Origin of the sequence: Nocardioides sp. WS12 (assembly GCF_014108865.1) — a bacterium.
GTDB lineage: Bacteria > Actinomycetota > Actinomycetes > Propionibacteriales > Nocardioidaceae > Nocardioides.
This window is the reverse complement of the sequence record NZ_CP053928.1, coordinates 4,312,347-4,541,274: the sequence shown is the minus strand read 5'-3', so window position 1 is coordinate 4,541,274 and position 228,928 is coordinate 4,312,347. Positions and strand designations below refer to the sequence as shown.

At 69.5% G+C, this 228,928-nt stretch carries 211 protein-coding genes and 2 tRNA genes (2 of these 213 only partly in view); 108 read left to right on the top strand and 105 right to left on the bottom strand.

The genetic code is table 11. The features are described 5' to 3' along the window. Nucleotides 1-1,090: the 3' portion of an ROK family protein gene (locus HRC28_RS21940; RefSeq protein WP_182377486.1), read on the top strand. 83 nt of this gene lie to the left of the window's left edge; 1,090 of the gene's 1,173 nt are visible here — the last part of the coding sequence; its start codon lies beyond the left edge, outside the window; the stop codon is at nt 1,088-1,090. Between the two features lie 139 nt (nt 1,091-1,229). Here HRC28_RS21940 and HRC28_RS21935 read toward each other — a convergent pair whose 3' ends face one another. The 4 genes from HRC28_RS21935 to HRC28_RS21920 form a co-directional block, all read right to left on the bottom strand. Continuing rightward, on the bottom strand, nt 1,230-2,453 hold the full coding sequence (locus HRC28_RS21935; RefSeq protein WP_182377485.1) for an ROK family transcriptional regulator: 1,224 nt from the start codon (nt 2,451-2,453) through the stop codon (nt 1,230-1,232). 2 nt (nt 2,454-2,455) lie between these two features. Continuing rightward, a complete protein-coding gene (locus HRC28_RS21930; RefSeq protein ID WP_182377484.1) occupies nt 2,456-3,748 on the bottom strand; it encodes an ABC transporter permease in 1,293 nt (430 codons plus the stop codon). 11 nt (nt 3,749-3,759) lie between these two features. Next, on the bottom strand, nt 3,760-4,557 hold the full coding sequence (locus HRC28_RS21925; RefSeq protein WP_182377483.1) for an ATP-binding cassette domain-containing protein: 798 nt from the start codon (nt 4,555-4,557) through the stop codon (nt 3,760-3,762). A 109-nt stretch (nt 4,558-4,666) separates the two neighbouring features. Continuing rightward, complete coding sequence (locus tag HRC28_RS21920) at nt 4,667-5,752, bottom strand: substrate-binding domain-containing protein (RefSeq protein WP_182377482.1); 1,086 nt, start codon at nt 5,750-5,752, stop codon at nt 4,667-4,669. A 220-nt stretch (nt 5,753-5,972) separates the two neighbouring features. On the opposite strand from HRC28_RS21920, the gene HRC28_RS21915 reads away from it, so the two are divergent. Then, the gene (locus HRC28_RS21915; RefSeq protein WP_182377481.1) at nt 5,973-8,612 is read left to right on the top strand and encodes an EAL domain-containing protein; all 2,640 of its coding nucleotides are present in this window, start codon (nt 5,973-5,975) and stop codon (nt 8,610-8,612) included. Here HRC28_RS21915 and HRC28_RS21910 read toward each other — a convergent pair. The 5 genes from HRC28_RS21910 to HRC28_RS21890 all read right to left on the bottom strand — a co-directional run bounded on the left by HRC28_RS21910 (nt 8,588) and on the right by HRC28_RS21890 (nt 17,077). Then, complete coding sequence (locus HRC28_RS21910) at nt 8,588-11,164, bottom strand: bifunctional FO biosynthesis protein CofGH (protein ID WP_182377480.1); 2,577 nt, start codon at nt 11,162-11,164, stop codon at nt 8,588-8,590. The genes HRC28_RS21915 and HRC28_RS21910 overlap by 25 nt on opposite strands. Before the next feature lie 70 nt (nt 11,165-11,234). Then, complete coding sequence (locus HRC28_RS21905; protein WP_182377479.1) at nt 11,235-12,272, bottom strand: hypothetical protein; 1,038 nt, start codon at nt 12,270-12,272, stop codon at nt 11,235-11,237. Between the two features lie 316 nt (nt 12,273-12,588). Beyond that, complete coding sequence (locus HRC28_RS21900; protein ID WP_237111608.1) at nt 12,589-14,757, bottom strand: MMPL family transporter; 2,169 nt, start codon at nt 14,755-14,757, stop codon at nt 12,589-12,591. 134 nt (nt 14,758-14,891) lie between these two features. Beyond that, on the bottom strand, nt 14,892-16,040 hold the full coding sequence (locus HRC28_RS21895) for an acyl-CoA dehydrogenase family protein (protein WP_272902644.1): 1,149 nt from the start codon (nt 16,038-16,040) through the stop codon (nt 14,892-14,894). Further along, nucleotides 16,040-17,077: an LLM class F420-dependent oxidoreductase gene (locus HRC28_RS21890; RefSeq protein WP_182377477.1), complete on the bottom strand. Its 1,038-nt coding sequence runs from the start codon at nt 17,075-17,077 to the stop codon at nt 16,040-16,042. The genes HRC28_RS21895 and HRC28_RS21890 overlap by 1 nt, the downstream gene beginning before the upstream one ends. Nucleotides 17,078-17,175: 98 nt before the next feature. Here HRC28_RS21890 and npdG point away from each other — a divergent pair, with 98 nt between their 5' ends. Next, nucleotides 17,176-17,892: an NADPH-dependent F420 reductase gene (npdG, locus tag HRC28_RS21885; protein ID WP_182377476.1), complete on the top strand. Its 717-nt coding sequence runs from the start codon at nt 17,176-17,178 to the stop codon at nt 17,890-17,892. Nucleotides 17,893-17,901: 9 nt separating this feature from the next. On the opposite strand, the gene HRC28_RS21880 is transcribed toward npdG, so the two are convergent. From HRC28_RS21880 to HRC28_RS21865, 4 genes are read right to left on the bottom strand one after another with little or no spacing between them, the layout of a single operon-like run. Further along, a complete protein-coding gene (locus tag HRC28_RS21880; protein WP_182377475.1) occupies nt 17,902-18,903 on the bottom strand; it encodes a hypothetical protein in 1,002 nt (333 codons plus the stop codon). Beyond that, nucleotides 18,903-19,445, bottom strand: a complete 543-nt coding sequence (locus HRC28_RS21875) for a SigE family RNA polymerase sigma factor (protein ID WP_182377474.1) — start codon at nt 19,443-19,445, stop codon at nt 18,903-18,905. Before HRC28_RS21875 ends, HRC28_RS21880 begins: the two co-directional genes overlap by 1 nt. A gap of 48 nt (nt 19,446-19,493) precedes the next feature. Beyond that, complete coding sequence (locus tag HRC28_RS21870) at nt 19,494-19,910, bottom strand: hypothetical protein (protein WP_182377473.1); 417 nt, start codon at nt 19,908-19,910, stop codon at nt 19,494-19,496. Further along, on the bottom strand, nt 19,907-21,079 hold the full coding sequence (locus HRC28_RS21865; protein ID WP_182377472.1) for a PspC domain-containing protein: 1,173 nt from the start codon (nt 21,077-21,079) through the stop codon (nt 19,907-19,909). The genes HRC28_RS21870 and HRC28_RS21865 overlap by 4 nt, the downstream gene beginning before the upstream one ends. A gap of 144 nt (nt 21,080-21,223) precedes the next feature. Here HRC28_RS21865 and HRC28_RS21860 point away from each other — a divergent pair, with 144 nt between their 5' ends. The 5 genes from HRC28_RS21860 (at nt 21,224) to pcrA (ending at nt 27,046) form a co-directional block, all read left to right on the top strand. Then, complete coding sequence (locus tag HRC28_RS21860) at nt 21,224-22,585, top strand: ATP-binding protein (protein ID WP_182377471.1); 1,362 nt, start codon at nt 21,224-21,226, stop codon at nt 22,583-22,585. Beyond that, entirely contained in the window at nt 22,582-23,241 is a 660-nt protein-coding gene (locus tag HRC28_RS21855) for a response regulator transcription factor (protein ID WP_182377470.1), read from the top strand. Before HRC28_RS21860 ends, HRC28_RS21855 begins: the two co-directional genes overlap by 4 nt. An 11-nt stretch (nt 23,242-23,252) precedes the next feature. Then, a complete protein-coding gene (locus HRC28_RS21850; RefSeq protein WP_202033147.1) occupies nt 23,253-24,089 on the top strand; it encodes a M15 family metallopeptidase in 837 nt (278 codons plus the stop codon). 41 nt (nt 24,090-24,130) lie between these two features. Then, nucleotides 24,131-24,490: a hypothetical protein gene (locus HRC28_RS21845; RefSeq protein WP_182377469.1), complete on the top strand. Its 360-nt coding sequence runs from the start codon at nt 24,131-24,133 to the stop codon at nt 24,488-24,490. Nucleotides 24,491-24,604: 114 nt separating this feature from the next. Further along, a complete protein-coding gene (gene pcrA, locus HRC28_RS21840) occupies nt 24,605-27,046 on the top strand; it encodes a DNA helicase PcrA (RefSeq protein ID WP_182377468.1) in 2,442 nt (813 codons plus the stop codon). 145 nt (nt 27,047-27,191) lie between these two features. Here pcrA and HRC28_RS25175 read toward each other — a convergent pair whose 3' ends face one another. Beyond that, the gene (locus HRC28_RS25175) at nt 27,192-28,325 is read right to left on the bottom strand and encodes a M23 family metallopeptidase (RefSeq protein WP_202033146.1); all 1,134 of its coding nucleotides are present in this window, start codon (nt 28,323-28,325) and stop codon (nt 27,192-27,194) included. A 349-nt stretch (nt 28,326-28,674) separates the two neighbouring features. Between HRC28_RS25175 and sucC the strand changes: the two genes are divergently transcribed. Next, nucleotides 28,675-29,841: an ADP-forming succinate--CoA ligase subunit beta gene (gene sucC, locus HRC28_RS21830; protein WP_182377467.1), complete on the top strand. Its 1,167-nt coding sequence runs from the start codon at nt 28,675-28,677 to the stop codon at nt 29,839-29,841. 11 nt (nt 29,842-29,852) lie between these two features. Continuing rightward, entirely contained in the window at nt 29,853-30,749 is an 897-nt protein-coding gene (gene sucD / locus HRC28_RS21825; RefSeq protein ID WP_182377466.1) for a succinate--CoA ligase subunit alpha, read from the top strand. 61 nt (nt 30,750-30,810) lie between these two features. Here the strand turns inward: sucD and HRC28_RS21820 are convergent, their stop codons facing one another. The 3 genes from HRC28_RS21820 to HRC28_RS21810 all read right to left on the bottom strand — a co-directional run bounded on the left by HRC28_RS21820 (nt 30,811) and on the right by HRC28_RS21810 (nt 34,933). After that, nucleotides 30,811-32,331 carry a hypothetical protein gene (locus tag HRC28_RS21820; RefSeq protein WP_182377465.1) on the bottom strand — a complete coding sequence of 507 codons (1,521 nt, stop codon included), beginning with the start codon at nt 32,329-32,331 and terminating at the stop codon, nt 30,811-30,813. Next, entirely contained in the window at nt 32,324-32,833 is a 510-nt protein-coding gene (locus HRC28_RS21815) for a sigma-70 family RNA polymerase sigma factor (protein ID WP_182377464.1), read from the bottom strand. The genes HRC28_RS21820 and HRC28_RS21815 overlap by 8 nt, the downstream gene beginning before the upstream one ends. A gap of 123 nt (nt 32,834-32,956) precedes the next feature. Then, entirely contained in the window at nt 32,957-34,933 is a 1,977-nt protein-coding gene (locus HRC28_RS21810) for a hypothetical protein (RefSeq protein WP_182377463.1), read from the bottom strand. An 84-nt stretch (nt 34,934-35,017) separates the two neighbouring features. Between HRC28_RS21810 and HRC28_RS21805 the strand changes: the two genes are divergently transcribed. The 5 genes from HRC28_RS21805 to HRC28_RS25770 all read left to right on the top strand — a co-directional run bounded on the left by HRC28_RS21805 (nt 35,018) and on the right by HRC28_RS25770 (nt 39,916). Beyond that, the gene (locus HRC28_RS21805; protein WP_182377462.1) at nt 35,018-36,346 is read left to right on the top strand and encodes a DUF6350 family protein; all 1,329 of its coding nucleotides are present in this window, start codon (nt 35,018-35,020) and stop codon (nt 36,344-36,346) included. Nucleotides 36,347-36,364: 18 nt separating this feature from the next. Continuing rightward, nucleotides 36,365-36,979 carry a phosphoribosylglycinamide formyltransferase gene (purN, locus tag HRC28_RS21800; protein WP_182377461.1) on the top strand — a complete coding sequence of 205 codons (615 nt, stop codon included), beginning with the start codon at nt 36,365-36,367 and terminating at the stop codon, nt 36,977-36,979. A 126-nt stretch (nt 36,980-37,105) separates the two neighbouring features. Continuing rightward, nucleotides 37,106-38,680, top strand: coding sequence for a bifunctional phosphoribosylaminoimidazolecarboxamide formyltransferase/IMP cyclohydrolase (gene purH / locus HRC28_RS21795; RefSeq protein WP_182377460.1), 1,575 nt, complete (start codon nt 37,106-37,108; stop codon nt 38,678-38,680). A 13-nt stretch (nt 38,681-38,693) separates the two neighbouring features. Next, nucleotides 38,694-39,566 carry a bifunctional methylenetetrahydrofolate dehydrogenase/methenyltetrahydrofolate cyclohydrolase gene (locus tag HRC28_RS21790; protein ID WP_182377459.1) on the top strand — a complete coding sequence of 291 codons (873 nt, stop codon included), beginning with the start codon at nt 38,694-38,696 and terminating at the stop codon, nt 39,564-39,566. After that, entirely contained in the window at nt 39,452-39,916 is a 465-nt protein-coding gene (locus HRC28_RS25770; RefSeq protein WP_346010506.1) for a DUF3017 domain-containing protein, read from the top strand. The genes HRC28_RS21790 and HRC28_RS25770 overlap by 115 nt, the downstream gene beginning before the upstream one ends. 138 nt (nt 39,917-40,054) lie before the next feature. Here HRC28_RS25770 and HRC28_RS21780 read toward each other — a convergent pair whose 3' ends face one another. Further along, nucleotides 40,055-41,041: a malate dehydrogenase gene (locus HRC28_RS21780; protein ID WP_056708202.1), complete on the bottom strand. Its 987-nt coding sequence runs from the start codon at nt 41,039-41,041 to the stop codon at nt 40,055-40,057. Nucleotides 41,042-41,194: 153 nt separating this feature from the next. Here HRC28_RS21780 and HRC28_RS21775 point away from each other — a divergent pair, with 153 nt between their 5' ends. Beyond that, complete coding sequence (locus HRC28_RS21775; RefSeq protein ID WP_182377458.1) at nt 41,195-41,905, top strand: hypothetical protein; 711 nt, start codon at nt 41,195-41,197, stop codon at nt 41,903-41,905. A 58-nt stretch (nt 41,906-41,963) separates the two neighbouring features. Here the strand turns inward: HRC28_RS21775 and HRC28_RS21770 are convergent, their stop codons facing one another. After that, nucleotides 41,964-42,956 carry an MIP family channel protein gene (locus HRC28_RS21770; protein ID WP_237111607.1) on the bottom strand — a complete coding sequence of 331 codons (993 nt, stop codon included), beginning with the start codon at nt 42,954-42,956 and terminating at the stop codon, nt 41,964-41,966. 156 nt (nt 42,957-43,112) lie between these two features. On the opposite strand from HRC28_RS21770, the gene HRC28_RS21765 reads away from it, so the two are divergent. Both HRC28_RS21765 and HRC28_RS21760 read left to right on the top strand, forming a co-directional pair. Next, complete coding sequence (locus HRC28_RS21765; protein WP_182377457.1) at nt 43,113-45,302, top strand: NADP-dependent isocitrate dehydrogenase; 2,190 nt, start codon at nt 43,113-43,115, stop codon at nt 45,300-45,302. A gap of 129 nt (nt 45,303-45,431) precedes the next feature. Continuing rightward, on the top strand, nt 45,432-48,950 hold the full coding sequence (locus tag HRC28_RS21760; protein WP_237111606.1) for an ABC transporter ATP-binding protein: 3,519 nt from the start codon (nt 45,432-45,434) through the stop codon (nt 48,948-48,950). 21 nt (nt 48,951-48,971) lie between these two features. On the opposite strand, the gene HRC28_RS21755 is transcribed toward HRC28_RS21760, so the two are convergent. Then, nucleotides 48,972-49,544, bottom strand: coding sequence for a TetR/AcrR family transcriptional regulator (locus HRC28_RS21755; RefSeq protein WP_237111605.1), 573 nt, complete (start codon nt 49,542-49,544; stop codon nt 48,972-48,974). Nucleotides 49,545-49,685: 141 nt separating this feature from the next. Here HRC28_RS21755 and HRC28_RS21750 point away from each other — a divergent pair, with 141 nt between their 5' ends. Genes HRC28_RS21750 through HRC28_RS21720 form a run of 7 tightly spaced genes read left to right on the top strand, consistent with a single transcriptional unit; the run spans nt 49,686 to nt 56,089 of the window. Continuing rightward, nucleotides 49,686-51,026, top strand: a complete 1,341-nt coding sequence (locus HRC28_RS21750) for a cytochrome P450 (RefSeq protein ID WP_182377455.1) — start codon at nt 49,686-49,688, stop codon at nt 51,024-51,026. Between the two features lie 16 nt (nt 51,027-51,042). After that, entirely contained in the window at nt 51,043-51,885 is an 843-nt protein-coding gene (locus HRC28_RS21745; RefSeq protein ID WP_182377454.1) for an SDR family oxidoreductase, read from the top strand. A 29-nt stretch (nt 51,886-51,914) separates the two neighbouring features. After that, nucleotides 51,915-53,141: an MFS transporter gene (locus HRC28_RS21740; RefSeq protein ID WP_237111604.1), complete on the top strand. Its 1,227-nt coding sequence runs from the start codon at nt 51,915-51,917 to the stop codon at nt 53,139-53,141. 51 nt (nt 53,142-53,192) lie between these two features. Continuing rightward, nucleotides 53,193-54,281 carry a tryptophan--tRNA ligase gene (trpS, locus tag HRC28_RS21735; protein WP_182377453.1) on the top strand — a complete coding sequence of 363 codons (1,089 nt, stop codon included), beginning with the start codon at nt 53,193-53,195 and terminating at the stop codon, nt 54,279-54,281. Further along, on the top strand, nt 54,281-54,787 hold the full coding sequence (locus HRC28_RS21730; protein ID WP_182377452.1) for a 2'-5' RNA ligase family protein: 507 nt from the start codon (nt 54,281-54,283) through the stop codon (nt 54,785-54,787). The genes trpS and HRC28_RS21730 overlap by 1 nt, the downstream gene beginning before the upstream one ends. Then, nucleotides 54,784-55,824: a YhjD/YihY/BrkB family envelope integrity protein gene (locus HRC28_RS21725; protein WP_182377451.1), complete on the top strand. Its 1,041-nt coding sequence runs from the start codon at nt 54,784-54,786 to the stop codon at nt 55,822-55,824. The genes HRC28_RS21730 and HRC28_RS21725 overlap by 4 nt, the downstream gene beginning before the upstream one ends. A 22-nt stretch (nt 55,825-55,846) precedes the next feature. Then, complete coding sequence (locus HRC28_RS21720) at nt 55,847-56,089, top strand: hypothetical protein (RefSeq protein WP_182377450.1); 243 nt, start codon at nt 55,847-55,849, stop codon at nt 56,087-56,089. On the opposite strand, the gene HRC28_RS21715 is transcribed toward HRC28_RS21720, so the two are convergent. From HRC28_RS21715 to HRC28_RS21700, 4 genes are all read right to left on the bottom strand, one after another. Next, nucleotides 56,069-57,355 (bottom strand): adenylate/guanylate cyclase domain-containing protein, encoded by a 1,287-nt coding sequence (locus HRC28_RS21715; RefSeq protein WP_182377449.1) that lies wholly within the window; start codon nt 57,353-57,355, stop codon nt 56,069-56,071. The two genes, HRC28_RS21720 and HRC28_RS21715, sit on opposite strands and share 21 nt — an antisense overlap. A gap of 92 nt (nt 57,356-57,447) precedes the next feature. Further along, complete coding sequence (locus HRC28_RS21710) at nt 57,448-58,191, bottom strand: succinate dehydrogenase/fumarate reductase iron-sulfur subunit (RefSeq protein WP_182380875.1); 744 nt, start codon at nt 58,189-58,191, stop codon at nt 57,448-57,450. An 11-nt stretch (nt 58,192-58,202) separates the two neighbouring features. Then, complete coding sequence (locus tag HRC28_RS21705; protein ID WP_182377448.1) at nt 58,203-60,224, bottom strand: fumarate reductase/succinate dehydrogenase flavoprotein subunit; 2,022 nt, start codon at nt 60,222-60,224, stop codon at nt 58,203-58,205. Between the two features lie 13 nt (nt 60,225-60,237). Continuing rightward, on the bottom strand, nt 60,238-60,954 hold the full coding sequence (locus HRC28_RS21700; RefSeq protein ID WP_182377447.1) for a succinate dehydrogenase cytochrome b subunit: 717 nt from the start codon (nt 60,952-60,954) through the stop codon (nt 60,238-60,240). Nucleotides 60,955-61,139: 185 nt separating this feature from the next. On the opposite strand from HRC28_RS21700, the gene HRC28_RS21695 reads away from it, so the two are divergent. Beyond that, nucleotides 61,140-63,437 (top strand): FdhF/YdeP family oxidoreductase, encoded by a 2,298-nt coding sequence (locus HRC28_RS21695; RefSeq protein ID WP_182377446.1) that lies wholly within the window; start codon nt 61,140-61,142, stop codon nt 63,435-63,437. After that, nucleotides 63,437-64,288, top strand: coding sequence for a formate dehydrogenase accessory sulfurtransferase FdhD (fdhD, locus tag HRC28_RS21690; RefSeq protein WP_182377445.1), 852 nt, complete (start codon nt 63,437-63,439; stop codon nt 64,286-64,288). Before HRC28_RS21695 ends, fdhD begins: the two co-directional genes overlap by 1 nt. On the opposite strand, the gene HRC28_RS21685 is transcribed toward fdhD, so the two are convergent. Next, the gene (locus HRC28_RS21685; protein ID WP_182377444.1) at nt 64,289-65,191 is read right to left on the bottom strand and encodes a LysR family transcriptional regulator; all 903 of its coding nucleotides are present in this window, start codon (nt 65,189-65,191) and stop codon (nt 64,289-64,291) included. It abuts the gene before it with no gap. Between the two features lie 40 nt (nt 65,192-65,231). On the opposite strand from HRC28_RS21685, the gene HRC28_RS21680 reads away from it, so the two are divergent. Both HRC28_RS21680 and HRC28_RS21675 read left to right on the top strand, forming a co-directional pair. Beyond that, on the top strand, nt 65,232-65,978 hold the full coding sequence (locus HRC28_RS21680) for a dienelactone hydrolase family protein (protein ID WP_182377443.1): 747 nt from the start codon (nt 65,232-65,234) through the stop codon (nt 65,976-65,978). Next, on the top strand, nt 65,975-66,637 hold the full coding sequence (locus HRC28_RS21675) for a DUF1345 domain-containing protein (RefSeq protein ID WP_182377442.1): 663 nt from the start codon (nt 65,975-65,977) through the stop codon (nt 66,635-66,637). The genes HRC28_RS21680 and HRC28_RS21675 overlap by 4 nt, the downstream gene beginning before the upstream one ends. Nucleotides 66,638-66,646: 9 nt before the next feature. On the opposite strand, the gene HRC28_RS21670 is transcribed toward HRC28_RS21675, so the two are convergent. Both HRC28_RS21670 and HRC28_RS21665 read right to left on the bottom strand, forming a co-directional pair. Then, nucleotides 66,647-67,696: a glycosyltransferase gene (locus HRC28_RS21670; RefSeq protein WP_182377441.1), complete on the bottom strand. Its 1,050-nt coding sequence runs from the start codon at nt 67,694-67,696 to the stop codon at nt 66,647-66,649. Nucleotides 67,697-67,778: 82 nt separating this feature from the next. Beyond that, entirely contained in the window at nt 67,779-68,198 is a 420-nt protein-coding gene (locus HRC28_RS21665; RefSeq protein WP_182377440.1) for a hypothetical protein, read from the bottom strand. Nucleotides 68,199-68,281: 83 nt separating this feature from the next. Between HRC28_RS21665 and HRC28_RS21660 the strand changes: the two genes are divergently transcribed. From HRC28_RS21660 to meaB, 3 genes are read left to right on the top strand one after another with little or no spacing between them, the layout of a single operon-like run. After that, nucleotides 68,282-70,033 carry a methylmalonyl-CoA mutase family protein gene (locus HRC28_RS21660; protein WP_237111603.1) on the top strand — a complete coding sequence of 584 codons (1,752 nt, stop codon included), beginning with the start codon at nt 68,282-68,284 and terminating at the stop codon, nt 70,031-70,033. After that, entirely contained in the window at nt 70,030-72,195 is a 2,166-nt protein-coding gene (gene scpA, locus HRC28_RS21655) for a methylmalonyl-CoA mutase (RefSeq protein ID WP_182377438.1), read from the top strand. The genes HRC28_RS21660 and scpA overlap by 4 nt, the downstream gene beginning before the upstream one ends. 4 nt (nt 72,196-72,199) lie before the next feature. Further along, nucleotides 72,200-73,198 carry a methylmalonyl Co-A mutase-associated GTPase MeaB gene (meaB, locus tag HRC28_RS21650; RefSeq protein WP_182380873.1) on the top strand — a complete coding sequence of 333 codons (999 nt, stop codon included), beginning with the start codon at nt 72,200-72,202 and terminating at the stop codon, nt 73,196-73,198. A 17-nt stretch (nt 73,199-73,215) separates the two neighbouring features. Here meaB and HRC28_RS21645 read toward each other — a convergent pair whose 3' ends face one another. Next, a complete protein-coding gene (locus tag HRC28_RS21645) occupies nt 73,216-74,793 on the bottom strand; it encodes a VWA domain-containing protein (RefSeq protein ID WP_182377437.1) in 1,578 nt (525 codons plus the stop codon). A 167-nt stretch (nt 74,794-74,960) separates the two neighbouring features. Here HRC28_RS21645 and HRC28_RS21640 point away from each other — a divergent pair, with 167 nt between their 5' ends. Further along, entirely contained in the window at nt 74,961-76,157 is a 1,197-nt protein-coding gene (locus HRC28_RS21640; RefSeq protein ID WP_182377436.1) for an amidohydrolase, read from the top strand. 4 nt (nt 76,158-76,161) lie between these two features. Here HRC28_RS21640 and HRC28_RS21635 read toward each other — a convergent pair whose 3' ends face one another. From HRC28_RS21635 to HRC28_RS21620, 4 genes are all read right to left on the bottom strand, one after another. Beyond that, a complete protein-coding gene (locus HRC28_RS21635) occupies nt 76,162-77,448 on the bottom strand; it encodes an ABC transporter permease (protein WP_182377435.1) in 1,287 nt (428 codons plus the stop codon). Then, nucleotides 77,445-78,782 carry an ABC transporter permease gene (locus HRC28_RS21630; RefSeq protein ID WP_182377434.1) on the bottom strand — a complete coding sequence of 446 codons (1,338 nt, stop codon included), beginning with the start codon at nt 78,780-78,782 and terminating at the stop codon, nt 77,445-77,447. Before HRC28_RS21630 ends, HRC28_RS21635 begins: the two co-directional genes overlap by 4 nt. Then, a complete protein-coding gene (locus HRC28_RS21625) occupies nt 78,779-80,293 on the bottom strand; it encodes an ABC transporter ATP-binding protein (protein ID WP_182377433.1) in 1,515 nt (504 codons plus the stop codon). Before HRC28_RS21625 ends, HRC28_RS21630 begins: the two co-directional genes overlap by 4 nt. Nucleotides 80,294-80,437: 144 nt before the next feature. Beyond that, nucleotides 80,438-81,520 (bottom strand): BMP family ABC transporter substrate-binding protein, encoded by a 1,083-nt coding sequence (locus tag HRC28_RS21620; RefSeq protein ID WP_237111602.1) that lies wholly within the window; start codon nt 81,518-81,520, stop codon nt 80,438-80,440. Between the two features lie 204 nt (nt 81,521-81,724). Here HRC28_RS21620 and HRC28_RS21615 point away from each other — a divergent pair, with 204 nt between their 5' ends. From HRC28_RS21615 to HRC28_RS21605, 3 genes are read left to right on the top strand one after another with little or no spacing between them, the layout of a single operon-like run. Next, a complete protein-coding gene (locus HRC28_RS21615) occupies nt 81,725-82,108 on the top strand; it encodes a cytidine deaminase (protein WP_182377432.1) in 384 nt (127 codons plus the stop codon). Nucleotides 82,109-82,117: 9 nt separating this feature from the next. Beyond that, nucleotides 82,118-83,407, top strand: a complete 1,290-nt coding sequence (locus HRC28_RS21610) for a thymidine phosphorylase (protein ID WP_182377431.1) — start codon at nt 82,118-82,120, stop codon at nt 83,405-83,407. Nucleotides 83,408-83,416: 9 nt separating this feature from the next. Then, the gene (locus tag HRC28_RS21605; protein WP_182377430.1) at nt 83,417-84,487 is read left to right on the top strand and encodes an adenosine deaminase; all 1,071 of its coding nucleotides are present in this window, start codon (nt 83,417-83,419) and stop codon (nt 84,485-84,487) included. A gap of 32 nt (nt 84,488-84,519) precedes the next feature. On the opposite strand, the gene HRC28_RS21600 is transcribed toward HRC28_RS21605, so the two are convergent. The 3 genes from HRC28_RS21600 to HRC28_RS21590 are packed head-to-tail and all read right to left on the bottom strand — an operon-like array spanning nt 84,520 to nt 87,033. Beyond that, nucleotides 84,520-85,047: a hypothetical protein gene (locus HRC28_RS21600; RefSeq protein ID WP_182377429.1), complete on the bottom strand. Its 528-nt coding sequence runs from the start codon at nt 85,045-85,047 to the stop codon at nt 84,520-84,522. Next, the gene (locus HRC28_RS21595; protein WP_182377428.1) at nt 85,031-85,660 is read right to left on the bottom strand and encodes an AAA family ATPase; all 630 of its coding nucleotides are present in this window, start codon (nt 85,658-85,660) and stop codon (nt 85,031-85,033) included. Before HRC28_RS21595 ends, HRC28_RS21600 begins: the two co-directional genes overlap by 17 nt. A gap of 29 nt (nt 85,661-85,689) precedes the next feature. Then, nucleotides 85,690-87,033 (bottom strand): PLP-dependent aminotransferase family protein, encoded by a 1,344-nt coding sequence (locus HRC28_RS21590; protein ID WP_182377427.1) that lies wholly within the window; start codon nt 87,031-87,033, stop codon nt 85,690-85,692. 70 nt (nt 87,034-87,103) lie between these two features. Here HRC28_RS21590 and HRC28_RS21585 point away from each other — a divergent pair, with 70 nt between their 5' ends. Then, on the top strand, nt 87,104-87,847 hold the full coding sequence (locus HRC28_RS21585) for a pyridoxamine 5'-phosphate oxidase family protein (protein WP_182377426.1): 744 nt from the start codon (nt 87,104-87,106) through the stop codon (nt 87,845-87,847). Between the two features lie 562 nt (nt 87,848-88,409). Next, nucleotides 88,410-89,729: an HNH endonuclease signature motif containing protein gene (locus tag HRC28_RS21580; protein ID WP_182377425.1), complete on the top strand. Its 1,320-nt coding sequence runs from the start codon at nt 88,410-88,412 to the stop codon at nt 89,727-89,729. A gap of 373 nt (nt 89,730-90,102) precedes the next feature. On the opposite strand, the gene HRC28_RS21575 is transcribed toward HRC28_RS21580, so the two are convergent. Genes HRC28_RS21575 through deoC form a run of 4 tightly spaced genes read right to left on the bottom strand, consistent with a single transcriptional unit; the run spans nt 90,103 to nt 93,729 of the window. Beyond that, nucleotides 90,103-90,363 (bottom strand): hypothetical protein, encoded by a 261-nt coding sequence (locus tag HRC28_RS21575; protein WP_182377424.1) that lies wholly within the window; start codon nt 90,361-90,363, stop codon nt 90,103-90,105. A gap of 49 nt (nt 90,364-90,412) precedes the next feature. Then, complete coding sequence (locus HRC28_RS21570; protein ID WP_182377423.1) at nt 90,413-91,282, bottom strand: aldehyde dehydrogenase family protein; 870 nt, start codon at nt 91,280-91,282, stop codon at nt 90,413-90,415. After that, nucleotides 91,282-92,733 (bottom strand): aldehyde dehydrogenase family protein, encoded by a 1,452-nt coding sequence (locus HRC28_RS21565; protein WP_182377422.1) that lies wholly within the window; start codon nt 92,731-92,733, stop codon nt 91,282-91,284. The genes HRC28_RS21570 and HRC28_RS21565 overlap by 1 nt, the downstream gene beginning before the upstream one ends. 12 nt (nt 92,734-92,745) lie before the next feature. Beyond that, nucleotides 92,746-93,729 (bottom strand): deoxyribose-phosphate aldolase, encoded by a 984-nt coding sequence (deoC, locus tag HRC28_RS21560; protein WP_182377421.1) that lies wholly within the window; start codon nt 93,727-93,729, stop codon nt 92,746-92,748. A gap of 23 nt (nt 93,730-93,752) precedes the next feature. Here deoC and HRC28_RS21555 point away from each other — a divergent pair, with 23 nt between their 5' ends. Further along, nucleotides 93,753-94,316, top strand: coding sequence for a hypothetical protein (locus tag HRC28_RS21555; protein ID WP_182377420.1), 564 nt, complete (start codon nt 93,753-93,755; stop codon nt 94,314-94,316). Here HRC28_RS21555 and HRC28_RS21550 read toward each other — a convergent pair. Together HRC28_RS21550 and HRC28_RS21545 are read right to left on the bottom strand one after the other, a co-directional pair. Continuing rightward, on the bottom strand, nt 94,313-95,983 hold the full coding sequence (locus HRC28_RS21550) for a phospho-sugar mutase (protein ID WP_182377419.1): 1,671 nt from the start codon (nt 95,981-95,983) through the stop codon (nt 94,313-94,315). The two genes, HRC28_RS21555 and HRC28_RS21550, sit on opposite strands and share 4 nt — an antisense overlap. A 17-nt stretch (nt 95,984-96,000) precedes the next feature. Then, nucleotides 96,001-96,999, bottom strand: coding sequence for an aldo/keto reductase (locus tag HRC28_RS21545; protein ID WP_182377418.1), 999 nt, complete (start codon nt 96,997-96,999; stop codon nt 96,001-96,003). A gap of 51 nt (nt 97,000-97,050) precedes the next feature. Between HRC28_RS21545 and HRC28_RS21540 the strand changes: the two genes are divergently transcribed. After that, the gene (locus HRC28_RS21540) at nt 97,051-97,530 is read left to right on the top strand and encodes an SRPBCC family protein (protein ID WP_182377417.1); all 480 of its coding nucleotides are present in this window, start codon (nt 97,051-97,053) and stop codon (nt 97,528-97,530) included. Here the strand turns inward: HRC28_RS21540 and HRC28_RS21535 are convergent. Genes HRC28_RS21535 through HRC28_RS21525 form a run of 3 tightly spaced genes read right to left on the bottom strand, consistent with a single transcriptional unit; the run spans nt 97,475 to nt 99,670 of the window. Next, nucleotides 97,475-98,089, bottom strand: a complete 615-nt coding sequence (locus tag HRC28_RS21535) for a DUF305 domain-containing protein (protein ID WP_182377416.1) — start codon at nt 98,087-98,089, stop codon at nt 97,475-97,477. The genes HRC28_RS21540 and HRC28_RS21535 overlap by 56 nt on opposite strands. A gap of 31 nt (nt 98,090-98,120) precedes the next feature. Continuing rightward, nucleotides 98,121-98,945, bottom strand: coding sequence for an SDR family oxidoreductase (locus HRC28_RS21530; RefSeq protein WP_182377415.1), 825 nt, complete (start codon nt 98,943-98,945; stop codon nt 98,121-98,123). Next, the gene (locus HRC28_RS21525; protein WP_237111601.1) at nt 98,942-99,670 is read right to left on the bottom strand and encodes an SDR family NAD(P)-dependent oxidoreductase; all 729 of its coding nucleotides are present in this window, start codon (nt 99,668-99,670) and stop codon (nt 98,942-98,944) included. Before HRC28_RS21525 ends, HRC28_RS21530 begins: the two co-directional genes overlap by 4 nt. 109 nt (nt 99,671-99,779) lie before the next feature. Between HRC28_RS21525 and HRC28_RS21520 the strand changes: the two genes are divergently transcribed. The 5 genes from HRC28_RS21520 to HRC28_RS21500 are packed head-to-tail and all read left to right on the top strand — an operon-like array spanning nt 99,780 to nt 105,981. Then, a complete protein-coding gene (locus HRC28_RS21520; RefSeq protein ID WP_182377413.1) occupies nt 99,780-101,111 on the top strand; it encodes an NAD(P)-binding domain-containing protein in 1,332 nt (443 codons plus the stop codon). Further along, entirely contained in the window at nt 101,108-101,740 is a 633-nt protein-coding gene (locus HRC28_RS21515) for a TetR/AcrR family transcriptional regulator (RefSeq protein ID WP_182377412.1), read from the top strand. Before HRC28_RS21520 ends, HRC28_RS21515 begins: the two co-directional genes overlap by 4 nt. Beyond that, nucleotides 101,737-102,654 (top strand): alpha/beta fold hydrolase, encoded by a 918-nt coding sequence (locus HRC28_RS21510; protein ID WP_182377411.1) that lies wholly within the window; start codon nt 101,737-101,739, stop codon nt 102,652-102,654. The genes HRC28_RS21515 and HRC28_RS21510 overlap by 4 nt, the downstream gene beginning before the upstream one ends. After that, the gene (fadD1, locus tag HRC28_RS21505; protein WP_182377410.1) at nt 102,647-104,215 is read left to right on the top strand and encodes a fatty-acid--CoA ligase FadD1; all 1,569 of its coding nucleotides are present in this window, start codon (nt 102,647-102,649) and stop codon (nt 104,213-104,215) included. Before HRC28_RS21510 ends, fadD1 begins: the two co-directional genes overlap by 8 nt. Further along, entirely contained in the window at nt 104,212-105,981 is a 1,770-nt protein-coding gene (locus HRC28_RS21500; protein ID WP_182377409.1) for an amidohydrolase family protein, read from the top strand. The genes fadD1 and HRC28_RS21500 overlap by 4 nt, the downstream gene beginning before the upstream one ends. Here HRC28_RS21500 and HRC28_RS21495 read toward each other — a convergent pair. Continuing rightward, nucleotides 105,978-107,000, bottom strand: a complete 1,023-nt coding sequence (locus HRC28_RS21495) for an Ig-like domain-containing protein (protein WP_182377408.1) — start codon at nt 106,998-107,000, stop codon at nt 105,978-105,980. The two genes, HRC28_RS21500 and HRC28_RS21495, sit on opposite strands and share 4 nt — an antisense overlap. 129 nt (nt 107,001-107,129) lie before the next feature. On the opposite strand from HRC28_RS21495, the gene HRC28_RS21490 reads away from it, so the two are divergent. Continuing rightward, nucleotides 107,130-108,443, top strand: coding sequence for an HNH endonuclease signature motif containing protein (locus tag HRC28_RS21490; RefSeq protein WP_182377407.1), 1,314 nt, complete (start codon nt 107,130-107,132; stop codon nt 108,441-108,443). Between the two features lie 39 nt (nt 108,444-108,482). Further along, entirely contained in the window at nt 108,483-108,698 is a 216-nt protein-coding gene (locus HRC28_RS21485; RefSeq protein WP_182377406.1) for a hypothetical protein, read from the top strand. 241 nt (nt 108,699-108,939) lie between these two features. Here the strand turns inward: HRC28_RS21485 and HRC28_RS21480 are convergent, their stop codons facing one another. The 11 genes from HRC28_RS21480 to HRC28_RS21430 form a co-directional block, all read right to left on the bottom strand. Continuing rightward, nucleotides 108,940-109,371 (bottom strand): DUF4333 domain-containing protein, encoded by a 432-nt coding sequence (locus HRC28_RS21480; protein WP_182377405.1) that lies wholly within the window; start codon nt 109,369-109,371, stop codon nt 108,940-108,942. Between the two features lie 40 nt (nt 109,372-109,411). Continuing rightward, nucleotides 109,412-109,792 (bottom strand): hypothetical protein, encoded by a 381-nt coding sequence (locus HRC28_RS21475; RefSeq protein ID WP_202033143.1) that lies wholly within the window; start codon nt 109,790-109,792, stop codon nt 109,412-109,414. 35 nt (nt 109,793-109,827) lie between these two features. After that, entirely contained in the window at nt 109,828-110,502 is a 675-nt protein-coding gene (locus tag HRC28_RS21470) for a biliverdin-producing heme oxygenase (protein ID WP_182377404.1), read from the bottom strand. 138 nt (nt 110,503-110,640) lie between these two features. Beyond that, the gene (locus HRC28_RS21465; protein WP_182377403.1) at nt 110,641-111,207 is read right to left on the bottom strand and encodes a TetR/AcrR family transcriptional regulator; all 567 of its coding nucleotides are present in this window, start codon (nt 111,205-111,207) and stop codon (nt 110,641-110,643) included. Nucleotides 111,208-111,226: 19 nt separating this feature from the next. Then, entirely contained in the window at nt 111,227-113,488 is a 2,262-nt protein-coding gene (locus tag HRC28_RS21460; protein ID WP_182377402.1) for an Ig-like domain-containing protein, read from the bottom strand. Continuing rightward, entirely contained in the window at nt 113,485-114,756 is a 1,272-nt protein-coding gene (locus HRC28_RS21455; RefSeq protein WP_182377401.1) for a hypothetical protein, read from the bottom strand. Before HRC28_RS21455 ends, HRC28_RS21460 begins: the two co-directional genes overlap by 4 nt. Next, complete coding sequence (locus HRC28_RS21450; RefSeq protein ID WP_182377400.1) at nt 114,753-115,859, bottom strand: hypothetical protein; 1,107 nt, start codon at nt 115,857-115,859, stop codon at nt 114,753-114,755. The genes HRC28_RS21455 and HRC28_RS21450 overlap by 4 nt, the downstream gene beginning before the upstream one ends. Next, the gene (locus HRC28_RS21445; protein ID WP_182377399.1) at nt 115,856-116,665 is read right to left on the bottom strand and encodes a heme ABC transporter ATP-binding protein; all 810 of its coding nucleotides are present in this window, start codon (nt 116,663-116,665) and stop codon (nt 115,856-115,858) included. The genes HRC28_RS21450 and HRC28_RS21445 overlap by 4 nt, the downstream gene beginning before the upstream one ends. Then, entirely contained in the window at nt 116,662-117,759 is a 1,098-nt protein-coding gene (locus HRC28_RS21440) for an iron ABC transporter permease (RefSeq protein ID WP_182377398.1), read from the bottom strand. Before HRC28_RS21440 ends, HRC28_RS21445 begins: the two co-directional genes overlap by 4 nt. After that, on the bottom strand, nt 117,756-118,883 hold the full coding sequence (locus tag HRC28_RS21435; RefSeq protein ID WP_182377397.1) for an ABC transporter substrate-binding protein: 1,128 nt from the start codon (nt 118,881-118,883) through the stop codon (nt 117,756-117,758). Before HRC28_RS21435 ends, HRC28_RS21440 begins: the two co-directional genes overlap by 4 nt. Before the next feature lie 169 nt (nt 118,884-119,052). Next, complete coding sequence (locus HRC28_RS21430) at nt 119,053-120,003, bottom strand: YafY family protein (protein ID WP_182377396.1); 951 nt, start codon at nt 120,001-120,003, stop codon at nt 119,053-119,055. Between the two features lie 62 nt (nt 120,004-120,065). Here HRC28_RS21430 and HRC28_RS21425 point away from each other — a divergent pair, with 62 nt between their 5' ends. Then, nucleotides 120,066-121,094, top strand: a complete 1,029-nt coding sequence (locus HRC28_RS21425; protein WP_237111600.1) for an ATP-binding cassette domain-containing protein — start codon at nt 120,066-120,068, stop codon at nt 121,092-121,094. Next, the gene (locus HRC28_RS21420; RefSeq protein ID WP_182377395.1) at nt 121,091-121,906 is read left to right on the top strand and encodes an ABC transporter permease; all 816 of its coding nucleotides are present in this window, start codon (nt 121,091-121,093) and stop codon (nt 121,904-121,906) included. Before HRC28_RS21425 ends, HRC28_RS21420 begins: the two co-directional genes overlap by 4 nt. A 13-nt stretch (nt 121,907-121,919) precedes the next feature. Here the strand turns inward: HRC28_RS21420 and HRC28_RS21415 are convergent, their stop codons facing one another. The 5 genes from HRC28_RS21415 to HRC28_RS21395 form a co-directional block, all read right to left on the bottom strand. Then, a complete protein-coding gene (locus HRC28_RS21415; RefSeq protein ID WP_182377394.1) occupies nt 121,920-122,750 on the bottom strand; it encodes a purine-nucleoside phosphorylase in 831 nt (276 codons plus the stop codon). Nucleotides 122,751-122,768: 18 nt separating this feature from the next. Then, a complete protein-coding gene (locus HRC28_RS21410) occupies nt 122,769-124,265 on the bottom strand; it encodes a serine/threonine protein kinase (protein WP_182377393.1) in 1,497 nt (498 codons plus the stop codon). A 44-nt stretch (nt 124,266-124,309) separates the two neighbouring features. Then, entirely contained in the window at nt 124,310-124,762 is a 453-nt protein-coding gene (locus tag HRC28_RS21405) for a gamma-glutamylcyclotransferase family protein (RefSeq protein ID WP_182377392.1), read from the bottom strand. Nucleotides 124,763-124,813: 51 nt separating this feature from the next. Then, nucleotides 124,814-126,007, bottom strand: coding sequence for a S8 family peptidase (locus HRC28_RS21400; protein ID WP_182377391.1), 1,194 nt, complete (start codon nt 126,005-126,007; stop codon nt 124,814-124,816). Between the two features lie 394 nt (nt 126,008-126,401). Continuing rightward, entirely contained in the window at nt 126,402-127,493 is a 1,092-nt protein-coding gene (locus HRC28_RS21395; protein WP_182377390.1) for an IS110 family transposase, read from the bottom strand. A 136-nt stretch (nt 127,494-127,629) separates the two neighbouring features. On the opposite strand from HRC28_RS21395, the gene lpdA reads away from it, so the two are divergent. The 10 genes from lpdA (at nt 127,630) to HRC28_RS21345 (ending at nt 136,278) form a co-directional block, all read left to right on the top strand. Continuing rightward, a complete protein-coding gene (gene lpdA / locus HRC28_RS21390) occupies nt 127,630-129,030 on the top strand; it encodes a dihydrolipoyl dehydrogenase (protein ID WP_182377389.1) in 1,401 nt (466 codons plus the stop codon). A 13-nt stretch (nt 129,031-129,043) separates the two neighbouring features. After that, a complete protein-coding gene (locus HRC28_RS21385; RefSeq protein WP_182377388.1) occupies nt 129,044-130,411 on the top strand; it encodes an NAD(P)H-quinone dehydrogenase in 1,368 nt (455 codons plus the stop codon). A 19-nt stretch (nt 130,412-130,430) separates the two neighbouring features. Beyond that, nucleotides 130,431-130,937 (top strand): ribose-5-phosphate isomerase, encoded by a 507-nt coding sequence (locus HRC28_RS21380; protein ID WP_182377387.1) that lies wholly within the window; start codon nt 130,431-130,433, stop codon nt 130,935-130,937. Next, the gene (locus HRC28_RS21375; protein WP_182377386.1) at nt 130,930-131,784 is read left to right on the top strand and encodes an Fpg/Nei family DNA glycosylase; all 855 of its coding nucleotides are present in this window, start codon (nt 130,930-130,932) and stop codon (nt 131,782-131,784) included. Before HRC28_RS21380 ends, HRC28_RS21375 begins: the two co-directional genes overlap by 8 nt. After that, nucleotides 131,739-132,830, top strand: coding sequence for a PP2C family protein-serine/threonine phosphatase (locus HRC28_RS21370; RefSeq protein ID WP_182377385.1), 1,092 nt, complete (start codon nt 131,739-131,741; stop codon nt 132,828-132,830). The genes HRC28_RS21375 and HRC28_RS21370 overlap by 46 nt, the downstream gene beginning before the upstream one ends. A 98-nt stretch (nt 132,831-132,928) precedes the next feature. Then, a tRNA-Gly gene (locus tag HRC28_RS21365) sits at nt 132,929-132,999 on the top strand. Between the two features lie 27 nt (nt 133,000-133,026). Beyond that, nucleotides 133,027-133,099, top strand: a tRNA-Pro gene (locus tag HRC28_RS21360). A gap of 82 nt (nt 133,100-133,181) precedes the next feature. After that, on the top strand, nt 133,182-134,615 hold the full coding sequence (gene tig, locus HRC28_RS21355) for a trigger factor (protein WP_182377384.1): 1,434 nt from the start codon (nt 133,182-133,184) through the stop codon (nt 134,613-134,615). A 71-nt stretch (nt 134,616-134,686) separates the two neighbouring features. Beyond that, nucleotides 134,687-135,871, top strand: a complete 1,185-nt coding sequence (locus tag HRC28_RS21350) for a hypothetical protein (RefSeq protein WP_182377383.1) — start codon at nt 134,687-134,689, stop codon at nt 135,869-135,871. A gap of 80 nt (nt 135,872-135,951) precedes the next feature. Next, nucleotides 135,952-136,278, top strand: coding sequence for a hypothetical protein (locus HRC28_RS21345; protein ID WP_182377382.1), 327 nt, complete (start codon nt 135,952-135,954; stop codon nt 136,276-136,278). Nucleotides 136,279-136,307: 29 nt separating this feature from the next. On the opposite strand, the gene HRC28_RS21340 is transcribed toward HRC28_RS21345, so the two are convergent. Beyond that, nucleotides 136,308-138,695 (bottom strand): PQQ-binding-like beta-propeller repeat protein, encoded by a 2,388-nt coding sequence (locus HRC28_RS21340; protein ID WP_182377381.1) that lies wholly within the window; start codon nt 138,693-138,695, stop codon nt 136,308-136,310. 185 nt (nt 138,696-138,880) lie between these two features. Between HRC28_RS21340 and HRC28_RS21335 the strand changes: the two genes are divergently transcribed. The 4 genes from HRC28_RS21335 (at nt 138,881) to clpX (ending at nt 142,081) form a co-directional block, all read left to right on the top strand. Beyond that, entirely contained in the window at nt 138,881-139,351 is a 471-nt protein-coding gene (locus HRC28_RS21335) for an SRPBCC family protein (RefSeq protein WP_182377380.1), read from the top strand. Between the two features lie 107 nt (nt 139,352-139,458). Continuing rightward, the gene (locus HRC28_RS21330) at nt 139,459-140,064 is read left to right on the top strand and encodes an ATP-dependent Clp protease proteolytic subunit (RefSeq protein ID WP_182380865.1); all 606 of its coding nucleotides are present in this window, start codon (nt 139,459-139,461) and stop codon (nt 140,062-140,064) included. A 4-nt stretch (nt 140,065-140,068) separates the two neighbouring features. Further along, nucleotides 140,069-140,674: an ATP-dependent Clp protease proteolytic subunit gene (locus tag HRC28_RS21325; protein ID WP_056713496.1), complete on the top strand. Its 606-nt coding sequence runs from the start codon at nt 140,069-140,071 to the stop codon at nt 140,672-140,674. A 114-nt stretch (nt 140,675-140,788) separates the two neighbouring features. Then, on the top strand, nt 140,789-142,081 hold the full coding sequence (clpX, locus tag HRC28_RS21320; protein ID WP_182377379.1) for an ATP-dependent Clp protease ATP-binding subunit ClpX: 1,293 nt from the start codon (nt 140,789-140,791) through the stop codon (nt 142,079-142,081). A gap of 21 nt (nt 142,082-142,102) precedes the next feature. On the opposite strand, the gene HRC28_RS21315 is transcribed toward clpX, so the two are convergent. Together HRC28_RS21315 and valS are read right to left on the bottom strand one after the other, a co-directional pair. Further along, the gene (locus HRC28_RS21315) at nt 142,103-142,384 is read right to left on the bottom strand and encodes a hypothetical protein (protein WP_182377378.1); all 282 of its coding nucleotides are present in this window, start codon (nt 142,382-142,384) and stop codon (nt 142,103-142,105) included. Continuing rightward, entirely contained in the window at nt 142,384-144,999 is a 2,616-nt protein-coding gene (gene valS / locus HRC28_RS21310) for a valine--tRNA ligase (RefSeq protein ID WP_182377377.1), read from the bottom strand. Before valS ends, HRC28_RS21315 begins: the two co-directional genes overlap by 1 nt. 60 nt (nt 145,000-145,059) lie before the next feature. Between valS and HRC28_RS21305 the strand changes: the two genes are divergently transcribed. After that, a complete protein-coding gene (locus HRC28_RS21305) occupies nt 145,060-146,265 on the top strand; it encodes a SpoIID/LytB domain-containing protein (RefSeq protein ID WP_182377376.1) in 1,206 nt (401 codons plus the stop codon). Here the strand turns inward: HRC28_RS21305 and HRC28_RS21300 are convergent. The 3 genes from HRC28_RS21300 to HRC28_RS21290 are packed head-to-tail and all read right to left on the bottom strand — an operon-like array spanning nt 146,219 to nt 148,424. Next, nucleotides 146,219-147,415: a benzoate/H(+) symporter BenE family transporter gene (locus HRC28_RS21300; protein WP_237111599.1), complete on the bottom strand. Its 1,197-nt coding sequence runs from the start codon at nt 147,413-147,415 to the stop codon at nt 146,219-146,221. The genes HRC28_RS21305 and HRC28_RS21300 overlap by 47 nt on opposite strands. Before the next feature lie 23 nt (nt 147,416-147,438). Continuing rightward, entirely contained in the window at nt 147,439-147,723 is a 285-nt protein-coding gene (locus HRC28_RS21295; protein WP_182377375.1) for a DUF4873 domain-containing protein, read from the bottom strand. Further along, nucleotides 147,720-148,424 carry a TetR/AcrR family transcriptional regulator gene (locus tag HRC28_RS21290; protein ID WP_182377374.1) on the bottom strand — a complete coding sequence of 235 codons (705 nt, stop codon included), beginning with the start codon at nt 148,422-148,424 and terminating at the stop codon, nt 147,720-147,722. Before HRC28_RS21290 ends, HRC28_RS21295 begins: the two co-directional genes overlap by 4 nt. 62 nt (nt 148,425-148,486) lie before the next feature. On the opposite strand from HRC28_RS21290, the gene HRC28_RS21285 reads away from it, so the two are divergent. Next, nucleotides 148,487-149,368: a diiron oxygenase gene (locus HRC28_RS21285; RefSeq protein WP_182377373.1), complete on the top strand. Its 882-nt coding sequence runs from the start codon at nt 148,487-148,489 to the stop codon at nt 149,366-149,368. Here the strand turns inward: HRC28_RS21285 and HRC28_RS21280 are convergent. The 3 genes from HRC28_RS21280 to HRC28_RS21270 are packed head-to-tail and all read right to left on the bottom strand — an operon-like array spanning nt 149,358 to nt 151,724. Continuing rightward, a complete protein-coding gene (locus HRC28_RS21280; RefSeq protein ID WP_182377372.1) occupies nt 149,358-149,753 on the bottom strand; it encodes a type II toxin-antitoxin system PemK/MazF family toxin in 396 nt (131 codons plus the stop codon). The genes HRC28_RS21285 and HRC28_RS21280 overlap by 11 nt on opposite strands. Then, entirely contained in the window at nt 149,750-151,234 is a 1,485-nt protein-coding gene (locus HRC28_RS21275) for a PH domain-containing protein (RefSeq protein WP_182377371.1), read from the bottom strand. Before HRC28_RS21275 ends, HRC28_RS21280 begins: the two co-directional genes overlap by 4 nt. Before the next feature lie 7 nt (nt 151,235-151,241). Next, entirely contained in the window at nt 151,242-151,724 is a 483-nt protein-coding gene (locus tag HRC28_RS21270; RefSeq protein ID WP_182377370.1) for a PH domain-containing protein, read from the bottom strand. Nucleotides 151,725-151,942: 218 nt separating this feature from the next. Here HRC28_RS21270 and HRC28_RS21265 point away from each other — a divergent pair, with 218 nt between their 5' ends. Next, nucleotides 151,943-153,097 (top strand): GGDEF domain-containing protein, encoded by a 1,155-nt coding sequence (locus HRC28_RS21265; RefSeq protein ID WP_182377369.1) that lies wholly within the window; start codon nt 151,943-151,945, stop codon nt 153,095-153,097. An 11-nt stretch (nt 153,098-153,108) separates the two neighbouring features. Continuing rightward, on the top strand, nt 153,109-153,408 hold the full coding sequence (locus tag HRC28_RS21260; RefSeq protein WP_182377368.1) for a DUF1905 domain-containing protein: 300 nt from the start codon (nt 153,109-153,111) through the stop codon (nt 153,406-153,408). A gap of 57 nt (nt 153,409-153,465) precedes the next feature. Here the strand turns inward: HRC28_RS21260 and HRC28_RS21255 are convergent, their stop codons facing one another. Next, nucleotides 153,466-154,035, bottom strand: coding sequence for a hypothetical protein (locus HRC28_RS21255; protein ID WP_182377367.1), 570 nt, complete (start codon nt 154,033-154,035; stop codon nt 153,466-153,468). A 117-nt stretch (nt 154,036-154,152) separates the two neighbouring features. Continuing rightward, nucleotides 154,153-155,943: a biotin carboxylase N-terminal domain-containing protein gene (locus tag HRC28_RS21250; protein ID WP_237111598.1), complete on the bottom strand. Its 1,791-nt coding sequence runs from the start codon at nt 155,941-155,943 to the stop codon at nt 154,153-154,155. Nucleotides 155,944-156,126: 183 nt separating this feature from the next. Here HRC28_RS21250 and HRC28_RS21245 point away from each other — a divergent pair, with 183 nt between their 5' ends. Further along, a complete protein-coding gene (locus HRC28_RS21245) occupies nt 156,127-157,347 on the top strand; it encodes an acyl-CoA dehydrogenase family protein (protein ID WP_237111597.1) in 1,221 nt (406 codons plus the stop codon). A 2-nt stretch (nt 157,348-157,349) separates the two neighbouring features. On the opposite strand, the gene HRC28_RS21240 is transcribed toward HRC28_RS21245, so the two are convergent. Together HRC28_RS21240 and HRC28_RS21235 are read right to left on the bottom strand one after the other, a co-directional pair. After that, complete coding sequence (locus tag HRC28_RS21240; protein ID WP_182377365.1) at nt 157,350-158,660, bottom strand: hypothetical protein; 1,311 nt, start codon at nt 158,658-158,660, stop codon at nt 157,350-157,352. Next, the gene (locus HRC28_RS21235) at nt 158,648-159,247 is read right to left on the bottom strand and encodes a Maf family protein (protein ID WP_182377364.1); all 600 of its coding nucleotides are present in this window, start codon (nt 159,245-159,247) and stop codon (nt 158,648-158,650) included. The genes HRC28_RS21240 and HRC28_RS21235 overlap by 13 nt, the downstream gene beginning before the upstream one ends. Before the next feature lie 100 nt (nt 159,248-159,347). Between HRC28_RS21235 and HRC28_RS21230 the strand changes: the two genes are divergently transcribed. Both HRC28_RS21230 and HRC28_RS21225 read left to right on the top strand, forming a co-directional pair. Then, nucleotides 159,348-159,863, top strand: coding sequence for a sigma-70 family RNA polymerase sigma factor (locus HRC28_RS21230; RefSeq protein WP_237111596.1), 516 nt, complete (start codon nt 159,348-159,350; stop codon nt 159,861-159,863). Continuing rightward, nucleotides 159,856-161,112, top strand: a complete 1,257-nt coding sequence (locus tag HRC28_RS21225; RefSeq protein WP_182377363.1) for a hypothetical protein — start codon at nt 159,856-159,858, stop codon at nt 161,110-161,112. Before HRC28_RS21230 ends, HRC28_RS21225 begins: the two co-directional genes overlap by 8 nt. Nucleotides 161,113-161,117: 5 nt before the next feature. Here HRC28_RS21225 and HRC28_RS21220 read toward each other — a convergent pair whose 3' ends face one another. After that, nucleotides 161,118-161,570: an SRPBCC family protein gene (locus HRC28_RS21220; protein ID WP_182377362.1), complete on the bottom strand. Its 453-nt coding sequence runs from the start codon at nt 161,568-161,570 to the stop codon at nt 161,118-161,120. A gap of 35 nt (nt 161,571-161,605) precedes the next feature. On the opposite strand from HRC28_RS21220, the gene HRC28_RS21215 reads away from it, so the two are divergent. Then, a complete protein-coding gene (locus HRC28_RS21215; RefSeq protein WP_182377361.1) occupies nt 161,606-161,818 on the top strand; it encodes a hypothetical protein in 213 nt (70 codons plus the stop codon). Between the two features lie 13 nt (nt 161,819-161,831). On the opposite strand, the gene HRC28_RS21210 is transcribed toward HRC28_RS21215, so the two are convergent. Continuing rightward, nucleotides 161,832-162,152, bottom strand: coding sequence for a hypothetical protein (locus HRC28_RS21210; protein WP_182377360.1), 321 nt, complete (start codon nt 162,150-162,152; stop codon nt 161,832-161,834). A gap of 80 nt (nt 162,153-162,232) precedes the next feature. On the opposite strand from HRC28_RS21210, the gene HRC28_RS21205 reads away from it, so the two are divergent. Continuing rightward, nucleotides 162,233-162,877 (top strand): LysE family translocator, encoded by a 645-nt coding sequence (locus HRC28_RS21205; RefSeq protein ID WP_182377359.1) that lies wholly within the window; start codon nt 162,233-162,235, stop codon nt 162,875-162,877. A gap of 10 nt (nt 162,878-162,887) precedes the next feature. On the opposite strand, the gene HRC28_RS21200 is transcribed toward HRC28_RS21205, so the two are convergent. The 4 genes from HRC28_RS21200 to HRC28_RS21185 are packed head-to-tail and all read right to left on the bottom strand — an operon-like array spanning nt 162,888 to nt 166,407. Further along, nucleotides 162,888-163,700: an ABC transporter permease subunit gene (locus tag HRC28_RS21200; protein WP_182377358.1), complete on the bottom strand. Its 813-nt coding sequence runs from the start codon at nt 163,698-163,700 to the stop codon at nt 162,888-162,890. Beyond that, a complete protein-coding gene (locus tag HRC28_RS21195) occupies nt 163,697-164,497 on the bottom strand; it encodes an ABC transporter permease subunit (RefSeq protein ID WP_237111595.1) in 801 nt (266 codons plus the stop codon). Before HRC28_RS21195 ends, HRC28_RS21200 begins: the two co-directional genes overlap by 4 nt. Before the next feature lie 18 nt (nt 164,498-164,515). Then, nucleotides 164,516-165,301, bottom strand: a complete 786-nt coding sequence (locus HRC28_RS21190) for an ABC transporter ATP-binding protein (protein ID WP_182377356.1) — start codon at nt 165,299-165,301, stop codon at nt 164,516-164,518. Between the two features lie 2 nt (nt 165,302-165,303). Continuing rightward, nucleotides 165,304-166,407: an ABC transporter substrate-binding protein gene (locus HRC28_RS21185; RefSeq protein ID WP_182377355.1), complete on the bottom strand. Its 1,104-nt coding sequence runs from the start codon at nt 166,405-166,407 to the stop codon at nt 165,304-165,306. Nucleotides 166,408-166,586: 179 nt separating this feature from the next. On the opposite strand from HRC28_RS21185, the gene HRC28_RS21180 reads away from it, so the two are divergent. From HRC28_RS21180 to xdhC, 3 genes are read left to right on the top strand one after another with little or no spacing between them, the layout of a single operon-like run. Then, nucleotides 166,587-168,005, top strand: a complete 1,419-nt coding sequence (locus HRC28_RS21180) for an FAD binding domain-containing protein (RefSeq protein WP_182377354.1) — start codon at nt 166,587-166,589, stop codon at nt 168,003-168,005. After that, nucleotides 168,002-170,275, top strand: a complete 2,274-nt coding sequence (gene xdhB / locus HRC28_RS21175) for a xanthine dehydrogenase molybdopterin binding subunit (RefSeq protein ID WP_182377353.1) — start codon at nt 168,002-168,004, stop codon at nt 170,273-170,275. The genes HRC28_RS21180 and xdhB overlap by 4 nt, the downstream gene beginning before the upstream one ends. Nucleotide 170,276: 1 nt before the next feature. Further along, entirely contained in the window at nt 170,277-171,113 is an 837-nt protein-coding gene (xdhC, locus tag HRC28_RS21170; protein WP_182377352.1) for a xanthine dehydrogenase accessory protein XdhC, read from the top strand. On the opposite strand, the gene HRC28_RS21165 is transcribed toward xdhC, so the two are convergent. The 9 genes from HRC28_RS21165 to HRC28_RS21125 all read right to left on the bottom strand — a co-directional run bounded on the left by HRC28_RS21165 (nt 171,066) and on the right by HRC28_RS21125 (nt 178,982). After that, nucleotides 171,066-171,560 carry a nucleoside deaminase gene (locus HRC28_RS21165; protein ID WP_272902643.1) on the bottom strand — a complete coding sequence of 165 codons (495 nt, stop codon included), beginning with the start codon at nt 171,558-171,560 and terminating at the stop codon, nt 171,066-171,068. The genes xdhC and HRC28_RS21165 overlap by 48 nt on opposite strands. A 10-nt stretch (nt 171,561-171,570) precedes the next feature. Beyond that, nucleotides 171,571-172,407 carry a MurR/RpiR family transcriptional regulator gene (locus HRC28_RS21160; RefSeq protein WP_182377351.1) on the bottom strand — a complete coding sequence of 279 codons (837 nt, stop codon included), beginning with the start codon at nt 172,405-172,407 and terminating at the stop codon, nt 171,571-171,573. After that, nucleotides 172,397-173,635: an allantoate amidohydrolase gene (locus tag HRC28_RS21155; RefSeq protein ID WP_182377350.1), complete on the bottom strand. Its 1,239-nt coding sequence runs from the start codon at nt 173,633-173,635 to the stop codon at nt 172,397-172,399. The genes HRC28_RS21160 and HRC28_RS21155 overlap by 11 nt, the downstream gene beginning before the upstream one ends. Beyond that, a complete protein-coding gene (locus HRC28_RS21150; RefSeq protein WP_237111594.1) occupies nt 173,632-174,861 on the bottom strand; it encodes an alanine--glyoxylate aminotransferase family protein in 1,230 nt (409 codons plus the stop codon). Before HRC28_RS21150 ends, HRC28_RS21155 begins: the two co-directional genes overlap by 4 nt. Then, a complete protein-coding gene (allB, locus tag HRC28_RS21145) occupies nt 174,861-176,207 on the bottom strand; it encodes an allantoinase AllB (protein ID WP_182377349.1) in 1,347 nt (448 codons plus the stop codon). Before allB ends, HRC28_RS21150 begins: the two co-directional genes overlap by 1 nt. A gap of 4 nt (nt 176,208-176,211) precedes the next feature. Continuing rightward, complete coding sequence (gene pucL / locus HRC28_RS21140; RefSeq protein ID WP_182377348.1) at nt 176,212-177,117, bottom strand: factor-independent urate hydroxylase; 906 nt, start codon at nt 177,115-177,117, stop codon at nt 176,212-176,214. Next, nucleotides 177,117-177,434: a hydroxyisourate hydrolase gene (gene uraH, locus HRC28_RS21135; RefSeq protein ID WP_182377347.1), complete on the bottom strand. Its 318-nt coding sequence runs from the start codon at nt 177,432-177,434 to the stop codon at nt 177,117-177,119. The genes pucL and uraH overlap by 1 nt, the downstream gene beginning before the upstream one ends. Beyond that, a complete protein-coding gene (gene uraD / locus HRC28_RS21130; protein WP_182377346.1) occupies nt 177,431-177,946 on the bottom strand; it encodes a 2-oxo-4-hydroxy-4-carboxy-5-ureidoimidazoline decarboxylase in 516 nt (171 codons plus the stop codon). The genes uraH and uraD overlap by 4 nt, the downstream gene beginning before the upstream one ends. A gap of 103 nt (nt 177,947-178,049) precedes the next feature. After that, complete coding sequence (locus HRC28_RS21125; RefSeq protein WP_182377345.1) at nt 178,050-178,982, bottom strand: threonine/serine dehydratase; 933 nt, start codon at nt 178,980-178,982, stop codon at nt 178,050-178,052. Between the two features lie 92 nt (nt 178,983-179,074). Here HRC28_RS21125 and HRC28_RS21120 point away from each other — a divergent pair, with 92 nt between their 5' ends. Continuing rightward, a complete protein-coding gene (locus tag HRC28_RS21120; RefSeq protein ID WP_182377344.1) occupies nt 179,075-179,686 on the top strand; it encodes a LysE family translocator in 612 nt (203 codons plus the stop codon). A gap of 16 nt (nt 179,687-179,702) precedes the next feature. Here HRC28_RS21120 and HRC28_RS21115 read toward each other — a convergent pair whose 3' ends face one another. Next, nucleotides 179,703-180,467, bottom strand: a complete 765-nt coding sequence (locus HRC28_RS21115; RefSeq protein WP_182377343.1) for a VOC family protein — start codon at nt 180,465-180,467, stop codon at nt 179,703-179,705. Between the two features lie 123 nt (nt 180,468-180,590). On the opposite strand from HRC28_RS21115, the gene HRC28_RS21110 reads away from it, so the two are divergent. Together HRC28_RS21110 and HRC28_RS21105 are read left to right on the top strand one after the other, a co-directional pair. Further along, nucleotides 180,591-181,496, top strand: coding sequence for a GNAT family N-acetyltransferase (locus HRC28_RS21110; protein WP_182377342.1), 906 nt, complete (start codon nt 180,591-180,593; stop codon nt 181,494-181,496). Nucleotides 181,497-181,512: 16 nt separating this feature from the next. Next, complete coding sequence (locus HRC28_RS21105; protein ID WP_182377341.1) at nt 181,513-182,397, top strand: alpha/beta hydrolase; 885 nt, start codon at nt 181,513-181,515, stop codon at nt 182,395-182,397. Here the strand turns inward: HRC28_RS21105 and HRC28_RS21100 are convergent. Continuing rightward, complete coding sequence (locus HRC28_RS21100; protein ID WP_182377340.1) at nt 182,394-183,575, bottom strand: glycoside hydrolase family 43 protein; 1,182 nt, start codon at nt 183,573-183,575, stop codon at nt 182,394-182,396. The two genes, HRC28_RS21105 and HRC28_RS21100, sit on opposite strands and share 4 nt — an antisense overlap. Before the next feature lie 90 nt (nt 183,576-183,665). Here HRC28_RS21100 and HRC28_RS21095 point away from each other — a divergent pair, with 90 nt between their 5' ends. From HRC28_RS21095 to secA, 3 genes are read left to right on the top strand one after another with little or no spacing between them, the layout of a single operon-like run. Beyond that, nucleotides 183,666-185,018 carry a folylpolyglutamate synthase/dihydrofolate synthase family protein gene (locus HRC28_RS21095; protein WP_182377339.1) on the top strand — a complete coding sequence of 451 codons (1,353 nt, stop codon included), beginning with the start codon at nt 183,666-183,668 and terminating at the stop codon, nt 185,016-185,018. After that, complete coding sequence (locus tag HRC28_RS21090) at nt 185,015-185,437, top strand: DUF4233 domain-containing protein (RefSeq protein WP_237111593.1); 423 nt, start codon at nt 185,015-185,017, stop codon at nt 185,435-185,437. The genes HRC28_RS21095 and HRC28_RS21090 overlap by 4 nt, the downstream gene beginning before the upstream one ends. 23 nt (nt 185,438-185,460) lie before the next feature. After that, nucleotides 185,461-188,340: a preprotein translocase subunit SecA gene (gene secA / locus HRC28_RS21085; protein ID WP_182377338.1), complete on the top strand. Its 2,880-nt coding sequence runs from the start codon at nt 185,461-185,463 to the stop codon at nt 188,338-188,340. Nucleotides 188,341-188,480: 140 nt separating this feature from the next. Here secA and HRC28_RS21080 read toward each other — a convergent pair whose 3' ends face one another. Genes HRC28_RS21080 through HRC28_RS21070 form a run of 3 tightly spaced genes read right to left on the bottom strand, consistent with a single transcriptional unit; the run spans nt 188,481 to nt 190,916 of the window. Further along, the gene (locus tag HRC28_RS21080; RefSeq protein ID WP_202033142.1) at nt 188,481-189,680 is read right to left on the bottom strand and encodes a hypothetical protein; all 1,200 of its coding nucleotides are present in this window, start codon (nt 189,678-189,680) and stop codon (nt 188,481-188,483) included. A gap of 45 nt (nt 189,681-189,725) precedes the next feature. Further along, a complete protein-coding gene (locus HRC28_RS21075; protein ID WP_182377337.1) occupies nt 189,726-190,235 on the bottom strand; it encodes an Rv3235 family protein in 510 nt (169 codons plus the stop codon). Nucleotides 190,236-190,277: 42 nt separating this feature from the next. Further along, entirely contained in the window at nt 190,278-190,916 is a 639-nt protein-coding gene (locus tag HRC28_RS21070) for a LysM peptidoglycan-binding domain-containing protein (protein WP_202033141.1), read from the bottom strand. A gap of 142 nt (nt 190,917-191,058) precedes the next feature. Here HRC28_RS21070 and HRC28_RS21065 point away from each other — a divergent pair, with 142 nt between their 5' ends. Continuing rightward, nucleotides 191,059-191,595, top strand: a complete 537-nt coding sequence (locus HRC28_RS21065; protein WP_182377335.1) for a hypothetical protein — start codon at nt 191,059-191,061, stop codon at nt 191,593-191,595. Between the two features lie 29 nt (nt 191,596-191,624). On the opposite strand, the gene HRC28_RS21060 is transcribed toward HRC28_RS21065, so the two are convergent. From HRC28_RS21060 to HRC28_RS21045, 4 genes are all read right to left on the bottom strand, one after another. Beyond that, nucleotides 191,625-191,972, bottom strand: a complete 348-nt coding sequence (locus HRC28_RS21060; RefSeq protein WP_182377334.1) for a sec-independent translocase — start codon at nt 191,970-191,972, stop codon at nt 191,625-191,627. A 43-nt stretch (nt 191,973-192,015) separates the two neighbouring features. After that, a complete protein-coding gene (locus tag HRC28_RS21055; protein ID WP_182380849.1) occupies nt 192,016-193,161 on the bottom strand; it encodes a P-loop NTPase in 1,146 nt (381 codons plus the stop codon). A 65-nt stretch (nt 193,162-193,226) separates the two neighbouring features. Further along, nucleotides 193,227-193,757, bottom strand: coding sequence for a DUF1003 domain-containing protein (locus HRC28_RS21050; RefSeq protein WP_182377333.1), 531 nt, complete (start codon nt 193,755-193,757; stop codon nt 193,227-193,229). After that, nucleotides 193,754-195,013, bottom strand: coding sequence for a CBS domain-containing protein (locus tag HRC28_RS21045; RefSeq protein WP_182377332.1), 1,260 nt, complete (start codon nt 195,011-195,013; stop codon nt 193,754-193,756). Before HRC28_RS21045 ends, HRC28_RS21050 begins: the two co-directional genes overlap by 4 nt. Nucleotides 195,014-195,108: 95 nt before the next feature. On the opposite strand from HRC28_RS21045, the gene HRC28_RS21040 reads away from it, so the two are divergent. Together HRC28_RS21040 and HRC28_RS21035 are read left to right on the top strand one after the other, a co-directional pair. After that, nucleotides 195,109-196,692, top strand: a complete 1,584-nt coding sequence (locus tag HRC28_RS21040) for a methyltransferase domain-containing protein (protein WP_182377331.1) — start codon at nt 195,109-195,111, stop codon at nt 196,690-196,692. Continuing rightward, on the top strand, nt 196,689-196,883 hold the full coding sequence (locus tag HRC28_RS21035; RefSeq protein ID WP_182377330.1) for a DUF6752 domain-containing protein: 195 nt from the start codon (nt 196,689-196,691) through the stop codon (nt 196,881-196,883). Before HRC28_RS21040 ends, HRC28_RS21035 begins: the two co-directional genes overlap by 4 nt. Nucleotides 196,884-197,977: 1,094 nt before the next feature. Here the strand turns inward: HRC28_RS21035 and HRC28_RS25765 are convergent. Then, nucleotides 197,978-199,030 carry an endonuclease/exonuclease/phosphatase family protein gene (locus tag HRC28_RS25765; protein WP_346010497.1) on the bottom strand — a complete coding sequence of 351 codons (1,053 nt, stop codon included), beginning with the start codon at nt 199,028-199,030 and terminating at the stop codon, nt 197,978-197,980. A 109-nt stretch (nt 199,031-199,139) separates the two neighbouring features. Here HRC28_RS25765 and HRC28_RS21025 point away from each other — a divergent pair, with 109 nt between their 5' ends. Continuing rightward, the gene (locus HRC28_RS21025; protein WP_182377328.1) at nt 199,140-201,212 is read left to right on the top strand and encodes an acyltransferase family protein; all 2,073 of its coding nucleotides are present in this window, start codon (nt 199,140-199,142) and stop codon (nt 201,210-201,212) included. A 6-nt stretch (nt 201,213-201,218) separates the two neighbouring features. Here the strand turns inward: HRC28_RS21025 and HRC28_RS21020 are convergent, their stop codons facing one another. Beyond that, complete coding sequence (locus HRC28_RS21020; protein ID WP_182377327.1) at nt 201,219-201,527, bottom strand: hypothetical protein; 309 nt, start codon at nt 201,525-201,527, stop codon at nt 201,219-201,221. 168 nt (nt 201,528-201,695) lie between these two features. On the opposite strand from HRC28_RS21020, the gene HRC28_RS21015 reads away from it, so the two are divergent. Together HRC28_RS21015 and HRC28_RS21010 are read left to right on the top strand one after the other, a co-directional pair. Then, the gene (locus HRC28_RS21015) at nt 201,696-202,892 is read left to right on the top strand and encodes an acyl-CoA dehydrogenase family protein (RefSeq protein ID WP_182377326.1); all 1,197 of its coding nucleotides are present in this window, start codon (nt 201,696-201,698) and stop codon (nt 202,890-202,892) included. After that, nucleotides 202,889-203,947, top strand: coding sequence for a MaoC family dehydratase (locus tag HRC28_RS21010; protein ID WP_182377325.1), 1,059 nt, complete (start codon nt 202,889-202,891; stop codon nt 203,945-203,947). The genes HRC28_RS21015 and HRC28_RS21010 overlap by 4 nt, the downstream gene beginning before the upstream one ends. Here the strand turns inward: HRC28_RS21010 and HRC28_RS21005 are convergent. After that, nucleotides 203,934-204,446 carry a DUF6174 domain-containing protein gene (locus tag HRC28_RS21005; protein WP_182377324.1) on the bottom strand — a complete coding sequence of 171 codons (513 nt, stop codon included), beginning with the start codon at nt 204,444-204,446 and terminating at the stop codon, nt 203,934-203,936. The genes HRC28_RS21010 and HRC28_RS21005 overlap by 14 nt on opposite strands. A gap of 180 nt (nt 204,447-204,626) precedes the next feature. On the opposite strand from HRC28_RS21005, the gene HRC28_RS21000 reads away from it, so the two are divergent. From HRC28_RS21000 to HRC28_RS20975, 6 genes are read left to right on the top strand one after another with little or no spacing between them, the layout of a single operon-like run. Beyond that, nucleotides 204,627-206,096 (top strand): ABC transporter substrate-binding protein, encoded by a 1,470-nt coding sequence (locus HRC28_RS21000; protein ID WP_182377323.1) that lies wholly within the window; start codon nt 204,627-204,629, stop codon nt 206,094-206,096. A 4-nt stretch (nt 206,097-206,100) separates the two neighbouring features. Next, on the top strand, nt 206,101-208,092 hold the full coding sequence (locus HRC28_RS20995) for an ABC transporter permease (RefSeq protein ID WP_182377322.1): 1,992 nt from the start codon (nt 206,101-206,103) through the stop codon (nt 208,090-208,092). A 1-nt stretch (nt 208,093) separates the two neighbouring features. Beyond that, nucleotides 208,094-208,879 (top strand): ABC transporter ATP-binding protein, encoded by a 786-nt coding sequence (locus tag HRC28_RS20990; protein WP_182377321.1) that lies wholly within the window; start codon nt 208,094-208,096, stop codon nt 208,877-208,879. Further along, a complete protein-coding gene (locus HRC28_RS20985) occupies nt 208,876-209,583 on the top strand; it encodes an ABC transporter ATP-binding protein (protein WP_182377320.1) in 708 nt (235 codons plus the stop codon). Before HRC28_RS20990 ends, HRC28_RS20985 begins: the two co-directional genes overlap by 4 nt. Continuing rightward, on the top strand, nt 209,580-211,163 hold the full coding sequence (locus tag HRC28_RS20980; RefSeq protein ID WP_182377319.1) for a choice-of-anchor P family protein: 1,584 nt from the start codon (nt 209,580-209,582) through the stop codon (nt 211,161-211,163). The genes HRC28_RS20985 and HRC28_RS20980 overlap by 4 nt, the downstream gene beginning before the upstream one ends. A 4-nt stretch (nt 211,164-211,167) precedes the next feature. Next, nucleotides 211,168-211,722 (top strand): hypothetical protein, encoded by a 555-nt coding sequence (locus HRC28_RS20975; protein ID WP_182377318.1) that lies wholly within the window; start codon nt 211,168-211,170, stop codon nt 211,720-211,722. Here the strand turns inward: HRC28_RS20975 and HRC28_RS20970 are convergent. Next, nucleotides 211,685-212,887 carry an MFS transporter gene (locus HRC28_RS20970; RefSeq protein WP_182377317.1) on the bottom strand — a complete coding sequence of 401 codons (1,203 nt, stop codon included), beginning with the start codon at nt 212,885-212,887 and terminating at the stop codon, nt 211,685-211,687. The two genes, HRC28_RS20975 and HRC28_RS20970, sit on opposite strands and share 38 nt — an antisense overlap. Before the next feature lie 46 nt (nt 212,888-212,933). On the opposite strand from HRC28_RS20970, the gene HRC28_RS20965 reads away from it, so the two are divergent. The 4 genes from HRC28_RS20965 to HRC28_RS20950 are packed head-to-tail and all read left to right on the top strand — an operon-like array spanning nt 212,934 to nt 215,764. Then, the gene (locus tag HRC28_RS20965; RefSeq protein WP_182377316.1) at nt 212,934-213,494 is read left to right on the top strand and encodes a histidine phosphatase family protein; all 561 of its coding nucleotides are present in this window, start codon (nt 212,934-212,936) and stop codon (nt 213,492-213,494) included. Between the two features lie 32 nt (nt 213,495-213,526). Beyond that, nucleotides 213,527-214,216, top strand: coding sequence for a DUF6758 family protein (locus HRC28_RS20960; RefSeq protein WP_237111592.1), 690 nt, complete (start codon nt 213,527-213,529; stop codon nt 214,214-214,216). 58 nt (nt 214,217-214,274) lie between these two features. Then, complete coding sequence (locus HRC28_RS20955) at nt 214,275-215,156, top strand: PHP domain-containing protein (protein ID WP_182377315.1); 882 nt, start codon at nt 214,275-214,277, stop codon at nt 215,154-215,156. Then, nucleotides 215,156-215,764, top strand: coding sequence for a MarC family protein (locus HRC28_RS20950; RefSeq protein WP_182377314.1), 609 nt, complete (start codon nt 215,156-215,158; stop codon nt 215,762-215,764). The genes HRC28_RS20955 and HRC28_RS20950 overlap by 1 nt, the downstream gene beginning before the upstream one ends. A 17-nt stretch (nt 215,765-215,781) precedes the next feature. Here HRC28_RS20950 and HRC28_RS20945 read toward each other — a convergent pair whose 3' ends face one another. Next, nucleotides 215,782-216,543, bottom strand: a complete 762-nt coding sequence (locus HRC28_RS20945; RefSeq protein ID WP_182377313.1) for an SDR family oxidoreductase — start codon at nt 216,541-216,543, stop codon at nt 215,782-215,784. Between the two features lie 82 nt (nt 216,544-216,625). Here HRC28_RS20945 and HRC28_RS20940 point away from each other — a divergent pair, with 82 nt between their 5' ends. From HRC28_RS20940 to HRC28_RS20930, 3 genes are read left to right on the top strand one after another with little or no spacing between them, the layout of a single operon-like run. Further along, a complete protein-coding gene (locus tag HRC28_RS20940; RefSeq protein ID WP_182377312.1) occupies nt 216,626-217,420 on the top strand; it encodes a ParA family protein in 795 nt (264 codons plus the stop codon). Between the two features lie 3 nt (nt 217,421-217,423). Next, nucleotides 217,424-218,203: a L,D-transpeptidase gene (locus tag HRC28_RS20935; RefSeq protein ID WP_182377311.1), complete on the top strand. Its 780-nt coding sequence runs from the start codon at nt 217,424-217,426 to the stop codon at nt 218,201-218,203. Further along, complete coding sequence (locus HRC28_RS20930; RefSeq protein WP_202033140.1) at nt 218,158-218,991, top strand: alpha/beta fold hydrolase; 834 nt, start codon at nt 218,158-218,160, stop codon at nt 218,989-218,991. The genes HRC28_RS20935 and HRC28_RS20930 overlap by 46 nt, the downstream gene beginning before the upstream one ends. 22 nt (nt 218,992-219,013) lie before the next feature. Here HRC28_RS20930 and HRC28_RS20925 read toward each other — a convergent pair whose 3' ends face one another. Further along, nucleotides 219,014-220,390 (bottom strand): lamin tail domain-containing protein, encoded by a 1,377-nt coding sequence (locus HRC28_RS20925; RefSeq protein WP_202033139.1) that lies wholly within the window; start codon nt 220,388-220,390, stop codon nt 219,014-219,016. A 164-nt stretch (nt 220,391-220,554) separates the two neighbouring features. Further along, nucleotides 220,555-222,330 carry a DEAD/DEAH box helicase gene (locus HRC28_RS20920; protein ID WP_182377310.1) on the bottom strand — a complete coding sequence of 592 codons (1,776 nt, stop codon included), beginning with the start codon at nt 222,328-222,330 and terminating at the stop codon, nt 220,555-220,557. 141 nt (nt 222,331-222,471) lie between these two features. Between HRC28_RS20920 and HRC28_RS20915 the strand changes: the two genes are divergently transcribed. The 8 genes from HRC28_RS20915 to HRC28_RS20880 all read left to right on the top strand — a co-directional run. After that, nucleotides 222,472-223,185 carry a ferritin-like fold-containing protein gene (locus HRC28_RS20915; protein WP_182377309.1) on the top strand — a complete coding sequence of 238 codons (714 nt, stop codon included), beginning with the start codon at nt 222,472-222,474 and terminating at the stop codon, nt 223,183-223,185. Nucleotides 223,186-223,187: 2 nt separating this feature from the next. Beyond that, entirely contained in the window at nt 223,188-223,637 is a 450-nt protein-coding gene (locus HRC28_RS20910; protein ID WP_182377308.1) for a nuclear transport factor 2 family protein, read from the top strand. 150 nt (nt 223,638-223,787) lie between these two features. Next, the gene (gene eno / locus HRC28_RS20905; RefSeq protein ID WP_182377307.1) at nt 223,788-225,065 is read left to right on the top strand and encodes a phosphopyruvate hydratase; all 1,278 of its coding nucleotides are present in this window, start codon (nt 223,788-223,790) and stop codon (nt 225,063-225,065) included. Between the two features lie 14 nt (nt 225,066-225,079). Continuing rightward, a complete protein-coding gene (locus HRC28_RS20900; RefSeq protein ID WP_182377306.1) occupies nt 225,080-225,679 on the top strand; it encodes a septum formation initiator family protein in 600 nt (199 codons plus the stop codon). Continuing rightward, nucleotides 225,676-226,203 (top strand): DUF501 domain-containing protein, encoded by a 528-nt coding sequence (locus tag HRC28_RS20895; protein ID WP_182377305.1) that lies wholly within the window; start codon nt 225,676-225,678, stop codon nt 226,201-226,203. Before HRC28_RS20900 ends, HRC28_RS20895 begins: the two co-directional genes overlap by 4 nt. A gap of 16 nt (nt 226,204-226,219) precedes the next feature. Further along, a complete protein-coding gene (locus HRC28_RS20890) occupies nt 226,220-227,152 on the top strand; it encodes a Ppx/GppA phosphatase family protein (RefSeq protein WP_182377304.1) in 933 nt (310 codons plus the stop codon). A 59-nt stretch (nt 227,153-227,211) separates the two neighbouring features. Beyond that, nucleotides 227,212-228,570 (top strand): hypothetical protein, encoded by a 1,359-nt coding sequence (locus HRC28_RS20885; RefSeq protein WP_182377303.1) that lies wholly within the window; start codon nt 227,212-227,214, stop codon nt 228,568-228,570. A 26-nt stretch (nt 228,571-228,596) separates the two neighbouring features. Beyond that, nucleotides 228,597-228,928 carry the 5' portion of an ACT domain-containing protein gene (locus HRC28_RS20880; RefSeq protein ID WP_182377302.1) on the top strand. The gene runs 193 nt beyond the window's last position, so only the first 332 of its 525 coding nucleotides appear in the window; its start codon is at nt 228,597-228,599; the stop codon falls past the right edge of the window.

Here is a 228,928-nt window from a genome sequence, read left to right as displayed (position 1 = left end):
TGCGGAGCTGGCTCTGCGCACCGGGCTGGCCAAGGCCACCGTCGGCACCATCGCTGGTGGCCTCGAGGAGGCCGGAGTGTTGCGCGAACTGGAGCAGGTGCGTAGTGGTGAGCGCGGCCGACCGGGCCAGCGCCTGACGCTGGCGGATGGTCGGCCGGTCGGCGTGGGCTTCGAGGTCAACGTCGAGTACGTGTCGGCGGTGGTGCTCGACCTGGCCGGCACGCCTCGGTGGCAGGTCACCCGGCCGGTGGCTCGGGTTGCGGCGGTCGCTGCGTCGCTGGGCGCCCTGGTCGACGAGGTCGCGGCGCGCCTGGCCGCGGAACAACTGCATCCCGTGGGGGCCGCGGTCGCGCTGCCGGGACTCGTCGACGGCGATGACCGCACCGCGGTCTGGACGCCGAACCTGGACCTCACCGGCACGGGCGTGGCCGATGCGGTCGACCGGGCCTTCGGCTGGGACACCCGGACGAGGGTGGTCAACGACGCCGACTGCGCCGCCCTGGCCGAACTGCGCCTCGGCGCCGGTCGCGGCGCCGGCGATCTGCTGTACCTCACCGGAACGGTCGGCATCGGTGCCGGTATCGTGTCCGACGGCCGGCTGCTGCGCGGTGCCCGCGGCTTCGCAGGCGAGGTGGGGCACCTGCCGATCGGCGAGGCCGGTGCGCCCTGTGGCTGCGGCCGGACGGGGTGCTGGGAGGCGTCCGTCGGCCTGCACGCCCTGCTGGCGGCTGTCGGGATGGACGAGTCCGGTACGCCACGAGAGACCGCGGCCGAGGTGGCCCGACGGGCTGCGGATTCCGAACAGGTCCGGGCGGGCGTCGTACGAATTGGGGAGTTGCTGGGCCGCGGACTCGGCATCGTGTCGGGCGTCCTGGACCCCGAGCGGATCGTCCTCGGCGGCTACTTCGTCCCGCTCGGTGACCTCGTCCTCGCGCCCGCCGCCGCCGAACTCGACGCCGCCGTCGCCCTCGGCGGCCGTGGCCGCCCCGACCTCCGCCTCGGCGAACTCGGCACCGAGGCCGCCGCCACCGGCGCCGCCGAACGCGCCCTCGACGACGTCTTCACCGGCACCCTCGACCTCCTGAGTTAGGACGAAGTGCGTGGGTTTCTTGGTCGAGGTGCGGAGGTTTCTGCTCCGAGGTGCGGAGGTTTCTCAGTTGGGTGCAGAAACTGACGCACCTCGAGGGAGAAACTGGCGCACTTCGACCAAGAAACTGGCGCACCTCGTCCTAACCGGCGAGCCGGGCGGGGGCGTCCGTGACAGCGGCAGCGAGGCTGGCGACGGGGTCGTTGAAGACGGGTTCCATGGCCATCTCGGCGGCACCGAGCAGGACCGAGTCGGTGTCCAGGCCGGGCAGCGTCAGCCGCACCGCCTCGTTGGCGGCTCGCAGCGCGCGCTCGTTCAGCCCGGCCGTGACCTCCGCGCGACAGAGCCGGAAGAGCGGACGGAAGTAGCCGCCCAGGATCACCACGCTGGGGTTGAAGACGTTCACCACCGCGGCCAGGCCACGGCCCAGTTCGGTCGCGATCGGGCGCAGTTCGCGCGCCGGCGTCGTCATCTCGTCGAGCGTGACGCCGAGCTGGGCGGCCTGGTCGGCCGGGATCTTGAGCGCCTCGCCGATGGCGTGCGCGCCGACCACGGTCTCCCAGCAGCCGCGGCTCCCGCAGTGGCAGGGGATCCCGCCCGGCGCGTGGCAGAGGTGCCCGACCTCGCCGGCGTAGCCCGCCACACCTTCGAGCCGGTGTCCGCCGGTGATCACGCCGGCACCGACACCGACGTTGCCGGAGAGGAACACCAGGTCGTCGATCTTCTGTGCGGCACCGCGGCGGTGTTCGGACAGGGCGCCGAGGTCCGCGTCGTTTCCGAGCGCGATGGGTACGTCGAGGGCGAGTGCGGCGAGCACGATCGAGCCGAAGGACACGTCATGCCAGCCGAGGTTGGGTGCGTGGCGAATCAGGCCGTCGCTTCGTCGTACCAGACCAGGGACGGCGACGCCGATGCCGAGCAGGGGCGCGTCGGCAGGGGAGAGCGCGACGACCTTGCGGATCAGGGTCGCGACGGTCGCACCCACCAGCCAAGCCTCGGTCTCCACCGGGATCGGGGCGCTGGCGCGTTGCCCGACCCGACCGCCGAGACCGACGCAGGCCACGGTCGCTCGGTCGACGCCGAGATCGACCGCGACGACGTACGGACCGTCGTCCCTGATCCGTACGCCGGCCGAAGGACGTCCCGCGCCGCGGCGCTCGGCCGCGGGGCTGGCGTGCTCGATCAGGCCGAGCGTGTCGAGTTCGCCCACCAGGCCGGCGATCGTTGAACGGTTCAGGCCCATCCGGCCGGTGAGTTCGGCACGCGAAACCTCACCGGTGTCGTGGACGTGCCGCAGCAGGGTCCCGAGGTTGTGGCGTCGGACGGCTTCCTGATTGGTCCCCGTCCCGCGCTGCGCGCCGGCCACCACTAGACCCCGGTGGCCGAGCGACGGCGGCGCGACACGGCATCCACGCTCGCGGCCAGCAGCAGCACGCCGCCGGTCACGATGAAGTTGATGTAGCTGGCCTGGTCGAGCAGCCCGAGCCCGTTGGGGATGGTGGCGATCACCAGTCCACCGATGACGGCGTCGATCGCGCGACCGCGGCCACCGAACAGGCTGGTGCCGCCGATCACCGCTGCGCCGACGGCGTACAGGAGTTCGTTGCCACCGCCGGATCCCGGCGAGACCTTTCCGGTGTACGACGCCGCGAGGATGCCGGACACAGCGGCCATGCCTGAGCAGATGACGAAGGCGGCGATCTTCATCCGCGTGACGTTGATGCCGGCGCGGCGGGCTGCCTCGGCGTTGCCGCCGACGGCGTACAGGTGTCGACCGAAGCGGGTGCGGGTCAGTACGAAGGTCCACAGGAGCAGCAGGGCGATGACGACCGGCGCTACCCACGGGATGCCGCTGATGTTGAAGATGGCCGGGTTGACGGCACGGTTCTGGCTGAGCATGGCGGTCAGACCGAGGACGACGCCGGTGAACACGGCGATCTGGACGAGGACCAGGGCCATCGGCTTGTGGACCAGGCCCTTGGCAACCCGCGAGCGGTGCTGCCACAGGCTCAGCCCGGCGAAGCCCAGTACGAGCGCCACGGCAGCAATCCAGCCGGCGGTGACGGGCACGTTCTTGATGGACAGCCCGCGCAGCACCTCGTTGTTGAAGCGCAGCGAGCCTCCAGGGCCGATCAGCTTCAGCGGCACGGCCTGCAGGGCGAGGAAGAACGCGAGGGTGACCACGAACGACGGGATCCCGAGGAAGGACACCAGCGATCCGATGGTCAGGCCGATCACGACACCGATCGCCAGTCCGGCCAGGACCGCGGCCCACCAGACCCAGCCATGATCGATGATCACCAAGGCGGTGATGGTGGCCGAGGCGCCACCGGCGACGCCGGCGGACAGGTCGATCTCGCCGAGGAGCAGGACGAACACCAGGCCCATGGCCAACACGATGATCGACGCGGACTGGATGACCAGGTTGGTCAGGTTGTATGTCGTCAGGAACTTGTCGTGCGACAGGGCGAACACCGTGAACAGCACGGCGAGGCCGAGCAGCGCAGGCAGGGAACCCATGTCGCCGCCGCGCAGGCGGTTGACGTACTCGCGGGCCGCGTCGCCGAGGGTGGCTGCGCTGTGGCCGTCGCCGGTGAAGTCGGACTCGGGGAGGCCGGGACCCGGGGCGTAGGGGGCGGGGGTCGTGGACTGGGTGCTCATCGCGCTCCTCCTCAGATCGTCGCTGCGGCGACGTCGCGAATGCCGAGGTCGCCGGAGCGCCCCGCAGTGATCAGTTCGACGACCTGGTTGTGCGTCACGCTCGAGGTCGGTACGTCGGCCGCGACCCGGCCGAGGTAGAGCGCCGTGATCCGGTCGGCCACCTCGAAGACGTCGTTCATGTTGTGCGAGATGAGGACGACGCCGAGGCCGCGGTCGGCGAGACGCCGGACCAGGTCGAGGACCTGGCGGGTCTGTGCGACACCGAGCGCTGCGGTCGGCTCGTCGAGGAGCACGATCCGGGAGTTCCAGAGGACGGCCTTGGCGATCGCGACGGTCTGGCGTTGTCCACCGGACAGGCTGGCCACGCTCTGGCGCACCGACTTCACGGTGCGGACCGAGAGGGAGGCGAGGGTCTCGCGGGCACGGTCCTCCATCGACATGTCGTCCAGGACCAGGCCCTTGCGGGTCTCGCGGCCGAGGAACATGTTCTGCACGATGTCGAGGTTGTCGCACAGCGCGAGGTCCTGGTAGACGACCTCGATGCCGAGCGCCGCGACGTCACGGGGACTACTGACGTGGACGGGCGCTCCCTCGAACAGGTAGTCGCCGCTGTCGCGGCCGTAGATGCCGGCGATCATCTTGACCAGGGTCGATTTCCCTGCGCCGTTGTCTCCGACCAGGGCCGTGACCTGCCCGGGGTAGACCGCGAAGTCGACGTCGTGCAGGACGTGCACGACCCCGAAACTCTTGTTCACACCGCGCAGTTCCAGCAGGGGCTGCGCACCGGTCTCGGTGCTCTTGTTGCTCATCACGGCCCTCCGTTGGGCTGAGGATTGTTGTTCGGTCCAACGAACCTTGCCGGACCGTGGGCCCCCGCGCCAGCACCTGGGAGGTGCCGGCGCGGGGATCCAGTGGGGGTCAGGACAGGCCCGCGGCCTTGCAGGCGTCCGCGAAGTCAGCGGTGCAGACGTCGGCGAGCTTCTGCCCGCCGTCGTCGATCACGTCGCCGACGTTGTCCTTGGTGATGGCCTTCGGCTCGAGCAGGATCGAGGGCACCTCGCGGCCGCTCTCGGAGTCCTTCGTGGTGCCGGTGGTCTCGGCGTCCTTGCCGCTGGCCAGGGCGATGGCGGCCTCGGCGAGAGCGTTGGCCTCCAGGGTCGCCGACTTGTAGATCGACATGCACTGCGTGCCGGCGAGGATGTTCTGCAGACCCTCGACCGTTGCGTCCTGCCCGGTCACGGGCACCTTGCCGGCGAGCCCGTTGCCCTCGAGGATCGAGATGACTGCGCCACCGAGGCCGTCGTTGGCCGCGAGCACGCCGTCGACCTTGCCGTCAGCCTGGGTGTAGAGCTGCTGGAAGATGACCGCTGCTTCCTCGTTGTCCCACTCCGGAACGGCCTGTTCGCCGACCTTCTTGTAGGACGTGATCTTGTCCAGGACGCTGTGTGCGCCTGCGGAGAACAGGGTTGCGTTGTTGTCCGTGGGTGATCCGTTGAGGTAGATGATGTTGGCGTCCTTCTCGCCGAGGCAGTCGGCCAGGCCCTGGCCCTGCAGTTCACCGACGACGGTGTTGTCGAAGGAGACGTAGTACTCGGCCGAGCCCTCGAGGGTGAGGCGGTCGTAGTCGATCGTGGCGACGCCCTGCGCCTTCGCCTTCTCCTGGATGGCTGCGCCGGACGCCGAGTCGAGGTTGACGATGGCCAGCACCGTGACGCCGTCCGCGATCATCGAGTCGGCGATCTGCGCCATCTTCTCGGCGTCGCCCTCGGCGTTCTGGATGGTGTGCTCGACGCCGGCAGCCTCGAACGCGGCCTTGAGTGCCGGGCGGTCCGCGCTCTCCCACCGCACCGAGGATTCGGTGTCGGGAAGGATGACGCCGATCTTGCCTTCGATCTTGGCGTCGTTGTCACCGGCGGTGTCCGAGCCGTCGTCCGAGCCACAGGCCGAGAGGGAGAGGGCGAGCCCGAGTCCCGCAGCCACTACCGCGAAGTGCGTGCGCTTCACATCAACCGCCTCCTAAGCGATTCCGGCTCGTATGGCGTCGTCGGTCGGCGCGCACGTGCCAGAGATATGTTGTTCCGAACAACATATGGAGTGACCGGCGTCACGTCCATAGCTAGGGGACATTCTTTTCCGGCGAGGTGCAATCTTTCTCAGGTGGGCGCTTCGGGCGCCGATGGCTCCGTCGTCCAATGGGGAGGAATCCGTCCGCGAGCGGGGGAGCATGACGACGACGGCTGCGCGGCGATTGAGCGTCGAAGAGGTCGAGCATGCCCTCGACACCGGCTGCCTCCAGGTCCACTATCAGCCCTGTTATGACCTGCGGACGGGCGAGATCGTCGCTGTCGAGGCGCTCGCGCGGATCCTGGACCCGGCCAGCGGCGAACTCCTCGCTCCCGACGCGTTCCTCGGCGTGATCGAGGAGACGGGGCTGATCACGAGGCTTGACGCGATGGTCTTCGCGATGGCCGCACCGCAGGTGGCGCACTGGCGAACGCGGCCCGCTGGAACGCGGCTGTGCCTGGCCATCAACCTGTCCGCGGCCGATCTCGACGATCCGGGCCTGACCGATCGGGTCGTGAGTGTCGCAGCCCGTGCCGGCCTGCCCCTCGAGGCCGTCATCGTCGAACTGACCGAGACGCTGCTGTCCCGGACCGACCGGGGGCACGAACAGGTGCTGTCGACCCTGGCCGATCTGGGCTGCAACATCACCCTCGATGACTTCGGCACCGGAAACGCCAGCTTCGACTACCTGCGCCGTTTCCGGGTCGACGGCATCAAGGTGGACCGCTCCTTCGTGCAGTTCCTCGGAACCGGTGCTCCCCAGGAGCGGATGGCCGAATCACTGGTGAGGTTCTGCCTCTCGCTCGGGGTCCACGTCGTCGCCGAGGGCATCGAACGACCCCAGCAGGTGGCTGCCCTGCGTCGCCTCGGTTGTGCGCTCGGGCAGGGCTTCTTGATGAGTCGGCCGCTGGACGTGATTGCGTTCGAGGCCCTGCTGGCCGTCGAGGGCGGCACCTCGAGCGCGCTGGTCCACCCGGCTGCAGCGGTCACCCTCCAGGAGGTGTCGGTACGACGTCCGTCCGCTCGGTCCAACTCGCTGGATCGGGTGGCGACCACCGCGCTGGCCGCCCTGCTCTGCCTGGCGCTCGTCGGCATCGCGGTGATCGCCATCGCTGACCGCCGGGGGAACCAGGCATCGCTCGACGCCTCGGCGCAGCAGCGTCTCGAGGCAGTCGACGCGCTGGCGGCCCGGCAGGTCGACGTGCAGCTCGGAGGGCTGCGCGACGTGGTCGCCGCGTATGCCCGCAGCGATGACGTCCGGAGCGCTCTGACGGAGCGCGACCCCGGTCTCATCACGACCTCGCTGGCGGCCCTCGGTTCGGCCACGACAGGCGTCTTCAGTTCCTCGCTGTACGACGCCTCGGGCGACTTGATCGCCCTGGCTCCCCGGCCGGAACCGGGCCTGGTCGGACGCAACTTCGCCTACCGGGACTGGTATGTGGGTGCCCGGGACGCTGAGGGCGCCTACGTGTCCAACGCCTTCCAACTGCTGGCATCCGGGCGTCCCTGGGCACTGGCGGTCGCCGCCGCGGTCCGGGCGGAGAACGGGCGGATCACCGGGTACGTCGTCGCGACGATGGCGCTGACGGCACTGCAGGCGCAACTGGACGATGTACTGGACCATCACGGCATCAGCGTCACGTTGGTCGACAGCCGGGACGTCACCCTCGCAGCCCCTGACGGTCGGATCGGGCTGCCCACCAGCGACCCGCGCCTCGCCGCACGGCGCGAGGACTCCAGCGACCCGGGGGACGACGCCGTCTGGTCGGTCCACGAGGTGGCCGCGATCGGGGGCTGGCTGCTGGCCGAGCAACCCAGCGCGGCGGCGCTCGGCTCCAGGGACGGGCGGCTGAGCACCGGCATCCTGCTCGTGGTGGTCGGCGCTGCGCTGGTCATGGTGCTCCTGTGGTTGGGAGCCGACGGTCGGCGGCGACGGTTGAAGTCCGATCTGCGCGATGCCAACGACTGGTTGATGTCGATCATGACGGCCACCCCGACGCCGCTGGTGATCACCGACGGCTCCGACCTGGTTCACCTCGCCAACCCCGCCGCGGGCGCGTTGCTGGCGGTACCCCTCGAGTCGCTCGTCGGCCAGGACCTCACCAGCTGGTTGCCCACGCGCGACCAGCCGGAGGTCGAAGGAGGCGGGTTCCAGGCAAGGATCGTTGACGCGAGGGGCGAGGTGCGCCTGCTGGACGTGCGCTCGCAGGAGGTCGGCGGCCCGCTCGGCGAGCTGATGTACCTCCATGCGCTGGTCGACGTCACGCCCCACCGGCAGGAGCAGGACCGGCTGCGCGCGAAGGGTCGCGTCGACCCGCTGACGGGCATCGGCAACCGCCTGGTCCTGGACGATGCGCTTGCCGCTGCGTTGACGCCGGGCGGGTCGACGTACGCGCTGGTGATGCTGGACCTCGACGGCTTCAAGGGCGTCAACGACCTGCTGGGGCATGCCGCAGGCGACAGCCTGCTGTGTGCGGTGGCGGAGTCGCTCAGTGGGGCGACGGCCCGCCAGGACAGCGTCACCCGGATCGGCGGCGACGAGTTCATGCTGGTGGTGCGGGTGGAGCATCCGGACGAGTGCTCAGGCCTCGCCGTCCGGCTGCGCGCCGTCGTACAGCGCGCGATCGACGTCCACTCGTCCTCGGGCCACGTCCGTGTCGGGGTGAGCGTGGGCGCGGTCCTGGTGAGCGACGAGACCGACGCCACCGAGTTGATGCGTCGGGCAGATCAGCTGATGTACGACGAGAAGCGGGCCGGGCGCCTGTCCGCCCGGACTCACCGCGCGGCCGGAACTTCGTAGAGAGTCGTCCGCTCGCGGACGGGGCGGTCGATGCCCGCGCCGATCTCGGTGAGCTCGGCGACGGTCTTGGCGGAGCCGTGCTCGGAGCCGGCCATCCGGGAGATGGTCTCCTCCATGAGGGTGCCGCCGAGGTCGTTGCAGCCGGCGTTGAGCATCGCGCGGGTGCCGTCGACGCCGAGCTTGACCCAGCTGGTCTGGATGTTGCGGATCCGGCCGTGCAGCAGGATCCGGGCCATCGCGTGGACCGCGAGGTTGTCGCGCAGGGTCGGGCCCGGGCGGGCCACACCGGCGAGGTAGATCGGCGCGGAGGTGTGCACGAACGGGAGTGGCACGAACTCGGTGAATCCGGTGCCGCCGTTCTCGAACGCCTTGTCCTGGATGCCCTTGAGGACGTTGAGGTGCCCGACCCAGTGCCGCGGGTTGTCCACGTGTCCGTACATCATCGTCGAGGTCGTCGGCAGTCCGATGCGGTGTGCGGTGGAGACGATCTCGACCCAGGTGCGGGTGGGGAGCTTGCCCTTGGTGAGCACCCAGCGGACCTCGTCATCGAGGATCTCCGCGGCGGTGCCGGGCAGCGACCCGAGGCCCGCTTCGCGGGCCTTGATCAGGAAGTCCTCGATCGACAGGCCGGTGCGGGCGGTGCCGTTGACGACCTCCATCGGGGAGAACGCGTGCACGTGCATCTCGGGCACCCGCTTCTTCACCGCGGCAGCGATGTCGAAGTACGCGTTGGACGGCAGTTCGGGGTCGATGCCGCCCTGCATGCAGACCTCGGTCGCACCGAGGTCCCAGGCTTCCTGGGCACGGTCGGCGACCTCGTCGTAGGACAGCGAGTACGCGTCGGCGTCGGTCTTGCGCTGTGCGAATGCGCAGAACCGGCAGCCGACGTAACAGACGTTGGTGAAGTTGATGTTCCGGTTGACGACGTAGGTGACCTCGTCGCCGACCGTCTCGCGACGCAGGTCATCAGCCAGTCGTACGACGGAGCGCAGCAGGTCGCCCTCGGCGGTCATCAGGGTCAGCGCGTGCTCGTCGGACAGGTTGCCCGGATCGGCCTCGGCGGCACGCAGGGCTGCGTGCGCCTCGGCGGTTGAGGTGCGCGCGCCAGCGTGCCCACCGGTGGTTGAGGTGCGAGCGTCAGCGAGCCTCGAAACCCCGTCGGCGGCTTCCTGGACCGAGGCCCAGTCGCCATAGACCGAGCCGAAGTCGCTGCGCCGGTCGTCGGTGCGGCCTTCGGTGTCGACTGCGGAATGCAGGTCGGTGCGACCCGCCGACTCGAAGCCACCGTCGGGCTCCTGCCACGGCAGGCCGGTCGGCTTGATGCCCGGGATGGCCAGTCCGTCGGGCCCGGCCAGTGCGGCGACGTGCCCGGCGACGCGGGGGTCGAGCCAGGCCTGGCCGTCCTGGAGTGCGCCGACGACGTACTCGGGGTGGATGGTGAGGCGGGCCTTGAGGTCGAAGCCGCAGGTCGCGGTGTTCGAGCGGAGACGCTCGAGGGAGGGCCAGGGGCGCTCGGGGTTCACGTGGTCCGGGGTCAGCGGTGAGACGCCGCCCCAGTCGTCGACACCGGCGTCGAGCAGCGAGCGGCACTCCTCGAGGTCGACCAGGTTCGGGGGCGCCTGGATGCGGGCCTTGGGGCCGAGCACGAGGCGGGTGACAGCGATCGCGGCACGGTAGTCGGCCAGGTCGAGGTCATCGACGTGCCGCATCGCGGTGTCGGGCTTGGCGCGGAAGTTCTGGACGATCACTTCCTGCACGGCGCCGTACGCACGCATGGTCGCGCGCAGCGCGAAGATCGTCTCGGCTCGCTCGGTCAGGGTCTCGCCGATGCCGACGAGCAGGCCGGTGGTGAACGGGATGCCGTGGCGCCCGGCGTCCTCCAGGACGCGCAGGCGGATCTCGGGGTCCTTGTCGGGCGAGCCGTAGTGGGCTTCGCCCTTGGTCTCGAACAGTCGACGCGAGGTGGTCTCGAGCATCATCCCCATCGAGGGGGAGACCGGCTTGAGGCGGTTGAGCTCCTCCCACGACATGACGCCTGGGTTGAGGTGGGGCAGCAGCCCGGTCTCCTCGAGCACGCGGATCGCCATCGCCCGGATGTAGGCCAGCGTCGAGTCGTAACCCTGCTCATCGAGCCAGGCCTGGGCCTCGGGCCAGCGCTCCTCGGGCCGGTCGCCCAGCGTGAAGAGAGCTTCCAGACAACCGAGCTCGGCACCCTGACGGGCAATGTCGAGGATCTCGTCAGGAGAGAGGTACGGCGCCCGGCCCTCGCGTGCCGCCTGGCCCGGCGTCTCGACGAACGTGCAGTAGTGGCACCGGTCGCGACACAGCTTGGTGATCGGGATGAACACCTTCGGCGAGTACGTCACCACCCCCGGACGACCGGCGGCAACCAGCCCCGCATCGCGCACCTTCGCCGCAGCAGCGGCCAGACGGTCGAGGTCCGCACCCGTCGCAGACAACAGCACGGTCGCCTCGTCGAGGTCGAGTGCTGCTCCGCGTTCAGCGCGGGCAAGCGCGCGGCGGATCTGTTGGGGGGTGGGCCCATCTGTCATGGCGAGCCCCACGATACCGGGTGCGTACCCAAACTAGAACTCGTTCTACCCACTGGTTGGGCGGGCGACGTCAGTTCCTGATCCTCGTCTTCAACTTCCCGACCTTCGCGACGAAGGCGCCGTCGTAGGAACGGGGGAAGCTCCAGGTGACCAGCCGGCCGCGGCCACCCGGGGCCACGGTGACCGTGTCCGAGCACGATCCGCTGACGGCCTGGCAGTTGCCGCCGTTGCTGGTGTAGCGCGCGGTGATGCTGGCGAAGTCCTTGTACCCCTCGTAGTGGAGTTCCCAGGCGAGACATCCGGGGGCTGCGGTGCACTTCTTCGCCCGCTTCCACCAGATCCGCCGGGGTTGTGATTTCCCGCAGAACCTCGCCTGCGACTCCGCCGTCGTTCCCCACGGGTAGGTCGCGACTGCCTGTGCTTCCACGCAGCCCTGCCGGTCGCCCTGTTCGGTGTCGATCTCGACACTGGTGCCGCTCAGCGGCGTCCAGCTTCCGGGGCCGCCGGTGTTGATGACGACCTTGCCGTTCGCCGCGTCGGGCTGCTCGGCGAAGATGAACTCGACCGAGCGATAAGCGGCCTTTGGTGTGGCCTTCGGGGGAGCCGGCGCCTTGACGTAGCAGGCGTCGAACGCCTCGATCGCCTTCGCATGGCCCTTCTCCGCGCTGTCGTCGCTGTCCTTGTCCGACAGCGTCAGCGTTTCCTGCGCGAAGTAGGCGCCCACGGTGTTGCTGCCGATGTCGTCGAGGCAGTCGGTGTCGTCGAGCGCCCAGGTCTTGCCGATCTGGTCGGCCCAGTCGTCGGAACAGTCCAGGAGTTTCTCGGAGTACGACGTCGCGTCCGCCACCTGCCACTCGCCGGTGTAGATCCAGCTGCCGCCGTTGTCGCGCTCGATCAGGCCACGCTTCTCGAGGTCACCCGAGCGCGACTCGTGGATCAGGTCGTCAACGGCGCACTCGACCTGGTCCCGGTCGGCCCACTCCGGCACCTCGACACCGTCGACGATGGTCGACACGGCGTCCTTGTCGGAAGCGCTGAGCGGCCCGATGCCGAACCGGCCGGTGAAGTACAGCCAACCGGTGACAGCGACCCCGGCGACCAGCAGCAAGGAGAGCCCGAGGCCGAGGAAGAGGGGCCAGCGCCTCTTGCGGGGCGGCTGACCGAACGGCGGGCCGCCGTAGCCGCCCGGTGGCGGGCCGAAGGGCGGCTGACCGGGAGGAGGTCCCCACGGTGGTGGCCCCGAGGGAGGTGGGCCAGCAGGAGGTGGGCCCGGCGGGTAGGGGCCGCGCGGAGTGGTCGCCTCGTTGGGGGGCCAGCCCGATGGTCCGCTACCGCCACTCACGTCATGCTCCCCTTGCTTCCGTGGGCCGCCCGTTCGGCCCACGGAAGCATGGTAGGAGACGCGTGTTTCGTGGGTGGTGCGGTCAGAGCCCGGCGGGAACCTTCTCCGGCTCGGCAGCGGGCGGGCTGGACACCGAGTTGCCCTGGTCCAGCTTGCTCGGCCACCAGATCTTTCCGCCGAGGTCGAGGTTCAGCGCGGTGACGAGGACCGAGCGCACGATCATCGTGTCGAGCAGCACGCCGATCGCCACGGTGGTGCCGAGTTGCAGGGTGAACGTCAGCGGCATGGTGCCGAGCATCGCGAAAGTAGCCGCGAGCACGAGACCGGCCGAAGTGATCACGCCGCCTGTGGAGGACAGTGCGATCAGCGAACCCCTGCGAGTGCCGTGGACCGCGGCCTCCTCCCGGACCCGGGTCATCAGGAAGATGTTGTAGTCGATGCCCAGGGCGACGAGGAACACGAACGCGAACAAGGGGAATCCGGGGTCGGTGTGCTCGGCGCCGTAGATGAAGTCGAAGATCAGGCCAGAGATGCCCAACGCCGCACCGAAGGACAAGATGACGGTGCCGATCAGCAGCACCGGTCCGACCACGGAGCGCAGGAGCCCGATCAGGATCAGGAGCACGGCCCCGAGCACGATCGGGATGATCACCTTGTTGTCGCGCGCTGACGCGTCCATGATGTCGACGGTCACTGCCGACAGGCCGGTGGTCAGCGCATCTGCCCCCGGCACGCCACTCACCGCGTCCCGAACGTCGTGCACCGCATCGAAGGCCGCATCCGAGTAGGGGTCGCTCGTCAGTTCGGCGATGATCAGCGCGGTGTCTCCTTCCGTTGCCACGACGACGGGGGCTGCGATGCCATCGATGTCGGACATGGCGGCGACCACCGCATCCGATTCTGCGGCATTCGCGACGACCTGGATGGGCGTGCTGGCGTCCACGAGGCCGTGGTCCACGAGGATCGACTGACCGGTCACGGAGTCCTGGTCCTGCGTGTACTGCTCGTCGCTGGGAATTCCGCTGGTGTCGAGCCTCAGGAATCCGAAGCAGAGGACGAAGAGGGCAGCCGCTGTCCCGATCCAGACGATGCGCGGACGAGGTGCGATGCCGCGGCCGACCTTCGCCCAGAGTCCCGAGGCGGTCGGTTCGGTGGTGCCGAAGTGCGGGACGAACGGCCAGAACACCCACCGACCGCAAATCACCAGAAGGGCAGGCAGCAACGTGACCATCACGAGGAAGGTCACGGCGACCCCGACCGCGTTGGCCGGACCCATCCCGGCGGTTGAGTTGAGGTCGGCGAACAGGAGGCAGAGCAGGCCGACGACGACGGTCGCAGCGCTGGCGAAGATGGCTGGAGCTGCGCGATGCAGCGCAAATGCCATGGCCTCGTGGCGGTTCTCGTGACGACGCAACTCTTCGCGGTAGCGCGCCACGAGCAGGAGTGCGTAGTCGGTGCCCGCGCCGATCACGAGCACCGTGAGGATGAACTGGGTCTGTCCATTGACGGTGAGACCAGTGTTCTTGGCCAGGAAGTACAGCAAGCCCATGGAGGCGCCCAGGCCGACCACGGCGCTGATGATGGGCAGCAGCCACAGGACAGGGCTTCGGTAGGTGGCCAGCAGGATCAGGATCACGACACCGAGGGTGATCAACAGCAGGTTGGCGTCGCCTGAGGAGAAGATCGTGGCAGCGTCGGCATTCTGGCCACCGGCCCCGGCGAGGTAGGAGTCCACGCCGTCGATCGCGATGATGTCATCGACCTCCGGTTTCAGATCGGGGAGCTCCTCCCACAGCTTGTCGCCGTAGTTGAGCGTGAACTCGAGCTTCGCGACCTGCCCGTCTTCGGACACGAACGGAGCGGGAATGTCCGCTGCCGCTGCCCGAACCGGGGTCAGCACGTTCTTGATGCCGTCGAGTTGCTCGATCTCTGAACCGTGTTCTTCGATCGCCGCGAGATCGGCATCGGTGAGGCCGGACTCGCGGAAGTAGACGACGGTCGTGCCGACGTCATAGGGGTCCTGGAACGCCTCGAGTTTCTCGAAGGCCTTGGTCGACTCGGCGCTTTCCGGCAGCCAGGACTCGGTTTCGTTGTTCTGGACGTCGATGAGCTTCCCGGCGAATGACGCCAGGCCGCCTGCGATCAGGATGACCGCGACAAGGACGATCCACTTCGTGATGGGGCCGGTGAGCGTTCCGGCGATCTGACGGTGCATGGGGAGAACTCTTCCAGTGAGGACCGACAACGGCATCAGGATTTCTCCGGATCTGACCCTGAGATCACTCCGGAATCATCGCCGGGCGGGAATTTTTCGCCATCCGGCTGCCCACCAGACACCGAACGGCCCACGGATGTGACATCCGGGGGCCGTTCGGTGGTGCAGATCTACAGGCCGAGGAACCGGCCGATGATCTCCTTCTGGATCTCGGTGGTGCCGCCGTAGATCGTCTGGATCCTCGTGTCGGCGTACGCCTTCGCGATCGGGTACTCGAGCATGTAGCCGTAGCCACCGTGCATCTGCAGGCCCTGGTCGACGATCTTCTTCTGCAGTTCGGTGGTCCACCACTTCGCCATCGACGCGAGCGAGGTGTCGACCTCGCCCTTGTTGAGCTGCTCGATGCAGTGGTTGACGAACACCCGCGCGATGTAGGCCTCGGTGGCCATTTCCGCCAGCGTGAACCGGGTGTTCTGGAACTTGCCGATCGGCTTGCCGAACGCCTCACGCGTCTTCACGTAGTCGAGCGTCAGGTCCAGCACGTGCTCAATCGCGGCGATCGCGATGCAGGCGATCGAGATCCGCTCCTGGGGCAGGTTCTGCATCAGGTAGATGAAGCCCTGACCCTCTTCGCCGAGCAGGTTCGCCTTCGGTACGACGACGTTGTCGAAGCTGAGTTCGGCGGTGTCCTGTGCCTTCAGGCCGAGCTTCTCGAGGTTCGCGCCGCGGTTGAAGCCCTCCATGCCGCGCTCGACGACCAGCAGGCTGATCCCGCGCGCTCCGGCATCGGGGTCGGTCTTGGCGACCACGATGACGAGGTCGGACAGGATGCCGTTGCTGATGAACGTCTTCGATCCGTTGAGGATGTAGTGATCGCCCTTGTCGACGGCCGTGGTCCGGATGCCCTGCAGGTCGGATCCGGCGCCGGGCTCGGTCATCGCGATGGCCGTGATGATGTCGCCGGACACGGTGCCGGGCAGCCACCGCTTCTTCTGCTCGTCGTTCCCGATCGCGATGAGGTACGGAACGATGATGTCGGTGTGGACCGAGAAGCCCGGGCCACTCGCCCCGGCGCGGGCCTGCTCCTCCGCCACGACGGCGTTGTAGCGGAAGTCCTTGATGCCGGGGCCGTCGTACTCCTCCGGGACCTCGAAGCTCAGCAGGCCGGCCGCGCCGGCCTTGCGCCAGACCTCGCGGTCGACGATGCCGTCCTTCTCCCACTGGTCGTGGAACGGCTTCACCTCGCGCTCCATGAAGGTGCGGACCGTCTTGCGGAAGTCCTCGTGCTCGGTTTCGTAGATCGTGGGACGGTCGGGCATCAGGCCACCCATTCCTTGATCTGCGCGATGGTCGCGGCGGGGTCGGCGGAGGCGGGGGAGACGGACAGGTTCGTCACGCCGGACTCCTTGAAGGCCGCGATCCGTTCCTTGACGTACGACGCCGGGCCGACCAGGTTGCCGGCTTCGAGCCACTCGAGCGGGACCAGCGCCTCGGCTTCCTTCTTCTTGCCCGAGAGGTAGAGGTCCTGGATCTCCTTGGCCTCCTTCTCGTAGCCGTACTCGCAGGCGAGCTGGTTGTAGAAGTTCTTGTCGCGCGCACCCATGCCGCCGACGTACAGGGCGTACATCGGACGCATGAAGTCCAGGAACGCCTTGGTCTCGGGGCCTTCGCCGATGGCCACCATGCCGCCGGCACAGATCTCGAGCGGCTTGAGGTCGGCCGACCGCTTCGCTGCGCCGCGGGCCAGGGGGTCGCCCCACACCTGCTGGGCCTTCTCGGGGTAGTAGAGGAACGGCAGCCAGCCGTCGGCGACCTCGGCCGTCATCGCGACGTTCTTGTCACCGAGGGCAGCCACCCAGATCGGCAGGTCGGCGCGCTCGGGCTTGTTCAGGAGCTTCAGCGGCTTGCCGAGGCCGAGGCCCTCGCCGGCCGGGAGCGGGACCTGGAGGGTCTTGCCCTGGTAGTCCAGGCGCTCGCCGCGCAGGCCCATCCGCAGCACCTCGATGACCTCGCGGGTGCGGGTCAGCGGGCGGTCGTACGCCATGCCGTGGAAGCCCTCGATCACCTGCGGGCCGGAGGCGCCGAGGCCGAGGACCGCGCGGCCGCCGGACACGTTGTCCAGGCCGGCGGCGGTCTGGAGCAGGGCACCGGGGGTGCGGGAGTACACGTTGAGGATGCCGGCAGCGATCTCGACCGTCTCGGTCTTGGCGGCGAGGTAGCCCAGCAGGGTCGGCGCGTCGAAGCCGTACGGCTCCGCCACCCAGATCATGTCGAGCCCGGCCTTCTCGAGTGCGACGACCTGGTCGGCGGACTCGCGGGGGTTGCCGGCATAGATGAGGGGCATCGAAAGCTTCATGGCGCCACTGTGACAGTATTACTGTCACGGTCGCAAGGGTCTCCCTGAACGAGACGCCTGCGATCCGAACGACCTCCCTTACGTGTTAGGTGGACCTTGTGACTTCCGAGAACGCTCCGCGCGAGACCCCCCGCTATACCGTCGCCGTCATCGGCGGCACCGGCCCCCAGGGCAAGGGCCTCGGTTACCGCTTCGCCCGCCACGGCCACGACATCGTGCTCGGCTCCCGCGCTGCCGAGAAGGCCGAGGTCTCCGCTGCCGAGGTGACCGAACGCCTCGTCGACGTGGCCGGTGCGGGTGTCGCCCGCGGCGCCACCAACGCCGACGCGATCGCTGCTGCCGACGTCGTCCTGCTGGCCGTTCCGTACGACGGCCACGACGACCTCGTCGCGTCCCTCGCAGCCGACGGGGCCCTCGCGGGCAAGACCGTCATCTCCTGCGTCAACCCGCTCGCCTTCGACAAGCGCGGCGCGCACGGTCAGGTCGTCAAGGGCGGCGAGGGCTCGGCCGCCGAATCAGCCCAGGAACTGGCGCCCGAGGCGACCGTGGTCGGTGCGTTCCACAACGTCTCCGCCGTCGGCCTCTGGAGCGACGCCGAGTTCCTCGACGAGGACGTCATCGTGGTCGGCGACTCCGTCGAGGGCAAGCAGGTCGCGATCGACCTCGCCGCTTCCGTCACCGGCCGCGAGGGCATCGATGGCGGCAAGCTCCGCCTCGCCCGCGTGCTGGAGCCCTTCACCGCCGTACTGATCTCGATCAACCGGAAGTACAAGGTGCACGCGGGCATCCGGGTGTCGGGGCTCGACGCGCACTGACGCCGGGAGTCAGCCGACCTCGGCCGCCAGTCGGTCGAGGATCGCCTTGCTGGCGGGGCTGACCGGCCAGGCGAGGTCGTCCTCCATGCTCCAGCGGTCGCCACCGCACAGGGCGGACGTCTGGACCGTGTCGCCCCAGGTGGTCTGCCCGACGATCCGGCCCGGTGTGTAACAGGCCGGGGTGATGCCGGCCGGTTCCGACGTCCGCATGTCCTCGACCAGGACGGCGAGGTCCTCGGCAGGGATGGGTACGCCGGGTCCGGGCATGTCGGAGCAGTAGACCGCCTCGGTCATGTCGGCTGCGCGCCCCACGGGCGACATGCCGATCTGGTCGCAGGTCAGGTCGGCGGCCGGTGTGGTGGCCGGCGGGTCCGACGCGTCGCGCTGCTGGCGGAGCAGAGCGGCGTACTGCGCCCAGAGAGCCTCCGGGTTGCCGCGCACGTCCTCGCCGTCGATCGTCACGGCGCGGCATCCGTAGAGCTCTCCCGTGACCGCGGTCGTCGAGCCGTCCGGGTAGCCGAACACGATCTGGTAGCCGGGACCCAGGTCCATGGTGCAGGCGCTTTCTGCGCTCCACGCCGGGTAGGGGTCGAGGCCGTTGACGGCATCGGTGAGTTCGTCGATGCCCGTGTCCAGGGCATCGAGCGGTACGTCGATCTCGGTGCCCTGGCCCTGGCACAACCGCGCCGTCGTGGCGCCGGGCGGGAGGCCGTCGCCGGCCTTGCCGGTCGCCTTGGACGGGAAGGGCGCTTCCGTCGAGGGCTCCGGACAGGTGACCGACACGTCCTTCGTGCCGTCGGCCGCGCGATCGGGTTCGTCACCGGAGGAGACGGTCCACGCCACGGCCCCGGCCACCACCGCCGCCGCGACACCGAGCACGCCGGCTGCGCGCAACTGCCGACCTCGTCGGGACTTCACGGTCGCGCGGTGCGCGCGGTCGGCCGCCTCCGGCGGCGTGGGTACGGCGGCCGCGAGTCCGTCGCGCAGCCACTGGTCGTCGTACTCGGTCATCAGGAGTCCTCTCGTTGCAGGCGGGGAGAGGTGCGCAGAGCGGTCAGGGCGCGGGAGCACTGGCTCTTCACGGTGCCGACACTGATGCCGAGGACGCCAGCCGCCTGGGCCTCGGACAGGTCCTCGAAGTAGCGCAGCACCACGACTGCGCGCTGTCCGCGGGGCAGTCCCTCGAGCGCGGCCAGGAGGTCGTTGCGCCCGTCGGAGTCTGCGCCGACATCGCGTCCGGCGAGCTCAGGCAGTTCGCCCGTGGGCCGCTCACCGCGCCACTTCCGCCGCCACCACGAGATGTACGTCGTGAACATGACGCGGCGTACGTAGGGCTCGAAACCGTCGATGCCGACCCGGCCGAACGCACGCCAGGACTTGGCCAGCGCGGTCTGGACGAGGTCCTCGGCCAACTGGTGGTCTCCGGTGAGCAACCAAGCGGAACGCCACAGCGCGTCGCCACGGGCGCTGACGAACGCGTCGAAACCGTCCGCCTCACCACCGGAGTCCGCGACTGCCTGCGGCATCGGTCCGTCCACCACCGTTCGCTCCATGACCACCCCTCTCACCAGTCCAAAGCGGTGAGAGGTGAGCAAAGGTTGTCAGTCCTGGCGATCCTTGTCGTCCGACGAGCCGTGCAGCCAGCCCTTCATGTGCGCGGGACCGCCGCCGTGACGCCAACCGTGCTTGTCGCCATGGTGGCCGTGGTGGCCGATGTTGCCGTAGTTGGCGACGTGCTCCACCCAGGCAGGTGTGTCGTGCTGGCGGCGACCGCGGAGGACCGTTGCGAGCAGGCCGAGGGCGCCGGCGGCCAGCCAGGGCAGCGGCAGGATCCAGCGGGCGTTGTCGAACTGGACGGTGTCGCTGGTGAGCAGTGCCCACACGATGACCAGGCCGACGAACGCCGTACCCATCACCAGGTGGCCGGTGTTCACCGCGTGCCAGCCGGAGGGGCGGGCGTCGGGCTTGCGGTCCTCGCGGGGCCGCTCGATCGAGTCGTTGACGTCGTCGGTGCTCATGCCGCTTCCTTCTCGGTCTCGGTGTGGATCTGGATCTGTCCGAGGAACAGCTCGGCGTCGATCGTGAGGGTCGGTTCAGTGGCACCGCCGTGGACGGCCTTGTCGTCGTTCTCGGACTTGTCGCCGAAGAGGATCACCTCGCCCGCCTCGATCTTCGCGTCGGCGTCGACGCGCAGGCCGGTGTCGGGAACGATCACCTCGATGTGGCCGAGCCCGACCTCGAGGTCGAGCGTCTTGCCGTCGAGTTCACCAAGCTCCTTTGCGTCGAGCCTGGTCAGATCGATGATGATCTCGCCGATGCCCACGTCGTAACCGGATGCGAGTTCGGCTGCTGTGTCGGGCCGCTTGACGGTCTGCCCCGCATTGAGGTCGACATTGTCGACCACCGAGGTCGCCAGCGTTGCCACCGCGGCGATCAGGCCGATGAAGATCAGCCCTCCGGCCCGGCCGTAGAACGAGCCGACCAGCAGCATCACGCCGACCACGCCCAGCACGGTCACGGGGTAGGTCGAGGGGGCGACATCGACGCCGGCCAGGTGCAGGGTGGCGACCACGCCGACGGCGAGCGCGGCGAACGCGATCGTGAACGGGAACAACAGCGGGCCACGGCGCTTGGGGTCCACGGGACGCGGCGGCGGGGGCGGCCCCGGCCGATAGCCCGGGTACGACGGCGGCACGGCCGCCTGGCCGGGAACCGGCGGGAACGTGCGGGACTGCTTGGCCTGCTTGCCGCCGAAGATGATCAGGAACACCAGACCGACGAACAGCACCGGCCAGGGGAACTGAGGTCCACCGAACGTGTCGCCGACCATCGAGGCGATCGTGAGGACGCCGGCGATGATCAGGGCCGCGGTCCGGATCCCCTCGTCGACGTTGATCACCGCGTCACCGTCGTGCTCGTCGGGAACGAGAAGCCACGCGACTCCGTACAGGATCAGGCCGCCGCCGCCGAAGAACGTGAGGATCACGAAGGCGACCCGCACCAGAAGCGGGTCGACGTCGAGGTGGCGGGCGACGCCGCCGGCGACACCGGAGATCTTCCGGTCGGTGCGGCTGCGGCGCAGGCGGCCCAGGTCGCGGACCTCGTCACGGGTCACGCGGGGGCCGGTGGGACCGGGCTCCTGGCCCGAGGGGCCGGGGCCGTGCTCGGTGTCGGTCGGTGTGTTCATGGCTCCAAGCCTGCGGTGTCTGGCGCCTGCGCACCATCGGGGACTGCCCTGATCCTGCCGCATCGAGCAGGGGTCGGTGTCAGGGTCGGATCAGGGTCGTTCCCCCTGCTCCCACGGGGTGCGCTGTGTGACGATGGATGCATCATGACAAGCCCTCTGACCACGGCCGGCGCGCCCGCGCCGGGCCCGCTCCCCGCGAACCACGACGTACGGCGCGCGTGGCGCGACCTGCGCAGTCCGGTGCTCGGTGGCGTGGCGTCGGGCCTGTCAGCCCACCTGGGTGTCTCGGTGGTGTGGGTCCGGGTGGCGTTCGTCGCGGCGACCCTCGCGGGCGGCTCCGGTGTCGCTGCGTACGCCGCCCTGTGGGCCATGCTTCCCGCCGGACCGCCGCCCTGGGTGCTCGCCCCCGGACTCGAGAGCGCAACCCGGGACGGGCGTCGTCCCGGCCGGGCCCGGCGGTTGTCGGACATCGGGCCGGTCATCACCCTGTCCGCCCTCGGCATCGGCGCGATCTTCGCGACCGGCGCCGTGCTGGGCAATGGCTGGTGGGTGTGGCCGCTGGGCATCGCGGTCGCGGGCGTGGCCCTGTTGTGGCGCCAGGCCGACGAGGCGCAGCGCGAACGCTTCCTCGACGCGACCGGCAAGGTCGACCCGATCCGGGTCGTGCTCGGTGGCGGCGGTTGGGCAGCCTGGGCGCGGATCGCGGCCGGCGTCGCACTGGTCGTCATCGCCCTGGTCCTCTTCGCGCTCCGCGACGGATCCTTGTCGCTCGCCCGGGACGCGACCGTCGCGATCCTGCTGGGCATCGGTGGCATCGCGATCGTGCTCGGCCCCTTCGTCTACCGGCTGATTGCCGAACTCAGTGGGGAGCGTGAGGAGCGGGTGCGCACCCAGGAGCGGGCCGACGTGGCTGCGCACCTCCACGACTCCGTGCTGCAGACCCTGGCCCTGATCCAGAAGAACCCTGCCGACGCGGCCCGTCTGGCCCGCGCGCAGGAGCGCGACCTGCGGGCGTGGCTGTTCACGGGGGAGTCGCTCGACGAGGCCACGGTCGCCAGCGCCCTGCGCTCGGCGGCGGCCGAGATCGAGGACTCCTACGGCATCGCGGTCGACGTGGTCGCCGTGGGCGACTGCGACTACGACGAGGCCGCTCGCCCGATCGTCGCCGCAGCCCGCGAGGCGACCTCCAACGCCGCCAAGCACGCCGGGGTACCGCGGGTGGACGTCTATGCCGAGATCACGCCCGGCGGCATCGACGTGTTCGTCCGTGACCGCGGCATCGGTTTCGACCCGGACGCCACCCCCGAGGACCGCCTCGGCGTGCGTCGGAGCATCATCGACCGCATGGAGCGGCACGGCGGGCGCGCCGAAATCAGGTCCGCACCCGGCGAGGGCACCGAGGTGCGATTGCACCTGCCCCACAAGGCCGACGCGAGGGCCGACCAGAAGGCCGACCAGAAGGCCGACCAGAACCACGACCAGCACAACCAGCAGGGAGACCCATGAGCCAGCCCGTCCGCGTGGTCGTCGTCGACGACCACGCCATGTTCCGCCGGGGCGTCAGTGCCGAGCTCGGCTCCACGGGCGTCGGTCGCGTCGACGTCGTGGCCGAGGCCGCTGATGTCGACGAAGCGGTGGCGGCTGTGCTCGAACACCGGCCGGACGTCGTACTCCTGGACGTGCACCTGCCCGGTGGTGGCGGGGTCGAGGTGATCCGCCGGGTCAACGACTCCGACATCAAGTTCCTCGCCCTGTCGGTCTCCGATGCTGCCGAGGACGTCATCGGCACGATCCGGGGCGGTGCCCGCGGCTATGTCACCAAGACGATCACCGGCCCCGAACTGGTCGACGCCATCGGCCGCGTGGCCGAGGGCGACGCTGTGTTCTCCCCGCGGCTCGCGGGATTCGTGCTCGACGCGTTCGCGGGTGCCGGCATCTCGGCGGATCTGGCCAGCGTCGACGAGGACCTCGACCGACTCACCGAGCGGGAACGCGAAGTGATGCGGCTGATCGCCCGCGGCTACTCCTACAAGGAGGTCGCCAAGGAGCTGTTCATCTCGATCAAGACCGTGGAGACCCACATGTCCTCGGTGCTGCGGAAGCTGCAGCTCTCCTCCCGGCACGAGCTGACCCGTTGGGCATCGGACCGCAGGCTGCTGTGAGGGGCAGCCTGGTGGCGGTGGTCGCGTCGGCGGCCCTGGCCGCCGGCTGCTCCAGCGGTACGACGCCCCCGACCGCCGATCCGACCACGACACCTGCCACATCGGGCTCGCCGACCCCGAGCGCAACCGACCCCGGGCCGTCGTACTCGAACTGGGAACTCGGCGTGCACCTCCTGCCCGTCGACGCCGACGGCTTCGGCGAGATCCAGCCGACGCCGAAGGCCCTGCGGGTGCGTCGTTTCCCGACCACGGATCTGCTTCCGGCTCCGACCGACGACGTCTTCCACTCGGCCATCGGCCCGATCACCGCAGCGATCCGCACGCGGATGGGGGCGACCTGGTCCGAGGCCTGTCCGGTGGGTCTCGAAGGTCTGCGCTACCTCAACGTCACGTTCCGTGGCTTCGACGGCAAGGCCCACACCGGTGAACTCGTGGTCGCGGCCGACGAGGCCACGGGCGTCGTGTCGGTGTTCAAGACGCTGTTCGCCGCCGACTTCCCGATCGAGGAGATGCGGCTGCCGACCACGGCCGACCTCGATGCGCCGCCCACCGGCGACGGCAACAACACCGCCGCGCTGGTGTGTCGCGCTGCGCGCGGCACCACCACCTGGTCGGCGCATGCCTACGGCCTGGCGATCGACGTCAACCCGTTCCTCAACCCGTACGCCAAGGGCGACCTGGTCCTGCCGGAGCGCGCGTCGGCGTACCTCGACCGCTCACGCAGCCAGCCCGGCATCATTCACTCCGGCGACCTGGTCGTGCGGGAGTTCGCGCGGATCGGCTGGAGCTGGGGCGGGTCGTGGAACTCGCTGAAGGACTACCAGCACTTCACCGCGACGGGCCGCTGACCTTCGCGGGCGGCGGCGCTCGCACGCTCTAGAGTTCGGGCATGGAGACCGTGCGCCTGATCCTGCTGATCGTTCACATCCTGGGCTTCTCGGCCCTGATCGGCGGACTGCTCGCCCAGGTCGGGCCGGGCGAGAAGAAGGTCACCGGTGTCATGCGTGACGGCGTCGGCACCGCCTTCCTCGCCGGCCTGCTGCTCGTTGGCGTCCTCGAGGGCGGCGATGACCCGGTCAACCACGGCAAGGTTGCCGTCAAGCTCCTCATCGGCCTGGTCCTGCTGGTCCTGGTCATGGCGAACATGCGCAAGGAGAAGATCCCCAACGGCCTGTGGGCCGGCCTCCTGGCGCTCGCGATCATCGAGGTCGGCGTCGCCGTGCTGTGGTCGCCCGTGCACAGCTCCTGATTCCCGGTTCACCACCCGAATTTGTCGTGGTTGAGCCGTTCTGACGACGAATCTGGTTGGTGCGTGCGTCCCAGGACCGACTCCGTCGGCAGCGCGCCGTAGGCTGGCCGAAGCATGAGTACGACGCCCCCGGCCCTTACCGCAGACCTTCTCCTCGAGGGCCTCAACGACCCGCAACAACAGGCCGTTCAGCACGAGGGCGCACCGTTGCTGGTCGTCGCCGGCGCTGGCTCGGGCAAGACGCGGGTGCTCACCCGCCGGATCGCATGGCTGATCGCCGTGCGCAAGGCGCACCCCGGGTCGATCCTCGCGATCACGTTCACCAACAAGGCTGCGGCCGAGATGAAGGAGCGGGTCAGCGACCTCGTCGGCAACCGCGCGCGGATCATGTGGGTCAGCACCTTCCACTCGTCCTGCGTGCGGATCCTGCGCAAGGAGGTCGAGCACCTCGGCTACGACCGGCTCAAGTCGAACTTCTCGATCTACGACACCCAGGACCAGAAGCGCCTGATCACCCTGGTCCTCAACGACCTCGAGATCGACCCGCGCCGCTATCAGCCGGGTCCGGTGCTGCACTGGATCAGCAACCACAAGAACGAACTGCGCGACCCGGACGACGTCGCCGCGGCGGCGACCAACTCCAGCGACGAGACCTATGCGGCGGCGTACAAGCAGTACCAGCGGCGGCTTCGTGAGCAGAACGCCTTCGACTTCGATGACCTGATCATGGAAACCGTCCGCCTCTTCCAGCTCAAGCCCGAGGTGCGCGAGACGTACCGGCGCCGGTTCCGGCACGTGCTCGTCGACGAGTACCAGGACACCAACCACGCGCAGTACTCCCTCATCCAGCAGCTCTGTGGCCAGCAGTTCGAGGAGACGGACCCCGACACCCTCGACGGCGTTCCGGCCGATCGGGTGCCGCCGGCCGAGCTGATGGTCGTCGGTGACGCCGACCAGTCGATCTACGCCTTCCGGGGCGCTGACATCCGCAACATCATGGACTTCGAGCAGGACTTCCCCGACGCGCGCACGGTGCTGCTCGAGCAGAACTACCGCTCCACCCAGACCATCCTCAGCGCCGCCAACGCGGTCATCGAACGCAACGAGAGCCGCAAGCCGAAACGTCTGTGGTCCGACGCGGGCGACGGCGAGAAGATCGTCGGGTACGTCGCCGACGACCAGCACGACGAGGCCCGCTTCGTGTCCGGCGAGATCGACAAGCTCACCGATGGCGGCCTGCGCCCCTCGGACGTCGCTGTGTTCTACCGGACCAACGCACAGTCGCGGGTGTTCGAGGAGATCTTCATCCGCACTGGCCAGCCGTACAAGGTCGTCGGCGGTACGCGCTTCTACGACCGCAAGGAGATCCGCGATGCCCTCGCGTACCTGCGGATGCTGGTCAACCCCGACGACGCGATCTCCGTACGACGCATCCTGAACACGCCGCGGCGGGGGATCGGTGACCGGGCGGTGCTTGCGATCACGATGTTCGCCGACCGTGAGCGGATCAGCTTCTGGGAGGCGCTGCAGCGCGCCGACGAGGCGCCGGGCCTGGCGACGCGCAGCCAGACGCAGATCGAAGCCTTCGTGACCATGGTCAACGACCTCCAGCAGATGGTGGCGGCCCGTGAGCGGCCCGACGTGATCCTGGAGACGGTGCTCGACCGTTCCGGGTACCTCGCCAGCCTCGAGGCCTCCGACGACATGCAGGACGAGGGCCGGCTGGAGACGCTCGGCGAGCTGGTCGCCGTGGCCCGCGAGTTCGCCGAGGACCCGGTCGCTGGTCCGTCGGCCGACCCTGCCGACGTGGACGCCGGCATCGTCGAGCCCGGTCTCGGTGACTTCCTGGAGCGGGTCGCGCTGGTCGCCGACGCCGACCAGATCCCCGACGCCCCCGAGGATGACCCGGACGCGCCTGAGGACAAGGGCGTGGTCACCTTGATGACGCTGCACACCGCCAAGGGCCTGGAGTTCCCGGTCGTTTTCCTGACGGGGCTGGAGGACGGCGTCTTCCCGCACTCACGGTCCCTCGGCGACCGTCCCGAGCTCGAGGAGGAGCGCCGGCTGGCCTACGTCGGCATCACCCGCGCTCGCCAGCGTCTCTACGTCTCCCGCGCGGTCGTTCGTTCGGCCTTCGGCGCACCCGCGCACAACCCGGCCTCCCGGTTCCTCGCCGAGCTGCCGATCGACCTCGTCGACTGGCGGCGTACCGAAGCCCAGCAGACGCAGTGGTCGCGGCCGACGTACGCCTCCAGCGGTCGCGAGTACGCCGGCGCCGGTTACAGCTCCAGCAGCACTCCGCTCGGCCAGCCCACCGCGGCCGGCCGGCGCAACTTCAGTTCGGCCGCAGCCCGTGCGGATGCGGCCGCCAAGTCACGGCCCGCGCGAGCGATCCCCGTGCTGGCGCCGGGCGACAAGGTCACCCACGACTCGTTCGGTCTCGGCACCGTCGTGTCCGTCGAAGGAGCGGGCGACAAGTCCGTCGCTTCGATCGACTTCGGATCCGACGGCGTCAAGCGCCTGCTGCTGCGCTACGCACCGGTCGACAAGCTGTAGGGGAGTCGGCGCTGGGTGACACTGTCGGCATGCCGCCAGGCCAACTCAGCCCCGTACGGAAGGCAACGGCGGCGCGGCAGCGCGGCGAGAGCCGCCGCCCGGCAGCTTGCTGCCGTCTCCGAGGTGAAGACGCGCTCGCGCAGTACTACGGCGTGACGCCGTGGACGCGGAGGGCCGCGTCGGGGTCGACCGGGTCACCGCCACCGGGGCGGACCTCGAGGTGCAGGTGCGGGCCGGTGACGTGACCGGTGCTGCCGACGTAGCCGATGATCTCGCCGCTGCGGACGGTGTCACCGGTGGAGACGGCGAAGGACGACTGGTGGCAGAACCACAGTTCGGTGCCGTCCTCGAGGGTGAGGACGGTCTTGTTGCCGTAGGCGCCGTCGGAGCCGGCGGAGGTGATCACACCGTTGGTGACGGCGCGGATCGGGGTGCCGCCGGGAGCGGCGAAGTCGAGGCCGGTGTGGTAGCTCGACCAGAGGCCGTACTCGCCGTACGTCGCCGTGAGGCGGTAGTTGTCGAGCGGGAGCACCCACTTGTTGAGGGCGATCTCGGCGGCTTCCTTCTCGGCAGCTTGGGCGAGCTCGCCGAGCGCGCTGTTGCGCTCCTCGGCGTGGCGCTCGGCCTCGGCGACGAGGTCGGTGCCGGCGGCCTGGGCGAGGGTGTCGCGGTCCGAGTCGCGGCTGACGCTCTGCGAGCGTCCGCCGACGGTGCCGTTGCCGAAGGATCCGGTCATGGCGTTCGAGGCGGTGAGGTGGTCGGTCGCCGACGCGAGCTCGGGCTCGGTCGAGACGACGGCACCACCGATGGCAATGGCGAGGGTGGCCACGCCGACGGCGACGGGCAGCGTGGGCAGGCCGCGGAACAGCGGTCCGCGTGAGCCGGCGTGCTTGACGGCGCGGCGCTTGCCGGTGGGCTGGATGGCCCGCAGCGTGGTGGCTGACGAGTCGGTCAGCGGGTCGAACAGCGCGATGTCGCGGAGCGCGGGCAGTTCCACGGTGGGGGCGCGGTCGGGCAGGTAGGCCGGCGATCCCACGGCCTCGACCAGGGTCAGGGCGGGGACCGGCGTCGGGGCCAGCACCGGAACAGGAACAGGAGCAGGGGCGGGAGCAGCAACCGCGGCCAGGATGATCGGTGCAGCAGGGGGAACGTCGAGCGTCGCGGCGGGGGGCTCGGCGACTCGACCAGCCATGCGCTTACCGACGTACTTCTCGGTGGTCTCGGCGCGGGAGGTCGAGCGGCGGCGCGCTGCGCGGGGATCCGCTCGGTGGTTACCCATCGACTGCTGACTCCTTGGGGGACGATCCTGCAGGCCGTTTCAACCTAGGCCCTGTTCGTCCGAGGCGCCCGAGAGAGGGGCTTCGATCAAGGTGACCGCCGGGTGGCGGCCAGGTGAAACTTGCGTCACCGACCATAACTGATGCCCGGCGGCCTCCGAAATCGTAAGGGGTGTCGTCTGTGGACAATCGCGTAACGGCTGAGTGACTCATGGGTAACCCGCGCGAAGTCCGTGACTGGCGTCACGTCGCTGGGGCCGGACTCGTCCTACTCGCCAGTCAGGACTAGTGTGCCCGACGGGTGCGCCGCAGCGCGCACCACCCTCTGAACCCAGATGTGAGGACGTAGCAGTGGACCTGATGGAATATCAGGCGAAGGAGCTCTTCGCCAAGCACGGTGTGACGACGACCCTCGGTGTGGTCGTCGAGACCCCCGAGGCAGCGAAGGCCGCCGCCGAAGAATTGGGCGGCGTGACCGTCGTCAAGGCGCAGGTCAAGGCCGGCGGCCGCGGCAAGGCTGGTGGCGTCAAGATCGCCAAGACGCCCGACGAGGCGTTCCAGTACGCGACCGACATCTTGAACCTCACGATCAAGGATCTCCCGGTCAACCGGGTCCTGATCACGCCGGCCACCCCGCCGGAGGAGGAGTACTACTTCTCCTTCCTGCTGGACCGGTCGAACCGCCAGTACCTCTGCATCGCGTCCGTCGAGGGTGGTGTCGAGATCGAAGAGGTCGCGAAGACCAACCCCGACGCCGTGAAGAAGATCGCCATCGACCCCGGCAAGGGCGTCGACGCAGTCAAGGCCCGCGAGATCGCGACCGAGGCCGGCTTCCCGGAGCCCGTCTTCGAGCAGGCCGTCGTGATGATCGAGAACCTCTACAAGGTCTTCGTCGAGGAAGACGCCACGCTCGTCGAGGTGAACCCGCTCGCGCGGCTCGCCGGTGACAAGCTGGAAGCCCTCGACGGCAAGGTCTCGCTCGACGAGAACGCCTCCGAGGTCCGCCACCCGGACCACGAGCACTTCGAGATCAGCGACGAGGCCGACCCGCTCGAGGCGAAGGCCAAGGCGCTCGGCCTCAACTACGTCAAGCTCGACGGTGCCGTGGGCATCATCGGCAACGGCGCGGGCCTGGTCATGTCGACCCTCGACGTCGTCGCGTACGCCGGCGAGAACCACGGCGGCGTCAAGCCGGCCAACTTCCTGGACATCGGCGGCGGTGCGAACGCCGAGGTGATGGCCAACGGCCTCGACGTGATCCTCAACGACGCCCAGGTGAAGTCGGTCTTCGTGAACGTCTTCGGTGGCATCACCGCGTGTGACGAGGTCGCCAAGGGCATCGTTGGTGCCCTCGAGCTCCTCGGTGACGCAGCGACCAAGCCGCTGGTCGTCCGCCTCGACGGCAACAACGTCGAGCTGGGTCGTCAGATCCTGGCCGACGCCAACCACCCGTTGGTGACCGTTGTCGACACGATGGACGGAGCGGCCGACAAGGCCGCCGAGCTCGCGAACGCCTGAGGGGACGAGACATGAGCATTTACCTGAACAAGGACAGCAAGATCATCGTCCAGGGCATCACCGGTGGCATGGGTGCCAAGCACACCGCCCTGATGATGGACTCCGGCGCGACGATCGTCGGTGGCGTCAACGCCCGCAAGGCCGGCACCTCGGTCACCCACAAGGACGCCAACGGCGCCGACGTGGAGCTCCCGGTGTTCGGCACCGTGGCGGAAGCGATGAAGGAGACCGGCGCCAACGTGTCGGTCCTGTTCGTCCCGCCGGCCTTCACCAAGGACGCGGCCATCGAGGCGATTGACGCCGAGATGCCGCTGATCGTGGTCATCACCGAGGGCGTGCCGGTCCAGGACTCCGCCGAGGTGTGGTCCTACCTGCAGGGCAAGTCCACCCGGATGATCGGTCCGAACTGCCCGGGCATCATCACGCCCGGTGAGTCGCTGGCCGGCATCACGCCGCACACCATCGCGGGCAAGGGCCCGGTCGGTCTCGTGTCGAAGTCGGGCACGCTGACCTACCAGATGATGTACGAGCTGCGTGACTTCGGCTTCTCGACCGCCATCGGCATCGGCGGCGACCCGATCGTCGGCACCACGCACATCGACGCTCTCCAGGCCTTCGAGGAGGACCCGGAGACCAAGGTGATCGTCATGATCGGCGAGATCGGCGGCGACGCCGAAGAGCGTGCGGCGCTGTACATCAAGGACAACATCACCAAGCCGGTCGTCGGTTACGTCGCGGGCTTCACCGCCCCCGAGGGCAAGACGATGGGCCACGCCGGCGCCATCGTTTCCGGCTCGGCCGGTACCGCGGCTGCCAAGCAGGAGGCCCTCGAGGCCGTCGGCGTCAAGGTCGGCAAGACGCCGTCCGCGACCGCTGCCCTGGCGCGGGAGATCCTTCAGGCTCTCTGAGTCAACGACGAAGCCCCGCCACTCTCGCGAGTGGCGGGGTTTCGTGCGTCTTGCGGACCGATCAGCAACGGGCTTCGGTGAAGACGCACAGTTCACCGATGACGTCCGCAGACTCCGTCGTGATCTGGTCGATGACTTCCTGCTCCCGACCCTGCGGGTTGCCGCCGTGACCGGAGTGGGCCACGACCAGCACCGAGATCCCGACGCGGACGACGAGGAGGGTTTCCCCGAAGGTCGTCGGTGCGCCCTCGAACTCGTCCCAGCCGAAGACGACGAACGACTGCCCGCCGACGTTGGTGTCACGGACCTGCCAGAACGGGGTGTACCCGTCGGCGCGCGTCTCGTCGCTCGGGCAGCCCGCGTAGAGGGCGCGGATCTCGTCGGCGGCCGCAATCGCCTGGTCGACGCTGGAGTACGTCGTCAACTGCCGCGTGCGGTAGTCCTCGATGTTCTGCCAGCCCGCCATGAGCTGGTCGGCGTGCGGAGCGTCGGGCAAGGCGACGTCGCACGCCTCGAGGGGGAGACGGTCGATGTCACGCGCGGGCCCGACGATGCCTTCTTCTCCGGGCTCGGCCTCGCTGTCGTCGGGCAGGCCCAGCGTCAGCGGGAAAGCGTCGTAGATCGCGGGGTTGACGGCGCCGCTGGAGCCGGAGGCGCCGGGGCCCGGCGTACCGGTCGTCTCCGGCGGCTCGACCGTCTCGGTCGTCTCCGGTGCTGCGGGCTGGCCGGTTCCGGGCCGCAGTCGCTCGGCTGCCTTCGGGATCATCCGCTTGACCGGGGTGCCGCCCTCCTCGTCGAGGAAGTTGTAGTCCTGGCCGTTGATCGTCACCGCGATCACCGCGATCCGGTCGTCCTGCAGCACGAGCCCGGTCTCGCTGATGTAGCTGCTGTCGCCGAACGGGTCCTCGGACTCTGGCTCGAGGCTCCAGTTCAGGTCATAGATGACGGCGTCGCCGGAGGGCAGCGCGACGGCCCGTCCCTCGGGCACGACGTTGGTGCGGTCGGCGTCGGTGATCTCGCAGTCGATGATCCACTGCGCGAAGGTGTCGTAGGCCGAGCGAGCATCCGCGGGGGAGTCGAACTCGGCGATCTGCTCGACCAGGCCGGTTCCGCCGAGCGGTTCGGTGTCGCCCCAGGTGAACGCACGGGTGAAGCTGTTCGTCGCGCCGAGGTCACTGAGCGCCTGCTTCTGGCACGGGTTGTACAGAGCCTGGCCGTCGCCCTCGAAGGTCTCGCTGGTGCGCCACGGCGTCTCGTCGGTCGGGGAGTATTCCGTGTCCGCGTCGCGGAGCAGGTCCTCGGCGCTCAGCGACTGGGAGGTCTTGTTGTCGTCGGCGATGTCGTTGTTGCTGTCGGCCTTCGGGTCACCGCCGACGATCGCGAAGATCGGGACAGTCACAGCGGCGACAGCGAGGGCCGAGGCGCCCGCCACGAGGGCGGTACGACGACGGCGGATCTGGTCGCCGCGGCGTCGCACGGCGGCTGCGGGGAGTGGCATGGCACCTCCTGTTCCTGTGCTGAAGTCGTCGCCGAACCGGGACAGATCGTTGATCGGGTCGTCGCCCGTGTAGTGGTCAGACATGGGTCATCCCCCCTCCCGCGAGGCCGGTTTCATCGGCCAGCAGCGCGGCCAGGGCCACGCGTCCCCGGCTGAGCCGGGCCTTGATGGTTCCTTCAGGGACGCCCACCTCGGCAGCAACCTGCTGCACCGGGAGGTCGGCGATGTGGTGCAGGACCAGCGCCTGGCGCTGGGCCTCGGGCAACTGCTTGAGGGCGGCCACGAGGGCGACGTGCGACTCGTCGACCGCCGGAGCGACGCCGCTGTGGCCGACCGCCCGGTCGGGCGAGCGCTCACCGCGCTTGCGACGGCGCCACCTGCTCACCGCGATGCGGTAGGCGGTGGTGCGAACCCAGGCTTCCGGGTACTCGGCCTTGTCCAGCTTGCGACGGTGGGCCCAAGCGCGAGCGAACGCCTCCTGGACACATTCGGTGGCCTCATCGAAGTCCCCGATCATCGCGTAGACCTGGCCGGTCACCCGTCGGAACGACGCTGCATAGAACTCGTCGAACTCGTTCGCTTCCACGTCGACCTCCTCACGGACCGATCTGCGCGCCCCGAGCGGGGCTGTCGGGAGTGATACGCCTGCCCAGGGGGCGGGGTTGCATCCGATCTCGGAATCTTTTTCCGAGGGTACGGCGAGGGTCGGTCAGCCGGCCTTGTACGGCGCCATGGCGGCGAGCCGCTCGAGGGTACGGCGGGCGAGCGCCACGAAGTCGCTCTCGGCGATCCGGGCGCGGGGCGCGGCAACGAACACGAGCAGCGAGACCGACGTGCCGCTCCGGAGCACCGCGACGTCGTACTCGACCGTGCGGTCGCCGGGCAGGGCGGTGCTGAGGCGCCAGGCGGTCAGCGCGCTCTTGCCGCCGCCGCTGTTGGCGAGCCGCTTCACCTCGGTGCCGGCGCTCTTGTCGAGGTCCGGGCAGGCCGCGATCTGCTCGCGGATGCGACTCACGAACGCACGTGCGGTCGTGACCGGGAGCGCCCCGACGGTCTGGGTCAGTCCGACCTCCGGCGGGAGCTTCGACTCGCTCAGGACGAACGTGCGGAACTGGTTGCCCTGGATCTTCGTCTTCCGGAAGGTGCCGAAGAGATGGGCGGTCGTGCAGCCGATCGCGCCGGAGTCGACCCGGTCCTCGGTCAGCGCGGTCGGCGGGGTGCCGACCCATGGGCCCTGGTCCCTGCTCAGCGGCGGCAGGTCGACCTCGGACAGCATCCACGGCACCTTGCCGACCGGGTACGCCGCCCGGTTGACCAGCTTCGGCTTCGTCGATGCGCATGCGCCGCCATCAGCCAGCGCGCAGAGTCGGTTGACGGCAGCGACCAGCAGGGCGGCGACGTTCTCGCGCCGCACGCCTGCGGCCGCGGTCGTGGTTGCGATCGACGTGGTCGTGGTGAACAGACCGGAGCGGGCGACGCCGACGACGTACTTCGTGTTGTTGGCGCGCGAGCGCAGCACCATCAGGCTCGCCTGGTCGCCGACGCCGGGCAGGTCGGCCGTGCTGACCAACTGGATGCGCGGGATCGCGGACGGGTCGTCGGCGGGCGTCGGGCACGACGTGAGCCAGCGCAGGGTGCGCCGATAGGTGCGGATCGCCCGCGGCTCGGCGGCGGACGCCTCGGCGAACTGGATGACCGTGCGGGTAGCGGTCTTGGGCGGGGCGTTGCGGAACGCGCGGACCCAGGCGGCGGTGCCCTGCGGGTCGGCGTACCGCTCCGGCTGGCAGGGGAGGACCCGGCCGTTGCCGGTGGAGTTGTCGACGGTGCCGCTCAGTTGCCAGCCCCGTCCGGGGATTGCGTCCTCGACGGTCTGGAGCTGCACCAGGGCGGTGTCGGGCAGCGTGTTGATGGCGGGGCCGGAGGGCGGTGGTGCCGTCGCCGCGGGGATGTCGTCACGGTGCAGGGTCGGGCGGGCGCCGGTGGCATCCATCGCCACGGCGCCGCTGGCGACGAGCGCGACCACGGCCGTCGCGCTGCCGACGATGGTGTGGGCGCGGCGGCGGGCGATACCGGCGCGGCGGATGATCGTGACCCGCGGCCAGGCGACGCTGCGCGTAGCGGGCGCCAGCGAGTTGAACGACAACGGGATGGCTGAGGTCGGGATGTCCAGCTGGGTGGCCAGTTGCGCCGCGCCCAGCTGGAGTTCACGCTCGGCGGCTTCCAGCGGCAGGCCGATCTCGTGGGCCATTTCATCCATCGAGACCGCCGCGAGCTGGGTGAGCAGCAGCGCCTTGCGCTGGACGAGGGTGAGCGCGGCCAGGGCGTCCAGGATCCTGCGGCTCTGCTCGTCGAGATCCTTGCGGCGGCGCAGGGGGCGGGTGCTGCTGCGGCGCAGCGCCTTGCGCCACGCGGCCGGTCGCACCGACATCTCCGGGTCGGCCAGACGGGACGTCTTGCGCCAGTGGTGCCACGCGACGACGTACGCCTCCCGGACCGCGCTGCGGGCCACCGAAAGGTCTCCGGTGAGGGCGAACGTCTGCAGCAGCAACCGGTCCCGCGCGTCGCGGTAGAAGGCGTCGAAACTCGCGGTGAGGTCCGCGTTGTTGACGTACGACGGCTTGCCGCCGGGCTGGGCGTCGGGCCGGGCGTCGGGCGACGGAGCGGCGTTCGGGCGAGACACGGTCATGACCCGACAACCGTACGACCATCGGGGTTGTTGCGGCGTGGCGACCCGCCTCGGTCAGGGTCGGAGCGTGAAGATGGATGCACCATGACGTCGCTCCAGTCCTCCTCGGCGCGCAGCACCTCCCGGACCGCCTCGCGCGGTCGGACCGATGCCGCGCTGCGTCAGGACCTCGCCACGAGTCGACCGCTGGTTCCTACGGCGAGCATCGGCGGCGCGCTGGCCGCCGGGGGACCGCTCCTGGTCTGCATGGCGGTCGCCGTCGTCGGCTGGTTCCTCACCAATGCAGGCGAGGAAGGCAGCCCGAGCGGTGCCCTGCGCGTCGGCGCCCACAGTTGGCTGGCCGCCCACGGCTCGACCCTTGCGGTCGAGGGCATCCGGTTGACCGCGATCCCGCTCGGCCTGACCCTGCTCTGCGCCTGGGCGACCTGGCGGGTCGGCCGCCGGGTCGGCGAATCGGTCTCCGGGCATGGCCCCGACGCCGCCCGGATCGCCGACGGAGAGCGGGACTGGACGGTCCCGATCGCGGCCGGACTGTTCACCACCGGGTACGCCGTCGTGGGTGTCGTCGCCTGCGCGCTGGCCTCGACCGCCGCGTCGTCGCCGAACCCGGCGCGTGTCGTGCTCTGGTCGATCCTGATCGGCGGGCTGGCCGGCCTGCCGGCCATCGCTCTCGGTTCCGGTCGCGCCTCGATCTGGCTGCCCGTCATCCCGGACGCGGTGCGCGACGTCGCGCTGGTGTCGTGGCGGATCCTGCGCACCTGGTTCGCGATCAGCCTCTTCGCGCTCTTTGCGGCCTTCGTCGTGGACTTCTCGACCGCCGCCAACGTCGTCTCCCAGTTGCACGCCGACGCCGGCGCCATCGCGTTGATGGCGCTCGCCACCGCCGCGGTCCTGCCGAACGCGATGCTGTTCTCCAGCTCCTACGTCCTGGGCCCCGGCTTCACCGTCGGCACCGGCACCACCGTCTCGACGAGCCTGGTCGTCCTCGGCCCGCTCCCGATGTTCCCCCTCCTGGCGGCACTGCCCGACCAGGGACCGACCCCGTGGTGGACCGGTTGGCTGATGGTCATCCCCGTCATCGTTGCCGCGGTCATCGCCGGCCGCGTGCAGCGCGACCGGCCCGTCCTGGCCTGGGATCGCGCCGCGATCCGCGGCTGCGCAGGCGGCATCACCGCGGGCGTCGTACTCGCGATGCTGACGGCGTTCGCCGGCGGAGCCGTCGGCCCCGGCCGGATGAGCGACGTCGGGCCGTACACCTTCGACGTCCTGCTCCACGCGATCACCTCCTTCGGGATCGGCGGCGTGGCCGGGGCGCTGCTCGTCTGCTGGTGGCAGCGCGACGGCGGCGACTGGCTCACCTCGCGGCTCGGTGCTGTTCGCGGCCGACTGCCGCGCATCCCCTTCCGCCGCTGACGCCCTAGACTCCGGGCCGTGCCATCGCCCACCCGCCTCGTCGTCCTCGTGTCCGGCTCGGGCACGAACCTCCAGGCTTTGCTGGACGCGTGCGCCGACGAGTCCTACGGCGCGAAGGTCGTCGCCGTGGGTGCGGACCGCGAGGACATCGCGGGCCTGACCCGGGCAGAAGCCGCGGGCGTGCCGACCTTCACCGCGAAGGTGAAGGACTACACCTCCCGCGAGCACTGGGATCGCGCCCTGGCGGACAAGGTGGGCGCCTTCGAGCCGGACGTCGTCGTACTCGCCGGGTTCATGAAACTGGTCGGCACCACCTTCCTCGACGCCTTCGGCGGACGGACGGTCAACACCCATCCGGCGCTGTCGCCGTCGTTCCCCGGGATGCACGGGCCGCGCGAGGCGCTGGAGTACGGCGTCAAGGTGACTGGGGCGACGCTGTTCATCGTGGACGCGGGGGTCGACACCGGCGCGATCGTCGCCCAGACCGCCGTTCCGGTCGACGACGACGACACCGAAGCGACCCTCCACGAGCGGATCAAGGTGGCCGAACGGGCGATGCTGGTTGACGCCGTCGGCAAGATGGCCCGAGAGGGCTTCTCGGTCGAGGGTCGCCGGGTTCGCTTCGGAGGCTGAGTCAGAAGTAGAATCACCGGCACACGACTGGCGCAGGTGGGCAACCACCAGGGAGTGACGAGTCGGCATCGATCGCCTGGGTGCCCTCATCGACTGGCATCGACCGATGAGGAAACTTAAATCGCCATGACTGACCGGATCGCCATCAAGCGGGCACTGATCTCCGTCTTCGACAAGACCGGCCTCGAGGACCTCGTCCGCGGCCTCCACGACGCCGGCGTCGAACTCGTCTCGACCGGCGGCTCGGCCGCGTTGATCGACAGCCTCGGGCTGCCCGTCACGAAGGTCGAGGACCTCACCGGCTTCCCCGAGTGCCTCGACGGCCGTGTGAAGACGCTGCACCCGCGCGTCCACGCCGGCATCCTCGCCGACCGCCGCTTGCCCGAACACGTGCAGCAGCTCGAGGAGCTCGAGGTCGCGCCGTTCGACATCGTCGTGGTGAACCTCTACCCGTTCGCCGCCACGGTCGCCTCCGGCGCCGGCATCGACGACTGCATCGAGAAGATCGACATCGGCGGCCCCTCCATGGTCCGCGCCGCCGCGAAGAACCACCCCTCGGTCGCGATCGTCACCGACGGCGCCGACTACGCCCGCGCGCTTGCCGCGACGCAGGAGGGTGGCTTCACCCTCGAGGAGCGCAAGGCGCTGGCCGCCAAGGCGTTCGTCCACACGGCGACGTACGACGTCCAGGTCGCCTCGTGGATGGGCAGTGTCCTCACCGACAGCACCGTCGAGGACGGCGTCAGCACCGGCTTCCCGGCATGGGTCGGTGGCACCTACGACAAGTCCGCAGTGCTGCGCTACGGCGAGAACCCGCACCAGCCGGCCGCTCTCTACCGCAACGGCTTCGGCCCCGGCGGCCTCGCGGCCGCCGAGCAGCTGCACGGCAAGGAGATGTCGTACAACAACTATGTCGACACGGACGCGGCCCGCCGGGCGGCGTACGACCACGGCGACGCCCCGACGGTGGCGATCATCAAGCACGCCAACCCGTGCGGCATCGCCGTCGGTGTCGACGTGGCCGAGGCCCACCGCCGTGCCCACGAGTGCGACCCGGTCTCCGCGTTCGGTGGCGTGATCGCGACCAACGTGAACGTCTCGAAGCAGATGGCCGAGCAGGTCGCCGAGATCTTCACCGAGGTCATCGTCGCCCCCGGGTACGACGAAGGCGCGGTCGAGGTCCTGCAGGGAAAGAAGAACATCCGGATCCTCGTCGCCGAGCCGCTCGCGCAGGGTGGCGTCGAGACCCGTCCGATCAGCGGGGGCCTGCTGATGCAGCACGCCGACCGCTTCCAGGCCGACGGCGACGACCCGGCCGACTGGACCCTCGCGACCGGCCAGGCGGCCGACGAGCAGACCCTCGCCGACCTCGCATTCGCGTGGCGCTCGGTGAGGGCTGCGAAGTCCAACGCCATCCTGCTCGCCACCGGCGGTTCGTCGGTCGGCATCGGCATGGGGCAGGTCAACCGGGTCGACTCCTGCAAGCTCGCGGTGACGCGGGCGGGGGAGCGGGCCACCGGTTCGGTCGCCGCGTCCGACGCCTTCTTCCCGTTCGCCGACGGCCCGCAGATCCTGCTCGACGCGGGCGTCAAGGCGATCGTGCAGCCGGGTGGCTCGGTGCGCGACGACGAGACCATCGCTGCCTGTGAGGCGGCCGGGGTCACCATGTACTTCACCGGCACGCGTCACTTTGCCCACTGACAGGATGACCACCGTGACTGCACAGAAGCTCGACGGCTCCGCGACCGCGGCGGCCATCAAGGACGAACTCCGCGTCCGGGTCGCCAAGCTCAAGGAGCAGGGCATCACGCCCGGCCTCGGCACCGTCCTGGTCGGTGACGACCCGGGCTCGCGCTGGTACGTCAACGGCAAGCACAAGGACTGCGCGGAGGTCGGCATCGCGTCGATCCGCGTGGACCTGCCCGAGGTTGCCACCCAGCAGGAGATCGAGGACGCCGTCGCGGCCCTCAACGAGGACCCGGCCTGCACCGGCTACATCGTGCAGCTCCCGCTCCCGCGGGGCCGTGACGAGAACCGCGTCCTCGGCCTGATCGACCCCGCCAAGGACGCCGACGGCCTCCATCCGACCAACCTCGGCTGGCTGGTTCTCGGCAACGAGGCGCCGCTGCCGTGCACGCCGTACGGCATCGTCGAGCTGCTGCGTCGCCACGAGGTCCCGATCGCGGGCGCCAACGTGGTCGTGGTCGGCCGCGGCATCACCGTCGGTCGCCCGCTCGGCCTGCTGTTGACCCGCCGTTCCGAGAACGCCACGGTCACGCTGTGCCACACCGGCACCGTCGACCTGGCCGCCCACGTGCGTGAGGCCGACATCGTGGTGGCCGCTGCCGGCGTGCCCGGCATCATCACCGCCGACATGGTCAAGCCCGGTGCGGCCGTCCTCGACGTCGGCGTCAGCCGGGTCGAGGGCAAGATCGCTGGCGACGTCGCCGACGACGTCTGGGGTGTCGCGGGCTGGGTGTCGCCCAACCCGGGTGGTGTCGGTCCGATGACCCGCGCGATGCTGCTCGCCAACGTGGTCACCATGGCCGAGCAGGCCGCAGACGACGGCCGGAAGGCAGCACACTGAACGACGACCTGGACGGTGCATCCGCGGTTCCGGTCAACCCGGAGCCGCTGCCGATCGGCGAGCGCGCGCCCCGACGCCTGGCGCCGGCCACGATCGGTGGTTTCTGCTACCTCGCGATCCTGGTGGGCACCCTCGCGGGCGTCGTCGTCGCGGCCACCACCGACTGGCGGCTCGGCATCCGGATCATCTCCGGAGTCCTCGGCGCCGCCGCCGTACTCCGGCTCGCGCTCCCCGAGAAGGACGCCGGCATGCTCGCGATCCGCCATCGGTTCCTGGACGTCGCGATCCTGCTGGCCATCGGGATCACCCTGTTCGCGCTGGCCCAGACGATCCCCAACCAACCCGTCTAGCGCGAGTTGGGGTTTCTCGCCCTCGAGTTGGGGTTTGTCACCCGTCCACTTGTACGAAAACGCCTGCACCCCGCGACCAAGATCGCGGGGTGCAGGCGTTTTCGTACAACTCGGGGGCTACAAACCCCAACTCGCGAATCAGATGAGGCCGAGCTCCGTGACGGCAGCCTTCTCGTCGGCGAGCTCGGCGACGGACGCGTCGATCTTGCCGCGCGAGAAGTCGTCGATCTCGAGGCCCTGGACGATGCTCCAGTCGCCGTTCGCGGTGGTGACCGGGAACGAGGACACGAGGCCCTCCGGGACGCCGTAGGAACCGTCGGAGACGACGGCCATGGAGACCCAGTCGCCGGCCGGGGTGCCATTCAGCCAGTCGCGGGCAGCGTCGCAGGTTGCCGAGGCGGCCGAGGCGGCCGAGGAGGCGCCACGGGCGTCGATGATCGCGGCGCCGCGCTTGGCGACGGTCGGGATGAACGTGTCGGCGATCCAGGCCTGGTCGCCCACGACCTCGGCAGCGTTCTTGCCGCCGATCTCGGCGTGGAAGATGTCGGGGTACTGGGTGGCCGAGTGGTTGCCCCAGATCGTGATCTTCTTGATGTCGGTGACGTCGGAGCCGGTCTTGGCGGCCAGCTGCGAGATCGCCCGGTTGTGGTCGAGGCGGGTGAGCGCCGAGAACCGGTCCTTGGGGATGTCGGGAGCGTTGGTCGCGGCGATCAGCGCGTTGGTGTTGGCCGGGTTGCCGGTGACACCGATGCGGACGTCGTCAGCAGCGACCTTGTTCAGGGCCTTGCCCTGGGCGGTGAAGATCGCGCCGTTGGCGGCCAGCAGGTCGCCGCGCTCCATGCCGGGGCCGCGCGGGCGGGCACCGACGAGCAGGGCGAGGTTGACGCCGTCGAAGACCTGCTCCGGGTCGGAGCCGATCACGACGCCGGCGAGGTTCGGGAACGCGCAGTCGTCGAGCTCCATCACGACGCCCTCGAGGGCCTTGAGGGCCGGCTCGATCTCGAGCAGGCGGAGCTCGACGGGACGGTCACCGGCGATGGCGCCGCTGGCGATGCGGAAGAGCAGGCTGTAGCCGATCTGGCCGGCTGCGCCGGTCACGGCCACCTTGAGCGGGGTGGTGCTCACAGGGGGACTCCTAAGGGGATACGTGCGGACGCCAGCGACGCTAGCAGCGCCCGGGCAGGCGTGGGGACCCGGGCAACGATGCGAGACGATGACGCCATGTGGACTCGAGGGTGCTCTCCAGGGTGGACACGACGTCGGTCATCGGTGGTCGCTGTGGCGCTGGTCGCGACAGCCCTCTCGGGCTGTGGATCGGCCTCCGAGCCCAGCCCGCCCACGGGCGTCGACGGACTCGAGATCCCGACGCCGGCCCTGACCGCGTCGGACTTCGTGCCCCGCATCGACAACCCCTGGCTGCCGCTGGTGCCGGGCAACGAGTGGGTCTACGAGGCGACGTCGAGCGACGGCGTGGAGAAGATCACGGTCACGGTCCTCGACGAGACCCGCACGATCGGTGGCGTCACCGCCACCGTCGTCCACGACGTCGTCACGGATGCGGAGGGCGAGCTGGTCGAGGACACCTTCGACTGGTTCGCCCAGGACATCGACGGCAACGTCTGGTACCTCGGTGAGGCCACCACGGAGTACGACGAAGGCGGGACCTCGACCGAAGGTTCCTGGGAGGCCGGGGTGGAGGGGGCCGAGGCCGGCCTGGCGATGGCGGCCGCTCCGCGGATCGGTGACGGCTACAAGATGGAGTACCTGCGCGGCGAGGCCGAGGACCAGGCTGCGGTGCTGGCGCTCGACGCCACGGCGACCGTCCCGGCCGGCACGTTCAAGGACCTGCTCGAGACCGAGGACACCACGCCGCTGGAGCCGGGCCTGGTCGAGCACAAGCTGTACGCACAGGGCACCGGTCTGATCCGCGAGGAGACGATCGCGGGGGGCGACGAGGTCGTCGTACTCGTGTCCTTCACCCGCAAGTAGCCGGAAATGAACACGGGGCCCGTCGTGAACGACGAGCCCCGTGCTGTTGATCTGAGCGTTACTGCGGCGGACGCACCTGCGTCTGGTCGCTGGCGGGGGGTGCCCAGCCGCCAGCCTGCGGTGCTGCGGGTGCGGCCGGGGCCGCGGGCTGCGCCGGGATCCACTGCTGCGAAGCGGGGTCCCACTGCCAGCCGTCCTGGATGATCGGCTGCTCGGCCGGCGCACCCGGGGCGACCTGGCCCTGGTTCCACTGCTGCGTGAACGCCGGGTTGGACGAACCGCCACTGCCGAAGTTCAGGCCCGATCCGGGGACCGGGTCCTCGCCGTGGCCGAAGAGCAGCGGGTAGAGCAGGCCAGCGACCGCGCCACCGATGAGCGGGGCGGGAATGAACGGCCAGAGCTGGACGAGCCAGTCGCCGCCGCTGAAGATGGCCGGGCCGATCGAGCGGGCCGGGTTGAGCGAGGTGCCGGTGAGCGGGATCAGCATGAAGTGGATGACCGCGAGGGTCACGCCGATGGCCAGCGGCGCCAGCATGGCGTTGGCGGCGTTGCGCTTGTCGGTGACGGCGAGGATGACGAGGACGAAGAGGAACGTGAAGATGACCTCGATGAGGAACGCAGCCCACCACGCGTAGTCGTACGAACCGGCGCTGAAGCCGTTCGTGCCGAGTGCGTAGTCGCTGTTGAACACCTCGAAGTCGTCGAGCCCGAGGAGCAGGATCATCAGGACCAGCGCGCCAGCGATACCGCCGGCGATCTGGGCGCCGATGTAGAGGATCGCGTCGCCCCACGAGGTACGACCGCCGAGCGCGGCACCCACGGAGACAGCGGGGTTGAAGTGGCCGCCGGAGATGCGTCCGAAGGCGTAGGCCATCAGGGTCACGGTCAGGCCGAAGGCCAGACCGGTCTGGACGATCTCGCCGCCATTGACCACGGCGACACCGCAGCCGATCAGGACGAGCGCGAAGGTGCCGATGAACTCGGCCAGCAGCTTGTGGACCGTGGTGGGCGGGGCTTCGACGGCTGCGTCGGCCATGGCTACGTCAGTCATATCTCTTCTCTTCCTCGGATCGGGTCCCGAAATACGAGCCGGGTTACGTCGAGCACTCTAATCACTAGTGTGGGGGTCGAACGGGACGCTGGTCCCACGCGTCAGGTATCTTGACGTCAAGAATCCCATCTCACGGCCCAGGAGCGACGCGCGGACATGTCGAGCATCATCTACACCCACACCGACGAGGCGCCGCTGCTCGCGACGTACTCCTTCCTTCCGATCGTCGAGGCGTACGCAGCCAAGGCAGGTGTCGCGTTCGAGACGCGTGACATCTCCGTGGCCGCGCGGATCCTCGCCCAGTTCGGCCTCGCCGACGACGCGCTGACCGAGCTCGGTGAGCTCGCCAAGACGCCCGAGGCCAACATCATCAAGCTCCCCAACGTCTCCGCCTCGATCCCGCAGCTCAAGGGCGCGATCAAGGAACTGCAGAGCCAGGGCTTCGACATCCCGGACTACCCCGAGGCGCCCTCGACCGACGAGGAGAAGGGGACCCGCGCCAAGTACGACAAGATCAAGGGTTCCGCGGTCAACCCGGTCCTGCGCGAGGGCAACTCCGACCGTCGTGCGCCCGCGTCGGTGAAGAGCTACGCGAAGAAGCACCCGCACACGAACAAGCCCTTCCCGGACGGCTCGAAGACCAACGTGGCGACCATGAAGGACAACGACTTCGCCCACAACGAGAAGTCCGTGACCCTCGCCCAGGACGACACCCTCTCGATCGTCCTGGAGACCTCGGCCGGCGACAGCATCGTGCTCAAGGAGGGCCTCAAGGTCCTCGCCGGCGAGATCGTCGACGGCACCAAGATGGAGGCCGCGCACCTGCAGGCCTTCCTCGCCAACGCGCTCGCCAAGGCGAAGGCCGACGACGTGCTGTTCTCGGTGCACCTCAAGGCCACGATGATGAAGGTCTCGGACCCGATCATCTTCGGCCACGTCGTGAAGACCTACTTCGCTGACGTCTTCGCACAGTACGGCGCCGACCTGGCCGCCGCGGGCCTGTCGGCCAACGACGGTCTCGGTGCCATCCTGTCCGGCCTGGACGCGCTCCCGAACGGCGCCGAGATCAAGGCCGCGTTCGACGCCGCCCTGGCCTCGGGCCCGCGCCTGTCCTACACGAACTCCGACAAGGGCATCACGAACCTGCACGTGCCCTCCGACGTCATCGTCGACGCCTCGATGCCCGCGCTGGTCCGCAACGGCGGCCGCCTGTGGGGCTCCGACGGCGGCGAGGACGACACCCTCGCGGTCATCCCCGACTCGTCGTACGCCGGCGTCTACCAGGCTGTACTCGACGACGTGAAGCGCAACGGCCCGCTCAACCCGGCCACCATCGGCACCGTCCCCAACGTGGGCCTGATGGCCCAGGCGGCCGAGGAGTACGGCTCGCACGACAAGACTTTCGAGATCGCCCAGGCCGGGACCGTCCGCGTCCTCAACGCCGCTGGCGACGTGCTGATCGAGCACGACGTCGAGGCCGGCGACATCTGGCGCGCCTGCCAGACCAAGGACATCCCGGTCCAGGACTGGGTGAAGCTCGCGGTCACGCGTGCCCGCGCGTCCTCGACCCCCGCGATCTTCTGGCTCAACGAGTCGCGCGCCCACGACGTCGAGATCATCAAGAAGGTCCGCACCTACCTTGCTGACCACGACACCGACGGCCTCGAGATCCAGGTCCTCTCGCCCGAGCTCGCGTGCACGTACTCCCTCGAGCGCCTGCGCAAGGGTGAGGACACCATCTCGGTGACCGGCAACGTGCTGCGTGACTACAACACCGACCTGTTCCCGATCCTCGAGCTCGGTACGTCGGCCAAGATGCTCTCGGTCGTCCCGCTGATCGCGGGCGGTGGCCTCTTCGAGACCGGTGCCGGTGGCTCCGCGCCCAAGCACGTCGAGCAGCTCGTCAACGAGAACTACCTGCGCTGGGACTCCCTCGGTGAGTTCTTCGCCCTGGTGCCTTCGCTGGAGAAGTACGCCGAGCAGGCCGACGCTCCGGCCGCGCAGATCCTCGCCGACGCGCTCGACCGCGCCACGGGCACCTTCCTCGACGAGGACCGTTCGCCGGGTCGCAAGCTCGGCACCACGGACAACCGCGGCTCGCACTTCTACCTCGCCCTCTACTGGGCCGAGGAGATTGCTGTGCAGACCGAGGACGCCGATCTGGCGGCGCTGTTCAAGCAGCTCGCCGAGACCCTGCGTGCCAACGAGGACACGATCGCGGCCGAGCTGATCGCGGTCCAGGGCAAGCCGGCCGACATCGGTGGCTACTACCGCCCCGACGCCGAGAAGACCACCGCGGTGATGCGTCCGAGCGCGACGCTGAACGAGGCGCTGGCTGCGTTCTGACGCGGTTCTGACGCGTTGATCAGCTGAGTACGCCGCAGCGCCCGGGGTGGGAAATCACCCCGGGCGCTGTGCTTTTCGCCGGAAGATATTCGGAGGCGGTTGTCGGTACCGCCAACTACTCTTGATCCAGTGACGACGACGTTGACCCGGGCCGCTGCGCCCGCCGCAGACGTCAGCGTCGACCCCGCGCGCCGCGTCGACTGGCGACGGATGCGCGGTCGGGCTGCCGGCTACGCCGTGACTGCCGTCGCCATCGGTGCGCTCGCCCAGGCGCTCGGCACGGTGGTGGCCGGACGGCTCGCCGACCACCCGACCGGAGACCTCGTCGCGTGGCTCGCCCTGCTCGTGGTCGGCGCCGCGCTGATCGACACGTCCGGCCGGATCGTCTGGGCCGGGGTGGTCGACCGCGCTGAGGGACGCCTGCGCGGTGACCTGTTGAGCGCCGCTCTCCAGCAACCCCTGGAACACCTGACCGAGCAGGCCGTCGGCGAGGTCCTGGACCGCGTCGACGACGACACCCACGAGGTCGGCACCCTGCTGCGCCAGCAGATCTGGATGGCCATGCGCACCGCGTTCGGTGCCGTGCCCATGTGGATCGTCGCGGGCGTGACGTGGTGGCCGGCGGCCATCCTGTTCCCCGTCGTCGGCGCCGTGACCGTGTGGGTGATGAAACCCTCGCTGATCCAGATCTCCCGGCTGAAGGTGATCGAGGAGGCCGCGTGGACCGACCACGCCGCGGCACTCGAGGAGGGCATCGCGGGGCGCGACGACCTGCGGACGAGTCGTGGCCAGGCCTTCGCCGTACGACGGCTGGCGGCGCTGTCGGCGGACGTGCACGAGAAGTTCCGGCGAGTGTTGATGGTCGAGGCGAAGCTCGCGATCAAGGTCGGGCTCCTGCTCCACGGACTGCTGGTGGCCGTCGCCGTCTCGGGCGTCGCGCTGGTCAGCCACGGCGACCTGGACCTGGCCCGCCTGGTCACCCTGTTCCTCGTCACCACGATCTTCGTCGGCCAGATCAACAACCTCGCCCACCAGCTCCCGGACATCCAGGCTGGACTCGGCGCCGTGCTGCGGCTGCGCCAGTTGCTGGGCGTCGAGGCCGAGCCGGTCGGCGGCGAGCCCGTGCCCACCGGCGCCCTCGACCTGCGCATCCGGGGCCTCGACTTCTCCTACGCTGAGGGCACCTTCGGCCTGCGCGACGTCGACCTGGTGGTCGAGGCCGGACACACCCTCGCGCTCGTCGGTCGCACGGGCTCGGGCAAGTCGACGCTCGCTTCGCTGCTCTCGCGTGCGGTCGACCCGCCGCCCGGCACCATCTTCCTCGGCGGCATCGACATCACGACCCTCGATCTCCACGAGCTGCGGCGTCGCGTCGGCGTCGTCACCCAGCGCACCGAGATCCTCGCCGGGACGCTCGCCGAGAACATCGCCCTGTTCTCCGACACTCCTCGCGAGGAGATCGAGGCAGCGGTCGACGAACTCGGCCTCGCCGACTGGGTCGACGGACTGCCCGAGGGTCTTGACACCCTGCTCGGTCCGGGCGGTACGCGCCTGTCGGCCGGCGAGGAACAGCTCGTTGCCTTCGCACGGCTGCTGGTCCGCCACGTGCAGGTCGTCGTGCTCGACGAGGCGACCGCCCGGATGGACCCGGTCACCGAGAGCCGGGTCGTCGCTGCGGCCGACCGCCTGATCAAGGGGCGCACCGGTGTCCTCGTCGCGCACCGCCTCGGCACCATCGAGCGCGCCGAGATGGTCGCCGTGCTCGACCACGGCCGCGTGATCCAGCAGGGGATGCGTACGGCGCTGGCCGACGTCGAGGGGCCGTTCCGTCGCCTCGTCACCGCCAGCGCCATGACCGATCCCTACGACAGCCCCGTGCCCGAGGAGTCGCTGGACGGCGACCCCGCTACGGCGGTGGGTGGGCGTCGTCGTACAGGGCCACCGCCGGAACGGCCGCCCGTCGGCCCCGGTCCGACGCTGACCCGTGGCACGTGGCACGCCATGTGGGTGCGGCCGATGTGGGGCATCTACTCCGTGCTGCTGTTCCTCGGCGGCAGCATCTTCGCGCCGCTCGGTGCGATCACCGGCCTGCTCTGGGGCCTGGTCGTCCAGCGGCTCGCCGCGGGGCAGACGCCGACCGTGACAACGGGCCTGCTGGTGGCCGGCTTGCTGGTCGCGCCGATCCTGCTCGCCGACGCCTTCCGTCGCTATCCGCGCTGGTGGATCGAGGTGATGCTGCGCGTACGGATGTCGGTGCTGGTCGGCCAGATCCGCACCCACCGCCTGCCGCGCACGCCACCCGGTGAGGTCGTTGCCCGTTCGATGGACGCCGACCGCTTCGCGCGCTACTCCGACCGCTGGGTCGACTTCGTCAACGGCATCCTGATCGCGTTCATCACGATGATCGCCGGTGGTACCTGGCTGGCCGGTGCGGTGCTGCTCGCCGTGATGACCTCGAGCGCCCTCGCCTCGTCGCTCGGCCGCCCGATCGCCGGTCGGTCCGCTGCCCGGTCCTCGACCGCACGCGCGGGCTTCGGTCGGGCGCTGGTGTCCGCCGTCGAGTCGGCGCGCACCGTCAAGCTCGCCGGCCGCACGCCCGACGTCCACGCGCACCTGCGCAAGGTCGACAGCGGCCGGGTCGAGGCGGCGGTCTTCGAGCACCGCGTGCAGGCCTTCCTCGACGGCGTGCCGATCGTGATGGTGCAGGTCGGCGTCGTCACCGCCTGGGCGCTGTTCTGGCTCGACGTGTGGGGGCTCGCGACCGCCCTGCTGGTGGCCACCGCGGTCAACGGCTTCGACTGGTTCGGCCGGGTGGCCGGTGCGGTCGTGACCGAAGCGCCCGGTGTCCGCGCCTGGCAGCGCGCGACCAGCCGGTTCGCCGGCGGACGTGACCTGATGGCGCTGCCCGAGGGCATCGACCTGGTGACCGGTGCGGCCCCCGCGCCGGTCGAACCCGCTCGGGTGCCCCTCGAGCGACTCGAACTGAGCGGCGTCTCCGCCCTGCACGACGACGGCACCATCGGTGTCGCCGGCGTCGACCTCGTCGTCGAACGCGGTGAACTGGTCCTCCTGGTGGGCCAGGTCGGCTCGGGCAAGTCCAGCCTGCTCTCCGCACTGGCCGGTCTGATCGACCACACCGGTGCCGTGCGCTGGAACGGCGAGCAGGTCACCGACCCGGAGGTGTTCCTGCGTCCGGGGCAGGTCGGCCACGTCGCCCAGGTCCCGCGGGTGCTGTCCGGCACCTTCTCCGACAACGTCCGCCTGGGCCACGACCGTGCGTTCGACCGCCCGGTCCAGGCTGCCCGACTGACGCAGGACGTGGAGGAGGCCGGTGGGGCCGACGCGGTCGTCGGTCACCGTGGCGTGCGACTGTCCGGTGGCCAGGTCCAGCGCCTGGCGCTGGCCCGCGCCCTGGCAGCCGACACCGAACTGCTGCTCGCCGACGACGTGTCCAGCGCGCTGGATGCCGCCACCGAGGTCGAACTCTGGGTGGCCCTGCGTGAGCGGCACACCACGGTCATCGGCGCGACGTCGAAGCGGGCCGCGCTCACGCAGGCGGATCGGGTCGTCGTACTCGTCGACGGTGAAGTCGCGGCCGTCGGTCCCTGGGCCGAGCTCGCGTACGACTGGGGCCACCTCGCCGGGTGAGCCCGCGGTCGGCCCTGACCGTCAGGCGTAGAGCCCGAGGAACCCGCGACTCGCGGTCTCGACCAGTTCCTCGGCCGACGCGTCCAGTGCACCGTCCAGCCACGCCGTGACGACCTCGGCGACGCCGCCGATGAAGAGCAGTCCGGCCAGTTCGTCCTCGTGTCGGCGCTGGCCGTGCATCTCGTGGGCCTGTTCGGCGGCCAGGCGGGCGAAGTGGCGGAGCAGTTCGGTCCGCCGGGAACGGAGGGCCGGCATCGCGCCGGCCTCGATGATGGCGACCCGACCCTTGCGCGGATCGGCGAGTAGCAGGTCGACGAACGCGGCGACCGCGGCCCGGATCCGCCGACCGGGTTCGTCGCCGGCCGCCTCGGCGGCCGCGAGGGCCGTCGTCTCGATCTCGGTGGCGACGGCTTCGAGGACGGCGTGCTGGGCCTCGTCGAGACCGGTGAAGCTCTCGTAGAAGTACCGCTCCGACAAGCCGGCCGCGGCGCAGACCGCCGTCATGGTGGTCCGCGCCTCCCGGTCGGCCCACACGGAGAGAGTCGCGTCGAGCAGGCGCACCCGTCGCTCGGCGGCACGGTCCTGCGCGCTCACGCCTCGATAGGTTCCCGACTGGACTGCCACGGGGCCAGCCTCGCACGTCGGTGTCGTCAGGAGAAGGTTGACAGGGCGCCCTTCCTGAATGACGCTGGGCACGTTGAGGTCGTGACGCCCGTCGCGCCAGAGAGGTCGGCGATGACCGCAGGACAGATGACGCGCGAGGTCCCGGCTGTCCAGCGCGGAGACCGCGGACTGCCACTGCTGGGTCGGGTCACCGCCTACGCGAAGGACCCTGCGGCGCTCATGCAGCACCAGTGGGACACCTACGGACCGGTGTCGCCGTTCCCCTTCCTGGGACAGACCTTCGTGATGCTGCTCGGGCCGGACGCCTGCGAGGAGGCGCTGCGCAACGCCGACAAGGCGTTCGCCAACGGACCGGCCTGGGGACGGCTCGTCGGGCCCTTCTTTGGCCGCGGCCTGATGCTGCTCGACTTCGAGGAGCACCACACCCACCGGCGGATCATGCAGGAGGCCTTCACTCGCGATCGCCTGGCGTCGTACGTCGCGCCGATGCATCCCGCCATCGCTCGGGGCATCGAGGCGTGGGAGGTCGGAACGGACTTTCGTTGCTACCCGGCCCTGAAGCAACTCACCCTCGACATCGCAGCCGACACCTTCATGGGCGGAGCCAGCGACACGTCGCCCGACGAGATGGATCGCGTGAACCGCGCGTTCATCGACTGCGTCCAGGCCGCGTCGGGGGTGGTCCGGGCCCGGGTGCCGTTCACCCGGTGGGGACGGGCATACCGCGGCCGGGCCGTGCTCGAGGATTTCCTGCGGCACTACCTGCCCGCGAAGCGGACCGAACGCACGGCTGACCTGTTGTCCGTGCTGTGCCACATCGAGACCGATGACGGCGAGCGCTTCAGCGACGACGACGTCGTCAACCACATGATCTTCCTGATGATGGCCGCCCACGACACGTCGACGATCACCACGTCGACGATGCTGCAGTACCTCGGCCAGCACCCGGAGTGGCAGCAGCGATGCCGGGCGGAGTCGCTGGCACTGGGGGACGAGCCGACCCTGGCTGAGCTCGAGCAGCTGACGGCGCTCGACCTGGTGATGAAGGAATGCCTTCGACTGCGCGCCCCGGTCCCCATGCTCGCGCGGAGCACGGTCAAGGACACCGTCGTCCAGGGCGTCCGCATCCCTGCAGGCACGCAGGTTGCAGTCGGGCTCCAATTGTCGCACCTGATGGCGGATCTGTGGAGCGACCCCACCCGCTTCGACCCTGACCGGTTCGGCCCGGAGCGCCGCGAGGACAAGTCGCACCGCTACGCCTGGTCGCCGTTCGCGGGCGGAGTCCACAAGTGCATCGGGCTCCACTTCGCGGGCGCGGAGGTCAAGGCGATCCTGCACCGGCTGCTGCGCACCCATCGCTGGAGCGTCGATCCCGACTACGTCGCGCCCCTCGACAACCACTCGCTGCCGTTCCCGAAGGACGGCCAACCGATCAACCTCGTCCGTCTCTGAAACCGGAGGAACCACTGTGTCCCGATCCATCGCCGGCCTGTCCGTCATCGTCACCGGAGGCGCGCGCGGCATCGGCCGTGCCACCGTCGACCGCTTCGCCCGCCAGGGCGCGAAGGTCGCGATCGGCGACCTCGACCTGGACCTGGCCAACGAGGTCGCCGGTGCGTACGGCGACAACGTGGTCGCCGCCCGCCTCGACGTCACCGACGTCGACTCCTGGACGAGCTTCCTCGCCGAGGTGGGTCACCTCGGCCCCTGGGACGTGCTGGTCAACAACGCCGGGATCATGCCGCTCGGGTCGGTCCTCAAGGAGACCGAGGGGGTTGCCCGCACGATCATGGACGTCAACGTCCATGGGGTGATCAACGGGACCAAGGCGGTCGTGCCGGGCATGGTCGATCGTGGCCGGGGCCACGTCATCAACGTCGCCTCGGCGGTCGGTCGGGTCGCCGTGCCCCACGGTGCGACCTACTCCGCCTCCAAGTTCGCCGTGGTCGGGTTCAGCGAGGCGATCCGCCAGGAGCTGGCAGGCGACGGCATCGATGTCACGGTGATCCTCCCGACCGTCGTACAGACCGAGCTCGCCGCCGGCGTGCCCGCGGCGCGGGGCATCAAGCCGGTCACCGCTGACGACGTCGCCGAGGTGATCGAGGCGGCGGTGCTCAAGCCGAAGGCCGAGATGTGGGTCCCGCGCTGGACCCAGGGGCTCGGCAAGTCGACGCTGGCGTTGCCGCGCTTCGTGCAGGACGCCATGTCACGCGCGACGAGAGCCGGCGACGTACTGAGCTCGGCCGACCCGGCAGCCAGGGCGGCCTATGAAGAGCGTGCGCGCCGCGCATCGGGCGACGTGGAGGAATAGCCCACCGGCGTCACCGGTTACGGTTCCACGTGACTTCCACGCCGACGACGACCTCCATCGAGGCCAGCCCGGCGGTGTCCCACGCTCGACCCGTGCTGGCGATCCTGGCGCTCGCGGTCGGCGGTTTCACCATCGGCACCACCGAGTTCATGACCATGGGCGTGCTGCCCGAGGTGGCCGAGGGCGTCGACGTGTCCGTGCCGACGGCCGGCCACATCATCTCCGCCTACGCGATCGGCGTCGTGGTCGGCGTACCGATCCTGGCGTTCTTCGGTGCGGCCCTGCCGCGTCGGGCGATGCTCGTCTGGCTGATGGCCGCGTACGGCGCCTTCAACCTGCTCAGCGCGTTCGCCCCGAACTTCGAGGTGCTCACGGTGGCCCGGTTCCTCGACGGCCTGCCGCACGGCGCCTACTTCGGAGTGGCGAGCCTGGTGGCCGCCAGCCTGGTCACGCCCGAACGCCGCGGCCGCGCCATCGCGAGCGTGATGCTCGGCCTCTCGATCGCCAACGTCGTCGGCGTCCCGCTGGCCACCTTCCTCGGCCAGCAGGTCGGCTGGCGGTCGACGTACCTCCTCGGTGGACTGCTCGCCCTGGCGACCATGGCGATGGTGCTGGCAGCGGTGCCGTCGGTGCCGGGCGACTCGGAGGCCAGCGGCCGCAAGGAAGCCCGGGAGTTCTTCGGCAGCCTCCAGGTCTGGCTCACGATGGCCGTCGGTGCCGTGGGCTTCGGTGGCATGTTCGCCGTCTACTCCTACATCGCCAAGACGGTCACCGACGTGGGCGGCCTCGAGCGCGGCACCGTCCCCGTGTTCGTGCTGGCGCTCGGCCTCGGCATGGTCGTCGGCACGTGGCTCGCCGGGGAGCTCGCGGCCTGGTCGGTGTTCCGCAGCCTGCTTCTCTCGGGAGCGACCGGCGTCGTCCTGATGCTCGTCTACTACGTCGCCGCGCCCACTGGCTGGGGCCTGCTGCCCGTCGCCTTCCTGGTCACGGCCACTGGCTCGGTGCTGGTGGTCAACCTGCAGCTGCGGCTGATGGACGTCGCCGGGGGAGCGGTCACGCTCGGTGCCGCCATGAACCACGCAGCGCTCAACATCGCCAACGCGCTGGGCGCCTGGCTCGGTGGCCTGGTCATCGCGGCCGGCTACGGCTATCGCGCCCCCGCGCTCGTCGGTGCGGGTCTGGCCGCCGTCGGCGTCGCGATCCTGCTGGTCTCTGCGGTAGCGCATCGGCGCGCTGGCACAGTGCCCGCCGCCTGACGCGGACACCATCTGGTCGGGCCACTGGGTGGGCCTGAGAGAATGCACCTCATGTCCGCCACGACCGAGCACACGCCTGTGCCGGAAACCGCCCAGCCAGCGGCACCCGAGGGAGCAGCACGCCCGCGGGTCCTCTCCGGGATCCAGCCGACCTCGGATTCCTTCCAGCTCGGCAACTACGTCGGCGCGATCCGGCAGTGGGTGGACCTGCAGCGTGACCACCAGCCGTTCTTCTTCATCGCCGACCTGCACGCGATCACCGTCGAATGGGATCCGAAGGTCCTGCGCGAGCGCACCCTGCGCAGCGCCGCCCAGCTGATCGCGGCGGGCGTCGACCCGGCGAAGTCGTCGATCTTCGTGCAGAGCCACGTGCCCGCCCACCCGCAACTGGCCTGGGTCCTCAACGGCTTGACCGGCTTCGGCGAGGCCCGCCGGATGACCCAGTTCAAGGACAAGTCCGCCAAGGGTGGCGAGGGCGCGGCCAGCGTCGGCCTGTTCACGTACCCGATCCTGCAGGCCGCCGACATCTTGCTCTACCGCCCGCACTACGTGCCGGTGGGTGAGGACCAGCGCCAGCACCTCGAGCTGACCCGCGACCTGGCCCAGCGCTTCAACGGCCGCTTCAAGAAGACCTTCCGGCTGCCCGAGCCGTACATCCTCAAGACCACCGCCAAGATCTACGACCTGCAGCATCCCGAGAAGCGGATGTCGAAGAGCGTCGGCGGCGCCGGTTGCGTGTTCCTGCTCGACGACCCGAAGGCGACGGCGAAGAAGATCCGTAGCGCCGTGACGGACTCCGACACGAGCATCCGGTTCGATCCCGAGGCGAAGCCCGGCGTCAGCAACCTGCTCACCATCTACTCCGCGCTGACCGGCGAGGCCGTCACGGCCCTCGAGGAGCAGTACGCCGGCAAGATGTACGGCGACCTGAAGAAGGACCTCGCCGAGGTGGTGGTCAACTTCGTGACCCCGTTCCGTGAGCGGACCCTGGAACTTCTGGACGACCAGACCTACCTGACGCAGGTGCTGGCCGACGGAGCGGCTGCGGCCAACGCGATCGCCGAGGCCACGCTCAAGGACGTCTACCAGCGCGTCGGCTTCGTGGCCCCGTCCGCTCCGACCCCCGCGGCGGGCGCCTGATGCCGGTCATCGGCGTGGCCGTCGCGGTGCCGGAGCCCTGGGCGTCCGAGCTCTACGACTACCGCCTCGAGATCGGCGATCCGACCGCAGAGGGCGTGCCGAGCCACATCACACTGATCCCGCCGATCGAGGTCGACGGTGACCTGGCCGAGATCGAGGAACACCTCGCTGCCGCCGGGGCCAGCATGGACGCGTTCACGGTCCACCTGCGCGGCACCGGCACGTTCCGGCCGGTCTCGCCCGTCGTGTTCGTCGGCCTCGTCGAGGGCATCTCGCAGTGTGAGTTGCTGGCGGACGCCGTACGCAAGGGGCCGCTGGCGATCGACCTGGGCTTTCCGTACCACCCGCACGTCACCGTGGCCCACCATCTTGATGACCCGGTCCTGGACCAGGCCTTCGACGACCTGGCGGGTTTCGATTGTCGTTTCGGGGTACGGGACTTCCATCTCTACGTCCACGACCAGGAGGAGGGCTGGAAGGCCGCCCGTACCTTCCCCCTGCGATGAAACTCGCTGACCGCGTGAAGGCCCGGATTGCGCAGGTGCGCGCGCGATCGCCGTTCGTCGACCATGCGGTCCGGATGCAGGAGCACTTCTCCGAGGTCAAGGGCGGCCAGCAGGCTGGCGGCGTCACGTACTTCGGCTTCCTCTCGGTCTTCCCGGTGCTGGCCCTCGCCTTCTTCACGGTGGGGTACGTCGCCCGCGCGTTCCCTGACGCCCAGGACGCGCTGCTCGACGCCATCGACGAGGTGCTGCCCGGCCTCGTCGGCACCGGTGCGAACGAGATCCCACTCGAAGACATCCAGAGCGCTGCCGGAGCCGTCGGGCTGATCGGCCTCGCCGGTGTCCTGTACGCCGGGCTGGGCTGGCTCTCCTCGCTCCAGACGGCGCTGATCGTGCTCTTCGAGATGCCCGAGCGGCTGCAGCCGAGCTTCGTCATCGGCAAACTGCGCGACCTGCTCACCCTGGTCGTGCTGGGGGCCGTGCTGCTGCTCAGCGTCGCCGTGTCCGGCGTCCTGACGCGGATGTCGGAGCAGGTGCTCGACCTGGTCAACCTCGGCGGCGGGCTCGGCTGGCTGGTGACCGTGCTCGCCCTGGCCGTGGGGCTGGCGACCTCGGCCCTGCTCTTCTTCCTCATCTTCCGCCTGCTCGCCCGCCCCCCGGTGCCGGCCAGCGCCCTGTGGTCGGGCGCCTGGCTCGGGGCGATCGGCTTCGAGGCCCTCAAGCAACTCTCCGGCCTGCTGCTGGTGAGCACCCGCGGCCAGCCGGCGTTCCAGGCGTTCGGGATCGCGTTGATTCTGCTGGTCTGGATCAACTACTTCTCACGGGTGATCCTCTACGCCGCGGCCTGGGCCCACACCAGTCCGGTGGCACGGGACGAACGGGACGCCCGCCGTGCCGCGCTGCTGCCCGTCGCGGTGGCGACGGTGACGCGGCCGGAGCAGGACGCCGCGGCAGGACCCGGCTGGGCGCCCCCGCTGGCGGTCGGTGGTGTGTTGGGCCTGCTCCTGGGTGCCCGGCTCGGCCGGCGCCGGCGGCACTGAGTCGCTCTGGGAGGATGAACGAGTGAAGTTCGAACGCAAGCACGCCATCCTGCTCCTGACCGTCGCGGTCTGGAACGTCTTCTCCTTCGGCAACTTCGCGAAGAACCTCTACTCCGCGTACGACGCCGGCGAGGACCGCGCCACCGGCTACTGGGTCGCCCACACCGTGCTGATCGTCGTGAATTTCGTGATCGCCGGCCTGCTCGGTTCGTTGGGCTGGAAGGCGCTGCGGGCTTCGAAGGAGTCAGCCCAGGGCGCCGAGTAGGTAGTAGGTCGTCATCGGGCCCTTGCCCTTGATGTCGACCACCTGCGGGGCACTGAAGGTGTAGCGGCTCTCCAGCAGGGCATGGGTGGTCGCCGAGACCTGGATCCGGTGCGGACGGCCGTGTGACTCCATCCGGCTGGCCGTGTTCACGGTGTCGCCCCACAGGTCGTAGGTGAACTTGCGCTGGCCGATGACGCCCGCGACGACCGGTCCCGACGAGATGCCGATCCGCATCGCGATCGGGCTCGGCCAGCCCGCCGCCAGTCGGGTCGAGGCACGCTGCATGTCCATCGCGAGTTCTGCCATCGACGCGGCATGGTCCAGATCGGGCGTCGGCAGTCCGGCCACGGCCATGTAGGCGTCGCCGACGGTCTTGATCTTCTCGATGCCGCGCCCGTCGCAGAGACGGTCGAACTCGCTGAACATCGTGTCCAGCAGCGACACGAGCTCCTCGGCGGACAGGCTCTCGGAGACGGTCGTGAAGCCGACGATGTCGGAGAAAAGAACGCTGACATTGGCGGCCGACTCGGCGATCGCGCCCCGCTCGGTGCGCAGCCGGGTGGCAATCGCTGCGGGCAGGACGTTGTGCAGCAGTTCGTCGGAACGGGCCTGTTCGAGTTCCACCTCGCGTTGCCGCAGGTAGTCGGTGCGGCGCAGCTTCTCCAGCGCGTAGGCGATCAGCAAGGCAATGCCGCTCAGCCCGACGACAGGGGCCAGGTGGCTGGCCAGGGCGTCGGGGCTGCTTCCGAGGCCTGGCAACCCCACGCAGATGGCGGCGTACAGCGCGGCGCAGGCAGTGGCGGCATGCATCCGCAGCCGGAGGAGCCCGATGCCGCCGAGGAGGGTCACCGTGCAGGACGCCCGGACGTACTCGGTCGAGATGTCCGTGACCTGGGCGAAAGCGGTGCCCAGGGAGAGCAGCACCACCGCGAGAAGGACGACGCTGAACAGCTGGAACTGCCTTTGCACCAACGGAAGTCGAAGCAGGAACGCGCTCAGCACGAAGACCGGGAGCACGATGCCGAACCGGATGATTGCTGCGCCGAGCAGGTCGCCCTCGATGACGACGAGGTCGATCAGGCTGTAGAAGAAGGTGAAGACGAGGCCGATCCCGATGGCGAAGCGCCCTTGCTCGACGCCGGCCTTGTCGTCGTACGCGACGAAGTCCTGCTCGACCTCACGCTCGTCGAACTCGAGCATCCACCGCGCCATCGGCATCTGCGCGTGGCGCTCGTGCATCCATGCCCTGATCGGCTTGACCCCCACAGCCGCATCTTGGCAGACCCCGGGACGCAACGACGCCGCATCAGCGAGGCTGATGCGGCGTCGTGGGGGACGTGCTGTGCTGTTGCTACAGGTCAGAGACCCATCTTGAGCGCGGTGCGCAGGTCCTTGTTGAGCTGCGAGATCACGTCGAGCGGGATCTCCTTCGGGCACGCAGCAGCGCATTCGCCGATGTTGGTGCAACCACCGAAGCCCTCGTGGTCGTGCTGGCCGACCATGTCCACCACGCGGGTCCAGCGCTCGGGCTGGCCCTGCGGAAGCTCGCCCAGGTGGGTGATCTTCGCGCCGAGGAACAGCGAGGCCGAACCGTTGGGGCACGCCGCGACGCAGCCGCCGCAGCCGATGCAGGTGGCCACGTTGAAGGCACGCATGGCCTTGTCGCGCGGAGCCGGCACCGAGTTGGCCTCGGGGGCCGAACCGGTGTTGGCGGAGATGAAGCCACCGGCCTGGATGATCCGGTCGAAGGCACCGCGATCGACCACGAGGTCCTTGATGACCGGGAACGGCTCGGCACGCCACGGCTCGATGGTGATCGTGTCGCCGTCGGAGAAGGACCGCATGTGCAGCTGGCAGGTCGTGGTGACCTCCGGGCCGTGCGCCTCGCCGTTGATCATCAGCGAACACATGCCGCAGATGCCCTCGCGACAGTCGGAGTCGAACGCGATGGGCTCTTCGCCCTTCGCGTTCAGCTGCTCGTTGAGGACGTCGAGCATCTCGAGGAAGCTCATGTCCGGCGAGATGCCGGAGAGCTGGTAGGTGTGGATGCCGCCCTTGTCGTCCGGACCGCTCTGGCGCCAGATCTTGAGGGTGAGGTTCATGTCGCCCGCGCTCACTTGTAGGACCTCTGCTTCATCTCGATGGCGGTGTAGATCAGGTCTTCCTTGTGGAGGACGGGGCCGTTCTCGGCACCCCACTCCCACGCGGCGACGTACGCGAACTCGTCGTCGTGACGCAGCGCCTCGCCGTCCTCGGTCTGCGACTCGCCACGGAAGTGGCCGCCGCAGGACTCGCGCCGGTTGAGGGCGTCGATGCACATCAGCTCACCGAGTTCGATGAAGTCGACGACGCGACCGGCCCGCTCGAGGCTCTGGTTGAGGGTGTCGGCCGAGCCGAGCACCTTCAGGTTGGTCCAGAAGTCGGCCTTGAGTTCGCGGATCAGGTCGATCGCCTTGCGCAGACCGTCCTCGGTCCGCTCCATGCCGCAGTACTCCCACATGATGTTGCCGAGTTCCTTGTGGTAGCTGTCGGCACTGCGGGTTCCGTTGATGGAGAGGAACTTCGAGATCCGCTCCTCGACCTGCTTCTTCGCCTCGACGACGGCCTCGTGGGACTCGTCGATCTTGTCGAACGGGCCGTCGGCGAGGTACTCGCGGATGGTGTTCGGCAGGACGAAGTAACCGTCGGCCAGGCCCTGCATCAGCGCCGAGGCGCCGAGGCGGTTCGCGCCGTGGTCGGAGAAGTTGGCCTCACCCGAGACGAACAGGCCCTCGATGTTGGACTGCAGGTGGTAGTCCACCCACAGGCCGCCCATGACGTAGTGCACGGCGGGGTAGATCCGCATGGGCATCTCGTAGGGGTTCTCGCCGGTGATGCGCTCGTACATGTCGAGGAGGTTGTCGTACTTCTCCTCGATCGCATCCTTGCCGAGGCGCTTGATCGCGTCACCGAGGTCGAGGTAGACACCGCGACGGAAGTCGCCGACCTTCGGGCCGACGCCGCGACCCTCGTCGCACATGTTCTTGGCCTGGCGGGAGGCGATGTCGCGGGGGACCAGGTTTCCGAAGGACGGGTAGATCCGCTCCAGGTAGTAGTCGCGGTCCTCCTCGGGGATGTCCCGCGGGTCCTTCTCGCAGTCCTCCGCCTTCTTGGGAACCCAGATCCGGCCGTCGTTGCGGAGCGACTCGGACATCAGGGTCAGCTTCGACTGGTGCTCACCGGAGACCGGGATGCAGGTCGGGTGGATCTGCGTGTAGCAGGGGTTGGCCATGTAGGCGCCCTTGCGGTGCGCGCGCCACGCGGCGGTGACGTTGGACCCCATCGCGTTGGTGGAGAGGAAGAAGACGTTGCCGTAGCCGCCGGTGGCGAGGACGACGACGTCGGCGAGGTGCGTCTCGATCTCGCCGGAGACCATGTCGCGGGCGATGATGCCGCGCGCCTTGCCGTCCACGACGATCAGTTCGAGCATCTCGTGGCGGGTGAAGGACTCCACCGTGCCGGCGGCGACCTGACGCTCCATGGCCTGGTAGGCGCCGATCAGCAGCTGCTGGCCGGTCTGGCCGCGGGCGTAGAACGTACGGGAGACCTGGACGCCACCGAACGAGCGGTTGTCGAGGAGGCCGCCGTAGTCACGGGCGAAGGGGACACCCTGCGCGACGCACTGGTCGATGATGTTCGCCGAGACCTCGGCGAGGCGGTAGACGTTGGACTCGCGCGAGCGGTAGTCACCGCCCTTGACCGTGTCGTAGAAGAGACGGAACGTCGAGTCGCCGTCCTCCTTGTAGTTCTTGGCCGCGTTGATGCCGCCCTGGGCAGCGATCGAGTGGGCCCGGCGCGGGGAGTCCTGGTAACAGAAGGACTTCACGTTGTAGCCGGCCTCGCCGAGCGTGGCAGCAGCAGCGCCGCCGGCCAGGCCGGTGCCGACGATGATCACGTCGAGCTTGCGGCGGTTGGCCGGGTTGACCAGGCGGTTCTCGAACTTGCGGGTGGTCCAGCGGTCCTTGATCGGGCCAGTGGGAGACTTCGGGTCGACGAGCTTGTCGCCCAGCGTGTAGTAACCGTGCGCGTCGTCGGACTTCTGCTCGGAGGGGTCGTTGAGCGGCGTCAGGCCGTCGTGGAGGGTGCTTCCAGCCATGGTGGGGAGCTCCTTACTTCTCGATGATGCCGACGAGGACGGACAGGGGGACCAGCGTGAACCCGCCAGCGATCACGATCGCGACGATCCAGCCGGCCGCCCGAGCGCGTGCCCGGGAGCTTGCCGTGTTGGTGAACCCCAGCGTCTGGAGCGAGCTGAACGTTCCGTGGTGGAGGTGGAGACCGAGCGCGACCATCGCGAGCAGGTAGATGACCGTCATCCACGGAGTGTCGAAGGTGTCGACCACGAGCTGGTACGGGTTGTCGTCACCGGTCGAGCCGTTGCTCGGGTTGATCTTCACGATCGTGAAGTTGAGCAGGTGCCACACGATGAAGAGCAGCAGCGTCACGCCGCCCCAGCGCATGGTGCGCGAGGAGATCGAGGAGCCGCGGTTCTTCTTCGCGACGTACTTCACCGGTCGCGCGTGGTGCGCGCGGATCGACAGCGCCACTGCGCAGGCGATGTGGACGATGATCGCGGCCAGCAGGCCCACGCGCACGATCCACAAGAAGCCCTCGTACGGGAGCATCGGCTCCCCGAGCTCGCGCAGATGGTGCGCGTACTCGTTGAAGGCCTCCTCGCCGGCGAAGGCCTTGAGGTTGCCGTACATGTGCCCCACTACGAAGCCAATGAACAGCAGGCCGCTCAGGGCCATCAGGAGTTTCAGGGCGATGGTTGACCGGGCTGCACGGGAGCCCTTCACCAATTCAGGTCGCGTCGTCGTTGCCACGAGGGGTCACGCTACTCCCGCTACTGACCGGTAGGTGACACGGATCATGTGAGATAGGCACGTAAGGCGAGCCTTACTCGATCGGGGCCCCCGGTGCGGGGGCGTGCCGCCCTGATAACCATTGGTTGTCAAACGATCAAATCTTCATTGTTGACCTGCGGTAGGTGAGCGGACACGCTGGAAAGATGAAGAAGGCCCCGGTCGACGACCCGTCCGACGACCTCAGCGTCACACCGCCCAAGACGTACGCCGCCGGCCTCCCCGGTGTGCGGCACGCATTGGAGTATTCCTTCGAGCAGACCAGCGTGAAGCGCAGCATGTTGACGCTGCTGAGTCTCAACCAGACCAAGGGCATCGACTGCCCGGGCTGTGCCTGGCCGGAGCCGGACCACCGCCACAAGAACGAGTACTGCGAGAACGGCGCGAAGCACATCAACGACGAGGCGACCAGCCGCCGCGTCACCCGCGACTTCTTCGCGAAGCACTCGGTGGAGGACCTCGACGGCAAGTCGGACTACTGGCTCAACCAGCAGGGCCGGCTCACCGAACCGATGGTCAAGCGCCCCGGCGCGACGCACTACGAGCCGATCGCGTGGGACGAGGCGTTCGGGATCATCGCCGATGAGCTCAACGGGCTGGCCTCACCGGACGAGGCGATGTTCTACGTCTCGGGCCGACTCAACAACGAAGCCGCGTTCCTGCTCCAGTTGTTCTCCCGTGCCTTCGGCACCAACAACCTGCCGGACTGCTCGAACATGTGCCACGAGTCGAGCGGCACCGGGCTGGGCGAGACGCTCGGGATCGGCAAGGGCAGCGTCCAGCTCGAGGACATCTACAACAGCGACCTGGTCTTCGTCGTCGGTCAGAACCCCGGCACGAACCACCCGCGGATGCTCTCCGCGCTGGAGCACACCAAGAAGAGCGGTGGCCAGGTGATCGCGGTCAACACCTTGCCCGAGGCCGGGCTGATGCGGTTCAAGAACCCACAGCAGCCCAGCGGCGTCATCGGCAACGGCATCCAGATCGCCGACCTGTTCCTCAAGATCCGCCCGGGTGGCGACCTCGCCCTGTTCAAGATGCTCAACAAGCTGATCCTGGAATCCGACGCTGCCAACGGTGGGGGAGTCGTCGACCGCGACTACATCGCGACGTACGCCGCCGGATTCGACGAGTTCGCGGCGCAGGCCGGCGACATCACCTGGGAGCAGACCCTCGAGGCGACGGGCCTGACCCGTGAGGAGATCGAGGCCGTCCACGAGCAGGTGCTCGCCAGCACGTCCGTCATCGTCTGCTGGGCGATGGGCCTGACCCAGCAGAAGCACGGCGTGCCGACGATCCGCGAGATCGTGAACTTCCTGATGCTGCGCGGCAACCTGGGCAAGCCCGGCGCCGGTGTGTGCCCGGTGCGCGGCCACTCCAACGTCCAGGGTGACCGGACGATGGGCATCTGGGAGAAGATGCCGGACAGGTTCCTCGACGCACTCGGCACGGAGTTCGGCTTCGAGCCGCCCCGCAAGCACGGCGTCGACTCCGTTGGAGGGGTCCGGGCGATGCGCGACGGCAAGGCTCGCGTCTTCGTCGGGGTCGCCGGCAACTTCGTGCGGGCGATGTCGGACAGTGACGTGACCGAGGCGGCTCTGCGCAACTGCAGCCTGACGGTGCAGATCTCCACCAAGCTCAACCGCTCACACACGGTCACCGGCGCGACCGCACTGATCCTGCCGACCCTCGGCCGCAGCGACAAGGACGTCCAGGCGGGCCGTGAGCAGTACGTCACCGTCGAGGACTCGATGAGTTCGGTGCACCGCACTCACGGCAAGCTCTCACCCGCTTCGAAGCACCTGCTGAGCGAGGTCTCGATCATCACCCGGCTGGCGCAGCGCACGCTCGGCGACGCCCCGGCAATCCCGTGGGCCGAGTTCGAGGCTGACAACGACACGATCCGCGACCGGATCGCGCGCGTCGTACCCGGGTTCGAGGACTTCAACGAGCGGATCAAGAAGCCCGGTGGCTTCACGTTGCCCAACCCGGTGAACTCCGGGATCTACCCGACGCCGAGCGGCAAGGCCCTCTTCTCGATCAACGTGCTGGCCTGGCTCGAGACTCCGCCGGGGCACCTGATCCTGCAGTCGCTGCGCTCCCACGACCAGTGGAACACCATCCCGTACGCCCTCAACGACCGTTATCGCGGCATCCACAACGCGCGGCACATCGTGATGATCAACCCCGACGACATCGCCGAGCTCGGGTTCGAGAACGGCGACCAGGTCGACATCGTGAGCGTCTGGGACGACGGCATCGAGCGTCGCGCCCGGAACTTCACGCTGGTGGCCTACCCCGCCAGCCGTGGGTCGGCGGCGTCGTACTACCCCGAGACCAACGTGCTCGTGCCGCTCGACAGCGTTGCGTCGGGCAGCAACACCCCGACCTCCAAGGGGGTCCTCGTGCGACTGGAACCCGCTGCCGAGCAGGTGAGCGGCTGATGGGCCGGGTGACCACCCGGCGGAAGGTGCTGCGGATCCGCGACGGGGTCGTCGACCAGCGCCCGGACACGCTCGCCGCCGAGGAACCGATGGAGATCCGGGTCGGCGGTCGGGCGCTCACCATCACCATGCGTACGCCGGGCGACGACTTCGACCTCGCCGTCGGCTTCCTTGTCAGCGAAGGCGTGGTCCGTACGACGTCCGACGTGCTGTCCGCGCGCTACTGCGCCGGCACGGCCGAGGACGGGACCAACACCTACAACGTGGTGGACGTCGGCCTGGACCCGTCGCTGCCGCCGCTCGACGCGTCGCTGGAGCGCAACTTCTACACGACCTCGTCCTGCGGGCTGTGCGGCAAGGCCAGCCTCGACGCCGTACGCACGGCCTCGACGTGGACCGTCGCGGACGACCCGCTCCGGATCACCCCGGAGGCACTGGCGCTGCTGCCTGAACGCCTGCGCGAGGAGCAGCGGGTCTTCGACCGCACCGGTGGCCTCCATGCCGCTGCCCTGTTCACCGCCGACGGCGAGCTGCTCTGCCTGCGGGAGGACGTCGGCCGGCACAACGCGGTCGACAAGGTCATCGGCCACGCGGCCCGCAACGGGCTGCTGCCGTTGCGGGAGACGATCCTCATGGTGAGTGGCCGGGCGTCGTTCGAACTGGTGCAGAAGGCCGTGATGGCGGGCATCCCGATGATGGCCGCGGTCTCCGCGCCGTCGTCCCTGGCCGTCGACCTCGCCGACGAGCACGGGCTGACTCTCGTCGGCTTCCTCCGCGGGGCATCGATGAACGTCTACTCCGGCGTGGATCGGTTGCAGGTCGCCGTGGAGAGCCTGACCAGTCCAGTCTGATCAGGCACGCAGGGCACGCTGCACGGCCCGGGTCCTGGCGACCTCCACCAGTGCCTGCGCCAGCATCGACTCGGGACCGTGCCCGGCGAGCACCAGGCCGACATGGAACGAGCGCTTCGGTGCCGGCAGCGGGATCACCTTCGTCTGGTCGGGTACGCCGAAGTTCGGCAGCCACGTGTGCGGTACGACGCTCGAGAGCCCCATCGACGTGACGTGGGCGTAGAGCGCCGAGACCGTGTCAGTCTCGACCGTGATGCGTGCCTCGGCTCCGGTGTCCGCCAGGTAGCCGTCGATGATCCGGCGGTTCTGCATGTCGCCGGTCAACTGGCACAGCTGGGCGGTGGCCGCCTCCGCCCACGTGATCGAGGAGCGGTCGCCGTACTCGCCGTCGATCGGGGTGAGGAAGAGGTAGCGCTCCTGGTAGAGCGGGACCACCTTCACGCGACCGAGCGGCTCGCCGTCGACGTAGGTCATGCCCACGTCGATGTCGAAGTCGTTGAGTCGGGTGACGATCTCGCGCGACGACATCGAGGCCAGGTGGAACCGCACCAGCGGGTGCTTCGCGTGCAGCGGCGTCGTCAGCGCCGAGGACACGGTGAGTGCCGTCGGGATGGCACCGATCCGCAACGTGCCGCTGAGCCCGCCGCGCATGTTCGTCAGCGTCTGGTCGAGGGACTCACGCTCGGCGAGGATCCGCTTGGCCCAGCGCAGCACTTCCTCACCCTCGGGCGTGAAGCCCTCGAACCGCTGACCGCGCCGCACGATCTGCACGCCGAGTTCGGACTCCAGTTTGCGGATGCCGGCCGACAGCGCGGGCTGGGTGACATGGCACTCCGCAGCGGCGCGGCCGAAGTGGCTCTCGCGCGACAAGGCGGCGAGGTATTCCAGACGGCGCAGCAGCATGGGGCATCAATACCAGAGCCCGCGGTCCTAGTCTTTCGACATGGCGGACTACATCGCGCTCGAGGTGCCGGACGGCGAGGCCGAGGCGTATGTGACCGGGACGGCTGGTCCCGGGGTGCTGCTCTACATGGACGCGATCGGCCTGCGCCCACAGATCGAGCGGATGGCCGACCGGATCGCGTCGTGGGGCTACGTCGTGCTGGCACCCAACGTCTTCTGGCGGGACGGGAGCGTCGAGGACCTGGCTCCGCGATCCGATCTGCGGGTGCCGGAGAACCGTGAAGCCTTCATGGCATCGGGCGTGATGGACCGCGTGCGCAGCATCAGCGCCGACGTGGTGTGCGCCGACGCTGAGGAGTGGATCGACGCGCTCCGCGGCATCGGCGGCGCAGCGGACGGCCCGATCGCGACCACCGGCTACTGCTTCGGCGGGCGCCTCGCGCTGCGCACCGCGGCGCACCTGCCCGACGACGTCGCCGTGGTCGGCATGTTCCACACCGGCGGGATCGTGACCGACGCCCCCGACAGTCCGCATCTTGACCTGCCCGGTGCCGCGACCTTCGTCCTCGCCGGCCATGCCGATGCCGATCGGTCCAACAGCCCCGAACAGATCGAGGCGTTCGATGGGGCGCTGGATGCAGCGGGCGTCCCGCGCCGCACAGCGGTGTACCCCGGTGCTGTGCACGGCTACACGATGGCCGACACCGCCGCCTACGACGAGAGCAGCGCGGAGCGGCACTACGACGAACTCCGCGAGGCACTCGACCGGGCACTGAAGTCCTCATGAGCGGGGCGCCTCGGGTCAAGCGGCCACCTCTCGTCGCCACCGCGGTGCCGCGGTTGCTGGGTGCGTTGCTGGCAGGGATCGTGGCCGGCGCTGTTGCGGCGGCTGCCGATGCGGAGATCGGCGTCCTGACCGGGATCGCCGTCACGGGCGCGGCGTACGTCGCGGTCGGCTGGCTGGTGCTTTGGCCAATGGACGCCGAGACGACCAAGGTCAATGTGACCCACGAAGACCTGCGACCGGTGCCCACCGAGCTCGTGGTCGCCGGTGCTGCGCTGGCCGGCCTCGCCGGCATCGTGATGCTGATGCTGTCCGGCGGTGACCACGCGGGCCGTGGCCCGGCCGCCCTGGCGCTGGCGGGTGTCTTCCTGGCGTGGGCGTCGCTGCACCTGATGTACGCGACCCGCTACGCCCACCTCTACTACGGCGGGACGCCCGGTGGCATCGACTTCAACGCCGACCCTCCGCCGGACGCGCCGGCCTTCCGCGACTTCTTCTACTTCAGCTACAACCTCGGGATGACCTACCAGGTCTCCGACACTGCGGTCACCAGTTCAGCGATCCGGGCCGTGGTGCTGAGGCACTGCCTGTTCTCGTACGTGTTCGGTGCCGCGATCATCGCGACGACGATCAACCTCGTGGTGGGGATCGTCGCGAGCTGAGGGTCCTGCTCAGGCGACGGGCAGGGGCGCCGGGTAGAAGGAGCCGATCAGCTCGTCCACCGCATCGGTCCAGGTACGACGACCCGCCACCTCGCGCGCAGCGGTACCCAGCAGCCCGCGGTGCGGGTCGGCGGCGACTGCCGTGACGGCCCGGGCGAAGTCGCGGGCGTCCGAGGCGTTGTAGAGGACACCCGTCTCCAGGTGGGACACCACGTGGCGGGCGCCGCCGGCACGGGGAGCCACGACCGGCACCCCCGCCGAGGCCGCTTCGCGCAACGCGTGGCAGTCGGTCTCGTGCTCACCGGGGTGCACCAGCAGGTCCAGCGTCGGCACGGCCACCGTCAGGTCGCCGACTCCCAGCGGCCCGGTGAAGCGGGCATCCGGCAGGCGGCGGGCCAGCCACTCGCGCTCGGGGCCGCCGCCGATCACGACGAGGCGGATGCCGGGAACCGCGGCGAGGTCCACGAGGCGTCGTACTCCGGCAGCCTTGTGGAGACCTCCGACGTAGCCGACGACGACGCGGCGCCCTTCCTTCGACTTCGCCTTCGACCACGACCCGTGCAGCCACTGGTCGCGGAGCGCGGGGGTGAAGGCGGCGGGGTCGACGCCGGGCAGCCACAGTTGCGCCTCGATGCCGAGTTCGGCGGCGCGCTCGACCATCCACGGCGACGTCACCAGGACCTGGTCCGCACGCTCGGCGACCTTGGCGCGCCAGTAGTCGGCAGCGAGGTCGAGCACGGGGGACTGTTCGACGGCGAGGGTCGGCACACCGGCGCGGGCCGCGTGCTTGAGCGCCTTGCGGCCGATGGCGCGGGGCGAGTGCACCTGCACCAGGTCGGGCCCGAACGTGTCGATGGTGTCGCGGATCTGCGCGCCGGTGGGCTCGAGCGGGCGCACGCGGACGACGTCGCAGCCGCGGTAGCTCGCCAGGCCGGGGCCCGGGGCAATGATCCGGACCGTGTGGCCCTGGTCGATGAGACGGTCGGCCGTGGCCTTGAGTGTCGTGGTGGTGCTGTCGACCGCGGGGTAGAAGGTCTCGGTCGCAAGGACGATCTTCATGGTTCCCACCCTGGATGGGCGACGTGGCGCCGGCCTGAGCGTCGCGAGAGCGCCGCGTGTACGTCGGGTGAACCGTTCGCGGTCAGATGACCTCGGTGGACGGTTCCGTGCCGAGGCTCTGGAGCGGGAGGTCGCCACGCTCGATGTCACCGGCGACCTTCCGGATCCGCTCGCCACTGAGGCGCCACGTTCCGGCCTGCTCCTCCCAGAACGGCGTGAAGCCCTCGCGGGCCTCGATCCACCAGTGCTTGCCGAAAGCGATCCGGCCGATCGCCACGAACGGGACGATCAGCCCCAGCAACACGATCTCGCCGCCCGAGAGGAACACAAAGGTCAGTATCGGGAAGATGACCAGCCCGAAGACGAGGGCGAACACGAACTCGGTGATGCTGCCCGCGGACTCCACCCACAGGCGCGGGCCCAGGTATCGGCGCCGCGGACGCCAAGGCACCCAGCGCCGCGTCACCCGCCACGTCTGGCCCTGCGGATCCCGCACCTTCACCCCGTCAACGCTACCGGTCAGTAGCCCGGAGATTGGTCACACCTGGCACTCCGGGTGCGCCGTCGCGGATAGTCTTGTCGCTCGTGACTGAAACGCCCCTGCCGTTGGCGCAGCCCGAGGACGTGCACACGCGCGCCGATTGGGAGGCTGCCACCGCTGCCGTTCTCCGCAAGACCCGCAAGCTCAGCGACGCGGATCCCGACACTGCGGTGTGGGACAAGCTGACCCGGAAGACGCTGGACGGCATTGGAATCACGCCGATCGGAACGCCGGCCGACCTCGAGGGTGTGCAGACCAGTGGGCGCCCGACGCGTGCCGGCGCGTGGGACATCCGCGCCCGGATCGCCGGTCCCGACGCGAAGTCGCTCAACGAGCAGGCACTCGTCGACCTCGACGGCGGTGTCACCTCCCTGTGGGTGCAGGCCGGCCCCGAGACCGACCTCACGGCGCTGCTCAACGAGGTGCTGCTCGACCTCGCCCCCGTCGTGCTGGACCCGACCGGTGACCCCGTTGCCGTTGCGACCGCCTTCCTCGACGCGTTCGAGACCAGCAGCTACACGAATCTGCACCCCGACACGAACCTCGGCGTCGACCCGATCAGCGCCTCGCTGCGGGTCTCGACAGGCTCGACCAACGAGCGGGCCGACTTCGACCAGCTCGTCGCCGTCGCGAAGCTGGCGATCGATCGCGGCATCCGCGGGGTCGTCGTCGACGCCACTGCCGCCCACGACCTCGGCGCCAGCGACGTGCAGGAACTCGGCTTCAGCATCTTCGTCGCCACCACCTACCTTCGGGTCCTGGCCGAGGCCGGCATCGAGCCCGCTGTCGCCGCGGACCTGATCGAGTTCCGCTACGCCGCGACCGACGAGCAGTTCCCGACCATCGCCAAGCTGCGGGCCGCGCGCCGGCTCTGGGCGCGGGTGCTCGAACTGTCCGGGGTCTCGACAGGCTCGACCACCGGGGTGGAGCAGCGCCAGCACGCCGTCACCAGCCGGCCGATGCTCACCAAGTACGACCCCTACGTGAACATGCTCCGCACCACCGTCGCCGCCTTCGCGGCCGGTGTCGGCGGCGCGGACGCCGTGACGGTCCTGCCGTTCGAGACGCCGGTCGGCCAGCCCGACCTGTTCGGTCGCCGGATCGCCCGCAACGTGTCGCACCTGCTCATCGACGAGTCGCACGTCGCCAAGGTCGCCGACCCCGCCGGTGGTGCCTTCGCCGTCGAGAAGTTGACCGACGACCTCGCCGTCGCGGCCTGGGCCGAGCTCGGCCTCCTCGAGACGGACGGCCTCGACGCCTTCCGGGTGCGGATCGAGGACGTCGTCGCCCGCCGTGAAGCCGAGATCGTCACGCGCAAGCGCCCGATCACCGGCCTGACCGAGTTCCCGAACCTCGCCGAGGTCCTGCCGGAGCGTGCCCCGTCCGAGGACGGTGCGTCGGTTCGCCGGTACGGCGCCTCCTTCGAGGCCCTGCGCGACGCGCCCGCCGCGAGCCCGGTCTTCCTGGCCACGCTCGGCACGGTCGCGCAGCACACCGCCCGCGCCACCTTCGTCAGCAACCTGCTGGCCGCCGGTGGAATCGCGGTCGACGTTGCCGGACCGACCGCAGGTGTCGAGGAGGTCGTGGCCGCATTCGGGAAGCAGGCGGTCGTGTGCCTCGCCGGCACCGACGACGCCTACGCCGAGTGGGGCAGCGCAGCCGCTGCCGCGCTGCGCGAGGCGGGCGCCGTACACGTGATCATCGCCGGGAAGGCGACCGACTGGGCTGACGACAGCGCAGCGATGGGCGTCGACGCCCTGGCCTTCCTGAACCGCACGAGGGAGAAGTTGGCATGAGCATCCCCAAGAGTTTCGGAGACCAGCCGCTCGCGTCGACCGGTGCGACCGCCGGTGCGAACGGCACCCCCGGGATCGACCCGTGGCGCAGCCCCGAGGGCATCGACATCAAGCCGTTCTACGGCCCCGATGACCTCGCCGGCCTCGACGCCCTGGACACCTGGCCGGGCCTCAGCCCGTTCCTGCGTGGCCCGTACCCGACGATGTACACCACGCAGCCGTGGACGGTCCGGCAGTACGCCGGCTTCTCGACTGCCGAGGAGTCCAACGCCTTCTACCGCCGCAACCTCGCGGCCGGCCAGAAGGGCCTGTCGGTCGCCTTCGACCTCGCGACCCACCGTGGCTACGACTCCGACCACCCGCGCGTGCGCGGCGACGTCGGCATGGCCGGTGTGGCGATCGACTCGATCTACGACACCCGCACGCTCTTCGAAGGCATCCCGCTGGACCAGATGAGCGTCTCGATGACGATGAACGGTGCGGTGCTCCCGGTGCTCGCGCTCTACATCGCCGCGGCCGAGGAGCAGGGGGTGAAGCCGGAGCAGCTCTCGGGGACCATCCAGAACGACATCCTCAAGGAGTTCATGGTCCGCAACACCTACATCTACCCGCCGGCTCCGTCGATGCGGATCATCTCCGACATCTTCGCGTTCACCAGCCAGCGGATGCCGCGGTACAACTCGATCTCGATCTCCGGCTATCACATGCAGGAGGCCGGGGCGACCGCTGACCTCGAGCTCGCCTACACGCTGGCCGACGGTGTCGAGTACATCCGCGCCGGCCTCGAGTCGGGCCTCACCATCGACGAATTCGCGCCGCGGCTGTCCTTCTTCTGGGCAATCGGCATGAACTTCTACATGGAGATCGCCAAGATGCGTGCGGCCCGCGCACTGTGGAGCCGGCTCGTGCGCGAGTTCAACCCGCAGAACGCGAAGTCGCTGTCGCTGCGCACCCACTCGCAGACCTCGGGCTGGTCGCTCACCGCGCAGGACGTGTTCAACAACGTCGGTCGTACGGCGATCGAGGCGATGGCCGCGACGCAGGGTCACACCCAGTCGCTGCACACCAACGCCCTCGACGAGGCGATCGCGCTGCCGACGGACTTCTCCGCCCGCATCGCTCGCAACACCCAGCTGCTGCTGCAGCAGGAGAGCGGCACGACGCAGACGATCGACCCGTGGGCCGGTTCCTACTACGTCGAGAAGCTCACCCACGACCTCGCCGAGCGCGCCTGGGCGCACATCCAGGAGGCCGAGGCCGCCGGTGGCATGGCCGCCGCGATCGAGCAGGGCATCCCGAAGATGCGCATCGAGGAGGCTGCCGCCCGCACCCAGGCGCGGATCGACTCCGGCGCGCAGAAGGTCATCGGCGTCAACACGTTCCGCCTGGCCGTCGAGGACAAGCTCGATGTCCTCAAGGTCGACAACGACGACGTCTACCGCCAGCAGATCGCCAAGCTCGAGCGCCTCCGCGCCGAGCGCAACAGCCAGGACGTCGAGGACGCCCTGCACGCGCTGACGCGCAGCGCCGACAGCGGCGACGGCAACCTGCTCGAGCTCGCTGTTGCTGCGGCCCGCAACAAGGCCACCGTTGGCGAGATCTCCGACGCGCTCGAGAAGACCTACGGTCGCCACCAGGCCGTGATCCGTACGATCAGCGGCGTGTACCGCGACGAAGCCGACCTGGCCAACGACGGCGCCGGCGACTCACTGGTCGCGCAGACCCGCGCCGCCACCGACGAGTTCGCCGAGGCCGAGGGCCGCCGCCCCCGCATCCTCGTCGCGAAGATGGGCCAGGACGGCCACGACCGTGGTCAGAAGGTCATCGTCTCGGCCTTTGCCGACATGGGCTTCGACGTCGACGTGGGTCCGCTGTTCTCCACGCCCGAGGAGGTTGCGCAGCAGGCGATCGACGCCGACGTCCACATCGTCGGTGTCTCCTCGCTGGCCGCGGGCCACCTCACCCTGCTCCCGGCGCTGAAGACCGCGCTGGCCGAGCAGGGCCGTGACGACATCATGGTCGTCATCGGTGGCGTGATCCCGCCCGACGACGTACCGACGCTGAAGGAGATGGGCGCTGCGGCGGTCTTCCTCCCCGGCACGGTGATCGCGGAGTCGGCGCTGGACCTGCTGGCGAAGCTGCGCGCCGACCTGGACCACTGACCCGCTGGTGGTCGAGCTCGTCGAAACCCTCCTCGAGGGCATCCGTTCGGGAAGCCGTGCGCAGATGGCCCGCGCCATCACGCTGGTCGAGTCAACGGCGCCCCGGCACCGCGAGGCAGCGCGCGAACTGCTGACTCGACTGGCGGAAACCCCCAACTCGGCGGCGACAAACCCCAAGTCGGCGATGCGGGTGGGGATCTCCGGGGTCCCAGGGGTCGGCAAGTCCACGTTCATCGAGGCGCTCGGCAGTCAGCTGACGGCGGCAGGCCACAAGGTCGGCGTACTCGCGGTCGACCCGTCGAGCGTGCGGACCGGTGGTTCGGTCCTCGGCGACAAGACCCGGATGAACCAGCTGGCAGCAGATCCGAACGCGTTCATCCGCCCGTCACCGTCGGCGGGCACCCTGGGTGGGGTGGCGCGCGCGACCACGCAGTCGATGGCCGTCCTCGAGGCCGCCGGGTACGACGTCGTGCTGGTCGAGACCGTCGGCGTCGGTCAGTCCGAGGTGACCGTCGCAGGCATGGTGGACACGTTCCTGTTCCTGACGCTGGCCCGCACCGGCGACCAGTTGCAGGGCATCAAGAAGGGCATCCTGGAGCTCGCCGACGTGATCGCGGTCAACAAGGCCGACGGCGACCGCGAGATGGAAGCGCGTGGTGCCGCGCGCGAACTGGCCGGCGCGCTGCGCCTGGTGCGCGGACACGGGGAGTGGGCGCCGCCCGTCGTCACCTGCTCCGGCCTGACCGGCGACCGTGTCGACGAGGTCTGGGACCAGGTCCAGCTGCACCGCGACCACCTCGGTGTCGAGGGCCTGGCGCGCAAGCGGGCCGAGCAGCAACTCGAGTTCACCTGGGCACTGGTGCGCGATGAGCTCGCCCAGCGACTGCGCCACAGCAAGGCGGTCCGGGCGGTGCAGGACGACGTCCGCGCCGCCGTACTCGCCGGAGACCTGACCGCGCCCCTCGCGGCCGATCGGCTCCTTGCCGCCTACGACACGGAGTAGTCCACCCGTGGCGCTGCTCAGCGACCGAGCAGCGCCTGCGACAGCACCGCCAGGATGTCGCGCGGGTCCTGCACGGGGTAGGCAGCGCCGTTCGTGGCCTGGGCGATCTTGGTCAGCGCCGCCATGTCGGCGTCATCGGAGATCCCGACGGCGATGATGCGCACGGGCTTGGCCGGATTGGATGCACTCCTGAGTTGGGTCAACAGGTCGGCAAGGCGGAGTGAGTCCGGGTCGTCATTGGCGCCGTCGGTCAGGAGCACCACCGAGTTGAAGTACGCCGGGTCGTAGGCCGCGACCGCGCTCCGGTACGCCGCGAGCGCTGTGTCGTAGAGGCCGGTGCCGCCGGTCGTCAGGCGGGGCAGCCGGGTGACCTGGCCGGCCAGGGCAGCCCGTTGGGTGCTCGACCCGACCTCCGCGGACAGCCGGCGCATCGGCACCAGTTCGCGGTGGTCGGTGCCCTTTCCGCCCTGGTCGATGGAGAAGGCCCACAGGCCGATCCGCGCGTTGTCCTGGAAGGCGGCGAGAGCCGCGCGCGAAGCTTCCACAGCCAGGTCGATGCGCGAGCCCTCGGGAGTTGCGAAGTCCATCGAGCCGGACACGTCCATCACCACGAGGATGCTCGACGGAACGCTCAACACCAGCCATTGCCTCAGGTCCGCCGAGACTGCCGTCGCCGGGGGCCGGGGCAGCGTGGCGACCTTGCCCAGGCCGGCGCCACCGGGCTGCGGCGTACCGTCTCCGGAGCGCAGGCCATGGTCGGCCACCAGGGACCGACCATCGCCCTCGGTGAGGTAGGTCGCGAGCTCACGCCCTGCCTCGAGCGCCTCGGACGTGGCGCCGGTCGTGGCCAACAGCGGATAGGACTGGAGCAGGGTGCCCGTTCCGGGAACCACCGCGGTCAGCATCGGGTTGCTCCGCTTCGCGGCGACGTACGCGCTCTCCGTGGCCGGAACGAACCCGACCGAGCTCGCGCTCACCGACGTGAACGGGTCGGCGCCCGGCGCCAACCGCGTGGTGCTGAAGCGCTGCGCCATCGGCACCAGCACCTGGGCGATCTGCTCGTTCGACGATCCGCTCGCGGCCTGCTCGGCGCGCAGGGCGGCGAGGCTGAGCGCGCCGACGCCGGTGGACAGCGGGTCCTGCAGGGTGAGCCGGCTCGATCGGAAGGCGGCCAGCCACGAGGCCGGGGCGTCGAGCGCCGGGCCGCCAACCAACACCACGGGCGTCGTCGCGACCGCCTCGGCGAGGGGCGTCAACTGCGCACCCTGGGCCGTCACCTGAGCGGGCCAGTGAGCGGAATCGGGAATCCACAGCTGCGGTGCGTCGGGCTTGTCGGCGACCAGGGTGGAGACCACCTGGTCACTGCTCACCGCGCGCACGGCGTACGTCGCGCAGCCATCCAGGGCGGACACGGCCTTCTGGACGAGCGGCGCGATGTCCGGCGCGGCCGCCACGGTGACCGTTGAGGGGTCGCCACAGGCGTCCGCGTCGGACGAGTTGTCCGAGCGGATCAGCAAGAACGCGGCCATCGCACCGATCAGCAAGAGGACGACCCCCAGGGTCGCTCCCCGTCCCACTCGCTTCTCTGCGCGCATTGCATGCGAACCAGCACCCATGACGCCTCCCTAACGTCTTGATGCCCAGTAATACGGAAAGGAGGGTATCCGCACCCCGGGCCAACCGGCGAAACGTGCTGCGGCATCATGTGCCGGTTCTGGGCGGGTGACCTCGCCGAGCCGAGCGACGGCGTAGGTTTGGGTTCGTGGAATCACGCAATACCTCCGACCTGCTGGCGCTCGTCGCCTCCGTCGTCGAGAAGTACGACGGCGAGCTGGTCGCATTGCGCCGCGATCTCCACCAGCACCCGGAGCTGTCGTGGCACGAGGGACGCACGATGGATGTCGTGGCGGAGCACCTCGTCCGGTCCGGCTGGCGGGTCACCCGGATGCCGCGCAGCGGGATCCTCGCCGACATCGGCGTCAGCGGTCCGCGGGTCGCGCTGCGTGCCGATCTCGACGCGTTGCCGGTGGCGGACCTGACCACGGACAGCTGGCGCAGCGAGAACGAGGGTGCCGCCCACGCCTGCGGCCACGACGTGCACACGGCGGCACTCGTCGGTGCCGCCCACGCCCTCGGCGAGGTGCACCAGCAGGGCCTCCTGCGCGGTCAGGTGCGGTTGCTGTTCCAGCCGGCCGAGGAGGTCATGCCCGGTGGCGCCAAGCACCTGATCAACCACGGTGCCCTCGAGGACGTCGACCGGATCTTCGCCCTGCACTGCGACCCCTCGGTCGACGTCGGCGCGATCGGCCTGCGCACGGGTCCCATCACCAGCGCGGCCGACCGGATCGACGTACGCCTCGAAGGCAACGGTGGGCACACGTCGCGGCCGCACCTGACCGGGGACCTGACCTTCGCGCTGGCCAAGGTCGCCAGCGAACTGCCGGCTGTCCTCAGCCGCCGGATGGATCCTCGCGCCGGCGTCAGCGTCGTCTGGGGCATGCTCAAGGCCGGTTCGGCCGCCAACGTGATCCCCGACCACGGCATGGCCAGCGGCACCGTCCGGATCCTCGAGGCCGAAGCCTGGGCCTCCTGCGAAGCGGTGGTCCGCGAAGCGGTCCTCGACATCGTGCGCCCCTACGGCGTGACCGCCACGGTCGACTACCTCCAGGGCGTCCCGCCGGTCGTCAACGACCGGCTCAGCGTGGCCATGATCGCTGCGGCCGCCGACGAACTCCTGGGCCTCCACCACCGCAAGGAGGTCGAGCAGAGCCTCGGCGGCGAGGACTTCGGGTGGTACCTCGAGCAGGTCCCCGGCGCGATGTTCCGCCTCGGCACCCGCACGCCGGGTGGCGCGCGCTACGACCTCCACCAGGGGGACTTCCTGGTGGACGAGCAGGCCGTTGGCTTCGGTGCGCGGATGATGGCGGGCGTGGCCATCCACGCCCTCGGCTCCCGCTGAGGCGCTAGCCCTTGCGGTACGGGATCCCGTCGGCGGCGGGCGCCCGGGAGTGCCCGACCAGTCCGGCGACGGCGATGATCGTGACGACGTACGGCAGCATCAGCATGAACTGGCTGGGCACCGGTGATCCGATCACCGACAGCACGCCCGACAGGTTCGTCGCGAAGCCGAACAGCAGCGCCGCGAGGGTCGCGCGGACCGGGTCCCAGCGGCCGAAGATCACCGCAGCGAGCGCGATGTAGCCGGCACCGTCGGTCATCTCCTCACCGAACTGCGGGACCGAGACGAGCGTGTACGTCGCGCCGCCGGCACCGGCGATCAGGCCGGCAATGATCATCGTGGTGTAGCGGGTCCTGTTGACCTTGATGCCGACGGTGTCGGCTGCCTTCGGGTGCTCGCCGACGGCGCGGACGCGCAGGCCCCATCGGGTGCGGTAGAGGGCCCAGGCGACCGCGAAGACTGCGAAGTACATGAGGTAGACGAGGATCGTTTGACGGAACAGCACCGGACCGATGATCGGGATCTCCCCGAGCAGCGGGATCGGGATGCGTTCGAAGTGCGGCGGGCTGTTCAGTCCCTCGGTGTTCTCGGCGAGGATCTGGCCGAACAGGAAGCTGGTCAGGCCGATCACCAGCACGTTGAGCACCACGCCCACGATCACCTGGTCGACGAAGTAGGTGATCGCGAAGAAGCTCAGCACCAGCGCGACGAGGGCGCCGGCGCACATCGCCGCGACCAGACCGCCCCACGGGGATCCGACGATGGTGCCGAACATCGCGGCGGCGAACGCGCCGAAGAGCAACTGGCCGTCGATGGCGATGTTGACGACGCCGGCCCGTTCACCCAGGACGCCACCGAGGGCGCCGAACACCAGGGGCACGGCGAGGGCGATCGAGCCGCCGAGGAGGCCGATCACCGGCACCGCGGCGCCGGCCGCGGCCCAGCACAGGAAGCCGGTCATGGCCAGGACGGAGAACAGCGCCACCAGCCAGATCGGAGTACGACGACCGCGACTCACCAGGAACGCCGAGGCGACCGTGCACAGTGCGAGCAGGATGACGATCGTGGTGACCGAGGGCGTCGAGGGGACGGTGATTTCGGGCAGCTCGAACAGGTCCGTGTCGGTGGCCAGGCGGAACGTGGTGTCGCCCTCGCGCGACTTGAAGGCGACGAGCAGCGAGACCAGCATCGTGACGACGCCGAGGACGATCGGGGCCTTGAGTGCGCCCCGCAGTCCGGCGACGGGGATGTCGTCGTCGATCGGCACAGGAACCTTGACCGGGGCGCTCATGCGACCGCCTCCTTCGGAAGTCGGAACAGCGCTCTCACCAGTGGCGGCGCGGCGATGAAGAGGACGATCAGGGACTGCACGACCAGCACGATCTCGATCGGGATGCCCTCCGACGCCGACATGGCGAAGCCACCCGCCTTGAGGGCGCCGAACAGGATGCCGGCGGCGAGGATGCCGAGCGGTCGGGAGCGCCCGAGCAGCGCGACGGTGATGGCGTCGAAGCCGATGCCGGCGTCGAGGTCCACCGTGACGCCGCTGGTGGCGGTGCCGAGGATCTGGTTGACGCCCGCGAGCCCGACCAGGGCACCCGCGATCAGCATCACCGAGACGTAGGTGCGACCGACGTTGATGCCGGCCGCCTGCGCGGCGTCCGGGTTCTCACCGACGGCCCGGAACCGGAAGCCCATGGCCGACTTGTTGAGCAGCCACCACACGAAGACCACGGCGATCAGTGCGATCACGAAGCCGAGATGCAGGTTGAACTTGTCGCCGAGGAGCTTCGGCAGGATCGCCGACTCCGGCATTGCCTCGGACTTCGGGTTGCCCGAGCCGGGCGCCTGGAGCCAGCTCTGCTGCGACAGGGCGTAGAAGACGAGGTAGTAGCCGACGTAGTTGAGCATGATCGTCACGATCACCTCGTGCGCGCCGCTCTTCGCCTTCAGGAGCCCGGCGATGCCGGCCCACAGGGCGCCGGCGAGGGCGCCGGCGAGGACGGCCAGCGGCAGGTGCAGGCCCATCGGCAGGTCCACGCTCACGGCGACCCAGCCCGCGGCGGCACCGGCGAGCAACATCTGGCCGCGGCCGCCGATGTTGAACAGACCGGCGCGGAACGCGAGACCGACGCCGAGGCCGGCGAGGATCAGCGGGCCGGAGTATTTCAGTGTCTCGGTGATCGGCCGGATCTTCGTCTCGAAGAGTTCTGCGTCCGAGTTGTAGACCGCACCGCGGAACAGCGCACCGTAGGCGCCGGAGATGGCCTCCTGGACGGCGGAGAAGAAGTCGCCGGGCCTCGCACCGATGTAGCCGGCGGCCTCGCGGACGTCGGGATCGGTCACCAGGATCATCAGGGATCCGACCAGCACGGCGAGGAGGACCGACAACACCGAGACCAGGGCGTGGCCCATGGCGATCTCGCGCAGCACCCCCTGCCACTGGCTGGGCGAGCCCCCTTCCTTCTCGGGCTGCTCCGGCTTCTCGGGTACGTCGACATCAACCGCCGCAGGCTCGGGAGCCTTCGGGGTCTCGGGTGCGGCGGGAGCTGCGGCCTTCTCGGGCTGCTCCGGGTTCTCCGGGTTCTCCGGGTTCTCCGGCACGCCCTTCTTCCCGCGCCTCATGCCACGATCCCTTCGGGCCGCTCGCCGGCCATCATCAGGCCGAGGGTCTCCCTCGGGGTGTCTGCGGGCACGATGCCGACGATCCTTCCGCGGTACAGGACCATGATCCGGTCCGACAGGGCTGCGATCTCGTCGAGCTCGGTCGAGACCAGCAGCACGGGGACGCCGGAGTCGCGCGTCGCGACGACCTGCTTGTGAATGAACTCGATCGACCCGACGTCGACGCCGCGGGTCGGTTGCGCAGCGACGAGCAGGCGCAGCTCGCGCGACAGCTCGCGGGCCACGACGACCTTCTGCTGGTTGCCGCCGGAGAGCTGTCCGGCCATCGATTCGATGCCGCGTGCCCGGACGTCGTACTCGACCAGCTTCTCGCTGGCGAAGGTCTCGAGGAGCTTGCGGCGGATCGTGCCGAACCGGACGAAGGGCGCACCGTGGCTGCGATTCAGCATGAGGTTCTCGGACAGCGTGAAGTCGGCGACGAGGCCGTCGACCTGCCGGTCCTCGGGGATGAAGCCGACGCCGGCGTCGAGCACCTTGCGGACCGACTTGCCGACCAGCTGGTGGCCGTCGAGCTCGGCGGAGCCCTTGACGTGGGCCTGCAGGCCCAGCAGCGCCTCGGTCAGCTCGGTCTGTCCGTTGCCCTGGACCCCGGCGACGCCGAGGACCTCGCCGGTGGCGATGGAGAAGCTGATGCTGTCGAGGTGGATGTGGCCAGTGGCGTCGATGACCTGAAGGTCCTTGACCACGAGCGCGTCGGCGCCGGGCTTTGCGGGGTCCTTGTGGACGGTGAGCTCGACGGGACGGCCCACCATGAGGGCGGCCAGTTCGGCGTTGGTGGCGGTGGGGCTGGCTTCGCCGACGACCGCACCGCGGCGGATGACCGTGATCCGGTCGGCGATCGCGCGGACCTCGCGGAGCTTGTGGCTGATGAAGACGATGGAGGTGCCGGACTCCTTGAGCTGGCGCATGATCGCCATCAGCTCGTCGGTCTCCTGCGGCGTGAGGACGGCGGTCGGCTCGTCGAAGACGAGGACCCGCGCGTCGCGCGAGAGGGCCTTGATGATCTCCACCCGCTGCTGGACGCCGACGGGCAGCGTCTCGATGAGTGCGTCGGGGTCGACGTCGAAGCCGAACCGCGCGGAGATCTCGCGCACCCGTTCGCGGGCGGCGTCGATGTCGAGCTTGCCGGCGAAGCCGGTGGACTCGTTGCCGAGCATGACGTTCTCGGCGACGGTGAAGACGGGGATGAGCATGAAGTGCTGGTGGACCATGCCGATGCCGGCGGCCATCGCGTCTCCGGGACCGGTGAAGGTCATCGGCGCGCCGTCCAGCACGATCTCGCCCTCGTCGGCCTGGTAGAGGCCGTAGAGCACGTTCATCAAGGTGGACTTGCCCGCGCCGTTCTCCCCGAGGAGTGCGTGGATCTCGCCTTCCTCCACCGTGAGGGAGATCCGGTCGTTGGCGACCAGGGGGCCGAACCGTTTCGTGATGCCCCGCAGTTCAAGCGTCATAAACGGGATCCTTACCGAGCGGGCGAACAGATACCAGTGAACTCGCCATGAAACTGGCGGGCGATGGTGATGGGAGGAAACAGACCGGGGGAGGCCGGCCCTGTGGCCGACCTCCCCTGGAGCCTGTCGTGCGGTGCTACGCGCTTACTTGTTGAGGTACGACGTGACCGGGATCGAGCCGTCGATGATGCCGGCCTTCACGGTCTCGAGCTCAGCAGCGAGCGTGTCGGAGATCTTGCTCTCGAAGTTGTGGAACGGCGCCAGGCCGACTCCGTCGTTCTCCAGCGTGCCGACGTAGGCGTCAGCGTTGAACTCGTCGTTGCCCGCAGCCAGCACGGCCTCGGTCGTGGACTGCTTCATGTTCTTGAGGATCGAGGTGAAGATGACGTCGGCCGTCTTCGGGTCGGTCTCGAAGAAGTCGGCGTCCACACCGACGAGGGCGATGTCCTTGCCCGAGTCGGCGATGGCGGTCAGCGCGCCCTGGTAGATCGGACCACCGACCGGCAGGATGATGTCGGCGTTCTGGTCGAGGATCTGCTTGGCGGTGTTGGTCGCCTTCTCGTTGGCGTCGAAGCCACCGGTGAAGACGCCCTTGTCGCCGCCCTCCCAGCCGACGAGCTTGACGTCCTTCTGCTTCTCCTTGGCGTAGTACTCCACGCCCTGCTTGAAGCCGTCCATGAAGATCGTCACGGTCGGGAACGGCTGGCCGCCGTACGTGCCGACGACGCCGGTCTTCGTGTAGTCAGCGGCCGCGTAGCCGGCGAGGAACGCCGCCTGAGCCGTGTCGTACAGGATCGGCTTGATGTTGTCGGCGTCCTTGGTGCCGTTGAAGTCGTTGTCGGCCGCGTCATCGATGAGGATGTACTCGATGTCGGGGTTGGCCTTCGCGGACTCGACCGTGGCAGCGGAGAGAGCGAAGCCGACCGTCACGATGGCGTCGCAGCCAGCGGTGACGAAGCCGTCGAGGGCACCGGCGTAGTCGTTCTCGTTCTTCGACTCGAATTCCTTGTACTCGCTGTTGAGCTCCTCGGCCGCGTCCTTCACGCCCTCGTAGCTCAGCTGGTTGAACGACTTGTCGTTGAAGCCGCCCGCGTCGGAAAGGATGCAGGGCAGGAAGTCGCTCTTGGCGTCCGAGCCCTCTTCCGGTGCGTCGCCACACGCGGCCAGGCCCGCGCTCGCCATGAGTGCCACGGCCGCGGCCGCCGACGTCCTCTTCCAGGTCTTCACAAATGTCCTCCAGGTCGACGCCCGCCGCAGGGGCAAGGCAGGGGTATGCATGACTGGTGCTCCGGTGCATCCTCACCCACGGCTTGCCCTGCGGGAAGCACCTTGGAGCAAACGGTTACCAACTTGGGACCATTTCTTGTGGTCCTCCGGGGTTGCGGCCGAAGATCCTCGTGCGGGTGACAGGCAGGGCGCTAGGTTGGCCGGGTGGTCGACTGGGACGCCCTGCAAGCCGCTGCGATCGAGATCGCTGCGCACGCCTACGCGCCGTACTCCGGTTATCGGGTCGGTGCAGCGGGCCTCGCCGAGGACGGGCGCCTGCTCGTCGGCTGCAATGTCGAGAACGCCGGGTACGGCGTCACGCTGTGCGCCGAGTGCGGACTGGTCTCCCAGTTGCACGCGACCGGCGGTGGTCGGCTGACGCACTTCGTCTGTGTGAATGGCTCCGGCGACGTGATCATGCCGTGCGGCCGCTGCCGCCAGTTGCTGTGGGAAGCCGGGGGAGCGCCGCTCGAGGTGATGACACCCGAAGGCGTGCTGACCATGGATCAGGTGCTGCCGCAGGCCTTCGGCCCCGAGAACCTCATCTAGGGTCTGCGCATGTCCGGAACCCACGACGCCGTCGAAGTCATCCTCGCGAAGCGCGACGGCGGCACCCTGTCCACCAGCCAGATCGACTGGATGGTCGACGCGTACACCCGCGGTGAGGTCGCCGACGAACAGATGTCGTCGCTGGCGATGGCCATCCTGCTCAACGGCATGGACCGTCGCGAGATCGCCGACTGGACGGCGGCGATGATCGCTTCCGGCGAGCGGATGGACTTCTCGTCGCTCTCACGCCCGACCGCCGACAAGCACTCGACCGGCGGCGTGGGTGACAAGATCACGCTCCCGCTGGCACCTCTGGTGGCCGCGTGTGGCGTCGCGGTCCCGCAGCTCTCCGGTCGCGGCCTCGGCCACACCGGCGGCACGCTCGACAAGCTCGAGTCGATCCCCGGCTGGCGCGCATTGCTCTCCAACGAGGAGATGATGGCGCAACTCGAGGGCGTCGGCGCCGTCATCTGCGCGGCCGGCGACGGACTCGCTCCTGCCGACAAGAAGCTCTACGCCCTGCGCGACGTGACGGGCACCGTCGAGGCGATCCCGCTCATCGCCTCCTCGATCATGAGCAAGAAGATCGCCGAGGGCACCGGTGCGCTGGTGCTCGATGTGAAGGTGGGCAGCGGCGCGTTCATGAAGTCCGTGGATCGGGCCCGTGAGCTGGCTGAAGTGATGGTCGCCCTGGGCAAGGACGCCGGCGTGAACACCGTCGCCCTGCTCACCGACATGGACACCCCGCTCGGCTTCACGGCGGGCAACGCGATCGAGGTCGCCGAGTCGGTTGAGGTGCTCGCCGGCGGTGGGCCTGCCGATGTCGTCGAACTGACGGTCGCGCTGGCCCGGGAGATGCTCGCCGCCGCCGGCCGCCCGGACATCGACCCCGCGCCGAAGCTCGCCGACGGATCCGCGATGGATGCGTGGCGCGCGATGATCAGCGCCCAGGGCGGCGATCCGGCTGCGGTGCTACCGGTGGCACGCGAGTCGCACGTGGTCGTTGCTCCGGCGGATGGCGTCCTCACCCGCCTCGACGCGATGGCCGTCGGTCTCGCTGCCTGGCGCCTCGGTGCCGGACGCGCGCGCAAGGAGGATCCGGTGCAGGCCGGTGCCGGCGTGGTCTGGCATGCGCGGCCGGGTGATGTGGTTGTTGCCGGGGCACCGTTGTTCACCTTGCTCACCGACACCCCCGAGCGGTTCGACCGGGCGCTGGCCTCCCTCGAGGGCGGGTACGACGTCGCGGCTCCCGGCACGGCCTTCGCGGCCGGCCCTCTCGTCATCGACCGCATCGGATAGGAATGCTTCATGGAAACTGACCTGCTGCGGGCGGCGCCGAAGGTGTTGCTGCACGACCACCTCGACGGTGGGCTGCGTCCCGCGACGATCCTCGAGCTTGCCGCGGAGGTCGGCCACGAACTGCCGGAGTCCGACGCCGACGCGTTGGCGGTCTGGTTCGCCGAGGCCGCCGACTCGGGTTCCCTGGAGCGCTACCTCGAGACCTTCGCGCACACGGTCGGGGTGATGCAGACGGCCGATGCGCTGACCCGCGTGGCCCGCGAGTGCGTCGAGGACCTCGCCGCGGACGGAGTCGTCTACGCCGAGATCCGCTACGCGCCCGAACTCCATGTCGAGTCCGGGCTCGACCTTCCCGATGTGGTCGCGGCCGTGCAGAAGGGCTTCGAGGAGGGCATGGCTGCAGCGGGCGGCACGATCGTCGTCCGCCACCTGCTGACCGCGATGCGCCAGGCCGCGCGGGCCATGGAGATCGCCGAACTCGCCATCCAGTGGCGCGATCGCGGCGTCGCCGGCTTCGACATCGCCGGCCCGGAAGCGGGATTCCCGCCCACCCGGTTCATCGACGCGTTCGAGTACCTCCAGCGCGAGAACTCGCACTTCACCATCCACGCCGGCGAGGGCTTCGGCCTGCCGTCGATCTGGGAAGCCGTGCAGTGGTGCGGCGCCGACCGGCTCGGCCACGGCGTGCGGATCGTCGAGGACATCTCGTTCGAGGATGACGGCACTCCGATCCTGGGGCGGCTGGCGTCGTACGTCCGGGACAAGCGGATCCCACTCGAGATGTGCCCGTCCTCCAACGTGCAGACCGGTGCGACCGCCTCGCTGGCCGAGCACCCGATCAAGCTGCTGGCGTCGCTGCGCTTCCGGGTCACGGTCAACACCGACAACCGGCTGATGAGCCGGACGTCGCTGAGCCAGGAGTTCGGCCTGCTGGCCGAGACCTTCGGCTACGGGCTGGCCGAGATGGAGTGGCTGACCGTCAACGCGATGAAGTCCGCCTTCATCCCGTACGACGAGCGGTACCGGCTGATCACCGAGATCATCAAGCCCTGGTACGCGGCTCAAAGGGTCGTCGAGTAGCCGCGAGGAACGAGCGGCGTATCGAGACGCGCTCAGGCCACGAACCAGACGTGGCTCCACCCGGCGACGTCGAAGTCGTTGTCGACCCACTTCTCCTCGATCACCCGGACCAGCTGGCCGCGGGCGGGGTCGAACACCTGGATCGCGCCGTCCATGGCGGCGACGGCGAGGATGACGTGGCGGGGGAGCCAGCGGCTGCCGATGTAGACGGCGACGGGCCGGTGCGCGAGTTGCTCGCGCACGATCTCGTAGGCGAGCGCCGGACGCGGGCGGGCGAACACGGTGGCGATGTGCTGGCCGGTCAGGACGCGCAGCAAGTTCACGATCGCCCACGGTGGCGTGCCGAGGGCTCGCGGCCAGGGCATCTGGAAGCGGTCGCGCGCGCTGGTCGCGGAGGTGAGGACCCGGTGCTCGTCCTTGATCTCGGTCGCTCCGTCGGCGCCGGCCGCGGGGCGCCAGTCGCTCAGCATCGCCTTGGCGGCAAGGGCGCTGGCCGCGCCGCAACTGCGGGGGTCGGGCTGCTTGAGGGCGGACGGATCGAGGTCAGCTGGCCAGCGCATGGTCATCGCCCTCCGGGTTGCGCAGGTCGGCGAAGGCGCGGTCACCGGTGGCGACGCGGCAGCCGACGGCGACCGCCCGTCGTACGACCTGGCGCTGGGCGCGCGCGAGGGCGAGGCCGCGGCGGAGCAGGACCAGGGGTGGCTTGCGGTGCTCGTGGAGGTCGCGGGTCAGGCGTCGCCAGAAGGTGACCATCGGGTGCTGGGTGATGCAGTACGCCGCCTCGAGCATCCCCGAGCGACGGCACTCCTCGACCACCTCGGCCGCGAAGATGCCCTCGGCGCAGAAGCGGGGGGCGCCGTTCAGGTCGAGGCGTTGGGTGCCGGTGCGCTTGCTCTCGGAGATCGAGTAGACCGGGACCTCGGTCGCACCGGTGGCGCAGAGTTCGCGCAGCGCGGTGAGGGCGTCGTCGCAGTGCCACGTGCCGGGGTGGTCCCAGTCGACGAGGCCGGCGTTCGCGCCCTCGGTGATCTGCGGCAGGTCCGGCTCGTCGCCGTCGCGGTAGAAGTCGTCGAGCCGCAGCGTCGGCCAGCCGTGCGCCTTCTCCAGGCGCTCCGCCAGCCGCGACTTGCCCGATCCCGAGGGGCCGGCGAGGACGATCACACGCGCGGTCATGGGAGTCGAGTCTGCCGCATTTTCTCCCGTCAGCGCAGTCCGCGCACGATGGCGCCGAGCGCTTCGTCGAGTTGGGCGTCCGTGCACCCGCCGAAGCCGATCACCAGGCCGTGCCGGGTGTCCGACCGGCAGTAGTCGGCGAGCAGCGGGACGTCGTACCCCTTTGTGCGGGCGGACTGGTGTGCGGCTTCGGCCTGCCGGCGGGGGAGTTCGAGGGTGGCGTACATGCCGGCGATCGGGCCGGTGGTCTGTGCGTACGGCGCCAGGGCCTTCGCGACACGAGTGCTGCGTTCGGCGTACGTGCGGCGGGCCGAGCGGACCACCTTGTCGACGTACCCGTCGCGCAGGAGCGAGAGGTACGCGCGCTGGACCGGCCAGGACGCCGTGTCGTGGGTGATGGCGCGCATCTGGTTGAGCGGGTCGAGCAGGTGTTGCGGAGGGACGAGCCAGCCGAGCCGCATGCTCGGAGCCACGGCCTTGCTCGCGGTGCCGAGGTAGGCGACGCGGGTGCGGTCGAGGGAGGCGAGCGCGGGCACGGGCGCGACGTCGTAGCGGAACTCGGAGTCGTAGTCGTCCTCGATGATCAGGGCTCCGGACGTGCGGCTCGCGTCGAGGAGGGCAAGGCGCGCGCTGCCGGACATGGTCGGGCCGAGCGGGTGCTGGTGGGCCGGGGTGACGTAGGCGGCGGCACAGGTCGCGAGCGTGGTGGCGTCGGGCGGCGGCCCGAGCGCGGGTACGTCGACGACCTCGCGCCCGGCGAGCCGGACCGTGGCGACAGCGGCCCGGTAGCCCGGGTCGTCGACGGTGACGGGTCCGGGTGGGAGGACGCCGAGGAGGTGGCGCAGTCCGTCGGTCGTCCCCGCGGTCACCAGGACGTCGTCCGGATCGCAGTCCAGGCCGCGGATCCGGCCCAGCCGGGCGGCGATCTCGGTGCGGAGCTCGGGGAGTCCGCGGGGGTCGTCGTACCCGGCGGGAGGGCGAGTGGTGGACACGTCGCGCCAGGCGCGACGCCAGAGTGCGGCGTACCGCGGGTCGATCCACGGCGTGCCGGCGTCGAGGCGGAGGAGGGGCCGTGCTTCGGGTGCTCGGCGGCGGGGCCGATGGGGTGGTGCCTGGGCGGGCGCGCTCGCGGAGACGAACGTCCCGGAGCCGTGGCGGCCCTCGAGCCAGCCCTCGGCGACGAGTTGGCCGTAGGCCACTTCGGTGACGGCGCGGGCGACGCCGAGCTCGGTGGCGAGGGCGCGGCTGCTGGGCAGCCGGTCACCGGCAGCGAGGCGACCGTCGGTGACCTGGCGGCGGATCTCGTCGGCGAGCTGTCCGCCCAGGGGCCGTCGGTCGGCGCGGTCCAGGACGACGGCGAGGGTGGCTGCCATGCGAGTGTCCTGTCATGTTTGCGTCGGATTGGCCCGTGTGCACAGGCCACTTGGTGGGGAGTCTAGAGGCATGAGCACCGAAGCGCCCCTGTCGCCGACGCCCCGCACGACCGTCACCCGTGGCCGCAACCGGATGGTGTCCGACCGTGCCGAACTGCACGCGTTCCTCGCCGACGGTCTGGTCGCGCACCTCGGGGTGACGGTCGGCGACCACCCGCTGGTGCTGCCGGCTGCGTATGCGATCGACGTCTCCGGGCCGGATGCGGGCGGAACGCTCTACGTGCACGGGTCCGTCGCGGCCGGCTGGCTGCGGCAGGCCCAGGGCGGCACGGTCTGCGTCACGGTCACCGAGGTGGACGGCCTGGTGGCCGGCCGCTCGGCGTTCCACCACTCCATGAACTACCGCTCCGCCGTGGTCATCGGCGCGGCGCGCGTGGTCGATGACGAAGAGGAGCGGCAGCACGCCCTCGACCTGATCGTCGACCACATGATCCCCGGCCGATCCGGCACGCTGCGGCCCAGCACCCGCAAGGAACTGGCGGCCACGGCGGTGCTGGCGATTCCGCTCGCCGAGGCCTCCATGAAGGCTCGGGCGGGGGACCCGGTCGACGAGCCCAGCGATGTGGCTGCGGGTGTGTGGGGCGGATACATCCCGCTCGCCCGAGTGGCCGCGAGTCCCGTGTCCTCGGCCGACTCCCACGATCGGGTTCCTGCGGACGTCGTACAAAGGGCCGAGGGGCTAGGGCGGAGTGCTGCAGAACGTGGCGTGGTCGGGCCGGTTGCTGACCTGGTCAGCGCCGACGCACGCGCCTGACCCGAGCGAGGCCTCCGAGGTCGCGGACGCCGGCGACAGTACGACGTCGGCCGGTTGCTCGCTCCCGCTGCAACCAGCGAGGGCGAGGGTGGCAAGGACGGCGATCGCCGCCGCATGAGTGCGGTGCATGGATCCTCCCGAGATCGTCTGCGTCCGATTCGAACGCATCGATGACGCTAGGTGCGTCGGAGACTTTCGGCCACCAAGCAAACTCCAGCCTGTGGACAACGTCCGTTCCTGGTGGTTGAGGTGCGAGCGTGCACAAGCTCGTCGAGTAGCGGCGAGCGCCAGCGAGCCGCGTATCGAGACGCCGCCGCGGTGGTTGAGGTGCGAACAAATTCTGGCGAGCCCGATGGTTGAGGTGCGAGCGGATTCTGGCGGGCCTGGTGGTTGAGGTGCGAGCGAAATCTGGCGAGCCCGGTGGTTGAGGTGCGAGCGAAGCGAGCCTCGAAACCCCCGGCCCTGACCACCAACTCTCCACAGCCCAGTCGGGGACTTTCACCTGTCCACAGGCGGGTTTCCGGCGCTTCGCGATGTCGGAGGTCGGTGATCTAATACATGTATGGATCTCGGAACCGACACCCGCTCTGATCGGGCCTTGCTGTCCGACCTCAGCAAGGGCGTCAAGGTCCGCCAGGCTGCGCTGGTCAAGGAATGGATCGACATCGCGACCTGGGCCAGGCGCAACATCGTCACCAGCCCCGAGCAGGCCGCGACCATCGTCGACGGGATCATCGACACCGGCGTCCCGATCGCGGGCGCCGGTGCACCACTGGTGTCCGAGTTCAACCTGATGGAACTCATCGCCATGTTGGGTCGCTCACCTGATGGTGGACGTGGGTACGTCGGGCGGATCATCGAGTGCGCCTGGCGCCTCCCCGGGATCTACGCGGCAGTGGTCGAGGGCAGGTTGGAACCGTGGCGGGCTGAACGCATCGCCGACCTCACCCGGCCCCTCAACGCCGAAGCGGCTGCGTTCGTGGACCGCCAGCTCGCTACCGTCGGCGGCGTGGGTTGGGCCCAACTCGAACGGCTGGTTCAGGAAGCGGTGATCAGGTTCGACCCCGAACGCGCCGAAGCCGAGCGCCAAGCCGCCGCCGACGCCCGCCGGGTCGACGTCGGTGACGTCGACGCGAACGGGCAGGTCGAGTCCCACTCGGTTCTGGATGCCGCGGATGCCCATGACTTCGACCTCGCGTTGTCGCGTCGAGCCAAGATCCGCGGACAACTCGGCGACACCGACTCCTTCGACGTCCGCCGCTCCAAGTCCGTTGGCGACCTGGCCCGTCAGGACCTGTCCCTGGACCTGCTGTTCGCCGACGAGGAGACCGGTGAAGTCGTTGCGACCAGCCCCGGCCGCAAGGTCGAACTGAGTGTCCACATCACCGACACCGCCCTGACCTCTGATGATGAGGACAACCCGTTCGCGAACCCCGTCGGCCGCTGGGACCAAGGCCGCGCCCCGATCTCCATCGCGCAGATCAAGGAATGGCTCCGCGCCCGCGACACCACGATCATCGTGCGACCGGTGATCGATCTGGCCGATTGCGTCCCGGTCGATTCCTACGAGATCCCCGACCGCATCCGTCGCAGGGTCGAACAGCGTGATCACCAATGCCGGTTCCCCTGGTGCAGCAGACCAGCGGCGAAGTGCGACCTGGACCATGTGGTCCCGCACAACAAGGGCGGCCCGACCTGCCCCTGCAACCTCGTCCCCGGATGCCGACGACATCACCGCGCCAAAACCTTCTCCAACTGGCGCTACGTGATCGTCCTACCCGGGCATTACCTGTGGATCAGCCCGAACGGCCACCACTTCCTCGTCGGACCCGACGGCACCCAAGCCCTCGACCCACCACGCGCGCCCGACCCCGACGAATAGCTCCCCCTCGCCCCGCACCCCGCCCACCAGCGGGGCCAACGGCATGCCCGCTCATGACGAGAGTCGGGCGGTCTGGGATCCGGCCTGACCATTCAGTGAGGCGACGCGGTCATTGTGTGGTCCTGCATTCACTGGGTGAACGCAGAACCACACAATCACTGCCACCACCGTCCCAGCCAGATCCGCCCGACTCAGCCGCGTTCAGGGCGTCGCACCTGCGCGCGCAGTGTGAAGAGCTACGGGACCCGGCAGATGACCGAAACCATCGAGCGCACTCATCTGTCGCGTCGCGCTCTTTGCGCTGAAGAGTGGACGAGTGCGTGTCATGGAGTCAGGACCCGTAGCCGGATACCCGAGCCCGTGTTTCGACAAGTCAACTACCCATGGCGCTCAGGGCCGCGGCCACCCAGAGGATGTTGGCGCCCAAACCGATGAAGCCACCGACCAGGATCGGCATCGCCAATGTCCGATCTCCGCGGACTCTGGTGGCGGTGGAGACCAGGGCGGTCAGTGCCAGCGGGGCGAGGATGACGAACGTCCAGGGGTTGTCCTCGTGCAGGATGTCTGGCTGCCTGACCGCGACGAACACCGCCAAGGCGTTCAGGACGGAACTGACGGCGAGGCCGGTGTACATGGCCCCGGTCCAGATGGGGTCTGAGGGCCGGCGCTCCACGGGCACCTGGTCAGATGCCGATGGGGTGCCAGACCGTCTTCGCCTCGACGAAGGCGGTCATGCCCGAGAGGCCGGGGTCGGCAGTCCAGTCCGGCTCGGCGGCGGGCGCGCGGCGTACTCGCTTGAGGTTGTCCGCGGCCGCCACCTCGAGGGAGGTCGCGAGCTCGGCGGACCCGGCCACGCCCACCAGGTCGATGGCGTTGACGTCCATGTGGGCGGACAGCCATGGGGCGAGTGTGGCGGCGTCACCGGTCAGGATGTTGATGACGCCACCGGGGACGTCGGAGGTGGCGAGGACCTCGGCGAAGGTGACTGCCGGCAGCGGACGCGCGTACGACGACACGACCACCGACGTGTTGCCCGTGACGATCACGGGGGCAACCACGGAGACCAGGCCGAGCAGCGACGAGGCCTGCGGGGCGAGGACGGCCACGACGCCGGTGGGCTCGGGGGCGGTGTGGTTGAAGAACGGTCCGGCGACCGGGTTGGCGTTGCCGATGACCTGGGCGAGCTTGTCGGCCCAGCCGGCGTACCAGACGAGACGGTCGACGGCCTGGTCCACCTGGTTGCGGGCGGCAGCAGCCGTGGCGCCTTCGGACTGGCGGATGGCCTCCTCGAACTGCGGGCGGCGGTCCTCCATCACCTCGGCGATCCGGTAGACGACCTGGCCGCGGTTGTAGGCAGTCCGCGACGACCAACCACGGAACGCTCCGCGGGCCGCGACGACGGCGTCCCGGACGTCCTTGCGCGATGCGAGGGCCGCGTTGGCCACGAACTTCCCCTTGCTGTCGGCCACTTCGTAGGAGTAGCCCGACTCCGAGCGCGGGAACGCGCCGCCGATGTAGAGCTTGTAGGTCTTCCGCACATCGATGCGCGCCATCAGAGGTCAGCTCCCTTGAGGTAGGCAGCCAGGCCCTGCCGGCCGCCCTCGCGGCCGTAGCCCGATTCCTTGTAGCCGCCGAACGGACTGGCCGGGTCGAACTTGTTGAACGTGTTCGCCCACACCACGCCGGCCCGGAGCTCGGACGCCATGTGCAGGATCCGCGAACCCTTCTCGGTCCAGACGCCCGCGGACAGGCCGTACGGCGTGTTGTTGGCCTTCTCGACGGCCTCGGCCGGCGTACGGAAGGTCAGCACGGACAGCACCGGTCCGAAGATCTCCTCGCGGGCGATCCGGTGAGCCTGGGTGACTCCGGTGAAGATCGTCGGCGGGAACCAGAAGCCGGACGACGGCAGGTCGCACGGCGGCGACCAGCGCTCGGCGCCCTCCTCCTCGCCGATGCCGGCGAGTTCGCGGATCCGCGTCAACTGCTCCGAGGAGTTGATGGCTCCGATGTCGGTGTTCTTGTCGAGCGGGTCGCCGACGCGCAGCGTGCCCATCCGGCGCTTCAACCTGGCGAGCAGTTCGTCGCGAATCGACTCCTGCACCAGCAACCGCGAGCCCGCACAGCAGACGTGGCCCTGGTTGAAGAAGATGCCGCCGACGATGCCCTCGACGGCCTGGTCGATCGCGGCGTCGTCGAAGACGATGTTGGCGGCCTTGCCGCCCAGTTCGAGGGTGGCCTTCTTGTCGGTGCCGGCGATCGAGCGAGCAATGGCCTTGCCGACGTCGGTCGAGCCCGTGAACGCGACCTTGTCGACGTCCGGGTGGCTGACGATGGCCTGACCCGTCGAGCCCGCACCGGTGATGATGTTGACGACGCCCGGCGGGAGGTCGGCCTGCTGGCAGATCTCCGCGAACAGCAGCGCCGTCAGTGGCGTGGTCTCGGCCGGCTTGAGGACGACGGTGTTGCCGCACGCCAGGGCCGGGGCGATCTTCCACGCCAGCATCAGCAGCGGGAAGTTCCACGGAATGATCTGGCCGGCGACGCCCAGCGGCTGCGGGTTCGGGCCCAGGCCAGCGTGCTCCAGCTTGTCGGCCCAGCCGGCGTAGTAGAAGAAGTGCGCGGCGACGATCGGTACGTCGACGTCGCGGCTCTCCTTGATCGGCTTGCCGTTGTCGATCGACTCCAGGACGGCCAGTTCGCGGCCGCGCTCCTGGATGATCCGGGCGATCCGGAAGAGGTACTTCGCCCGCTCCTTGCCCGACATCCGCGACCAGCCGCGGAACGCGCGCCGTGCGGCCTTCACCGCGAGGTCGACGTCGGCGTCACTGGCCTCGGCGATCTCAGCGAGGGTCTCCTCGGTGGCCGGGTTGATCGTCTTGAACGACGAGCCACGTCCGTCGACGAACTCGCCGTCGATGAACAGGCCGTACGACGGCTTGATGTCGACGATGCTGCGCGACTCGGGGGCCGGTGCGTACTCGAAGGTGTTCGACTTCTTGGGCATCAGATGGGTCCCTCAGTCCAGGGTGAAGTAGTCGGGACCGCTGTAGCGGCCGGTCGTCAGCTTGGTCCGCTGCATCAGCAGGTCGTTGAGGAGCGTCGAGGCGCCGAAGCGGAACCAGTCCGGGTCCAGCCAGTCCTCGCCGACGATCTCGTTGACCATGACGAGGTACTTGATCGCATCCTTGGTCGTCTTGATGCCGCCCGCCGGCTTCACACCGATCTGGACGCCGGTCGCCTCGCGGAAGTCGCGGACCGCCTCGAGCATCACGAGCGTGACCGGCAGGGTCGCGGCCGGTTGCACCTTGCCGGTGGAGGTCTTGATGAAGTCGGTGCCCGCGAGCATCGCCAGCCACGACGCGCGGCGGACGTTGTCGTAGGTCTGCAGTTCGCCGGTCTCGAAGATCACCTTGAGGTGGGCGTGCGTGCCGTCCGGTCGCGCGCACGCTTCGCGGACGGCGACGATCTCCTCGAACACCTGGAGGTAGTGGCCCGCGAGGAAGGCGCCGCGGTCGATCACCATGTCGATCTCGTCGGCACCCATCGCGACGGCGTCGCGGGTGTCGGCGAGCTTGATGGCCATGGACGCACGGCCGCTGGGGAACGCGGTGGCGACGGCCGCGACGTTCACCTTGTCGCCGACGATCGCCTTCACCTCGCCGACCAGGTCGCCGTACACACAGACGGCGGCGGTCGACGGGCAGGTGGGGTCGGCCGGATCAGGTCGCAACGCCTTGGCTGCCAGGGCCCGTACCTTGCCGGGAGTGTCCTGCCCCTCGAGGGTCGTCAGGTCGACCATGCGGATGGCGAGGTCGATCGCCCACGCCTTCGCGGTCGTCTTGATCGAGCGCGTCCCGAGTCCTGCTGCCCGTGCTTCGGCGCCGACCTGGTCGACGCCCGGCAGGCCGTGCAGGAACCGGCGCAGCGATGCTTCGCTGGCCGTCACTTCGGAGTACGCCGCGAGTCCCGGATGGGGGTCGGTGGGGGCGGTGGTCGGCATCTGCCCAGCATAGGGTTGCCGACGTGCAGAGCGAAGGTGTGAAGAAGACGGAGCGGTTCAGTACCGGCGGCATGGTCGGCGGAGTCGTCGGCATCGTCAGTGTCCTGGTCGTGGTGGTGCTGGCCACCGTCGACCCGACGGGCGACCTCCCGGCCTGGGCCTACGCGGCTGCCGCGTTCGTCGTGGCTGCCATCTGGGCCGTCCTGTTGCGCCCCGCCCTCGTCCTGGGCGAGCGTGAGGTCGAGGTGCGCAACATCCTGCACACCCGCTGGATCCCGTACACCCGGATCTCCGAGGTGAACGTCGAACTGGTGACCACGTTCGAGACCGACGAGGGCTCGTACGTCGCCAGTGGGTTCGGCCGCAGCCGGCGCAAGATCCGGCGCGACGGCCGTGGCCTGGTCGAGGAGCAGCCGAAGAACCCTTCGATGGGCTGGCTCGTCGAACAGAAGTTGCAACGCCGCATCGACGATGCGAAGTTCGCCAGCGGCGAGGACGGTCCGATCCGTCACGAGCGGGCGTGGCTCGAGATCGCCACGCTGTCGATCTCGGCCGTCGCGACGCTCGTGCTGGTGCTCGTCGGCTAGAGCCCTGCTGCGGTGGCGATGTCCGTGCGCAGCGCCAGCAGTCCGGTGGCCGCTTCGGTGCGTGCCGTCGCAACGTCCCCGTCGTGCACCGGTACGACGACTTCGAGGTAGCACTTGATCTTCGGCTCCGTGCCGCTCGGTCGTACGACGACACGACTGCCGTCCGCGGTGCGATAGCGCAGCCCGTCGGTCGGCGGCAGGTCCTTCGACCCGGCGGACAGGTCTTCCGCGGACACCACGGCGGAACCGCCGAGCGTGGCCGGGGGCGTGGCCCGCAACTGCGCCATCGCGGCGGCGATGATCGACAGGTCGGTCACCCGCACGGAGAGCTGGTCGGTCGCGTGCAGGCCGTAGGTGATGGCGATGTCGTCGAGCAGGTCGGGGAGCCCGCGGCCCTCGGCCTTCGCGGCGGCCGCGATCTCGCACAGCATCAGGGCAGCAGAGACGCCGTCCTTGTCGGCGACATGGGTCGGGTCGACGCAGTAGCCGAGCGCCTCCTCGTAGCCGAAGACGAGGTTCGGCAGCCGGCCGATCCACTTGAAGCCGGTGAGGGTCTCGACGTAGGGCTGGCCGTGCGCGGCGGCCATGGTGCCGAGCAGCGAGGACGACACGATCGAGGTGGCGTAGACGCCCTTCTTGCCTGAGCGCAGCAGGTGGTCGCCGAGCAGTGCGCCCACCTCGTCGCCGCGCAGCATCCGCCAGCCGTCCGGTCCGGGGACCGCTGCAGCGGCACGGTCGGCGTCGGGGTCGTTGGCGATCACGATGTCGGCGCCGTTGGCGGTGGCCAGGGCGATGGCGAGGTCGATCGCGCCCGGCTCCTCCGGGTTCGGGAACGCGACGGTCGGAAAGTCCGGGTCGGGGTGCTCCTGCTCGGGCACGATCTCCGGCGCGTCGAAGCCCGCGGTCTCGAGCACTGCAGGCAGTGCACTCGTGCCGACGCCGTGCAGGGGTGTGTAGACGATCTCCAGGTCGCGCGGCCCGTCGCCGGCGATACCGGCGGCGCGATCGAGGTAGGCATCGATGATGCCCTCGTCGAGCACCCGCCCCTTGGCGGACTTGAGTGACGCCCGCGGCACTGAAGCAAGCGAGCCGACCGCGTCGATCCGCTCGGCGATGCCGGTGTCGGCCGGCGGCACGATCTGGCTGCCGTCGCCGAGATACACCTTGTAACCGTTGTCCTGGGGCGGGTTGTGGCTCGCGGTCACCATCACGCCGGCGACGCACCCGAGTTCGCGGATCGCGAAGGCGAGCAGCGGCGTGGGCAGCGGACGGGGGAGCAGCAGCGGGCGCAGGCCGGCCCCGCTCATCACCTCGGCCGTGTCCTGGGCGAACACATCGGAGTTGTGGCGGGCGTCGTACCCGATGACGACGGAGGCGCCCGGCTCGGCGCCCTCGCTGAGGAGGTACGACGCCAGGCCGGCCGCCGCCCGGATCACGACGATGCGGTTCATCCGGTTGGGCCCGGCGCCGAGTTCGCCACGCAGGCCCGCCGTACCGAACTCAAGGGTGCCGCGGAAGCGGTCGGCCAGGTCGGCCTGCGCGTCGGCGTCGCCGCCCTCGACCGCCGCAATGATGCTGGTGAGCTCGGCCTTGGTGTGCTCGTCAGGGTCCTCGGCGAGCCAGGTGCGGGCTCGGGAGATGAGGACGTCGACGTCGGGCGTGGTCATGCAAGGCAGGTTAGTGCTCAGGCATCAATCGTGGTCATGTCGCCATAGCGGGCACCGGCCACGGCGTCGCGCGGTACGGCGGCTGCGAGTGCCGTCAGGTCGGCGTCGGTGAGCTCAACGGCTGCCGCCGCGGCGTTCTCCTCGAGGTACTTCACCCGCTTGGTTCCGGGGATCGGGGCGACGTCGTCACCCTGGGCGAGGACCCAGGCGAGCGCGAGCTGGCCGGGCGTGCAGCCGTGCTGGGCCGCGAGCGCGGTGATTCGGTCGACGAGCACCAGGTTGGCTGCCAGGTTGTCGCCCTGGAAGCGCGGGAAGTAGGCGGTCGAGCGGCTGTCGCCCGCTCCCGGCTCGGCGGTGATCGCACCGGTCAGGATCCCGCGGCCGAGCGGCGAGTAGGGCACCAGGCCGATGCCGAGCTCACGGATCGTCGGCAGGATCTCGTCCTCGATGTCGCGGGTGAAGAGCGAGTACTCCGTCTGCAGCGCCGTGATGGGGTGCACGGCGTGGGCGCGCCGGATGGTCTCGGCCGACGCCTCCGACAGACCGAGGTGACGCACCTTGCCGGCCTCGACCAGTTCCTTCATCGCGCCGACGGTCTCCTCGATGGGGACGGTCTTGTCGACGCGGTGCTGGTAGTAGAGGTCGAGGTGGTCGACGCCGAGCCGCTGCAGTGACGCATCGCAGGCGGCACGGACGTACTCCGGCGTTCCGTTGATCCGGATCCGGGTGCCGTCGGGTGCCCGCTCGTTGCCGAACTTCGTGGCCAGCTGGACCTCGTCGCGGCTGTGCGAACTGCCCGCGATGGCCTTGCCGACGAGCCGCTCGTTGGTGAAGGGCCCGTACATGTCGGCCGTGTCGAGGAAGGTGACGCCGAGGTCGAGGGCGCGGTGGATGGTGGCGATGCCGCCGGCTTCGTCCGGGGATCCGTAGAACTCCGACATGCCCATGCAGCCGAGGCCGAGAGCGGAGACGGTCAGAGGAGAGGTGGTACCGAGCGTGCGTGTCGAGATGGTCATGTGCACCAGCAAACACTCCGGGGCAAACCGGTGGTCGGCCATGATGGAGGTGTGCGCCGGTCCTTCGTCTTCGCGAGTTCGTGGGAGGTCGCCGCGCCCGTGGATGCCGTGGCGGCAACCCTGACCGACCTCGAGCACTACCCCGACTGGTGGCCCCAGGTGCGGGCCGTCGCGAAGCTCGGCCCGGACACGGCGTGGGTGCGCTGCCGGTCAGCCCTGCCGTACACGCTCGACCTGGTGCTCGACGCCGTGACCCGTACGGCGCCGGTCGTGGAGGTGAGGATCAGCGGCGACCTCGACGGGTTCGCCCGCTTCACGCTGTCGGCGACCGGAACCGGTACCCGCCTCGACTTCCGCCAGGAGGTCACCGTCACCGGTGCGCTGGGCCTGGCGTCCGGGGTGGCGCGGCCGCTCCTCACCTGGAACCACGAACGGATGATGGCCGGATGCCGCGAAGGGATGGCGCGTCAACTGCTCAGCGAGCGAGCAGTTGCTCCATCTCCTCGATCTCGGCCTTCTGGGCCTCGATGATGTTCTCGGCGAGGTCGATCGCATCGGGATGCTCGCCGTCCGACTTCTCGTCGTCGGCCATGTCGATCGCGCCTTCGTGGTGCTCGATCATCATCTCGAGCCACAGCGGTTCGAAGTCCTGGTCCTGAGCAGCCTCGAGGCGCTCCATCTCGTCCGCGCTCATCATCCCGGGCATGTCGGCGTCCATTCCGGACCCTCCGTCGCCGTGCGCATTGGCGTGGTCGCGCATGGTCTCGGGGACGGGCTGGTCCCAGTCGGCGAGCCAGCCGACCATCGACTCGATCTCCGGTCCCTGGGCCATCCGGATCTGCTCGACGAGTTCGGCCATGGCCGGAGTCAGGTCGCGCTCGTCGGCGAGATCGGCCATCGACAACGCCTGGGCGTGGTGCTGGATCATGTCCGTCGCGAAGTCGACGTCGGCCTGGTTGAAGTCCTCGTCCTCAGGGATGCTCGAGGACGCCATGTGGTCGCCGTGACCGCCATCGTCGGAGCAGGCGGCCAGGGCGAAAGGGGTGCTCGCAGCCAGCAGCAGCGCGACAAGTCTTCTCCGGGGACGCATTCCGGAAGTGTAGAGGCGCCCCCGGATCCGCTCACGTCGCGAGCGCGCGCTGCTTCGCGATGAACTTCGTGGCGGCCTTGTTCACGAAGATCGGAGCGAGCCGGCCGACCCGCCAGGCCATCCGGGCCTGACGCGGTTCGATGACCAGCGCCCGGTCGGCGGCCACGGCTTCGAGGACGCGCCGCGCCAGCAGGTCCGGGTCCACCGGGTTCTTGATGCCCTGGCCCTCGAGGTAGAAGTCGCGGCCGCGGAATCTGCCGACCTCACCCTTGTCGAGGATCGGGGTGTCGACGGCCGCCGGACAGACGGCGGTGACGCCGACGCCGTACGCCGCCGCCTCGGTGCGCAACGCCAGCGACATCCCGACCACCGCGTGCTTGGTCGTGACGTACGACGTCATCAGGCCGGCCGCCATCAGGCCACCCATCGACGCGGTGTTCACGATGTGTCCCGAGCCTTGCTTGATCATCTGTGGGTACGCCGCGTGGACGCCGTGGACGACGCCGCGGATGTTGACGTCGATGATCGCGTTCCACTGGTCGAGCGTCAGGTCCTCGGTGTTGCCGAGGAAGGTGATGCCGGCGTTGTTGAACATCAGGTCGAGGTGTCCGTGCTCGGCGACCACGGCGTCGACGGCCTGCTGCACCTCGTCGGCGGAGGTGACGTCGACGCGTCGCGCGGTCGCGGAGCCGAGCCCCTGCGCCGCACTCGCGACCGATTCCGCGCCGGCGAGGTCGAGGTCCGCGCACACGACGTGCGCGCCCGCAGCGACCAGGGCGCGGGTCAGGGACGCACCGATCCCGGATCCGCCGCCGGTGACAATCGCGGTCTTGCGGGTGAGGTCGGGGGCGCTCATGCGAAGGCCTTCTCGATCAGCCCGACGAGGTCGGGGTAGCGCTTGAGGTGGGCGCCGCCGTTGATGGCGAGCACCTCGCCGGTGATCCACGCGGCGTCGTCGGAGAGCAGGAAGCGGACCGCGGCGCCGATCTCGGACGGTTCGCCCGAGCGGCCGAGCGGGGTGTTCTCGAGGTAGTCCTCGCGGATGCCGGCGATGTCCATGGCGGGGGCGGTCAGGGGAGTGACGACCAGCCCGGGAGCGACGGCATTGACCCGCACGCCGCGCGAGCCGAGCTCGAGGGCGGTGACCTCGGTGAGCGCCACGAGGCCCGCCTTCGCTGCGCAGTACGCCGCCAGGCCGGTGCCGGGCTGACGGGCATTGAGCGACGACAGCGACACCAGCGAACCACCGTCGGCAACGCGCCGTCCGCCGTGCTTCAGCACCAGAAAGGCGCCGGTCAGGCAGACGTCGACGACCCGCCGCCACTCGGCTGCGTCGTGGTCGACCACCCGGGAGAGCGTGCTCACGCCGGCGCAGTTGACGACGCCGGTGAAGCTGCCGTGCTCGGCGACCACCCGCTCGAACAGCGCCTCGACCGAGGCCTCGTCGGTGACGTCGACATCCACCTCGGCGCCGGTCCCCGGGAGGTCGCCGATCACGACGCGATGGCCGGCGCCAGCCAGCGACTGGGCGGTGGCCGCCCCGATCCCCGAGGCGCCTCCGATGACGACCGTTACCCGCATTGAGCTGTCTCCTGACATTCGTCTGTTGCAGTTGACACGTGTCAACTGCTGGTCCTAACGTGACGCCCATCACCCGAAGTTGTCAAGCAGAACTGTTCAGGAGAAACGCATGCGTGGTTCGACCGTCGCCGTGATCGGGGCCGGCATCAGCGGCCTGACGATGAGCAAGATGCTCGCCGACTACGGGATCGAGTTCGTGACCTTCGAGTCCTCGGACCGGGTCGGCGGCAACTGGGCCTTCGGCAACCCGAATGGCCACAGCAGCGCCTACAAGTCGCTGCACATCGACACCTCGAAGCACCAGTTGTCCTTCAAGGACTTCCCGATGCCCGAGGAGTACCCCGACTTCCCGCACCACACCCAGGTCAAGGAATACCTCGACAGCTACACCGACGCCTTCGACCTGCGCCGGCGCATCGAGTTCGAGAACGGCGTGCTCGCTGCGCGCCGCCTTCCCACCGAGGAGGGCGGCGGCTGGGAGCTCGACACCGAGCGCACCGGCACCCGCCACTTCGACATCCTGCTCGTCGCCAACGGCCACCACTGGGACCCGCGGTTCGCCGAGAAGCCGGGCGAGTTCACCGGTACGACGATGCACTCGCACGCCTACATCGACCCGAGCACGCCGTACGACCTCACGGGCAAGCGGATCCTGATCATCGGCCTGGGCAACAGTGCCGCCGACATCGCGGTCGAGCTGTCGAGCAAGACGCTCGACAACGACGTGATGATCTCGACCCGCTCGAGTGCGTGGATCGTGCCGAAGTACTTCGCGGGCAAGCCGGCCGACAAGTACTACAAGACCTCGCCGCACATCCCGTTCGCGTGGCAGCGCAAGTTCGTCCAGATCATGCAGCCGATGACCGCAGGCCGGCCCGAGGACTACGGCCTGCCGACGCCCAACCACAAGTTCTTCGAGGCGCACCCGACGCAGTCGGTCGAACTGCCGTTGCGGCTCGGGTCGGGCGACCTCAGCGCCAAGGGCGACATCGAGCGCTTCGACGGCCAGACCGTGCACTTCGTCGACGGCACGTCCGCGGACTTCGACGTCGTCATCCACGCGACGGGCTACAACATCACGTTCCCGTTCTTCGATCCCGAGTTCCTCAGCGCGCCGGAGAACCACATCCGGCTGTACAAGCGGATCTTCAAGCCCGGCATCGAGGACCTCGCGTTCATCGGCTTCGCCCAGTCCACGCCGACCCTGTTCCCGTTCGTCGAGTGCCAGACGCGACTCGTCGCTGCCTGGCTGGCCGGTCGCTACGAACCGCCATCGGCGGCCGAGATGGAGCGCGTCATCGACGAGGACACGCAGAAGTACACCGCGCACATGGTGCAGCGGCCCCGTCACACCCAACAGCTCGACTTCTTCCTCTACGAGCACGACCTCCGGGTCAAGGAGATCCCTGCTGGTGGCGTCCGGGCGGGAGCGCGGCCGTGAGCGAGGAGGAGCGCACCTGGGCGCGGATGGTCGACCGGCGCAGCGTCAACCGCGGCGATCTTCGCCGCACCGCGCTGCTGGGGGCCTTCGACGAACTCCTGCGTGAGCAGACCCTCGAGCAGGTCAACGTCGCGGAGATCTCGCGTCGCGCCGGCGTGACCCGCTCGGCCTTCTACTTCTACTTCGAGAGCAAGGCCGTCGCTGTCCTCGCCCTGATGGCGGAGTTGTACGACGACGCGTCGGAAGCCACGGACCTCCTGGTCAAGGCCGAGGGTGATCCGCGCGAACGGGTCCGCAACGTCGTGGCCACCCTGTTCGACTCGGTGGACCGGACCCCGCACACGTACCGCGCGCTGCTCGAGGCGCGGGCCAGCACCCCGTCCGTGCAGGAACTCTGGGACGCGGGGCGCGCGGAGTTCGCGACCATGGTCGCCGACATGATCCGCCGGGAGCGGGGCAACGGCAATGCCGTCGACGGCCCCGATGCGGCAGCGCTCGCCGCCGTACTCCTCGACCTGAACGACTACTCGATCGAGCGGCACGCCCGCGGCACCGGACCGGGCCGGGAGCAACACATCGACGCCATCACCCACCTCTGGATCCAGGGCATCTACGGGAGCACTTCGTGACGACCTTCAGCTTCACCTCTTCGGGCGTGCGTTGTGCCGCCACCCACTTCGTCGGCGCCGCCGGGGCTCCGGTCGTCGTGCTCGCCCACGGGTTGGCGGGCACGCAGGACTCGGGCCTGGCGCCGTTCGCCGAGGCCTTCGCGGCCGCTGGCCTGCACGCCGTCACCTTCGACTACCGCGGGTTCGGAGCCAGCGACGGCGACCAGCGGCAGGTCGTTTCCCTCACCGACCAGATCGCCGACCTGAACGCCGCCGTCGATGCGGCGAAGCGGCTGCCGGGGGTCGATCCCGCCCGCATCGTGCTGTGGGGCATCTCGCTCGGCGGCGGCCACGTCGTGTCGGTCGCCGCGCAGCGGACCGATGTCGTCGCGGTGATCTCGGCGGTCCCGCTCGTCGACGGACTCGCGGCAGCGCGGCTCGCGACGAAGCACCATTCCGCAGGCCAGTTGCTCGCTTCGACGGGCCGTGGCATGGCCAGTGCCGTACGACGCAAGGCCGGCCGCGGACCGACGATGATCCCCGTCGTTGCTCACCCCGGTGAGACCGGTGCATTCACGATTCCGGGCGCCTACGAGGACTACTACGCCATCGCCGGTCCGACCTGGCGCAACGAGATCGCCGCGGACGTCGTGATGGAGCTCGGTGGCCGGGCCCCGGCGAAGGCGGCCGCAGAGCTGTCCGTGCCGTGGCTCGTGCAGGTCGCCGACTTCGATCGCAGCGCCCCGCTCCACGCCGCGATGAAGGCCGCCTTCAGTGGCCGGGCCGAGGTGCGCCACTACCCGGGCGACCACTTCGACCTGTTCCCCGGCAAGGCGTTCCACGAGCCGGCGGTGCAGCACGCGCTGCACTTCCTGAAGCGTCACCTCGGCCTGGCCGACGTGGTCGTGCCTGCGGTGGAGGTGGCCGGTGTCTGACACCGTCCGCGCACTCCTGCTTGAGCATGCCGAACGCGACTCCGTCGCACTGCGGTACGACGACCGCACCTGGACCTGGCGCGACTACATCGCCGGGGCGGCGGCCCGCGCCCACGTCCTGCGCGACATGGCAGAGGCCGCACGGCCGTTCCACGTCGGCGTACTGCTTCCGAACACGCCGGAGATGGCGCTGGCCATCGCCGCAGGCGCGATCGGCGGCCATGTCACGGCCGGCATCAACTCCACTCGTCGTGGCGCGGCGCTCGCCGCTGACATCCGCCGGGCGGACTGCCAGGTGCTGCTGACCGACACTGAGCACCTGCCGTTGCTCGACGGACTCGACCTCGGTGGCGCGGTGGTGGTCAACACCGACGACGCTGGGTGGGTGAGTCGGGTGGCGGCTGCGCCGACGAACACCGACGGGTTCCCCGACGTCGGCACCATGGACACGTTCATGCTGATCTTCACCTCGGGCACCAGCGGCGACCCGAAGGCGGTGCAGGTCGCCAACTTCATGGTCGTGATGGCCGGCACCATGCTCGTCGGCACGCACGGCCTGACGCAGGACGACGTCGCCTACTGTGCGATGCCGCTGTTCCACAGCAATGCCGTGCTGGCGTCGTTCGCCGTGAGTGCGGCATCGGGAGCCACGCTGGCGCTGGCCCAGTTCTCGGCGGGCCGCTTCCTCGAGGACCTCCGCCGCTACGGCGTGACCTACCTGAACTACGTCGGCAAGCCGCTGGCCTACGTGCTGGCCACGCCGGCGCGCCCCGACGACGCGGACAACCCGCTGCGCGTGGCTTTCGGCAACGAGGCATCCGAGCGTGACATCAAGGAGTTCGCCGAGCGCTTCGGCTGCACCGTCGTGGACGCGTTCGGATCGACGGAGTCGGCGATCATCATCCAGCGCAACGAGCACACGCCGCCCGGCTCGATCGGCGTTCCCTTCGAGGGCGTCGCCGTCTTCAGCCGTGCGACCGGGACGGAATGCCCCCGCGCCGAGTTCGACGAGCAGGGGCAGGTCGTGAACCTCGACGCCGCGGTGGGCGAACTGGTCAACACCCAGGGTGCGGGCTTCTTCTCCGGCTACTACAACGACGAGAAGTCGACGGCCGAGCGCCTCGACTCCGGGATGTTCTGGTCCGGCGACCTCGCCTACCGCGACGCCGACGGCTTCGTCTTCCTCGCCGGCCGCACTGGTGACTGGCTACGCGTCGACGGCGAGAACCTCTCCGCGACGCCCATCGAGCAGTTGCTCCTGCGCCACGAGGCGATCTCCCAGGCGGCGGTCTACGCCGTCGCCGATGAACGCGTGGGCGACCAGGTGATGAGTGCGCTGGTGCTGCGGCAGGGCGCCGTACTGACGCCGGAGGACTTCGGTGCGTTCCTGCACGCGCAGTCGGATCTGTCACCGAAGGCGTGGCCCCGCTACGTACGGATCGCCCCATCGCTACCGAGTACGGCGACCAACAAGGTGCTCAAGCGGGAACTGCGGGCCGAGGGCATGACGACCGCTGATCCGGTGTGGGTGCGCGGCGAGAGGGACAGGTCCTACCGATGAGCTTCGACGTGATCGTGAAGAACGGCCGGTGGTTCGACGGGACGGGCGCCGCTTCGGCGGTGCGCAACCTCGGCATCCGCGACGGCCGGGTGGCGTCGGTCAGCGAGACCGACCTCGACGAGACGGGCTGTCCGCGGGTCATCGACGCCGCCGGCCACTGGGTGATCCCGGGCATGGTCGACATCCACACGCACTACGACGTCGAGGTGCTGGTGCAGCCTGCACTCGTCGAGTCGCTGCGCCACGGCGTCACGACGATCCTCCTCGGCTCCTGCTCGCTGTCGACGATCCATGCGAGTCCGTCGGACGCCGGCGACCTGTTCGGTCGGGTCGAGGCGATCCCGCGTCCGTACGTCGTCGGGGCGCTGGACGACATCAAGACCTGGACCACAGCGGGGGAGTACGTCGCCGCGCTGGAGACCCTGCCGCTCGGGCCGAATGTCGCCGCATTCATCGGGCACTCCGACATCCGCGCCGCCAGGATGGGACTCGAGCGCTCGACCGACGCCGCGGTGAAGCCGACTGCGGCCGAGTTGGCGCAGATGGAGGCCGACCTGGTCGACGCACTCGATGCCGGTTTCGTCGGGATGTCCTCGCAGCAGCTGATGTTCGACAAGCTGGACGGCGAGGTCTGTCGCTCGCGCACACTGCCGTCGACGTACGCACGACGCAAGGAGCGGCGCCGGCTCAACAAGGTGCTGCGCGCCCGCGGCCGGGCCCTGCAGGGTGGGCCGGACGTGTCGAAGCCGCAGAGCCTCGTCGGGATGGCTTTTTCCAGCTGTGGCTGGGGATTCAAGCCGGCGTTGAAGGTCAGCCTGCTGTCGGCCGCCGACATCAAGGCGATCCCGATGGTCGCGCACATGTTCCCGTTCATCGCCCGCTGGGTGAACCGGTTCGGTGGCAACTTCCGCTTCCAGCACCTGCCGGTGCCGTTCGAGGTCTACGCCGACGGCATCGCGCTGGTGGTGTTCGAGGAGTTCGGTTCGGGTGCTGCGGCGCTGCACCTCTCGAACCAGGTCGACGAGCAACGAGCGCTTCTCGCTGACGAGGACTACCGCCGTGCATTCCGCAAGGAGTACGGCATGAAGTACGGGCCGCGGGTGTGGCATCGGGACTTCTTCGACGCAGAGATCGCCGAGTGCCCGGACGCGTCCGTGATCGGCAAGACCTTCGGCCAGGTCGGCGTGGACCGCGGCGACGTACACCCGGTCGACGCGTTCCTTGACCTCGTCGTCGAGTACGGCGACAAGGTCCGTTGGCGTACGACGATCTCCAACCACCGACCTGAGGTGCTGGATCGTTTCGCCGCGGACCCCGGGGTTCAGCTGGGCTTCTCCGACGCCGGCGCGCACCTGCGCAACATGGCGTTCTACAACTTCGGCCTGCGGCTGCTGCGGCGGGTCCGCGACGCCGAGCAGGCAGGCAAGCCGTTCATGACGGTGGAGCACGCGGTGCACCGACTGACCGGCGAGCTCGCTGATTGGTACGACGTCGATGCCGGCCACCTGCGCGTGGGGGATCGCGCGGACCTGGTCGTCATCGATCCGGCTCGTCTCGACGCGTCGCTGGACGACTACGCCGAGGACCCGATCCCGGCGTTCGGCGGGCTGTCGCGGATGGTGAACCGCAACGACGCCACGGTCGTCTCCGTGCTCGTGGGCGGTACGGAGGTGTTCGCTGGGGGTGCTGTTGGGTCGGCTGTCGGAGTGCGGCGGACGGGAGAGTTCCTGCGGGCTGGTGCTGGGCGCTTGGGGGTCCGGGGCTAGCGACGCACAGAGGCAAACCGCACGACCGTGGTACCGGCCCTGACCTTGCTGTCACCCGGGTACGACGCCACGACGGCGTACCTGCCGACCCTCAGCCTCGGCAGCCACACGGTCGCGAGGCCGGCCTCGTTGAGCCTGATCCGGGTGGTCCGGAGCACCGTGCCGTTGCTGTTCTTCAACCGCACCGTGATGACCCCGGTTGCGGCGCCGACCCCGCCCCCGGTCACGCGGATCCGGAGGCTGCCCGTGCGCCAGGGGGTGGGCTTGCGGTTCCAGCCGATGCTCCACACCGCAGCGACCCTGGCCACGGTGAAGGTCGTGGAACTGGTCGTCGGGTTCACGTTCGCGTCGCCGGCGTAGGTGGCGACCAGTGCGTAGGTGCCGGGCTGTCGCCGGGACAGGGCGACGGTTGCTGAGTCGTCGGCGTCGAGCGGCGCCGAGGTGGTCGCGAGGACCGCGCCAGCGAGGGTCTTCACCTGGACCAGGACATTCCCCGTGGGGGATCCGACCGAGGGACTGATGAACACCGTCGCGGACCCAGCCACCAGCGGTGTCGGAACCCTGGTCACCAAGATCGAGGCGGTCGAGGTCGCCTTTTCGATCGTGTAGACGAGGGTTCCTTCTGCCTCGGTGATGTCGCCATTGCCCGGGTAGAACACCGTGAGCGTGTAGTTGCCGGCGTATCCGGGGAGCAGGGTCACCTCCACTGTGCCGTCGACCAGAGGCAGCGTGTCGGTGGTGAGTACGACGTCGGCACTGTCGGTGACCGTGGTCTTGACGGTGCCGGTGGCGGGAGTGCCTTCAGCATCCGCGACGGTGATGTTCGCGAGGCCCGCGTTGTCCTGGGTCGCGGCGGAGTTCAACGAGACGGTCACGATGCCCGGCTCGGCTGCGCGCACGCCAGCGCCCACTCCCGCGGCCTGGGACACGGGAGTGCCGGCCGGACTCAGGACGGACGCTCCCGTGACGGCGAGAGCGACGGTGACGAGGCCGGCGATGCTCCGGCGTACGGACTTCATCGGCTTCCCTTCAAGAACGAGCATACGACTTTTGTCGCCAGGGCGGTGCTGTCAGGCAGGGCGCTCGGGGCTGTGGACAAGTCCGCCTCATCTGGGTCAGGTGTCGGTCCTCGGTGATCCAATACTCGTATGGCAATCGGGTGCGGGCAGGGCGAGGTGGTGGAGATGTCGCCTGCTGCTGTTCTGGCGTTCGCCGAGGCCGAGCACGCGAGGCGTATGGATGCTGAGCGGAACCTGTTGAAGGCTGCGTATCAGTGGGCGGTCCTGCATCACCCGGACCGGTTGGCGCCGGGTGAGAAGCGGGGTCGGGAGCGGGCGAAGCGCGCTGGTGGTGCGGGGACTCCGTTGATCACTGAGTACGCCGCTGCGGCGTTCGGTGCCCGGATCCAGACCTCGCCGTTCGGTGCGAAGAAGTTGATCGCGGACGCGGTCGACATCGTGCTGCGGTTGCCGCGGATCCAGGCCGGTGTCGACGCGGGAACCGTGCGCACCGGTCATGCCCGCCACGTCGCGGAAGCGACCCGGGACCTGTCGGAGTCTGAGGCGGCGTGGGTCGATGCCGAGGTCGCGGAGTCCTGTGACGGGCGCCTGTCGTGGGCGCGGTTCGAGGCCCTGGTGGAGGGCAAGGTCGCTGCCGCGGCCCCTGAGTTGGCGCGGTTGAAGGAAGAAGCCGCTGCGCGGGAGGTGTTCGCGCGGATGTCGCGGGTCAACAAGCACGGGATGGCGACCTACACGGTCCACGGTGATGCGTTGACGATTGCCGGGATCAACGCCGCCGTGAACGCGGTCGCCGATTCCGAGGACCTCAAAGCGTTGATGCCTGGCGCGACGGCCAACGAACGTCGCGTCGCCGCCGTGGCGCGGCTGATGAACCCGGCTGCCCACCTCGACCCGACGGTGGGTCCGGTCAAGGTTCGGGTGAAGGTCTACCTGCACCTGTACGGCGATTCGCCCATCGCGCGTCTGGAGGGCCACGGGCCGGTCACTACCGAGTGGGTGCGGCACCGGCTGGGCCTGGGTGGGAACGTGCGGGTGACGCCGGTGGTGGATCTGAACAACCAGGTCCCGGTCGATGCCTACGAGATCCCGGCCCGGATGAGGGAGGCGGTGCGGTTGATCCATCCCGGCGACGTGTTCCCGTTCGCGGCGAACACCGGTCGGCGGATGGATCTGGACCACGCCGTGCCCTATTCGGAGGGCGGGCCTACCGCTGTCGGGAATCTGGGCCCGCTCACAAGGACCCACCACCGGATCAAGACCCATGCGTGTTGGGAAGTGCGACAACCCTTCCCCGGGATCGTCGTGTGGCGAGATCCCTACGGGGCGCACTACCTGGTCGATGCGACCGGAACGAGGAGAGTCACCGGCACCCCCGGCGGCCAGTGCCTCACGCCCGCAGAACTCCACTTCACCCAGACACTCGTCAACTACGTCGCCGCCTGACCGCGGCGATCGGAGAGCGTCGTTTGCAATGATCTGTCCGTGACATCAACCCGTCGGCGCCTTCTGCGGCTCGTGAACGTGCTGGTTGCTGTCGTCTGGGCGGGTCTTGCGGTGAGCCTCGCCTTGTCCGTAGGCGAGCGGTCGACAGCCGCGGGCAGGACCGTCGCGATCCTGCTGAGCATCGGGGCTGCGATGGTGTCCCTGCGTTGCGTGGTCCCGACCCGCCGTACCCGCCAGCCGCGAAGCGTCGCCTGACACTGCCGCGCTGTCTGCCGCAAATGCAGGACCTGGGCGGCGGTCTCGCGACCGGCCACCCAGGCAGCCCCTGCCGATGTGGTCGGACCACTGTTTACGGATCACGGTCGCCACACAGGATCGAAACCTGCCCTAGCCCGTCCGCCTCAGGGGCGAGGCGAGACCGCGAGGCTACCTCGGCACGTGAGCCTTGAGCATGAGAAATATGCCCGCTCCGCTCGCTCGAGCCGGAATCGCGGAGTCAGTAGACCGCGACTGAGAACTCGCCCTGATTGTCGGCGAAGACGACCACTGCAACCCAGCCAATGTCGTCGATGGTCATGTCGCAGATGACGCTGAGGCCGGGGCCTACCTTGGAGGTCTCGGGACACTCGACCATGGTCGGAGTTCCGCCGTCGTCCTCGATCGCTTTCCGAAGCGCCGGTTCCAACGCGCTCTCGGCAACCTGCCCCTGAGATGTCTCGGCGCTGCCGTACAGCACGTAGTTGTCGAAGCCAGTGGCAGCGAAGATCATGAAGGCCACGACAGCGCCGATGATGACGACACCGAGCAACGCAAGCGCGCTGAGCACGATCGCAGTAATCGCAAGGCCCTTGCCTTGGCGCGGAGCCTGGCCGCCAGGGCCGGCGGGGTAGGTCCACGGTGAAGGAGCGGCAGATTCGGTCGAGGTCATGGGCTGAGGCTAGGGGAGGCCTCGCTTGGACAGACCGAACCTAGCCGGGGATCTGGCCGCCGACCTCGGCGCCTGTGTCGAAGAAGTGGTCGAGGTACTCGGGCACGTCCAGGGCGCTCTGCCTCAGCAACGAGTAGACCTCGGTCCCCTGCTGGGGCTTGCCGTCGAAACGGAACGCTTGGGCCAGGCCGGTGTAGGCGCATTCGAGGTCCTTCGCATAGGACTTGGCCTCTGCTTCGGCGAGCGCGATCGCCTTCTTGAAGGACTTCGCCCGCCAGAGAGTGATCCGTTCCTCGTAGAACTTCTCGTCAGGCTGCAGGTCGTGCGGTCCCCAGGGTCCGTTCTGCGCGTCGACGAAGATGCAGCGGACGCCGTACCAGGACTTGCTGCGGGACTTCTTGCTGCGGGATTTCTTCGTCACGCGGCCACCCTACGCAGATGCAGGCGACCAGCTGCCTACGCGGTGCGGTACTCCGCGATCCGCTCGCCCAGCTCGTCGAACAACCCCTGGTTGAGCGAGAAGACCACGCGAACCTCGTCGACCACGCGGGTGACGTCGTCGGCTGACAGGCCGAGGCCGTCGAGGCTGGCGCGGTAGTTGTCCTTGTACGGCTTGGGCTTGGGGATCTCCGGGAAGTCGTAGAACGAGATGCCCTGGCCCTCGGGGAGGTCGAAGGTGCGCTGCAGGACGCGTCCGATGACCTGGCCGCCGGAGAGGTCGCCGAGGTAGCGCGTGTAGTGGTGGGCGAGGAGCAGGCCGCCCCAGGCGCCGCCGGCGCGGATCCGGGCGACGTAGGCCGCGGCGGCGGGGGAGTTGATGTTCTCGGCGTCGACGCCGGGCGCCCAGTACGCGAGGTCGGCGTCGATCGCGGCGAGGCGTTCGAGGGCGGTGTCGTGGACCGCGGCGACGATCGGGTCGGCGGCGTTTGCGGTGACGGTCTCCTCGAGCGCGGAGTAGACGCGGCGCAGGCGGAGCAGCAGGTCGGCGTACGCGGCGGCCGTCAGCTTGCCGTCGAGGAGCTCGGCCATGAAGACCGAGCTCTCTGCGGCCACGTGCTCGGCACGGGAACCCTCGCGCATGGCGGTGGAGAGGGTCAGGTCCTCGTCACGGATGGTGGTGGCCACGGACATGGCGGTGTGCTCCTCGAGCAGAAGATGATCGACAACTTACTGACTAAGTGTCAGCAAGTTGGAGTGCCCTGTCAAGACGACAGCGACACATTTCTTAGGTTTGCCTAACTGGCCGACAAGGGAGCCGACGAGCAGGAGTCAGTTCATGTGGCCGAGGCCGCGCAGGACGAACTCCTCGACCGCGGCCAATGGCAGTTGCCGCGTGGCCAGGGCGGCGTGCAGCAACGACATCGCGGCCTTGCGGTCCGAGACGCGGAACGCGCCGCTGGCGATCCCCTCGTCGAGGATGTCCTCGAGGACTTCCTCCACCGCGGCCACGTGGTCGTGGATCTTCTCCATCGCCTCTTCCGAGAGCAGGTGGTAGAGAATCCCGCCCATGCCGGTGTGGAATTGCTGGCCGGCCTGGAGCTGGTGGCGCAGGTAGACCCGGATCTTCGCGACCGGGTCCGGGACCAGGTCCAGGTCCCGGCGCAGGTCGGCCAGGTAGGTCGCCGTCTCCTCCGTCGCGAAGGAGACGACGACCGCTTCCTTGTCCTTGAAGTGGTGATAGATCGCCGTACGACCGATGCCCGCCCGCGCCGCGATCTGCGCCATCGTGATGGCGTCGAAGCTGCGCTCGTCCATCAGGTCGCCGAAGGCCGTGAAGATCTGCCGCCGCACCATGTCGCGGTGGGCGGGAACGGTGTCTGCGGCGATCTTCGGCACGGTTCCGATTCTAGGTCGGTCAGCGACGTACGGAGGCGAACCGCACGGTGGTGGTGCCCGGCTTGACCTTGCTGTCACCGGGGTACGTCGCCACGACGGCGTACCTTCCCGCCCGCAGCTTCGGCAGCGACACGGTCGCGAGCCCGGCCCGGTCGAGCCTGATCCGCGCGGTCCGGAGGACCTTGCCGTTGCTGTTCTTCAACCGAACCGTGAGGACTCCGGTGGCGGCGCCGACGCCGCCGCCGGTCACGCGGATCCGGAGGCTGCCGGTGCGCCCGGGGGTGGGCTTGCGGTTCCAGCCGGAGCTCCACACCGCGGCAACCTTGGCCACGGTGAAGTTGACGGTCTTGGTCGTCGGGTTCACGTTCGCGCTACCGGGTTGGGTGGCGACGAGCGCGTAGGTGCCGGGCAGTCGCCGGGCCAGCGCGACCGTTGCCACGCCGTTGGCGTCGATGGGGCCGGACGTGGTCCCGAGGACCGCACCGCCGGAGGTCTTCACCTGGACCTGGACGTTCCCGGTGGGGGTTCCGACCGAGGTGTTGACGGTGACCTTCGCGGTTCCGACCGCTAGGGGCGTCGGAATCTTGGTCACCACGACCGCAGCCGTGGCCGTCGCCTTCGCGATCGTGTAGTCGAGGGTGGCCTCGGCCTCGGTGATGTTGGCGTTTCCGGCGTACGTCGCAGTGACGGTGTACTCGCCGGCGTTGCCGGGGAGCAGGGTGATCGGAACCGCGCCGTCGACCAGGGGCAGCGTGTCCGTGGTGAGGACCACGTCGGCGCTGTCGGTGACGGTGACGGTGACATCGCCGGTGGCGGGAGCCCCTTCGGCGTCCTCGACGGTGATCGTCGCGGCGCCAGCGAAGTCCTGGTCCGGAGCGGAGTCCAGGGTGATCTCCGCGACGCCGGGCTGGGCCGCGAAGGTGACCGGGGTGTAGGTCTCGTACGACGCGGCGACGCCGCCGCTCCCCGGGTAGGTGTAGATGCCGTAGTTGACCAGGCTCGGGTCGGTCGCGATCGCGTCGATGGCTGACTTGGAGACGGTCAGGACAGCAGTGAAGGTGCCCTGCGGGGTGAGCTCGACGGCTCCCGCGTTCGCGCCGCCGATGGTGGCCATGTCGGCCGCCAGGACGGCCCACTTCTGCGCGGTGTTCTTGCGGCTGGAACTGGGCGCCGCCAGGGACGGGCGCCAGTTCTCGGCGAACTTGCCGAAGACCACGTAGGTACCGCCCGGCTTGCCGGACAGCGGCGGGCGGGTTCCGGTCGCCAGCGCCGGGTCGAACCCGGTTCCGTTCACCGTCACCGCGTAGCTGCCCGACGGCAGGAACTGGGTCTTGGACACCTGCACGCTCGGGGCGGCGGGCGTGGCGTCGTACGACACCTGGAGCGGAAGCGTGGGCTTGCGGACGTCGGCGCTGCTGCCCGACGAGTACCAGTACGAACTGCCGCCGGTGAGTTGCTGGAAGTCGACGAAGTCCTGCGGGAAGGCGCCCCAGTTCGCGTTGACCTGCGACTGCGGGGTGGCGCCCTCGGGGGCGTCGTACGCGACACCGAGGTAGTCCGGGGTCGAAGTGAAGCCGAGCTGCTCGACGTCGACACCGGTCAGCGTCGCGAGGGTGACCTCCTGCTCTGCGAGGTCGTTCCACTGCGTCGGGTCGGCCTGCGAGGTGGCGTAGCCGTCGACCGTGGCGGTCACCTCGCCGGTGCCGTCGGCAGCGACCGTCAGCTCCGGGTCGGAGAGGTAGAAGAAGGTGAGGCCGGAGTAGTAGAGGATGCTGGCGTCACCGTCCCACTGGATCGAGGCGGTGTTGGCCGCGGCGTCCACCGTGCCGGTGCCGTTGCGGAAGACCAACTGGGTCTCGCCGCTGATGCCGTTGCTGGTCGTGCCGTTGACACCCTCGGTGTTCGCGCGGGTGCCGAGGAACGTGGTCGGTGCGTAGGTGCCACCCGTCTGCAGGTCCTCGATCGTGACGTTGCCGGACTGGTTGGTCCAGCCCGCCGCAGTGGCGTTGGGGCTCCAGGTGGCGCCGTCGTCGGCGCTGTTCAGTCGCTGGCCGCCGGCACCCGGGTTGCCGACCTTGCCGGCAGACGCGAGGTTCCAGTGGCCGGGCGCGAACGCCGCGCTGCTGGCCTCGGTGTTGATGCCCCAGCGGAAGACGGCGTCGTCGACGCTCACCTCCGCCGCGTGGGCCTCAGGGGCGGTGGCCAGGCTCAGGACGGACAGTCCCGTGGTGGTGAGAGCTGCGGCAGCGATGCCGGCGATGCTCCGACGTACGGATTTCATCGGGTTCCTTTCAGGCGGGTCATGCGGGGAGTGAAGACGGTGATTCCGGCTGCCCCGAGCAACAGGAGGAATCCGAGCGACCACTCCCAGGCGTGGTTCGACCCGGCGGGTCGGTCCGTGCTGGAGGTGGGGGAGGAGGTCAGTGCGTAGACGACGGGCGGCGAGTACGACGCCGGTGTCACCTGGGCAGGCGCCGGTACGGGCGGGGCGACAGGTGTCGGCAGCGCCGGCGTCGGACGTTGTACGACGACAGGGGCCGAAGGGACGCGGATGATCGTGGGCGGCGCCTCGCCGGCGGGGTTCACCGGAAGCTGTGGAAGTACCGGAGTTACGGGGGTTTCGGGCACGATCGCGGTCTTCGCGTCCCAGCTCACCGTGACGGGGTGCGGGACCTTGAAGCGGTCGTTGCTGCCGCCGGAGGAGTACCAGTAGGACGTCATGCCGACCTTCTCGAGGAAGCCGAGCATCGACCCCGGGAACGCACCCCAGTGCTCGCCGGTGCGAACCTGCGTGGTGCCGGCGGCGGGGGCGTCGTACCGGACACCGAGGTACTTCGTGGCCGCTGAGAAGCCGTTCTCGGCGGCGAGGTCGGTCTCGTCGACGGTCTCCAGTTCGGCGAGCGTGATGGTGGTCGGGGCGACCGGCTGCCACACCGACTCGTCGTCCATCGAACTGGAGTAGCCCGATCCGGTCGCGGTGATCCGGGCCGAGGTCGGCGTGACCTCGAGCGTCGGGTCGGTGACCGTGAAGAACGACATGCCGGAGTAGTAGAAGACCGTGAAGGAGCCGGTCCAGCGGATCGTGGCGGTGCCGGCTTCCGGGTCGACCTGGCCGGCGCCGCCGGAGAGAACAGCCTGGTGGTTGCTGAAGATCGGGACCGTCGGACCACCGAGGGACTGGCCGTCGGGGCCGGTCTTGAGCCCGGCGAAGGTCGCGAGTTGGGGACCGGAGGAGGTGACCTTTTCGATCCGGACGGAGCCGCTCTGACCGCGCCACGCGGTCGCGCCGGTGCTCGGCCACTTCGCGTCGTTGGAGATGACCTGCCCACCTGTGCCCGGGTCCGGGGCGATGCCCGCCGACAGGAAGTTGTAGGTACCGGGAGCGAACGCGTTGTTGTTGCTCTCGTCGTTGATGCCCCAGCGGAACACCGCGTCGCTGACGGCGAACGGCTCGGTCGTGTCGTCGGCCGCGGCCGGGGACGTGGTGCTCGCGACGAGGCCGAACAGGGCGGTGATCGTGGCAAGCACGGCCCACCCACGGCGGCTCATGCGCGCACTCCGCGACGGCGGCGCAGGAACAGGCCGAGCACGGCCAGCGCCAACACAGCGGCCGCTGCGACCAAGAAGATTCGGGCGCCGCTGAGCGCCTCGTCGGTGTCGTCCGCGACCGCCTTCATGTCGGCTGCGTTGTCCGCCGCGCGGACTGCGAAGCGCTCGTTGGCCGCACTGCCCGAGGCCGCACCGGTCAGCCGCAACTCGTGCGTGCCAGGGGCGAGGTCGCCCGGCAGCGGCAGGATGCCGGCGACCTCGCCCGAGGGCCCCGCGACCATCGGACCGATCCCGGCGACACCGTCGTCGAGGATCCCGAGCACCTGCTCGCCGGGCGTGAACCCGGTCCCGGTGAACGCAAGCGTGTTGCCGACCTTGGCGGTCAGTCGGTCGGTGATGACCCTGGGCGCGCCTGTCTTCACCGGCTTTGCGTCCGTCGGGGTGGCGACGCTGCCCTGGGTGACCGGAGCCTGGTCGGCAGTCGCGGCGGGAGCGTCCTCGTTCGACGACGCGGCCGGCGCGGCGTCGTACACGCTGGTGAACCGGACGGGGGTGAAGGTCTCGTTGGCGGGGTTCTTCACCCCGTGCGCGCCGATCGTGATGACGCCGCAGGTCACCTTGGTGCAGTCGACGGTGCCGACCTTGCCGTTGCGGTCGACGCTCTGGAACGTCGGTCCCGGCACGGTGAGCTTGACCTGGAACCCACCCGACTTCGAGAGGACCGCGTGCGCCTCGGCTGTGGTCGAACCACCGGGGAAGGCAACGAAGCGGAGGTAGCCCTGGTTGCTGGCGTCCTCGGAATCGGGGATGTAGCGGTAGTCGCTGCCGGTCACTCCGCCCTTCGACGGCTTCCACGACCCGCCGCGGGCGTCGTCGACCCAGCCGAACATGACGTAGACCCCGCCGAACCCGCCCTGCACCGACTGGAAGCCGGCGCCGTTGATCGTCAGCTTCGTGCGGTACCTGTTGTCGGCGGTCGCCGTGCCCTTGTCGTTGACCACGCTGATGCGGGCGGCAGCCGGCGCCGGCGCCGGGGCGACGGCGGTCGCGGTGGTGGTCAGGCCGGCGGACATCAGACCCGCCATCAAGGCGATGCGAATCACGCTGTCTCCTCTCGCGAAAGGACGCCGCGACGGTCCGGAAGGACCAGCAGTTCGCCGGTCGCCGGGTGCGGAAGAACATCGATCGGGTGGTCGTAGACGAGGCTCAGCAGCGGCGCCGTGAACACGTCGGCAGGCACGCCCTCGGCGGTCACTCGGCCCCGGTGCAACAGGGCGATCCGGTCCGACCAGGCAGCGGCCAGCGTCAGGTCATGGAGTACGACGACCACGGCTGCGCCGCCAGCGGCCTCGGAGCGCGCCCGACTGAGCACCGTCTCCTGGTGGCCGATGTCGAGCGCCGCGGTGGGCTCGTCGAGCAGCAGGATCCCGGTGCGCTGGGCCAGCGCCCGCGCGAACGAGGTGCGTCCCTTCTCGCCGCCGGAGAGCAGGCCGAACGACTGCCCGGCCAGGTACTCGATGTCGGTGGTGCGGATCGCCTCGGCGACGACGAGATCGTCCTCGTCCTCCTCGGGCAGACCGCGCCACGGGGAGCGGCCCATCCGGACCACGTCGGCGGCCGGGAACGGGAACGAGATCCGGTGCTCCTGCGTCAGGACCGCCCGCTTGCGGGCCATCTCGCGCAACTTCCACCGGGCCAGCGGCCTGCCCTTGAGGAGTACCTCGCCCTCGTCCGGATCGAGGTCTCCGGCAAGAACCGAGAGCAGCGTCGACTTCCCGGCGCCATTGGGTCCGACCAGCGCCAGCACTTCGTGTCGTCGTACCTGCAGGTCGACGGAGTCGAGGATCGGTCGACGGCCGTAGCTGAGGGTGACCCTGCGGGCCTCCAGCGCGACGGGATGCGTGCTCATGCCCAGCCTCCCGACGTCTTGCGGGTGCGGCGCAGCAGCCAGAAGAAGAACGGTCCGCCGACGAGCGAGGTCAACATGCCGAGCGGGAGGTCGGTGTAGGCGATGAAGGTGCGCGCGACCGTGTCGGCGCAGATCAGCACCAGCGCTCCGGCGAGCATGGACGCGGTCAGCAGGACGCGGTGCGCGGGACCCGTGACCATCCGCACCAGGTGCGGCACGATCAGGCCGACGAACGCGACGATGCCGCAGAAGCTGACGGCGGCTGCTGTCAGCAGCGCGACGACCACGATCAGCACGATCCGCAGCGCCTCGACGTTGACGCCGAGGTGGCGGGCCGAGCGCTCGCCGAGGGCGAGCAGGTCGAGGCTGCGGGCGCAGGCCAGGGCGATCACCACGCCGACGAGGGCGATCGGCGCGACCACGACGACGTACGTCCAACGACTTCCGTTGAGGCTGCCCAGTTGCCAGAACACGATGGACTCGCGGGCCTGGGTGTCGCCGAGGAACATCAGCAGGGCGAGCAGCGCGCCGGCCACGGCGTTCACCGCGATGCCGGTCAGCACGAGAGTGACGACCTCCGTGCGGCCGTCGGAGCGGGACAGGGCGTAGACGAGCAGGGTCGTGACCAGGCCGCCGAGGAAGGCGCACACCGGGATCGACCAGTCGCCCGCGAACCGGAGGCCGAAGACGATCGCGGCTCCGGCAGCCACGGCCGCACCGGAGGAGACGCCCACGACGCTGGGCTCGGCGAGCGGGTTGCCGAAGACGCCCTGCATCGCGGCACCGGCGACGGCGAGCGAGGCGCCGACGATGACGGCCATCGCGATGCGGGAGAACCGGACGTTCCAGAGCGTGTACTCGCCGCGCGGGTGGCTGGGCATGGGCCCGACGTCGAGTCCGACCCGGTGGGCGATCGAGCCGAGGATCTCGTTGAGGGGGATCTGCAACTGACCGGAACCACCGGCCACGAGCGTGGCCACGACGAGCCCGACGACCAGGCCGACGTAGAGCAGCGCGACGCGCCGTCGACGGCGGCGATCGAGCAGCGCCGTCTCGCTGACGACCGGCGCGGGTGCGAGGCGGGTGATGGTCACGAGCCACCACCGGGCAGGCGGTCGGGTGCATAGAGGGCGACGGCGAGTGCGTTGAGGACGGCCGCCGTACGCGGGCCGTAACTGAGGACCTGGGTGTCGTCCATCGCGATGACCCGCTTGTTCTCACCGGCCGGTGTCTGCGCCAGCGCGGGGAACTGGTCGAGCAGGCCGTCGACGCCGCCGATCGAGTCCAGGCCGTTGCTCATCATCACGATGGCGTCCGGCTGGGCCTTGATCAGACCTTCGTCGTTGACCGGCTTCATGCCGGACCAGCCGATCTCGCTGCTGACGTCGTACCCACCCACGGCGGTGATGAGGGCGTCGGCTCCGGAGTCCTTGCCGAACATGTAATAGACGTTCGCCTGGCCGCGGACGTACAGGAAGATCATGCGGAGCTGGCCGGTGACGTCCTGCGGAGCGACCTCGGCGATCTCGGCCTGGGCTGCTGCGGCTTCGTCCTCGATGCGCTGGCCGAGGAGCTTGCCCTGCGCGGGCAGGCCGAGGGCGTCGGCCACTTCCTGGGTGAGTGAGGCGAGGTTCGCGAGGTTGCGGTCCGCGTCGACGACGACGACCGGAATGCCCGCGTCGCGGATCTGGAGTACGACGTCCCACGGGCCGAGCGACGTGTCGGTGATGACGACCGTGGGGTCGAGCTCGAGCATGGCCTCGGCGTTGAGTTCGTGGCCGTTCTGGGTGACCAGCGGCCGGTCTTCGATCTCCTCGTAGGCCGAGGAGACGTCGCGCCCGACGATGTTGTCGCCCAGCCCGAGCTCGAACACGGTCTGCGAGAGGGTGCCGTAGATGTCGAGCGCAAGGATCCGGTCGACGTCCGTGACGGTGACCGCGGTGCCCTGCGCATCGGTGACCCGGGCGGGGAGTTGCGGTGTGGGGTTCTCCTCGACCGGGCGGATGTCCGGCTCGGGCAGGTTGATGTCGACGGCGCCCTGCCAGGCCTTCGGATCCGGCAGCGCGGCGACGTCGCTGATCGAGGGAACCTCGGTGTCCGGCGCGTCCTTCCCGTGGCCGCCGGCGGTGTCGAGGACCGCGCCGCAGGCCGAGAAGAGGAGGAGGGCCGCAAGGCTGGCCAGGACACCGGCAGGGCGGCGGCGGGTCGGGGGAAGCATGAGGGCTCTTTGCTGTCAGAGTGTCAACATCTGGCGGACAAAGGTGACCCTAACACGATTGTTAGGCATGCCTAATTGAGAGTCCCGTCACGCGGGAAAACGCGCCTCCTGGCCGTGCGGGCGGGGTGCCAAGGGATCTGACGAGTTGTCAGTCAACCTCGGTCGAGGGTCACGCAGTGGCGTCCGCGAACCGCCGGCCCACCCGGGAGAGCACCTCGACGAGCTCGGTCGGCTCCTCCACGGTGAAGTCGCAGTCGAAGTTCGCGAGGATCATCACCGCCCAGTCGAGGCTGTCGGTGTTGAGCGTCATCACGCACGAGTCGCCGGTCGCCTCGACGTTGCCCCAACGGCCCATGTAGGCCTCGACGTCCGCCGCTGGTGCGGCCATCCGTACCCGCACCTGGTGGCGCTGGGGGCGGCTGCGCAGGCCGTTGCTGACGAAGGCGACCGCGTCGCCACCGGGCACCTCGCGCGGTGCGAACCGCTGCCCGGTCGTGGTCGGCGTACCCGCGATCCGGTCGATGCGGAAGGAGCGCCAGTCGTGGCGGTCGCGGTCGTAGGCGACGAGGTACCAGCGGCGGCCGATGTTGACCATCCGGTGCGGCTCGACGCGGCGCGTGGTCGCGGCGCCATCGGCCGCGGTGTAGCCGAAGGACACCGGTTCGTCGTCGCGACAGGCCTGGGCGAGCGTCGTCAGCACTTCCGCGTCGAGCGTCGGTCCACCGGACCACGGGAGGGCATCGGTCTGCGTCTTGAGGGCGTCCATCCGGCGCCGCAGTCGCGGCGGCATCAGGCCGATCACCTTGGTCAGGGCCTGCACGGCCGTGTCCTCGAAGCCGGGTACGCCGCCGCCGGCCGCCGCGCGGAGGCCGACCGCGATGGCGACCGCCTCGTCGTCCTCGAGCAGCAACGGAGCCATCGCGCCGCCGGCCCGCAACTGGTAGCCGCCGGCCACGCCGCGCACCGCATCGACGTCGTACCCGAGCTCGCGCAGGCGCTCGACGTCGCGCCGCACGGTCCGCTCGCTGACCTCCAGCCGGTCGGCCAGGTCGCCGCCGGCCCAGAACCGGTGGGTCTGCAGCAGGGACAGCAGGCGGAGCATGCGGGCGCTCGTACTCATGGATTCAGAATAGGTCGGATTCAGGACAGAAACTGACCTAAAGCATTCCTAGCGTGGTGGTCATGGAGATGAACCAGAGCAGGAATCAGGACAGTGGCCCGGTCATCCGCACCGTCGGACTCACCCGCCGCTTCACCCGAGGCAAGGAGACGATCGAGGCCGTGCGCGGCCTCGACCTGGAGGTCGCGGCCGGCGAGCTGGTCGCGTTCCTCGGACCGAACGGCGCCGGCAAGTCCACGACGCTGCGCATGCTGACCACGCTGATCGCCCCGACCGAGGGATCGGCCGAGGTCGCGGGCTTCGACGTCGTGCGCGAGCGCGCCGCCGTCCGGCGATCGATCGGGTACGTCGGCCAGGGCAATGCCGCGGGCCACCAGTTCCGTGGTCGGGACGAGGTGATGTGTCAGGCGCGGGCACACGGACTGTCGCGGCGCGACGCGCGGGTGCGCACCGAGGAGCTGCTCGAGGCGTTCGACCTGACCGAGCACGCCGACCGGCCGGTCGCCCAGCTCTCCGGCGGCCAGCGCCGCCGGCTCGACGTGGCCATCGGGCTCGTCCAGGAGCCGCCGATCCTCTTCCTCGACGAGCCGTCCACCGGTCTGGACCCGCAGAACCGGGCCAACCTGCAGGAGCAGGTGCGTCGCCTCAACGCCGACCTCGGCACCACGATCGTGCTCACCACGCACTACCTCGAAGAGGCCGACGCGCTCGCCGGCCGGGTGATCGTCATCGACCACGGCCAGGTGATCGCTGACGACACCGCCGGTGCTCTCAAGTCGGCCCTCGGTGACCTCGTCGCGATGGAGTTCGCCGACGTGCAGGCCGCGCGGGCAGCCGCCGAGCGAGCCGACCGCATCGCCGGAGCGCAGATCACCGTCAACGGCACCCATGTGACCGTGCGGGCCGCCTACGGCCGCGACGCCGCGCCCGGGCTGGTCACCGACCTCGCCGCTGCCGGCACTCCCGTCACCCGACTCGAAGTCGCGGGCCCCACGCTCGACGACGTCTTCCTCAACCTCACCGGCCGCAGCCTGCGTGAGTCCCAGAACGAGACCGCCACCACCGCCACGACTGAAGGAGCGGCAGCATGACCATCGACATCGAGACCCCCGCGGCAACGGCGCCCGCCGTTCGTCGTACTCCTGTCCCGGCGAAGTCGGTCGGCCTCGTCGCCGACATCGTCAACGTCCTCGTCCGCGAACTGCAGCCGGTGCTGCGCCAGCCGGTGTCCGTGCTGTTCGCGATGGTGCAGCCGCTGGTCTTCCTCGGCCTGTTCGCGCCGCTCCTTCCGGACACCGGTGACGGCTCGGCGCTGCAGTGGTTCGTGCCCGGCATCGTCGCCATGACCGCGCTGATGAGTGCGTCCTTCACCGGCGCCAACCTGAGCGAGGAGATCATCAGCGGCTCCTTCGAGCGGCTGCTCGTCTCGCCCGTCCGCCGCTCCGCCCTGATGGTCGGGAAGTCGCTGCGCGAGATGGTGCCGCTGGTCCTGCAGACCGTGATCATCGTGGCGGTCGTGACGCCGTTCAGCTTCGACCTGCACCTGTTCGGCGTGCTCACCGGCATCCTCGTGCTGGTGCCGTTCAGTGTCGGCCTCGGCGCGCTGAGCCTGGCCCTGGCCATCGCAGCCAAGGAGCAGGCGTGGGTGTTCTGGACCGTGCAGCAGACCGCGATCTTCCCGCTGCTGTTGCTCAGCGGAGTCCTGCTGCCGATCGACGGTGCGCCGGGCTGGTTGAAGACGGCGTCCGACCTCAACCCGATGAAGTACGTCGTCGACGCCGAACGCCACCTGTTCGCCGGCTCGTTCCCGATGGACACCGTGGCCGCCGGCTTCGGAGCCTCGTTGCTGGTCGGTGCGTTCGGCCTGTGGGTCGGCGTGCGGACGATGAACCGGGCCAGCTAGGCCCGGCCCGGCGTCAGATCCGCGGGACGATCTCGCCCAGCAATGCGCCCATCCGGGTGGCAGCGGAGCGACCGGCTTCGAGCACCTCGGCGTGGTCGAGCGGTTCGCCGCTGAGTCCCGCGGCGAGGTTGGTGACCAGGCTGATGCCGAGGATCTCCATCCCGGCCTCGCGGGCGGCGATCGCCTCGAGCGTCGTACTCATGCCGACGAGGTGTCCGCCGAGGATCCCGGCCATCCGGACCTCGGCGGGCGTCTCGTAGTGGGGGCCGGTGAACTGGACGTAGACGCCCTCGTCCAGGGTCGGCTCGACGGTCCGACACAGGTCGCGCAGGCGTGCGGAGTAGAGGTCGGTGAGGTCGACGAAGTTGGCGCCGACGATGGGGGACTGGCCGGTCAGGTTGATGTGGTCGCTGATCAGCACGGGGGTGCCCGGCGTCCAGGTCTCCTTGAGGCCGCCGCACCCGTTGGTGAGGACGATGGCGCGGCAGCCAGCGGCCGCGGCCGACCGCACACCGTGCACGACGGCCGGGACACCCTTGCCCTCGTAGTAGTGGGTCCGGCTGAGGAAGGCGAGGAGGTACCTGTCATCGGCGCCGTCGACACCCGGCAGCCGGATCGAGCGGATCTTCCCTGAGTGCCCGACCACTGCCGAGGCGGCGAAGCCCGGCAGGTCGGTCACGTCGATCTCGGTGGTGTTCTCACCGGTCGGATCGAGGGCGTCGGCGGCGGGCAGCCACCCCGAGCCGAGCACGAGCGCGACGTCGTGGCGCGCCACTCCGGTCAGTTCGGCCAGACGGGCGGCGGCCGCATCGGCCAGGGAGTACGGCGAGGTCGACTCGGTCACGGACGCGACTCTAGTCCGTCACCAAGCGGCAGCGAGGAGTTCCGGGACGTACCCGTGACGAACCCGCTGCGGGTGGTTGCCGACGGGCAGGTAGGCCACTTCCTCCATCGTGTCCGTGGAGAGCACCGCGACCGCGTCGTCATCGGACAGCGACACCCAGCAGGTCTCGTTGAGGCCTTCGGTCGTCCAGTACGGCTTGCCGTAGTGGTGGCCGGTGGTGGTCTCGTCGAAGTACGTCGCCTCGCCCGTCTCGGAGTCGACCAGCGCGGCGTAGTCGTCCATCGTGCCGGCAGCGCAGAGGGTCTCGCCGTCGGCGCTGATCGCGAGGCCGTGGTGGGCGGAGTCGTTGACGTACTGCTCGAGCAGCATGTTCGGCACACGGTTCTCGAGTTGTACGACGTCGACCACCGCGCCGGTCGTCGGCTCGGTCTCGCCGCCGAGGGTGTAGTCCATCGTCCCGTTCAGGTCCGCGGCCTGGGTGTCGAAGACGACGTACCCGTGCAGGAAGGAGACCTGGAGGTAGAGGTACCGGCCGGCGGGGTGGACCGCCACGGGGCGGACCGCGCTGCTCATGCCCGGGTGGCCGGCCTCGGCCAGTTCGTGCCCGATGTTCCAGCGCTCGAGGACCTCGAAGTCGTCGGTGGCGACGTACTGCAGCCAGCGGTCTGCCTTGACGGCTTCATCGAGGACGTCCCACGGCAACTTGCTCAGGATGGGGACGAGGCCGCCGAGACCGAACTTGTTGAGAGAGAGGCCCAGCAGGGTGCCGTCGACCGGATTCACGTCGTCGACCGGTGTGTAGACGCGGCCGATGGAGGCGTGCAGGATCCGCTCGCCGTCCTCGGTGTAGTTGCTCTCGTGGGGCGTCTCGCCGGAGGGGAAGGTCCGCAGCCGGTCGCCGAGCTTGATCGCCTTGCCGTCCACGGTCGCGTTGACCATGGAGTACTCGATGACCTGGCGCTTGGTGGAGTCGGAGACCAGGAGGCGGCGGCCGTCGTTGGAGATCTGCATGTGGTCGGTGCGGTAGCCGTCCATCTGCTGCTCGCGCACGATGGAGTCGGTGCGGCCAGCGGTTGCCTTGGCGATGTCGATCCAGACGACGTCGGCGAAGCTCGGCCGGGAGACGGCGAGGTACTTGCCGTCCATCGTGGTGAACATGTCGTCGACGTACTGGTCGTGGCCCTGGCCGGGGCCTGCGTTGATGGCGAGGTAGAAGACCGTCGAGACCGGGTTGAGCAGGATGGCCTGCTTCTCCTGGGCCTTGTCCGGGATCAGGTTCACGCCCCGCTTGAGGACCTCGAGGGAGTTGGCGTCGACGATGCTCGCGGTGCCGTCCCAGTTGTTGCCGACCCACATCACCGAGCGCAGGCCGGGCTCCGCCGGGCGGACGGCCACCGGCAGGTCCTGGGCGACGTCAACGGGCGGGACGTCGTCCGGGACGTTCTGGACGGTGCCGCACGCGGCGACCGTGGTGGCCAGGAGCAGGGAGCCACAGAGGGCGGCCAGGCGGGGCATGCGCATGAACGTGACAACGATTCACGTTCTGCGGGGTCACGCCCTCAGAGGCCGGTGGAGCGGCACGCGCGACGACGCAGCGCGTTCACGTAGTCGGCGGGGGCGTCGGCGGCTTCGGCGGCGTTCGACAGGACACCGAGGTACGACGCCGAGGGCAACCCGCCCTCATAGGCGTCCAGGACGTAGGTCCACGCCACGACCTCGCCGACCAGGGTCGCGATCCGGACCTTCGTGCGGCGGTAGAGGCCGGAGTCGGCCGATTCCCAGCGGTCCAGGTTCGGCTCGTCGAGCGGGCTGACGTCGTACACAGCGACGAAGACCTGCTCGAACGGGTCCTGCACGATCGTGGCCAGGGAGCCGTCCCAACCGTGCTCCTCGCCACCGAACGTGAGCCGCCACCCGGTGAGCCACCCGGTGGTCTGCAGGGGCGAATGGGGGCACCTCTCGCCCATGCGGGCCGGGTCGAGGTTGGTGCCGTAAGCGGCGTACGACGTCACGGCGACAGGCTAGTGCCTGCCGTGGGTGTGACGTCGTACGCCGCGAGGGCGTCAGCTGCCGGTGTAGAGCAGGTGGTTGGCCGGGGTGGCCGCCGAGCAGATGATGAGCAGCACGCAGGTGCGCGCGGTGCCGGTGATCTTGCCCTTGGTGGTGGCGGCGAGGACCGCGGAGTTCACCGTGGCGGGCGAGGCGCCCGGGTGGGTGGCCAGGTAGAGCGCAGCGGCCGCGGCGACGTGCGGGGACGCCATCGACGTACCGCTGATCGTGCTGGTGCCGTTGTTCAGCCAGGCCGAGGTGATGTCGACGCCGGGGGCGAACAGGTCGACGCAGGTGCCGCGGTTGGAGAAGCTGGCGCGGGCGTCGTTGCGGTCGCTCGCGGCGACGGTCAGGGCCTCGGCGACGCGGGCCGGGGAGACACCACAGGAGTCGGAGTTCTCGTTACCGGCGGCGAGGGCCATGGTGACGCCGTCGGCGATCACGCGACGCACGGCGGCGTCGAGGGTCGTGGAGGCGCCACCGCCGAGGCTCATGTTGGCGACGGCTGACTTGCCGGCCTGGTGGTTGGCGACGACCCAGTCGAGACCGGCGATCACGGCGGACGTGGCGCCCGAGCCGTTGCAGTCGAGGACGCGGACGCCGATCAGCTTTGTCTGCTTGGCGAGGCCGTAGGCGTTGCCGCCGATGGTGCCGGACACGTGGGTGCCGTGGCCGTTGCAGTCGGTCGCGTTGCTGTCACCGTCGATCGCGTCGGTGCCGTGGACCGCGCGCCCGCCGAAGTCGGGGTGCGTGGTGAGGATGCCGGTGTCGACGACGTACACGTCCACGCCCGAGGCGGTGGTGTTGTAGGTGTACGCGTTGTTCAGCGGCAGGTTGCGCTGGTCGACGCGGTCCAGGCCCCAGCTGGGCGTGGGGGTCTGGGTGTCGTTGATCCGCAGGGTGCGGTCGAGTTCGATCGACTGGATCCGGGCGTCACCGCGGAGCACCGTGAGGAGCGTGTCAGTCAGCGTGGCCGCGAAGCCGTTGATCGCGTTCTGGTAGACGTGGGTGACCTGGCCGCCCTTGTTCGTCACGAGGGCGTTGGCGGTCGCCTGCGCGTCGGCCGTCGGCTTGAGCGTGACGATCACGTCGAGCAGACCGGCGGACTGGGCCTTGACCGGAGCGGCCTGTGCGGCCGGGAGGGGGATCTGCGTGAGCGTCGCAAAAGCGAGCGCGCAGGCAGCGATGATTCCGAGAATCCGAGACATGCTGGAGCTGCTCCTTGGCTGAAGGGGAGCGGCCCCATGCCGCCCTACCCGAGAGTAGGCGGAACTCTGCCCTGAACGTGATGACGGACACAAGGGTGGGGCCTACTGATATGTAGGGATCTCTTGTCAAGGGCAGGGTGAGGCGCCCGTCCTGGTTGTCCCGGGCGGGCGCCTCGAGCTTCGCTGCTGGTGGGTGCTGGCGAGCGTGTCGTTGGCGACGCGCGGTCAGACTGATATGCGCGGGTTGGTTACCGCAGGACGGTCGGTTCGGCTGGAGCGGGACCGCTTGTCTAGGAGCGAGCATCGCCGCCAGTGACGGCTGCTCATAGTAGTTTCGCGGGTCGCTCCACGCGCTGTCACCAGCCCGGTCTCAGCAACGAAGCAGACTGTGGGATCAGTCCTCCATCACGGCCAAGGACCAGCACCAGCCCGCGAGTTCACGGGCGATTGCGACGTTGGCAACGGTGCTGCGTTTACGGCGATCGATGAACTTGACCCAGCGTTGGTGAAGGCGGTGATTGCCCTCGTCGCCGCGGATCCTGGCGGCTGCTGGGGCCAGGTCCCAGCGATCACGCATCGTCTTCCCGACCCGGTATCTGGTCCGGTGGTGCCAAGCGGCCTCGACGAGCAGCCGGCGTGCATGCCCGTTTCCCGTCTTGGTGATCGAACCCTGCGACCGGGACTGGCCCGAGGAGTGCTCGGACGGCACCAGGCCCACGAACGACCCGATGGTGTTTCCGGTGAACCGGTGCCAGTCACCGACCTCGACTGCCAATGCGAACCCGGTCAGGGTGCCTACCCCGCGAAGACAGCCGAGCCGGTGCACCAGCGGGGTGAACTCGCTGTCAGCGGCCATCTCCTCGATCGCGACGTCGATGCGGTCCCTGCGGGACTTGGTCGCGAGGGTGGCCTCGTAGTCGGAATCGAAGGTCAACCGGGTCGCCCGCATCCCTAGCTGCGGGAGTGCTTCGTTGCGCAGCCACATGTCGTGCTTACCGGTCCACGCGTTGCCGCCGTAGTAGACGATCCCGTGCCTCAACAACAGCTTCGACAAACGATGCCGCGCCCGCATCAGATCACCCCTACAGTCCTCCCGCGCACGAACCAGATCGCGGGCCGCTTCCTGATCGACGGTGGGGATCGACACGGCTGTGACCTCGTCGAGTCGCAGCAGTCGGGCCAAGTGGATCGCGTCCTTGGCGTCAGTCTTGACCCGGTCACCGGCAGGCTTCTGCAGCTTCGAGGGCGCGACGACCTCGCATCGGATTCCTGACTCGCTCAGGTGCCGGTAAAGCCCGAAACCCGTCGGGCCGGCCTCGTAGGCCACAGCGACCGGGCCGGGCAGCTTGGCGAGCCAGGACCGGACATCGTCGTAGGACGGGGTCAGCTTGGTTTGGAACAGTTCGCCCGTGACGCCATCGATCGCCGCTGCCGCAACAGATCGGGCGTGCACGTCGAGCCCAACACTCGTACGCTCGGTAAACACCGGGGCCTCCCACAATTGTCGGATAGGCCGAGCAGGCGGCCCCTGCTCGGTAACCCACGAATCTTGTGAGTGAGGCCCCGGCCCGCAACCCCTCACACCTGGCGAGCGGTCAATCCATACCGTCTAGGCTGGTCGCGTGACCCACTTCGATGTCCTCGTCCTTGGTGCTGGCCCCGGGGGCTACGTCGCCGCAATCCGCGCGTCGCAGCTCGGCAAGACCGTTGCTGTCATCGAGAAGAAGTACTGGGGCGGTGTGTGCCTCAACGTCGGCTGCATCCCGTCCAAGGCGCTGCTCAAGAACGCCGAGCTCGCCCACACGCTGACCCACGACAAGGCCAAGTACGGCATCGAGGGTGACGCGACGATGTCCTACGGACCGACCCACGCGCGCTCCCGCCAGGTGAGCGCCGGGATCGTCAAGGGCGTCCACTTCCTGATGAAGAAGAACAAGATCACCGAGATCGACGGCTGGGGCACGCTCACCGGCCCGAAGGCGGTCTCGGTGGCGCTCAACGACGGCTCGACCGCGGAGTACACCTGCGACAACCTCATCATCGCCACCGGCGCGACCGTGCGTTCGGTCCCTGGCGTCGAGGTCAACGGCAAGAACATCGTCACCTACGAGGAGCAGATCCTCGACGAGAACATCCCCTCCTCGATGATCATCGGTGGCTCGGGCGCGATCGGTGTCGAGTTCGCCTACGTGATGAAGAACTTCGGTGTCGACGTGACCATCGTGGAGTTCCTCGACCGAATGGTGCCGACCGAGGACGCCGACGTGTCCAAGGAGCTCGCCCGCCACTACAAGAAGCTCGGCGTGAAGGTGCTGACCTCGACCGCCGTCAAGGGCGTCGAGGACACCGGCTCGGGCGTCAAGGTCCGCATTGCTCCTGCCGCCGGTGGCGAGGAGACGGTCATCGAGGCCGACAAGTTCCTCGCCGCCTTCGGCTTCGCGCCGCGCCTGGAGGGCTACGGCCTGGAGAGCACCGGCGTCGAGCTCACCGAGCGCGGTGCCATCGCGGTCGACGAGTACTGCCGCACCAACGTCGAAGGCGTCTACGCCATCGGCGACGTCACCGCGAAGATGATGCTCGCCCACGTCGCTGACGCCATGGCGATGGTGGCCGCCGAGACGATCGCCGGCGCCGAGACGATGCCGGTCGACTACGACTTCATCCCGCGGGCGACGTACTGCCAGCCGCAGATCGGCTCCTTCGGCTACAGCGAGCAGCAGGCGAAGGACAAGGGGTACGACGTCAAGACGGCCACGTTCCCGTTCTCGGCCAACGGCAAGGCCCAGGGCCTGGGCGAGGGTGTCGGCTTCGTGAAGATCGTCGCCGACGCCGAGTACAACGAGATCCTCGGCGCCCACATGATCGGACCCGACGTGACCGAGATGCTGCCTGCGCTCACCCTGGCCCAGAAGTGGGACCTCACCGCGGACGAGGTCGGTCGCAACGTCTTCGCCCACCCGACGCTCTCCGAGGCGGTCAAGGAGGCGATCCACGGGATCGCCGGCCACATGATCCACCTCTGAGTCGGACCAGACCATGACGCGCGTCGTGATCGTCGGTGGCGGCCCTGGCGGCTACGAGTCTGCGCTGGTCGCGGCCCAACTCGGAGCCGAGGTCGTGGTCGTCGACTCCGACGGCATCGGCGGCTCGGCGGTGCTCACCGACTGCGTGCCCAGCAAGACGCTGATCGCGACCGCCGAGGTGATGACCGACCTCATCGAAGCCGGCGAGCTCGGCATCGAGGTCGACCACCCGACGGTGGACCTGCGTCGGGTCAATGACCGGGTCAAGGCCCTCGCGCAGGCGCAGTCGGCCGACATCGAGGGTCGGCTCGCCCGCGAGGGCGTGACCGTGGTCCACGGTCGCGGTCGTCTGGACGGTCCCGCGAAGGTGATCGCGACGCTCGCCGACGGCTCCGAGCAGTCGTACGACGCCGGCGCGATCCTGATCGCAACGGGAGCCGCGCCGCGCGTACTCCCGACGGCTCAGCCCGACGGTGAGCGGATCCTGACCTGGGAGCAGGTCTACGACCTCGACACCGTTCCGGAGCACATGATCGTCGTCGGGTCGGGCGTCACCGGGGCGGAGTTCGCCAGCGCCTACCAGGCGCTCGGCATCCCGGTCACCCTCGTCTCCTCGCGTGAACGCGTTCTTCCGGGCGAGGACCCCGATGCCGCCCAGGTGCTCGAGGACGTCTCGACGCGACGCGGAATGACCGTGCTCGGCCAGTCCCGGATGCAGTCGGTGACCCGGTCGGGGGACGTCGTCACGGTGACGCTCGCCGATGGTCGTGAGGTCACCGGGTCGCACTGCATCCTGGCGCTCGGCTCGGTCCCGAACACCGCCGGACTCGGCCTGGAGGAAGCGGGCGTGATCCTCGACGAAGGGGGTTTCGTCAAGGTCGACCGGGTCTCGCGGACCGCTGCCCGCGGCGTCTATGCCGCCGGGGACTGCACCGGCGTCTTCATGCTGGCATCCGTTGCGGCCATGCAGGGGCGGATTGCGATGGCCCACTTCCTGGGCGACGCGGTCAAGCCGCTCGACCTCTCCGTGGTCTCCTCGAACGTCTTCACCGCCCCCGAGATCGCGACGGTCGGTGTCACGCAGAAACAGGTCGATGCCGGCGAGGTCCTCGCCGACGTCGTGATGCAACCGCTGGCCACCAATGCCCGCGCGAAGATGCAGGGCATCACCGACGGCTTCGTGAAGTTGTTCGTCGCACCGGGGTCGCGCAACCTGCTCGGCGGCGTGGTCGTCGGGCCGCGGGCCTCGGAGTTGATCCACCCGGTCGCGCTGGCCGTCACGGAGCGGCTCACCGCCGACCAGCTGGCCCACACCTTCACGGTCTACCCGTCGATCAGCGGCTCCATCGCGGAAGCTGCCCGCCGCCTGCACCAGGCGTGAGACCTGCGAGAATGCGGGCATGCGCGTGCACCTCGGCTGCGACCATGCCGGCCTCGAGCTCAAGTCCCACCTGACCGGCTGGCTCGTCGAGCATGGCTACGAGCCGGTCGACCACGGCCCGTTCGTCTACGACGCCGTCGACGACTACCCGGTCTTCTGCCTGCGCGCCGCTGAGGGCGTCGTCGCCGACCGCGACGCCGGGCTCGACAGCCTCGGCGTCGTCATCGGCGGTTCGGGCAACGGCGAACAGATCGCCGCCAACAAGGTCAAGGGCATCCGTGCCGCCCTCGCCTGGTCCGAGGACACGGCGGCGCTGGCCCGCGAACACAACGACGCATGGGTGGTCGCTGTCGGCGGCCGGATGCACACGCTGGACGAGATGACCCGCCTCGTCGAGGTCTTCCTCTCCACCCCGTTCCCCGGCGACGAGCGGCACGTGCGCCGCATCGGCCAGATGGCGTCGTACGAAACCACTGGCGACCTGCCGCCCCTGCCCGAGTCTGCTCTCGGGCTCGGCGATGCCTGAGGGGCACACCCTCCACCGCCTGGCTGATCGCATCACCGAGGTCTTCGGGGGCCACGTCGTGCGGGTGGGGAGCCCGCAGGGCCGGTTCGCCGACGGCGCCGCACGCCTCGACGGCAGCCGGTTGCTCGATGCCGACGCCTGGGGCAAGCAGCTGTTCATCCGGTTCGACGCGGACCGTCTGGTCCGCGTCCACCTCGGTCTCTACGGCACCTTCGAGGTGGACGACACCGCAGCAGACGTACCTCTCCCGGTGGGGCAGGTTCGGCTGAGGCTGATCCGGTCGGCCAGCGGCACCACCCTGCCGGCGTACGCCGACTTGAGGGGTGCCACGACCTGCGCGCTGGTGACCCCCGAGGAGCAGGACGCGGTCCTCGCCCGGATCGGTCCCGACCCGCTGCGCGCGGACGCCGACCCGGACCGGGCATGGGCGCGCATCGGCCGCAGCGCCGCGCCGATCGGCACCCTGCTGATGGACCAGGCGGTGCTGGCCGGCGTCGGGAACGTGTACCGCGCCGAGGTGCTGTTCCGCCACCGGATCCACCCGCTGCGACCCGGGCGAACACTTCGGGTCTCGCAGTGGCGCGCGATCTGGGAGGATCTGGTGGTGCTCATGCAGGAGGGTGTGGTCACCGGACGGATCGACACCGTCCGGGGCGAGCACCTGCCCGAAGCCATGGGCCGTCCGCCGCGGGTCGACGACCACGGCGGAGAGGTCTACGTCTATCGCCGTACCGGGCAGGCCTGTCACATCTGCGGCAGCGCCGTCCGCGCCGACGTCCTCGCCGGTCGCAACCTGTTCTGGTGTGCCCGCTGCCAGCCGGCCTTCCGCTCCCGGGCGGCCCGATGATCAGGGCCGGTCGCCGGTGGGCCATCTCGGACACGGGCATCGCCGTCATCCTGGGCCTGGTGTCGGTCGCCGTCGTCATCGGCATCGCGCGCGACCCGGTCGACGTACCACTGAACGGCGTCTTCATGCCGCTGATCCTGGGCGTCCTGCTGTTGAGCAGCCGGACGCTGCCCTGGTTCGCGGCGTTCGTCCTCGTCACGCTCAGTGTCGGCACCTGGCTGCAGGAGACGTGGACGACGCGCATGTTCACGGCGGTGGTCGTGATGTACGCGCTCACCATCGCGGTGATCGTGGTGGCGCGCCGTCGTAGCCAGCTCGGGGTGGGCCCGACGCGGGGAGAGACGATGCTCGTCGACCTGCGTGACCGGATCCTCGCCCAGGGCGAGATTCCCACCCTTCCCGATGCGTGGCTGGTCCAGTCGGCCCTCTCCTCGGCGGGCGGCTCGCCGTTCGCCGGCGACTTCGTGGTCGCGACGACCAGTGACCACGGCAAGCGGATCGAGCTGGTCGTGGTCGATGTCTCGGGCAAAGGAGAGGCGGCTGGCACGCGCGCGTTGCAACTCTCCGGGGCGATGGGTGGCCTGGTCGGCGCGCTGTCTCCGCGCCAGTTCCTTCCGGCAGCCAACGACTACCTCCTCCAGCGTCACTGGGAGGAAGGGTTCGCGACCGCCATCCACGTGTCCATCGACCTGGAGTCCGGCGCGTTCGAACTGCGTTGCGCGGGACACCCACCGGCCGTCCAGCGCCACGCCGGCTCGGGCCGCTGGCAGGTGCTCCGTGCCGAAGGGCCGGTCCTCGGCATCGTCGACGATGTCGACTACGACTGCTACGCCGGGCGCCTCGACCCGGGCGACAGCCTGCTCCTCTACACCGACGGAATGGTCGAGGAGCCGCGCAAGGACATCGAGCTCGGCATCGACCGGATGATGGGTACGGCCGAGGCGCTGCTCCGTCACACCTGGGACGGTCTGGCGGACCGACTGGTCGACGCCGTGGGTTCACCCGACGACGACCGGGCGCTGCTCGTCGTGCACCGCCGCCCCTGAGCCCCGCTGTCGGGCGCGTCCACGAGGGCGCCTCGGTTGGGGTTGACACCCGGCAATGTGGCACCATGACTACCGCTTGCGGGAGGTCTTCCGCACGCGGGGATGTAGCTCAATGGTAGAGCCTCAGTCTTCCAAACTGATTACGCGGGTTCGATTCCCGTCATCCCCTCGAAGTGCGGCCGAGAAGGGCCACCGACGGGGCGTAGCGTAGTGGCTAGCGCGCCTGCTTTGGGAGCAGGAGACCGCAGGTTCGAGTCCTGTCGCCCCGACTGATTAGTACGACTGATCATCCCGATCGCACCAGCGGGCACCTGCCCGTGCACCACCCACTGACCAAGTAGGAGAACACCTGTGAAGAGCGCCGTCGAGACCTTGAGCCCGACCCGGGCCAAGCTGACCGTCGAGGTGCCCTTCGAGGAGCTCAAGCCGAGCCTCGACGCGGCCTACCAGAAGATCGCCAAGCAGATCAACGTCCCCGGCTTCCGCCGTGGCAAGGTCCCGCCGCAGGTCATCGATCGCCAGGTCGGCCGTGCCGTCGTCCTCGACGAGGCCGTCAACGACGTGCTCCCGAAGGCCTACATGGAGGCTCTCACCGAGAACTCCCTCACCCCTCTGGCGCAGCCGGACATCGAGGTCACGAAGTTCGAGGACAACGAAGGCCTCGAGTTCACCGCCGAGGTCGACGTCAAGCCCGAGATCACCCTCCCGGCGTACGACGGCCTGTCGGCCAAGGTCGACGACCTGGCTGTTTCCGACGACGACGTCACCGAGCAGGTCGACGCGCTGCGTGAGCGCTTCGCGACCCTGATCGACGTCGAGCGCCCCGCCAAGTCGGGCGACTTCGTGGTCATCGACCTCGTGGCCACCCAGGACGGCGAGGTCGTCGAGGGTGCCGAGATCGCTGGCTTCTCGTACAAGGTCGGCAACGGCGGCATGATCGACGGTCTCGACGAGGCCCTCGAGGGTGCGGCCATCGACGAGGAGAAGAACTTCGTCACCCAGCTCGTCAGCGGCGACCTGGTCGGCCAGGACGTCGACGTCAAGGTCAAGGTCACCGGCGTGCAGGAGCAGGAACTCCCCGAGCTCGACGACGACTTCGCACAGGAGGCGTCGGAGTTCGACACGCTCGCCGAGCTGCGCGAGGACGTCCGTGAGCGCCTGACCCGCGGCAAGCGCCTCGAGCAGGCTGCGGCCGCTCGCGACGCCGTCCTCGAGTCGCTCCTCGAGCAGGTCGAGGTCCCGCTGCCCGAGACCATGGTCACCGAGGAGCTCAACGCTCGTCGCGAGAACCTCGAGCAGCAGCTCGTGATGTCGGGCCTCACCCTCGAGAAGTACCTCGAGGAGGAGGGCCAGACCCAGGAGGAGTTCGAGGCTGACCTCGACCGTCGCGTGCGCGACGCCGTGGCCGCCCAGTTCCTGCTCGACGAGATCGCCGACAAGGAAGAGATGGGCGTCGACCAGGCCGAGCTCACGCAGCACATGATCCGTCGTGCGCAGCAGTCCGGCCAGGACCCGCAGGAGTTCGTGAACCACATGTTCGAGCACAACCACGTGCCGGACCTGGTCCAGGAGATCCGCCGCGGCAAGGCGCTGCAGCTGCTCGTCGAGGGCGCGACCGTCACCGACGAGTCGGGCAACCCGGTCGAGCTGAAGAACCTGCGCGGCGACGGCACCATCGGTGAGGACGAGCCCGAGGTCGCCGACCACGTGGTCGTCGACGCCGAGGACGCTGAGGACGCCGTGGACCCCGCTGTCGAGCCCGCCGTGGACCCGACGCAGGCCTGAGCCGCCCGCAGGACGAACGTCACTACCGCCTTCAGTGCACAACTGTGCACTGAAGGCGGTAGTCTTTCTCCATGAAGCAGGAACCGAGCGTCGTCGACGCCCTCGCGCTGGCGGCCTCCGTGGTCGACGACCTCGTCGTCGCGACCGCGCGTGACACGCACACGGCGATCGCCCGGCGTGCCCACCGCGTGGCGCGCGTGGCCGGTCCCGCCGCACTGCCGGTCGAGACCCTGCACCTGGGCATCTCGGCCCTGGTCTACGGAGCGATCGGACTGTCGGCCCGGGGCGCCAGCGCTGGACTCTCCCGGCTGGGCGAAGCGGGCGTCGGACCGGCCCTGGACGATTCGAGCCGCGGCCGCTTCGTGCGCGCCGCCATCAACGGACTGATCGGCGAGGAGCTGACCCGCGACCACCCCCATCTCGCGATCGAGATGGGCGTGCGCCACGAGGGCCGTGACGTCGTACTCACGCCGGACGGGGTGGCTTCGGCGTTCCCTGATGCCACCGGACAGCTCGTCATTTTCCTGCACGGCCTCTGTGAGAACGAGGCCTACTGGAACCACCACCGCGACCGCACCGGAACGACGTACGGCGAGACGGTGGCCCGGCAGGGCTGGACCCCTGTCTACCTGCGCGCCAACACCGGTCTGGCGCTGCGCGAGAACGGCGTCGCGCTCGCCGCGCTGGTCCAGCGCCTCGTCGACGCGTGGCCCACCGAGGTCACCCGCATCGCCCTGGTCGGGCACTCGCTCGGCGGCCTGATCATGCGGGCGTCCTCGGCCGTGGTCGCCGAGGGCAACGCCCCGGCGGCCTGGACCGACCTGGTCAGCGACGTGGTCACCCTGGGGACGCCGCACCTGGGTTCCTGGTTCGCGGTGAGCGCCGACCGGGCCAGTCGAACTCTCGCGCGGGCACCGGAGGTGGCTGCCTTCGGGCGGATCATCGACCGCCAGGCGCCCGGGATCCACGACCTCATCGAGGGGCTCGCCGAGGACGTCCCGCCGCTGCCCCACGCCCGCTACCGACTCGTGTCGGCGACCCTGGCGCGGACGCCGCAGCATCCCCTCTCGCGGGCGATCGGTGACCTGCTGGTGACCCCGCACTCGGCGACGGGTCGCGACAAGCGCAGGGGAACCAACCTGTTTCCCGGCGCCGAGGTGTTGCGTCTGCCGAACACCGACCACTTCGGCCTGCTCAACCACCCCGACGTGCACACCGCTCTCGAGCGCTGGCTGTGCACTCCGAGCATCGCCTGACCTCCGGTGACCCATCTGGGCCAGTCCGGCTGAGCAGCGCTACTCACGACGCAAGACCCCACCGCCGCGAGGCTTGAAACATGAACGAGCCCGTTCCTGGATCCGCTCCGCGCCCCGTGTCGCCGACCCGCCGCGCTGCCGTCGTGACCAGCGTGATCTCGCTCGTCGTTGGTGCTCTCGAGGTGCTTGCCTCCGTCGTCATCTGGTACCTGACCGCCACCGACACGTCCGACAGTCCGTGGTTAGGCCTGGGCTACGTGCTGGCGCTGTTCGTCGGTGTCCCCGGCGGCGTTGCGGCCACGCTCGGAGCCCTCGGCTGGATGTTCGCCGACCGGACGAGCGGGCTTGTCCTGGGAGTGCTGGCGGCCGTGGTGGCGGTCGTACCGTTTCTCCTGGCGATTCCCTGATCACCGCATCGCAACAACCGATGCGGGCCTCAGTTGTTGCGGTCGTCGGGTTCGTTCTTGTCGGTGTTCAGCTCCGGGTCGCCGCTGTGCTGGAGGCGCTTGGCCCAGCAGTCGCCCAGGCCCCAGCCCTCGTCCTGGCACCAGCGCAGGATCGGCCGGCTCGTGGCCTCGGCCTGTCCGCTCAGCGTGACCCAGTAGTTCTGGCTCGACGGTCCGAAACTGCCGACCCAGTCGTTGCTGTAGACCAGCCACGAGTCCGGGTAGCGCGCGCGGTGCTGCAGGTGCAGGGCGAGGATGTCGTCGTAGGAGTCGTAGATCTTCCCGTCGTCGGCCGTGCCCGGCTTCTTGGATGACAACTGTGCCGTCCAGTTGGTGCCGAGCGCGCCGACAGCTGTGGCGTCCTCGTCAGCGATCCGCTGCAGCGCCTCGAGGGCGGTCTCGTCGCGGTCCTCGTCGGTCGACTCGTCCGGGGCGCCGTCGGCGGTCGTCGGGTCGTCGGGGTCGGCGCCGTACGACGGGTCGTTGGGTACCGCGCCCTCGTGGTTCTCGGGACCCGGTTCGCACGGCACCTGAACCACCTTGCCGGTGCCGTCGTCCTCCTGGATCGCCTGGTCGAACCGCGGTTCGGGGACCTGGGTGTTCTCGAACGGGTAGACCAGTTCGAGGTCCTCGCCGTCCTCCGGAATCCAGTACGGCTCCTCGCTGAAGTCGAAGTAACCCGACGCGTAGGCGTAGCCGCCCACCAGGAACGGCACGCTCAGCTGGCTGTGGTTCAGCCACTGGCCGCCGTCGCACGTGGCCTTGACGGTGTAGGTGATGGCCACGCCGCCGTACTTGGTCGTCGACGCGGTCGGGATGAACTCGGGCGGCGCGCCGCAGGCGGTGACGTACGCCGTGCCGTCGTCGTCATCCGTCCGGCCGGAACCCTTCATGGCAGGGAATTCGGTGTATCCGCGGACCTTGTGGAAGCCGATGACGGAGATGCTCGGCCCGGTGCGGTAGACCGTGCTGTTGACGTAGTCCTCGGCATCGTCGGCGCTGCCTGCCAGGTCTTCGACGCTGCGGCTCCAGGTCGTCTCGCCGGTCTTCCGGTCGATCGCCAGGACCTGGTAGGGGTCATTGGTGGACAGCAGGAAGGCATCGCGGGTTTCGGTCAGGCCCTGGTGGATCCCGTCGTAGGTCCACTGGGTCGTGCCATCCGTGGCGTCGAGGGCCGTCACGTCGCCGTCCCCGTTGACCAGCACCTGCTCCCGGTCCTCGGACCAGTAGAACGACGAGTACTCGCGGGCCTCGAGGTCTTCGCGTTCCCACACGACATCGCCGGTCGTGACGTCGTACAGGGTGCCGTTGATGCCGATGGTGCCGTTCACGATGTTCGGACCGCCCCGGGTGGACCAGAGGTCCCCTTCCCGCTCGAGGACGAGTTCGCCGTTCTGGTAAACGCGAACTGGCTCGTCGTAGGTGGCGTTGATGCGCCAAGGGCCTTCGACGTAGTCGTTGTAGTCGAGGAAGTTGCTGCCGATGATCGTGCCGTTGGCCCGGTTCACCTCGACGACGCGGCCGTCCCCGACGCCGAGGTCCGCGATCGAGACGACGAGGCTGCCGCCGTCGACCAGGATTTCGCCGTCGGGCTCGCTCAGACCCCAGTCGGCCGACCCCGGGACCGGGGTGTTCCAGTGCTCGTCGAGGGTCAGGGGATCGAGCGCGGCGACGGTCACCCCGTCGCCGTACCCGTCGCCATCGATGTCCGAGCCGGCGCCCACGACGTACAGCACGCCGTTGATGATCACGGGGTCGAGCCCGAACAGGGGCTCCAGACGCGAGGAGCCGGTGACGCGCCCGGTGTGCGGATCCAGCATGCGGAGTTCGTCGTCGTCGCGACAGAGCAGGTGCTGGTCGTCGGGAGTCCAGCAGGTCGTCCCGACCTTGCTGCCGGCCTCGTGCCAGCGTACGGAGCCGTCCGGCGCCAGGGCCACGAGTTCCTGGTCCTCGCCGTCGCCGCTGATGACCGAGGTCACGAGCGTGTCGCCGACTGCGAGGGCCGTTGGGAGGAACTGTTCGTCCGTACTCCAGGGGTAGATCGGCTGGAAGCGTCCGCCGTCGACCACGTCATCGGCCTCGAAGTCCCAGACCCGGCCGGGTTCGCCGAGCACGGACACGCCGTTGTCGATGGACGCGGGCATCACGTTGAGGCCGCCCGCGCGATCCGCGCTCGGGCCGCCGTCATCGCCACGGTTGAGCAGCCAGACGGTCAGACCGCCCGAGACGATCGCGAGGACCAGGACCACGACCCCGACGCCGACCAGCAGGGCGGTACGACGACGCGGGCTCGTGGGTGCCGTTGCGGGCAGGAAGGCGGGCGGCGGGGCAGGCGGGGGAGGGGGCGGCGGCGGCGGGAGGAAGGCTGCCTGGGTCACGGGTGCTGCGTTGGGTGCGCCGCAACTGGTGCAGAACCGGTCAGTCGGCGGCAGATCGACGCCACAGTCACCACAGAACCGGGCAGACAAGGGACCTCCAGGGTGCGGCGGTGGGCGCGACCGACCCGGACAGTCACCGACACAACGTCATGACTTCGGCGGAAGTTATTGCCAAGATGGCCTCCATGACGACCGGAGAGGCAGCCCGCGAGCTTCACGCCGAGGCGCTGATCGATGCGACCGCTGACCAGGTGTGGGCGCTGCTCACCGATTTCAAGCAGATGGCGCAGTGGAGTCCCGAGACGATCTCGATGATTCCGCTCAAGCGCGGCGGGCTTCGCCCCGGCCAGTGGTACCTCGGCATCAACCGGCGCAAGGCCGTCGTCTGGCCCACACGTTCGGTCGTGGCCGCCCTGGATCCGGGCCGGCGGCTGGTCTGGGACACCAAGTCCAGTGGGGCGCAATGGGTCTGGGAGCTGGCGGCCGAGGGCGAGGCGACCCGCGTGGTCCACCGCCGGCCGGTGCCCTCGGGCAACACACTGATGAGCAAGGTGTTCGCATCGGCGTTCCTCGGTGGCGGTGTCGAACACGCCGATGAGCTCGAGGCGGGGATGGCCACCACGGTGGCGGGGCTGAAGGCCGCAGCCGAGCGCTAAATCTGCTGTCGGCGAACAGGGGGTGTTATCGCGTGGTTCTGTCCCCCGGGGAGGCTAGTGTCACCGTCGTGACTCAGTTTCCCGGTGGCCCCGAGCGAGGCCCTCAGATGAACGGCGCGGCGGGGATCAGCTTCCTCGACGACAACATCTACAGCCGGTTGCTCCGCGAGCGGATCGTGTTCCTCGGTTCCGAGGTGCGCGACCAGAACGCCAACGCGATCTGCGCCCAGCTGCTGCTGCTGTCGGCAGAGGATCCCGAAGCCGACATCTTCCTGCACATCAACAGCCCCGGTGGCTCCGTGGACGCCGGCATGGCGATCTACGACACGATGAACTACATCCCCAACGACGTCGCCACGGTCGGCATGGGCCTGGCTGCCTCGATGGGCCAGTTCCTGCTCTGCGCCGGCGCCAAGGGCAAGCGGTACGCGCTGCCCCACGCGCGGATCATGATGCACCAGCCGTCCTCCGGCATGGGCGGATCCGCCTCGGACATCAAGATCCAGGCGCAGCAGTCGCTGCACATCAAGAAGGTGCTCCTCGACCTCATCGCCGAGCACACCGGGCAGACCGTCGAGCAGGTCACCAACGACGCCGACCGTGACCGCTGGTTCACGGCCGCCGAGGCGCAGGAGTACGGCCTGGTCGACAAGGTGGTCAAGAGCGCCCGGGAAGCCGTCGACGAGGGCCGTCCGGCCCACAAGAAGGACTGAGCTGATGAACTACTACATCCCCCAGTGGGAAGAGCGCACCTCCTACGGGTTCCGGCGCATCGACCCCTACGGCAAGTTGTTCGAGGACCGGATCATCTACCTCGGCTCGCCGATCTCCGATGACGTCGCGAACGCCGTCATCGCCCAGTTGCTGTGCCTGCAGTCGATGAACCCCGACCAGGACATCAGCATCTACATCAACAGCCCCGGTGGTTCCTTCACCGCGCTGACGGCGATCTACGACACGATCCAGTTCATCAAGCCCGATGTGCAGACCGTGTGCATCGGCCAGGCGGCCTCGGCGGCGGCGATCCTGCTCGCTTCGGGTGCCAAGGGCAAGCGCCTGGCGCTGCCCAACAGCCGGATCCTGATCCACCAGCCCTACACCGAGGGCACGTTCGGCCAGACCTCGGACATCGAGATCCAGGCCAACGAGATCCTCCGGATGCGGGAACTTCTGGAGAAAATGATCAGCGACCACTCGAACCGGTCGATGGAAGAGGTGAGCCGCGACATCGAGCGCGACAAGATCCTCACCGCTCAGGGTGCGATCGAGTACGGCTTGATCGACTCCATTCTTGAGTCCCTCAAGACCCCCGTACTCGTCTGATTTCACGCTTGATCTTGAAGGACCCGATGACCTCCTCGACGTACACCTGGTGTCACGCCCCCTCCGGGGCGCGACAGGGAGTACCGTCGGGGAGTTCACATCTGAGGAGGACCCGTGGCACGCATCGGTGACGGTGGCGACCTGCTGAAGTGCTCGTTTTGTGGCAAGAGCCAAAAGCAGGTCAAGAAGCTCATCGCTGGTCCGGGTGTCTACATCTGTGACGAGTGCATCGACCTGTGCAACGAGATCATCGAAGAGGAGCTCGCCGAGGGCTCCGAGGTCGAGCTCGCTGACCTGCCGAAGCCCAAGGAGATCTTCGAGTTCCTGAACTCGTATGTCATCGGGCAGGAGCAGGCCAAGAAGTCCCTCGCGGTGGCGGTCTACAACCACTACAAGCGGGTCCAGGCGGGCGTCTCGCCCGGCGTCGGCCCCGGTGGGTCGGGCAAGCACAAGGACGAGGTCGTCGAGGTCTCGAAGTCCAACATCCTCGTGATCGGCCCGACCGGTTGCGGCAAGACCTACCTCGCCCAGACGCTGGCCCGGATGCTCAACGTCCCGTTCGCGATCGCGGACGCCACGGCACTGACCGAAGCCGGCTATGTCGGCGAGGACGTCGAGAACATCCTGCTCAAGCTGATCCAGGCTGCTGACTACGACGTCAAGAAGGCCGAGACCGGCATCATCTACATCGATGAGATCGACAAGGTCGCCCGCAAGGCCGAGAACCCGTCGATCACCCGCGACGTCTCCGGTGAAGGCGTGCAGCAGGCGCTGCTGAAGATCATCGAGGGCACCACCGCCTCGGTGCCTCCGCAGGGCGGCCGCAAGCACCCGCACCAGGAGTTCATCCAGATCGACACCACGAACATCCTGTTCGTTGTCGGCGGTGCCTTCGCCGGGCTCGAGCACATCATTGAGCAGCGCGTCGGCAAGAAGTCACTGGGCTTCACGGCCGAGCCGCGTGGCGAGGCCGAGCGTGCTGCGGACGACCTGCTGAGCAAGGTGCGTCCCGAGGACCTCACCAAGTTCGGCCTGATCCCGGAGTTCATCGGTCGACTGCCCCTGATCGCGAGCGTCAGCCCGCTCGACCAGGCGGCGCTCGTGCAGATCCTCACCGAGCCGCGCAACGCGCTGACGAAGCAGTACAAGAAGCTCTTCGACCTCGACGGTGTCGAGTTGGAGTTCTCCGACGACGCCATCCAGGGCATCGCCGACAAGGCTCTCGAGCGGGGCACCGGTGCTCGTGGGCTGCGCGCCATCATCGAGGAGGTCCTCCTCCACGTGATGTACGACGTCCCGAGCCGTGGCGACGTGGAGAAGGTCATCATCACCCGCGACGTCGTCGACAACGACGTGGCGCCGACGCTGATCCTGCGCGAGGCGAAGCCCAAGAAGAAGTCCGCCTGACCTGTTCTGCTTGACCGCTGGTCAGCAGTGGTCGGTGACGTACTTCGCGAGCGCCTGCTCGCCGACGGGGTCGGTCTCGTTGCCGTCGGCCAGGTCGAGCAGGTAGCGGCGCGCCTCGAAGGGCAGGTCCCGGGGCGTCCCGTGATGCACGATCAGGTCGTCGATCCCGCTCTCCCGGAACTGGGTCCCGGTCATGTCCTCGCAGAACTGCGCCTGATCGGCATCCGAGGGCCACTCGGTGGCGCGGCAGCCGGTGGCGGCGACGAGCACCACCGCCACCGCGGCCACGAACCGGACCAGCATCACTCAGCCGGTGCCGCAGGAGCTTCTTCGACCTCGGCGATCTCCGCGGAGACCTTGATCTCGGTGGCGGACTCGTCGACGGTGAAGACCAGGTCGCCGATGATCTTGCCGGCGGCGATCAGGTCGCGCTGGGCGAGCTCGGCGGCACGGACCGCCTTCTCGGGGCCGGTGACCTCGACGCGGGACAGCGGCGTCTTCATGGTGACCTTGGCCTGCGACTTGGCGCCACGGATGCCCCCCAGCGCAGCGGCGACCGAGTCGATGATCGACCCGTCGGACGCGGCCGGCGAACCGAGCTCGTTGACCGTCGGCCACGGGGCGCGGTGCACCGAACCCTCCTGCCACCACGACCACACCTCTTCGGTGACGTAGGGCAGGAACGGGGCGAGCAGCCGGAGCTGGACCTGGAGGGCGAACGCGAGGGTGGCGCGGGCCGAGTCGGAGGCGTCCCCCGCTTCGGCGTACGCGCGCTCCTTCACCAGCTCGAGGTAGTCGTCGCAGAACTCCCAGAAGAACTTCTCGCTGACTTCGAGGGCCGTCGTGTAGTCGTAGGCCTCGAACGCTTCGGTGGCCTTGCGGACCACGCCGCCGAGGCGACCCAGCAGCGCGGTGTCGACCGGCTCGCTGACGCGGGCGGCGCTGAACTCGGTCGCGCCGACGCTGCCGAGCACGAACTTCGAGGCGTTCAGGACCTTCATCGCCAGTCGGCGACCGACCTTCATCTGGGTCTCGTCGAAGGGCGAGTCCAGACCGGGGCGGGCGATGGCGGCACGCCAGCGAACGGCGTCGGCGCCGTACTTCTGGAGGATCTCGTCCGGGACGACGACATTGCCCTTGGACTTCGACATCTTCTTGCGGTCGGGGTCGACGATGAAGCCGGAGATCATCGCGTGCGTCCACGGCGCGGCGCCGTTCTCGAGCTGCGCACGGACGACGCGGGAGAACAGCCAGGTGCGGATGATGTCGTGCGCGTGGGTGCACAGGTCCATCGGGAAGACGCGCGACCACAGGTCGGGGTCGGTCTCCCAGCCGCCGGCGATGTGCGGCGTCAGTGACGAGGTCGCCCAGGTGTCCATCACGTCGGGGTCGCCGATGAAGCCGCCGGGCTTGCCGCGCTGCTCTTCGGCGTAGCCGGTGGGCGCCTGCGTCGACGGGTCGATCGGCAACTCGGCCTCGGTGGGCAGCAGCAGGCGTGCGTAGTCGGGCTCGCCCTCGTTGTCGAGCGGGTACCAGACCGGGAACGGGATCCCGAAGAAGCGCTGCCGCGAGATCAGCCAGTCGCCGTTGAGGCCACCGACCCAGTTGTCGAAGCGGTGCTTCATGTGCTGCGGCAGCCACTCGATCTCGGCGCCACGGGCCAGCATCTGGTCGCGGACGTCGGCATCGCGGCCACCGTTGCGGAGGTACCACTGACGGGTGGAGACGATCTCGAGGGGCTTGTCGCCCTTCTCGTAGAAGTTCGCCATCCGCTGCGTCGGCTTGGGCTCGCCGTCGAGGTCACCGGACTCGCGGAGCTTCGCGACGACGGCCTCGCGGGCCGAGTGGACCGTCTTGCCCATCAGGTCTTCGTACGCCGCCGAGGCCTGCTCGCTCGAGAGCCATTCCGGCGTCTCGCGGGTGAAGCGGCCGTCGCGGCCGATCACGGTGCGGACCGGCAACTGCAGCTCGCGCCACCACGTGACGTCGGTGAGGTCACCGAAGGTGCAGCACATCGCGATGCCGGCGCCCTTGTCCTTCTCGGCGCCCGCGTGGGCCAGGACGGGGATCTCGACGCCGAAGACCGGAGAGGTGACCGTCGTACCGAAGAGGTGCTGGTAGCGCTCGTCGTCGGGGTGGGCGATCAGGGCCACGGCCGAGGGGATCAGCTCGGGACGCGTGGTCTCGATGTGCACCGGGGTGCCATCAGGCTTGTGGAAGGCGACGCGGTGGAAGGCACCGGCGTAGTCGCGGGCCTCCAGTTCGGCCTGCGCGACCGCGGTCTGGAAGGTGACGTCCCAGAGGGTCGGCGCCTCCTGGAGGTAGGCCTCGCCGCGGCCCAGGTTGCGCAGGAACGCGCGCTGGCTGACGGTCTGCGCCTTCGCGCCGATCGTCGTGTAGGTGATGTTCCAGTCGACGCTCAGGCCGAGGGTGCGCCACAGCGTCTCGAAGACCTTCTCGTCCTGCTCGACGAGCTGCTCGCACAGGGCGATGAAGTTCGGGCGGCTGATCGGGATCTGGCGCTTGGGGTCCGGCTTCTCCGGCGGCGTGAAGTCCGCGTCATAGGGCAGCGAGGGGTCGCAACGGACGCCGAAGTAGTTCTGCACGCGGCGCTCGGTGGGCAGGCCGTTGTCGTCCCAACCCATCGGGTAGAAGACCGACTTGCCCTGCATCCGCTGGAAACGGGCGATCAGGTCGGTGTGCGTGTACGAGAAGACGTGACCCACGTGCAGGCTGCCGCTGACGGTCGGCGGCGGCGTGTCAATGGCGTAGACGTTCTCCCGCGGCTGGGTCCGGTCGAAGGCAAAGGTGTTGTCCGCCTTCCACCGGTCGGACCACTTCTGCTCGAGTCCTTCCAGCGCCGGGCGGTCCGGTACGGCGATGGGGTCCGCGGCCTGCGTGCTGTCGAGCTCGGTCATGATCAGGAATCCTAGTTCGGACCGGCCACGGGACTGGAACCGGCGGGTTACCCTCGACGGATGCGCCTGGTCTCGGGAACCCTCCTGAACGCCCTGACGGCCCTCCTTGCGGGGCTCGTCGCGGTCGTGGTGACGGCTGTCGTCGTACCGCCTGCGCAGGCGGCAGGACCCACCTCGCTGACCCTGATCGGTCGCGGCTGGGGCCACGGGCACGGCATGTCGCAGTACGGCGCCCAGAACGCAGCGAGGAACCACGGCCTCCTGGCCGGCCAGATCCTCGACTTCTACTACCCGGGCACGACCCCCGCGACCGCCACTGGGGTGATGGCTGTGCTGCTCACCGCGGACACCTCCAGCAACGTCGTGGTCGGGCACCGGACGGGGTTGACGGTGCGGAGCCTGAAGTCGGGCGCGATCTGGAAGCTCAACTCCAGCACCGCCAAGCAGTGGCAACTGGTCGCCCTGCCCGGCAACCGGTCGACGCGGCTGTCCGTCCTCGCCGACAAGTGGCGAACCGTGCGCGACATCCCCGGCCAGGCCGAGTTCGGGGCGGCCAATGCGCCGATCCGCGTCTACCACCCCGGCGGGTCTGCCACCTATCGCGGACGGATCCGATCGGCGATCCCGGCATCGGGCGTCGGCCGCGACACCGTGAACGTCGTCGGGCTCGAGGACTACCTCAAGGGCGTGGTGCCCGTGGAGATTCCAGCGCTGTGGCACGCGCAAGCCGTGCAGGCGCAGGCCGTGGCAGCGCGGACCTATGCCGCCTTCGCGCGCAGCAACCGGCACCCACCGCACTACTACCTGTGTGACACGAGCGCGTGCCAGGTCTACCGCGGCGTGGCCGCCGAGCACCCGGCGAGCGACGCTGCGATCAAGGCGACGGCCACCGCCATCCGGACGTACGACGGCCAGCCCGCCTTCACGCAGTTCTCCTCCAGCAACGGCGGCTGGTCCTCCGCCGGGTCGCGGCCCTATCTGGCGGCGAAGCAGGACCCCTACGACCTGTGGTCGGGCAACCCGAACACGAGTTGGCAGGCGGTCGTTCCGGCCACCACGATCGAGAAGGCCTGGCCGACGATCGGTGACTTCCTGAAGATCGAAGTGACCAAGCGCGACGGCAAGGGCAGTTGGGGTGGCCGGGTCACCGAGGTGCGCGTCCGCGGGGCGGCCGGAGTGGTCCTCGTCAGCGGCGACATCTTCCGGTCGCGCCTGGGGCTCAAGTCGACGATGCTGGCGTGTCCGGGTGGCGTGGCTTCCTGCTGATTCCGGACCGCTGCAGGAACGCCCGGATCAACAGCCCCACCACGAGTGCCCAGAAGGCGGCACCGATGCCGAGGACGGTCACCCCCGAGGCCGCGACCACCAGCGTCGCAGCGGCTGATTCGCGCTCGGCGGGGTCGGCGAGGGCCTCGGCCAGGGCAGCGCCCAGGGTGCCGAGCAGGGCCAGGCCCGCTGCGGCCTGCATCAGACCGTCCTCAGCGGCCACCACCATGGCGGCCAGAGCGCTGCTCGCGACAGCCAGCACCAGATAGGTCACCGATGCACTGACCGCGGCGATCCAGCGGCGGCTCCGGTCGGGCCCGGCGTCCGGTCCGGCGGCCAGGGCGGCGCTGATCGCGGCGAGGTTGATGGCGTGTGCGCCCGTCGGTGCTCCGACGATGGTCCCGATGCCGGTCACGGTCAGCGACTCGCGCCACGGAACGGTGTAGCCGAATCCGCTCATCACGGCGACGCCCGGCACGTTCTGCGACGCCATCGTGACGACGTACAGGGGGAGTGCGACGCCGATCAGTGCGGACCACGACCACGACGGCGTGGTCCACGCGACCGTCGGGGCCAGGGCTCCGGCGCCGATGTGGGCGGTGGCGAGGACGGTGCCGAGAGCGACAGCGAGGGCGCCCGGCACGGCCCAGCGCGGAGCGAGGCGCAGCAGCACCAGCCAGGTCAGGATCACCGGCGCGATCACCCAGGGTGCATCGACCAGCGCCGTCACCGGCGCCAGGCACAGGGGCAACAGGACCCCGGCGAGCATGGCGCGGGCGAGGCTGTGGGGGATCGCGGCGACCAGGTCGCCGATCCGGGGGATCAGTGCGGTCAGCACGATCAGGACGCCGGTGGCGACGAAGGCGCCGACGACGGCCGGCCAGCCGCCCGTCACGCCGGCGGTGGAGGCGAGCAGCGCGGCGCCTGGGGTCGACCACGCCAGGGTCACCGGGATCCGGTGCCGCAGCGACAGCCACAACATCCCGAGGGACTGGGTGACGCAGAGCGTCAGCAGGCCGGAGGCGGCCTGGTCGGGCGTCGCGCCGACCGCGGTCAGGCCCGCGAACACGACCACGAACGAACTGCTGAACCCGACGACCGCGGTCACGACACCGGCCATCACCGGTCCGTGTGTCGTCTGGGCAGCCACGGCCCGAGACTAGTGACCAGGGACTAGAAGGGCGGGACGCCGGTACCCGTGATGCGGAAACGGCCCCACGGGTCGCGATCGGACACCCGGCCGTCGGCCTCGCCGTGGTCGGTTCGCAGCCGGACGTGGGTGCCGCTCCGGAGCGTGGCGAGTGCGGGGGAGTCCGCAATCCGGCCGTACCAGTGGAAGTGCCCGTCGAGCGGCTGGAAGGCCCCACGGAGGGTCACGGTGACGGCCTGCTCGGTGCCGTCGAGCACGACCGTGGCTGGGCCGTCGTACGACGCCTGCGGCTCGTGGACGACGGTCATGCCTGCTCCTTGCGGATCGGGCGCACGATCGGCTGGACATTGGCGGGCGGGTCGAGGGCGGTGAGGTGGACGCCCTGCTCCTCGGCGGCGCCGGAGAGGGCGTGCCAGATGAAGTCGCTGAGGTACGCCGTGGCCGCTGCGCGGGACATCGTGCGGCGCTCCAGCCACCACTGGCCGACGGAGTTGCCGACGCCGACGATGGCGTGCCCCCACGGCTCGGCCGCACCTGCGTCGCCGCCGAGGTGCCGCAGGGCGTCGCCGAGCAGGCGGGAGAGCTTGGCCGCGATGACCGCCTTGCCGTCGTCGAGCGGGTCACCTCCGGCTGCGTGGTGGCGGATGAGCAGGAGGAAGGCCGCCGGGTGCTCCGCCAGGGTGTCGAGGTACGCCGTCGCGCCGCTGCTGACCCGGTCGCGCGCAGTCGCCGGGGTGAGGACGGCGGTGATCACCCGGTCCAGGACCAGGTCGGCGCACCAGGTGCCGATGGCGGCGTACAACTCGTCCTTGTCGGCGAAGTAGCGGTAGATGACCGGCTTGCTGACGCCGGCCTCGGCGGCGATGTCGGCGACCGAGGCGTCCGGCCCGAGCGCGTCGATGGCGCGGATCGCGGCCTGGACGAACTCTGCTCGACGGTCGGCCCGGTGCTTGTCCCACCGGGTCGTGCGCCCATCACTCTTGACGTTGCCCTTGACGTTGCCGGCCATGAGGAGAACAGTACAGGTAGACGTTACCGACGGTAATACTTAATCTTCCGAAGGACCTGGCCATGACGATCGTGGATCCCCTCGCCGACCGCCTGCTGCGCTCCACGGCCAAGCAGTCCTACGACCCCGACGTCGACCTCGACTGGGACGCACCGCCCGTCCCCGGCCTGTGGTGGATGCAGCCCGAGCGTATCTCCCTCTACGGCACGAAGCTGTGGGACCGGTTGAGCGAGGAGGAGCAGATCACGCTCTCGCGCCACGAGGTCGCGAGCATCGCCAGCGTCGGCATCTGGTTCGAGGTCGTCCTCATGCAGCTGCTGCTGCGTGACGTCTACTCCGCCGATCCGCGGGATGCGCGCACGCAGTTCGCGCTGACCGAGATCGGCGACGAGACCCGGCACACGGTGATGTTCGGTCGCGCGATCGGTTCGATGGGGATGCCCGCGTACGGCCCGCGGCCCCAGGTGCGGCAGTTCGCCAAGCTCGGACCGCTGGCCCTGCGTGGCCCGAGCGCGTACGCGTCGATCCTGATCGGCGAGGAGCCGGTCGACCGGTGGCAGCGCGACTCGATGCGCGACGAACGGATCCAGCCGCTGACCCGGATGGTGTCGCGGATCCACGTGACTGAGGAGGCCCGCCACGTCACCTTCGCCCGTGACGAACTGGCGAAGTCGGTGCGCACGCTCGGCCGCACCGAGCGGGTCTGGCACCAGTGGCTCACCGCCCAGGTCGCCTTCATCACCATGCGGTCGCTGGTGCACCCCGACGTCTACGCGTCGGTCGGGATCGACCCGCGCGAAGGCCGTCGAGCCGCCCTGGGCAACGAGAACTACCGCGAGACGATCGCCTGGATGGGCGAGAAGGTGATGCCGTTCCTCGAGGAGCAGGGGATGGTCGGCAGGGCGCACCGCAAGACGTGGCGCGCGTCGTTCCTCATGCGCTGAGGGCGGCGCGCGCCGCCACCACCGCCTCGTAGATGGTCTGGTCGAGGGCGGAGCCCTCGCGACGGACGTCGGCGGCGTCGAGGACGACGAGGCGGTTGAGGCGGACCTCGCTCTCGCGGCCGCGGGTGTCCCAGCCGCCGGAGCCGACATCCATCCAGACCCGCCCCCGCTGTGCTTCCTGCTCCTCGTCGCGATCGTGGTCCTTGCTCGTCATGACGAGGCAGTCGACGGTCGTCTGGCCTGCTGGGCCGACGCCCTTGCCGATCACGAGGACGGGGCGGTCCTTGCCCTGCTGCGGGTCGTCCTCGTAGGGCACCCACGCCCACACGACCTCGCCCGGATCGGGATCGCCGTCGAGGTGGGGTGCGTAGGTCCCGTCGGTCATGGGGTCTCCTTGAAGAACTGGCTGAGCAGGCCCGGCGTCGCCGCTTCGGCAAGGGCCAGAGCGGCAGGTGTGGGGACGTCGTCCACGTCGATGCGGCCGCCGCCACCTGCGGTGGTCGCGGCGAGATGGACCAGGCCCGCGCGGCGCTGGAACCAGGTGGCGCGGAGGTTCCAGCCGATGACGTGGGACGAGCCGAGGGCCGAACGGGCGCGGGTCAGTGAGCCCGACCGCATCACGACGTGGTCGGCGTGGTGGGCGTGGCCGAGGGACCGCGCGCGATCCGTGGCCAGGGCCAGCGCGATGCCGAGAGGCAGGGCTGAAGCGACGAGGAGCCACGGCGAGGCGCCGGCGGCCACCGCCAACGCCAGGAGTACGACGAAGGGTGATGCGCCGAGCAGGGCGCGGGTGTAGCGGCGCGTGGTTGCCGCGCGGCCATGGGTGAGGAGTGGCCCGTCGATCGGCTCCGCCGTGCCGAGCACGGTGCGCGCGACGTCGTACGCCGTTTCCGCGGGAGCGGGCGGCAGGAGCGCCGAGGAACTGGCCTGGCTGCGGTCCAGGCCGGTCACGATGGCGCTGACCGAGCGGCCGTTCGCGAGGCGCAGCAGCGCCGGCTCGCCGAGGTTCACACCAGCGAGGCGGGCCACGTCGATGCTGGTCTCGCGCTTGGTGAGCAGGCCCCGGTGGACGTGCCAGGCGGCGCCGTGCCGCGACAGCAGGAAGCCGGCGTTGGTGAGCAGGTAGCCGCCGACGGTCACCACGACGGCCAGCAGGGCCACCACCCCGACGATCGTGAGGATGAATCCGGTGTCGATCGCGGCGAGGTCCTCCTCGCTGACCTCGATGTCGAGGCCCTCGGAGAACTGCAGGGCGACACCAGTCAGGGCGCTGAAGGCCACGATTGCGGTGCCGCTGAAGGGTGCGTACCAGAGCCAGCGCGGCGAGAACCGCGCCACGACCTGTTCGACTTCGTCGCTGGGTGCCTCGTCGGCGCCGCCGTACGCCTCGTCCGCTGGTCGAGCCTGTCGAGACCCCAGCAGATGGACCCGCAGTGCGTTCGCCTGCTCGCGGGGGAGGGCGTCGAGGGAGAGTCGCTCGTCGGCATCACTGACCACGCTGCCGGTGCCGATGACGACGGTCGCCAGGCCCAGCATCCGGTGCAGGACCGACGCGGTCAGGTCGACGGTGCGGACGCGGTCGACCGGGGTCGAAAGCGTGTGGCGTTGCAGGAGGCCACGGCGCAGTTCGATGCGTCCGGCGGTGACCCGATAGGTGGTGGTGAAGTAGCGCACGATGCCGAGCGCAACGGGGACGAGGACGCCGAGCAGGGCCCAGGGGCCGGAACCGGAGACGCCGCCGGCGACCACCAGGCCGAGCAGCACGGGGAGGAACTTGGCGCCTTCCTTGAGTGGATGGATCAGCAGCATCCGCGGATCGAGCCGCTCCCAGACAGCGGCGCCGGTCGCTGTCTCGACCTCACTCATGTCGCGCTCATGTCGCGTCGCCCGCCACCAGGTCGGCCTTCCGGGTGAGTTCGTCGATGAGGGCCACCGCGACGTCGCGGTCCAGGCCCTCGATCTGCAGCGGCCCGGCGGCCGACGCGGTGGTCACCGTGACCGTGGCCAGGTTGAAGAGCCGGGCCAGCGGTCCTTGCGCGAAGTCGACGGTCTGCACCCGCGACATCGGGGCGATCCGTCGCTCGCGGGCCCACCATCCGCGCTGCGTGTAGACCGCCGTGGCCGAGACCTCCCAACGGTGCACCCGATACCGCCACTGCGGTACGACGACCGCGGCTGTTGCGAACAGCAGCAGCGGGACGCCGGCCAGCCACCAGCGGACAGCGTCCGGTGCCCAGAGCGCGATCGCGACACCGGCGGCGATCCCGGTGACGGCCGCTTCGATGCCGGCCGTGACGTGCCACAGGGTGAGTGCCCGGGGACTGACCCGCTGGGCCGGATCGCGCAGTTCACTCACGCGACCGACCTTAGCCAGTGGCTGGTTCAGGTGGCGGCGCGGTTGAGTGCGCCGACCTGGGCAACGCTCGCTCGTCAGGACCTTCGTCCCGGCGGTGGAGGTCTCGGCCAGCCCGGAATGACCATGGCGCTGCGGACATCGACCATGATTTGCTGGACGGTCCCTCTTCGGCCCCCATTCGCTCGTCGGGCCGCTCGCTACGGACCTAACGTGGCGACGTGGACACCATCACCCTGCGTGTGGCCTTCGGCCTCGTGGCCGTGTGTGTCCTCGCGCTCTTCTACGGCGTGACCTACCGCTCCACCCGGTCCTCCTACAGTGCCTGGTGGTGCCTCTCGCTGGCGTGCTTCATCCTGAGCGCGTTGCTGTTCGTCCTCAACGGCACCCCGGTACAGGTCGCCGCCAATCCGTTGGGCAACGCGACCGGTGTGCTCGGTGCGGGCTGCGTCTGGGCCGGTGCCCGGTCGCTTCGCGGTCAGAAGGTCCCGTGGTGGCCGTTGCAACTGGTTCCTGCCCTGGTCCTGCTGGTGTCGCTGCTGGATGACCCGGTCCACGACCGGTGGTCCGGTGGCATTGCGTACCTCCTGGCCATGACCTTGCTGATCGGGTGGTCGGCTGTCGAGCTCCATCACCTGCTCCGGGAGCGTGACTCCGGGGACGGCAACGGCGACCAGATCCGCTTCGCGGTGACCTCGATGGCGATCACCTCGGGGTGCATCGCGGGGTACTACCTCGTGCGAGCGGTCGTGTTCGTCGTCGTCGGCCCGGATCACCCGGTCTTCGACGTCGGGTTCGGTGGCCAGACGACGACATTGCTCACCATGGTCCTCCTGGTGGTGGTCACGTTCAGCATGTCGGCGCTCAGCCACGAGCAGCAGACCTCCGACCTGCGGTTGCAGGCCACCCGGGACGCGCTCACCGGTCTGCTCAACCGCGCCGAGTTCTTCCGCGTCGTCGAGCGCGACCTCCGGGGTCGTGGTGGCCGGCCGGCAGCGTTGGTCATCGCCGACCTGGACCGGTTCAAGGACCTCAACGACAGGCTGGGCCATACGGCTGGCGACGAGGCGCTGATCGCCTTCTCCGAGAGCTGCGAAGCCATCGTCGGCAACGGTGGTCGCGTCGGTCGGCTGGGCGGCGACGAGTTCGTGCTCCTGGTTCCCGATGTGGAAGCCGAGCAGTTCGTGGGAGCGATCGCGACCCGTTACGGACGAGGCGGCGAGCAGCGCTCAGCCAGTTTCGGGATCGCCACCATGTCCGGCGGGAGCGACGTCGCCTCCGCCATGGTTGCCGCCGATGCCGCGCTGTACCGCGCGAAGGCTGACGGACGTGGTCGGGCAAGCCGTGCGGCCGATGAATCGCGGCTCGATTCGTAGTCCGCACTTCCATGAGCGATGAAGCGCATGGCACTGGCCCACTGGACGTCACCTTCAGCGAGCCCCTCTGCAAGAGCACCGACAGCCCCAACGCCTGGACCTGCGTGAAGTGGGCGGAGTCCGTCGACTACTTCGGCACGAAGGGCCTGGTGAAGGTTCGCGGCACGATCGACGGGGTGCCGTTCACGACCTCCTTCATGGCGCTCGGCAACGGAACGCACATGCTGCCCGTCGCCGCCGCCGTACGGAAGAAGCTGGGCAAGGGTGAGGGCGACACGGTCGAGGTGGCGCTCAAGGAGCGGTTGTCCTGACGGGGGACCGGGCAGGTGGCGCGCAGACGGGCGTACCTCCGTGGGACGGTCGTGTTGTCAGTACGCCTGGTGTCCCGGCGGAGTGGCGTCCTCGTCCAATGACACTCGGCGAACCTCCAGGTCGGGCAGGCTCAGGAACGACTTGATGAGATGTTCTGAGCCTCCGAGGCAGTACCAGTCGTCGTCCCACAGCCACGACAACAGCCAGGAATGGTCCGTCGGGAAGATCAAGTCAGGGCCGCGACCGTGGAAGTCTGATCTGTCACCGCGCCAGGTCAGGGCCTCGTCCGGCCCGGCCAGAACGAGCACGTAACTCCAGTCTGCGTAGAGCTTCACGCGAGGCGCCTCGGGGAAGACCACGTCCGATGCCCCAGTTTCGAGGAACCCTAGCCACCATTTCCGCCCGCGGGAGTGCTCGCGAAGATGTCGCACGACCGGCAGTGCGTGGTTCTGCTCGGGCACAACGATGGTCGCGTAGGCCTCGAAGACCGGGGGGATGGCTGAGGTGATCTCCAGACCACTCCGCGTCGAGTCCTGGATCCAGGTGACGTCGGCGGCGGTACCGATGCGCCATTCTCGACCCCATTTGCGCAGGCTGCTCGACTCACGATCTGTCGGCTGCGTCATGTGTCGATCTTTGCATCGAAGCGCTCCGCCTTGCGCACGGTTTCGCGCCATCGGCGGCTTGTAGATGCGAAACGCCCCCACCAACCGGCGGGGGCGTTTCGACGAACCTGGTAGGCGTCAGCCCTTGATCTCGCAGACCACTTCGCCGTTACCGATCGTGGCGCCGACCTCGGCGGTCAGGCCGGTGATGGTGCCGGCCTTGTGGGCCTTGAGGGGCTGCTCCATCTTCATCGCCTCGAGCACGACCACGACGTCGCCCTCGGCGACCTCCTGGCCTTCTTCGACGGCGACCTTGACGATGGTGCCCTGCATCGGGCTGGAGACCGAGTCGCCCGAAGCGGCTGCGCCGGCCTTCTTGCCTGCGGAGCGCTTGGGCTTCTTGGCGCCACCGCCGCCACCGGTGGAGATGCCGCCCAGGCCTGCGGGCAGGACGACCTCGACGCGCTTGCCGCCGACCTCGACGACCACGGTCTGCTTCTCGCCGGCCTCTTCGGCCTCGCCAGCAGTGCCAGCGTAGGGAACGATCTTGTTGTCGAAGTCGGTCTCGATCCACGTGGTGTAGACGTCGAACGAGCCCTCCCCGGTGGGGTTCGAGGAGGCGACCCAGGCCGGGTCGTTGGTGATGACCTCGTGGAAGGTGATGGCGGTCGGCATCCCGTCGACCTCGAACTCGGACAGGGCGCGGCGCGAACGCTCGATCGCCTGGGTCCGGGTCGCGCCGGTGACGATCAGCTTGGCGACGAGGGAGTCGAACGAGCCGGGAACGGTCTCGCCCTTCTCGTAGCCACCGTCGACGCGGACGCCCGGGCCCTGCGGCGGGTTCCACGCGGTGAGCGTGCCGGGGGCGGGCATGAAGTTGTTGCCGCCGTCCTCGGCGTTGATGCGGTACTCGATCGAGTGGCCACGGATCTCGGGGTCGTCGTAGCCGAGCTCCTCGCCCGCGGCGATGCGGAACATCTCACGCACCAGGTCGATGCCGGTGACCTCTTCGGAGACGCAGTGTTCGACCTGGAGGCGGGTGTTGACCTCGAGGAACGAGATGGTGCCGTCGGCCGCGACGAGGAACTCGCACGTGCCGGCGCCGACGTACTTGGCTTCCTTGAGGATCGCCTTCGAGGAGTCGTACAGGCGCTGGTTCTGGTCGTCGGTCAGGAACGGCGCGGGCGCCTCCTCGACCAGCTTCTGGTGGCGGCGCTGCAGCGAACAGTCGCGGGTCGAGACGACCACGACGTTGCCGTACTTGTCGGCCAGGCACTGGGTCTCGACGTGGCGCGGCTTGTCGAGGAACTTCTCGACGAGGCACTCGCCGCGACCGAAGGCGGAGATTGCCTCGCGGACGGCCGATTCGTAGAGCTCGGGGATCTCTTCGAGGGTGCGCGCGACCTTGAGGCCACGGCCACCGCCACCGAAGACCGCCTTGATGGCGACCGGGAGGCCGTGCTCCTTGGCGAATCCGACGATCTCGTCGGCGTCCTTGACGGCGTCCTTGAGGCCCGGGGCCAGCGGGGCGCCGGCAGCGAGGGCGATCTGCTTGGCCTTGGCCTTGTCGCCGAGGCCTTCGATCGCCTCGGGGGAGGGGCCGATCCAGATCAGCCCGGCGTCGATGACGGCCTGGGCGAACTCGGCGTTCTCGGCGAGGAAGCCATAACCGGGGTGCACGGAGTCGGCGCCCGACTTCGCGGCGATGTCGAGGATCTTCGGGATCGAGAGGTACGACTCGGCGGGCGTCGAGCCACCGAGGGCGTACGCCTCGTCGGCGAGGCGCACGAACAACGCGGTCGCGTCGGGCTCGGCGTAGATCGCGACACTGCCGATACCGGCATCCTTGGCGGCGCGGATCACACGGACCGCGATCTCGCCACGGTTGGCAATGAGGACCTTGCGCAGCGGCTGCACGGACTGAGACACGGGAACTCCTGTCGAGCGGTCGATGGCGGTGCTTCGCACGCCAACGACGGATTCTAGGGCGTCCTAGCTTTGTCGCCTTGACCGGATCCAGAGACCGGGCAGTAACCCGGCGGCGCGGGCACGACAAAAATCCACTCATCGCGTGGTTAGCAATCGTTAACCTCGTGTTCTAGGATGGCGCCCATGACCCAGTTCGAACTGTCCCGCGAGCACGAGGAGTTCCGCCGTACGGTGCGCGACTTCGCCGACGCAACGATCCGTCCCCACGTTGCGGAGTGGGACAAGGCGCACCACTTCCCCACGGACGTCATCCAGAAGATGGGCGAACTCGGCCTGTTCGGCCTCACCTCTCCCGAGGAGTACGGCGGCGCCGGGCTCGACGCGGAGGACGGCCCGTTCACCTCGCTCTGCCTGGCCATCGAGGAGCTCGGCCGTGTCGACCAGTCCATCGGTGTCACGCTCGAGGCCGGCGTCGGCCTGGGCATCAACCCGATCCTGACCTACGGCACCGACGAGCAGAAGAAGACCTGGCTGCCCGACCTCGTGTCCGGACAGCGCCTGGCCGGGTTCGGCCTGACCGAACCCGGAGCGGGCTCCGATGCGGGCGCGACGAAGACCAAGGCCGAGGTCGATCCGTCCTCCGGTGAGTGGGTCATCAACGGCAGCAAGCAGTTCATCTCCAACTCCGGCTCGTCGATCACCTCCCTGGTGACCGTGACCGCCCGCACCGGGGTCTCGACAAGCTCGACCACGGGTGAGCAGCGTCCGGAGATCTCCACGATCGTCGTACCGGCCGGAACGCCCGGCTTCACCGCCGAAGCCGCCTACGACAAGCTCGGCTGGCACATCTCCGACACCCACCCGCTGTCCTTCGTCGACTGCCGGGTCCCTGAGGAAAACCTGCTCGGTGAGCGCGGTCGCGGCTACGCGCAGTTCCTCGCGACGCTGGACGACGGCCGGGTCGCGATCGCTGCGCTCGCGGTCGGCCTGATGCAGGCCTGCGTCGACCTGTGCGTCGAGTACTCGCTGGACCGCCAGACCATGGGCGGGCCGATCGGACGCAAGCAGGGTGTCGCGTTCCAGATCGCCGACCTCGAGGTCATGCTGCACGCCTCGCGCCTGCTGACCTACCGCGCGGCCGCGATGAAGGACGCCATGCTCGGTGGCGGCGGACCGTCGGTGAAGGAGTTCAAGCAGGCCGCCTCGGTCGCCAAGCTCTACTCCTCGGAGTCCGCGGTCACCGCGACCCGGATCGCGACGCAGGTGTTCGGCGGCTACGGCTTCATGGAGGAGTACCCCGTCGCGCGGTTCTACCGCGACGCGAAGATCCTGGAGATCGGCGAGGGCACCTCGGAGGTGCAGCGGATGCTGATCGCCCGCGGCCTCGGCCTGCCGGTCGAGTAGTCCTAGCGGCGGTGTCGGCCGCGCTTCACGTGGTGGTGGACCCTGTTGAGCACGAAGAGCAGGGCCGCGACGATCGCCAGGCCGCCGGCCACCAGCAACTCGACGGGAAAGCCGTCGTCGGAGACCTTCGGCGGGGTGCGGGCGGCCACGACGGGCGCCTGCAGGGTGCCGTCGACCAGCCGCGATCCGGCCTGCGGCCCGATCAGGCCGTCGAGTTCGGTGTAGGCCGGCACGCCGTCCTGCGCCTCGCCGCTCCGCGCGAGCGTCACGGTCGCGGGCACGCTCAGCGCCGCGTCCTCGGGTGAGGTCGCGGCGGTGCCGTCGGCGGCTGTGCCCGTCCAGCTGATCACGACGTAGTGGATCCCGGCGAGTGACTCGGTGTTGATGCCCGCGTCGTAGGAGTCCCGGTTCGGGTAGGCGACCACGTGGGACTGCGCTCCGGTGCGGAACGACCCGGTCCCTTCGGTCCAGTCGGCCGGTCGGGCGTCGGTGAAGGACACCTGGCTGGTGCCGAGCATCGGGCCGACGACCTGCACCCTGATCCCGTCGGTGGCCGGGGCGCCCTTCGGGAGGACGGCGTCGAGTTGGGCCGCGAGCGACTGGTCCCAGTCGAGCGGGATCGCCAGCACGAGGGTCCGCCCGGGTCGCAGCTCGAGACGGAACGTCCCGTCGCGGACCACGGGCGCGTTCGTCGGTGTGGTCCCGAGCGGGAGCTCACGCGCCGTGGCCGCCGGCACCAGCGGCGTCCACGCGCGCTGTTCGGGCGTCGGCAGCACGTCGAAGGAGTACGACGACAAGGGCGGCTCCTCGAACACGAGGATCTCGAAGGCCAGGTCGGCATCGGCCGCTTCGATGGGTGCCCCCACCGACAGGAAGAGCCCGTCGGCCGTCGCGCATTCGTGGTCGGTCACGTCGGTCCAGGTCGACACGGTGGTGAACAGGACGGGAGCTGGCTCGCCGAGGGTCGGCCGGAACACGCCGCCACTGCCGCAGCCCTGGTCGCCGGGCGTCGTACCGACCTTGAGCCGGAGGCCTTCGCCGATGGAGTTGCCGGAGCCGACGTACAACGCCGCGACGTGGAAGGTGGTGCCCGTTTCGGTGCGGGGGAGCCGGTAGTGGAGCTCGCCCGTGGCCGGCAACCGGTCGAGGTAGCGGCCGGTGGTGAGGGCGGGCGCCTGGGCGGGATCGGCGGTGCCGGCGACGGGGGTGCCGGCCAGCGCGGGACCCGGGTCGTCGTCGGCACCGGACGGCGCCGGGAGAACGAGCGACAGCAGGAAGGTCGCGAGGATCGCCGCCCGGGTCAGCGCGCCCACAGGTCGGTCCACTGGTGCCCGAGCTCCCGGACCAGGCCGCGCACCAGCGGCAGGCTGACGCCGACGACGTTGTGGTGATCGCCCTCGATGCGGGTGACGAAGCCGCCGCCGAGTCCGTCGACGGTGAACGCTCCCGCGACGTGCAGGGGTTCGCCGGTCGCGACGTAGGCGGCGATCTCCTCGTCGGTGACGTCCGCGAAGTGCACGGTCGTCGAGGCGGTGGCGGCTGACTGTTGTCCCGATGCCACGTCGCGCAGGCAGTGGCCGGTGTGCAGCACGCCGGAACGTCCGCGCATGGCCTCCCAGCGACGGACGGCGTCGGCCGCGTCGTCCGGCTTGCCGAGGGCCTCGCCGTCCAGTTCGAGGACCGAGTCGCACCCGAGCACGAGGGCATCGGCGGGCAGGTCGGAGCGGTCGGCCACGGCGCCGCACTTCAGCTCGGCCAGCCGCAACGCGAGCTCGGCCGGTGGGATGCCCACGATCTGCGACTCGTCGACGCCGGACACGATCACCTGCGGGTCGAAACCCGCGCTCCGCAGGGTCGCCAGACGGGCAGGGGACGCGGACGCAAGGACCAGCACAGGCACGTGCCCACACTACTGAGCCGGAGATTTCGCCTGCGACGCAACCTTCCGGGCCTGTCGCGGGTCGTGTGAGTGACAGAATCCGAGCGACCTGGGAGGTGCCGTGGACACTGTGCCCGATGACCCGATCCGTCGGTGTTTCGACGTGTCCTACCGTCGCCTCGTCGGTCAGTTGTACGGCGTCTGCGGCAGCCTGACCGAGGCCGAGGAGGCGGTCGCCGAGGCCTTCGCCCGGGCCGTGGCCGCGCGCCGCACGTTCGAGCGGGTGGCCGAACCCGAGGCCTGGCTGCGCACCGTCGCGGTCAACGTGGCCCGGACCCGCCACCGCCGGCGCCTGATGGGCGATCGACTGCACCGCCGCACCGCGTCGGCCGTCGACGGACGGATGCCTGAACTCACCGATGACCGGCTCGCCCTCGTGGCAGCACTCCGGTCCCTTCCCCAGCAGCAGCGCGAAGCGCTGGCGCTGCACTACCTCGCCGACCTCCCCGTTGCAGAGGTCGCCGAGACCCTCGGAGTGCCGGTCGGCACCGTCAAGGCACGGCTCAGTCGCGGACGCACCGCGCTCGCCGCGGTCCTGGGCACCGAGGCCATCGTCAATGGAGGTTCCCGTGGCTGACATCGAGCAGGTCCTCAACGGCGAGCGCGGCGACGTCGCACGTCTCGCCGCCGACGCCGCGCAGGTGCCGGACTTCGAGTCGCTCGCGCGGCGCGGTCGTGGTCGTCGTACCCGACGGCAGGCGGGGGCGCTCGCGGCAGCCGCGCTGGCCGTGGCCGGGATCGTGGGGGCCGTGCAGGTGTTCGGCAACGGGGACGGCGACGTACGACCCGGGCCGGCCGACACCCCGTCACCGACGGCGCCCGCGTCGGAAGCCTCCGATGGTCCGAGCCAGGCGGAGTTGGCGGCCGTCGTGGACGCGGCCGATGCGTCGATCCTGTCGATGGCCGTCACTCCGGGCGACCCCGAGCGGATGGCCGTCCTGTGGCAGTGGGAGGACCAGCGTTGGGTGCTGGCCTGGACCACGGACGGCTTCGCGACCCGCTCCCTACGAGCCGTGCCGAGCGGCTCGAGCCTCACCGCCGCAGCCGACGGGGCCTTCGTGCTGCGTGAGGGCTGGGAGGGCGCGGTGCTGCGCCTCCTCGACGACGAAGGGGTCAGCGACCCGGTCGCGGTGGCGGACAAGGTGGAACCGGTCGGTGCGGGAGAGGTGCCGGTCGTGCTCGCTCCCGAGGAGGGCGGCACTCCGGTCATCGCGGTGGCGGCCGACGGTACGGGCCACCCCATCCCGGTGCGCGCCGGACTCGACAGCCTCCAGTCGTTCGGCAACCGGTTGGCCGGCTTCACCTACGGCGACGGCCTCACCTACTACTGGTCCGACGACGGTGGTGCGACCTGGCAGGACGCCGACCCGGGGCCGGGCGAGTTCCCGCCGCTGGTGGTCCAGTCGGCCATCGGGCAGGACCACGCGATCTTCGAGGGCGGCGACGGCGCCACGTTGTTCCCCTTCGTGGCGATCCGTACGGCGAGCGCAGCAGCGCCGGACCAGTGGACGCGGACGGAGGCAGAGAAGGGCGTCGACTACTTCACGCTCGGTGGCGCATGGAACGAGGACGGCGAGATCCGTGTCCTCGCAAGCCGCTGGAACGACAAGGACCGGCTCGTGGATGCCGGCGTCTGGCGGGTCGTCGGCGGATCTCTGGAGAAGGTCGCCGGCACCCACCCGGAGGTCACGGACTCTCCCGACGTGGCGCCCCTCGGCTTCGAGTACGTCGACGGGCCGGTCGTGTGGGTCCCGGGCACGAATCCCGGCGAGGTGTGGCGCACGACCGACGGCGGCGCGACCTGGGAGCAGTTCGCGGCGCGCTGACCGGCTCAGGCCTCGGCGGCAGCCTTGATCCGCTCGAGGGTCTGCTGCATGCCGGCGGTCAGCGTCGCGAGGAACGGGTCCTGGCCGCCGAAGAAGCCGTCCGTGAGTTCCTTCGACAGGTCGGACAGGCCGTCCGGGGTGTCGCGGGTCTGGGTCAGCAGGGTGCCCTCGCCGTCGGCCTCCAGGCGGAACGTCCAGATCGCCCAGTTCTCCACGACCTTGAAGGAGAGCTCCTTCTCCGGGTCGAAGCGCACGATCTCGGCGTGCGTCGTCCACTCCAGCTCGCCCTCCCGGTTGCGGTTGGTGAACTCGGCGCCGAGGCCGAGGTCGAAGCCGCTGCGCAGGCGCGTCGAGGTCACCTGCGGGCTCCACTCGGGCATCCGGCAGACGTCGCTGACCAGTTCCCACACGCGGGCCGGCGTGGCGTTGATCCGGATGGACTGTTCGAGATCAGACATGCCGACACCCTAGGTGGCCGATGTCATCATGGGACATGGACAAACCCACCGGGCCCGGCAGTTCGATCTGGAACGACCTGCAGAAGGTGCGCGTCACCAACGGCAAGATCGAGGCCCCGGTCCGCGCGAACAGCACCGACGGGATCCAGATCGGCAGCTACCAGCTGCCGGACACGTCGTCGGAGCCCAAGGGCGAACGCAAGCCCGGTCTGCTGGCCCGCCTCGTCGCGCGGTTCAGGCGCCGCTGAGCGCTGAGGCGGCTCAGGCGGAGCGCGTGGCCTGGTTGTGTGCCCGTCGTACGAGATCGACGACGGAGACGTCCTGACCGAGCGTCCCCGAGTTCGCCTGGCGGTCCATCCACATCGCGGCATCGAGGGTGTCGGTCGCCAACTGGCGGAGGTCGTCGGAGGTCAGTTCTCCGTACGACGACTCGGTCACCGTCGCGGTGAAGGCCGCGGTCGGGCCTTCGAGCCACCAGGTCCGGATCAGGCCGAAGGTCGGGCCTTCGTGCAGGAGGGAGCCAGCCTCCTCATCAGCGTGCTCCTCGGCGCTGGTGATGCACCACGGCGGACAGGTCGTCATGGGCGAACCATCGGTCGGGTCGGCCTGCGGCTGAGTGGAAACGAAGTCGCGATCTCGCGCGGCGTGACGGATACTTGCTCATGCCTTCGTCCAGCCAGTTCGCAGCCTTTGCGATCGCCTCGATCCTGTTCATCCAGGTGCCGGGCCCGAGTCTGCTGTTCACCATCGGCCGCGCCCTCACCGTCGGTCGGCGCGACGCACTGCTCTCGGTGGTCGGCAATGCGCTCGGACTGGTCGCGCAGGTCATCCTCGTCGCGATCGGGCTGGGCGCGGTCGTGGCCGCCTCGGCCACCGCGTTCACGATCATCAAGCTGATCGGCGCGGCGTACGTCATCTACCTCGGCGTCCAGGCGTTCCGGCACCGCGCCGACGCGCGGGCCGCACTCGAGCAGGCGGGTCAGGGCGGTGGTTCGCCGGGCGGTGACCTCAAGGCGGTGCGCACCGGTTTCGTGGTGGGGGCGACGAACCCGAAGACCATCGTGTTCTTCGTGGCCTTCCTGCCGCAGTTCATCGACTCCTCCGCTGCCGCCGCACCCCAACTGGTGCTCCTCGGTGTGCTGTTCGGCGTGATGGCCGTGGCCTCCGACACCTGCTGGGCGCTGGCCGCCAGCCGCGCCCGGGACTGGTTCGCGCGCAAGCCGGAGCGGCTCGACACGCTCGGTGCTGCCGGTGGCGTGATGATGGTCGGTCTCGGCGCCGCACTGGTCACCACCAACAACCACTGACCGCGCCCGATCAGCTCTGCTGCTGGCTCATCCCCATCCGGGCGAGGACGACGTTCTCCAACAACTGGACGAGGTTGTAGAGCACGAGGGTGATCGCGGTGATGATCGCGACCGAAGCCCACAGGTCATCGAACTTCGCGGCGGCGTTGAACTTCTGGATCGACCCGCCGATGCCCTGGCCGGTCGAGAGCCACTCGGCGAGCAGCGCTCCGGTGACCGCGCCCGGCACGGAGACGCGGGCCGCGGCGAACAGGGACGGCAGGGCTCCCGGGATCGAGACCTTGCGGAGTGCGGTGAGGTTCCCGCCGCCGTACACGTGGACCAGGTCGAGGCTCTCCTTGCTGGCCCGGCTCAGTCCGAACAGCGCCGAGGCGAGGGCGGGGAAGAGCACCACGATGCTGCCGATGGTGGCGACCGAGGCCGTCGAGCCGCGGCCGGTGATCAGGATGATGACCGGCGAGATCGACACGAGCGGGACGCTGCGAAGCAACAGGGCCAGCGGCATCACGCTCGCCTCGACGACCTTCGACAGCGAGAAGCCGACGGCCAGCACGATGGCGATCGACAGGCCCACGACGAACCCCAGCGCCGAGTCCTTCAGGGTCTGGACCATCAGCGGCTGCATGGACGCGCGATTGTCGGCCGCCAGCCGTCCGGGCGCCGCTCCGGCCTCGTCCACGAACAGGAACCGGAAGACGTCGAGCGGGCCCTTGGCGACGTACGGCGAGACGCCGGCGAAGCTGACCACGGCCTGCCAGAGCGCGAGCACGATGAGCAGCGTGGCGAGGGCGTTGACCAGGGAGCGGCCGATGGCGCGGGTCATCCGGCACTCCGTCCGGCCACCCACGGCGTGATCAGGCGGGCGATGAGCCCGAACGCGGCGTACCCGATGAGGGCGACCAGCGCGCACAGCAGGAACACGGCCCACACGCGCACCGAGTCGAGCGAGCCCTGGAGCCGGATCAGGGTGATGCCGACGCTGCGGTCGGTGGCGCCGAGGTACTCGCCGAGGACCGCTCCCAGCAGGGACGTGGGTACGGCGACCTGCAGCGCGTTGAGGATGGCCGGGAGGGCCGAGAGCAGGCGGACCTTGAGGAGTTGGCGCACCCGGCCGCCGCCGAACACGCGGACGACATCGAGGCTGGCCCGGTCGGCGGACTTGAACCCGAGCAGCGCCCCGACCACGGTGGTGAAGAAGACCGACAGCGCGGCCAGGAAGATCGCCGTCTTCGACGGGTCGCCGGGGGTGTTCGCGCCGCCGAGCGCGACGATCGCGATGCCGCCGACCGCCACGATCGGCAGGCAGTAGGTCACGACGGCGATCTGGACGACCACGGGTTCGATCCGGGGGACGAGGAGCACCGTGGCTGCAAGCAGCAGGGCGAGTCCGTTGCCCCACAGGAACCCGATGGCGGCCTCGTGGATGGTGACGGAGAAGAAGTCCCAGTAGGCAGAGAAGCCGTCATCGATGATCTGGCGGAAGACCGCCAGCGGGGACGGGACGGGGTCGTACGTGGTGCCGGCGTCCGGGCGGAATGCCAGCGCGGAGAACAGCCACCAGCCCGCGACCAGCCCGACACAGCCGAGGATCGTCGCCAACCAGCCGGGGATCCGGATCACGACCACCTCATGACGCGCTCATGACTCGGCGTCCGCGCGCCCGTCGGCTCCGAAGAGGATCTCCGAGGCCTGGTCGACGAGGGCGTGGAACTCGGGCGTCCGCATCATCTCGGGGGTGCGCGGCCGAGGCAGGTCGACGTCGATGATCGCCTTGATCCGGCCCGGTCGCGCCGACATCACCGCGACCTGGTCCGAGAGGAAGATCGCCTCCGAGATGCCGTGCGTGACCAGCAGGGTGGTGGCCGGCTTCTCGGTCCAGATCCGCAGCAGTTCCAGGTTGAGGTTCTGGCGGGTCATGTCGTCGAGAGCACCGAACGGTTCGTCGAGCAGCAGCACGGACGGCTTGAGCGCGAGAGCACGCGCGATCGACACCCGTTGGCGCATGCCACCGGACAGTTGCGCGGGCAGGCTTTTCTCGAAGCCACGCAACCCGACGAGGTCGATCAGTTCCTCGATGTAGGCCGTGTCGACCGGGCGCCCCGCGACCTCGTAGGGGAGTCGGATGTTCTTCGTGACGCTGCGCCACGGCAGCAGGGCGTGGTCCTGGAAGGCGATGCCCAGCTCACTGCCCCGGCGCAACTCGGCCGGAGTCTTCCCGTCGACCAGTGCCGTGCCGGCGGTGGGCTGCTCCAGGTCGGCGAGGATCCGCAGGATCGTCGACTTCCCGCAGCCCGAGGGGCCGAGGAGGGCGAGGAAGGAGCCGACCTCGGTGTGGAGGTCAGCCCCTTCCAGAGCCGTGATGCTGCGGCCCCGGCCGACCTTGAACGTCTTGGTCAGTCCGGTGACCTGCAATCCGGTGCTCATGATCAGGGCAGGTATCCCTTGAGGTCCGGGTTCTCCTCGTAGATCTCGTCGATGATGCTCGTGTCGAAGAGGTCCTCGACGCTGACCTTCCAGCCGGCAGCGGCGAGCGATGCGACGGTCTGGTCCTTGAGCTCGTCGGTGATGGTGAACAGGCCGTTCGCCTCCGTGTCCGGCGTGGAGATCAGCAGCTTCTGCGCGTCCAGACCGAGACCGGTCTTCTTGGGGTCCAGCGCGCCGAACACGGCCTCGAGGCCCTCGGCGTTGTCGGACGCGGCCTTGTTGTAGAACTCCGTGATCACGCCGACGGTGTCGTCGGTCGGGTTCTTGAAGACGTCGGTCCAGCCCTTGATCTCGGCGATGAGGAAGTCCTTGAGGAGTTCCTTGTTCTCGGCGAGGTACTGGTCGGTGACGCTGAAGGTCTCCGCGACGTACGGCACGCCGTTGTCGGCGTACGGCAGGTTGGTGACCTCGTGGCCGGCGAGCTCGACGGTGATCGCCTCGTTGGTCAGGTACGCCATGAAGCCGTCGACCTTGCCCTCCATCAGCGGCGTCGGGTCGAAGTCGACGGGGACCACCTCGACGTCGTCCTTCGAGATGCCGTTGGCGTTCAGGATCGCCTCGAACACGCTGGCGTTGGAGTCCTGGACGCCGATCTTCTTGCCCTTCAGGTCAGCGGGCGTCTTGATGTCGCCGCCGTCCTTGAGGGACAGGATCGTGAAGGGGTTCTTCTGGAAGGTCGCGCCGATGATCTTCAGCGGGGCGTCCTCGTTGGCGATGGCCGCGCCGATCGAGGCGGCGTCGCTCAGGGCAACCTGGACGGTGCCGCTCAGGAGCTTCGCCACCCCCGTGTCGGGGCCCGAGATGCCGTTGACGGCGCTGAAGCCTGCGTCCTCGTAGTAGCCCTTGTCGTAGGCGTAGAACTCGCCGGCGAACTCCTCGTTCTTGATCCAGGAGTACTGGACGCTGATCTCGCCGTGGCCGCTGCCTTCATCGGCGTCGTCGCTGCCGCAGGCCGCGAGGCCGAGCATGCCGACGGCGGCCACCATCGTGGCCGCCATGATCCGGATGCGCCGGCGTGAGCGCGGGCGAGGGGACGGGTGGGTCATGTGTTCTCCTGCGTGGGCTGGCGTCGGGACCGGTCCGAGATGCAACAGCAGTTGCTGATGAGCGACGCTATGAGCGCAGCGTTTCAGTGCTGTCGCTCTGCGTTTCGGCACGGTTAATTCGTTCCGTCTCGTCGACAAGTGGACCCGGAGGCATGGGGAGCAGGCCTACGGTGGGGGTGATGAGCACCGACCCGGCCGCCAATCTGCCGCAGGCTCCCGTCACCGTCAACGGGACCGTCCGGTCGTTCGCTGCTGCCGGTCCTGCGCTCAACGCCCTCGACTGGTTGCGGGGCATCGGCCTGACCGGCGCGAAGGAGGGCTGCGCGGAGGGTGAGTGCGGCGCGTGCGCCGTCCTGATCGCGCGCTCAGGCGTGGACGCGGCGACGGAGTGGACGGCGATCAACGCCTGCCTGATTCCGGCGGCCGCCCTGGCTGACCAGGAGGTGCTGACCTCGGAAGGACTGGGCACGCCGGAGGCGTTGCACCCCGTGCAGCGCGAGCTCGCCGGCCGGGGTGGCTCCCAGTGCGGCTACTGCACGCCGGGCTTCGTCTGCAGCATGGCCGCGGAGTACTACCGGCCCGGCCGCGTCGAGTTCGACCACCACGCACTGTCCGGAAACCTGTGCCGGTGCACCGGATATCGCCCGATCCTCGACGCCGCAGAGGCGCTGGGCCATCCCGTCGAAGGCGACCGCTTCCTCTCGCGTACGACGGAGCCGACTCCTGCAGCGCCGGCGCGCTGCGCGCCCGGGTGGGTGCGCCCGGGATCTCTCGACGAAGCGCTCGCGGCCCTCGGAGAATCCGGAGCGGTTGCTCTGGCAGGGTCGACCGACCTCGGGGTCGAGGCCAACCTGCGGGGTGCCCGGCCGGCACTTCTGGTCGCGATCGATCAACTGGACGAACTGCGTCGGCTGGACGTGGGCACGGACGTCGTGGAGATCGGCGCGGCCCTGTCGTTGTCGGAGATCGAGCGCGAGTTGGCCGGCCGGATCCCGTTGCTGGAGGAGGTGTTCCCGCAGTTCGCGTCGCGGCTGATCCGCAACGGCGCGACCATCGGCGGCAACCTCGGCACCGGCTCGCCCATCGGCGACCTGCCACCGGCGCTGCTCGCGTTGTCCGCCGAGGTGGTGCTGGTGTCGCCCGCGGGGGAGCGGGTCGTGCCGCTCGCGGACTACTTCACGGGCTATCGGGCGACGGTGCGGCGGGCCGACGAACTGATCGGTCGCGTGCGGATCCCCCTTCCGTTGGCCCCGATGACGGCGTTCCACAAGATCGCCAAGCGGCGCTACGACGACATCTCGTCGGTCGCGGTGGCCTTCGCTGTCGAGGTGGTGGACGGCGTGGTGGCTCGCGCCGCGATCGGGCTGGGTGGAGTGGCGGCGACACCGATCCGGGCGACGGCGACGGAGGCCGCCCTGGTGGGCCAGCCCTGGTCGACCGCGACGGTGCAGGCGGCCGCCCAGGTGTTGTCCGGCGAGGGCACACCGCTCGACGACCACCGGGCGAGCGCGGCGTATCGCAAGGCGATGCTCGGACAGTCCCTCCTTGGCTTCGAGGTTCGCTGGCGCTCGCGCCTCAACCACCAGGAGTCGCAGTGATCGGCCGGCCGCTCCCGCACGAGTCCGCGGCGCTGCACGTCACTGGTCGCGCGCTCTACACCGATGACGTCGCCGCACGGATGCCCGGACTGCTCCATGCGCACCCCGTCCAGGCGTCCCACGCACACGCCCGGATCACCCGCCTCGACGTGTCTCCGGCGCTCGACGTCCCCGGGGTGGTGCGGGTATTGACCGCCGCCGACGTGCCGGGCATCAACGACGCCGGCACCAAGCACGACGAGCCGCTGTTCCCCGACGAGGTGATGTTCTTCGGCCACGCCGTCGCGTGGGTGCTGGCCGACGATCTCGAGAGTGCCCGGCTCGGTGCCCTCGCCGTGGTCGTGGAGTACGAGCCGTTGCCGTCGATCATCGAGGTCACCGACGCGATCGCCCAGCAGAGTTTTCAGGGCGCCCGACCGCGTCTGGAGCGCGGCGACGTGGCCGCGGGATTCGCGGCCAGCAGCCAGGTGTTCGAGGGCGAGATCGAGTTCGCCGGACAGGAGCACTTCTACCTCGAGACCCACGCATCGCTGGCGAGCATCGACGACGACGGCCAGGTGTTCGTGCAGTGCAGCACCCAGCACCCCACCGAGACGCAGGAGATCGTCGCCCACGTTCTCGGGCTCGCGAGCCACCAGGTCACCGTGCAGTGCCTGCGGATGGGCGGCGGCTTCGGCGGCAAGGAGATGCAGCCGCACGGGTTCGCCGCGATCGCGGCGCTCGGCGCGCGGCTCACCGGCCGCCCTGTCCGGGTGCGGCTGACCCGCCAGCAGGACATGACAATGACCGGCAAGCGCCACGGATTCCACGCGTCGTGGAAGGTCGGCTTCGATGACGACGGCCGCCTGCAGGCCCTCGAGGCGACGCTCACGTCCGACGGTGGCTGGAGCCTGGACCTGTCCGAGCCCGTGCTCTCCCGCGCGCTGTGCCACATCGACAACGCGTACTGGATCCCTCACCTGGCGGTGGACGGGCGGATCGCGCGCACCCACAAGACCTCACAGACCGCGTTCCGCGGCTTCGGCGGCCCGCAGGGGATGCTCGTGATCGAGGACATCCTCGGCCGCTGCGCTCCGGCGCTCGGTCTCGCGCCCGATGAGCTCCGCAGGCGGAACTTCTACGTCGACGACCAGCCGACGCCGTACGGGCAACCGGTGCGGCACGCTGCCCGTCTCGACCGGGCGTGGCAGCAGGTGCTCGACACCAGCGACTTCGCGAAGCGGCAGGACGACATCGCGAGCCACAACGCCCAGGACCCCCATTCCAAGAGGGGTCTGGCGATCACGCCGGTGAAGTTCGGCATCTCCTTCAACTTCACGTCGTTCAATCAGGGCGGCGCGCTGGTGCACGTCTACAAGGACGGCTCGGTGCTGATCAACCACGGCGGCACCGAGATGGGCCAGGGCCTGCACACCAAGATGCTGCAGGTCGCGGCCACCACCCTGGGCCTGCCGATCGAGCGGGTCCGGCTGGCGCCGACGCGCACCGACAAGGTGCCGAACACGTCCGCCACGGCGGCCAGTTCGGGCGCCGACCTCAACGGGGCTGCCGTCAAGGACGCGTGCGAACAGATCCTCGGGCGGCTTGCTCCGGTGCGCGAACGCCTCGGTCTGGATCCGTCGGTCGAGCCTGTCGAGACATGGGAGGACCTGGTCCGCGCCGCCTACCTCGACCGCATCCAGCTCTGGGCCGCCGGTTTCTACCGGACCCCCGGTCTCAGCTGGGATGCATCGACGATGACCGGCCATCCCTTCAAGTACTTCGCGTACGGCGTCGCGGCCGCCGAGGTCGAGGTCGACGGCTTCACTGGTGCCTACCGGGTGAACCGGGTCGACATCGTCCACGACGTCGGCGACAGCCTCTCCCCGCTGGTCGACATCGGCCAGATCGAAGGCGGCTTCGTGCAAGGCGTCGGCTGGCTGACCCTGGAGGACCTGCGCTGGGACAACTCCGATGGTCCGTCGCGCGGTCGGCTCGCGACCCAGTCGGCGTCGACGTACAAGCTGCCGAGCCTCTCCGAGATGCCTCTCGGTTTCCGGGTCGCGTTGCTGGAGCACGCTGCGGACGACGGCGCGGTCTACGGCTCCAAGGCGGTCGGAGAGCCGCCGTTGATGCTGGCATTCGCGGTGCGGGAGGCGTTGCGCGACGCGGTCGGCGCGTTCGGGGTCTCGACAGGCTCGACCAGCGGAGCGCTGGGCGTCGAGCTGGCCTCACCCGCCACGCCCGAAGCGGTCTACTGGGCGATCCAGACCGCGAAGGGGCAGGCGTGACATGGACTGGCTCCGCGCGCTCCAGCACCTCCGCGACACGCGGACTCTGTGCGTCCTGGTCACCGTTGCCGAAGTGCGGGGCCACGCCCCACGGGAGGCCGGTGCCAAGCTCGTGGTCACCGCGACGGAGACGTGGGGGAGCGTCGGCGGTGGCAACCTCGAGGAGGCCGCCGTACGACGGGCGCGGGTCCTGCTGGCCGACGGCACCGCGACGCCGGTGACTGAGCGGCACGACCTGTCCGACAAGGCGCCGCTCGAGCACGGGGTGCAGTGCTGCGGTGGCGAGGTCACCCTGCTGCTCGAGCCGGTGGGGGTGCTGCCGTCGTACGCGATCTTCGGGATGGGCCACGTCGGGTTCGAACTGGCGCTGCTGCTGGGGCGCCACGACCTCGACCTTCACCTCGTCGACTCCCGAGCCGATCAACTCGACGACGCCCGACTGGCGCCACTCCTGACGGGACCAGCCGACGTCCACGTGCACCGGGTGTCCGTGCTCCCGGAACTGGTGATCGCCGAACTGCCGCGCGGCACGCACACCCTGGTGCTGACGCACGACCACGCCGAGGACCTCGCGTTGCTCGACGCGCTGCTGCGCTCCGACGTGCCCGGGTCGATCGGTCTGATCGGGTCGTCGGCGAAGTGGGTTCGCTTCCGGTCGAAGCTGGCCGACCTCGGTCACACAGCAGACGAGATCGCCCGGATCCGCACGCCCATCGGCGATCCCGCAGTCACGGGCATCCACAGCAAGAAGCCGGCTGCGATCGCACTCGGCGTCGCGGCGGAACTCCTGTCAGTACGCAGTCCGCTTCTCGTGAGCGAGCCACGCGTCGAACGGTGACGACGCGTTGTCGGGCCGCAGGTTGTCGATGTCCATCGACCACTCGGACCGGGGCCGGTCGAAGAGTTCGTAGAACTCGCTGTCGTCGAACCCGCCCCTGGCCGCGTCCTCGCGGTCGGCGGCGTAGACGACGCGGTCCAGTCGCGCCCACAACGATGCCGACAGGCAAAGCGGGCACGGTTCGCAGGAGGTGTAGAGGGAGCAGCCGGCGAGGCTGAATGAGCCGATCGCCGTACACGCGGCGCGGATCGCCATCACTTCCGCGTGGGCGGTGGGATCGAGGTCGCGGGTGACCCGGTTCTGCCCGAAGGCGATCAGCTTGCCGTCCTGCACGATGACCGCGCCGAAGGGCCCGCCGCCGTCGTCGACGTTGGCGGTCGCGAGCTCGACCGCACGGGCCAGCCATGCTGCGTCACTGTCCAGGCCGTTGTTCGGGTCGCCGGTCACTGGTCGCCTCTCATTCCACTTCGCCGAGTTGTTCGTAAGTCTCGCTGATGCTGCGCACGCGGGCGCTTCCGGTACGACGACACGCAGCGAGCACGCCGTCGGCCAGCACGCTGACGAGCGCCATCGGGGCGGCGTAGCTGTCGAACGCCAGCGCATGCTGCAACGGGCACTCCAGCCAGATGCTCGCGTGGGAGGCGTGCGCCACCGCCGTCGGGTCACCCAGGAGTACGACGGTCGCGCCGGTCGCGTGCGCGGCCGTGAGGAAGGCGCCGAAGTGCTGCGGCCGCCGTCGGAAGCCGACCACCAGGACCACATCGGCCGACCCGAGGCCGACCAGTTCCTCACCGGTCGTCTGGCCCGGCACGGGGGCGATCCGGACGTCGTCGCGGGCCTGGGCGAGCTGTTCGCGCAGGTGCAGGGCGACCGGATAGCTGTTGCGCCAGCCGACCACCAGGACGCGCTCGGCGAGGGCGATCAGGCCGGCGACCTCGGGCACGCGGGGGTGCCCGACGGCACGCAGGATCGCCGCATGCTCGGCCGCGGCCAGCGCCTCGGGCTCCGGAGCCCCGTCGACACGGCGCGGTTCGCCGGTCGCGCGCAGGCCACGCAGGTGCTCACGGACCTCGTCGAAGTCCGCGAACCCGAGGCTGCGGAACAGGCGGCTCATTGTCGCGCGGGAAACCCCGGCGAGTTCCGCCAGTTCGGCGGCACGGTAGGTCGCGAGGTCGTCGAGGTGCTCGAGCAGGGCGCCTGCGGCACGGCGCTCCTGGGGGCTGAGGTCGTCGTGGCGTTCGGCGATCCGCTCGTCGATCCGCTGGCCCGACTGTTCGGCCTGCTCAGTCGCCATGGTCGTCCGTCCAGGTGGCGGCCACCTGCAGCACCGCCTGCTCGAACGCGTCGATGCCGTGCGCGACATCGATCTCGCGGACGCCCTCATCGGGGTGGTGGCTGATGCCGTCGTGGCAGCGGACGAAGAGCATGCCGATGTCGGCAATGGCCGCGATCGCCATCGCGTCGTGGCCGGCCCGGCTCCACAGGCCCATCGGGTTCGGGTCCCCGGTTGCCCTGATGCCTGCGATGACCGCGTTCTTGAGCCAACCGGCGCACGGTGCGGCCGGTGCCTCGTGGTTCAGGACGACGTCGAGGCGCAGGTCGCGCGCCGTACAGATCTTCTCGAACTCTTCTTCCATCTGCGCCCAGGTTGCGTCGCGTTCCTCGTCGGTGGCGGCGCGAAGGTCCAGGCTCAGGTCGGCGCGGCCGGCGATCACGTTGACCGCACCGGGCAGCACCTCGATCCGACCGACGGTCGCGATCGTGCCGGCGGCTCGCGCCAACCGCTCCACCGCCACGATCATCTCGCTGGCGCCGAGGAGCGCGTCCCTTCTCCGTTCGTACGGCGTCCCGCCGGCGTGCCGCGCTTCGCCCGTCACCGTGAGGCGGAATCGCCGGGCGCCCGCGATGGTCGTGACGTACCCGAGCGACGCGTCGGCCGCTTCCAGGTAGGGCCCTTGTTCGATGTGGGCCTCGAGGTAGCCGACGAGCTCCTCGGGACGGCGGGCCGCGTCGCCGACCTGGCGCGGGTCGAGCCCGAACTCGAGGAACGCCTGGTGCAGCGTGATGCCGTCGCGATCGCGCAGGTCCCACCAGTCCTCGTCCCACGTACCGGCCACGGCCTGGCTGCCGAGCAACGCCTTGCCGAACCGGGCGCCCTCCTCGTCGCTGAAGCCGATGACCTCCAGTGCGAAGGGGAGTTCGATGTCGCGGAGGCGTTCGACGACGGCGATCGCCATCACCACGCCGAGCATCCCGTCGAAGCTGCCGGCGTCGGGGACAGTGTCGAGATGGGAGCCGAGCAACAGCGCAGGAAGGCCGGGCGTCGGGCCTTCGCGGCGGCCGCAGATGTTGCCCGCCGCGTCCTGCCAGACGGTGAGTCCGGCGTCCCGCATCCACCTGCCCGCGAGAGCGTTGGCAGCGCGGTGCTGCGGGGTCAGGTGGGTGCGCTCGAGCCAGGTCTCCGACGCGGAGATGACGTCGAGTTCCGAGCAGCGGGCGAGGGCGATCCCGGCGGTCGTCATGGTCGGCCCTCGGAGTAGACCGCCTGGGCTGCGGTGACGCCGCCGCCGGCCGGCACCCCGACACCGGCCGAGCGCAGGGCCTGCTCCAGCGCGGCGAGCGTCGTCAGGACGGCGTCCTTGCGGGCGTTGTAGCCCATCGTGCCGATCCGCCAGACCTTGCCGTGGAGCGGACCGAACGACGTACCGATCTCGATGCCGAAGTCGTTGAGCAGGCTGGCGCGAACCGCGTCGCCACCCGCTGGACCGAGCTTCTCGGGGATCTCGACCGCGACCACGTTGTGCATCTTGTGAGCGATGTCGCCGAAGACGCCCAAGCCCAGGCCCTGCACGCCCTCCAGCATCGCGTTGCCGTGCAGCGCGTGGCGCGCGACGGACGCGTCGAGGCCCTCGGTCACCAGCAGACGCGCGCATTCGCGGGCGGCGTACAACATCGAGGTGGCCTCGGTGTGGTGGTTGAGCCGGCGCGGTCCCCAGTAGTCCATGACCATGGCGAGGTCGAAGTAGTTGGACGCGATCGGTCGGCCCATCGCAACGTCTGCGTCCTCGCGGATGCCTGCTTCGACGTGACGTCGGGCATTGATGACCGCGGCGGCCTTGTCGGAGATGGTGATGGGCGCGCTGCCGGACGGCCCGCCGATGCACTTCTGCAGGCCGGCGGTCGCGATGTCGAGGCCCCACGCATCGGAGCGGAACTCGTTGCCGCCGAGGGACGCGGTCGCATCGCAGTAGAACACGACGTCGTGCTCGCGACAGATCGCGCCGATGTCCGCCAACGGTTGGCACATCGTGGTCGACGTGTCGCCCTGGACACAGGCCAGGACCTTCGGTCGCACCTCGCGTACGGCGGCCTCGATCGCCTCGGGCGCGAACACCTCGCCCCACGGCACCTCGATGGTGTGCACCTCCGCGCCGCACCGCTGCGCGATCTCGGTGAGCAGGTGGCCGAACCGCCCGAACACCGGCACCAGCACCCGATCGCCGGGCTCGATCAGCGACACCAGCGCGGCCTCGATGCCGGCCCGCGAGGTGCCGTCGACGAGGAACGTCTGCTCGTTCGTCGTGTCGAAGACCTCGCGGTAGAGGCCCATCACCTCATTCATCGTCGTCGTCATGAACGGGTCGAACTGGCCCACCAGCGGCGCGGCCATCGCGCGCAGCACCCGCGGGTCCACGCTGATCGGGCCGGGGCCCATCAGCAGCCGGGGCGGGGGAGCGATCTCGTCCATCAGGGCGTCCTCTGCAGTTGTGTTCCGGAGGCATCGTCGATCTGCGGGTCGTCGCCGAGCTGTCGACCGCGCAGCAACGTGTGGGTCACCGCGCCGTCGTACTTCTGTCCGTCGTAGGCCGAGATCGGATTGCGGTGCGCGAGATTTGCGACGTCGACCTCCCAGCTCACGGCGTCGTGGACGGTGAGGTCAGCGGCGGCACCGACAGCGATGCGGCCCCGGTCGCTCAGGCCGACCAGGTCCGCGGTGTTGCGCGCCATCCAGTGGCTCACCTGGTCGAGCCCGATCCCACGCGTGCGCGCTTCCTGGGCAACCGCAGCGAAGCCGACCTGGAGCCCGGAAATCCCGCCCCAGGCCACCTGGAGGTTGCCGTTGCCGGCGCACTTGAGGTCGACGGTGGAAGGGGAGTGGTCGCTCACGATCGTGTCGATCACGCCGGACTGCAGCGCCTGCCAGAGCTCGTTGCGGTTGCCCTCGTCGCGGATCGGCGGGCAGCACTTGAACTCCGGCGCGGCATCGGGGATCTGCTCGGCCGCGAAGCACAAGTAGTGCGGGCAGGTCTCGACGGTGACGCGCAGCCCTTCGGCCCGGGCGTCGGCGAGCAGGTCGAGGGATCGGGCACTCGACAGGTGCAGGACATGCACCCGACAACCCGTCTCGCGCGCGCCGTCGAGGAGATGCCGGATCGCGGTCGTCTCCGCCTCGGGCGGACGGCTGAGCAGGAAGTCGGCATAGGCGCGGCTGCCGTGGTGCGGCGCCGCTTCGAGTACGGCGGCGTCCTCCGCGTGCACGATCAACAGCCCGTCGAAGGCGGCGATCTCGCTGAGTGCCGCGGTCAACTGGAGCGCATCGAGGTGCGGGAACTCGTCGACCCCGGACGGCGCCAGGAAGCACTTGAAGCCGAAGACGCCCTCGTCCCAGAGGGGCTCGAGAGAGCCGAGGTTGTCGGGTACGGCGCCACCCCAGAAACCGACGTCGACGCTCAGTTGCCCGGTTGCGGCCGCCTGTTTCGCCACGAGGGCGTCGACGGTCGTGGTCGACGGGACAGAGTTCAGCGGCATGTCGATCAGCGTCGTGACCCCGCCGAGTGCGGCCGCTCGGGTCGCGGTCGCGAAGCCCTCCCACGCGGTGCGTCCGGGTTCGTTGACGTGCACGTGCGTGTCGACGTTGCCGGGAAGCAGGTGCGCCGTGTCGGGGAGTTCGAGGACGTCGCCGATGACCTCGGCGTCGTACGACGCGATGGCGGCGATGAGGCCGTCCTGGATGAGCACGGTGGCGGGCACGAACGCGTCGCCGACCAGCACCTGCCGGCCGCGGACGGCGTCGTAGGTCACCGGCTGGGCCATGGAGTCAGCCCGCGATCCCGGCCCAGGCCCGCGGCTCGGTGGTGTCGTTGCGCGACAGGGTGGCCGAGATCAGGCCGTAGGGGCGGTCGGCCGCGAAGAAGACCTCGCCGGGGTTGTCGAGTTCGAAGGGCGCGAGGTCGACGAGGAAGTGGTGCTTGTTGGGACAGGAGATCCGGATCTCCGCGACCTCCGGGCAGGCATCCAAGGCGGCCGCGCCCATCGCGTGGATCGTCTGCTGGAGGGCGAGGCTGTGCGTCGTCGCGAAGGCGTCGAGGAGCGCGGTGCGGATCGCCGCGTGGGCGACGTCCCAGTTGACGTCGAGGGGGTCGTAGCGCCACGTCGCCGAGACACTGGTCGCCAGGATCCGGTCGTTGGTCTCTCCGAGCGAGGTGTAGCGGTCGCGGGGGAACCCGTGGAACTCGCTGCCCGTGCTCTTGAGCACGACCAGGTCGCTGAGCCCGGCGAGTACGAAGGTCTCGTCGCCGTACGTCTGCACCCAGGCGGTCCGAGTCGCCTCGCCGGTCCGCACGAACGAGTGCCCGTTGGCGGGCAGCCGGTCCCATGCGAACTGCTCGGCGTGGAACCACGTCCCGGTCACCCACGGCTGCTCGCGCCAGTGGTCGGCAAGCACGAGCAGGAACTCCTCGGGCGACTCCACGCCGTGCTGGCGGGCGAGCGCGAAGACCGTGTTCTTCTGGGTGTCGGTCGCGTGGACGTGGGTGTTGTCGCCCTCGGTGTAGGCGGTCGCGAAGTCGCCGCGCAGCTGGGTGGTGACGTTGAGGTCGTGGAGGACGTGTTGCGCGCTCCCGTCGGTCGAGCCTGTCGAGACCCGGTCGACCTTCACCAGCCGACACTCGGCCTTGCCGTGCTGGAGGTCGGACAGGACGTAGTTGCTGTGTTCGTCAGCCATCAACTGCCCCGATAGGTCGTGTAGGAGAACGGACTGAGCAGCAGCGCCACGTGATAGTGCTCCTGGCCCTGCTCGACGGTGAAGTGCAGCGTCACACCCGGGTAGAACGTCTTGCGCTGCTGCTGGGCGAACCAGGGTCCGGTCGCGAAGGTCAGCCGGTAGTCGCCGGGAGCGAGGTCTGCCTCGAACCGGACCCGCCCGTCCGCATCCGTGACCGCTTCCGCCAGTGCGGCGTCCACCGACGTCAGGAGTACGGCGATGCCGGCCGCCGGTCGCCCGAGGGCAGCGTCGAGCACATGGGTGGAGCAGGTGCTCACGTGGTGGCCTCCGCATCGGGCTTCATCAGGTCGGCGAGGCGCAGCAGCGCGATCTCGCCCAGTTGCTGCCGGGTCACCTCGAGTTCGGTCACGGGGTCATTGTCGAGGCGCTGTTCGAGCAGCGCCAGCATCTCCGCGCCGCTGCGGCCCTTCGCCCGCACCAGGTAGATCCGGTCGAAGCGTTCCTCGTAGCGCGCATTGCCGTCGCGCAGGCGTTCGGCCAGGTCCTGGTCGCCCGCGTCGACCCCCGCCTGTTCGCTGCGCGAGTGCTCTGCGGTGGCGCTGTCCGCGGCCGGGCGTTCGCCGATCCGCGGGTGGTCCGCCAGGGCTGTCTCGACGTCGGCCGGCGCCCACCCCACTACCTGGGCTCGGCCGGCGTCGAGAAGTTGAGTCGTGTCGTCGTACGGACGACCGGAGGCGAGGTCGGTGACCCAGGAATCGATGGACACGCAGGCCCTGAGCGCGGTCGCGACGTCAGCGTCCGACAACGCGTTGAACTCCTCGATCCGCACGCTGCCTCCTGTCCCTGGTTGCCCGGTCCTCGTCCCGTCGACCTGAAACTAGATCCTCCCGGTGACAGGCGCGCGAAACAATCGTTTCAGCGACATTACGTGTCTAGAGAGTGGCGGGGTCGGTGTTGGCGCCGCAGAGTACGACGACGAACCGCTCGTCCCCGGCGGGCACGTAGGCGCCGCTGGTGAGGGCAGCGAACGCCGCCGCGGCCCCGTGCTCCACGACGATCCGGTACCGGTCCCACAGGATCCGCCGCGCGTGCACGATGTCGTCGTCGCCCACCAGTACTGGCTGCACACCCGTGCGCGTGGCGACCTCGAAGGCGATGTCGCCGATTCGACGGGCACCCAAAGAGTCCACGGCGATGCCCGACACCTCCACGTCGGTCGGCCGGCCTTCGGCCAGAGCCGTGTTCAAGGTCGGGATGGTCTGCGGCTCAACGCCGACCACCTTGGCGTGGCCCTCGACTGCCGCAGCGACCCCGGCCATCAGCCCGCCGCCACCGACGGCCACAACGATGGTGTCGACGCCTGCCGGGAGGTCCTCCAGGATCTCCAGACCGAGCGTGCCCGCGCCCGCCACGATCGCCGGTTGGTCGTAGGCGTGGCAGTACACCGCACCCGTGGTCTGCGCGTGCTCGACGGCCGCCTCGTAGGCCATCGCGTACTCCGTCCCGCGGAGCACCACCTGCGCGCCGTACGCCCTCAGCTTCTCGACCTTCACGGTTGGCGCGTTCTCCGGAACGAAGACCGTGGCCGGGACGCCGAGCGCAGCTGCGGCGAAGGCATTTGCCAGACCGGCGTTGCCGCCTGAGGCCACGACCACCCCGACCGCCGGGTCGAGGCTGCCGTCCTCGGCGGCGCTGAGGATCCGGTTGAAGGCTCCGCGCGCCTTGAACGTGCCCGTGTGCTGGAGGTACTCGAGTTTGAACGAGCCCGCGCCGCCGTACCCGTCATCGATGGCGAGGAGCGGCGTACGACGCACCCGGCCCGCGATGCGTTCCCTGGCCGCCTCGACATCGGTGCGGGTGATCATCGCTGCTGCCTTCTGCCGGTCCGGTGGGGTTCTCCTGAGCCTAGACAGAGTTGGAAGCGGATCCGTTTGGGGACGGCCTAGTCTGCACAGGTATGAGCACCGCCTTCCTGCTGACCTCGCTGGTCATCTGCGTAACGCCGGGGACCGGCGCCCTCTACGCCATCGCCGCCGGTCTCACGCGCGGTACCCGTGCCGGACTGCTGGCCGCCTTCGCCGGAACCCTCGGCACGATCCCGCACATGCTCGCCGCGATCACCGGGCTGGCCGCGTTGCTGCATGCGAGCGGCGTGGCCTTCGCCGTCCTGAAGTACGCCGGCGTGGCGTACCTCCTCTACATGGCGTGGTCGACCTGGCGTGACCGCGGTGTTCTGACCGTCGACGAGGATGCCGCCGGCACGAGCTCCACGCGAGCCGTGCTAGTCAGCGGGATCACGTTGAACCTGCTCAACCCGAAGCTCACCATCTTCTTCTTCGCCTTCCTGCCGCAGTTCGTGCCGGCCGGACCGGGCGCAGTGCCCGCGATGCTCGCCCTGAGCGGGGTCTTCATGCTGATGACCTTCGCGGTCTTCGCCCTGTACGCCGCCTTCGCCGCCGCGGTGCGTGATCAGGTGCTGTCGCGTCCGAAGGTCGTGGACCGGATGCGCAAGGCCTTCGCTGCGAGCTTCGCCGTCCTGGCCGGCCGACTGGCGTTCGAATCCCGCTAGGCCCTGCCAGAACCCATCAGCCCTGCGGCTGGACCATGATCTTGAGCCGCTGTCCCGCCGGGTCCGCGATCTCGGTGAGCACGCCGTAGGGGGTGTCGTCGGGGCCGTTGACGACCGAGCCGCCGAGTTCGACGACGCGCGCGATCGCGGCATCCATGTCCTCGACCTTGATGTAGGCGGTCCACGCGGGCTGGAACTCATCGCCCCAGTTCCCGGCGTCCATCAGGCCGGCCTGTGCGGTGTCGGCGGGACCGTTGGTGGCGTAGCGGAACTCGTCGGTGTCGCCGACCACGTCTGGGGTCCAGCCGAAAACGTCGCGCAGGAAGTCCTTCGTGGCGCCGAAGTCCTTCGAGTAGGCCTCGAACCAGATCGGCTCGCCGGGACGACTGTCGGTGTCGATGCCGGTGAAGGGGGCGGCCTGCCAGCCGCCGTGGGCCATGCCCGAGGAGTCGGTGACCACGACCATGGTGCCCAGGCCGGTGATTTCCATGGGCGGCACGGGAGCGGCGCCGCCGGCCTCCACCGCCTGCGCGGCGACCTTCGCGGCGTCGGGCGTGGCGAGGTAGACAGACCAGGTCGGGGCACCCGTCATGCCGGGCACTTCCGGCATCAGGCCGCCGATCGGACGGCCGTCGTGCAGGAACTGGGAGTAGCCGCCGAACTCCGCGACCGGCTCGGTCGTCGTCCAGCCGAAGAGGCCGCCATAGAACGCCACGGCCTTGTCGCGGTCGGCGGTGACCAGTTCGATCCAGCAGGGGTGGCCGAGGGTGGTGTGCTGCATGGGAGTGCCCTTCGCTCGTGAAACGGATGGGATGGCTCTGACGTTGTCAGGAAGGACCGACAGTCCAGGGTGAACTCATCGAAATCCGGTTGAACAGCGAGTTCCGGGACGAGACGATCAACCATGAGCAGTGAGTACGACGTCTGGTTCACCGACGACGCGAGCGCCTTCCTGGCGCGGGCCGGCGAGCATCTCGCCCAGGACCCGGTGACGGGCACCGTCGTGAGCACCACCGCTCAGCGCTTCGCCGACACCGGCGCGCCGGAGGACCTGCCGTACGGCTGGTTCGTGGTCGTCAGCGGCCCGACGGGCGAGATCGATGGTGTCGCGATGCGCACGGCTCCGTTCCCGCCGTACCCGCTCTATCTGCTGGCGATGTCCGATGCCGGGGCAGAGGCGTTGGGTCATGCGCTGGTGGCCCGGAGTGAGGACACCGGCGAGGAGATCGGCGGCATCAACGGGCTCCGGCCCGCGTCCGACATCGTCGCGGGGATCGTCGCCGCCCACGCAGGCAATGAGGTCCAGGTCTCGATGCACTCCCGGTTGCACGAGCTGGGCACGCTGAGTGCCGCCCGCCCGGTGGCCGGCAGCCTGCGCCCGGTCCGGGCCGATGAGGCCGAGCTCGCGCTGGCCTGGATCCGCGAGTTCTTCCTCGACGCCAACGAGCAGGCGGGCAGGGACCGGAACGACGGCCACCACGCCGACCACTTCAGTCGTGCGGACATCGAGCAGAAGCTCGCCGATGACGTCCTCCGGTTCTGGGTCGACGAGGACGATCGTCCGGTCCACCTGACCGGCTGGAACCCGCCCGCCTACGAGGTGGCCCGGGTCGGGCCGGTGTTCACGCCCAAGGAGCAGCGCGGCAAGGGGCTCGCCAGCGCCGCGGTCGCGCAGGTGTCCGCCGAGCTGCAGGAGGCGGGCAACCGGGTCATCCTGTTCACCGACCAGGCGAACCCGACGTCCAACGCGATCTACCAGGCGCTGGGCTACGAAGCCGTCGCCGACACCATCGAACTCCGCCTCGCCTGACCCGTAGGGTGCGGCCATGGCACTCCACCCTCAGGCGCGCTTGGTGATCGAACTCGGCGCGGGGGCGATCTCGGTGACCGACCCCCGGTACGACCTCGATTGCGCCCGGGCCAAGGACCGTGAGACGGCCGCCGCTCAGCCTCGCGAACCGGTCGCCGAGGTGCGCGACGTCGACGCCCACGGTGTGCCGGCGCGGCTCTACCTGCCTGCGGGGCACGACGGCGTCATCGTGCACGCGCACGGTGGTGGCTTCGTGCTCCACGATGTCGACGTCCACGACGCCGTCGCGCGCCGCCTCGCGAATCGCAGCGGAATGGCCGTGCTGAGCGTCGACTACCGCCGCCCGCCGGAGCATCGCTTCCCGGCTGCACCCGATGATGTCAGCGCGGCACTGGCCTGGCTCGACAGCCAGCTCGAGTTGGCGCACCTTCCGACCTTCGCTCACGGCGACAGCGCCGGTGCGAACCTGGCGCTGGTCACGGCGCTTCGACACCCGGGTCGCTTCGCCGGGGTCGCCCTGATCTATCCGTTCCTCGATCCGACAGCGGCGTTCGATTCCTATCGGACTGCTGCAGATGGGTTCGATCCTGCTGATGCTGCCTGGTACTGGCAGCAATATGCCGGCTCGCCGGCCGATCTCGAACACCCGGATCTCGCGCCGCTGCTCTCCGGCCGGCTGGCAACGCTGCCGCCCACGCTCGTGGTCACGGCTGAGCACGACCCGCTGCGTGACGAGGGCGAGCACCTGGTTGCGCTGCTCGCGGAGGTCGGCGTGCGCGTCGTCGGGACCCGCGTGCTCGGACAGCTCCACGGGTTCTGGCGACACGCTGACGTCTTCGACGCCGCCGAGCCGGTGATGCTGCAGGTGGCGAGCTGGATGCGGATGATCGTCGAACGCTAGCCCGGGTCGACGACCTCGAGCGTCCCGTCCTCGCGCTGCCAGAAGCTCGCGATGTGCATCCGCCGGAGTCGACCGACCCGGTCCCAGGCGTGGTAGATCATCCGCAACGAGTTGCCGTCGATGAAGGCGCTGCCACCTCCGGGGCCGAGGTTGCCCGTCGACTGCGTGGACAGCAGGGGAGCGCCGCGGTTCTGGCGCACGCACGGGCCTTCGGGGCCGGCACAGATCGCGTAGCCGGTCGCGTAGTTGGCGTTCTCGTAGTTGTTGCCCGAGAAGAACAGGTACGTCACGCCGCGGAACTGCACCATGTTCGGGTTCTCGATCGTGTCGCCCTCCCACGGCTGCGACAGGGTCAGCAGTTCGCGGGTCTGGGAATGGGCGGCGAAGCCGGTGCCCTCGGCGTTCAGTCGACGGACGAACAGCCCGGCCGGTCGCCGGTTCACCACGCCGGAGAACTTCCACAGCAGCCAGGGCACGTGCTTGTCGTCCACATAGATGTCCGGGTCGATGACACCCAGTTGTGCCTCGCCGTAACAGATCTGCTCGCCCACGGGACGGAACGGACCGCCGGGGGACGAGCCCCGCGTCAGCCCGATGCAGTTGTGTCGCTGGCCGCCGCTCTTCCCGGCCGGGGCGGCGTACGCCGCGGTCCAGCCGTTGCCGATCCGCTCCACGCCGGGCGCCCAGAGGTCCTGGCCGCCGCTCCGGCTGTGCACCCAGCCCGCCGCCTGCAACGGGTCGGCCTTCCCGCCGCCGCGGGTCGCCAGCGGGGTCCAGGTGCGCAGGTCCTTCGAGGTCAGGATCGGGAGGCGCAGGCCCGACGTGTTGGTGGCATACGCGAACCAGCGGTCGCCGTGGCGCAGGATGTCCGGATCGGCGAAGTAGCCGCGGTACGCCGCACCGATCCGCCACTGCTCGCTGCCCGCTGCGACATCGATCGGTTTCGGGCGAGTCTGCTTCGGGAGCTTCTGCGCGAGCCGCTCGGCCAGCTTGGCGAGATCCTGCATCTCGCCGGCCAGGACGTCGCTCGGCAGAGCGGTCGGCAGTTCGGTCTGTTCGGGGATCAATGGCGCTTCGGTAGTCGTGGCATCCGCCTTCGGCTTCGCGGCCTGGCCATCGCTTGCGCAGGCGGAGGCCGCCATCGTGACCGCGACGAGCGCAGCAACGAGCGCGCGCACGCGTCGACCCTCACCCATGTTCACCCCGTGTTTCACTCCCTCTGGCCCGACACCCTAGTTTCCGGCCGGCGCCACTAGACTCCGAATCCCATGACTGAGCCCGTAGCGCGCCCTGCCGAGACCTTCGCCGAGGCCGAGGACGCCCTCCTGTCCCGCTGGCCCGAGACCCGCCTCGAGCCGTCGCTCGACCGGATCCGCGCCTTCACCGAACTGCTCGGCGATCCGAACGCGGCGTTCCGGTCGATCCACCTCACCGGCACGAACGGCAAGACCTCGACGGCGCGGATGATCGACGCCCTGCTGCGCGCGCTCGACCTGCGCACCGGCCGCTTCACCAGCCCGCACGTCGAGAAGATGAGCGAGCGGATCAGCATCGACGGCGAACCGCTGGACGACGACGCCTTCGTGCGTGCGTTCAACGACGTGGCGCCGTACATGGGCCTGGTCGACGCCGCCGGGGACCACCCGCTCAGCTTCTTCGAGGCCGTCGTCGGCATGGCGTACGGCGCCTTCGCCGACGCTCCGGTCGACGTGGCCGTGGTCGAGGTCGGCATGGGTGGGTCGTGGGACGCGACGAACGTCATCGACGCCGACGTCGCCGTGATCACGCCCATCGCGATCGACCACGCCAACTTCCTCGGCGGCACTGTTTCCGCGATCGCCCGTGAGAAGGCCGGCATCATCAAGCCGGGTGCCGTCGTGGTCGTGGCCCAGCAGTCGGCCGAGGCCGCCGCCGTCATTCTCGAGCGGGCCACTGAGGTCGGCGCCACGCTGGTCCGCGAGGGCCTGGAGTTCGGCGTCGTCACCCGGTCACCGGCCGTGGGCGGCCAGATGATCGACCTGCAGGGTCTGCGTGGCCGGTACGACGAGATCTTCCTGCCGCTGTACGGCGTCCACCAGGCGCAGAACGCGGCAGCAGCCCTGGCTGCGGTCGAGGCGTTCTTCGGCGGCGACGAGCCGCTGAGCGATGAACTGGTGCGTGCGGCCTTCGCCGAGATGACGTCGCCGGGTCGTCTGGAGATCGTGCGCCGCAGCCCCACGATCGTGCTCGACGCCGCGCACAACCCGCACGGCGCGGAGGCCACGGCCGCCGCCCTGGACGACTCCTTCCAGTTCTCCCCGCTCATCGGCGTGATCGGCGTGATGGGGGACAAGGACGCCGAGGGCCTGCTCGCGGCGTTCGAGCCGCACCTCGAGCACGTCGTGATCACCCAGAACTCCACGGCCCGCGCGATGCCGGCCGAGCAGCTCGCTGTCACGGCCCGGGAGGTCTTCGGTGAGGACCGGGTGTCCGTCGTACCCGTCCTGGCTGATGCGATCGACGAGGCCGCGGGCCGCGCCGAGTCCGGTGGCGACGACGCCCTGAGTTCCGGTGCGGTGCTGGTGACCGGGTCCGTGGTCACCGTCGGCGAGGCCCGGGTGCTGCTCGGAGGCAACAAGTGAGCGACCAGATCGAGCCGGACGACCAGGCCGAGCCGGTGGACCCCGAGCGACAGAAGTCCCCCCGCCGCGCCATGTGCGCCGCCGTACTCACGCTCGAGGCGATCACCCTCGGCCTCACGATCCCGGTGATGATCGCGCTCTCCGACGTCCGCCCCGCAGTGGCGCTCTCGGTCGGTCTGGGCCTGGCGGTTGCCTGCGTGTTGGTGGCCGGCTCCCTGCGCCGCGAATCGGCCTACTACCTGGGGCACGCCATCCAGGTCGCCGCGATCGGACTCGGGTTTGTGGTGGGGATCATGTGGGCTCTCGGGACACTCTTCGCCCTGCTGTGGGGTGCTGCGTACTGGCTCGGACGCAAGATCGAGCAGGAGCGGGCCGATGCGTTCGCCGATTACGACCGCGGCCGCGAATCTCAGGTCTAGTTCTGCCTAGGTAGAGTGGCGCCGTGCCAGTGATCATTGACAAGCTCCTCCGTATCGGAGAGGGCAAGATCCTCCGCCAGCTCGAAGCCATCGCGAAGGCCGTCAACGCCATCGAAGACGACTTCAAGGCGATGTCCGACGACGAGCTGCGGGGCATGACGGACGAGTTCCGCAAGCGCCTCACCGAGGGCGAGGACCTCGACGACCTGCTCCCCGAGGCATTCGCCACGGTGCGGGAGGCAGCGCGCCGCGTCATCGGCCAGCGCCACTTCGACGTCCAGATCATGGGCGGCGCGGCGCTGCACATGGGCAACATCGCCGAGATGAAGACCGGTGAGGGCAAGACCCTGGTCTCGACCCTCCCGGCGTACCTCAACGCCCTCGAGGGCAAGGGCGTCCACGTCGTCACGGTCAACGACTACCTCGCCAAGTTCCAGTCCGAGATGATGGGCCGGATCCACCACTTCCTCGGCCTGTCCGTCGGCGTGATCCTGCCGAGCATGCGCCCCGCCGAGCGACGCGTGGCCTACGCCTGCGACATCACCTACGGCACGAACAACGAACTCGGCTTCGACTACCTCCGCGACAACATGGCTTCCTCGATCGAGGACTGCGTCCAGCGGACCCACAACTTCGCCATCGTCGACGAGGTCGACTCGATCCTCATCGACGAGGCCCGGACCCCGCTGATCATCAGTGGTCCGACCCAGGACGAGGTCAAGTGGTACGGCGAGTTCGCCAAGATCGCCCAGAAGTTGACCAAGGACACCGACTACGAGGTCGACGAGAAGAAGCGCACGATCTCGGTCCTCGAGGACGGCATCACGCGCGTCGAGGACCACCTCGGCATCGAGAACCTCTACGAATCGGCCAACACCCCGCTGATCTCGTTCCTGCACAACTCGATCAAGGCCAAGGAGCTCTTCCGTAACGACAAGGAGTACGTCGTCATGGAGGGCGAGGTGCTCATCGTCGACGAGCACACCGGCCGCATGCTCGCGGGACGTCGCTACAACGACGGCCTGCACCAGGCGATCGAGGCGAAGGAGGGCGTCAAGGTCCGCGAGGAGTACCAGACGCTCGCGACCGTCACGCTGCAGAACTACTTCCGCCTCTACCCGAAGCTGTCCGGCATGACCGGTACGGCGCTCACCGAGGCCTCCGAGTTCGACAAGATCTACAAGCTCGGCGTGGTCCCGATCCCGACGAACAAGCCCATGCTCCGCAAGGACCAGGCCGACCTCGTCTACCGCACCGAAGAGGCCAAGTACGACGCCGTGGTCGCCGACATCGTCGAGCGCCACGAGAAGGGCCAGCCGGTCCTCGTCGGAACCGTCTCGGTCGAGAAGTCGGAGTACCTCTCCAAGGCGCTGACCAAGAAGGGCGTCGCCCACTCGGTCCTGAACGCGAAGGTCCACGCCGAAGAGGCGAAGATCGTCGCGATGGCCGGTCACAAGACCGCCGTCACCGTCGCCACGAACATGGCCGGTCGAGGCACCGACATCATGCTCGGTGGCTCGGTCGAGTTCCTCGCCGACGCCGAGCTGCGCAAGCAGGGCCTCGAGCCGACCGGTGAGACGGCCGAGGAGTACGACGCCGCCTGGCCCGCGATGGTCGAGCGCTTCAAGCACGAGGTCGAGAAGGAGCACGACGAGGTCCGCGACCTCGGCGGCCTCTACGTCATCGGCACCGAGCGCCACGAGTCGCGCCGTATCGACAACCAGCTGCGTGGTCGTTCCGGCCGTCAGGGCGACCCGGGCGAGAGCCGCTTCTACCTGTCGCTGCAGGACGAGCTGATGCGACTGTTCAAGTCGGACTGGGTCGACCGCGTCCTGCTGCTGCTCAAGATCGCCGATGACATTCCGATCGAGAACAAGCGGGTCACCAACGCGATCGCCAACGCCCAGGGCCAGGTCGAGTCGCAGAACTTCGAGTCCCGCAAGAACGTCCTCAAGTACGACGACGTGATGGACCGCCAGCGCAAGGTCATCTACGGCGAGCGCCGCGAGGTCCTTGAGGGCGTGGACCTCGAGAGCCAGATCCGCACGTTCATCGACGACGTCGTCGCGGGCACCGTGAACGGCTCGATCGACGAGTTCTACGAAGAGGGCGACCTCGACCAGCTCTGGACCGACCTCAAGCAGTTCTGGCCGGTGGGCATCACGCCGGAGGAACTGTCCGAGGACGCTGGCCCCCAGACCGCACTGGACCGCGCGACGCTGATCGAGAAGCTCCAGGCCGACGCCCACGCGGCGTACGACCGCCGTGAGGAAGAGGTCGGCGAGGAGGTTGCTCGCGAGCTCGAGCGCCGCGTCGTGCTCTCGGTCCTGGACCGCAAGTGGCGTGAGCACCTCTACGAGATGGACTACCTCCGCGAGGGCATCTACCTGCGGGCCTACTCGCAGCGCGACCCGCTGGTCGAGTACCAGCGCGAGGGCTTCGACATGTTCGCCGCGATGCTCGACGGCATCAAGGAGGAGACGGTCGGCTTCCTGTTCAACCTGGAGGTCCAGGTCGACGAGGAAGAGGAAGAGGTCCACTACCACGCGGACGGCACCCGTCACGCGGGTCCGATGCACGAGGGCGCGCTCGCCGAGCCGCCCGTGGGCGTCGGCGCTGGTGGCGACGTCGACCTCGCGTCGATCTCCGCGGAGCTCAAGACCCCCAAGGTCAAGGCCAAGGGCCTGGACGCTCCGAAGCAGCCGCAGAACCTGTCCTACTCGGCTCCGGACGAGACCGGCCACGAAGAGGTCCGCGGTCCCGGCACGGTGACCAACGCCGACGACGAGTTCGCCGGCACCAGCCGCAACTCCCTGTGCCCTTGTGGCTCGGGCCAGAAGTACAAGCGGTGCCACGGCGCCCCGGGTGGCCCCAGCGGCCTCACCACCCGCGTCAACGGCTGATTCCGCGAGTTGGGGTTTGTCGCCCCCGAGTTGGGGTTTGTGACCCCTCGAGTTGTACGAAATCACCGACACCCGCCGACCTGCGTCAGGGGGTGTCGGTGCTTTTCGTACAACTCGGGGGTCACAAACCCCAACTCGCGCTACTGCAGGGCCATCCTCGGCTCACCGTTCAGCAGGCCGGTGCTGCTGCGCACGCAGGACCCGCCCTTCGGCGTACCGCCGTTCCAGGCCTGGCGGACGCAGTTGCGGACGGCGAGCTGGCCCCAGTAGTTCGGGTGCAGCGACTCCTGGATGTAGTACGGGCTGTCGCCGGCCGTCGTGACGGTACGGATCTGGTTGACCCACTCGGTCTTGTCGACCGCGCCGGTGCTCAACCAGTTGGCGATGCCGACCTCTTCGTAGAGGCCGACTCCGGTCTCGCACAGCCGGCGACCGTTGAAGGCGCTGGACAGGCTGAGGACCTTGGAGTTGGTGATGCCGGCCTGGCTGATCGCGCCGGTCACGGTGTTGTTGATCGTCGGCAGGGCCGAGTTGTTGGCCCAGGTGGCGTCGTTGTCCCAGAAGCCACAGCCGCCGGTGTTCTGGCGCGTGTAGCCGCTCTGGCTGTAGCGGATGCCACCGCCGTTCGGGATCGGCGAGGGGTAGGTCTGGACGAGCATCGTCCACTGGGTGTCGGCGTACCCGGCGTTGCGCATGGCCGTGCGGACGTTGGTGAGGGCCCCGGCGATCTTCGACTTCACCGCGGTGACGTTGGCGGACGTGAAGTTGCTGGTCACGCTGCTGTCGTCGTTGCAGTAGTCCTTCCACCACGAGGGGGAGGTCAGGAAGTCGGTGACGCACTGCTGGATGATCCCGGCGAAGTTGAAGTCGTTGCCGCCGATCGAGACCACGACCATCCGGACGTTGTTGGTCGTCGCGAAGGTCTGCAGGGCGCGGGCCTGGCCGACGCCGGCACTGCCGCTGTAGAAGTCGAGGCCGGGCTTGAACTCGCTGCCGGTCGCAGTACCGGTCTTGGCGCCCGAGCACGCGAGGTTGAGGCTCTTGACGCCGCCGCCGATGTGGATCTCTGCGCTCTTCGAGCGATGGCAGCGGTTGATCGCCTCACCGGTCCCGGTCGCGTTGTCGTAGTAGGCGGTGGAGCCGAGGGCATCGGCCCGTGCGCTGCTGCTGTTGGACGATCCGGCCCAGCGCCCGGCTTCGCCCGAGATGTAGGAGTCACCGACGGACACCACCCACGGGGTGCCGACCCCGGCTCCGTCGGCGTGGGCAGGTGCAGTGGCGAGGGGCGCGACGAGCGTCGCGCCGATGACGGCGAGTGAGGCCGTGAGGGAACGGATCATGGAGGCAACGTAGTGACTCACGTCACATCTGAACAGGTCTCATGTTCAGGAGAAGTCGAGGGCCGTGCAGATCCAGCGCTGGCCGGTCCGTTCGAAGCGCACCGCGATCGCGCGCGAGCGTTCTCCGTGGCGCACGTGGACCCCGCACTCCACGATGTCATCGGTGACAAAGCACGAGTGGACGCTCTGGACCCGCGGGCGGACCGGCTGGACCCGGGCGAGGCCGGGCTGGTGGCCGCCGGCCCGGGCGACCAGTTGGGCACGCCGCCGCAGGTCGGCGTAGACATCGGGCGAGGTCCAGCGCAGCAGTTGGGACGAGGGGCGATCGCCGCCGACGATCTCGAGCGCGGCCTGAGTGAAACGGTGGGTCCATTCGGCGATCGTGTGCCGCAGTCGGCGGTCGATCGGGACCACGGTCGCGCCGGGCCGGGAGCCGGGCGCCACCATTTCGGGCGGCGCGTGCCGGGGGAGCAGGGCCAGGGCGAGCGTGCCCTGGGTGGCGGTGACCGGCACGGGGAGTCGGACGCCGATGAGTTCGGGTGTGGAGACGGGCATGGGTTCCTCCTGGGCGGGTCAGCGGGTCAGCGGGTCGGCGGGTCAGCGGGCAGGCAGGTGCAGTTGCTGGTCGGGGAGCAGCAGGTCGGGGTCGCTGCCGATCACGTCGGCGTTGGCGGCATGGATCCGGTGCCAGTACGACGTCACCTGGGCCGCCGACGCGCCCGGACCGAGCTCCCGGGCGGCGATGGTCCACAACGAGTCGCCCGGCCGGACCCGCACCACCAGCGCGTCGGCCGGCGCCTCGGCGGGGCCGCCGCCCGTGGCCCGGTCGGGCAGCGGCAGTCCGTCCAGTGCCTCGGTGCCGAGCGGAGCGTCTGGTCCTTCGTGGCCGAACGCGGCTGCGGTGGTGGTCGTCGAGAACGCCGCGACGCCGCACGCGGCGAGCAGGAGGCCGCGCAGGGGCCCCACTCGCCTCGGCGGCGGCTGCGTCGACGTACCCGGGCGAAGGGCGTGGCGCACCACGTCCGTGGTGAGGCACCAGAGCACGGCCAGGGCGACGAGGGCCACCACGGAACAGAGCTGGACGAGCAAGGAGGCGAAGTCCGGACCCGGTGCGGTGGCCAGGGCGCACGCCTCGGTCAGGGCCAGTCGACCGAGCGTCACGGCGGTGGCGGTGACGGCCGTCCAGAGGAGCGCGCCGCGCACGCGAATGCGGGCGTGGCTCAGCGTTTGCTTCATCCCGAGAATCCTTGCGTTTGCTTCTGTTTGCTTCAGGATGCATTCGTTGGACACCGGAGTCAACCGTTTCTCCACAGGCTGAGGCGCGATCAGGCCGGACCTGCTCGCTGTGGGAGGGCGCGGGCGTGGGAGTCTGGGGCCCATGGGCTGGGAGGACGATCTGTTCGCGCTGTTCGACGATCTCGAGGATCAGGCGAGCGCGCTCAACGCGGCCGAGCGCATGGCCCACGTGGCCGACCGCAGCCGGGCTGAGTACCAGCAGGTCTCGCTCGCGAGCCGCCTCATGGCCACGGTCGGTACGACGGTGACGCTCGGTGTGACGGGCGTGGGTCCGGTCACCGGAATCATCGAGCGGGTGGCCGAGGGCTGGTTGCTCGTCTCCGCCGGTGACCACGACTGGGTCATCGACCTCGGAGCGGTCGGCACCGTCGAGGGCGCCTCGGTGCGCTCGGTGCCCGACGTCGCCTGGTCGCCCCTCACCCGGCTCGGGCTCGGTTCAGCCCTGCGCCGGATCGCGGAGGCAGGGGAGGCCTGCGTGTTGCACCTGCGCGACGGCAGCCGCCACGACGGCGTCCTGCGCCGCGTCGGTGGCGACTTCTGCGAGCTCGTGGAGGGCGAGGACCGCCGTACCCTGCTGGTGGCCTTCGACGTGCTGGCGGCCGCCCAGTCCCGCGCCTGACCTGATCGGCTCGATCAGGTCAACTCGGGTCAGGTCGCGTCGACGTCGTACGGCGGCCGTTCGCCGGCGTCGAGGGGTACCTGCTTGGGCGTCTCGTCGTCGCTGCGGATGGCGTCCTCGAGTTCGTCGAGCTCGGCCATCGCGTCGGCGATGTGCTTGCGCACGATGGCCCGCGGGTCCAGGTCGGTGAGTTCGAGGTCGGCGAACTCGGGGCCGAGCTCGGTGCGCAGCTCGTCGCGCGCATTGTTGGCGAACTTGCGGAGCTGACGGACGAACTTGCCCGCCTGCTGGGCGAGCTCGGGCAGCCGGTCGGGGCCGAAGACCAGGACCGCGAGGACCGCGATCACGACGAGTTCGCCGAATCCGATTCCGAACACTCAGCCCGCCCCCTTCAGTCCGTGCCCGGGTACCCGGTCGGAATCAGAACTTGTTGCTCGGCGTGAGGCCGAGTTGCATGCCGGCCAGCCCGCGGCCGCGTCCGTCGAGGCGGTCGGCGATGTCGTTGAGAGCCTGGGCGGCCGGAGCCGTCGGGTTCGAGTCGACGATCGGCTTGCCGGCGTCGCCGCCCTCGCGCAGCGTGATGTCGAGGGGGATCCGGCCGAGCACCGGGACGTCGTACCCGAAGCGCTTCGACAGCGTGTCGGCCACGCGGTCGCCGCCACCCGACCCGAAGATCTCGAGGCGGTGCTCCTTGCCCTCGGGCGTGCAGTGGGGGCAGGGGAGGTAGCTCATGTTCTCGATGACGCCCACCACGCGCTGGTGCATCATCGAGGCCATCGTGCCGGCGCGCTCGGCCACCTCGGCGGCGGCCTCCTGCGGTGTGGTCACGACGACCACCTCCGCGCCGGGCAGGTGCTGGCCCAGCGAGATGGCCACGTCACCGGTGCCCGGGGGCAGGTCGAGCAGCAGGACGTCGAGGTCGCCCCAGTAGACGTCGGCGAGCATCTGGACCAGGGCCCGGTCGAGCATCGGTCCACGCCAGGCCACGACCTGGTCACGCTTCGGCTTGAGCATGCCGATCGAGATCACCGAGACGCCCGAGGGAGTCGGCACCGGCATGATCAGGTCGTCGACCTGGGTCGGGCGCGAGTCCGCGACACCGAGCATGGCAGGGACCGAGTGGCCGTAGATGTCGGCGTCGACGACGCCGACCTTTCGGCCGGCCTTCGCGAGTGCCAGGGCGAGGTTGACGGTGACCGAGGACTTGCCGACGCCGCCCTTGCCGGAGGCGATGGCGAAGACCTTGGTGAGCGAGCCGGGCTGCGCGAAGGTGATCTCGCGTGCGGCCGCGCCGCCACGGAGCGTCGCGTGCAGGCCGGTGCGCTGCTCGGAGGACATCACGCCGAGGTTGACCTGGACGCCGGTGACGCCGGGCACTGCGGTGACCGCGGCCGTCACGTCACGGGTGATGGTCTCCTTGAGCGGGCAACCCGCGACGGTGAGCAGGGCGTTGACCGTCACGACGGATCCGCCGTCGCCGGGAGCGATGTCGACACTCTCGACCATGCCGAGTTCAGTGATCGGCTTCTTGATCTCCGGGTCGTTGACCGTGCTCAGCGCGGTCATGACCTGCTCGACGGACGGGGACTGCTGCGTGGTGCTCACAACGCCCGAGTCTAGTGAGGGTCGGGTTACGCGCCGTCGCCGCCGTCCTCGTGAGACTCGGCACGTTCCTCGGCGCGGTCATCGAGCTCGGAAAGGAGGGTCCGCAGTTCGGAGCGCAGGAAGTCGCGGGTGGCCACTTCGCCCACCGACATCCGCAGCGAGGCCACCTCACGGGCGAGGAACTCCATGTCGGCGTGGGCCCGTGCGTCGGCCTGCCGGTCCTGCTCCCCGATCACCCGGTCGCGGGCCTCCTGGCGGTTCTGTGCGAGCAGGATCAGGGGTGCGGCGTACGACGCCTGCAGGCTCAGCATCAGGGTCAGGAAGATGAACGGGTAGTTGTCCCAGCGCCAGTCGTCGGGTGCCAGCACGTTCCAGCCGACCCACGCGAGGACGAACAGCGTCATGTAGATCAGGAAGGTCGCCGTCCCCATGAAGCGGGCGAACTGCTCGGCGAAGACGCCGAAGGCGTCCCTGTTGAAGGTCGGCTTCTTGACGAGCTGGCGGCGCTCCTCGCGCGGGGTGTCCAGCCGGTCGCGGGTGCGGCGCGTGTCGCTCATCGACCCGTGCCTCCGGGCCGGGGCGCGCGGTCACGCCAGTTCGTCGGGAGCATGTGGTCGAGCAGGTCATCCACGGTGACCGCGCCGATCAGGCGCCCGTTCTCGTCGGTCACCGGAGCCGCCACCAGGTTGTACGTCGCCAGGTGGGCCGCGACCTCGTCGATGGTTGCTTCCGGGCTGAGCCACTGCATGGAGTCGTCCAGGGCGCCGGCGACCAGGGTGGACGGTGGCTCGCGGAGCAGGCGCTGGATGTGCGCGACGCCCAGCAACTTGCCGGTGGGTGCCTCCAGGGGCGGGCGGCAGACGTAGACCAGCGCTGCGAGGGCCGGGGTGAGCTCGGGGTTTCGTACGTGCGCGAGGGCGTCGGCGATCGTCGCGTCGGGACCCAGGATCACCGGCTCGGGCGTCATCATCGCGCCGGCCGTGTTCTCGACGTACTTCATCAGCCGCCGGACGTCCTCGGCCTCGTCGGGCTCCATCAGCCGGAGCAGGATCTCGGCGGTCTCGGGCGGGAGGTCGCGGACCAGGTCGGCTGCGTCGTCGGGCGACATCTCTTCGAGGATGTCCGCGGCCCGCTCGGCCTCGAGGCCCTTGAGGATCTCGACCTGGTCGGTGTCGGGCATCTCCTCGAGGATGTCGGCGAGCCGCTCGTCGTCCAGCGCCAGCGCCACCGCGGTACGACGATCGGCCGGCAGGTCATGCAGGATGCTCGCCGCGTCGGCGGGCCGCATCTCGTTGAGCGCCGCGACCAGATGGGTCGCTCCCTGACGGTCGTCGGTGCGGGTGATGCCGACGACGTCACGCCATTCGACGACATGGGTCTGCCCGCGGCGCCGGAGACCCTTGGACGGCTCGCGGACGGCCACCCGGCTGAGCACCCAGTCGCGGGTCCGCGCGGGCTCCATCGCGACGTCGTACACGGTGCCGGCGATGCCGCTGCTGGTGATGGTGACGGTGCGGTCGAGCATCTGGCCCATGACGAGTGTCTCGGTCGAGCGCTGCTCGAAGCGGCGCATGTTGACCAGGCCGGTGGTGTAGACGTGCTCGCTGTCGATGTTGGTGACGCGCGTCATCGGCACGAAGATCCGTCGCCGACCGAAGACCTCGGCGACGATGCCGAGGACGCGCGGCTGGGTGCCTTCGGTACGCATGGTGACGACCAGGTCGCGGACCTTGCCGACCTGGTCGCCCTGGGGGTCAAAGATCGGGAGTCCGACCAGCCTGGCCGCGAACACGCGGGACGGGGTGGTGCTCACGGACCGAACGCTACCGTCCGAGGACGTCCGTTATCGTTTGCGCAGGCCGAATCGAACGACCAAACCGAGTGGATCGGTGGGGGAGGTAGCGCGACGTGCGTCGCAAGGTCGCGCTGGCTGTCGCGGAACTTCGTGGACTGGCCGCCTCCTCTCGCGGTACGCGGGTGATCGCAGTGGATCCCGTCGGTGTCACGACCGTTGCCCGGGGCGCCGACCGGGTGGTCGACGTCCTCTTCGACGATCGCCGGATCTGGTCCTTCTGGCTGGTCCGGGACACGGTGCGCTTGCCCAACGGACAACGGCAGGCAGCCTGGCCGCAGCGCATGCGCCGCTTCCTCGACGGCCACAGCCGGATCACCGTGCGCGACCACGTCAGCGACGAGGTCCTGTACGACGGCGAGCTCGCGTTCGGCGACGCGGAGACCCGGATCGCGTTCGTCAACGCGGCCGGGCTGGAGATCAGCCTCGACAAATCCGGTCGGTTCAGCCCGACCTTCTCGGTCCGCAGCCCGGAGCAGCTCCTGCCGCTGCTCGACGCGATCGAGCAGGTCACCGAGATGCTGAAGGACATCGGCATCAACGCCTTCCCGGCCTACGGCACCCTGCTGGGAGCGGTCCGCGAGGGCACCTTCCTGGGGCACGACTCGGATGCCGACCTCGGCTACGTGTCGTCGTACTCCACCCCGGTGGACGTGATCCGGGAGTCGTTCGCGCTGCAACGCGCCGTGGTCGAGCGCGGGTTCGCCACCTTCCGTTACAGCGGCGGGGCGTTCCGGATCGACGTCCGCGAATCCGACGGCTCGGTGCGCGGCCTCGACCTGTTCGGTGGCTTCTTCGATCACGGGATGCTCTATCTCCTCGGCGAGGTGGGCACCCCGTTCGAGGAGGAGTGGCTGTATCCCTTCGGCACCTGCTCCCTGATGGGTCGGGAGTTCAGCTGCCCCGCCCGCCCCGAGAAGCTCCTCGAGGCGATGTACGGACCGAGCTGGAAGGTGCCGGACCCGGCGTACAAGTTCGAGACCCCGCAGCCGGTGGTCGACCGGTTCAACAGCTGGTTCCGCGGTACGTCGGCCCTGCGCCGCCCGTGGCAACGCGAACTGAACGCCAGGGGCGGTCGCCCGCCTGGTGCGACACCGTCGGACCTCGCCGAACTGGTGGCCGCCGACGTGGCGCCGGGAACCCGGGTGCTCGACGTCGGCGCGGGCGACGGGCGCGACGCGCTGTGGTTCGCGCGGCAGGGCCTTGCCACCACTGCCTACGACTTCGTGCCCCAGGGCGCACGGGGGGCGCTGAAGGTGGCCAGGGCCGAGGGCCTGCCGCTGGAGGTCCGCACGCTCAACCTGACGGAGTGGCGCTCGCCCCTTGCAGAGATTGCGCGGATCTCGCGGATCGCCGAGCCCCGGGTCATCGTGGCCCGGCACCTGTTCGACTCCACCAACAACGTCGGGCGCGAAGCGCTCGCGCGGTTCGCGGCCGGAGCCCTGCGGGGAGGCGGCCGACTTTATGCTGACGTCTGGACCGGCGCCGGCGAGCCCGACTTCGGTCTCCGCCCCCTCGCGCTGGGCCGTCTCGTCGCGCTGATCGAGGCGCAGGGTGGGACCGTGGTGTCGACCACGGAGTACGAAGCGGGCGCCGACCGGCCCCGTGCAATCGGACGACTGGTAGCGGAGTGGGCATGAGCAAGCGGGACGAACTCGAGCAGCTGCGGACACGCGTGACGGGTCTGGAGGCCGAGATCGCCGAGTTGCGACGCCACCACCTGCGTCTGGCCGAGATCGCCGACGTCGTCCAGGAACTGGTCATCCCGATGGCGAGTCGCGACGAGGCCCGCATCGCCGAGGCCATCGAGAAGTTCCAGCGCGCCCAGTGACCTGCCAGTGACCTGCCGGTGACTTGATGGCCGAACGCGTCTACGTCCACCTGGGACTGCCGAAGACGGCGACCACCTACCTCCAGGACATCCTCTGGGGATCGCGTGACCAGCTGGCTCGTGACGGCGTCCTGCTCCCCGGCACGGAACGTCGCGACCACCTGTGGTCCACCCGGGTCGTCTGCGAGGACCCCCATCTCGGGAGGCACCCACGACGCGCTGACGACGAACGCAGTTCCTGGGACCGGCTGCGTGCGGAGATCGCCGCCTGGCCCGGCGCCGCACTGATCAGCCACGAGTTCTTCGCTGCTGCCAGCGCCGACCAGGCCCGGCGCATGGTCGAGCAACTTGCGCCTGCACAGGTGCACCTCGTCGTGACCGCCCGCGAACCGCTCGGTCTCTTCACCGCGTCCTGGCAGGAGAGCCTGAAGAACAAGGCCCTCGCCTCGATCGAGGACTACGCCCGCGACGAGTCGCCGCGGTCGACGGACATCTGGAACTGGCGCACCCTGGACTTGCGGCTCGTCCTCGAGCGATGGTCCGAAGCCGTGCCCTTCCCACGCATCCACGTGCTCCCGCTCGACACGTCCGCGCCTCGCAAGGACATCTGGCACCGGTTCGCCCACGTGCTCCAGTTGACGGACGACGCCTACGGCCTCGTCGACGCGTCACCGAATGAGTCCATGGGCGTCGTGGAGGCCGAGACGCTGCGCCGGGTCAACGCCCACCTGGACTCGTTCAGCAACGCCTTCGACAGGGGTGTGTACGTGCGCACCCTGCTCGCCGACGAACTGCTCGTGCCGCGCGGGGGCGAGAGGTTCTGGCCCTCCGCCGAACGCGTCGCGGAATGCCGCGTGCGCGGCGACGAGGCCCTTGCCTATCTCCGGGCCCACCCGATCGACGTGGTCGGGGACCTCGAGGCGCTGCGTGTGCCGCAGGACGTCCCCGCCCGACGAACGCCCGACTCGGTCACCGACGCGGAGGTGGCTGCGACGGCGACCGAACTGGTCGCGGCGTTGCTCGACGAGGTCCGCACCCTGCGCAATGCCCTGGGCAATGCACTCGGCAGCGCGCTGGGCCAGTCGCTCGAGCGGTCAGTTCTTGGAGCCGACGAGCGTCGCGTTGGCGACGACGATCGGGTGGTCGCTGATCCGTCGGTGCTCGGCGGAGAAGTCGTCGACGTACCCGCTGAAGCTCACGCCGCCGTAGCCAGTGATCCAGTCGACGGGCCGCATCCGGGGCGCTGAACCGCAGGTGCCGCCGCCGCCCTGGGCCGCAACCAGCCCGGTCCGCGGAATCACCTGGCAGTAGAAGTTGCCGCGGTCGTTCATGTCGCCGATCAGGAAGATCGGCACCTTCTCGGACTTCAACGAGTTCACGTAGTCGGCGGCGATCCGGAGACCAGCGTTGCGACTGGCGGTGCGGGATCCGGTGCGCCCCGACGTGGTGTGCATGTTGAGGACGTAGAACTCGCGCCGGCTCTCCTTGTGGCGCAGCCGCACGATGCTCTGGGCCCGGTGACCCCCGTTGTAGGGGATCTGGAAGTTGTCGGCGGCGACGAGTTCGAAGACACCGGGGTTCCACATGATGCCGTTGTCGGTGTCGCCGGGCTTGGAGTAGGCGTCCCAGCCGAGCCCGCCCTTGACGGCGGCGTACTGCGGCGCCCGCGCCTCCTGGACGCCCACCAGGTCCGCGCCGTGGGCGCGGATCAGGCCGACCGTCATGGACGCACGAGGACCCGCGTCGGGCCAGCTGGCCCGCGAGCCTCCGGGGGCGGTGTAGTTGTTGCCGAGAAGATTGAAGGTGGCGATCTTGAAGGTCGCCGTCTCCATGCGGACCTTCTTGACCTCGGCCTCGGCCGCCTTGACGTCGCGAAGGAGGGCGGAGTCCTCCACGCCCTCGATGATGCTGCCGTCGGTGGCGCGTTCCTCGCGGTCGTTGCGGGGCCGGGTCTCGTCCGAGGTCTCCGGGTCGAGTGCCGCAGCGGCCGCCGCCGGGTCCTTGGCGGCGTCGCTCGCCGAGTCCGGCAGCCCGCCGTCCCACAGCGTCGCGATGCCGAGCATCAGGGCTCCCAGGAGCACGACAGCAAGGACGGGCAGGAGATCTGCCCGTCGTGAGTGCCGGTGCTTCCCGGAGTCATCGGGCATAGCGGGTATCGTACCTGAGGCTTCACTCCGAACTGGCCTCGTCGAAGGCGTCGGTGGCCGCTGCCCACGACCGACCGCGTCAATCCGATGCCACCCGAGGAGGACCGCTGTGACCGAGTCGCGGGCGTTCCGCTCCGACATCCAGGGCCTGCGCGCGCTGGCGGTCGGCCTGGTCATCCTCGCCCACGCCGGATTTCGTACGGCGTCCGGCGGTTTCGTGGGCGTCGACGTCTTCTTCGTGATCTCCGGATTCCTGATCGTCGGACTGCTCGTTCGCGAGGCGGGGGAGAGCCGGCGGATCTCGATCGTCGACTTCTACGCGCGTCGTGCGCGCCGGGTGATCCCGGCTGCCACCGTGGTGCTGGCCGTGACGGCGTTCGCGGCGGCGTACTTCTTGCCGTTCGTGCGGAGCATCGAGGTCATCAAGGACGCGGTGTGGGCGGCGTTCTTCGGCGCCAACATCCGCTTCTCCCTGGTCGAGACCGATTACTTCGCCGAGGGCGAACCGCCCTCACCCGTGCAGCACTACTGGTCGCTGGCCGTCGAGGAGCAGTTCTACGTCGTCATCCCGGTCCTGTTGCTGCTGATCGCCGTCGCCCTGCGGCGCTGGGGGCACGCGCTCCCGGAGAATGCCGACCGGGCGCTGCGCCGGGCCGTGGTCGCGGTGCTCGGCGCCGTGACGCTCGGGTCCCTCGCCTACTCCGTGTGGGTGACCGAGGCCAACCCGACCGCTGCCTACTTCTCGACGCCGGCGCGCGCCTGGGAGCTCGGGATCGGTGGGCTCCTCGCCACCCTGTTGTGGGGGCGTCGCCCGGCCCTGCCGCGCTGGCTCACCGAACTGGCGGGTGTCGCTGGTCTGGCCCTGATCGCCTACGCCACGTTGACGTTCAGTTCCGCGACGCCGATGCCCGGCACTGCTGCGCTGGTGCCCGTCGGCGGCAGTGGCCTGCTGTTGGCGGCCGGCGCGAGCACGAGCGCCCCGTCGACGTACTGGTTCCGGCTCTTCTCACTCCAGCCGATCCGGGTGCTGGGGGACTGGTCCTACTCGCTGTACCTGTGGCACTTCCCGGTGCTGCTGATCGCGCAGGCGCACTGGCAGGAGCCACGGCTCAGCCGCCCGCACCTCGCGTTCGCGCTGGTGCTGATCGTCGCGTTGAGCGCCGCGTCGTACCACCTCATCGAGGAACCCTTCCGTCGTGGCGTGCGCTGGAAGCCGCGGATGCGCGCGATCGGCCTCTACCCGATCAGCCTCGCGCTCGTCATCGGCTCTGCCTTCGGAGCGCACGCGTGGGTGGACCACCAGATCGCCGGCCTCGCCGACAACCCCGAGATCTCCACGACCGACTACCAGGGCGAGGCCTTCAGCGACGACCCGACGGTCGCGCTGGTCCAGGCCTCGGTGCTGGCCGCGGAGGACGCGCGACCGGTGCCCGGTGGCCTGAAGCCCGACCTGGGCCGTCTGCGCGACTCGGTGGCGCCGCTCGGTGACTGCGACTACCGCCTCGAGACCAAGAAGCTGTGTCCCTTCGGTGACACCGACGCCGACCGGTCGATCGTCGTCATCGGGGACTCCCACGCCCGGATGTGGGGCCCGGCGCTCAGCACCATCGGCAAGGCCCAGGGCTACGTCGTCTACCAGTTCGTCTTCAGTGCCTGCCCGGCCAACGCGGCCCCACGCGTCCGCAAGGACGGCGGCGCGTTGTCCGATTGCGACGCGTTCAAGGAGTGGGCGCTGGAGCAGGTCGCGGACCTGCATCCCGCCCTGGTCGTGGTGGCCAACAACTTCTATCGCCCCCCGGCCATCGCCGGGGGAGCCGCCGGTCAGGATCGCGGACTTGCCGAGGAGTTCGCGTTGCTGAAGGCCTCGTCGGACCGCGTCGTGATGCTCGGCAACGTGCCGAAGGTCAAGCAGTCACCGGGCGAGTGCCTGTCGCGCCGCGACGTCGATCTCAGTGACTGCCTGTTCGAGCCCAACCCCGGGACCGTGCGCGGCCAGCACCGGTTCCGCGACGTGGCGAAGGCGAACGGGGTGGAGTTCATCGACGTGCTGCCGTGGTTCTGCGCCGACGGCCAGTGCCCGCCCGTCGTCGGCAGGATCGTTCCCTTGCGCGACCGCGAGCACCTCACCGTCGAGTACTCCGAGTACCTCGCCGGGCCGCTGGCCGTCGCGCTCGGCTGGTAGCGGCCGTCAGGTGCGCTGCGTCAGGCCCTTGCCGGCCGCGACGCCGCGCTTGACCGCGGCACTCGCCACCTGGCCGGCCAGTTGACTGGCGACCTTGATCTGGTCGCCGACCTGCTGGGTCGCGGCGAGGGGCGCGAGGGCGACCTCCGCGCGAGCGACGAGGGCGTCGGCGCGCTCGATCACGGTGTTGAAGTCGATGACCGCGTGGTGAAAGCTCTCGATCGTCTTCGAGAGCTGTAGCAGCGCCGCGGTGAGCTCGGTCACCTGGGCGCCGGTCGCGTCGGGCGTGGGCGAGGCGTCGTACGAGGTGGTCATGGCGGGATGCTAGGCCACCACGGTGACCGGGAGTACTTGCCCGGCGCTTGCCCGGCGCTCGTTCGCGGGTGGGCGCGTGACCTTGTTCACGTGGGGATCTCAGCGGGCGGCTGAGGCCCCTACCGACGGGTACAGTGCCGTCGGTCGTACCAGCGAAAGGGAACTTTGATGCCGAAGCTTTGCCAGACCGAGGGACTCAACGAGGACCAGGTCGAGATCCTGAAGGCCGTCCGTGTCTTCGTGGACGAGCAGATCATCCCGGTCGCGCAGGAACTCGAGCACGCCGACGAGTACCCGACCGACATCATCGAGGGCCTCAAGGAACTCGGCGTCTTCGGCCTCACCATCCCCGAGGAGTTCGGTGGCCTCGGTGAGTCGCTGCTGACCTACGCCCTGGTCGTGGAAGAGATCGCCCGCGGCTGGATGAGCGTCTCGGGTGTCATCAACACCCACTTCATCGTCGCCTACCTGCTGATGCAGCACGGCACCGACGAGCAGAAGGCCAAGTACCTCCCGAAGATGGCGACCGGCGAGGTCCGCGGCGCGTTCTCGATGTCCGAGCCCGGCCTGGGCTCCGATGTCGCCGCCGTGTCGACGAAGGCCACCAAGCTGGAGGACGGCTCGTACTCGATCACCGGCCAGAAGATGTGGCTGACCAACGGTGGCACCTCCACCCTGGTCGCCCTGCTGGTCAAGACGGACGAGGGCGCCGAGAGCGTCTACAAGAACATGACCACCTTCCTCGTCGAGAAGGAGCCGGGCTTCGGCGAGACCGCCCAGGGCGTCACTGTCCCCGGCAAGATCGACAAGATGGGCTACAAGGGCGTCGAGACGACCGAGCTCATCCTCGAGGGCCACCTCATCGGTGCCGACCAGATCCTCGGTGGCGAGCCGGGCAAGGGCTTCTTCCAGATGATGGACGGCGTCGAGGTCGGCCGTGTCAACGTCGCCGCCCGTGCGTGTGGTCTGGCCTGGCGTGGCTTCGAGCTCGGCATTGCCTATGCCCAGCAGCGCAAGACCTTCGGCAAGTTCATCGCCGAGCACCAGGCCGTGCTCTTCCGCATCGCCGACATGGCGACCAAGGTCGAGACCGCGCACACGATGATGGTCCGCGCCGCTCGCCTCAAGGACACCGGCCAGCGGATGGACGTCGAGGCCGGCATGGCCAAGATGGTCGCCGCCGAGCTGGCCAACGAGGTCGTCGAGGACTCCTTCCGGATCCACGGTGGCTACGGCTACTCCAAGGAGTACGAGATCGAGCGCCTGATGCGCGAGGTCAAGTTCATGCTCATCGGTGAGGGCACCTCCGACATCCAGAAGATGATCATCGGCCGCTCGCTGTTGAAGGACTACAAGCTCAAGTGACCAGCAAAACCAACCCGGGCAACTTCTTCGAGGACTTCACCGTCGGGCAGGTTCTTCAACACGCCACGCCCCGGACCGTCACCGAAGGTGACCGCGCCGTCTACGGCTCGCTCTACCCGACCCGGTTCGCCGTGCCGTCCTCGGCCGCATTCGCGGCATCGGTCGGTCTCGACCCGCACCCGGTCGAAGAACTGATCGCGTTCCACATCGCCTTCGGCAAGACCGTCCCGGACGTCTCGCTGAACGCGATCGCCAACCTCGGCTATGCCGAGTGCCGGTTCCACCAGCCGGTGGTCCCGGGCGACACGTTGAGCACCACGTCCGAGGTCATCGGCCTCAAGCAGAACTCCAACGGCAAGAGCGGCGTGGTCTACGTCCGCTCGACCGCCACCAACCAGCGCGGCGAGGTCGCCCTCGACTGGGCCCGATGGGTGATGGTGCACAAGCGGGTCTCGACAGGCTCGACCGCCGGGGATGATGGCGCACCCGAGGCCGTCGTACCCGACCTGGCCCCGGCGGTTGCTGCGGCGGATCTGGTGCTCCCGGCCGGGCTGGACTTCTCGTCGTACGACTTCGCGGCCGCCGGTGAGCCGCACCGGTTCGACGACTACGAGGTCGGCGAGAAGATCGATCACGTCGACGGCGTGACGCTCACCGACTCCGAGCACCAGCAGGCGACGCGCCTGTGGCAGAACACCGCCAAGGTGCACTTCAACGTCCAGGCTCGTCCCGACGGCACCCGCCTCGTGTACGGCGGCCATGTGATCTCGCTGGCCCGCGCGCTGTCCTTCAACGGCCTCGCGAACGCGCAGCTGATCGCCGCGATCAACGCCGGTGCCCACACTGCTCCCGCGTTCGGTGGCGACACCATCTACGCGTGGTCCGAGGTGCTCGAGAAGGCCGAGACGTCGATTCCGAGCGTGGGTGCGCTGCGCCTGCGGCTGGTGGCGACCAAGGACCGCGACGAGTCGATGACCCTGCGCGATGCCGAGACCGGGAAGTACGCCCCCGGCGTCCTGCTCGACCTCGACTACTGGGCGCTCATCCCTCGCTGAACGTGACGTCCTTGATGGCGTAGGTGACTTCGTCGTCGGTCGCCATCCTGAGCTGGTCGAGGACCACCTCTGAGGGGTGGTCCTGGCCGGCGGGCCACGTCACCTCCGCCTCGTCGACCCGCGGGTCGTTGGCGCGCGCGATGATGTCGTTGATCGACAGGCGCGCGAACTCCGGTGCCGGCTGACCCTGGGCCTCGCCGGTGGTGGAGACCGCGTCGATGACCTTGCCGTCCTCGACGGTGACCCGGACCGCGCCGACCTGCGGGCAGTAGCAGAGCACCTCCAGGAGATAGGTGTAGTCCTGCGGGGCGAAGTCCGGATAGTCGCGCGCATCTGACGGCGGGTTCTTCGTGGCCGACGGCTCGCTCTCCACCTGGGCGTCGTCGCTGGCCCTGTCGTTCTCGTGCGTGCAGCCGACCGCACCCAGGGCAAGACCGGCCGTCAGGACGATGGCGCCGAGTCGGGAGGCGGGGCGGGTGCGGCGGCGCAGGAATTGCATGGACCTCATGATGCCTGCGACGTCCGGCGCGACGAAACGGTTCCTCCCGCGTGCCGGACGCCGGTTGTGGATAAATGAAACTTGTTCTAGTTTTGCCGGGCTTTGGCATGACGTTGGTCACAACGCGTCGTTGCATTCGCGAGGCCTTGCCAGGTCTGGCCAACTCTGGAGGAGTCGATCTTGTCCGTCGTACACGTCGTGCGCCTGGTGGGCGCAACACTGGTGGCCCTGCTGCTTGCCGCCTGCGGTTCCCAGCTCGACCCGGGCACGGTGGCCGATGTCAACAACAACGGCGCCGAGGCCCAGGCCGGCGCGCCTGGAGGTGACGGCGCCGGAGTTGCCCCGGTTGACGGCGCGAGCGTCGACGGCGCGGCCGGTCAGCCAGGTGCCGATCCCGGCGCAGCTGGACCGGGCAACGCGCCGGGTGCTGGCAACGGCCCGGCCGGCTCAGGCGGAGGTGGCAGCAAGGGTTCGGGTTCGGCGACCGGCGGCATCAAGGCAGGGTCCTGCGCCGGCTTCAAGAACCAGAAGGGCATCACTGACAAGACGATCACGCTGGCCAACATCTCCGACATCTCCGGACCGGTCCCCGGCATCTTCGAGTCCGCTCAGCAGGCCACGCGCGCCTACATCGAGTACTTCAACTCCCAGAACACGCTGTGCGGCCGCAAACTCGAGCTGGTCAACCTCGACAGCCGGGCCGACGCCGGTGCCGACCAGCAGGGCTATGTGAAGGCCTGCGACCAGGCCTTCGCTGCGGTCGGTTCAATGTCCGCCTTCGACAGCGGCGGCGCAGCCACGGCCACGAGCTGCGGCATCCCTGACATCCGTGCGGTCTCCGTCAACCCCGAGCGAGCGGCCTGCAAGTCCTGCTTCGCCGCGTACGCGATCCGCGCGAACCTGATCCCGGACTCAGCTTCGAAGTGGTTCGCGCAGAAGTTCCCCAGCTCGGTGAAGAACGCCGCCGTCCTGTACATCAACGCCGGCGCCGCTCCGGTCAACTCCAAGAGCATGGCCGCCGGCTATGAGAAGGGTGCCGGCTGGAAGGTCACCTATCTGCAGGGAATCGACGTCGCGGAGTTCAACTTCGCGCCGTACGTGCAGCAGATGAAGGACAAGGGCGTGAAGGCGGTCGCCTACCAGGGTCCGTACCAGAACAGCGTGAAGCTCCAGCAGGCCATGCAGCAGCAGGGCTTCAAGCCGGACTTCTTCCTCCAGGACCCGACGATCTATGACAAGCGCTACATCGAGCAGGCAGGCAGCCTCGCCGAGGGCTCGTACATCTACTCGGCCAACGACCTGTTCGAGAACAAGAACAACGCCGAGATCCAGCTCTACCTGTCCTACCTCCAGCAGGTGAAGCCCGGTGCGATCCCGAACTACTACGGCCTCTACGCGTGGTCGGCCGCCCGCCTGTTCGTCGAGAAGTCGCTCGCGCTCGGTGGGAAGCTGACCCGGGCCTCCCTCGTGCAAGCCCTGGACGCCACCTCGAACTGGACCGGCAACGGTGCCCACACACCGATGAACATCGGTACGTCGGCCACTCCGCCGTGCTTGAAGGTCGCCCAGTACAAGGGTGGTCGCTGGCAACAGGTCTCTCCGGGCAACTACATGTGCGGCCGCGTGGTCAACTCCGGTATCGGAGGCTGACCCGATGGGCTCACTGTTCGCCTTCACGCTGCTCGGGCTGTTCACCGGGGCCGCCTACGCGATCATGGCGAGCGGACTGGTGCTCACCTACACGACCACCCGGGTCTTCAACATCGCCCACGGTGCCTTCGGCATGGTGCTTGCGTTCACCTTCTGGGACTTCAGCCAGCGCCAGGGCCTGGCTCCCTTGCTGTCGCTGTTCCTCGTGCTGGGCGTCGTCGCGCCGGCCATCGGCTGGTTCATCCAGCGTTTCGTCACGCGCGGCCTGGGGGAGGGGCCGGTCTCGGTCGCGCTGGTCGTCACCGTGGGACTGCTGGTCGGACTCATCGGCCTGGCCCAACAGATCTGGCCACCGGAGCCGCGGGTGCTCCTGCCGTTCTACGCGGAGACCGGATGGCAGGTGGGGGACACCTACATCACGGCGCACCAGCTCATCACGATCATCTGCTCGATCGCCGTGGCGATCGGCCTCTACCTGCTGCTGAACCGGACCCGCATCGGCACGGCCATGCGGGCGTCTGTCGACAACCCTGAACTCCTCAAGTTCTTCGGTGGCAAGCCGGACACCGTGGCGGCACTGGCGTGGGCGATCGGCATGTCGTTGGCGGCGCTCGCCGGGATCCTGCTGACACCGGTCGTGGGCCTGGACTACTACGCGCTGACGTTGTTGGTCATCAATGCGTACGCCGCAGCGATGCTCGGTCGACTCAAGAGTCTTCCCCTCACCTTCGCCGGTGCGATGGGCCTGGGCATTCTGGAGTCGTGGGCGGTGGCCTACCTGCCCACCGACGGCTTCTGGTCGACCATCCGCCCGGTCATCCCGGCGATCTTCCTGTTCGTGGTGGTCGTTGCGATGCCCCAGACCCAGCTGCGGATCGGTCAGGTCAAGGGCCTCGTGGCTGCACCTGTGCCCACCCTGCGCAAGAGCCTCGGCGCCGGCGGAGTGCTGCTCGCCGTCGCGTTCGTGCTGATCGGGATCGTGTCGCGATCCGACGTGTTGTTGATCGGTGTCGCGGCGACGTACGCGATGGTCATGCTCTCGCTGGTCCTGCTCACCGGATACGGCGGCCACGTCTCGCTCGCACAGTTCACCTTCGCCGGCGTCGGCGCGCTCGCCTACGCCAAGCTCGACCAGCCCAACCTGCTCGGGCTGGTCCTCGCGGCAGCGATCGCGGCGGGCGTGGGTGCGCTGGTCGCACTGCCCGTACTGCGGCTCACGGGTCTCTATCTGGCGCTGTCGACGATGGCCTTCGCCGTGCTGATGGACAAGATGATCTTCCAGGCCGAATACGCCTTCAAGTTCAACGGCACACTGGCGACCGAGCGGCTGTCCGTGTTCGGCGTGAAGATCGCGAGCGACACCGCCTATGTGTGGTTCATGGTCCTGGCCTTTGTCGTGATGGGCCTGTTCCTGCTGTGGCTGCGGCGCGGGGCGATGGGCCGGATCCTGATCGCGACCCGCGACAGCCCGTCCGGATGCGGCACGCTCGGGCTGGACCTGCGCTGGTTCCGCGTCGGACTGTTCTCGCTGTCGGCGGGCATCGCGGGCGTCGCCGGTGCCCTGTTCGCCGGCCTGCGGGGAACCGTCGGGGCTGCGGACTTCCTCTACTTCCAGTCCCTGTTGGTGTTGCTCCTCGCCGTCGTCTTCGGCGTCACGTCGGTGACCGGCGCGCTGCTCGGCGGTACGGCACTGATGCTGCTGCCCGTGTGGCAGTCCTCAGCTCCCGAGCTGGCCGGCCTCCTCTTCGCCATCCTGGGCTTCGGTGCGGTTCTGCTCGGCCGCGACCCGAACGGCATCGCCAACCATCTCTTCAGGCTCGGTCGTCTCGGCTCGAACAAGCTCCTTCCGCGCTGGGAGGAACAGTTGCGCCAACGGCTCGACGGCCTGCTCAAGCCCGGCCGGCCCGAGCCTGCCCGCTCCGTCGACGCACCGTTCGACGCAGGAATCGAAGAGCCCATCGAAGAGCCCATCGAAGAGCCGCAGGGGGTGGCCTGAGATGGCACTGCTCGAAGTCGACGACGTGATCGTCCGGTTCGGTGGGGTGACGGCCGTCAACCAGGCGTCCTTCACGGCCGAGCGGGGGCGGATCACCGGGCTGATCGGTCCCAACGGCGCCGGCAAGACGACCTGCTTCAACGTGATCACCGGACTGCAGAAGCCGACCAGCGGGCGGGTTCGCTACCGCGACCGTGACGTCACCGGTTGGCCGGTCCATCGCCGTGCCCACCAGGGCATCGGCCGCACCTTCCAGCGACTCGAGGCCTTCGGCTCGCTCTCGGTGAAGGACAACGTCCGGGTCGCTCGCGAGATCCACGGTGGGCCGAAGGCGTGGTTCCGCTCGGAGGGCAGGGCCGCGCTGGAGGTCGAGGTGCTGCTCGACCGGGTGGGGATCGGCGAGTACGGCGACGAGCGTGCCGACTCCATCCCGACGGGCGCCGCCCGACTGCTCGAACTGGCGCGGGCGCTGGCCTGCGACCCGATGCTGCTCCTGCTCGACGAGCCGTCCTCGGGTCTCGACGAGACAGAGACCGACTCGTTCGGTGCGCTCCTGTCGGAACTCGCCAGCGAAGGCGTCGCGATCTTGATGGTCGAGCACGACATGGACCTGGTGATGACCGTGTGCGACGAGATCCACGTGCTCGACTTCGGCGAGATCATCGCCTCGGGTGCCCCTGCCGACATCCGGTCGGACGGCAAGGTGCAGCGCGCCTACCTCGGCTACTCCGACGACGATGACTCCGGGGCGGACCACACGAGCGAGCTGGAGGCGGTCACCCCATGAGCGTTCCGATTCTCGAGGTCATCGACCTGCACGCGGCGTACGGCCGGATCGAAGTCCTGCGCGGCGTCGACCTCGCCGTACCCAAGGGCGCGGTGATGGCGCTGCTCGGCCCCAACGGTGCCGGGAAGTCGACGCTGGTGAAGGTGATCAGCGGTCAGAAGGAGGCCACTTCGGGTGACATCCACCTGGCGGGCGTCCACGTGAAGGACGCGAAGGCCGAGGACCTGGCCCGGGTCGGGCTGTGCACCGTCCCCGAAGGTCGGTCGGTCTTCCCGAACCTGACGGTCGAGGAGAATCTCGTCCTGATGTCCTACGCAGGAGTGCCGAAGGGCGCCATCCTGGAGACCGCCTACAACTACTTCCCCCGGTTGCACGAGCGCCGCAACCAGCTGGCGGGGACGATGTCCGGTGGCGAGCAGCAGATGCTCGCCATGTCCCGCGCGTTGACCTCCGACCCTGCGCTGCTGCTGCTCGACGAGCTGTCGATGGGGCTGGCGCCGCTGATCGTCGACGAGCTCTACGACACCGTCGCCCGGATCGCCGAGTCCGGCGTCTCGATCCTGTGCATCGAACAGTTCGCCCGGACGGCACTGAGGGTCTCCGACTACGCCGCGGTGATGAGCGGCGGCCGGATCGTGGCGACCGGCGAACCGGGCGAAATCCTCGAAACCATGGCCGACGTCATCCTTGGAGGTGCCGCATGAAACGCAACACGGAACACGACACCCGGCGCAACGACCGGGCCCGCATGCTCGTGGCCGGCGGCCTGCTCGCCTCGATGATGCCGCTCACGACCAGTGCCGCTTCGCCGGCCGCCGGTGCCGTGGCCGTGGCGGAGTACGGCGGCTTCACCGCCACCTCGTGGTCCAGCCCGATCCGGATCGAGGTCTTCGAGCCGAGCCTCCCGATCCCGGTCGACGCAGGCAAGGCGCAGCTCGAGTTCTTCCTGGGCTACAGCAAGGTGCTGGCCGACTCCAGCACGTCGTCGGGACGCTCGAGCCTGTTCTGGCCCGGCGACCCTGTCGGTGAGGGGCTCAAGACCTTCGCCGAGCAGCTCGGGCTGCCCTCGACCCCGCTGACCGCCAACGGCTACCCGGTCCAGGTGAACTCACAGTTCCCCGGCGACCAGACCACGCAGGCGGACAACAAGATCCCCGGGTCGATCCAGCAGACCACCTCCGGCGACAACACCGCGATCGCCGAGGTTGGCTTCTCCCCGGACGGTGCGGTGAACGGTCCCGATGCCGGCGGCGAGGGCGGCGGAGCATCGAACCCGCTCTCCGGATTGACCGACCAGCTCAAGAATCTCCTGGGCGGCGGGTTGCCCGGTACGACGAAGGCGGCCGCACCGGCCAACCCGCTGGCGATGCTCGTCGACGTCGACGGCTACGTCTCGGTGAGCCGGATGACGGCCGTCGACGGCCCTGTCGTCACGGCGTCGCGGTCCACGCTGGGTGAGGTCAAAATTCTCGGCGGCCTGATCACCCTGGGCGGCATCGAGACGGTGGCGCGAGCCTCGACGGACGGGGCGAAGGGCGTCGGTTCGGGCAAGGCCACCTACGGCAAGATGGCGATCGCGGGCCAGCAGTTTTCGATCGGTCCGGACGGCATCGAAGCCGCCGGCACCACCTCGCCCATCCCCGGGCTGAGCGACCTCCCCGCGGATGCCCTCGAGCAGCTCGGCATCTCCATCGTCGTGCCCGAGCAGGTGCGCACGGTCGACGGTGACGAGGCCCGCACGTTCTCGGCCGGTTTGCAGGTCGTGATCAACACCAAGGTCCTCTCGCCGTTGCTCAAGGCCCTGCCTACCGGGGTCCTGGCTGAACTGATCCCGGCCGAGGCCGGCCCGTTGAAGGGCGTGGTCGCCGGGTTGTCGACGCTGGCGCCGAAGATCGTGCTCACGCTCGGTGTCGCGTCGGCGACCGTCGACACGGTGCCACCCATCGCCGCGGTGGCTCCCGCCGGTGCGCCCACCACCGAGGTGGCCGGGCCGCCCCAGGCTGGCACCGTCGGCGTACCGCCGGTGGCAACGGGCGGAGCCGCTCCGGTCAATGCCGTGCCGCCCGCTGGCACCGCTCCTGTCGCGGACCTGGTGGGCGCGGCGCCGGCCAGCGCCGGCCTCCCCGACCTGTTCTCGATCCCCGGGATGCTCCTGATCGCAGCGTTCGTGGCGGCCGCGGTCGCAGGCAGCTGGTTCCGGCGACTCGGTGTTGCTGCCCTCGGCATCGGCGCCCCGTGCACCCACGGCCTCGAAAGCGGCCTTCCCGATCTCCGAAAGGCGTGACCCGATGACCACTGTGCCCCGTTCTGCAACCGCACTTCCCCGGGCTGGAGAGTCCTCGCGCTCCGGCATCGCTCCGCTCAAGGGCGACCATGCCGCCCTGCTCCAGGTCGTTCTCTTCTGGGCCGGCGCGATCATGCTGCCGCTCGGCTTGGTGGTGATCGTGCTGGGTTGGTACGGCGCGGCGAACACGCCGTACCAGTACGACCAGTTGTCCTACCTCGTCTCCGGCGGCCTGCTCGGCCTCGGACTGACGTTCGTCGGTGGCTTCCTCTACTTCGGCGCCTGGCTGGCGCGGATCGCAGCCGACGGCCGTGAGTCGACGAAGCGGCTCGCCGACACGCTCCTGCTCCTCGCCGATGTCACGGCCAACTCTGCCAACGCCACCGGCGGGGGCCGGGGTGTCGAGGTCGGTGCCATCCCCGTCATTGCCGGCAGCGGCACCACGATGCACCGCCGCGACTGCTCGCTCATCGCCCACCGTGACGACCTCACCTCGGTGGGCGAGGACAATGGGCACCTGGTCATGTGTCGGGTGTGCCAGCCGGGATCGCGCCCCTGACCTCGCCCCGGTCGACAGGACTGAACCACCGCGCGATCGGGATCAGGGTGAGCACCAGCACCATCGGGACGACGAAGCCGAAGCGCAACTGGTCCTGGCCCACCACGCCCGTCAGGACGGCGCCGAGCAACCCGCCGACGTAGTTGAACTGGTTGAACCGGGCGATCACCGCATCGACGCGCTCGGTCGAACCGCCCGCCAGCTGTGCTGCGGCCGAGAAGCTCAGCGGGGCGACGACCGAGACGCCGGCGCCGACGATCGTGAAGCCGAGGACGGCGATCGGCCACGTCGGCGCGAAGGTGACCACCGCCAGCCCGGCGCACGCGACGACCGCGCCGACGCGCAGCACCGGCGGGGCGCCGTACTGCTGGACGAGGCGGTCGCCCGCGAGCCGGACGGCCAGGCTCGCGACGAGGTACGGCAGGGTCGCCAGCGCGAACCAGCGCGACGGCGCATCGAGCACCTCGTCGACGTACACCGCGCCCCAGGTCTGGGCGGCGGTGTCGACCATGTAGAAGACGACCATGCCGAGCCCGACCATGAGGATCGGCCGCCACGGGATGCCGAGCGCTGCGCTCGGGTCGCCGGCCGACCGGTCCTCGGCGGCGGTGGCCTCGCGGGGCAGGAAGGCGCCCGCCGTCATCAGGATCGGTACGACGGCGATGATCGCCGCCCAGCCCAGGTCCAGGTGCGCGGTGGCCAGGGTGGTCGCGGCGCCGAGCAGCCCGCCGAACGTCCAGCCGCCGTGGAAACTCGGCAGGATGGGTCGCCCGTAGCGGTGCTCGAGGGCGACCGCCTGCATGTTGGTGGAGGCATCGACGATGCCCAGCCCGACGCCGTACACGGCGACACCGGCGAGGTGGCCCGGCCAGACCGGCGAGGCCAGCATCAGGGCGGAACCGACGGCGATCAGGACCAGACCGGCGCGCAGCAGCGCGGCGCTCGGCGTGCGCGCCGACAGCTTCTCGGCGAGGACCGAGCCCGCGCCGGCGAGCAGCACGATCCCCAGCAGGACGCCGGAGATGCCGAGCTCGGTGAGGTCCCAGCGGTCCTTGATGTCGGGGAGGCGCGTGGTCAGCCCGATGAAGACGAAGCCCTGGGTGGCGAAGGCTCCCGCAACGGCGAGGCGGTGGCGCGCGAGCGGGCGCTGGTCGGGGGGAACCATGGTCGGATCCTGCCACCCGCGCCCGTGCGCTGGCAGGATGTTGGCCATGGCCGATTCCGCGTACCTCGTCCGCCACGGAGCAACCGAATGGAGCGTGTCTGGCAAGCACACGTCGTCGACCGACCTGCCGTTGCTGCCCGAGGGCGAGGAGGGGGCGCGGCTGTTGGCCCCGCGGCTCGCGTCCATCGAGTTCGCCGAGGTGCTGACCAGCCCGATGCAGCGGGCACGTCGTACGGCGGAGATCGCCGGGTTCGGTGGTGCCGAGGTGTGCCCCGACCTCGTCGAGTGGGGGTACGGCGACTACGAGGGCCGTACGACGCCCGACATCCGCGCAGAGGTGCCGGGCTGGAGCGTGTGGACACACGGCTGCCCCGGCGGTGAGAGCGGGGCCGATGTCACGGTTCGCTGTGACCGTGTAGTCGAGCGGATTCTTGCGGCGTCCGGTCCGGTGCTGCTGTTCGCCCACGGACACCTGCTCCGGGCACTGGCTGCGCGCTGGATCGGGCTGACCGCCAGCGACGGCCGACTGTTCCGGCTGGACACCGCCACCGTTTCGGAGCTCGGGCACGAGCGCGAAACGCCGGTCCTGTTGCGCTGGAATGCTTGACTCGCGCGCCGTGGCGCAGGACGGTTGCGTCCATGTCGAGCGTTGAGCCCGGCCCCGGCGCGGGCGCAGAGGTTCGGGTGGAGTGTCCGCGCTGCCCGGCTCCCGTCGCGGAGGTCGGCGACGGCACCTGGTCGTGCCCCGAACACGGGGTCATCGAGCCGTTGTGGCGGCCGCTGACGCCCTCCTACGAATCGTTCGCCGGACACCTGCGTCGCGTCGGTGCCTTCCCGACCTACCTGCCCTGGCCGCTCGGACCGGGGTGGACGGTCAGTGACTTCGCTGCGGTCGGGCCGACGGACGGCCCGGCGTCGGCAACGTTGACCTGCGTGTCGGGCGCGAGCCAGCTCGACGGTCCGGTCGACGTGATGGTGATCAGCGAGGAGCCCGGCACCGGGTTCGGTGCGCGGGTCGCCGGACTGACGGGCAACGGCGAGGCGGAGCGCCTCGACCCCGGACTCGAGATCGGTGACGGTCCGCCGCCCGTGCGGGTCCGCGTCGACCAGCACCCCGTCGGCCTCTGGTCGGTGTCGATCAGTTCGTCGCCGGGGGACTGGGACCGATCCGTCGTCGCCGGCGAGGCCGGTGGCCGCTGGTTGTGGCTGGTGCTGCGTCCGGCTTCCGCGATCCTGCTGCTGCGCGACGACTGGATCCTGCGGGATGTCTCAGCGACGGGGCCGCAGTTGGTGGCGCTGCCCTTCGGCGGCGCGCCGCCGGCGTGGTGACGGGAATGACACTGTCGTCGGATCGTTGTCAGACAATCCTCGGCACTAGCCTTCTTCAGTGACGACAGATCTGCACACCCACTCGCGCGTGAGCGACGGCACCGAGTCGCCCGCCGACCTGATGCGTGCCGCTGCGGCCGCCGGACTGCACGTCGTCGCACTGACCGACCACGACACGATGGCGGGCTGGGACGAAGCCGCTGCCGCTGCCGAAGAGGCCGGCGTCGCGCTGGTCCGCGGCATCGAGGTCAGCACCTGCTTCCGTGGTGTCGGCGTGCACCTGCTCGCCTACCTGCCCGACCCTGCCGACGCGGCGCTGCAGGCCGAACTGGACCGGATCGTCGTGGGCCGCGAGCAGCGGGTGCCCGCGATGCTGGCCCGCCTGCGCGACCTCGGGATCCCCGCCACCGAAGAGGCGTTGGCCGAGGTCTCCGGCGGCAACGAGGTCACCGGTCGCCCCCACATTGCCGACCTGTTGGTGCGACTCGGCGTCGTGGCCAACCGGGACGAAGCCTTCGCGGGCTACCTCACCGAGGGTGGTCCGGCGTACGTCGACCGGTACGCGCCCGACCTGCTGGACATGATCGCCCTGGTGCACGGCGCCCGTGGCGTCGCGGTGGTCGCTCACCCATGGGGACGCGGCTCGGCCGGTGTGCTCGATGAAGCGGCCTTCGTCGTACTCAAGGAGGCGGGGCTGGCCGGGATCGAGGTCAACCACCTCGACCACGACGCCCACGCCCGCGACGGGCTGCGCCGCATCGCCGACCGCCTCGACCTGATCGTCACCGGATCCAGCGACCACCACGGCGAGGGCAAGGTCGGCCACGACCTCGGCTGCGAGACCACCGCGCCCGACCAGTTGCAGCGGATCATCGACCGGGCGGCCGCACTCGGTTCCCCAACCACCGTCATTGGTGGCGTCATCGGAGAGGTGCGCTGATGCTCGAGTACGTCCTCCTCGTCGAGGTGTTCGTGACGCTGTTCGTGATCATGGACCCCGTCGGCACCGTGCCGATCTTCCTGTCCCTGACCGCCGGTCGTAGCCCGTCGAGCGCGAAGCGGCTCGCCTGGCAGGCGGTCGCGGTGTCGTTCTTCGTGATCACGCTGTTCGCGTTCTTCGGCCAGCAGATCCTCAACTACCTGCACATCTCCCTGCCCGCGCTGCAGTGCGCCGGTGGCCTCCTGTTGCTGCTCGTCGCGCTCGAACTGCTGACGGGCAACGAGAAGGAGCAGAAGGCCAGCGGTGACACCAACGTCGCGCTCGTGCCGCTCGGCACCCCGCTGCTCGCCGGCCCGGGTGCGATCGTCGCGACCATGCTGTTCGTCGGGGACATCGACAGCTGGAAGAGCGGACTCTCGGTCGCCCTTGGCGTCGTCGCCGTCCACCTCGCGCTCTGGGCAGCGATGCGCTACTCCCTGCCGATCCTGCGCCTGATCCGCGAGGGCGGTGTCCTGCTGGTCACCCGCATCGCCGGTCTGCTGCTGTCGGCGATCGCCGTGCAACTCGTCGCAGACGCCGTCCGCGCCTTTATCGCCGGCGAAGGCTGAGTCGCGGCTACCTCCAGCTACTTGCGCCCGAGGCCCTGCAGTCGCTGGAGGGCGCTGCGCGGGACGACACGGGTGGTCGTGACGATCGCCTTGTAGCGCTTCGAGGGAATCGACATCGGTCGGCCCTTGTCGAAGTCGGCGAGGGCGTCACGCACCAGGCGGTCCGGCTCGAGCCACAGCACCTTGGGGGCTGAGGAGTCGCGGTCGACGCCGAGGCGCTCGTGGAACTCGGTCTTCACGAAGCCCGGGCAGAGCGCCATCACGGTGACCCCGCGGTCGGCGTACTCCGCATGCGCCCACGCGCTGAACGAGTTCACCCAGGCCTTGGCCGCGCTGTAGGTGCCGCGGGGCAGGAATGCCGCCACGCTGGAGACGTTGATGACGCCGCCGCGACCGCGCTCGACCATGCCGCCCAGCGCCGCGTGGGTCAGCCGCAGGACCGCCCGCACGAGCACGTCCTGCTGGGCCTGCTCCACGTCGATCGGGTTGTCGAGGAACGCGTTCTTGAGGCCGAAGCCGGCGTTGTTGACGACCAGGTCGACGGGTCGGTCGCGGTCGGCCAGGCGCTGCTCGACGAGACCGAGCTGCTCGAGATCGGTGAGGTCGGCGGACAGTACCTCCACCTCGATGGAGTACGACGAACGCAACTCGGCTGCGACGGTCTCGAGCCGTGCGGCGTCGCGGGCGACCAGGATCAGGTCGTCGCCGCGATCGGCGAGCTGGCGGGCGAACTCGTGGCCGATGCCGGCCGTCGCGCCGGTGATGAGTGCGGTGGGCATGGGCGCCAGTCAACCAGCCGACGCGAAGTTCGTCCCCGGCCCGTGCACCCGTTGCGTGCCCGAGTCCGGCATGATGGTGCCGATGAAGAACGACAAGGGTGCCCGCACGACGATTCTCGCCGTCGCGAACCAGAAGGGCGGCGTCGCGAAGACGACCAGTGTGGCGTCCGTCGGTGCCGCTCTGGCCGAGCTCGGACAGTCGGTCCTTCTCGTCGACCTCGACCCCCAGGCGTGCCTGACGTTCTCCCTCGGCATCGACCCCGAGGACCTGGACCTGTCGATCCACCACGTGCTGACCAAGGGCACGCCGATCGCCGAGGTCATCATCGCGACCGAGGACGGCGTCGACCTGCTGCCGGCGACGATCGAGCTCGCCCGTGCCGAGGCCGACCTGCTGACCCGGACCGGTCGTGAGCACGTCCTGCGCGGCGTCCTCGAGGACCTCGCCGCCTCCGGCACCCACTACGACTGGGTGCTCCTCGACTGCCCGCCGTCGCTGGGGGTGTTGACCGTGGCCGCGCTCACCGCTGCCACCGGCGTCCTGATCCCGCTGCAGTGCGAGACGCTGTCGCACCGTGGCGTCGGCCAGTTGCTCGACACCGTGCACGACGTACGCCGGTTCACGAACCGTGACCTCGAGGTCTGGGGCGTGCTCCCGACCTTGTACGACGGCCGCACCAACCACGCACGCGCCGTACTCGACACCATCTCGGAGACCTACGACCTCGAGGTCGTCGAGCCGCCGATCCCCAAGACCATCAAGTTCGCCGAGGCGCCCGCTGCGGGCCGCTCCATCCTCGCGACCAGCCGCACCAGCAAGGGCGCCCAGGCGTACCGTGACGTGGCCGCATCGCTGCTCAAGCGGGCGGCGCGCTGACCCGTGAAGCACGTACGTGAGACCGGCGGGCGCCACCGCGCCCCGGGCAAGCATCGCGCTCCCGCGAGCCCCCGCTACGGCCGGATCTCCGCACTCGCTGCTTCGCTCGCAGTCATGGCGATTGCCGTGGCGGGCGGGTTCGGCCTGGTTCCAACCGGCCCCGATCGTTCCGCCGCCGCCACGTCGCTGACGGCGTCCGGGGCCCGCAACGCGGATCCCGTCGAGGCCACCAAGGACAAGGCAGCCACGGCCGATCCGACGGAACCGACCGAGGAGGCCGTCGAGCCGGCCGCGGACGACGCGCTCGAGACGCTGTCGACCTCCGGCCTCGCCGATGCCGACGGCAGCAGCAAGATCGCTGCCTCGACCGAGACGAGCGGCCTGCCGCCCCGCTCGGGCAAGGGCCGGCGGGTCGTGTTCAGTGAGAGCAGCCAGCGAGTGTGGCTCGTCGACAGCGACGGCGACGTCCAGCAGACCTACCTCGTCTCCGGCAGCATCGAGGACAACCTCGAACCCGGCACCTACGCCGTCTACTCGCGCAGCCGCAACGCCGTGGGCATCGACGACTCCGGCACGATGGAGTACTTCGTCCGGTTCACCCAGGGCACCCGGGGAGCGGCGATCGGCTTCCACACGATCCCTGTCGATGACGGCGCCCCCGTGCAGACCCTGGGTCAACTCGGTACGCCGCTCTCGCACGGCTGCATCCGCCAGAAGCGGTCCGACGCGATCGACCTGTGGGACTTCGCCCCGATCGGTACGACGGTCGTCGTCACTGCCTGATGGCCGACCAGCTCTGGGTCGAACCGGCTGAGCCGTCGGGCCGGGGAGTCCTGGTGGTGTCCGGTTCGAGTGGCCGGCTGGACGAGCAACGCGCGCAGGCGCTCGCGGGACTGGGCGCTGTCGCGATGACGATCCGCTGGTTCGGGGGCCGGGGCCAGCAGCCGGGCCCGTTCGAGGTGCCGCTGGAGACGTTCTCCGACGCGCTGGACCTGCTCGCCGAGCGCTGTGATCGTCTGACGGTCGTCGGCACCTCCTTCGGTGCCGAGGCCGCGCTCCTCACGGCGTCGTACGACGACCGGGTGTCGTCGTGCGTGGCGTTCGCGCCGTCCTCGCTGGTCTGGGCCGGCTTCGACGGACCGCGGGAGACCTCGCACTGGACACGGGGCGGAGCAGCAGTCCCGTTCGTCCCGTTCGCCGAGGACTGGTCGCCCGACGAGGATCCGCCGGCGTACCGCTCGCTCTACGAGCGGAGCCTTGCCGTGCACCGTGACGAGGTGGCCGAAGCCGCGATCGAGGTCGAGCGGATCCGCGGCGACCTGGTGCTCGTTGCCGGTGGCGACGATCGGGTGTGGCCGAGCGTGTGGTTCGCCGAGCGGATCGCTGACCGGCGTCGCGAACACGGGCTGGAGACCACCGTGGTGACCCACCCCGCCGCCGGCCATCGCACGGTGTTGCCGGGGGAGCGGCCGGTCGAGGCGGGGCAGGTCATGCAACGCGGAGGCACGCCCGAGGCAGACCAGGCGCTCGGCGAGCGCTGCTGGCCCCACGTCGTCCGGGCGCTGGCGTGACCAGGCGCCCGGACGACGAGGCTCAGCAGGTGACGGTGCCCTTGCGCAGGGCGTGACCGCTGGTGTTGCTGTCGTCGGCCCAGAAGACCGGCTTGAACCCGCCGACGCACTCCGCGGCGGCCGCAAGGGAGAAGCCCTCGTTGTTGATGTTGGACATGCCCGAGGGGCGGTCGTACGTCGCTGTCACGGCGAGCGCGCCCGAGGCGTTCACCGCGAACGTCTTGTGCTTGCCGCTGCAGGTGTCGTCGCAGACGACCCACAGGCGCGAAGCCTGCGGCTCCCACTGGAGCTCCATCACACCGGCGAAACCGCTGCTGATCGACGCGACGCGGGTGTAGGTGCCGGAGTCGAGCAGCACGTAGCCGTAAATCATGCCGGTGCCCTCGACGCCCACGAAGAAGACGCCTCCGGCGTGCGCGGCGTACGCCGCCGGGTTGTATGGCACCCCGGTGGACTCGTCCTTGAAGCCGGCGCCAGTCAGGGTCGCGTCGGGCACGAAGGTGATCGCCTCGAAGCCGGCGTTGGAGCTGACGGACGGGAGGTTGGAGGTCAGGTTCCACTCGCGGGTGGCGGTGAGGGAGCTGCCGGTGCCGCTGACGTCGTACCGCAGGACCGAGAGGCGGCTGGTGCCAGACGCGTCGCCGTTGCGCTCGCTGGCGACGTACACGTTGCCGCCGGTGGCGGTGACGCCCTCGGCGTCAGCCGTGCCGGAGCCGCCCGTGAAACGGAGGGACTTGCCGCTGGTCCAGCCGTTGCTGGTGTCGGGAGTCCAGCCGCCCGAGCCGTTCGGGAGCAGGCGCCACAGCTTGCCGCTGTTCTGCGCGGCCCACATCACGGTCCCGTCCTGGAAGAGCCCACTGACGTCGGAGCCGAAGACGTTCGACGCATCGGCGTTCGCGATCGTGCTGCCGCCGGGCCAGGCGCTGCCGGAACCGGAGCCCGAGCAGGAGTTCGCGGCGCCGAGCGTCAGCGTCGCCGGACCGAACGCGCCGGTGCCGTCGGGGCACCGCGACCACGACGGGTTCGAGTGGCTGGTCCAGGTGAAGGTGTCGACCAGCGTGGAGCCGTTCGGCAGGTAGACGCGTGCCTTGTCCGAGGAGCCCAGTCCGAACTTGCCGTCCACGTCGAAGGCGCGGAACGCCCCCGGGGCCAGCGTCGTACCGCTCGCGATCTGGAACTTCGAGCCGTTGTCGTTGTCCTTGAGGATCCAGCCCGAGATGTCGACGGTGGCGGTGCCCTTGTTGACCAGTTCGATGCTGTCGTCCACGGAGCCGGTGGTGACGACCTCGTTGATGCGGATGTCGTCGGTCGGGGCAGCCTGCGCAGGCAGCACCCCGAGTCCGAGCACGGGGGCCGCGCACGCGGCGAGAAGCATGAGGGAGCGACGAAGAGGGGTCACGGTTGTCCGTCCTGGGTCAGGTGAATCGGTCGCCCATGACCCTTCCGAGTCCGTGGGAACGAGCCCACGCCGACAGGCTGAGCACCGTGTGAACGGGAAACGAAACTGGCGCGCTGTCCGACCGAAGTCGGACAGCGCGCCAGCCCTGTCAGTGCAGTGAGACCTCAGGCGGTCTGCGACTCCGCGCCGCCCGTGGCCCCACCAGCGCCACCGCTACGGCGACGACGGCGACGGTTGCGGCTCGCGCCGGCTGGACGCTCGGCGCCCTCGGCCGTCGTACCCTCGGCTGCCGGAGCAGCAGAGGAAGCAGCAGCGGGGGCAGCAGCGGGGGCGGTGCCCTCGGCGGTCACGCCGCTGCGGGTGCGCGTACGGGTGCGCTCGCCGCCCTCGCGGGGCTTGCGCTCGCCACCTTCACGGGAAGCGTCACGGGCACCGTCACGAGCACCGTCACGACCACCGCGCTCGCCACCACGACCACCACGGTCGCTGCCACGGCCACCGCGGTCGCCACCACGGCCACCACGATCGGCACCGCCGTCGATGCCGCGCTCACGGTCCGCCTTGGAGACGTGCGGCGGGGCCGGGATGAGCCGACCCTTGGTGCCGGGGGCGATGCCCTGGTCGTGGTAGAGGTGCGGCGAGGTGGAGTAGGTCTCGAGGGGCTCGTCGAACGGCAGGTCGAGCGCCTTGTTGATCATCTTCCAGCGGTGCACGTCGGTCGCGTCGACCAGCGTGATCGCGATGCCCGAGGCGCCGGCGCGGCCAGTGCGGCCGATCCGGTGGACGTAGGTCTTGTCGTCCTCGGGGCAGGTGTAGTTGACGACGTGGCTGACGCCGGAGACGTCGATGCCGCGCGCGGCGACGTCGGTTGCGACGAGGACCTGGATCTTGTCCTCACGGAACTTGTTGAGCGCCTTCTCGCGCGCCACCTGCGCCATGTCGCCGTGCAGCGGGCTGGCCTTGAAGCCGCGCTCGACGAGCTCGTCGGCAATCCGCTGCGCCTGGCGCTTGGTGCGGGTGAAGACGATCATCTTGTCGGCGTCCTCGGCCTGCAGCAGGCGGCCGATGATCTCCGGCTTGTCGAGGTCGTGGGCCAGGTAGATGAACTGGGCCGTGGCGGGCACCGTCGAGTTCTCGTACGACGACTCGGCACGGATGTTCATCGGGTGACGCATGTGCATGCGGGCCAGTGCCACGATCGCCGCGGGCATGGTGGCCGAGAACAGCATGGTCTGGCGGGTCTCGGGGGTGAGGCGCAGGAGCTTCTCGACGTCCGGCAGGAAGCCGAGGTCGAGCATCTCGTCGGCCTCGTCGAGGACGAGCGCGTGCACGTGGGACAGGTCGAGGACCTTGCGGTTCGCGAGGTCGATCAGGCGACCGGGGGTGCCGACGACGATGTCGACACCGGCCTCGAGGGCATCGATCTGGGTGTCGTAGCCGACGCCGCCGTAGATGGTGAGGACACGCAGGCCGCGGTCGGCGCTGGCGAGCTCGAGGTCGCTGGACACCTGGATCGCGAGCTCGCGGGTCGGCGCCACGATCAGCGCCTGGGGCTTGCCCTGGGCGATCTCGGTGTAGTCGGGGTCCTTCGTCGCAATGCTGCGCTGCAGCACCGGGATGCCGAAGGCGAGGGTCTTGCCGGTGCCCGTGCGGGCCTGGCCGATCAGGTCGGTGCCGACCAGCGCGACGGAGAGGGTCATCTCCTGGATCGCGAAGGGGTGCACGATGCCGCCGCGCTCGAGCGCGGTGCAGATCTCGGGGTGGACGCCGAGGTCGCGGAAGGTGATCCCGGGGACCACCTCGACCTGCTCCTCGGTGAGGGTCTCGATGCCGGCCGCGACAACTTCTTCGGCCGTGACGTCGGTGGTGGGATCGTTCGTGGAGGTGCTCAGGGTCGTGTCGCTTTCGTGAGTGTCGTCAGCCGCGGTGACAAACGCCATCAATCAATGCGGCTGTTTCACACTCAGCCGCGCACATACGTGGGCAGGTTGCCCGGCGGGCCGTCTCGGATCGCCACCACGAGGACGTGGGGCGGGTCGGGCAGGCGCTCGCGCCCGCCAGTCTACTTGTAGCCTGCCTCCATGGCTGAATCCGTCGACGCGCCCGCGCCCGTGGCCAATCCGGTGCCCGACACCGATCCCGCCTACCGCGAGGCCGTGGTGGACCTGCTCGGCGCGATCTCGTACGGCGAGATCTCCGCCTTCGAGCGGCTCGCCGAGGACGCCAAGCTCGCGCCGACGCTCCCCGACAAGGTGGACCTGGCGACGATGGCGAGCATCGAGCTCGCGAAGGTGCACCGCCTGCATGACCGGATCCGGTCCTTCGGTGCCGACCCGTTCGTGGCGATGGCGCCCTTCAGTAGGCCGATCGACGAGTTCCACGGCCACACGGCGCCCGCCGACTGGTACGAGGGCCTGGTCAAGGCGTACGTCGGCGACGGGCTCGCCAACGACTTCTACCGCGAGATCGCGGCCTACCTCGACCCCGAGACCCGCGACCTCGTCGTGTCCTCCATGGAGGAGGGCACGCATTCGGCTTTCGTGGTCGACCGCGTCAGGGCCGCCATCGTCGAGGACCACCGGCTCGGTGGCCGGCTCGCGCTGTGGGGCCGTCGCCTGATGGGGGAGGCGCTCACCCAGGCGCAGCGCGTGGCAGCGGATCGCGACGCACTCTCGGCCCTGCTCGCCGGTGGTGTGGATCGCCCGGGGCTGGACCTCGCGGCCCTCGGCCGGATGTTCACCCGTCTCACCGAACGCCACATGGCACGGATGGCCGAGCTCGGCCTCGAGGCCTGAGTTTGTCCGACGACGGCCGCCGGATCGAGAAGCTGCTCTTCGCCTACGCCGACGGCGTGGACGCCGGCGACCTCGCGGCGGTGGGGGAGTTGTTCCGCCACGGCCGGGTCTGCGGCGAGACGCCCACGGGACCGGTCACCCTCGCGGAGGGACCGGCCGCCGTGGAGGCGTTCTACCGCTCGATCATCCGTCTGTACGACGACGGCACGCCCCGCACCCGACACATCACCACCAACGTGACGGTCGACGTCGACGACGCTGCGGGCACGGCGAGCGCCGCGTCGTCGTACACGGTCTTCCAGGCGACGCCGGACCTGCCGTTGCAGGCGGTCATCATCGGGCGCTACGCGGACACGTTCCGCCGGGTCGACGGCACCTGGTGGTTCGAGACCCGCACCATGCGCGCCGATCTGACCGGTGACCTCAGCGCGCATCTGCTGCGTCGCCCCTGACCGTAGCCAGGGGTTCGACCCGGTCCGTCAGCGGAACGCCCGGTGGGTGCTGCCCGGTCTGGTGCTCTGCGCGGTCTAGGCTGCGGTGGACGACACCGTCCACCGTCAGCACCCCGTCAGCACCGTCCCAGCACCTCAGGAGCAGTACACGTGGCAGCGATCGAAGCCGTCGGAGCCCGCGAGATCCTTGATTCGCGCGGCAACCCCACCGTCGAGGTCGAGGTCCTTCTCGACGACGGATCCTTTGCGCGTGCGGCGGTGCCGAGCGGCGCCTCCACTGGCGCCTTCGAGGCGGTCGAGCTCCGTGACGGCGGCGAGCGGTACGCCGGCAAGGGCGTCGAGCAGGCCGTCCTGGCCGTCATCCAGAAGCTCGGCCCGGCCATCGAGGGACTTGATGCAGCCGACCAGCGCCTGATCGACCAGACCATGCTCGAGATCGACGGCACGCCGAACAAGGCGAACGTCGGCGCGAACGCGATCCTCGGCGTCTCGCTGGCCGTGGCCCGCGCCGCCGCGGACTCCGCGCAGCTGCCGCTCTACCGCTACGTCGGCGGACCGAACGCGCACCTGCTGCCCGTGCCGATGATGAACATCCTCAACGGTGGCGCGCACGCCGACACCAACGTGGACATCCAGGAGTTCATGATCGCGCCGATCGGCGCTCCGACCTTCCGCGAGGCCCTGCGGATGGGCACCGAGGTCTACCACGAGCTCAAGGCCGTGCTGAAGAGCCGCGGACTCGCCACTGCCGTCGGCGACGAGGGCGGCTTCGCACCCGACCTCGAGTCCAACCGGGCGGCGCTCGACCTGATCGCCGAGGCGATCGGCAAGGCCGGCTACGTCCTGGGCAAGGACATCGCGCTCGCGCTCGACGTCGCCGCGTCCGAGTTCTGCGAGAACGGCTCCTACACGTTCGAAGGTGCGCAGAAGACGGCAGCCGAGATGACGGCCTACTACGCCGAACTCGTCGCCGCGTACCCGATCGTCAGCATCGAGGACCCGCTGGACGAGGACGACTGGGACGGCTGGAAGGCCATCACCGACGAGCTCGGCACCAAGACCCAGCTCGTCGGCGACGACCTGTTCGTCACCAATGTCGAGCGGTTGCAGCGCGGCATCACCGGCGGCCAGGCCAACTCGCTGCTCGTGAAGGTCAACCAGATCGGCTCGCTCACAGAGACCCTCGACTCCGTCGAGCTCGCCCAGCGCAACGGCTACCGCTGCATGATGAGCCACCGCTCCGGCGAGACCGAGGACACCACGATCGCCGACCTCGCGGTCGCGACGAACTGCGGCCAGATCAAGACCGGCGCCCCGGCCCGGTCCGAGCGGGTCGCGAAGTACAACCAGCTGCTGCGCATCGAGGACGAGCTCGGTGACGCTGCCCGCTACGCCGGCGCTGCCGCCTTCCCCCGCTACCAGGGCTGAAGCCGGACTGACCGATGGCTGACGAGCGCCGAACGTCCCGCAAGCCGGGCCGCCCCACTTCGGGTCGGTCCGGACCGCGGTACGCCGAGCGCCTGAAGGTCGAGCGCAAGCTTGCTGCGCGCGACCGTCAGGCCGCGCTCGATCGCGCTCGCGCCGAGCACCAGAAGAAGTCGCGGCTCACCGGCCGGGCGGCGATCCTGGTGCTCGTCCTGGCCGTGCTGGCCGTCTCCTATGCGTCGTCGCTGCGGGCCTACCTGCAGCAGCGCACCCACATCGAGGCGCTCGAGAGCCAGATCCTCGAGAGGGAGTCGAACATCGACGACCTCGAGAAGGAGAAGGAGCGCTGGCAGGACCCGTCGTACGTCGCCCAGCAGGCGCGCGCCCGCTTCGGGTACGTCGCGAAGGGCGAGACCCCGTTCGTGGTGGTCGACGAGAACGGCGACCCGCTGGATGCCTCGGCTGAACTCGGCGACACCTCGACGCTCGAGGACCCGGACGCCCAGGTCTGGTACGAGGACGCGTGGGACTCGATGAAGATCGCCGGCAACCCGCCGACGAAGGTGCGTGCGCCCAAGGACGAGATCCAGGCGCCCAAGGAGGACCTGGACGAGTGAGCAGCACCGACGCCGATGTTGCGGTCATCGCGGCGCAACTCGGTCGGACGCCGCGCGGGATCCACGCCATCGGGCATCGCTGCCCGTGCGGGAACCCCGACGTGGTCAGCACCGAACCGCGGCTGCCGAACGGGACTCCGTTCCCGACGACGTACTACCTCACCTGCCCGCGGGTGAACTCCCGCATCGGGACGCTCGAGGCGTCCGGGTTGATGAAGGAGATGCAGGACCGCCTCGGCACCGACCCCGAGCTCGCCGCCGCCTACCGCGCCGCGCACGAGGCCTACCTCGCCGACCGCGAAGCGGTTCGTGTCTCCTGTGACATGGAGGTCCCCGAGATCGAGGGCATCTCTGCCGGTGGCATGCCCGATCGGGTCAAGTGCCTCCACGTGCTGGCCGGCCATGCGCTCGCTGCCGGTCCGGGGGTCAACCCGCTCGGTGACGAGGTGCTCGGGATCCTCGGCGACTGGTGGGCCAAGGGGCCCTGCGTCACGGTGGAGCCCGCCGGTCCGGTCGTCGAGTAGTGCTCGCGAGGAACGAGTGAGCACGTATCGAGACGCCGCGCCGATCGCCGCGATCGACTGCGGCACCAACACGATCAAGCTCCTGGTCGGCGACCCGGCGGGCAACCCCGATGGAGTACGCCGCGAGAGCCGGATGATTCGGCTCGGGCAGGGCGTCGACGCGACCGGCCGGCTGGCGCCCGAGGCGCTGGAGCGGGCGTTCACGGCCATCGACGAGTTCGCCGCGATCATTCGGGACGCGGGTGTCGAGCGGATCCGGTTCTGCGCCACCTCGGCCACCCGCGACGCCGAGAACTCGGCCGAGTTCACCGACGGCGTCGTGGCCCGCCTGGGGATCGAGCCCGAGGTGCTCTCTGGTGTCGAAGAGGCGCGACTGGCGTTCGGGGGAGCGGTGCGCGGCCTTGCGGGCGCGGACCTCGCCTCGCCGGTGCTGGTCATCGACGTCGGCGGCGGTTCGACCGAGCTGATCCTCGGTGACCCGGCGACCGGTCCGACGGCTGCGCACTCCATGGACATCGGTTCCGTGCGCCTCCACGAACGGCACGTCCGCCACGACCCGATCACCGCCGAGGAGATCGCCGCGATCGTCGCCGACATCGACACGGCCCTGGACGCTTCTCCCGTTGACCCGGCTGCTGCAGCCGTCGTGATCGGTGTCGCCGGCACCAACACGACGATCGCGGCCGGAACCCTCGGGCTGGCTGCCTACGACCGCACCCTGATCCACGGCCAGGTCCTCGCCAGTACCGACGTGCAGGCGCTCGTGGACGGCCTGCTGGCCATGACGGTCGCGCAGCGCCGCGAGCTGGGCTGGATGCACCCGGGTCGCGCCGACGTGATCGACGCTGGCGCCCTGATCGTCTCCCGCGTACTGGCCCGGATCTCCGTCGACTCGATGACGGTGGCCGAGACGGACATCCTCGACGGCATCGCCTGGTCGCTGGTCTGAACCGACCCAATCTGGGCGTTCCTCTGACGCCGGGGCGCTGTCGTCCTAGCGTGCATTTCATGGCCCAGTCCATCAACGGCATCGTGCTGGAACGCATCCTCGCCTCGGGTGCGCGGTTCAGTGAACCGCAGCTGCTCGGCGTCGCGGACGGCATGCTCACGGGCCTGGCCCAGATGCACTCCACCGGCGCTGTCCACGGTCGTCTCGGACCACACAGCGTGCTGCTCACCGCTGAGGGCGGCGTGTGGATCTTCGGTGCAACGGAACCGAGTCAGGCCTACGCGGCGCCGGAGCTGCTCGTCGGCCAGCAGGCGGGACCGGCCAGCGATGTCTACGCCGCGGCAGCAGTCCTGGCGCAACTGGTTCGCGGCACCGTGGTCCTGCCGCCGACGGCCGCGGACCTCGATCCGGCGTTCGGCTGGTTGCTCGGGCCCGCGCTCTCCGTCGATCCGGCGGCGCGACCGACAGCGGGCGCTGCGCTCGAGGCAGTGCGTTCCCTCGCCGAGTCCCGCCACGGTCCGGACTGGCGCCGACTGGCCGTCCTCGGAGGCCTCGGTACCGGTCTGGCAGCGACCTCGGTCGTCGTGCTCGCGGGCACCAGTTCGGCAGCAACGGGTGCGGCCGCCGCGAGTGGTCTCGCCGCGGGTGGTGTCGCCGCGACGGGGATCGCCGCCACCGGCGTCGGTGGTACGACGGCGGGCGGTGTGGCTGCTGGCGGCGTGGCCGCGAGCGGTGCGGTGGGCGGCGCGACGGTCGGCGGTGGTGCGGGCCTGTCGACGGGCCTGATCGCCACCGTGGGCGGTGCGATCGCCGTCGGCGTCGTGGGCGCGACCGCCGCGGTCGTCGTCCTCACGGGTGGCGGGTCGACGGAGAAGCACGACCTGACCGCCACCGCGGACATCTATCTGGCCGGGGTGAGCGAGGACGTCGAAGCGACGATGAGCGATCCGGGTACTCGCCCGTTGCGCATCGACCTCGACGGCGCGGGCACCGTTTCCTTCCCGTCGGTCTCCGGTGAGGCCGGCGCGTGCAGCGGCTGCGAACCGGAGTCGATCGACGGCGGCAACCTGACCTTCCCGTCCACCAACCTGTCGGCACTCAACGGCATCTCCGGGGTCATCCACGAGGACCGGACGCTCTTCGTCGTCGGGGTCTTCCTCGGAGACGACGACCCTGACCAGCAGGACCAGGCCGACCTCAGCGGGGCCGAGTCCGAGGAGACGCAGGAGCCGGAGATCGGTGAGGTGTTCTTCATCGGGGACGGACAGACCGAGGACGGCACGACCCAGGAGGTCGTCGTACCGGACGGAGCCCAGACGCTCTACCTGGGCTTCGCGGACGGCTTCGCCTTCCAGGGCGCCCCGGGCGCGTACGGCGACAACTCGGGCACCGTCGACATCGAGGTCACGCTCGACTGAGGCCCGGCTACTGGAATGATGCGCGTGTGAGCACCGACCTCTTCGCCGTCACTGTCCTCGGCCACGACCGCCCCGGCATCATCGCGGCCACCACGGCCGGCCTTGCCGAGCTGGGGCTCAACATCGAGGACACGACGATGACCCTGCTGCGGGGGCACTTCTCGATGATGCTGCTGTGCCGCGGTGCGGCCAGCGGCGCCGAGATCGAGGCGGCCCTCGCGCCGTTGGCCGACAGCGGCGACCTCGACGTCGCGGTCCGTCCGGTGACCGACGAGCCGTCGCACGCCAGCGGTGGCAGCCAGTGGGTGCTGACCGTCCATGGTGGCGACCGCTCGGGCATCGTCTCCGCGATCGTGGC

Coding starts and splice junctions, on each gene's coding strand:
- HRC28_RS21015 (WP_182377326.1), top strand. CDS start 201,696: ATGCCGAAGCTTTGCCAGACCGAGGGACTCAACGAGGACCAGGTCGAG.
- HRC28_RS21385 (WP_182377388.1), top strand. CDS start 129,044: ATGACGCGCGTCGTGATCGTCGGTGGCGGCCCTGGCGGCTACGAGTCT.
- HRC28_RS21200 (WP_182377358.1), bottom strand. CDS start 163,700: ATGACCCGCGCCATCGGCCGCTCCCTGGTCAACGCCCTCGCCACGCTG.
- HRC28_RS21770 (WP_237111607.1), bottom strand. CDS start 42,956: ATGACTGACGTAGCCATGGCCGACGCAGCCGTCGAAGCCCCGCCCACC.
- HRC28_RS21275 (WP_182377371.1), bottom strand. CDS start 151,234: ATGAGTGAGGTCGAGACAGCGACCGGCGCCGCTGTCTGGGAGCGGCTC.
- HRC28_RS21860 (WP_182377471.1), top strand. CDS start 21,224: ATGACAAGCCCTCTGACCACGGCCGGCGCGCCCGCGCCGGGCCCGCTC.
- HRC28_RS21575 (WP_182377424.1), bottom strand. CDS start 90,363: ATGTACACCGGCCTCGCCGTCAGTTCCGTCCTGAACGCCTTGGCGGTG.
- HRC28_RS21375 (WP_182377386.1), top strand. CDS start 130,930: ATGCCTGAGGGGCACACCCTCCACCGCCTGGCTGATCGCATCACCGAG.
- HRC28_RS21430 (WP_182377396.1), bottom strand. CDS start 120,003: ATGAGTACGAGCGCCCGCATGCTCCGCCTGCTGTCCCTGCTGCAGACC.
- HRC28_RS21855 (WP_182377470.1), top strand. CDS start 22,582: ATGAGCCAGCCCGTCCGCGTGGTCGTCGTCGACGACCACGCCATGTTC.
- HRC28_RS21050 (WP_182377333.1), bottom strand. CDS start 193,757: ATGAGCGACACGCGCCGCACCCGCGACCGGCTGGACACCCCGCGCGAG.
- HRC28_RS21215 (WP_182377361.1), top strand. CDS start 161,606: ATGGACAAACCCACCGGGCCCGGCAGTTCGATCTGGAACGACCTGCAG.
- HRC28_RS21695 (WP_182377446.1), top strand. CDS start 61,140: ATGAAGAAGGCCCCGGTCGACGACCCGTCCGACGACCTCAGCGTCACA.
- HRC28_RS21925 (WP_182377483.1), bottom strand. CDS start 4,557: ATGAGCAACAAGAGCACCGAGACCGGTGCGCAGCCCCTGCTGGAACTG.
- HRC28_RS21890 (WP_182377477.1), bottom strand. CDS start 17,077: ATGAAGCTTTCGATGCCCCTCATCTATGCCGGCAACCCCCGCGAGTCC.
- HRC28_RS20995 (WP_182377322.1), top strand. CDS start 206,101: ATGGGCTCACTGTTCGCCTTCACGCTGCTCGGGCTGTTCACCGGGGCC.
- HRC28_RS21155 (WP_182377350.1), bottom strand. CDS start 173,635: ATGACGACCGCCGGGATCGCCCTCGCCCGCTGCTCGGAACTCGACGTC.
- HRC28_RS20980 (WP_182377319.1), top strand. CDS start 209,580: ATGAAACGCAACACGGAACACGACACCCGGCGCAACGACCGGGCCCGC.
- HRC28_RS21245 (WP_237111597.1), top strand. CDS start 156,127: ATGACCCAGTTCGAACTGTCCCGCGAGCACGAGGAGTTCCGCCGTACG.
- HRC28_RS20940 (WP_182377312.1), top strand. CDS start 216,626: ATGAAGAACGACAAGGGTGCCCGCACGACGATTCTCGCCGTCGCGAAC.
- HRC28_RS21210 (WP_182377360.1), bottom strand. CDS start 162,152: ATGACGACCTGTCCGCCGTGGTGCATCACCAGCGCCGAGGAGCACGCT.
- HRC28_RS21160 (WP_182377351.1), bottom strand. CDS start 172,407: ATGGCGACTGAGCAGGCCGAACAGTCGGGCCAGCGGATCGACGAGCGG.
- HRC28_RS21480 (WP_182377405.1), bottom strand. CDS start 109,371: ATGACCTCGACCGAATCTGCCGCTCCTTCACCGTGGACCTACCCCGCC.
- HRC28_RS21810 (WP_182377463.1), bottom strand. CDS start 34,933: ATGACCGTGTCTCGCCCGAACGCCGCTCCGTCGCCCGACGCCCGGCCC.
- HRC28_RS21290 (WP_182377374.1), bottom strand. CDS start 148,424: ATGGCCGGCAACGTCAAGGGCAACGTCAAGAGTGATGGGCGCACGACC.
- HRC28_RS21730 (WP_182377452.1), top strand. CDS start 54,281: ATGCCGGTCATCGGCGTGGCCGTCGCGGTGCCGGAGCCCTGGGCGTCC.
- HRC28_RS21910 (WP_182377480.1), bottom strand. CDS start 11,164: ATGACAGATGGGCCCACCCCCCAACAGATCCGCCGCGCGCTTGCCCGC.
- allB (WP_182377349.1), bottom strand. CDS start 176,207: ATGGCCCAGCCGGTGACCTACGACGCCGTCCGCGGCCGGCAGGTGCTG.
- HRC28_RS20990 (WP_182377321.1), top strand. CDS start 208,094: ATGGCACTGCTCGAAGTCGACGACGTGATCGTCCGGTTCGGTGGGGTG.
- HRC28_RS20885 (WP_182377303.1), top strand. CDS start 227,212: ATGGCCCAGTCCATCAACGGCATCGTGCTGGAACGCATCCTCGCCTCG.
- HRC28_RS21630 (WP_182377434.1), bottom strand. CDS start 78,782: ATGAGGCGCGGGAAGAAGGGCGTGCCGGAGAACCCGGAGAACCCGGAG.
- HRC28_RS21115 (WP_182377343.1), bottom strand. CDS start 180,467: ATGCAGCACACCACCCTCGGCCACCCCTGCTGGATCGAACTGGTCACC.
- HRC28_RS21095 (WP_182377339.1), top strand. CDS start 183,666: ATGACTGAGCCCGTAGCGCGCCCTGCCGAGACCTTCGCCGAGGCCGAG.
- HRC28_RS21455 (WP_182377401.1), bottom strand. CDS start 114,756: ATGAGCCGCCGTGGGTGGGCCGTGCTTGCCACGATCACCGCCCTGTTC.
- HRC28_RS21070 (WP_202033141.1), bottom strand. CDS start 190,916: ATGAAGCAAACGCTGAGCCACGCCCGCATTCGCGTGCGCGGCGCGCTC.
- HRC28_RS20970 (WP_182377317.1), bottom strand. CDS start 212,887: ATGGTTCCCCCCGACCAGCGCCCGCTCGCGCGCCACCGCCTCGCCGTT.
- pcrA (WP_182377468.1), top strand. CDS start 24,605: ATGAGTACGACGCCCCCGGCCCTTACCGCAGACCTTCTCCTCGAGGGC.
- HRC28_RS21255 (WP_182377367.1), bottom strand. CDS start 154,035: ATGACGCAGCCGACAGATCGTGAGTCGAGCAGCCTGCGCAAATGGGGT.
- HRC28_RS21410 (WP_182377393.1), bottom strand. CDS start 124,265: ATGCCCCGCCTGGCCGCCCTCTGTGGCTCCCTGCTCCTGGCCACCACG.
- HRC28_RS21315 (WP_182377378.1), bottom strand. CDS start 142,384: ATGCTGGTCCGGTTCGTGGCCGCGGTGGCGGTGGTGCTCGTCGCCGCC.
- HRC28_RS21750 (WP_182377455.1), top strand. CDS start 49,686: ATGACCGCAGGACAGATGACGCGCGAGGTCCCGGCTGTCCAGCGCGGA.
- HRC28_RS20945 (WP_182377313.1), bottom strand. CDS start 216,543: ATGCCCACCGCACTCATCACCGGCGCGACGGCCGGCATCGGCCACGAG.
- xdhC (WP_182377352.1), top strand. CDS start 170,277: ATGGACTGGCTCCGCGCGCTCCAGCACCTCCGCGACACGCGGACTCTG.
- HRC28_RS21605 (WP_182377430.1), top strand. CDS start 83,417: ATGGAAACTGACCTGCTGCGGGCGGCGCCGAAGGTGTTGCTGCACGAC.
- HRC28_RS21490 (WP_182377407.1), top strand. CDS start 107,130: ATGGCAATCGGGTGCGGGCAGGGCGAGGTGGTGGAGATGTCGCCTGCT.
- HRC28_RS21305 (WP_182377376.1), top strand. CDS start 145,060: ATGCGCCTGGTCTCGGGAACCCTCCTGAACGCCCTGACGGCCCTCCTT.
- HRC28_RS21075 (WP_182377337.1), bottom strand. CDS start 190,235: ATGCCCGTCTCCACACCCGAACTCATCGGCGTCCGACTCCCCGTGCCG.
- HRC28_RS21065 (WP_182377335.1), top strand. CDS start 191,059: ATGGGCTGGGAGGACGATCTGTTCGCGCTGTTCGACGATCTCGAGGAT.
- HRC28_RS21495 (WP_182377408.1), bottom strand. CDS start 107,000: ATGAAGTCCGTACGCCGGAGCATCGCCGGCCTCGTCACCGTCGCTCTC.
- HRC28_RS21820 (WP_182377465.1), bottom strand. CDS start 32,331: ATGTCTGACCACTACACGGGCGACGACCCGATCAACGATCTGTCCCGG.
- HRC28_RS21420 (WP_182377395.1), top strand. CDS start 121,091: ATGACCATCGACATCGAGACCCCCGCGGCAACGGCGCCCGCCGTTCGT.
- HRC28_RS21570 (WP_182377423.1), bottom strand. CDS start 91,282: ATGGCGCGCATCGATGTGCGGAAGACCTACAAGCTCTACATCGGCGGC.
- scpA (WP_182377438.1), top strand. CDS start 70,030: ATGAGCATCCCCAAGAGTTTCGGAGACCAGCCGCTCGCGTCGACCGGT.
- HRC28_RS21610 (WP_182377431.1), top strand. CDS start 82,118: ATGTCCGGAACCCACGACGCCGTCGAAGTCATCCTCGCGAAGCGCGAC.
- HRC28_RS21875 (WP_182377474.1), bottom strand. CDS start 19,445: ATGGAGCGAACGGTGGTGGACGGACCGATGCCGCAGGCAGTCGCGGAC.
- purH (WP_182377460.1), top strand. CDS start 37,106: ATGACTGACCGGATCGCCATCAAGCGGGCACTGATCTCCGTCTTCGAC.
- HRC28_RS21500 (WP_182377409.1), top strand. CDS start 104,212: ATGAGCTTCGACGTGATCGTGAAGAACGGCCGGTGGTTCGACGGGACG.
- HRC28_RS20920 (WP_182377310.1), bottom strand. CDS start 222,330: ATGGCGTTTGTCACCGCGGCTGACGACACTCACGAAAGCGACACGACC.
- HRC28_RS21900 (WP_237111608.1), bottom strand. CDS start 14,757: ATGCCGTTGTCGGTCCTCACTGGAAGAGTTCTCCCCATGCACCGTCAG.
- HRC28_RS21460 (WP_182377402.1), bottom strand. CDS start 113,488: ATGAAATCCGTACGTCGGAGCATCGCCGGCATCGCTGCCGCAGCTCTC.
- HRC28_RS21915 (WP_182377481.1), top strand. CDS start 5,973: ATGACGACGACGGCTGCGCGGCGATTGAGCGTCGAAGAGGTCGAGCAT.
- trpS (WP_182377453.1), top strand. CDS start 53,193: ATGTCCGCCACGACCGAGCACACGCCTGTGCCGGAAACCGCCCAGCCA.
- HRC28_RS21520 (WP_182377413.1), top strand. CDS start 99,780: ATGCGTGGTTCGACCGTCGCCGTGATCGGGGCCGGCATCAGCGGCCTG.
- HRC28_RS21180 (WP_182377354.1), top strand. CDS start 166,587: ATGAGCACCGACCCGGCCGCCAATCTGCCGCAGGCTCCCGTCACCGTC.
- HRC28_RS21765 (WP_182377457.1), top strand. CDS start 43,113: ATGTCGAGCATCATCTACACCCACACCGACGAGGCGCCGCTGCTCGCG.
- HRC28_RS21125 (WP_182377345.1), bottom strand. CDS start 178,982: ATGATCACCCGCACCGATGTCGAGGCGGCCAGGGAACGCATCGCGGGC.
- HRC28_RS21565 (WP_182377422.1), bottom strand. CDS start 92,733: ATGCCCAAGAAGTCGAACACCTTCGAGTACGCACCGGCCCCCGAGTCG.
- HRC28_RS21055 (WP_182380849.1), bottom strand. CDS start 193,161: ATGACCGCGCTGAGCACGGTCAACGACCCGGAGATCAAGAAGCCGATC.
- HRC28_RS21185 (WP_182377355.1), bottom strand. CDS start 166,407: ATGACCCACCCGTCCCCTCGCCCGCGCTCACGCCGGCGCATCCGGATC.
- fdhD (WP_182377445.1), top strand. CDS start 63,437: ATGGGCCGGGTGACCACCCGGCGGAAGGTGCTGCGGATCCGCGACGGG.
- HRC28_RS21625 (WP_182377433.1), bottom strand. CDS start 80,293: ATGACGCTTGAACTGCGGGGCATCACGAAACGGTTCGGCCCCCTGGTC.
- HRC28_RS21535 (WP_182377416.1), bottom strand. CDS start 98,089: ATGCGTCCCCGGAGAAGACTTGTCGCGCTGCTGCTGGCTGCGAGCACC.
- HRC28_RS21545 (WP_182377418.1), bottom strand. CDS start 96,999: ATGACCATCTCGACACGCACGCTCGGTACCACCTCTCCTCTGACCGTC.
- HRC28_RS21205 (WP_182377359.1), top strand. CDS start 162,233: ATGCCTTCGTCCAGCCAGTTCGCAGCCTTTGCGATCGCCTCGATCCTG.
- HRC28_RS21120 (WP_182377344.1), top strand. CDS start 179,075: ATGAGCACCGCCTTCCTGCTGACCTCGCTGGTCATCTGCGTAACGCCG.
- HRC28_RS21595 (WP_182377428.1), bottom strand. CDS start 85,660: ATGACCGCGCGTGTGATCGTCCTCGCCGGCCCCTCGGGATCGGGCAAG.
- HRC28_RS21865 (WP_182377472.1), bottom strand. CDS start 21,079: ATGAACACACCGACCGACACCGAGCACGGCCCCGGCCCCTCGGGCCAG.
- HRC28_RS21585 (WP_182377426.1), top strand. CDS start 87,104: ATGAGCACCGAAGCGCCCCTGTCGCCGACGCCCCGCACGACCGTCACC.
- HRC28_RS21345 (WP_182377382.1), top strand. CDS start 135,952: ATGAACGAGCCCGTTCCTGGATCCGCTCCGCGCCCCGTGTCGCCGACC.
- HRC28_RS21680 (WP_182377443.1), top strand. CDS start 65,232: ATGGCGGACTACATCGCGCTCGAGGTGCCGGACGGCGAGGCCGAGGCG.
- HRC28_RS21590 (WP_182377427.1), bottom strand. CDS start 87,033: ATGGCAGCCACCCTCGCCGTCGTCCTGGACCGCGCCGACCGACGGCCC.
- sucD (WP_182377466.1), top strand. CDS start 29,853: ATGAGCATTTACCTGAACAAGGACAGCAAGATCATCGTCCAGGGCATC.
- HRC28_RS21705 (WP_182377448.1), bottom strand. CDS start 60,224: ATGGCTGGAAGCACCCTCCACGACGGCCTGACGCCGCTCAACGACCCC.
- HRC28_RS21335 (WP_182377380.1), top strand. CDS start 138,881: ATGACGACCGGAGAGGCAGCCCGCGAGCTTCACGCCGAGGCGCTGATC.
- HRC28_RS20965 (WP_182377316.1), top strand. CDS start 212,934: ATGGCCGATTCCGCGTACCTCGTCCGCCACGGAGCAACCGAATGGAGC.
- HRC28_RS21150 (WP_237111594.1), bottom strand. CDS start 174,861: ATGGACGAGATCGCTCCCCCGCCCCGGCTGCTGATGGGCCCCGGCCCG.
- HRC28_RS21400 (WP_182377391.1), bottom strand. CDS start 126,007: ATGTCTCGGATTCTCGGAATCATCGCTGCCTGCGCGCTCGCTTTTGCG.
- HRC28_RS21280 (WP_182377372.1), bottom strand. CDS start 149,753: ATGACCGACGGGACCTACGCACCCCACCTCGACGGCGATCCCGATCCG.
- HRC28_RS21670 (WP_182377441.1), bottom strand. CDS start 67,696: ATGAAGATCGTCCTTGCGACCGAGACCTTCTACCCCGCGGTCGACAGC.
- HRC28_RS21580 (WP_182377425.1), top strand. CDS start 88,410: ATGGATCTCGGAACCGACACCCGCTCTGATCGGGCCTTGCTGTCCGAC.
- HRC28_RS21445 (WP_182377399.1), bottom strand. CDS start 116,665: ATGAGCACGCATCCCGTCGCGCTGGAGGCCCGCAGGGTCACCCTCAGC.
- pucL (WP_182377348.1), bottom strand. CDS start 177,117: ATGGCTGACGAACACAGCAACTACGTCCTGTCCGACCTCCAGCACGGC.
- HRC28_RS20915 (WP_182377309.1), top strand. CDS start 222,472: ATGGCTGAATCCGTCGACGCGCCCGCGCCCGTGGCCAATCCGGTGCCC.
- HRC28_RS21675 (WP_182377442.1), top strand. CDS start 65,975: ATGAGCGGGGCGCCTCGGGTCAAGCGGCCACCTCTCGTCGCCACCGCG.
- HRC28_RS21805 (WP_182377462.1), top strand. CDS start 35,018: ATGACGTCGCTCCAGTCCTCCTCGGCGCGCAGCACCTCCCGGACCGCC.
- HRC28_RS21930 (WP_182377484.1), bottom strand. CDS start 3,748: ATGAGCACCCAGTCCACGACCCCCGCCCCCTACGCCCCGGGTCCCGGC.
- HRC28_RS21110 (WP_182377342.1), top strand. CDS start 180,591: ATGAGCAGTGAGTACGACGTCTGGTTCACCGACGACGCGAGCGCCTTC.
- HRC28_RS21685 (WP_182377444.1), bottom strand. CDS start 65,191: ATGCTGCTGCGCCGTCTGGAATACCTCGCCGCCTTGTCGCGCGAGAGC.
- HRC28_RS20900 (WP_182377306.1), top strand. CDS start 225,080: ATGGCTGACGAGCGCCGAACGTCCCGCAAGCCGGGCCGCCCCACTTCG.
- HRC28_RS21260 (WP_182377368.1), top strand. CDS start 153,109: ATGAGCGATGAAGCGCATGGCACTGGCCCACTGGACGTCACCTTCAGC.
- HRC28_RS21005 (WP_182377324.1), bottom strand. CDS start 204,446: ATGCAATTCCTGCGCCGCCGCACCCGCCCCGCCTCCCGACTCGGCGCC.
- HRC28_RS21350 (WP_182377383.1), top strand. CDS start 134,687: ATGAAGCAGGAACCGAGCGTCGTCGACGCCCTCGCGCTGGCGGCCTCC.
- HRC28_RS21470 (WP_182377404.1), bottom strand. CDS start 110,502: ATGTCCGTGGCCACCACCATCCGTGACGAGGACCTGACCCTCTCCACC.
- HRC28_RS21285 (WP_182377373.1), top strand. CDS start 148,487: ATGACGATCGTGGATCCCCTCGCCGACCGCCTGCTGCGCTCCACGGCC.
- valS (WP_182377377.1), bottom strand. CDS start 144,999: ATGACCGAGCTCGACAGCACGCAGGCCGCGGACCCCATCGCCGTACCG.
- HRC28_RS21380 (WP_182377387.1), top strand. CDS start 130,431: ATGCGCGTGCACCTCGGCTGCGACCATGCCGGCCTCGAGCTCAAGTCC.
- HRC28_RS21220 (WP_182377362.1), bottom strand. CDS start 161,570: ATGTCTGATCTCGAACAGTCCATCCGGATCAACGCCACGCCGGCCCGC.
- HRC28_RS21895 (WP_272902644.1), bottom strand. CDS start 16,040: ATGCCCGACCGTCCCACGATCTACGAAACCGAGCACGAGGACTTCCGC.
- HRC28_RS21880 (WP_182377475.1), bottom strand. CDS start 18,903: ATGACCGAGTACGACGACCAGTGGCTGCGCGACGGACTCGCGGCCGCC.
- HRC28_RS21330 (WP_182380865.1), top strand. CDS start 139,459: ATGAACGGCGCGGCGGGGATCAGCTTCCTCGACGACAACATCTACAGC.
- HRC28_RS21080 (WP_202033142.1), bottom strand. CDS start 189,680: ATGATCCGTTCCCTCACGGCCTCACTCGCCGTCATCGGCGCGACGCTC.
- HRC28_RS21105 (WP_182377341.1), top strand. CDS start 181,513: ATGGCACTCCACCCTCAGGCGCGCTTGGTGATCGAACTCGGCGCGGGG.
- HRC28_RS21845 (WP_182377469.1), top strand. CDS start 24,131: ATGGAGACCGTGCGCCTGATCCTGCTGATCGTTCACATCCTGGGCTTC.
- HRC28_RS21530 (WP_182377415.1), bottom strand. CDS start 98,945: ATGAGCGCCCCCGACCTCACCCGCAAGACCGCGATTGTCACCGGCGGC.
- HRC28_RS20985 (WP_182377320.1), top strand. CDS start 208,876: ATGAGCGTTCCGATTCTCGAGGTCATCGACCTGCACGCGGCGTACGGC.
- HRC28_RS21645 (WP_182377437.1), bottom strand. CDS start 74,793: ATGCGCGCAGAGAAGCGAGTGGGACGGGGAGCGACCCTGGGGGTCGTC.
- HRC28_RS21295 (WP_182377375.1), bottom strand. CDS start 147,723: ATGACCGTCGTCCACGAGCCGCAGGCGTCGTACGACGGCCCAGCCACG.
- deoC (WP_182377421.1), bottom strand. CDS start 93,729: ATGCCGACCACCGCCCCCACCGACCCCCATCCGGGACTCGCGGCGTAC.
- HRC28_RS21020 (WP_182377327.1), bottom strand. CDS start 201,527: ATGACCACCTCGTACGACGCCTCGCCCACGCCCGACGCGACCGGCGCC.
- HRC28_RS21725 (WP_182377451.1), top strand. CDS start 54,784: ATGAAACTCGCTGACCGCGTGAAGGCCCGGATTGCGCAGGTGCGCGCG.
- HRC28_RS21425 (WP_237111600.1), top strand. CDS start 120,066: ATGGAGATGAACCAGAGCAGGAATCAGGACAGTGGCCCGGTCATCCGC.
- HRC28_RS20975 (WP_182377318.1), top strand. CDS start 211,168: ATGACCACTGTGCCCCGTTCTGCAACCGCACTTCCCCGGGCTGGAGAG.
- HRC28_RS21190 (WP_182377356.1), bottom strand. CDS start 165,301: ATGAGCACCGGATTGCAGGTCACCGGACTGACCAAGACGTTCAAGGTC.
- HRC28_RS25175 (WP_202033146.1), bottom strand. CDS start 28,325: ATGGGTAACCACCGAGCGGATCCCCGCGCAGCGCGCCGCCGCTCGACC.
- HRC28_RS20950 (WP_182377314.1), top strand. CDS start 215,156: ATGCTCGAGTACGTCCTCCTCGTCGAGGTGTTCGTGACGCTGTTCGTG.
- HRC28_RS21600 (WP_182377429.1), bottom strand. CDS start 85,047: ATGCGCTGGCCAGCTGACCTCGATCCGTCCGCCCTCAAGCAGCCCGAC.
- HRC28_RS21550 (WP_182377419.1), bottom strand. CDS start 95,983: ATGACCACGCCCGACGTCGACGTCCTCATCTCCCGAGCCCGCACCTGG.
- HRC28_RS21035 (WP_182377330.1), top strand. CDS start 196,689: ATGAGCAAGCGGGACGAACTCGAGCAGCTGCGGACACGCGTGACGGGT.
- HRC28_RS21870 (WP_182377473.1), bottom strand. CDS start 19,910: ATGAGCACCGACGACGTCAACGACTCGATCGAGCGGCCCCGCGAGGAC.
- HRC28_RS21710 (WP_182380875.1), bottom strand. CDS start 58,191: ATGAACCTCACCCTCAAGATCTGGCGCCAGAGCGGTCCGGACGACAAG.
- HRC28_RS21635 (WP_182377435.1), bottom strand. CDS start 77,448: ATGAGCGCCCCGGTCAAGGTTCCTGTGCCGATCGACGACGACATCCCC.
- HRC28_RS21325 (WP_056713496.1), top strand. CDS start 140,069: ATGAACTACTACATCCCCCAGTGGGAAGAGCGCACCTCCTACGGGTTC.
- HRC28_RS20960 (WP_237111592.1), top strand. CDS start 213,527: ATGTCGAGCGTTGAGCCCGGCCCCGGCGCGGGCGCAGAGGTTCGGGTG.
- HRC28_RS21525 (WP_237111601.1), bottom strand. CDS start 99,670: ATGCGGGTAACGGTCGTCATCGGAGGCGCCTCGGGGATCGGGGCGGCC.
- HRC28_RS25765 (WP_346010497.1), bottom strand. CDS start 199,030: ATGCCCGATGACTCCGGGAAGCACCGGCACTCACGACGGGCAGATCTC.
- HRC28_RS21435 (WP_182377397.1), bottom strand. CDS start 118,883: ATGCTTCCCCCGACCCGCCGCCGCCCTGCCGGTGTCCTGGCCAGCCTT.